The following is a 226358-nucleotide window of genomic DNA, read 5'->3' as shown; positions in this document are numbered from 1 at the left end:
CGCTCGTACGCGGTCTCGATGTTCGGCGGCGCTGCGATCCTCATCGCCGCGACCCTGCTGATGAGGGCGGTCTGATACCGATGTCCTTTCCTCTGCTGACAGCGACGGCGGCGCTCCCGGCCCTCGGGGCGATCGCCACGGCCGCCGTCCCGGCCCAGCGGCGCAACGCCGCGAAACTGCTGGCGCTGATCGTCTCGCTGGGCACGCTCGTGCTCGCCGCGATCATCGCGTTCCGCTTCGACCCGGGCGGCGACCGCTACCAGCTCACCGAGTCCCACGCCTGGATCGCGGACTTCGGCGTGCGGTACCAACTGGGCGTCGACGGCATCGCGGTGGCGCTGATCGGGCTCACCGCCCTGCTGATCCCGTTCATCATCGTCGCGGGCTGGCACGACGCCGACCCGCTGGAGACCGGCAGCAAGAGGTGGCGGCCGACGCAGGGCTTCTTCGCGCTGATCCTGGCCGTCGAGGCGATGGTGATCATCTCCTTCGAGGCCACCGACGTCTTCGTCTTCTACATCTTCTTCGAAGCCATGCTCATCCCGATGTACTTCCTCATCGGCGGCTTCGGCGACCGTGCCCACGAGCACGGCGAGGAGACGGCGGCCACCCAGCGCTCGTACGCTGCCGTGAAGTTCCTCCTCTACAACCTGGTCGGCGGCCTGATCATGCTGGCCGCGGTCATCGGCCTCTACGTGGTCGCGGGGAACTTCTCGCTCCCGGAGATCGCCGAGGCCCGCGCCAACGGCACGCTGGAGATGGCCACCACCACCGAGCGGTGGCTCTTCCTCGGCTTCTTCTTCGCCTTCGCGGTGAAGGCGCCGCTGTGGCCGCTGCACACCTGGCTGCCCAACGCCATGCAGGAGTCCACCGCCCCGGTCGCCGTCCTCATCACGGCCGTCGTCGACAAGGTCGGCACCTTCGCGATGCTCCGCTTCTGCCTCGGACTCTTCCCCGAGGCCAGCACATGGGCGACGCCCGCGATCCTCGTCCTGGCGCTGATCAGCATCATCTACGGGGCCCTGCTCGCCGTCGGCCAGCGCGACATCAAGCGGCTGGTGGCGTACGCGTCGATCTCGCACTTCGGCTTCATCATCCTGGGCATCTTCGCGATGACCAGCCAGGGCCAGTCCGGCGCGACGCTCTACATGGTCAACCACGGCATCTCGACGGCCGCCCTGATGCTGGTCGCCGGATTCCTGATCTCCCGGCGCGGGTCCCGGCTCATCGCCGACTACGGCGGAGTGCAGAAGGTCGCGCCGGTCCTCGCCGGCACCTTCCTGATCGGCGGCCTCGCGACGCTGTCGCTGCCCGGACTCGCCCCGTTCGTCAGCGAGTTCCTGGTCCTCGTCGGCACGTTCGCGCGCTACCCGGTGGTCGGGATCATCGCCACCGTCGGCATCGTCCTCGCCGCGCTCTACACCCTCGTCCTCTACCAGCGGACGATGACGGGCCCGGTGAAGGCCGAGGTCGAGGGGATGCCCGACCTCAGGGTGCGCGAGCTCGTGGTGGTCGCCCCGCTCGTCGTGCTGTTGATCTTCCTGGGTGTCTACCCGAAGCCGCTCACCGACATCGTCAACCCGGCGGTCGAGCACACCATGTCCGACGTCCAGAAGAAGGACCCCCAGCCCGAGGTGGAGGCGGCCAAGTGAGCGCATCAGCCGTCCACAGCCTGTGGACAACCGCGGCCGACCCGATCTCCAAGATCGAAGCGCCGAAGATCGAATACGGGCAATTGTCGCCCACCCTGATCGTCATCGGCGCGGCGATCATCGGAGTGCTGGTCGAGGCCTTCGTCCCGCGCAAGTCCCGCTACTACGTCCAGGTCTTCGTCTCCGTCGTCGCCCTCGCGGCCTCCTTCGCCGCCGTCGTCGCCCTCGCGGCGGGCGGCTACGGCACCACCAAGGCCGGCATCGCCGCCATGGGCGCCATCGCGGTCGACGGACCGGCCCTGTTCCTCCAGGGCACGATCCTCCTCGCCGGCATCCTCGGCGTCTTCACCTTCGCCGAACGCCGCCTCGACCCCGAGACCCACGGCAACAAGGTCGACTCCTTCGCCGCACAGGCCGCCTCCGTGCCCGGCAGCGACAGCGAGAAGGCCGCCGTCAAGGCCGGGTTCACCACCACCGAGGTCTTCCCGCTGCTGCTCTTCGCGATCGGCGGCATGCTGATCTTCCCGGCGGCCAACGACCTGCTGACCCTCTTCATCGCCCTGGAGGTCTTCTCCCTCCCGCTGTACCTGCTCTGCGCCGTGGCCCGCCGCAAGCGGCTCATGTCGCAGGAGGCCGCCGTCAAGTACTTCCTCCTCGGCGCCTTCGCCTCCGCCTTCACCCTCTTCGGCATCGCCCTGCTGTACGGCTACGCGGGCTCGGTGAAGTACGCGACGATCGCCCGGGTCGTCGACGGCACCATCGGCGACATCAACCCCACCCTCGCCGACACCATGGGCAACGACGCGCTGCTGCTCATCGGCGCCGCCATGCTCGTCATGGGCCTGCTGTTCAAGGTCGGCGCGGTGCCGTTCCACATGTGGACCCCCGACGTCTACCAGGGCGCGCCCACCCCGGTCACCGGCTTCATGGCGGCCGCGACCAAGGTGGCCGCGTTCGGCGCGCTGCTCCGGCTGCTGTACGTCGTCCTGCCCGGTCTGCGCTGGGACTGGCGGCCGGTCATGTGGGCCGTCGCCATCGTCACCATGCTGGCCGGCGCGATCGTCGCCATCACCCAGACCGACATCAAGCGACTGCTCGCCTACTCCTCGATCGCCCACGCCGGCTTCATCCTCGCCGGTGTCATCGCGGCCTCGCCCGACGGCGTCTCCTCGGTGCTGTTCTATCTGGGCGCCTACTCCTTCGTGACCATCGGCGCGTTCGCCGTGGTCACCCTGGTGCGGGACGCGGGCGGCGAGGCCACCCACCTGTCCAAGTGGGCCGGGCTCGGCCGCAGGTCCCCGCTGGTGGCGGCCGTCTTCGCGGTCTTCCTGCTGGCCTTCGCGGGCATCCCGCTGACCTCCGGGTTCGCGGGCAAGTTCGCCGTGTTCAAGGCGGCGGCCGAGGGCGGCGCGGGCGCGATCGTCGTGGTCGGTGTGATCTCCTCGGCCATCGCCGCGTTCTTCTACATCCGCGTCATCGTGCTCATGTTCTTCAGCGAGCCGCGCCCCGAGGGGCCGACGGTCGCCGTGCCGTCCCCGCTGACCATGACCGCGATCGCGGTCGGGGTCGCCGTCACCGTGGTGCTCGGTGTCGCCCCGCAGTACTTCCTGGACCTGGCGGGGCAGGCGGGCGTCTTCGTGCGGTAGCGCTCCGCTCGGTTGTTCGAGGATGGCGGGACCCGGTTTCGAAAGGAGCCGGGTCCCGCCCTTGTTCTCCGGCCCGGAGCCGCCGCATCCGGGTGGAGCCTGTGGATAACTCTGAGGCTGTCGGTGCGGGCGCCTATCGTGGCAGGGGCTGGAGGAACCACGACGGCACTGGACGCAAGGGTGCGGGGGACGGGGCCATGATCGGGACAGGCGGGACGAGTGTGATGGCGGACGAGGACAGGACCACCGGAGCGGACAGCGAGGCGCTGGCCGTGCTCCACCGGGTCTTCGGGTACGACGCCTTCCGGGGCGAGCAGGAAGCGGTCATCGAACATGTGGTCGCGGGCGGCGACGCCGTCGTCCTCATGCCGACCGGCGGCGGAAAGTCCCTCTGCTACCAGATCCCGTCCCTGGTCAGGACCGGTACGGGCATCGTGGTCTCCCCGCTGATCGCGCTGATGCAGGACCAGGTGGACGCCCTGCGGGCCCTGGGTGTGCGCGCCGGCTTCATCAACTCCACCCAGGATTTCGACGAGCGGCGCGTGGTCGAGGCGGAGTTCCTCGCGGGCGAGCTGGACCTGCTCTACCTCGCACCGGAGCGCCTGCGGCTCGACGCCACCCTCGATCTGCTCGGACGCGGCAAGATCTCGGTCTTCGCGATCGACGAGGCCCACTGCGTCTCCCAATGGGGCCACGACTTCCGGCCCGACTACCTCTCCCTCTCCCTCCTGGGCCGACGCTGGCCCGACGTGCCGCGCATCGCGCTCACCGCCACCGCCACCCGCGCCACCCACCGCGAGATCACCGAGCGGCTGGACATGCCCCGGGCCAGACACTTCGAAGCCAGCTTCGACCGGCCCAACATCCAGTACCGCATCGTGCCCAAGGCCGACCCGAAGAAGCAGCTCCTGTCCTTCCTGCGCCAGGAACACGCGGGCGACGCCGGCATCGTCTACTGCCTCTCCCGCAACTCCGTGGACAAGACCGCCGAGTTCCTCAGCAAGAACGGCGTCGAGGCGGTGCCGTACCACGCCGGCCTCGACGCGGGCACCCGCGCGGCCCACCAGTCACGCTTCCTGCGCGAGGAAGGGCTCGTCGTCGTCGCCACCATCGCCTTCGGCATGGGCATCGACAAACCCGACGTACGCTTCGTCGCCCACCTCGACCTGCCGAAGTCCGTCGAGGGCTACTACCAGGAGACCGGCCGCGCCGGCCGCGACGGACTGCCGTCCACAGCCTGGATGGCGTACGGCCTGAACGACGTCATACAGCAGCGCAAGATGATCCAGGGCAGCGAGGGCGACGAGGCGTTCCGCCGCCGGGCCGCCGCCCACCTGGACGCGATGCTGGCCCTCTGCGAGACCGCGCGCTGCCGCCGGGGCCAGCTCCTGCAGTACTTCGGCCAGGAACCCCGGGACGAGGGCTGCGGCAACTGCGACACCTGCCTCGTCCCGCCGGAGACCTGGGACGGCACCGTCGCCGCGCAGAAGGTGCTCTCCACCGTGGTGCGGCTCCAGCGCGAGCGCGGGCAGAAGTTCGGCGCCGTGCAGATCGTCGACATCCTGCTGGGGCGGCGCACCGCGAAGGTCATCCAGTTCGACCACGACCAGCTCTCCGTCTTCGGCATCGGCGAGGACCTGGCCGAGGGCGAATGGCGGGGCGTCGTACGGCAGTTGCTCGCGCAGGGACTCCTCGCGGTCGAGGGCGAGTACGGCACGCTCGTGCTCACCGAGGAGAGCGGGGCGGTGCTGCGGCGGGAGCGGGACGTGCCGCTGCGCAAGGAACCGAAGAAGCCGGCCACGACACGGTCGACGTCCGGCGGCTCCGGCTCGTCGGGCTCCGCCCGGGGCGACCGCAAGCCCAAGGCGGCGGCCGTCGAACTCTCCGACGACCTGCTCCCCGTCTTCGAGGCCCTGCGCGCCTGGCGCGCCGAACAGGCCCGCGAACAGGGCGTGCCCGCCTACGTCATCTTCCACGACGCCACCCTCCGCGAGATCGCGGCCACGGCGCCCGCCTCCGTCGCCGAACTCGGCACGATCAGCGGCATCGGCGAGAAGAAACTCGCGACGTACGGGGAGGGGGTGCTCGCGGTGCTGGCGTCGACGGGCGCGCCCCGGGACGGCGGCGCTTCCGCCGCCGCCTCCGACAGCGGCTCCACGGCCGCCGCCCCAGCCGGCGCGAAGGCCCCGGCACACGACGACTCGGCCGACGCGTCCGCCTACGACTGGCCGGCCGACGAACCGGAACCGGAGCCGGAGGACTGGGCGTAGGGGCAGATCAGGGACGCACGGGGGAGCGACCCGCCGCCGGGACCGGGTGCCGAGGGTCCGTCGCAGGGGATGGCGCCCGGCAGTGCGTCGGAGGGGAGGGACGACCATGGACGCGCAGGGCACGGCAGAGAAACTGCGGACGATCACCGAGGAGCTGTCGGAACGCTTCTACGAGCGGGCCGACGTCGTACGCACCCTGGTGGTGACCCTGCTGGCCGGGCAGCACTCGCTGTTGCTCGGCCCGCCCGGCACGGCGAAGTCCGAGATGGCCAGGGAACTCACCGGCAGGTTCGAGGGAGCCACCTACTGGGAGATCCTGCTGTCGAAGTTCACCGCGCCCACCAGGGTGTTCGGCCCCATCGACGTCGCGCGCTGACCCGGGGCGAGTACCGCCAGGTGTACGAGGGCCGCGCCACGACGGCGCATGTCGCGTTCATCGACGAGATCTTCAAGTGCTCCACGGCGGCGCTCAACGAGACGCTGGGCTACCTCAACGAGCGGATCTACCACCCCGAGAACGGCGGCGAGCCGATCCACTGCCCCCTGATCGGAGCCATCACGGCGAGCAACGAACTGCCCGTCGGAGAGGACTCGGCCGCGATCTACGCTTCCACAGGCCCACGGCGGCGCTGACGTCGCCTGGTTGCAGATAGTTGCGGGAGCGCTCGAGACGGATGATCTCGGACAGCGCACGCGAGGACAGGCCGTCGATGACCAGCCTTGCACCCGTTGTCCGGTGGCTGCCGGGGGCGCCGACACGGATCTGTCCTGGCCGTCTACGCGGCATGGACCTTTCGGTTCGTCGTCATGCGGCACATGGTGCCATGGTCTCGAAAATCCGCGCGAAGACCGGTTCCCCGGCCGGCGCACCGAAACCGCCCCGGCCCGGGTCGGGGCGACGCAGCACGACTATCCCAGCAAGGCGAGGGGCAAGTCGCGTCCGTCCAGGACATCCACCCAGGTGACGACTGAGTGGGACGGGTCAAGGCCCACCAGGAAGACCGCCTCATCTTCCTGCTCCAGCTCCATGACTGACGGAGTAGGCGTTCCCTTCGGAGCGGTCAACACATAGCCACGGCAGACACCGTGGAAGGGCAAGTCCGCGACCGAGTCTGCGATCGGATCTCCTGGAGACGCCTCACGCAGCAGTCTTACGACGTCCTTCACGAGATCGGGACAGACATCCCCCAGACGCGGCAAGCCCTTCGTATGACTCGTGTCCGACTCCATGTCGTGGAGCATGCCACCCCGGCCAGTCACGCACATCTGCTCCGAGTCGACGTCGAACGACAAGCTCACAGCGCGCGGGACGCGTACGCCCTGACGTCGGCGTCGGAGTCCTTCGTGGCGGTGGTGAGGGCGGTGCGGGCGGCTTCGGTGGTGGTGTGGCGGGTGAGGGAGAGGACGGCGGCCTTGCGGACGTCGGCGTTGGGGTCCGAGAGAGCCTCCGTGAGGGCGGGGACGGCCACGGCCGTGGTCGCGGTGGACAGGGCGGTGGCGGCGCCGGCCCGGACCTGCCAGGCGGGGTCGTCGAGGGCGGTCACGGCCTCGGCGGCGAGCGCGGGCGGGCAGCCGACGGTGCCCAGCGCGCCGTAGGCGGCGGCGCGGACCAGGGCGTCGGGGTCGGTGGTGAGGGTGGTCAGCGCGGTCAGTACCGCGGCGGAGGGAAGGGAGGCGGTGCGGGCCGCGGACACTGTGGCCAGGGCCTTGGCGAGGGTGACGCGTACCTCGCGGGACGGGTCGGTGGTGGCCGCGTGCGCCAGTTCGGCGGTCGCGTCGACCGAGACGAGGGCGCGTACGGCCTCGATGCGGACGGTGAGGTCGGCGTCCGTCAGGGAGGCGGCGTACAGGGCGGTGTCGCCTAGGCCCAGGGCGCGCAGGAGGTCCAGGGCGGCGGCGCGGACGACCGGGTCGGGCTCGGTCAGGGCCGCGGCGAGGCCGTCGCGGAGGGCGGGGTCGGGCGGGAGCGTCTCGACGAGCTCGCGGAGCGAGGCCGCGGCGGCGGACCGGACTTCGGGGGCGCTGTCGCGGAGCGCCTCGGCGAGGGCCGAGCCGGTGCCCGGCGGGAGCGTCTCCGTGAGGACGGCGACCGCCTCGCGCCGGACGGCGGGCGCCGGGTCGGCCAAGTAGGGCCGCAGGGCGTCGAGTTCGGGCTGCTCCTCGGCGAGGGCGACGAGTTCGAGGAGGCGGGCGGAGGAGGCTTGGGGGGTGGGGTGGGAGGGGAGGGGGAGGGCCCCCCTCCCGGATTCGGTCGCACCCGCACCCGCAGCGCCACCCGCACCCACACCCACACCGTCCCCTACACCGCCACCCGCACCCGCCCCCTCCGCCGTGACCGCCACCGGTGCCACCTCCCGCGAACCCGCCGTGGCCACGTTCTCCGCGTGGACCTCGCCCAGGTGGCGGGAGGGGCCGCCGACGGGGGTGAACTCCTCGATGGGGACGAGGTAGGGGGCGACGGGGCGGGCGGTGAACTCCATGGCGCCGGAGGGGGACTTGCGCAGGTCGAGGTGGTGGAACCAGGAGGCGTCGTCGCGCTGGGGGTGGTCGAGGCGGTCGTGGTAGAGGCCCCAGCGGGACTCGGTGCGGGCCAGGGAGGCGCGGGCGGCCATCTCGGCGCAGTCGCGGATGAAGGAGACCTCGGCGCAGCGCATCAGCTCGTGCGGGGTGCGGGCCCCCATCTCGGCGATGTCGCCGCGCATCCGCTCGAAGGCGTCGAGGGCGAGGGAGAGGCGGGAGCCGGACTTCGGGGGCGCCACGTAGTCGTTGACGAAGCGGCGCAGCTTGTACTCGACCTGGGGCTGCGGGGGACCGTCGGGGTTGCGCAGCGGACGGTAGATCAGCTCGTGGGCATCCCGGAGCTGGTCGAGCGGCAGGTCGCCCTCGTAGGGGGTGTACCGGGCGGCGTCCGCGCCCGCGAGGTCGCCGAAGACGAAGGCGCCGATCATGTAGTTGTGGGGGACGCAGGCGAGGTCGCCGGCCGCGTAGAGGCGGGGCACGGTCGTGCGGGCGTGGTCGTCCACCCGGACGCCCGAGGCGGAGTGGCCGCCGCACAGGCCGATCTCCGAGATGTGCATCTCGATGTCGTGGGTGCGGTAGTCGTGGCCGCGACCGGCGTGGAAGGTCCCCCGGGTCGGGCGCTCGGTCGTGTGCAGGATCGACTCCAGGGCGGAGACGGACTCCTCCGGGAGGTGGCTCAGCTTGAGGTAGACCGGGGCGCGGTCGGAGGCGATCTCGGCGGCGAACTCGGCCATCATCTGGCCGGACCAGTAGTCCGAGTCGACGAAGCGTTCGCCGTGCCGGTTGACCTGGTAGCCGCCGAAGGGGTTGGCGACGTAGGCGCAGGCGGGGCCGTTGTAGTCCTTGATCAGCGGGTTGATCTGGAAGCACTCGATGCCGGTGAGTTCGGCGCCCGCGTGGTAGGCCATGGCGTAGCCGTCGCCCGCGTTGGTGGGGTTCTCGTAGGTGCCGTAGAGGTAGCCGGAGGCGGGCAGACCGAGCCGGCCGCACGCGCCGGTCGCGAGGATCACGGCTCCGGCGCGCACGGTGACGAACGCGCCGGTGCGGGTGTTGAAGCCCGCGGCGCCCACCGCCCGCCGGTCCTCGCCCTCGCCGGCCGTCAGCACGCGCACCGGCATCACCCGGTTCTCGATGCGGATCCTCTCCCGCATCTCCCGGCGCCGGAGTTGGCGGTAGAGGACCTTCTTGACGTCCTTGCCCTCCGGCATCGGCAGCACGTACGACCCCGAGCGGTGCACCTGGCGGACGGCGTACTCGTTGTGCTCGTCCTTCTCGAACTTCACTCCGTACGACTCCAGCCGCCGGACCATGTCGTAGCCGCGGGTGGCGGTCTGGCGGACCGTGGACTGGTCGACGATGCCGTCGTTGGCGCGGGTGATCTCGGCGACGTAGTCGTCGGGTTCGGCGCGGCCGGGGATGACGGCGTTGTTCACGCCGTCCATGCCCATGGCGAGGGCGCCGGAGTGGCGGACGTGGGCCTTCTCCAGGAGCAGGACGTCCTTGCCGTGCTCGGCTGCGGTCAGGGCCGCCATGGTGCCGGCGGTGCCGCCGCCGATGACGAGGACGTCGCAGGTCAGCTCCTCGGCGTCGGAGAGCGCCGGGATCGTGAGGGGGGTCTCCACCGTGTCCACCGGGGTGCCTTTCGGGTGCTCTGATGTGCTGATGCGCGGGTGCTCGGTCGCTCAGTCGCCGAGCGAGGTCAGGACGTCGCGGCGCAGGGCCGCGCGGGCCGGGTCGTCGTGGGCGGCGCGGTCGCGGGGGCGCGGGACGTCCCGTACGGCGGTGAGCCGGCCGGAGCCGAGGAGGGCCACGCGGTCGCCGAGGAACAGGGCCTCGTCCACGTCGTGGGTGACGAAGACGACGGTCGCGCCCGTGCCCCGCAACACCTCCACCAGCAGGTCCTGCATCCCGGCGCGGGTCTGTGCGTCCAGCGCGCCGAACGGCTCGTCCATCAGGACGGCGCGGGGGCGTCCGGCGAGGGCGCGGGCCAGTTGTGCGCGCTGGCGCTGTCCGCCGGAGACGCGGTGCGGCAGCTGCCGGGCGTACTCGGCGAGCCCCACCCGGGACAGCCATGCCTCAGCCTGCGTACGGCGTTCGGCGCGGGGCAGACCACGGATGGCGAGCGGGAGTTCGACGTTGGCGCGCAGGGTGCGCCAGGGCAGGAGGGCATCCTCCTGGAAGACGAGGGCGCGTTCGGCGGACGGGCCGGTCAGCGGGGCCCCGTCCTGGGTGATCTCTCCGGCGAGCGTCGGCAGCAGGCCCGCCAGGGTGCGCAGCAGGGTCGACTTGCCGCAGCCGGACGGTCCGACGACGGTGAGGATCTCGCCGGGGGCCACGTCCAGGCCGACGTCCGTCAGGGCGACGGCGTCGGGGCGGCCCAGGTCGGCGGAGCGCAGGGTGAGGCGGGTGCCGCGCCCGGGGGCGGGTGTCCGCTGCTCCTCGACGGCCGGCGTCGGCGCCGGTATCTGCGCGCGGACCTGGGCCCGGGTCTCAGACGAGGTGCTCATCACGTGCCTCCTCGGGCTCGGCCGTGGCAGGGGCGGTGGCCGTGGGAGCGGCCTGCGGTGCGGTGGTCCGCGGCACCCGGGGGCGGGCGGCGGGGGCGGCCGACGTACGGGGCAGCCAGTGGGTCAGCCGGCGGCCGACCAGCTCCACGGCGGTCGATGTCAGCCAGCCCAGCACCCCGATCGTGGCCATGCCGACGAAGACACCGGGGTAGTTGACGACGGTGTAGTCCTGCCAGGTGCGGTAACCGACGCCGTACTGCCCGGAGATCATCTCGGCGGAGATCACACAGATCCACGAGACCCCGATGCCGACCGACAGCCCGCCGAAGATGCCCGGCAGCGCGCCCGGCAGGACCACCGAGCCGAGCACCCGCCACCGGCCGCCGCCCATGGTGCGGACCGCCTCCTCCCACACCGGGGTGAGGGCGCGCACCGCGTGGCGGGTGGAGACCAGCACGGGGAAGAACGCGGCGGTGAAGGTGATGAAGACGATGCCCTGCTCGTTGGAGGGGAACAGCAGGATCGCCACCGGGACCAGGGCGATCGCCGGGATGGGCCGGACCACCTCCAGGACCGGCCCGAGCAGGTCCTCGGCCAGGCGTGAGCGGGCGACGAGGATCCCGACGGCCACCCCCGCCACCGCCGCCAGCAGGAAGCCGGTCAGGATGCGGGTGAGGCTGTCGGTCAGGTCGGTCCAGTAGTCCGGCCCGGTGACCCGGTCCGCGAAGGCGTGCGCCACGTCGGTGACCGTCGGGAACTGCGAGAAGCGCAGCCACACGTCGACGTCCAGGCTGGTCAGCAGCTGCCAGAGGCCGAGGGCGGCGATCAGGGACAGCGCGCGCAGGGCGTAGCGGACGGCGGGCCGGGAGCCGGGGCTCCGTACGCGCCGGGCGCCGGTTTTCGCGGGGCGGCTCACGACGCCCGCTCCAGGGCGGCGGCGTAGGTGACGACCTCGGCGCCGTCGTGCCCGGCGACGTACGCCTTCGCCGTGGCCGGGGCGACGAAGGGCAGGAGCCGGTCGCCGTCCGCGACCCACACCGCCTTGTCGGCGAACCACTGGGTGCCGGTCGTGGCGTCCGGCACGTACGCGGCGCGGATCCCGTCCTTGTGTCCGGCGACGTAGGCGAGGAGTTCGGTGGGTGTCTTGAAGTCCACGGTCTTCGTGGCGCCCTTGGGCCAGACCTCAGCGGCGGCGGGCGCGGGGGAGGCGGCGAGCCTCTTGGTGTAGGACGCGCCCAGCGCCTTGCGTACGTACCGGTCGTCGACGAACGCGTCCACGTCCACGTCGCCCGTCAGCTTCGCGGCCTTGAGGATCGGCACGTCCTTCTTCAGGGCGGCGATCAGCGCGGGCTTGAGCGAGGGGTCGAAGGTCGCGATGCCGTGCGCGCCGTTGTAGAGGTAGACGACCTCGGCCGGCAGGCCCGTGGCGTCGGCGACCTTCTCGGCGGCCTCGACGGGGTGCTCGCCGAGATAGTCCGTGGCCCTGGCCTGGGCCTTGAGGAAGGCCTCCAGCACCACCGGCCGCTGCTGCGCGAAGTCCTCGCGCGCGGTCACACCGTGGAAGGTGGGCAGATCCAGCTGCGCCCCGTCGTACAGGGCCTTCGCCTTGCCCTGGTACGTCAGCAGTCCGGGCCACGCCACGAACTGCGACAGCGCGTCCGCACTGCCCGCGGTGAGCGAGGAGGCGCCGACCGCCGGCTGCTGGTTGAGCTTCTCGATGTCCTTGTCGGCGTCGAGACCGGCGTCCCGCAGCGCCCGTACGAGGGTGCCGTCGGCCGCCGACCCGACGCTCGTCGAGACCTTCTTGCCCTTCAGGTCGGCCAGCGTGCTCAAGCGGGAGTCGGGCGCCGTGACGATGGTGTTGAGCCCGCCCCGGAGGTTGTAGCCGGTGGCCGCGACCAGCCGGGTGGGCTTGCCGAGCTGCTTGCCGCGGGCGGCGTTGAGCAGCAGCGGGAAGTCGCCCATCGAGCCGATGTCTATCTTCCCGGCGGTCATCTGCGCGGTGATCGGGGCGCCGGTCGCGTAGTCCTGCCAGTCGACCTTGTACGTGGTCTTCCCGCCCAGCGCGTTCAGCTCGTCCTCGAAGTAGCCGAGGGAGCGCAGCAGGGTGCCGGCGGTGACGGTGTTGATGGTCTTCGACTGGTAGCCGACGGTCACGGTGACGGTCCCGCCGTCCGCCGCGCTGCCGCTGCCCGTGCCGCAGCCGGCCAGGGCCAGCGGCAGCAGGAGGGCGGCGGGCAGGACGAATCCTCTGTTCTTCATGGGAGTGCGGACCTCTCGGCGATCTCAGCGGAGCAGATAGGGCATGTTGACCGTGACGGCGCCGGTGGGGCACCGGGCCGCGCACGGGCCGCAGTACCAGCACTCGTCGACGTGCATGTAGGCCTTGCCGTTGCTCTCGTCGATGGCCAGGGAGTCCAGCGGGCACATGTCCACACAGAGGGTGCAGCCGTCGATGCACTTCGACTCGTCGATGGTCACGGGCACGTCGGCCCGCTGGGGCGCCAAAGCCATGGCTGTCTCCAGGGAGGGGCGGAACAGGGGATCACGGAGTCACCGTGAGCGGTGCAGCAGGCCGCTCATCGAGATGCGGTCGCCGCGGAAGCGGATGAACTCCAGGTCGACGGGCCGGCCGTCGGCGAGGTGCGTGAGCCGTTCCAGCATCAGGACGGCGGAGCCGCGCGGGGCTTCGAGCACGGCGGCGGAGTGGGTGTCGGCGTTCACCGCCTCCAGGGTGATCTCGGCGTGCCCCAGGGGCAGGCCGGTGATCGCCTCCAGCAGGCGGAAGACGTCGGTGTTCTCCAGGTCGGCGCCGAGGAGCGCCGTGCCGAGGTCGAGGGGGCCGAGGGTGAGCGGGATGTAGGTGAGGTCGAGGGAGAGGGGGAGGCCGTTGAGCCGGCGCAGACGTTCGATGTAGAGGACGTCGGTGCCGGGCGGGACGTGCAGACGGTCGGCCACGGGGGTGGGGGCCGGGGCGGGGCCCATGGTGCGGACCTCGTTGGTGACCGTGCCGTGTTCGCGGAGGGTTTCCGCGAGGCCCATCAGACGGTCCAGGCCATGGGGGTACTTCCGGGCGACGACGACGGTGCCGACGCCCGGGAACCGTTCCACCAGGCCCTCGGCGCGCAGCAGGTCCAGGGCCTCGCGCACGGTGTTGCGGGTGGCGCGGTAGTCGGTGGCGAGGGTGGACTCATGGGGAAGGGTGCCGTCCGCGAAGCCGCCGCTGAGGAGCTGACGGCGCAGCAGATCGGCGAGCTGCCGTGCCTGGTCCGCCCGCAGCCGACGCCGCGCGCGGTGGGCGGCGACGGTGGTCGCGCCCTGCCCGGCGTGGTCCCGGATGCGGTCGGTGGATGGCATGTTTCGAACCATACCGAAACGGTGGGGAAAGAAATGTTGCCGGAGTGTTGCGCCATCTGAGGAGGTGTCGAAGGCGGTGCTGACCTGCGCTTACGTGGGGGCGGGCGCAAGATCTGCCACCGGCTTGTCCAAGGGGTGGGAATGCGGCTCCGGTGGCTGGGATGTGCCGGTCTACTCCCGGGCCGCCACCACCCTCCCCCTGACCTCGCCCAGCCCCACCTTCGTGCCGCCCGGCCCCGGGGCCCACGCCGTGAGCGTCACCTCGTCGCCGTCCTCCAGGAACGTCCGCCTGCCGGTGGGAAGGTCGAGCGGGTCGCGCCCGTTCCAGGTGAGTTCCAGCAGTGAGCCGCGCTGGTCGGGGGCGGCCCCGCTGACCGTGCCGGAGCCGTAGAGATCGCCCGTGCGCAGCGACGCGCCGTTGACCGTCATGTGGGCCAACTGCTGCGCGGCCGTCCAGTACATCGTGGCGAAGGGCGGCTCCGAGACGACATGCCCGTCGACCGCGACGCTGATCCGCAGGTCGTACCCCCCGGGGTCGACGTCCGGCGCGGAGTCGTCCAGGTAGGGCAGCAGCGGATGCGTGCGCTCCGGCGGTGACACCCGCGCCTCCTCCAGCGCCTCCAGCGGCGTGACCCAGGCCGAGACCGACGTGGCGAACGACTTCCCGAGGAACGGTCCGAGCGGCACGTACTCCCAGGCCTGGAGATCACGCGCCGACCAGTCGTTGAGGAGGCACACCCCGAAGACGTGGTCGCGGAACTCGTCCAGCCCCACCGGCCGCCCCCGCTCGGACGGCACCCCCACCACGAACCCGACCTCCGCCTCGATGTCGAGCCGTACGGACGGCCCGAACACCGGCGCCGGATCGGCCGGCGCCTTGCGCTGCCCGGCCGGCCGCACCACCTCCGTGCCGGACACCACGACCGTGCCGGACCGGCCGTGGTAACCGATGGGCAGGTGCTTCCAGTTGGGCGTCAGCGGATCCGGGGCGTCGGGGCGGAAGATGCTGCCGACGTTCCGGGCGTGGTTCTCGGAGGCGTAGAAGTCGACGTAGTCGGCCACCTCGAACGGCAGGTGCAGGGTCACCGAGGACAGCGGGTGGAAGTGCGGCGCGATCGTCTCCCGGTGCGAGGGCACCGTCACCCACGCCGTCAGGGCCCGCCTGAGGTCCGACCAGGCCGTGCGGCCCGCCGCGAGCAGGGGGTTCAGCGTGGGGTGCGCCAGCAGCGCGGCGTACGGGGAGCCGAGGGCGTGCGCCGCCGCCGCGGCGTCGAGGACATGGTCGCCGAGCCGGACCCCGACGGTACGAGGGGCTCCGGGCGCGCCGATGGAGAAGACACCGTAGGGGAGGTTGTGCGGCCCGAAGGGGTGGCCCTCGGGGACGTCGAAGGGGTGACCCTCGGGGACATCGTCGGTGACATCGAAGGGGGGCATCGGGTGCTGCCTCGCTCTCGTGCGTTCCGTCGTACCTCTGGTCGCGGCCACGTTACGGGGAGGGGCGAAGATCCGGGAGTGTCTAAAGAGTTCGCAATGTCCTGATAGGGGAGGGTCGGAAGGAAAGGTTCCGGCTTAGCGTCCTCTGGGGGACGCGGACGGGGTGGGTCCGGGTCCGGTAGGGGGGACACGTGGGGGGACCCGTGGCCATGGGTACTTGGGGTGCGCCGGTACAGGCGGACCGAGGCGTTCCGGGGCTCGTCGTGAAGCTCGGCGACTATCCGCTGCACCACGGCGGCGTCGGAGCCATCCGCAGCCTGGGCCGGCTCGGCGTGCCGATGTACGCGATCACGGAGGACCGGTTCACACCGGCCGCAGCCTCGCGCTATCTGCGGCGCGCGTTCGTGTGGCCGACCACCGGGACGGAGGAGCCCGAGTGGCTGGTGGACGGGCTGCTGCGCATCGGCCGGCGGATAGGACGGCCCGCCGTCCTCATCCCCACCGACGAGGAAGCCGCGGTGCTCGTCGCCGAGCACCAGGAGGAACTCGCGACCCGCTTCCTCTTCCCCCGCGTCGACGCGAAGCTCCCGCGCCGCCTCGCCAGCAAACAGGGGTTGCACGAACTCTGCGTGGAGCACGGCATCGCGAGCCCCGTCAGCTCGTTCCCGCAGTCGTACGAGGACGTGGAACGGTTCGCGGCACGGGCCCGCTTCCCGGTGGTGGCCAAGAACCGGGAGGCGTTCGAGCGGCGCAGGCAGCCCGCGGTGAACGGGACGACCCGCATCGCCGACCGGGAGTGCCTGCTGCGGCTGGCCCGCGGCTGGGGCGAGCGGCCCGGGGTGATCCTCCAGGAGTACCTGCCCCGGGAGGACGCCGAGGACTGGATCGTGCACGCCTACTTCGACACCGACTCCACCCCGCTCGCGATGTTCACCGGGGTGAAGGTGCGGTCGTGGCCGCCGCACGCGGGGATGACGGCGAACGCGTACGTCGTCGACAACCCCGAACTCGCCGACATCGCGGGCCGGTTCATCAAGCAGATCGGGTTCACGGGGGTCATCGACCTCGATCTGCGGTTCGACCGGCGGGACGGCCGGTACAAACTGCTGGACTTCAACCCGCGGATGGGCGCGCAGTTCCGGCTGTTCGAGAACGAGGCCGGGATCGACGTCGTACGCGCCATGCACCTCGATCTGACCGGACGCCCGGTGCCGGAGGGGGAACAGCTCGCCGGGCGGCGGTACATCGTGGAGAACATCGATCTGCCGGCGCTGCTCGCCTACCGGCGCAGCGGCTACACCACACCGCACGCGCCGCCGCGCGCGAGCGGGACGGAGCTGGCGTGGCTCGCGGGTGACGACCCGCTGCCGTTCCTCACGATGCTCGCGCGCTTCGTACGGCCGGGTGCGAAGCATCTGTACCAGATGTGGCGGGCCAACCGCCTCGGCAACACCCCCGTGCGCCCCTAGCCCGCGGGGCCGTCGGCGCACGGGACCACACGAAGTAGACATGCAGCGTCCTGGGGAGGGACTTCGTGATTCAACCGGTAGCAGTCATCGGTGCCGGGCCGTACGGTCTGTCCACCGCCGCGCATCTGCGGGCGCAGGGCATTCCGGTCCGTGTCTTCGGCGAACCCATGGTGAGCTGGCGGGACAACATGCCCGCCGGGATGCTGCTGAAGTCCACACCGGCGGCGTCGAGCATCGACGCGCCCCAGCAGGGCCACACCCTCGCCGACTACTGCGACGCGGCGGGCGTCCGGCGCCTCGTGACGGACGAGGACATCATCCCCGTCGAGACCTTCATCTCCTACGGCGAGTGGTTCCAGCAGCAGCTCGTGCCCGACCTGGAACGGGTGCGCGTGGTCTCGGTGGACCGGAGCAAGAGCGGCGGCTTCGAGCTGAAGCTGGACTCGGGGGAGTCGTTCACGGCGCGGGCCGTCGTGGTGGCGAGCGGCCTGTTCGGGCTGGCGCACCTGCCGCCCGAGCTGGCGGGCGCGGCGGCGGACGGCCCGACCCCGATGGGGCCCGTCTCGCACAGCTCCCAACACGCCGACCTGGGCCGGTTCAAGGACAAGGACCTGATCGTCGTGGGCGCGGGGCAGTCCGCCCTGGAGACGGCGGTGCTGGCGGCCGAGGCCGGCGCGCGGGTGCGGGTCGCCGCGCGCGGGCGGGGGGCCGTGGCCTTCGGCGCGCCCCCGTGGCGGCAGCCGAGGTTGCGCCCCGAGTCGCCGTTCGGGCGGGCCTGGTCGCTGTGGGCGCTCAGCTACTACCCGCACCCCTACCGGTATCTGCCGGCCACCACCCGGCACCACCTGGTCCGCCGGGTGCTCGGGCCGCTGGGCGCGTGGTGGCTGCGGGAGCGGTTCGAGGGACGGGTGGAGGTGCGGGAGGTGGAGCGGGTCGTGCGGGCCGGCGCCGTCGACGGGCGTCCGCTCCTCGTGGTGCGCGAGCACGACGGCCGTACGGCGGAGCTGGGCGCCGATCATGTCATCGCGGCGACGGGGTACCGGGTGGACCTCGGGGCGATGGGGTTCCTCGGCCATGAACTCCGTACGGAGCTGGGGGTGAGCCGGGGGACGCCGGTGCTGGGGGCCGGGTTCCGGTCGTCGATCCCGGGGCTGTACTTCACGGGGTTGCCGGCGGCGGCGTCGTACGGGCCGGTGATGCGGTTCGTGTGCGGGACGGAGTTCGCTTCGCCCCGGCTGGCTCGGCATCTGGCTGCGGCGCATGGGTGAGTGAGGTGGCCGGGTTCAGCTCGGGGGGTGCGGTGCGTCGCGGGGTGCGGGCCCGGTGGGGCTTCTCGCGCCCACGCGGCGGAGCCGCATGTCGATACAGCCCCGCGCCCCTTTTCGACGCCTGCGGCCGTCTCAAGGGGCGCGGCGCCCCACCCCGTCTCCAGGAACTTCCGTTCGGGCAAGGGAGGTTGACGCCGGGGCGCGTCAGGGCGTCCTGGAGCGTCGGGATGCCGGACGTCGTCCGGTTCGGGGCGAACCGATGGGGCGTGGCATCCGTATTCTCTGATCATGGCCGCTCCCACCGCATATTCACTCATCGCCACTGACCTGGACGGAACGCTCCTGCGCAGTGACGACACGCTCTCCGACCGGTCCCTCGCCGCGCTGGCGCGGGCCACGGAGGCCGGTGCCCAGCACCTCGTGGTGACGGGACGGCCGGCGCCGAGAGTGCGCCCCCTCTTCGACGACCTCGGCAGCAGGGGGCTCGCGGTGTGCGGGCAGGGCGCGCAGTTGTACGACCCCGGCGCGGACCGGCTGCTCTGGTCGGTCACCCTGGACAGGGAACTCGCCGAGACGGCGCTCGGCAAGATCGAGGCGGAGGTCGGACAGGTGTACGCGGCCGTCGACCAGGACGGCGTCGACGGCCTCACCCTGATCGAGCCCGGCTACCTCATGCCGCACCCCACGCTGCCCGCGGTGCGGGTGCCGCGCCGGGACGACCTGTGGTGCGAGCCGATCAGCAAGGTGCTGCTGCGCCATCCCTATCTGTCGGACGACGAGCTGGCCTCGGCGGCGCGGATGGCGGTCGGTTCGCTGGCGACGGTCACCATGTCGGGGCCCGGCACGGTCGAACTCCAGCCATGCGGCATCACCAAGGCGACGGGGCTCGCGCTGGCCGCCGACCACCTCGGTCTGACGCCGGACGAGACCATCGCCTTCGGTGACATGCCCAACGACATCCCGATGTTCGACTGGGCCGCGCACGGCGTGGCCATGGCCAACGCCCACCCGGAACTCAAGGCCGTCGCCGACGAGGTGACCCTCTCCAACGAGGACGACGGGATCGCCGTGGTGCTGGACCGGCTCTTCCGCTGAGACAAGCGTTCCCCTGGGCCCGCCGGCCCAGGGGAACGAGTGCGGAGCCGGTGGGGCTCAGTACGCGCCGAAGACGTTGTCGATCGAGCCGTACCGGTCGGCGGCGTAGTTGCAGGCCGCCGTGATGTTGGCGACCGGGTCGTACGGGTCGTACGGGGTGCCGGAGACGTGGTACGCGGCGAACGTCGGGTCGATGACCTGGAGGAGGCCCTTCGACGGGGTGCCCGCGGCGGCGTTGGAGTCCCAGTTGTTGATCGCCAGCGGGTTGCCCGACGACTCGCGCATGATGTTGCGGTGGATCCCGTTGTACGTCCCGGGAATTCCGTTTTGCGCCATGATGTCCAGCGACTCGCGGATCCAGCCGTCGAGGTTGTCCGGGTACGTCTTGACCGACGCCTGCGTGGCCGTGGAGGCCTTGGGCTTCGTCGACGCCTTCTTCGCGGCGGGCGCCTTCGTCCCGGTCACCTTCAGCTTCAGGCCCGGACGGATCAGGGCCGGGTTGTCGCCGACGGCGGCGCGGTTGTCCTTGTAGAGCCGCTGCCAGCCGCCCTTGGTGCCGTGCTTGCGGGCGATGGAGGAGAGTGTGTCGCCGGAGACCACGGTGTAGTTCGTGGACTTGGGCAGCGTCGCGGCCGGCGCGGACTGCGCGGCGGACTGGACGGAGCCGACGGCCTGGGCCGGGGTGGCGGCGCTCGCGGTCGTGGCGACCGTCAGCGGGAGGGCCAGGGCGGCCCCGCCCGTTCCGGCGGCGAGCATGCCACGGGTGAACGCGTTGCTTCTGGGACGGCGGTGTTTGCCTCGTGCGGGCATGGCGGATTCCTCTCCGTCGCCTGCGAGGTGAGCTGTCGGGTTCGGGCTGGAGATGCCCGGCCGCGCGCGTCCTCCCGGCGGTCGCTGTGCGTGCCGCGTCCACCGGTCGTGCTGCGCGTGGCTTCACCCCTAGCCGGTCCGATGGGGGAAATGCCGGACCGGCGCTTACCTGGGTCCCCCGCTCCTGCCGTGCGTGGATGAGTGGTGATGGGTGGGGAGTCCGGGCGGCGGCAGGATTCGGCGGTCCGTCCGGACGGGGTGTGAACGTATGCGAGAGCACACGATCGGAACAAGTCCCGGTTTGGCCGGTAGGTCTAGTTGACCTTGACTTTGGTGTGATTCGGTAGCAATTTCCGATGCGCGTTCCGGGGTCAACTTGCCTACCGCAAAGGGAAAGTCGGCGCGGTGGCGGAGGTTTGCGGCGCCCGGCCCGGGTGACTCAACTCACGGGAGGAGTCGGGTGAAGTTCTGGTATACGGCAAATCGGTCAACTCGGGCCGGGTGTGTGCGCTCGTCCCCGGGGGTGCCCGGGGGCCTGCGAGGGGCCTCGCGCGGGTGCCGTACGCGCGTCGACCCGTGGGCGCTCGTGGTGATCGAAAGGTGACCGGATACGCTGACTCGGGTGATGGCAGCGACAGATCGACAAACTGTGTCATCGACCGTGAGAGCGAACCAGACCGACCGTGTGACCGTGTGACCGTCAGTAGACGTCAGCAGACAGGAGAACCCTCGTGACCGTCGTCGAGCCGTTTGGGCTGAGCGCGCGGGACCAGGCTCTCGAAGCCGATGTCCAGGCCGGAATGGCGGCCGTCGAGGAGGGTCTGCTGGAGGCGACCAAGAGCGGGGTCCCCTTCATCCAGGAGGCCGCCCAGCATCTGCTGCGGGCCGGCGGCAAGCGGTTCCGCCCGCTGCTGGTGATGCTCGCGGCACAGTTCGGCGACCCGTACGCGCCGGGTGTCGTGCCCTCGGCGGTCGTGGTCGAGCTGACCCACCTGGCCACGCTGTACCACGACGACGTGATGGACGAGGCCGAGGTGCGCCGGGGCGTGCCGAGCGCCAATGCCCGCTGGGACAACTCCCTCGCCGTCCTCACCGGCGACTTCCTCTTCGCCCGCGCCTCCCACGTCCTCGCCGACCTCGGCCCCGACGCCGTCCGCATCCAGGCCGAGGCCTTCGAGCGGCTGGTCACCGGACAGATCCTGGAGACCGCCGGGCCGCGCGACGGACGCGACCCGATCGAGCACTACCTCGACGTGCTGGGCGGCAAGACCGGCTCGCTGGTCGCGGTCGCCGGACGGCTCGGCGCGCTGATGGCCGGCGCCGACGAGACCGTGGTCGACGTGCTGACCCAGTACGGAGAGCGGCTCGGTGTCGCCTTCCAACTCGCCGACGACGTCCTCGACATCGCCTCCGACTCGCACGAGTCCGGCAAGACCCCCGGCACGGATCTGCGCGAGGGCGTGCCGACCATGCCGGTGCTGCGGCTGCGCGAGCGCGCGGGCCGGCTGGGGCTGGCGGACGACATCGCCCTGTGCGAGCTGCTCGACTCCGACCTCACCGACGACGCCCGGCACGCCGAGGCCCTGGCCCGGCTCCGCGTCCACCCCGCCCTGGAGCAGGCCCGCCGCGACACCATCCGCTACGCGGAGGAGGCCCGCGCGGTGCTGGCCCCCCTCCCGGAGTGCGACGCGAAGGCGGCGCTGGTGGAGCTGTGCGACGCCGTGGTGCACCGCGCCGGATAGCCAGCGGAGAAGTCACCAGGGACCGGTCGTCGGCGGCGTCCCCTACGGGTCGTGGGGAGGCGCCGCCTCGTCATGTCATCCCTGACGGTCCGCCATGTCATCCCGTAGCAGTACATGGAGTTGAGTCCGGAGTCTGACGACTGCCTCCGGCCGATTTGGTCAGATGGGTATCACCACTCCTCACCGATTCGGGTGAGAATGGCGGCTCCGACCAGACGCCGCCGCCGACGACGGAGGTAAGGCACACATGGCACCGTACGAAACCGACGACAGCGCCCGGTCCGGCGACGCGGCCGCGCTCGCCGCCGAGGCCGACGAGGCGCGCTCGGCACGGCGACGCAAGGCCGCGCGGTACGTCGTCCCGGTCACCGTGCTGGGCGTGGCCGCCGCGACCATCGGGCTCGTCCCGGCCTTCGCCGGCTCCGGTGACCCCGATCTGCCGAAGATCAGCGCGCAGGAACTCATCGAGAAGATCGCCGCCTCGGACGTCCAGCAGGTGTCCGGCACGGTGAAGATCACCACGGACCTGGGCCTGCCCGACCTGGGCGGTCTGGCGGACAGCCTGGGAGCACAGGGCGCGCCCGGCGGCGACGGCGGTTCCACCGCCGACCCCTCGGCCAAGCTGCTCGAACTGGCCACCGGTACCCACACGTTGCGGATCGCCGCCGACGGCCCCGACAAGCAGAAGCTGTCGCTGCTGGACGAGGCGGCCGAGTACAGCGTCATCCACAACGGCGACGACCTCTGGGCGTACGACAGCGCCTCGAACGAGGTCTACCACGCGACCGGCGCCGGCCCGGAGGGCGAGAGCGGGGGCAAGGGCGGCAAGGACGTCCCGGACACCGCAGAGGACGTGCCCGCCACGCCGCAGCAGCTCGCCGAGGAGGCCCTGAAGGCGGTCGACGACACCACGTCCGTGGCCGTCGACGGGACCGCGCAGGTCGCCGGGCGGGACGCGTACAAGCTGGTCGTCAAGCCCAAGCAGTCCGGTTCCACGGTCGGGGCGATCTCCATCGCCGTCGACGCGAAGACGGGGCTGCCGCTGAAGTTCACGCTCACCCCGGCGAGCGGCGGCGCGGCCGTCGTCGACGCGGGCTTCACGAAGGTCGACTTCGGCAGGCCGAGCGCTTCGACGTTCGACTTCACCCCGCCGAAGGGCGCGAAGGTCACCGAGGCCGACGAGGCCGACGAGGCCGGGAAGGTGGGCGGCCACGCGTCCGGCTCCGGCGACTCCGTGTTCGAGGGGCCCGGCAAGAACGGGGAGTTCAAGGACGGCAAGGGTCTCAAGGGCTCCGAGGAGGAGTTCGCCGGCGGGCTCGACGGGCTGAAGACGATCGGCGAGGGCTGGAGCACCATCGCCGTGATCGACGGCGGATCCGAGGCCGGCCTGCCCACCGGTGGCGGCGAGTCGTCCGGCGACGCCCGGGTCGACGGCTTCCTGAACTCCCTCGGCGACCAGGTCAAGGGCGAGTTCGGCTCGGGTACGGTCTTCAAGACCCGGCTGATCAACGTCCTCTTCACCGACGACGGCACGGTGTACGCGGGCGCCGTCACCAAGGACGCCCTGGTGAAGGCGGCCGACGCGGCGAAGTAGCGACGCCGGTTCGGTGGACCGGGTGGTGAGCCTGCGATGCCTGGTTGACCGGCCGGGGCGGTGGAGTGGTGACGCCGGTTCGGCGGACCGAAGCGGCGGAGCGGTGACGCCGATCCGGTGGGCCACGGCGGTGACGCCGATCCGGTCCGCCGGGGCGGTGAAGTACGACGTCCGGCCGTGGGCCGGGACGGCTGACCCGCCGTCCCGGCCCACCGGCCGTACCCGAGGGGAGCCATGAGCGACGCAGCCATCCACACCCAGGGGCTGACCAAGACCTTCCGCGGCGGACAGGTGGCCGTCGACCACCTGGAACTGACGGTGCCCGGCGGCAGCGTCTTCGGCTTCCTCGGCCCGAACGGCTCGGGCAAGACCACCACCATCCGCATGCTGATGGGCCTGATCGAGCCGACCTCGGGCACGGCCGAGGTCCTCGGCCGGCCCATGCCGCGCTCCGCCCGGACCGTCCTCCCGCACGTCGGCGCGCTCATCGAGGGACCCGCGCTCTACGGGTTCCTCTCCGGCCGCGACAACCTGATCCGCTACGACTCCGCCGACCCCACCGCCGACCCGCGCACCCGGCGTACGCGGGTCGCGGCCGCCCTCGACCGGGTGGGGCTCGCGGCCGCCGCCGGCAAGAAGGCGAAGGCGTACTCGCTGGGCATGAAACAGCGGCTGGGCCTCGCGGCGGCCCTGCTCCAGCCGCGCCGGCTCCTCGTCCTCGACGAGCCGACGAACGGGCTCGACCCGCAGGGGATGCGCGAGATCCGCACCCTGGTACGGGAGTTGGCGTCCGACGGCACCACCGTCTTCCTCTCCTCCCATCTCCTCGACGAGATCGAGCAGGTGTGCACCCATGCCGCCGTCATGGCCCGGGGCAGGCTCGTCACCCAGGGCCCGGTGGCCGAACTGGCCGCCGGCGCACGCGGTCGCCTGGCCGTCACCACCCCGGACACGGCGGACGCGGTCCGGGTGCTCAAGGAGCAGGGAATCTCCGACGTGATCGTGGACGAGGACGGAGCCCGGGTGACGGCGGAACCGCCGCCGCCCGACCACGACCTCGCCGACCTGAACACCGCACTGGTCACCGCGGGCGTCCGCGTCCGCGGCTTCGCCCTCGAACGCGCCTCCCTGGAGGACGCGTTCGTGGCACTCACGGGGGAGGGTTTCGATGTCGCGGGCTGACACACCCGGGGCGCAGGCCCCGCCGGAGGGAGCCCTGCCGGAGTCCGCCGCGCACCCGGCCCCCACGCCGGGCGCCCCCGTCCGTACGCCCGGCCTCCTGTGGACCTTCGGGCTGTTCCGCAGCGAGTTGGTGACGACCTTCCGGCGGTGGCGGACCCTCGCGCTCCTGGGCGTGCTCGCGGCGGTGCCGGTCCTCGTGGGGATCGCGGTGCGGATCGAGACGGGTGACGGATCGTCGATGGGCGGCGGACCGGACGGAGGGGGCGGCGGCGGTGGCGGGCCCGCGTTCATCGCGCAGATCACCAACAACGGCCTGTTCCTGGTGTTCACGGCGCTGGCCGCGACGCTCCCCTTCTTCCTGCCGATGGCCGTCGGCGTGATCGCCGGGGACGCGATCGCGGGCGAGGCGAACGCCGGCACCCTGCGCTATCTGCTGGTCTCGCCCGCCGGCCGGACCCGGCTGCTGCTCACCAAGTACGCGACGACCATGACGTTCTGCCTGGTCGCGACCCTGGTCGTGGCGGCTTCCGCGTTGGCGGTCGGGGCGCTGCTGTTCCCGCTCGGGGACCTGACGACGATCTCCGGGACGCGGATCGGTTTCGCCGAGGGTCTGCTGCGGGCCCTGCTGATCGCGCTGGCGGTGGCCGCGTCACTGATCGGGGTGGCGGCCCTCGGGCTGTTCGTCTCCACCCTCACCAACAGCGGGATCGCGGCCATGGCCACCACGGTCGGCCTGCTGATCACCGTCCAGATCCTCGACCAGATCCCCCAGCTCGACGCCCTCCACCCGTACTTCTTCTCCCACTACTGGCTCTCCTTCGCCGACCTCATGCGCGAGCCGGTCTACTGGGACGACCTCCAGCGCAACCTCGGCCTCCAGGCCCTGTACGCGGCGGTGTTCGGCTCGGCGGCGTGGGCGAGGTTCACGGCGAAGGACATCACCGCCTGACGCCACTCAGGCGGCGGACTCCTCCGTGTCGTCGTACGGGAAACGCGCGAACGGCGGCCGCGCGGTGAGGAACGTCTTCGCCCGGGCGAGGGCGGCGGTGTCCCGGAGTACGTCGCCGGGCTTGCTGCCGTTGCCCAGCAGCACTCCGCCGAAGCGCATGCCCAGGTAGGCGGCGGTGTTGTTGAGGGTCCCGACGAGGGGCTCGGCGACCTCCTCCTCGTGGTGGGCGAGCGCGGTGACGCCCCAGAGGGTGCGGCCGGCCATGTTCTTCTTGAAGTCGACACCGGGGGTGCGCAGCCAGCCCGACCAGTGGTCTAGGTAGCGCTTGACGTGCGCGGACACCGAGTACCAGTACAGCGGCGACGCGATCACGATGTCCGTGGCCGCGAGCGTGGCGTCCAGCAGCAGCGCCCTGTTGTCGCCCTCGGGCCGCACATGGTCGCTGTCGTGCCGCAGATCCTCGAAGTCGGGCAGCGGGTGCCGGACCAGATCGATCCACACCTGTTCGACATCGTCCGGCAACTGCTCCGCCGCCGCACGGGCCAGCATCTCGGTGTTGCCGTCGGACCGGCTGCTGCCGAGGACGAAGAGGAAGCGGCGGGTCATGGGGTCCCCCTGGGTGCGTGGCATCCGCGCACGGCCCTGCGGAGCGTGCGGCGATTACATGCGTAAACAATAAATGCATGCGCATGAGAGTTCCAGTGGGGGAGTCACCGGTGGGAGCGCGTCAGGGAGAGGCCGCGCCAGGGGTGCTGTCGCGGGAGGCGGGCGAGGACGGCTCCAGAAGCAGGGCCATCACCCCGACGAGGGTCGCGCTGCTGACGATCTCCCGGCGGGCGATCATGCCGGGGATCCCGGTGAGCGGGATCCACTCCACCCGGTCGGACTCGTTGAGCTCCGTCGGCGCGCCGATCCGCCGGGCGTCGTCCGTACGGAAGACGAAGTGCTGGGTGTCGGTGATGCCGGCCGCCGGCTGTGCGTACACCAGTTCCCGCAGCGACCCCGGTCGCCACCCCGTCTCCTCCTCCAGCTCCCGCGCCGCCGCCTCCTCGGGCGACTCCCCGTCCTCGACCAGGCCCATGGGCAGTTCCCACGCCCAGGTGTCCGTGACGAAGCGGTGGCGCCACATCATCAGGACCCGGTGCCGGTCGTCGACGGCCGCCGTGACCGCGAGGTCCCGCAGCCGGACGACGTGGTGGTCGCCGCGCGTACCGTCGGGCCGCTCGACGTCCAGCGACCGCAGCCGCACCCACGGGGTGTCGTGGATCGTGCGTTCACCGTGGACGGTCCATCTCATGCCGGGTCCGCGCTCTCTCGTTCCGGGTGCGTCCGCACGGCCTCGGCGGCGCACGCGGTGCGCAGGAGCGCCGCCTCCTCGCCGCGCCGGGCCACCAGCTGGAGGCCGACCGGGCAGCCGTCGGCGTCGAAGCCGGCCGGGACACTCATGGCCGGGTGGCCACTGAGGTTGAACGCCCAGGTGAGCGCCGTGGAGTAGCGCTCACCCGGCCCGTCGTGGCCGTGCGGGGCGTTGGGCGTGGTGGGGGTCAGGATCAGGTCGGCCTCGGCGAAGAGCGCGGCGAGCCGCCGGTCGTTCCCGGCGCGCAGTTCCCGGGCGGCCCGCACGGCCGCCGGGTCGGCGTCCGGCGCCCCCCGGAGGGCGAGCCAGGCCGCTGCCGGGTCCTCCAGGCGTACGGGGTCGTCCCGGCGTCGGTGCCGTACGAGCCGTACGAGCCCCGTGTCTTCGAGGCGGAGCGCGGCGGCGTGGGCGATCGAGGCGGGCTCGGCGTCGGTGTCGGCGAAACCGAGGTCGGCCGACCAGACAGCGGTGAGGGGAGGGCGCGAGCCCTCGCCCGTCTCGTCCGCCTCGCCCGCCACGCACCGCCAGTACGCCGCCGCGTCCGAGGCATGGCGGGTGAGGACGCCGGCCGCCGCGAGGCCCGTGCGGTCGGCGGACGGCAGCCGTCCGTTCGTGGTCTTCAGGCCGACGACCCCGCACCACGCCGCCGGGATCCGCACCGACCCGGCGCCGTCCGTCCCGGTCGCCATCGGTACGAGGCCCGCCGCCACCGCCGCCGCGGACCCGGCGGAGGAGCCGCCCGGCGTCCGGTCCGCACGCCAGGGGTTGACGGTCCGGCCGTAGGCTCCGAGCCCCCAGGTCTGCCAGGGGGTGCCGCGGCCGGGCACCGAGGTCGCGCCCACGGGGACGCACCCGGCGGCGACCAGCGCGCGTGCCGCCGCCGTACGGACTCCGGTCCGCCCCTTCACCCCGATCGGCACCCCGGCCAACGGCAACCACTCGCCCGCCGCGACCCGCGCGTCCACCTCCCCGGCCCGCCGCAGGGCCTCCTCCGCCCACACCTCCACGAACGCGCACAGCGTCGGCTCGGCCCGCTCGATACGGACGAGCGCGGCCGCGACGACATCGACGGCCCGCACCTCACCGGCCCGCACCCCGGCGGCGATCCGCACGGCGGAGAGAGAGGGAAGACCGCCGGGCGGGAGGGGCGTCGCGGGGAGGGGGGTGGGGGTGAGGGAAGTGGGCGTAAGGGCGTCGGGTGCCGGTGGTGAGGCGAGGGGTGGTGAGGGGTCGGGGTGCGGTGACGCGGCTGGGTGGGGTGGTGCGTCGGGGTGCGGTGGGGTGTGCGGTTCCATGGTCTTTCGGGGGTTTTGGTGGTTGTCGGGGACGTCGGTGGGCTGACGGGGTCTCTCGCTCGTCCTCACGGCCCGCCCTCAGCGGCCCGGTCCGCCCGGTCCGCCCGGTGTCGGCGGCAGCGGCGGCTTCGGTGGTGCGGGGACGTGGGGGCGGGACGGGCCTGGTGTGGGTCCTGTGGTGCCGGGTGTGACCCCGCCGACCCCTCCGCTCATCCCGCCGGTACGGCGCTTCGCCGCGTCCGCGACCGGATTGCCGGTGGCCTGGCCCTGCTGCCCCGGCACACCCGGCACCCCCGGGCCGGTCGACGACCGCTGCCCGGCCGCCGCCTGCAGACTCGCCGGCCCCGGCCCGGGGCCGGGGCCGGGCTGCCGCCCCGTCTCCCGCGCCCGCCCCTCCTCGGCCCCCGGCGGCGTCGACGCGGCCCGCGTCGAGGCCATCGCGGCCCGTGCCCCCTCCGGTGCCTGCTGGGCGGCGAGTTGTTCCTTCGTCAGGTAGGGGCGGGGCTCGACGTGCCAGGACGGCGCGTTCGGGTCCACCTCGCGGCGCACGACACGCTCCATGAGAGTGGCCATCTCGACCGGGCCGATGCCCCCGGGCACCGGCGTGAGGTGCTGCGGGATGTCGTACGCCGCCTGCTGGACGTCACCCCGCACGGTGCCGTCCGCCTGCGGGACGAACCCGGAGTCGACGACGAGCCGGTGATGGGGCCGGAGGTGGTCGGGGCCGAGGATGCCGGCGCTGCCGGTGACGGAGACGACGATGTCGGCGTCGTGTACCCGCCCCAGGTCGTCCCCGGCGTCCAGCTCCATCAGCCGGTGCCCCTGCGCGCGCAGCGTGCTGACGACGCCCTGCCCGACGAACCCCTTGCTGCCGACGACCGCGATCACCGGGTCGTCCTGGGCGAAGGGCTCCACGACCCGGCAGATCCCCTCGGCCGTGGCGCACGCGGTGTACGGGGAACGGCCCTTGGTGAGCGCGTCGATGTCCTTGGCGGGATCCATGCGCTGCACGAGCGGCTGGAGTTCGGCCGGCGGCGGGAACTGCACGATGATCGCCCGGGTCGCCGGATCCTGGTTGGCCTGCTCCAGCACCGCCGCGAACTGCGCACGCGTCGTGCCGGGCGGCATCACCACGTGGTTCGCCTCGAAGCCCAGGTGTTCGAAGCTCTTCACCTTCTGCTCGGCGGAGACCTTCGACGCCTCCAGCTTCACCTTCCACTCGGGCGGATCGTGCTCCGCGGGCTGGAAGCGGATGATCGTCACCCGCTGTCCCGTCGGGGCCACGGCGTCCCGGTAGGGGGCGTACAGGTCCTTGGCCTGCCGCAGTACGTCCCGTCCCGACAACTGCTCGGTCATCGTCGGCTCACCCCTGTGTCGCTTCGTGGTCGATGCGGGCGAGTACCTGGGGGACGGGTTCGAGCCCGTGGCCCAGGAGTTCCTCCACGTCCCGCGCGGTGAACGTCCGGTCGCCCGTGAGGTCGTCGGTGTGCCCGTCGGGGCCCGCCGTGAGAGTGATCAGGGTGAAGGACTCCGGCCCGGTCGGGTCGTGGTACGAGAACGCCCCGAAGTGGGCGATCCAGAAGACCTCCACCGGCTCCGCCCCGAACGCCCGCCGCAGCGCGGGCAGGACGGCGTCCGCGACGCTGCCGAAGTCGTCGGTGATGCCCCGGTCGTCGGGGTTGCTCGCCAGCTCCGACACCACCGCGACGACCCGGCCGGTGACGGTGGAGCGCATGGCCCGGACGAGCGTGTGCGCGCGCCCCGCCCGGCGGTGGCGCCAGTCGACGACGTCCTCGAAGTACTGCAGGGTCGAGTTGTCCATGGTTGTCTCTCCCGTCGGCCGCGGACGCCTACCGCTCCCGGTCCGTTTCCGCTGGTGGCCGCCTTGTGATCGGCTGCGCGTCGGTTCAGGGTATGAGGGCTCGCCCCGGGGCGGGCCCCCGCCCGTCCGCCGCCCCCGCTCAGTCCTCCGTCCCGTACGGCTCCACGGCCGGCGGTTGCTTCGCGCGGTGGCCGCCCGCCTTGCAGCCCGCGAACGGGCCGCCGGGGGAGCGCAGTTCGGCCATGATCGGCCCGAGGTGGTCGCGGTGCCACACCGCCGGACCCGTCGGGCCCGCAGTCGGGTCGGTGAGTTCCTGCCAGGCCAGCCACAGGGCGTGCAGCCGCGCCACCGCCTCCAGGTGCTCCCACCAGCGTGGGCACCAGGGCTGCTGCGAGGTGACCTCGCGGCCGTAGACCGGGAGCAGCAGATCCGCGACCCAGACGGCCAGGCCCCGCATCTCCTCGGCGTACTCGGCGCCGTCGAGGTAGAGGATGAACGGCGGCCCCACGGCGGGGAGCGGCTGTTCCGGACTGTGCTGTTCGACGGTGGTGGTGGTCATCGACTGCTCCCTTCACAGAGCTTCTCCGGAACACGCCGGAACGCGTGCGGCCTCATCGGGTGATGCGCTCCGTCGCCCTCGCCGTGATGGCCTTGACCTCGGCCTGGGCCGCCAGCGCGATACGGTCGGCGCCGGGTTCGGCGTACCAGGGGCGGAGGCGGACCAGGGCGGGCCTGACGCCGGTGGCGAGCAGGAGGGCGGTGCCCTTGGGCAGGGCGCGGATGCGGTCGGCGGGCAGGATGCGTTCCAGGCGGTACGAGGTGGAGCGGGACCGTCCGTCCTTGCTGCGGGAGTAGCTCACCGTGGACACGTCGTGCTCGCCGACCAGCCGCGAGACCTTCTCGACGAAGTCCGCGTCGTCGAGGCCCGCGCCGAGCAGCTTGATGGTCGCGGCGCCCCACAGCGCGTCCATCCCGGCCTCGCCCCACACCCGGGTGCCCTGGCGGTAACTCTGCAGCAGGGTCACGACGTTGATGCCGCGTGAGCCGAAGTGGGAGTAGAGGTCGGGCAGGTCGGAGATCCGGCAGACGTTGGCGGCCTCGTCCAGCACCGCCGTCATCGGCGGGTCCAGCCGGCCGCCCATCCGCTCGGCCGCCACCACTCCCGCGCGCAGGACGGAGTCGGCGCACGCGGCGATGACACCGGCCGCCGAGCCGCCGCCGTCCTTGGAGAGGAGGTAGAGCGTGTCGGCGGACAGCACATGACGTTCGGGCAGGAACTGCGGCAGCTCCGGGTCCGGGCTCACCCAGGCCGCGATCGTCGGGTCGAGCAGGCACGCCACGCACTGGCGGGCCGTCTCGTAGATGCCGTCGCGGGTCTCCACGGCGCCCTGGACGGTGCCCTGCAACTGGTCGGCGAGGGCCGTCATGCCCGCGTCGCGGAGCAGGTCGACGGGCGTACGGTCGGCCGGGTCCGCGAGCCAGGACAGCACCTCGCCGACCTGCCGCCCGCCCCGGTTGGCGGCGTGGAACAGCGCGGTGAGCGTGTTCTGGGCCGCCGAGATCCAGAAGTCCCGCTTGGAGGCGTCGTCGTTGACGGCGCCGACGAAGTGGCCGGCCAGACGGCGGGCGCCCTCGATGGTGGCCGCGTCGGCGAGCATGTCCCACCACAGGCCGCGCGAGGTGTGCGCGATGCCCTGCGGGTCGAACGTCCAGACCGTGCCCGCGCGTTCGCGTTCCGCCCGGGTCACGCTGTAGACATCCGCCTTGTTCGACGTCAGGAGCACGCTGCCGCGGGCGCGCAGCACACGGGGGACGGCGACACCGGTGGACTTGCCGGCCCGCGGTGCCATCAGGTCCAGCTCCACGTCCTCGTAGCTGCTGCGGAGTTCGGGGCCGCCGGGTTCCAGGTTGCCGAGGAGGTTGCCGGTGTCGTCCGGGGAGAGCTTGCCGGACCTGGGGAGGGACGGGCGGAGCTGGCGGGCGCGGGCGGCGGCGCCCTTGGGAAGGAGGGTGGACAGTTCGCGGCGGCCGGCCAGGCCGCTGGGGTTCCTGAGCCGGCGGCGGACGAGGACGACGGGGGTGACGAGCAGGGCGAGGGCGGCGCCGAGGAGCGTGCCCACGCCGGCGGTGAGGCCGGCGGCGGAGGTCGTCGGCCATACGGCCGTGGGGCCGTCGGTGACGAGGGTCTTCATCGTGGTGAGGGTGAAGGGGGGTGGGTCCCAGCCGGCACCGGTGAGCGCGGCGGCGAGGGTGCCGCCGAGCCAGGTGGTGAGGAAGAGGGTGCCGACGAGCAGGGCGACGCCGGGGATGACCCAGGGCAGGAGGTCGTCGCTGGTGGTGTGCTGCGGCTTGCGTGTCGCCATCTGTTTCCCCCGGTGAGTTGACTGGGCTTTCGTGCGATGCGGTGCGTTGTCGGGCGCGGGCCCGGTGGGGCTTCTCGCGCAGTTCCCCGCGCCACTGAAGGCCAGGCCCTGCGGGGCCTGGAAAGCGGCGGGGCCGCGGGAAGAAAAGCACGGGGCGCAGCCCCTGCTTTTCAGGGGCGCGGGGAACTGCGCGAGCAACCCCCACGCACCCGCACCCGCCAACCCACCCGCACCCCCGAGCTCATAGGCGCCCGGCCCGAACTCACCCGCGCCCGGCCTTCACAAGCGACGGCGTCCACCGCGTGTTCGTGTTGTGCAGCTCCCGCTCCGTGTCCGTGATCGACACCTTGATCGGAATCCCGGGCCGCCCCCCGACCTTGATCAGGAACCGCCCACGCCCCGGCGGCTCCTCGTTCCCCCCGGTGCTGGCCCAGCCCGGCGGCGACGACCACGACGACACCAGGTCGATCTCCCGCTCCGACAGACCGACGATCTCGCCGAGCTCCCTCATCTCCGTACGGGGAAGGCCCGCGCACACCACCATCCCGGCCCGCTCCACGAACCCGCGCGCCTTCGCCCGGTCCGCCTCGCTGCCCAGCGCCTCCGCGTCCTTCAGCGTGTGCGTGATCTTCGCGTCGCCGAGGCCGAGGGACCGGTTGAGGCGGGTGAGCGCGTCGATCCGCTCGACGATGCCGGAGGCGGCCCGCAGAGGACGCCACAGCTCGTCGAGGACCGTGAAGAACCAGCGCTGCGGCGCGAGCCCCGCGTCGGCGAGCGCGTGGGCCGCCGCGACCGTCCCGAGGCCGTCCGACCACGCCGCCAGCATCGCCGCCGCCGTGAGCTGCGTGTCCGCCTCGCCGATCCGGGAGATGTCGACGCAGACCGCGGGCGAGGCCGGGTCGATACGGGTGGAGGTCTCGGAGGCGAAGGTGTCGCCGAGCGGGCCGTCCAGCACACCGAGCAGGGAGCGGTGCAGCGGGTCCACCGCCTCCTGGTAGCGCGCCACGTCGCCCCGGTCGAGGGTCACCGCGCGCACCCGGTCAGGACCCTCGTCGAGCACCTTCAGCAGGTCGGGCAGGAGCGGCGCCCGCCCCGGCTTCGCGCGTTCCGTCAGGTGGTGCAGGCACGCCGACAGCACCGACTGCTCGTGGTCGTCCATCGGGCGGCCCCGGACGATGGTGATGAGCGCCGCGACCATGTTCAGCACCCGGCCGTGCGCCTCCGCCGCCAGGATCCGGCCCCGCTCGCCGCCGATCCGCAGCGCCGCCTCGCCCATAGCGCCCGGGTCGAGCACGTTGATGCCGCCGACCCCGCGCCCGATGGAGATCACCTGACCGCCGAGCGCCCGGACGGTGTCGGCGTAGTCGGGCTTGAGGTCGCCGAGGACCAGCGGGGTGATACCGGTGGCCGCCATGCCGATCAGCATGCGGTTGACCAGCGTGGACTTGCCGAGGCCCGGCATGCCCAGCATGAACAGGGAGGGGTTGGAGATGTAACGGGCGCGGGTGAACCAGGAGATGGGGTCGCCGCAGACGGTCGCGCCGGTGTGCAGGTGCTGGCCCAGCGGCACGCCCGTCATGGGGGCGCCGGAGCCCGCCGCGAAGGGCCACAGACCGCATGCCTGGACCGTCGTGGCCCGCCACAGCGCGGGCGGGTCGACATGCCCGACCTGCCCGCCGCCGGGGCCGAACCACCCCCGCGGGGGTGCGGTCTGCGGACGTGATGTTGCAGCGCGCTTGCTCACAGCGCCTCCCGGATCTGGTACGGAACGAGGGTGTGCTCCCACGGCAGCAGGCCGACGGGGAGCGTGCAGGTGAACGCGGAGGCCTGCATACGGTCGGCGGGCCGCATCAGGATGCGGGAGGACGCCTGGAGGTTGCGTACGGTGATCGCCGCGTCCGGCAGCTGCTCCTCGCTGTCCACGGTGACCGTCACCATCAGCGAGAACTCCACGAGCCCGGCGCCCGCCGCCTCCTCGGCCGCCGTCTGCTCGGCCGCCTGCATCTCGGAACTGGCCCGCGCCTGCACCAGGCCCCGCTTGGAGCCCGCCATGAAGTGCGCGGCACGCCGGTCGGCCTCGACGATGCGGGCGGAGGTCGCCGGGTCGATCGGCCGGTAGACCAGCGAGACCCGCTTGCGGCGGGTGCCGGCCGCGGGCTCCAGCAGGCCCCGCAGCACGCTGGAGCGGACGGTGCCGCGCGGCGCCAGCGTCAGCATCCACGTCCGCGAGACCCCCGAGTCGTGCTTGTACGCCTTCACCGACTCCACGGCGGCCGCCGGGCCCGCGTCCGTCCAGTCGAGGCCCGTGGTCGTCTGCTCGGCCCGCGCGCTCAGCACGTCGGGGGCGACGGCGGGGTCGTACGCCACCCGGACGATCTCCGCGAGCCGGTCGGCGGAGAGCGGGTAGGCGGAGCCGCCGCCGGCCGCGACCAGGCCCGACAGCAGACCCGGCAGGCGCATGGACAGGTCGGTGATGACGTCCTCGACGTCCCGCTTGGGGCCGCCGGTGGGGCCGTAGGTGAGGGCGATGTAGGTGTGCATCTCGGAGGAGGCGGACGGGTAGCGCGCGACGACCTCCTCCATCACGGCGCGGGCCGCCGCCGGCGCGTCCGGCGCGATGCGCGGCAGCACCTCGGCCGCCAGCCGCGTCCCGGTGTCCGGCGCGGTCTCCACGACGACCTGGGCACCGCGCAGCCCCGGCTCGTGCGAGAGCCGGGAGAGCCAGTCGCCCCAGGACGCCACCCAGATGTCGACCTGCTCGGGGTCGACCAGCGAACCGCCGTCCGGCTCGCAGGCCAGGACCACCGTGCACAGGTTGCGGCCCGGGTGGTGGATCACGCCGAAGGCGCGGTTGTAGGCGTCCCGGCCCTCGTACATCTTGGTGCGGGCCAGCAGACCGGGCGGCTGGTAGCGGCCGCCGGGGCGCTTGGAGAGAGGGCCGGAGACATACGTCGTGGAGCCGTTCGCCTTGCGCCTGAGCCAACCGATACGCACCGCGACCACCTGGTAGATGTTGCGGCCGTCCACCGTGCGCAGCGCGAGCGGCGCGAGGAAGAGGCCGAGGGGGATGAGGACGAAGATCGCGGCCAGCAGCGAGACCAGCGAGGCGAGCAGGGCGACCAGGAGTCCGCCGAAGGCGACGACGGTGCCGAGGAGGCCGAGGGGGCCGAGACCGGGGCGGCGGGGGCGGCGCCAGTTTCCGTAGGTGGGACGCGTGAGGGCGTCGGTGGACATGGGGTTCCTTCTTCCGGCTGAGGTCGCTGGGGTCGAGTGCCTACGAACTCGGGGCGCTGGGGTCGGACGGCTGCTGCGGGTGGTGCGTGGTTGCTCGCGCAGTTCCCCGCGCCCCTGAAAAGGCAGGGGGCCTGCGGCCCCTGCTTTCCATGGGGCGCGGGGGTACCACTACTGGTTGTGGCCCTTCATGCCGTCGTTGTCGTCCAGGGAGCCCGCGATCTCGGAGGCCGCCTGCATACCGGTCTGGACGACCACCGCGGCGGCCTGGACCGCGACGGCCGCGCCCGCCGTGGCCGCTCCCGCGGCGGCGGTACCGGCCGCCGCGCCGGCGCCACCGGCACCGCCCGCGCCGGCGCCCGCCGAGGAGCCCGCGCCCGAGGAGGGCGAACCCTGGGGGCCCGTGGAACCGCCGCCCCCGCCGCCGCCCGACTGACCGGCCGCGCCGACGGCACTGCCGGCGATGCTGACCGCGCCGGAGGCCATGTTGTTGGCGACGCCCATGGCGACCGTGCCGCCCGACGTGCCGCCGAGGGCGGCCGTGGCCGGGACGATCAGCTTGAGCAGGGCGGGCAGGGCGAAGACCGCCAGGATCAGCATGCCCATGCCCGCGATGACCTGGTCCAGGTTCTTGGTGTCCTCGGTCATCGAGGTCGCCGAGTAGATGATCAGGGCCGCCGCCGGCTTGTAGAGCAGCCAGGCCGCGAGCCAGCCGATGTGCTTCTTCCACCAGCCCTCGCCCCACCCGGTCATCGAGGAGGCGGCGGCCAGCGGCAGCGTGCCGACCAGCATGATCAGGACACCGATGCGGATGTACATCAGCACGATCTGCACGAAACTCGACAGCATCACCAGCAGACCGAAGATCAGCACCAGACCGGGCTGGTTGAGCGTCAGCACCCCCAGCATCTCGTTGGCCTTGTCACCGAGGTCCGATCTGGCGTACACGTCCTTGGCGTACGCGTCCGACGCCTTCATCAGGGCGGTGACCACGGGTACGGAGGCCGCGCCGACGAGGATGACCTTCCACATCCCCATGAACGCCTGTCGCATCGACTGGCCTTTTCGGTCCACGGCCATCCGGATCGCGGCCAGCAGCAACGAGGCCACCGCCACGTAGGCGACGATCCAGTCGACCTCCGCCATGATCTTTCCGATCGCGCTGCCCGCGGCCGCCTGGCCGTGCCCACCGCCGTTCCCCGCCGGGTCGTCCACGTCGATGTTCAGCCAGACGCCGTTGAGCGCCTTGAGCACCTCCGCCGCGCCGTCGCCGATCGCCTTGGCGAAGACGACCACGGCACCCTCGGTGAACTGCTTGCCGCCCTCTTCGATGACACAGTCGTAGAGCTTCCAGGAGCAGGCCATCTCACGCCTCCCAGGTGACGAAGCCGTCGGTGCCGCTGACCTGCGACACTCCGCTGTAGACCGAGCCGTCCGGGTCCGGCGAAAGTTTCCAGTCGCCGTCCCGCCAGCGCACGGTGACCGAGGCGGAGCCGAAGCCGCCGTCCCCCATGCCGCGCACCAGGACCATCACGGTCGCCTGGGTCTCGTCGTACGACAGGACCGTGAACCCGGCGTAGCCACCGGCGTCCGGCGAGCCCGTGGTCGACTTGTCCGCCTCCTGGGACCGGCTCGCGATCAGCGCGTCACGGCCCGCGCCCGGCACGACCTGACGGTCGACGACCTCGCGCCAGCCGTCGTAGCTGAGGTGGTCGGTGATGGAGTGGACCGCCATCACGGCGCCCAGCGGGGTGTGGGCGAAGCAGGACCAGACCGGACCGTCGTACGTGCGCGGTCCCGCGCTCTTGGAGACCGGGACCAGGCCGGTGCCGTTGGCCTTCCAGTGGAAGTCGCGCGGCGCCTCGGTGGGCTCGGCCTGGTCGCGGTCGTCGGTGCGGCAGCCGGCGGGCCGCTTGTCCGAACCGCCGTCACCGCCCCCGGAGTCCGCGCCCTTGTCCGAGCCCGGGTCCGAGGTCGAGGTCGAGGTCGGTGCCGGGTCCGGATCGCCGGCCGCGCCGGACGACCCCTCGCCGCCGTTGCCCGTCACCGCGAAGAGCACGGCGAGGACGAGCAGGACCGCCAGGAACCCGGCCGACAGGATCCAGCCCCGCTGCTGCCAGAACGGCTGCTCCCACTCTCCGCTGCCCTCGTGGGCCCGGCCGGAGTTCAGCATCGTCGCTCCCCCTTTCGACGTGCTCGGACGACTAGAAGACGAAGTTCACGAGCGGGCCGGCGGTGGCGACCAGGACACAGCCGCCGAGGACCATGCCGAGTCGGCCCATGTGCTCCGAGCCCTCGCCGCGGCGCATGGAGATCGCCATCATGGCGCCGCAGATCAGGACACCCGCGACGCCGGCGGCGGTGCCGGCCCAGGCGACGATGCCGAGGACGGTGTCGACCTTGCCGGTGAGTTCGGCGGGTGCGTCGCGGTTGGGGTTGGGGACCGTGCCGTCGGCCAGGAGGACGGACTGATGAGCCTTGGCGGCTATCGCGTGCAGCATGTGGTTTCTCCCCGTGGTGCCGGCCGTCCCGCCGTGGGCGGCGGGCCGGCGTCGACCGATGTGAGCGGATGGGACATTGGGTCGCTTTCGGGGCCGGCATGATGTGCCCGGGTTCCCGGTCGCCCTGTGAGCTTGGCGACTGCTGTGAGCCGAAACCAAGCGATGTAGTGATCCAGCACCTGTCGGTGACGCGCTCGTGACAGACGGGAACTCCTCGTCATGTCCGGGACAGTGACGGAGCGTCAGAAACAACGGGACCTGCGGCTGAGCGGAATGTCTCGCACCGGTGTGCGACGGGAAGCGGCCCAGGTACGGCGACGGGAAGTCGCCCAGGTGCGGCGGCGGATGCTGCCCGGGTGGGGCGGCCGGACCTGCCCGGGGGCATGACGACGGCCCGCCGGTTCACCAGGAACCGGCGGGCCGTCGCGCCGCTCTGCCGAGCGCCTCCCTACAGCACGAACCCCACGATCGGCCCGGCCGTCGCGCCGATGATGCAGGCGCCCATCACCATCGCGAACTGGCTGAGATGCTCGTCGCCCTCCCCGGACCGCAGCGAGATCGCCATCCGCGAGCCCACGAGCAGCAGCCCGCACACACCGGCCGCCGTGACCAGCCAGGCGAGGATGTTCAGCACGTAGTTGAGTTCGCTGGTGACCACGGCCGGAGGCCCGGCCAGCGTCGAGGCGGCGGCGTACAGGGTGCTGCTCATGGGGTCCTCCCGGTCAGACGGGCCAGTGCCGCGCTCTCCCGGGGCGGCGGGCCGGTGAGGTCGCCGGTGCGCCAGGCGGGCACCCAGGGCACGCGGTAGACGTCGATGACGGAACCGATCACCTTCACGCGCTGCACCAGCTGCCGGGGCAGCCGGCCGGGCGCGTCCGCGACCAGCACGATCGCGTCGAGGTCGAGCCCCGGCGGCGCGTCGCCCCGCCGGAAGATGTCCAGGGTGTGCGAGACCGCGTCGAGCCCGGCGGCGTGCGTGCGCCCCACCAGGAGCACCGAGCCCGGCTCGCCCTGGTCGGGACGCGGCCAGTTGCGGCCCGCGTCATGACCGCCGAAGACCGTCGCGAGGGTGGTGGACCCGGCGCCGCCGTGCGTGGCGACCCAGGAGAACCGTCGTGTGCTCGCCGCCGCCAGGGGCGCCGGATCCGGCGGCCGTGCCTCGGGCTCCGTCACCGGGCCCCGCACCCAGATCTCCGGCCCGGCCGCCGCCTGTCCTGTCTCCGGCCGCATCACCGCATCACCGCTCTCCACCACTCCCCGTTTCCACCGCTGAACGCGGTTTCCACCGCTGATCGCGGCGGCCCGCTCGTCGCGGTCCGCCCGTCGCAGTCTTCCTGAGCCCGTGGCGCCCGTCGCACCCGGCGGGGTGCCCGCCGCCGTCGTGTGCCCGGCGCGACGCCCACCCCCGATCTTCACGGCGCGCGGGCGCCTTGGGAATCGGGACGTGAGTTCCTGCGACGAGCCTGTGACGCACCGGTGACGCGGGGAGCGGGGGCGAGCGGAGAGACTCGTCTGACTGGACCCAAGTGGCAGGAACATGACGGAACAGCGTCACCGGATTCCGTCGTCCCGCCGCTTCGACGCTGAGGGGAGCAGATGTCCAACGGGGGAGGGTCCGTCACGACCTGGGTCGTCGGCGGCTGCGTGGCGGCCGTGCTGATGCCGGTGGTCATGATGGTCGCGGTGAGCGGCGGCGGCGAAGCCGACGCCGAGGAGCAGGGCGTCGGAGGAGGCCTCAAGTCGGGCCAGGTACCGGCCGAGTACGTGCCGTGGGTGCTCAAGGCGGGCGCCATGTGCGACGTCATCAAACCGGCGGTGATCGCCGCGCAGATCGAGGCCGAGTCGGGCTGGAACCCGAACGCCAGGTCCCCGGTCGGCGCCGAGGGGCTGAGCCAGTTCATGCCCGGCACCTGGCCGAGCTGGGGCAAGGACGACGACGGCAACGGCCGCGTCTCCCCGTACGACCCCGGCGACGCGATCATGGCGCAGGGCCGCTACGACTGCGCCCTCGCCAAGCAGGTCCAGGGCTACAAGGACAGCGGCCAGGCGACCGGCGAGACCCTCGACCTGGCCCTCGCCGCGTACAACGCCGGTCCGGGCGCCGTGCAGAAGTACGGCGGCATCCCGCCCTACACCGAGACGCAGAACTACGTCACCCGCATCAAGTCCCTGATCTCCAAGTACGAGTCGGTCGACGACCCGCCCGGCAAGCTCCCGGCCGGCCGGCAGATGGCGATGCCGCTCTCCGGCAACCCGCCCGTGACCTCCCCGTACGGCTGGCGCATGCACCCCACGCTCGGGGTCCGCAAACTCCACACCGGCATCGACTTCGGCGCGGGCTCCGGCACACCGGTGCTCGCCGCCCGCGACGGCGTGGTCACCTTCGCCGGCTGGAGCAACGGCTACGGCAACCGTGTCGTCATCTCCCACGGGACCATCGACGGCGACACCATCTCCACCACCTACAACCACATGCTGTCCGGCCTGAGCGTCGGCGTCGGCGACCAGGTCAAGGTGGGCCAGCGCGTCGGTCTCGTCGGCTCGACCGGCTACTCGACCGGTGCGCACCTCCACTTCGAGGTGCAGCAGAACGGGGCGTACGTGAATCCGGCGCCGTGGCTGGGGCTGTAGTGACGACGAGGGCGAAGTGGGCTACAGCAGCGCGTCGTTCGGCGTGGACGACCGGCTCGACGGGGCAGGACACTGAGGTGAGGAGGGGAACGAGAGTGAACACGATGCGCGAGGCACGCGGCGGGCGCGAGGAGCGTGACGCGCGCGGGGGAGCGCGGGTGCCGGGCACACCGCAGCTGCCCGGCGGGCGGCACGGAGCCGGTGCCGGGCCGGTCCGGCGGACGGGTGTGGTCCGCCGGGCGGGTGCGGCCGTGCTCGTGACGGTGACCGGGGTGGCGGTCCTCACCGCCTGCGGGCTGGAGGACCACCGCGAGACCGCGGGCGGCTCCACGGCCACGTCCGCACCGCCCTTCACCCCCAAGGCCCCCCTCCCCTCCGGGAAGTCGCTCGGTCCGGACGCCCACGTCCCGAAGCCCACCGGCGTCGACGAGACGGACGCGACCGCCGTCGCCGAGGCCTGGACCCAGGTCGCCTACGGCTACGACACCAAGTACGACACCGGCCCGCACGACGCCGTACTGCGCTCCGCGCGCTGGTTCACCCCCGCCAAGGCGAAGGCCGAGCGGTCGTACCGCCCCGCGAGCGGCGCCGGTGAACAGTGGAACTCCTGGGCCGCGCACGACGCGTGGACCACGGTCGAGGTCGAACCGGACGACGACGGGGACGGTCCCGCCGACTCGGCCAGGGACGCCTACCGCGCCCTCTTCGTCGACGGCACGGCACACGGCCGCGACGGCTGGACGGGCACCGGTCCTCAGGCCACGGTGTACGTGAAGCTGGTGCGCCCGGGCAAGGGCGAGCCGTGGCGGGTGGACGAGGTGCGTACGGTGGAGGCAGCGATACCGGCACCGGACCCGTCCACCACGGCCTCGGCCGCCGCAACCGCTGTTTCTCCTTCTCCTTCTGACCGACCCGAGTGAGGGAACGATGACTCGACTCAGCCGCGAACAGAAGCGGGAACTCAAGCGCGCGGGGCGGGTGCCGGCCGGGCTCACCCCGATCGACGTACGGGTCTCGGCCGAGACCGGCGCGACGGTCGGCGGCATGCCGGTACCGCCCGCCGCCGGGGAGTCCCTCCAGAGCGCCGCCCTGGACTATCTCCACCGCCTGGCCCTGGCGACGGGCCACCCCGTCCTGGCCACCGTCCACGACGAGCGCATCGGTTACGTCGTCCCCCTCCAGGTCCACGTCGACGGCTCCAGCCACTACGCCGGCGAGCCGGTGCGGGTGGGCGAGCCGAAGGGGTTCGTGGCAGTGCCGGCGGCCGCGCGCGAGGGGGAGGGACGAGTGACGCCGGGCACGGCCGCGCCGGCCCACCCCGGCGAGGGCACGGCCGCATGGACGGCACCGGAACCGCCCACCTCGGCCCCGTCCCCGGCACCGGCCCCCACCCCGCGCCGCGACCGGTCGACGCACGTCCTGCGCGCGGTACCGGAGTCGGCGGCCACGGGCCAACTCCCGCGGGAACAGCAGGAACAGGGCGGCTCGCACGCCGCTCACCGGCAGGAGCAGGGCGGTGCGCACGCCGCTCACCCGCAGGCTCACGCCCCTGCACACCCTCACCCTCACCCTCACCAGGACCCGAACTGGCAGCCCCGCCCCGCACAGCACGCGCAGGCCGAGCCCGGGCGGGAGCCGCAGACGGACGCCGAGCGGCGGGCTGCGGCCGAGTGGCAGCCGCAGGGCGGCGGAGAGCAGCAGCGCGCCGGCTGGCAGCAGCAGGGCGAGTCCGGGCTGGAGCCGCAGGCGGACGGTGAGCCGCGGTCCCGGTCGGCCGAGTGGCAGGCGCCGTCGGTCGGGCAGGCCCCGGCCCAGGTGCCGTCCCGGCCCGAGACGCGCCCGCAGTGGCAGCCGCAGCCGCAGCCGCAGGCACAGCCGCAGGCGAAGCGGGAGCCGAGCACGATGCGGTTGGCGGCGGGCAGCCCGGCGCCCTCGGCGGAGCCGGTCAGCCCCACCCCGGAGCCCGAGCGCCCGAAGCGGGAGCCCAGCACCCTTCCGCTGACGGCGGCGAAGGCCACATCGGGGCCCTTCGCCGACCCGACGCCCGCACCCGCGCCCGCACCCACCCACGCGCCCTCTCCCGAGCCCGCGTACGACCCGCAGTCCGGGCCAGCGCCGTCCTCCACCACCGCGCCGACACCCGACCCGGCCGCGGCCCCCTATGCGCAGCCCGCGGCGCGGCCCGTGAAGCCGGAGCCGCGGACCATGCCCCTCACGGCGGCGAAGGAGCAGCAGGACGGGCGCGGCGACCGGGGCGACGCGTCGCAGTCGGCGTCGGGCGGAGTCGCTCCGTCGACCTTCGTGCTGCGCGCGGTGCCGGAACCGAAGGAGGGGCCCTTGGCGCAGCCACCGCGCACCCCGGGGCTCCCCCTGACGATGCCGGGCATCCCGATGGACGCCGACGCCCGACCCTCGGCACCCGAGCCCGTCCAGGACGCCGCCCCGGCCGCGGGCACCGTCTCGCCCCCGACCGGCGAGTTCGGTCCGCTCACGGACCCCGACCTGCCCCCGGCCGGGACGGACTCCCTCTCCTGGCACCCGGACCGGGCCGCGACCCCGGCGCAGCCCCCGGCCGGCACCCCCCGCCCGGCCCCGGCCTCCCTGAACCCGCAGCCGTGGCCCCCGGCCCCGACCGACGCCCCCGCCCCGGAGCCCGTATCCCCCACCACCCTGGCCCCTCCGGAGGAGACCGCGTCCGACGCCTACTCCGCCCCCGAGTGGAAGGTGCTGGAGGAGGACAACGCGCCGAAGCCCGCGCCGGTACGGGAGTTCGACGCGGTGGCCGAGTCGGTGCTGGACCCGGCGGAGGAGGACGGCGGCACCCCGTCACCGTTCGCGGAGTCCGTCACCCGCATCAACGAGGCCGTGAAGCTGGGCCGCATCCAGGAAGCCGCGGAGATGGCCGAGCAGACGGTCGCCCAGGCGACGGCGGCGCTGGGCCCCCAGCACGCCGAGGTCCTGAAGCTCCGTGAACTCACCGCCTACATCGCCTACTTGGCCGGTGACGCGCTCCGCTCGTTCCACCTCTCCCTGGACCTCGCGGGTCTGCGTCACCGTATGCGCGACCAGCGTGCCGCGTACGGCAACATCCAGAGCGCGGCGGCCGCCTGGCGCGCGGTCCGCGACCCGTTGCAGGGCCTGCACCTGGGCCGCGACCTGATCGCCGTCTGGACCGATCTCGCCGCGGACGCCGGCCCCGCCGCCGACGACCTGGAGCAACTGGAGAAGGCCCGCACCCGCATGACCCGCCTCACCGACCGGGCCCGCGCCCTCGACTCCGCTCCGTACGCCCATGGCCAGTAACCCCATCCGAGGCCACCGACACCGCCCCGGCACCCCACCCGACGGCGCCGCCCCACCCGACGGCGCCGCCCCACCCGACGGCGCCGCCGCGCCCGACCGCGCCGCCGCAGCCGACGGCCTCGGCCAAGCACGCAACGGCCGCGCCCCCGACAGCTCCACCCCCCGCTCCCACGCGGCCCGCCACCGTTCCCCCTCCGCCTCCCCGTCGTCCCACGAACCGCACCCCCCGCCCCGCCCTCGAGTAGAGGTCACCGTCAACGAGCTGACCGGCACCGTGAGTTGGCGTACCCGTGCCGCGGTCCTGCGCTCCGCCGGCCGCGGCCCCTCGCCCGCCCCCGAGGAGGGCGCCGCCCCCATCCCGACGCACCCCGCTGTCGTACGGGCCGCGCTGGGCGTCGACGTCGGGGCGCTCACCCCGGAGCGTCGGGGCGGCCGGCTGGCCCGGCTCGGCGCGCTCCGCTCCGCCGTGGCCGCCGACCTCGGCCACGGCACCGGTCTGCCCACCTCGGTCGCGTCCCGCCTCAGGTCCACGACGGTGACCCCGGCACACACCCACGCCCTCACGACCCGCCACGCCGCGGCCGCGACCCACCGTCCGCCGACCCCTGCCTCCGCCCCCGACCACCGTCCGTCACGCTGACCCGGACCGCACCCACCCGGCACCACCGAGCACCACCCGGTAGGCAGCCACCGCGCACCCCGCACGCACCCGGGGCCGACCGCGGCGCTCCCCACCGCCGGCCGACCCCGGAACGACATCCACCCGGCGCGTCACCTACCGGGCGTCACACCTCACCGCGACCTCACTCCGACAGCTCCCACACCGCGTACGCCAGCGCGTCCCCGTTCCGGTCGAGCGCCGTGTCGTTGATGTTGGCCGTGGTGTCGCAGGACGAGTGGTAGCAGCGGTCGAAGGCCTGGCCGGACGTACCGCCCCACTTGGTGACCTGCGCGGCGGTCTTCGTCCGGCTCGCCCCCGTGAAGAGCCCGCCCACGGGCACCCCGGCGCTCTTGAACGGCGCGTGGTCGGAGCGGCCGTCGCCCTCGGTCTCGATCTCGGTCGGGACGCCGATCCCCGTGAAGTAGTCCTTGAAGGTCTGCTCGATGACGGGGTCGTCGTCGTAGACGAAGTAGCCGGGGTTCGGCGAGCCGATCATGTCGAAGTTGAGGTAGCCGCTGATGCGGGCCCGGTTCGCGGAGGAGAGGTTGTTGACGTAGTAGCGGGAGCCGACGAGGCCCAGCTCCTCCGCGCCCCACCAGGCGAACCGCAGGTGCTTCGTGGGCTGGTAGTTCGTGCGGGACACCGTCAGCGCGGCCTCCAGCACGGCGGCGGATCCGCTGCCGTTGTCGTTGATGCCCGCGCCCGAGGAGACACTGTCCAGATGTGAACCGGCCATGACAACCTGATTCGTGTCGCCGCCCGGCCAGTCAGCGATCAGGTTGTAGCCGGTGCGCCCGCCGGACGTGAAGGACTGCACGGCAGTGGTGAAGCCCGCCGCGTCGAGCTTGCCCTTCACGTAGTTCAGCGACGCCAGGTAGCCGGCCCGGCCGTGGGCTCTGTTGCCGCCGTTGGCGGTGGCGATGGACTGGAGCTGGGCCAGGTGGGCCTTGACGTTGGCCACGGGCAGGTCCGGCGCCGCGGCGATCGTCGCGGCGGGAGCGGCGGCCGCCCGGTCGGGTGCGGGGGCCGCCCCCGCTATGGAACCGGTGGTGAACAGCGTGGCCACCGTGACGGCGGTGGCGACGGCGGCACGTCCCGTGACTGGAACGGAGAGCTTCATGGTGGGGGGCTCCGAATTCCATGGGTCCGCCCCGGACGACACTGTTGATGTGTCCATGGCGAACCCGGTGAATGAGGTGCCTGGATGGTGCGGGCGGGACTGACTCTCCGTCAAGGGTGCTATTTGGCCAGCGGAGTTCGCGCCTCGACGGCCTCCCTGACCACGCTCAGCTCCTCCAGTCGCCGCCGCGCCGCCCGAGCCGTCCGCAGCGCGTCCCACGTCAGCAGGGACAGCGCCAGCCACACCAGGGCGAAGCCCGCCCACCGCTCGGGCGGCATGGCCTCACCGAAGTAGAGGACGCCCAGCAGGAACTGGAACACCGGCGCCAGATACTGCAGCAGCCCCAGCGTGGACAGCGGCACCCGGATCGCGGCCGCCCCGAAGCAGACCAGTGGCAGGGCGGTCACCAGTCCGGTCGCGGCGAGCAGCAGCGCGTGGCCCGTTCCGTGCGGACCGAAGGTGGCGTCCCCGCGCGAGCCCAGCCACAGCAGATAGGCCAGGGCGGGCAGGAACTGGATCGCGGTCTCGGCGGCGAGCGACTCCACGCCGCCCAGGTTGACCTTCTTCTTCACCAGCCCGTACGTGGCGAAGGAGAAGGCGAGGCAGAGGGAGATCCACGGCGGCCGCCCGTAGCCGACCGTGAGGACGAGGACGGCCGCGAGGCCGACGCCGACCGCCGTCCACTGGACGGGCCGCAGCCGTTCCTTCAGCAGCAGGACGCCGATGGCGATGGTGACGAGCGGGTTGATGAAGTACCCGAGGGAGGCCTCGACCACCTGGTGGGTGTTGACGGCCCAGATGTAGACGCCCCAGTTGACGGTGATCGTGGCCGCCGCGACCGTGATCAGGGCGAGCTTGCGCGGTTGCCGCAGCAGCTCACCGGCCCAGGACCAGCGCCGCAGCACCAGCAGGACGACGGCGACGACCGCGAGGGACCAGACCATGCGGTGGGCGAGGATCTCCACCGCGCCCGAGGGCTTCAGCAGCGGCCAGAAGAGCGGGACGAGCCCCCACATCCCGTACGCGGCGAAGCCGTTCAGCAGTCCTATCCGGTGTTCGCCCCTCGACTGCGCCGCCACGGCCCCTCCTCCTCGCCCGGCCGCACCGCCGCGACCCCGAACCCTCAGCCCTCCCGAAGGTAACGCCGAGCACCCCCGGCTGTCATGCCCGTATCGCGATACGGTCATGACAGCCGGGGGTGGGCGCCCCGAGGGGGAGTCCGGGGCGCCGTCCGGGGCGCGCGGCCCCGGCGTGCGCGGGCTCAGTCCCGGCGGGTCACGCCTTCAGCGCCGCCGTGATCGACTCCTCGATCGGCGTGGTCGGGCGGCCGATGAGGCGGGAGAGGTCGCCGGAGGAGACGACCAGCTCGCCCTTGGCCACGGACGCGTCGACGCCCGCGAGGATCTCGGCGAGGAACGGGGGGAGCCCGGCGCCGGTCAGGATGCCGGTGAGCGCCTCCACGGGGACGGGGTTGTTCGCTATCTCCTTGCCGGTCTGCCGGCTCAGCTCGGCCGCGTACTCGGCGAAGCTCCACGCGGTGTCGCCGCCCAGCTCGTAGGTCTGGTTCTCGTGGCCCTCACCGGTCAGCACGGCGACGGCGGCGGCCGCGTAGTCCGCGCGGGCCGCGGAGGAGACCCGGCCCTCACCGGCGGCGTGGGTGACGGCGTTGTACTCCAGCACCGGCGCGAGCTGCTCGGTGTAGTTCTCGTTGTACCAGCCGTTGCGCAGCAGGGTGTAGGGCAGCCCGGACGCGAGCAGCGCCTCCTCGGTGCCCCGGTGGTCGTCGGCGAGGGCGGCCGTCAGGCTGCCCGGCGCGCTGGTGTACGCGAGGAGCGCCACGCCCGCGGCCTTGGCGGCGTCGATCACGACCTTGTGCTGGCCCACCCGGTCGCCGCCGACCTCGCTGCCGGAGATCAGCAGCACCTTGTCGCCGGCGGCGAGGACGCCGTCGAAGGTCTCGGGGGCGCTGTAGTCGGCGACGGCGATCTTCACGCCGCGCGCCGCGAGTCCGGCGGCCTTCTCCGCGCTGCGGACGACGGCCGTGATCTGCTCGGCCGGTACCTTCTCCAGCAGGCCCTCGACGACGAACGTACCGAGGTGTCCGGTGGCTCCGGTGACGACGATGCTCATGGTGAAACTCCTCCAGGGGGCGGGGTGCGTCACTCACCCTAGGGGGTGCACTAACTCTTCGAAAGTACCCACTTTGAAGTAAGGTACTGGCATGGCCGTAAGCAAGGTGTCGCCGCAGCCCGCCGCCACGTACGACACGGGCCCCGAGGGCATGTGCCCGTACCGCCTCGTCCTGGAGCACGTCACCAGCCGCTGGGGCGTCCTCGTCCTGATCGAGCTGCTGGAGCGGCCGTACCGCTTCAGCGAGCTGCGCCGGGCCATCGGCCGGGTCAGCGAGAAGATGCTCACCCAGACCCTCCAGACCCTGGAGCGCGACGGCCTCGTCCACCGCGACGCCAAGCCCGTCATCCCGCCCCGCGTCGACTACTCCCTCACCGACCTCGGCCGCGAGGCCGCCGAGCAGGTGCGCGCCCTGGCGGCCTGGACCAGGGACCGCATGGACGACGTGGAGCGGGCCCGGCGGACGTACGACGAGGCCCGGGGCTGAAGCAGCCCCGGGCCCCGTCGGCCGGTCGTCCGCCCCGGTCGGGCGCGGCTCAGCCGACCACCGTCCAGGTGTCGCCGCCGGCCAGCAGCGCCGAGAGGTCGCCCTTGCCGTGCCGGTCGACGGCGGTGCCGATCTGGTCGGCCATCTGCGTGTCGTAGACGGGCCGTTCGACGGAGCGCAGGACTCCGATCGGGGTGTGGTGCAGGGTGTCCGGATCGGCCAGCCGCGACAGCGCGAACGCCGTGGTGGGCGACGCCGCGTGCGCGTCGTGGACCAGGATCCGGGACTCGTTCTCCGCGGTCACGGTGACCACCTTCAGATCGCCGGTCGCCTCGTCCCGTACGACGCCGCGCCCGCCTCCCCCACTCTCGGCTTCGCTCGAGCGGGAGGTGCCCCCAGCCCCGAACCGGATCGGCTCGCCGTGCTCCAGCCGGATCACGGCCTCCTCGGCCCGCTGCCGGTCCTTGAGGACCTCGAAGGCGCCGTCGTTGAAGATGTTGCAGTTCTGGTAGATCTCCACCAGCGCCGTGCCCGGGTGGGCGGCGGCCTGCCGCAGCACCTCCGTCAGATGCTTGCGGTCGGAGTCCACGGTCCGCGCCACGAACGACGCCTCCGCCCCGAGCGCCAGCGACACCGGGTTGAAGGGCGCGTCCAGCGACCCCATCGGCGTCGACTTGGTGATCTTCCCGACCTCCGACGTGGGGGAGTACTGCCCCTTCGTCAGACCGTAGATCCGGTTGTTGAAGAGCAGGATCTTCAGGTTCACATTGCGCCGCAGGGCGTGGATCAGATGGTTGCCGCCGATGGACAGCGCGTCCCCGTCGCCGGTCACCACCCAGACGGACAGATCCCGCCGCGAGGTGGCGAGCCCGGTCGCGATCGCCGGCGCCCGCCCGTGGATGGAGTGCATCCCGTAGGTGTCCATGTAGTACGGGAAGCGGGACGAGCAGCCGATGCCCGAGACGAAGACGATGTTCTCCTTGGCCAGCCCCAGTTCCGGCATGAAGCCCTGGACGGCGGCGAGGATCGCGTAGTCACCGCAGCCGGGGCACCAGCGCACTTCCTGGTCGGACTTGAAGTCCTTCATGGACTGCCGGGCCGTGGCCTTGGGGACCAGTTGCAGCAGCTCATTGCCGAGGTCAGTCATCGATGGCCTCCTTCAGAGCCGTGGCCAGCTGCTCCGCCTTGAACGGCATGCCGTTCACCTGGTTGTACGAGTGGGCGTCGACCAGGTACTTCGACCGGACGAGCAGGGCGAGCTGCCCGAGGTTCATCTCCGGGATCACCACCTTGTCGTAACACCGCAGCACCGCCCCGAGATTGCGCGGGAAGGGGTTGAGGTGACGCAGATGGGCCTGCGCGATGGACTCGCCGGCCGTGCGCAGCCGCCGTACCGCCGCCGTGATCGGCCCGTACGTCGACCCCCAGCCCAGGACGAGCGTGCGCGCCCCGTGCGGATCGTCGACCTCGACATCGGGCACGTCGATCCCGTCGATCTTGGCCTGCCGGATGCGCACCATGAAGTCGTGGTTGGCCGGGTCGTAGGAGATGTTGCCCGTGCCGTCCTGCTTCTCGATGCCACCGATGCGGTGTTCCAGGCCCGGCGTCCCCGGCACGGCCCACGGCCGGGCCAGGGTCTGCGGATCACGCTTGTACGGCCAGAAGACCTCGGTGCCGTCGTCGAGCGTGTGGTTGGGCCCCTGGGTGAACTGCACGGTCAGATCCGGCAGTTCGTCGAGCTCGGGGATGCGCCAGGGCTCGCTGCCGTTGGCCAGGTAGCCGTCCGACAGCAGGAACACGGGCGTGCGGTACGTCAGCGCGATCCGGGCGGCCTCCAGGGCCGCGTCGAAACAGTCGGCCGGGGTGCGCGGCGCGATGACCGGCACCGGGGCCTCGCCGTTGCGCCCGTACATGGCCTGGAGCAGATCCGCCTGCTCGGTCTTGGTCGGCAGCCCCGTGGACGGCCCGCCGCGCTGGATGTCGACGACGAGCAGCGGCAGTTCGAGCGAGACGGCGAGCCCGATGGTCTCCGACTTCAGCGCCACACCCGGCCCGGAGGTCGTCGTGACCGCGAGCGACCCCCCGAAGGCGGCCCCCAGCGCGGCCCCGATACCCGCGATCTCGTCCTCCGCCTGGAAGGTCCGCACCCCGAAGTTCTTGTGCCGGCTCAGCTCGTGCAGGATGTCCGAGGCCGGGGTGATCGGGTACGAGCCCAGGTAGAGCGGCAGATCGGCCTGCCGCGAGGCCGCGATCAGCCCGTACGACAGCGCCAGGTTCCCGGAGATGTTCCGGTACGTCCCCACCGGGAAGGCCTGCGTCGCCGGGGCGATCTCGTAACTGACCGCGAAGTCCTCGGTGGTCTCCCCGAAGTTCCAGCCCGCCCGGAAGGCGGCCAGGTTGGCGGCCGCGATCTCCGGCTTCTTGGCGAACTTGGCCGCCAGGAACTTCTCCGTGCCCTCGGTCGGCCGGTGGTACATCCACGACAGCAGCCCCAGCGCGAACATGTTCTTGCTGCGCTCGGCCTCCTTGCGGCTGAGGTCGAACTCCTTGAGCGCCTCGACGGTCAGGGTGGTCAGCGGCACCGGATGGAGGCTGTACCCGTCCAGCGACCCGTCCTCCAGCGGGCTGGTCGTGTACCCGACCTTCTGCATCGCCCGTTTGGTGAACTCGTCGGTGTTGACGATGACCTCGGCGCCGCGCGGCACGTCCCCGATGTTCGCCCTGAGCGCGGCCGGGTTCATCGCGACGAGCACGTTGGGCGCGTCACCCGGGGTGAGGATGTCGTGGTCGGCGAAGTGCAGCTGGAAGCTGGAGACGCCCGGCAGGGTGCCGGCCGGGGCGCGGATCTCGGCGGGGAAGTTCGGCAGGGTGGAGAGGTCGTTGCCGAAGGTGGCGGTCTCGGAGGTGAAGCGGTCGCCGGTGAGCTGCATACCGTCACCGGAGTCCCCGGCGAACCGAATGATCACCCGATCGAGTCGGCGGACGCCCTTCGTCCTCGCCGGATCGCGCTGTTCTCTCAGTTCTCCCAGAGCGGCCTCGTCGGCCGGCTCCGCTGGGCTGCTGACCTGGCTGGTCACTGAACTGGACCTCCCTTGAGGCGGCTGTCCGGGAACGGCCGTCCCGCCGGCCCTCCCAAGACCAACCCTACGTCGGCACGCCTCCAGAACGACTCGACTTCTCCACGAGGAGGCCGGACGAGAAGAGGCGCGAAAGGAATCGGGAGCCCCTTCTGGCACGGTGTCAGAAAATCATGAATTCAGAATCATGAATTCAAATAGGTGAGCACTGCCAGCACCCGTCGGTGGTCCCCGTCGCTCGGCGACAGCCCGAGCTTCAGGAAGATGTTGCTGACGTGCTTCTCGACGGCCCCGTCGCTGACGACCAGCTGCCGGGCGATCGCCGAGTTGGTCCGCCCCTCCGCCATCAGCCCCAGCACCTCGCGCTCCCGGGGGGTGAGTCCCGCCACCACGTCCTGCTTCCGGCTCCGCCCGAGCAACTGCGCGACCACTTCCGGGTCCAGCGCCGTACCGCCCCGCGCGACCCGCACCACGGCGTCGACGAACTCCCGTACCTCGGCCACCCGGTCCTTCAGCAGATAGCCCACGCCACGACTGGACCCGGCGAGCAGCTCGGTGGCGTACCGCTCCTCCACGTACTGCGACAGCACGAGCACACCCAGCTCCGGATGCGACTTCCGCAGCTGCACGGCGGCCCGCACGCCCTCGTCGGTGTGGGTCGGCGGCATCCGCACATCGGCGACGACCACGTCCGGGAGGTCGTCCTGCGCCGCGAACTCGGTGATCGTCTTGATCAGGGCGTTCCCGTCCCCGACACCCGCGACGACGTCGTGCCCCCGGTCGGTCAACAGCCGCGTCAGCCCCTCCCGCAACAGCACCGAATCCTCGGCGATGACCACCCGCACCCTGTCCTCCACGCCTGTTCCCCCCACTGCACCCCGTACCGCGACAGCCCCCAGCATTCCAGCATCGGAACGCCCGTGACCCGCACCAACGAGAAATCAGGGACAGGGAAGAAAGGGCAAGGGGCGCAGCCCCTGCTCTTCAGGGGCGCGGAAAACTGCGCGAGATCCCCCACGGGACCGGTAGCCGCTCATGGCGCCAGGCCGTCCACGGCGACTGGGGGCGCGGGGAACGGCGCGAGAACCCCCACGGGACCGGCGCCCGCTCATGGCGCCAGGCCGTCCACGGCGACTGGGGGCGCGGGGAACGGCGCGAGAACCCCCACCGGACCGGCACCCGCCCATGGCGACGAGCCATCCACGGCGACTGGGGGGCGCGGGGAACGGCGCGAGAACCCCCACCGGACCCGCACCCGCCCACGGCGCCAGGCCCCCCACGGCGACAAGGCGCCCCAAGCCCCGCAGGGCCCCCGCCCCGATCAGACCGCCCGCCAGGGCAGCTCCGCCGTCACCCGGGTCGGCCCGCCCGCAGGCGAGTCGACGACGAGGATCCCGTCGACCGCCCCGATCCGCTCGGCGAGCCCCGCCAGCCCGGACCCCGCCCCGGTGTCGGCGCCGCCCACACCGTCGTCGATGACCTGGAGCATCAGCCGGTTCTCGAGCTTCCACACGTCCACGGTCGCCCGCGACGCCCTCGCGTGCTTGCTGACGTTCTGCAGCAGCTCGGACACGGTGAAGTACGCGATGCCCTCGATCGCCGGCACCGGCCGCGCCGGCAGGTCCACCTCCACCACCACCGGCACCGCGCACCGCGAGGCGACCGAGGACAGCGCCGCGTCGAGCCCCCGGTCCGTCAGCACCGCCGGATGGATCCCCCGCGCCAGGTCCCGCAGCTCCTGGAGCGCCGTCTTCACCTCGCCGTGGGCCGAGTCGACCATCACCGCCGCCGCCCGGGGATCCTCCGCCAGCTTCTCCTTCGCCAGCCCCAGATCCATCGCCAGCGCCACCAGCCGGGCCTGCGCCCCGTCGTGCAGATCCCGCTCGATGCGCCGCAGATCGGCTGCCGCCGTGTCGACCACGACCCCACGGTCCGACTCCAGCTCGACGACCCGCGCCCCCAGCCGCGACGGCCCCAGCAGCGTGACCACCATGCCCCGGTCGACCATGGTCAGACCCCGCACGATCCACGGCGTGGCCATCGTGAAGAGCAGCCCCACCAGCGCGGTCACGGTCACCTCGAACGGGTTGTCCAGATACACGGAGCGCGTCTCGTCCCCGTAGAGCTGCAACCCGTCCTGCCCGGCCCACACGGGGAACACCCAGAACCACAGCGGATACGTCAGCAGCGCCCACCCGTACGTCCAGAAGGTCACCGCCACCACGAACGAGAACACCGACCACGGGAACTGCGCGACCGCGTACAGCAGCTGCCGCCACGACGCCCCGCTGCGCAGCACGGCGCCCATCCACGCCAGCGCCCCGCGCCCCCTCGGCCTCAGCGGCTCCGGCGCGGCCACGTCCACCCCGAGCAACGCCCGCGCCCGCGCCCGCTCCAGCGCGCCGAACCCCCGGCACCCGGCCAGCCCCGCCGCCAGCACCGGCACCCCGAGGAAGGTGATCAGCAGCCCGGCACCCACCGACACCATCGTCACGGCGTACGTGAACAGCAGGATCCCGATCGGCAGCCCCAGCAGCACATACCCGAGCTCCCGCCAGCTGCGCGCCTCGAACGGCGCCCGCAACCCGGCCGGCATCCGACGCCGCCGCTCCCCGTCCCCACTCCCGTACCCGTACCCGTGCCCGTACTCCGTGGCCATCACCGTCGCCCGCCTCCGCCGATCCCGCAGTCCCGATGTCGTACTCCCACCTTGCTGTCCCCGGCCCATCGGAACCATGGAGCGGGTCGGCGTCTCGGCTGGGGGGTTTTCCCCACCCCCTGGGCTCTCAGAGCTGCGGCCGAAAAGCACGGGGCGCAGCCCCTGCTTCTCAGGGGCGCGGGGAACTGCGCGAGAAGCCCGACTCACCCGCGCCCGCCCACGAAGAAGGGGCACCCACCACGAGTAGGCGCCCCACCCCACCGCCGCGCGCTACCGCCCCCGCCAGGGCAACTCCGCCGTCACCGTCGTAGGCCCACCCACCGGCGACTCGATCACGAACAACCCGTCCACCGCGTCCAGCCGCTCCGCCAGCCCGGCGATCCCGCTCCCCCCGTCGAGCCGCGCACCCCCACGCCCGTCGTCCCACACCTGGATCAGCAGCCGGTCGTCGGACCGCCACACCTCCACCGCAGCGGCCTTCGCCCCACTGTGCTTGCTGATGTTCTGCAGCAGCTCGGAGACGGTGAAGTACGCGATGCCCTCGATCGCCGCGGCGGGCCGCGTCGCCAGATCCACGGTCACCTTCACCGGCGCCGTGCACCGCGCGGCCACCGCCGACAACGCGGCATCCAGCCCCCGGTCCGTCAGCACCGCCGGATGGATGCCCCGCGCCAGGTCCCGCAGCTCCTGCAACGCCAGCTTCACCTCGCCGTGCGCCTCCTCCACCATCGTGGCGGCCGCGTCGGGATCCTCCAGCAGCTTCTCCTTCGCGAGCCCGAGCCCCATCGCCAGATTCACCAGCCGGGCCTGCGCCCCGTCGTGCAGATCCCGCTCGATGCGCCGCAGGTCGGCCGCCGCCGTGTCGACGACGACCCCCCGATCGGACTCCAGTTCGGCGATCCGCCGCTCCAGCTCGTCGGACGGCGACAACAGCGACCGCACCATCACCCGGTCCACGTTCGTCAGCCCCCGCACGATGTACGGCAGCACCGGCCACGCCACGAACAACCCCGTCAGGGTGACGACGAACGTCGTGATCGCCCACGGCATCCGGATCAGCTCGTACAGCATCGAACGCCAGCCGACCGGATCCTTCACGCTCATCCACACCTGCGTGAAGAAGCCCTCGTCCGCGCGCCGCCCGCTCCCGCGGAACGGCAGCGGACTCGGCTCGTCCACCCGCACCCGCAGCAACGCCCGCGCCCGCATCCGCTCCAGCCGCCCCAGCTGCCTGGCCCCCATCAGCGCGGCGGCGAGCAGGGGAAAACCGATCACCGTCAACGTCAGCAGAGCGCTGGTGAACAGCACCGTCGTCACATACACGAACCCGAGCAGCGCGAACGGCAGATTGGCCAGCAGATGCGCGATCTCCCGCCAGGTCTGCCCCCCGAACGCGAACGTCGCGGGCGGCAGCGGGTCCGAAGGCGTGTGACTGGACGGCAGCGGACGACCGTACGGCCGCCCGGAGCCGGTCGGAGAAGAGAGGGGTTCGGTCATGCCCACCAGCCTGCCCGCCCGGTCCCGCCCCGCGCCATGAGGCGGACCGCCCCGGCCACCCTGGGGAAAACCCCACCCCGTGTCATCCCGCCCCCTCCCGGCCCGATCACGGCGGCACCCGGGCATGCCGACCTGTGACGGGCTGCTTACGCTCTCTTTAGCAGGGCCTAGACTCCCGTGCGTACAGATCGTCGAACAGCGACGCACGTACGGCGTCCGCATCCCGTACGTACGTATCGCCAGGCCAGGGAGCGAGGGACGGACGTGCCGGAACCGACCGTCGCCGTAGCGGCGCAGACGGGCGTCGCCGTAGCGGCGGACTACTTCCAGTCCTACTCGGTGGTCGGACTGCTCGCCGCCGTGGGCGTGCTCTTCGTCGGCGTCGCCTTCGGCGCGGGACGGCTGCTGCGCCCCGAGGTCCCCACCCGGGAGAAGCTCCTGACGTACGAGTGCGGCGTCGACCCCGTCGGCGAGGGCTGGGCCCACACCCAGGTCCGCTACTACGTCTACGCCTTCCTCTACGTCATCTTCGCCATCGACTCGATCTTCCTCTTCCCCTGGGCGACCGTCTTCGCCGATCCCGGCTACGGAGCGACCACCCTCGTCGAGATGTTCGTCTTCCTCGGGTTCCTCGCCGTGGGCCTGCTCTACGCATACAAGAAGGGCGTCCTGGCATGGACGTGACGCCAGAAGTGAACCCCCCGGAGCCGGATGCCGCACAGCCGGTCCTCCTCCCGGAGCCGAAGCGGCTGGGCGCGCTCGCCCGCCTCGCCCCCGAGCCGATGAAGGTGATCCTGAACTGGGGCCGCCGCTACTCGCTCTGGGTCTTCAACTTCGGCCTCGCCTGCTGCGCGATCGAGTTCATCGCCGCGTCCATGGCCCGCCACGACTTCATCCGCCTCGGCGTCATCCCCTTCGCGCCCGGCCCCCGGCAGGCGGACCTCATGGTCGTCTCGGGCACGGTGACGGACAAGATGGCCCCGGCCGTGAAGCGCCTGTACGAGCAGATGCCCGAGCCGAAGTACGTCATCTCCTTTGGCGCCTGCTCGAACTGCGGCGGCCCCTACTGGGACTCCTACTCCGTCACCAAGGGCGTCGACCAGATCATCCCGGTCGACGTCTACGTCCCCGGCTGCCCGCCCCGCCCCGAGGCCCTCCTCCAGGGCATCCTGAAACTCCAGGAGAAGATCGCCCGGGAGTCCCTGGGCGAGCGCTACGGCACCACGCCCCGCCCCTCGACGACGGCGCTGCGGAGCGCGCTGGTGAAGCCGCCGGCGACCGAGGCCGGACCGGCCGAATCGGGGGACAAATGACCGGCTGGCTGCCCGCCCCCGTCGAGGAGCTCTTCGGACCCGAGGCCACGGCCGAGGAGTCCTACGACGTCCTCACCGTGGACGTCCCCTCCGCCTCCTGGACCGAGGCGCTGCGCACGGCCCGCTCCACCCTGGGCTGCACGTACTTCGACTGGCTGAGCGCGGTGGACGAGCCCGGCACGGGCTTCCGCGTCTCGGCCCACGTGGTGGCCCTGTCCCCGGTCCGCCGCCTCCTCCTCCGCACGACGATCCCCCACACCTCCCCGGTCCTCCCGACCGCCGTCGACATCTACGCGGGCGCCGCCTGGCACGAACGCGAAACCCACGAAATGTTCGGCGTCCGCTTCGAGGGTCACCCCGGCCTGGACCACCTCCTCCTCCCGGAGAACTTCGAGGGCCACCCCCTGCGCAAGGACTTCGTCCTGGCCGCCCGGGTGGCCAAGGCCTGGCCCGGGGCGAAGGAACCGGGGGAGTCCGCGGCCGGCCCGAAACGCCGCCAGATGCTCCCGCCCGGCGTCCCCGACCCCAACGAGTGGGGCCCCCTCAAGGGCCAACTCCCCCCACCCCCCGCCCGAGGCGCGGCCACCGACCGCCCGGCCCGCCGCACACGCACAGCAACGACCGGCCGGACCCCGACCCCGGACGCCCCCACGCCGCCGCAGCCCGAACAGCCCCCGCGCCACCCCCGCCCGGCGGCGGAGGGTTCGGCGAGTCAGTCGGCGGCGGGTACGACTTCGGACGCTCCGGCCGGCCCGCCGCCAGTGTCGGGGCAGCCGCCGCGCCGCAGCCGTTCGGCGGCGGAGGGTTCGGCGAGTCAGTCGGCCGGGGGTACGACTTCGGACGCTCCGGCCGGCCCGCCGCCGGCGTCCGGGCAGCCCCCGCGCCGTACCCGCTCGGCGGCGGAGGGTTCGGCGAGTCAGTCGGCGGGGGGTACGTCTTCGGATGCTCCGGTCGGCCCGTCGCGTCGCACGCGTTCGGCGGCGGAGGGTTCGGCGAGTCAGTCGGCGGCGGGTACGACTTCGGATGCTCCGGCTGGCCCGTCGCGTCGCACGCGTTCGGCGGCGGAGGGTTCGGCGAGTCAGTCGGCGGGGGGTACGTCTCCGGATGCTCCGGTCGGCCCGGCGCGTCGCACGCGTTCGGTGGCGGAGGGTTCGGCGAGTCAGTCGGCGGGGGGTACGTCTCCGGACGCTTCGACCGGCCCGCCGCCGGCGTCCGGGCAGCCCCCGCGCCGTACCCGCTCGGCGGCGGAGGGTTCGGCGAGCCAAACGGCTGCGGGCGCCGCTTCGGACGCTTCGGCCGGCCCCCCTCCCGCCGCCACGCCCTCGCGTCGCGCCCGCACCGCGTCGGAAGGCTCGGCGAGCCAGCGCGCCATCCCTGCCCCTTCGCCCCGGCCCCGCCGCACCTCGGGCAGCCCGGACGCCCCCTGGCACCACGCCCGCCCCGCTTTCGACACCCCGACGCCGGAGCCGGAGCCTGAGGCGAAGGCGAAGGCAGAGACGGGTGCGGGTGCGGGAGCAGCGGCGGAGGCGAAGTCGAAGGCCGAGCCGAAGACCGACCCGCAGTCGAGGACCGACCCGGAGGCGGGTGCGAAGACAGGAGCGGAGCCGACGTCCGGGCCGACGCCCGAGTCCTCGACCGAGACGCCCAAGCCAGCGCCCGCGCCCGCGCCGGAGCCAGGCGCTGAGCCCAAGGTCGAGCCCGAGCCTGCCCCTCGGCCCGAGCCCGAGTCGCCCCAGCCCGAGCCACGCGCTGAGCCCGAGGCGGCCCCACAGCCTGAACCCGCCCCTCGGCCCGAGCCCGAGTCGCCTGAGCCCGAGTCACCCGGCACCCCCGACGACAACGGAACGCCCGCCCCCGGCCGCACCACCGAACCCAAGCCCGAGCCCGAACCCGAACCCGACTTCGGCCCCGAACCCCCCACAGGAGGCGCGCAGTGACCGACGCTCTGGACGTCGCCCTGCGACTCCTCATCGTCTTCGTCGTCTTCCTGACCTTCCCCTTGATCATCGGCCAGACCGAGCACAAGGTGATGGCCCACATGCAGGGCCGCCTCGGCCCCATGTACGCCGGCGGCTTCCACGGCTGGGCCCAACTCGTCGCCGATGGCGTCAAGTTCGCCCAGAAGGAAGACATCGTCCCGGCCGGCGCGGACCGCCGGGTCTTCCAACTCGCCCCCGCCGTCGCCCTCCTGCCCTACCTCCTCGTCCTCCTCGCCATCCCGATCGGCCCGGGCGAGGGCGCCGTCGGCGAGGTCATCGACGCGGGCGTCTTCTTCGTCCTCGCCGTGATGGGCGTCGGCGTCCTCGGCTCCCTCATGGCCGGCTGGGCCTCCGCCAACAAGTTCTCCCTCCTCGGCGGCCTGCGCACCGCCGCCCAGCTCCTCGCCTACGAACTCCCGATGCTGCTCACGGCCGCCTCCGTGGCGATGGCCGCCGGCACCGTCTCCCTAGTCGGCATCGTCGACGCCTTCGAGTGGTGGTGGCTGCCCTGGCAGATCGTCGGCGCGCTCGTCTTCTTCGTCGCCGGTCTCGCCGAACTCCAGCGCCCGCCCTTCGACATGCCCGTCGCCGACTCGGAGATCATCTTCGGTGCCTACACCGAGTACACCGGCCTCCGCTTCGCACTGTTCCTCCTCGCCGAGTACGCCGGCATCGTCGTCCTGTGCGGCCTGACCACCGTCCTCTTCCTCGGCGGCTGGCACGGCCCCTGGGGCGCCGACGGCCTCGGCTGGGTCTGGACCCTCCTGAAGACCGCCGTCCTCGCCTTCGTCGTCATCTGGCTCCGCGTGACCTACCCCCGTCTGCGCGAGGACCAGCTCCAGAAGCTCTCCTGGACCCTCCTCGTCCCCCTCTCCCTCGCCCAGATCGCCCTCACCGGCATCGTCAAGGTGGTGATCCGGTAACCATGGCCCCCATCCCCGGCAGCGGCCTCGCCAAAGGTCTGGCCGTCACCCTGCGCACGATGACGCGCAAGACCGTCACCGAGCAGTACCCGGACGTCCAGCCCGAACTCCCGCCCCGCACCCGCGGCGTCATCGGGCTCTTCGAGGAGAACTGCACGGTCTGCATGCTGTGCGCCCGCGAGTGCCCGGACTGGTGCATCTACATCGACTCCCACAAGGAGACCGTCCCGCCCGCGGCCCCCGGCGGCCGTGAGCGCAGCCGCAACGTCCTGGACCGTTTCGCCATCGACTTCTCCCTCTGCATGTACTGCGGTATCTGCATCGAGGTCTGCCCCTTCGACGCCCTCTTCTGGTCCCCGGAGTTCGAGTACGCGGAGACCGACATCCACGAACTCACCCACGAGCGCGACAAGCTCCGCGAGTGGATGTGGACCGTCCCCTCGCCCCCGGCCCTCGACCCCGCCGCCGAGGAACCCAAGGAACTGGCCGCCGCCCGCAAGACCGCCGAGAAGCTCGCGGCCACCCAGGCCACCCAGGCCACCCGGAGCGAGCCGGCCGACACCGAGGGAGAAGCCACATGACCCTCTCCCAGGCACCGCAGGGCTTCCTCTCCCCGACGGGGGTCGAGATCGCCTTCGTCCTCGTCGGCCTCGTCACCTTCGGCGCCGCGCTCGTCACCGTCACCACCCGGCAGCTGGTGCACGCCGCCCTGTGGCTGGTGGTGGCGCTCGGCGGCCTCGCCGTCGAGTACCTCCTGCTCACCGCCGAGTTCATCGCCTGGGTGCAGGTCCTCATCTACGTCGGTTCCGTCGTCGTCCTCCTCCTCTTCGGACTGATGCTCACCAAGGCCCCCATCGGCCGCTCCCCGGACGCCGACTCCGGCAACCGCTGGGCCGCCCTCACGGTGGCCGTCGCCTCGGCCGCCGCCCTCGTCTGGGTCGTGGTCGACGCCTTCCGCGCCACCTGGATCGACCTGGACGGCCCGGCCGCCGGCTCCACGAAGGCCACCGGCGAGAGCCTCTTCCGGCACTGGGTCCTCCCCTTCGAGGCGCTCTCCGTCCTCCTGCTGGCCGCCCTGGTCGGCGCGATCGTCCTGTCCCGCAAGGCGAAAGCGGAAGCGCCCCCCACCGACCCGAAAGCCACCCGCCCGCCCAAGGCCACCCGCCCGCCCAAGGCCACCCGCCCGCCCAAGGCCACCCGCCCGCCCAAGGCCCCCGCCGACCCCACTGGACCCGAGTCAGCGAAGGGAGGCGCAAGCTGATGCACCTCGCCTATCCCGTCGTGCTCTCCGCCCTCCTCTTCTGCACGGGCCTGTACGGCGTCCTCGCCCGCCGCAACGCGATCCTCGTCCTGATGTCCGTCGAACTGATGCTCAACGCGGTCAACCTCAACCTCGTCGCCTTCGACGTCTGGCTCAGCAGGACCGCCGAGGAGACCCTGCACTCCGGCCAGGCCCTGACCCTGTTCACGATCACCATCGCCGCCGCCGAGATCGGCATCGGCCTGGCGATCGTCCTCGCGGTCCACCGCAACCGAGGCACCGCCGACATCGACAAGCTCCGCGACACCGCCGAGCACCCCGACGACCCCGACGGCACCCCGGGCCCGGACCCCGACGCCACCCCCGGCCCCGACGGCACCCGCGCGCACGGTCTGCCCGGCCGCCCCGAGCGGAGCGAGAAGGCTGAGGCCACCGCGTGACCACGACCACCCTCGCCGTCCTCGTCCCCCTCCTCCCGTTCCTCGGCGCCGCCGCCGGCCTGCTCCTCGGCCGCACCGCCCCCGGCTTCGTCCGCCCCCTCGCCGTACTGCCGACCCTGGCGGCCTTCGCCCTGGCCGTCCTGGTCGCCGTGCGCCAGGGCGGCGACCGCGCCGCCGAGGCGGCCACCCAGCTCACCCCCACCGGCTCGGTCCCGATCGACCTCGCCCTGTACATCGACGGCTTCGCCGCCCTCGTCGCCGTCCTGGTCGGCCTGGTCGCCACCTGTGTGCAGATCTACTCGACCGGCTACCTCCGCGACGACCCCCGGTACCCCTCCTACGCCGCCCTCGTCTCCCTCTTCACCTCCGCGATGCTCCTAGTCGTCTACTCCGGCGACCTGATGGTGCTTCTGGTCGGCTGGGAGATCATGGGCATCTGCTCGTACTTCCTGGTCGGCCACTACTGGGAGACCCCGGAGGCCCGCGCCGCCTCCCTGAAGGCCTTCCTGGTCACCAAGCTCGGTGACGTCCCCTTCCTGATCGGTCTGTTCGCCCTCGCCACGGACGCCGGGTCGTTCCGCATCACGCGGATCCTCGCCACCGTCGCCGACGGCGGCCTCGACCACCCCACGCTCGTCGCCCTCCTGCTGCTCGCCGGAGTCGCCGGCAAGTCGGCCCAGTTCCCCCTCCACACCTGGCTGCCCGACGCGATGGCGGGCCCCACGCCCGTCTCCGCGCTGATCCACGCCGCGACGATGGTCGCCGCCGGTGTCTACTTCGTCGCCCGTCTCCTCCCGGTCTTCGCCGCCTCCGCGGCGGCCCTGATCGTCCTCGCCGTCATGGCCGCGCTCACCATGGCGGGCTCGGGCCTCGCCGCCCTCGCCCAGGACGACATCAAGCGCGTCCTCGCCTACTCGACGATCGGCCAGCTCGGCTACATGACCGGCGCCCTCGCCGTCGCCGACCGTGGCGCCGCCGTCTTCCACCTCCTCTCGCACGGCGCCTTCAAGGCGCTGCTGTTCCTCGCGGCCGGCGTGATCATCCACGCGTCCGGCACCAACTCCCTGGCCGCCATGTCCCGCATGAGCCACCTCCGCGCCCGCGTCCCCGACGCCTTCTGGACGATGACCGTCGCGCTGCTCGCCCTCGCGGCGATCCCGCCCTTCAGCGGTTTCTTCTCCAAGGAGTCCGTCCTCGGAGCCGCCGAGCACGCCGCCACCGGGCACACCGTCACGGGCCCCGTCGACCACGTCCCGGCCGCCGCCGGCTGGACCGTCCTGGTCGCCGGTGTCCTCACGGCCCTGCTCACCGCCGCGTACGCCGCCCGGCTGTGGCTGCTGGCCTTCCGCGGCGAGGGCACCGAGGCCCCCGACCACGGCCGTCAGCCGCTCACCATGACGGTCGTCCTCTGGGTACTCGCCGTCCCGTCTCTCGCCCTCGGCGCACTCGCCTACGGCAGGCTCCCCGACTGGTTCGACGGCGACGACCTGGCCCCCACCCTCACCACGTCCGTCCTCGGCACGGGCGCCGCCCTGATCGGCGCTCTGGCGACCTACGCGGCCTGGCGGTACACCACGGCCGTGGCCCACCCACCGCTGGGCGCGGTCGCGGCCCACCCCGACGCGGACGCCGGCACCGTCGAGGCGGAGGCCATCGCCAGCCACACCCCCGCCTACGGCGACGTGGCCTCGGCACCCGACCCGGCGGACCCGGGCCGCCTCCTGCTCGGCCCGCTGCACCGCCACGCCGCCGCCGGCTTCCACCTCGACGCCGTCTACTCGGCCCTCTTCGTCCGCCCGGTCCTGGCCGGCGCGCGTCTCGTCCGGTTCCTCGACCGCGAGGTCGTCGACACCTATGTGAGCGGCGCGGGCGCCCTGCCCCGCCTGCTGGGCGCGGCCGTACGCAAGGCCCAGACCGGCAACGTCCAGACCTATGTGAGCGCGCTGCTCGCCGGCACCGTCGTCCTGGTGGTCGCCGCCCTCGTCGTCGCCACGGGAGCGTGAGCAGGCGTGATCGATATCAACGAGTCCGTGATGCAGGTCCTTCTGGCGTTGATCGTCGTCGGCCCGCTCCTCGGCGCCGCCGCCGCTCTCCTGCCGGCCCCGCCCGGACTGAAGGGGAAGTCACCCGAGCAGGCCGTGCTCCGCCACGGGATCACCGTGACCGGTGCGGTGCTCATCGCCGCGATCGTCCTCGCGCTCGGCTTCGACCACGACCAGCCGTCGAAGATGCAGGCCAGCACGGACATCAGTTGGATTCCGGCACTCGACGTGCGCATCCACCTCGGCATCGACGGCATCTCCCTCCCCCTCCTGGTCCTGACCGCGCTGCTGACCTTCCTCTGCGCGCTCTACTCCTACTTCAAGATGCCCGCGGGCCCGTCCCCGAAGGCCTTCGTCGCCCTGCTGCTCGTCCTGGAGTCCGGCACCCTCGCGACCTTCGCCGTCCTCGATCTGCTGCTGTTCTTCCTGGCGTTCGAGACGGTGCTCATCCCGATGTACTTCCTCATCGCCCGCTGGGGCGGTGAGCAACGCACGCGGGCCGCCTGGAAGTTCATCCTCTACACCCTGCTCGGTTCCGTGGTCATGCTGCTGGGCCTGCTCCTGATCGGAATCAAGGCGGGCACATTCGACATGGTGGCACTCGCCACTGACAATCACCCCGCGCTGACCACATCCGTGCAGGTCATCGCCGTTCTGTCGATCGGGATCGGGCTCGCGGTCAAGACCCCGATGTGGCCGCTGCACAGCTGGCTGCCGGACGCCCACACCGCCGCCCCGACCGTCGGCTCGGTCCTGCTGGCCGGCGTCCTGCTGAAGATGGGCACCTACGGGTTCGTCCGCATCCTGCTGCCGATCACCCCGGACGGCTTCCGCACCTTCGCGCCGTACCTCGCCGCCTTCGCGGTCGTGGGCATCATCTACGGCTCCCTCGCCTGCCTCGCCCTCGCCCAGCAGGGCGCCAAGGGCGACCTCAAGCGCCTGATCGCGTACTCCTCCGTCGGCCACATGGGCTTCGTACTGCTCGGCGTCGCCACGATGACCCCGACCGGCGTGAACGGCGCGCTCTTCGCCAACATCGCCCACGGCCTCATCACCGGCCTGCTGTTCTTCCTGGTCGGCGCCCTGAAGGACCGCACCGGCACCACCGACCTCGACGCCCTCGCGCAGGAGACCGGCGCCGCCCTCTACGGCAGGGCGCCCCGCCTCGGCGGCCTCCTCGCCTTCGCCGCCGTGGCCTCCCTCGGACTGCCCGGACTCGCCGGGTTCTGGGGCGAGATGCTGGCCCTGTTCGGCGCGTTCGAGCCCGCCGAGGGCCTCAGCCGCCCGGCCTTCCTCACCTTCATGACGATCGCCGCGTTCGGCACGCTCCTCACGGCCGCGTACCTGCTGATCGTGGTCCGCCGCGTCTGCATGGGCGCGGTCCCGAAGGGACCTCAGGAGGGGCCGGGCCGCACGGACGAACAGACGTACGCCCTCGCGGACGTGCAGACGTACGAGTTCGCGGCCTGGACCCCGCTCGTCGCCCTCACCGTCCTCGCCGGCCTCTGGCCCGCGGCCCTCCTCGGTCTGACCGACCCGGCCGTGCAGCAGCTCCTCGCAGGAGGCACCCGTTGAGCCCCTTGGCCCAGCCGCCGGTCCCGGCCCAGGCAGCCCAGAACCTGGCCGAGCCGGTCGTCCAGTCCGTCGACTGGCTCGCGATCGCGCCGCCCACCGTCGCGGCCGTCGTCGGCCTCGCCGTGCTCGTCGCCGACCTCTTCACCGACGACCGCAGGAAGTCCCTGCTCGGCTGGGTCTCCGTCGCGGGCCTCGCCGTCTCCCTGCTGGCCCTGCTGCCCCTCCTGGACGCCGACCGCGCCACCTTCTGCCTGACCGGCGACCCGGGCGTGTGCAGCTACACCGCCGACCGGTTCACCCTCGTCATCCAGTTCCTCGTCCTCGGTGGCGCCCTCCTGGCCGCCCTGCTGTCCATGACGGCCCTCAGGGACGACCGGAAGAACCTCCCCGAAGGGGAGTTCTGGTTCCTGCTGCTGTCGTCCGCGGCGGGAGCCGCGCTCCTGCCCGCCTCCCGGGACCTCGCGACGCTCGTCGTCGCCCTGGAGGTCGCCTCCCTGCCCGCCTTCGCCCTCGTCGGCATCCGCCAGGGCGACCGGCGGTCCTCCGAGGCGGCCCTGAAGTTCTTCCTGTCGTCCGTCACCGCCACCGCCGTCAGCCTCCTGGGCATCAGCTTCGTCTACGCCACGACAGGCACCCTCTACCTCACCGAGATCGCCGACCGCGTCCAGGACGTCGACGCCCAGCTGCACACCCTCACCCAGGCCGGCGTCGTCCTCACCCTCGTCGGCTTCGCCTTCAAGACGGCAGCCGTCCCCTTCCACTTCTGGGTCCCCGACACCTACGTGGGCGCCCCCCTGCCCGTCGCCGCCTACCTCTCCGTGGTCGGCAAGGCGGTCGGCTTCTCCGGGCTGATCCTCGTCACCGTCGTCGCCCTCCCGTCGTACGCCGACGTCTGGGGCCCCGCCCTCGCCGTGCTGGCCGCCCTCACGATGACCGTCGGCAACCTCGGCGCCCTGAAACAGGGCTCCACGCGCGCGTACAGCGCGGTCCGGCTGCTCGCCTGGTCCTCCGTCGGCCAGGCCGGCTACCTCCTCGTCCCGATCGCGGCGGCGGCCTACGCCGACGACACCGCCGACGCCGAGAAGGCGGTCGGCTCCACCGTCGCCTACGCCCTGATGTACGCCGCCGTGAACCTCGGCGCCTTCGCCGTGGCCGCCCTCGTCGGCCGTACGAGGTCCCTGAACCGGCTCGACGACTACCGGGGCCTGTACGCGTCGAGCCCCCTGTCCGCGCTGCTGCTGGCCTTCTTCCTGCTCTGCCTCGCCGGACTGCCGCCGGGGATCATCGGTCTGTTCGCCAAGGTCACCGTCTTCTCGGCGGCCGTGGACGCGGGCCTCGGCTGGCTCGCCGTCGTGATGGCCGTCAACGTGGTGATCGCCCTCTTCTACTACCTCCAGTGGACGGCCCTGCTGTTCCGCGCCCCCGAGGGCGACACCGCCGGCGCGCCCGCACCGCACCGGGTCCCCGCTCCGCTCACCCTGGTCCTCGTCCTCACCGGCATCGTCGCCGTGGCCCTGTCCGGCGCCCCCCAGCTCGTCCTGCGCTTCGCCGACCTCGGCCTCTTCTAGGGCCTGTCGTCACATTCCCGTCTGCCCCACGACGCCATGCACGCACTCTCGCCGCACCGGGCATACACCCAAGTACATCCAGTACGAGGGTGTATGCCCGGCACGCCGAGAGCACGCACCTGACGCCGCGGGGCCGCTCTCCGGGCGACGACGGGAATTTGACGACAGCCCCTAGCGCACCGCGGCCCCGCCCTCACCCGCGCGGCCCCCCGCCCCCACCCGCGCGGCCCGCGGCCGGGCCGCGCGCACCAGGGAACTCGCGCTCCCCGCCTGGCGTTGACCCGTACGGGAGGGTCCACTGAGAAGTGGAGTCGACAGCAACAGCGAGCAAAGGGTTCCCCTGCCGCACGACCTGGAGGGCGTACCGTGCACCGCCGGCACAACGGGCTCAGGACCGCCGTACTCCTCGGGGGACTGTCCGCACTCATCATCGTCATCGGAAGCCTCTTCGGTCGTACGGGCCTGATCATCGCGGTCGTCGTCGCCCTCGGCACGAACGCCTACGCATACTGGAACAGCGACAAGCTGGCTCTACGCGCGATGCGCGCCCGTCCGGTCAGCGAGTTCGAGGCGCCGGCGCTCTACCGCATGGTCCGCGAGCTCTCCATGCAGGCTCGCCAGCCGATGCCGCGCCTGTACATCTCCCCGACGGACGCCCCGAACGCCTTCGCGACCGGCCGCAACCCGCGCAACGCGGCCGTGTGCTGCACCGACGGCATCCTCCGCCTGCTCGACGAGCGCGAGCTGCGCGGTGTCATCGGCCATGAGCTGAGCCATGTCTACAACCGCGACATCCTCATCTCGTCGGTCGCCGGCGCCCTCGCCTCCGTGATCATGTTCCTGGTGAACTTCGCCTGGCTGATCCCCATCGGCCGCTCGGACGACGACGACGGCCCCGGCCTCCTCGGCATGCTGCTGATCATGATCCTGGGCCCCCTCGCGGCGTCCCTCATCCAGCTCGCGATCAGCCGCTCCCGGGAGTACGAGGCGGACGCCTCCGGCGCCCAGCTCACCGGTGATCCACTTGCTCTCGCCAGTGCACTTCGCAAACTGGAAACGGGTACGAAGCAGCTTCCGCTGCCCCCCGAGCCCCGGATCGAGACCGCGAGCCACATGATGATCGCGAACCCCTTCCGGCCGGGCCGGGGATTCTCCAAGATGTTCTCGACACATCCGCCGATGGCGGAACGCATCGCCCGACTCGAGAAGATGGCAGGTCCCCCGCAGTGAAGACCGTACTGAACATCATCTGGCTGATCCTCAGCGGCTTCTGGCTCTTCCTCGGCTATCTGTTCGCAGGGTTGCTTCTGTGCATCACGATCATCGGCATCCCGTTCGGGATCGCGTCGTTCCGCATCGGGATCTACGCCCTGTGGCCCTTCGGGTACAGCGCCGTCGAGCGCCGTGACGCGGGCGCGCCCTCCTGCCTGGGCAACATCCTGTGGCTGGTCCTGGCGGGCTGGTGGCTGGCGCTGACGCACATCTTCACCGGCCTCGTCCTGTGCGTCACGATCATCGGCATCCCCTTCGGCATCGCCAACTTCAAACTCGTCCCCGTCTCGCTGATGCCCCTGGGCCGCGAGATCGTCCGCTCCGACCAGCCGTTCGCCCCGTCACGCGCCTACTGAGGCCTGCCCGACGGTTCCCGCCGTCCGGCGCTAGCGCGGCGCGCGGTCCGCCCCCGCGCGCCGACCGAGCCGCCGTACGCCGTACACGGCCGCCCCCAGGCCCAGTATGGCCGCCCCCGCGCCCACCGAGGACGCGGGCAGCGAGAACGCCAGGACGGCGCACCCGGCGAGGCCGACCACCGGCACCACCCGGGCGACGGGCGCCGAACTCAGTGTCCACGCGGACGCGTTGGCGACCGCGTAGTACGCGAGGACACCGAACGACGAGAACCCGATCGCGCCGCGCACGTCCACCGTGGCGGCCAGTACGGCCACCACGGCACCGACGGCCAGCTCCGCCCGGTGCGGCACCTGGAAGCGGGGGTGCACGGCGGCGAGCGCACCGGGCAGATGCCGGTCCCGGGCCATCGCGAGGGTCGTGCGGGAGACCCCCAGAATCAGCGCCAGCAGCGACCCGAGCGCGGCCACGGCGGCCCCCACCCGCACCACGGGCACCATCCCGGGCACCCCGGCCGCCCGTACGGCCTCGGCCAGCGGTGCCGAGGCCGCCCCCAGCCCACCGGACCCCAGCACGGCGAGCGCGGCCACCGCCACGGCCGTGTACACGACCAGCGCGATGCCCAGCGCGAGCGGGATCGCACGCGGGATGGTGCGCGCCGGATCCCGTACCTCCTCACCCAGGGTCGCGATCCGCGCGTAACCGGCGAACGCGAAGAACAGCAGCCCGGCCGCCTGGAGCACGCCACCCAGGCCGCCGGACGTCCCGATGTCCAGCCGCCCGGCGTCGGCCTCGGCGGACCCGAGGCACACCACCACGACGGCGGCGAGGACGGCCAGCACGACGGCCACGATCACCCGCGTGAGCCAGGCCGACTTCTGCACCCCGCCGTAGTTCACGGCTGTCAGCGCCACCACGGCCGCCACCGCGACGGCGTGCGCCTGCCCCGGCCACACGTACGCCCCCACGGTCAGCGCCATCGCCGCGCACGAGGCCGTCTTGCCGACGACGAACGCCCAGCCGGCCAGATACCCCCAGAACTCCCCGAGCCGCTCGCGCCCGTACACGTAGGTGCCGCCCGACGCCGGATACACGGCCGCCAGCCGCGCCGACGACATCGCGTTGCAGTACGCGACGACCGCCGCGATCCCGAGTCCGAGGAGCAGCCCCGACCCGGCGGCGCGCGCCGCCGGGCCCAGCGCCGCGAAGATGCCCGCGCCGACCATCGCCCCGAGCCCGACGACGACCGCGTCGCCGACCCCGAGCGTGCGGCGCAGCCCGGTGCCCGATCCGCCTTGTGTCATGCGCCGCACCCTACTGATCAGCGCAACCACCAGGTGTCATGCGGGCGTCCTGACGGACAACAAGGGCAGGACAGACAGCGGGCACGGCCGGATCACCCGGCCGCTGTGGGGGGAAACACAGCACAGGTACGGCACGAAAGGGCAGGTGCACGGCATGAGCATCATCGGCTGGATCGTTCTGGGGCTGTTGGCCGGCGCCATCGCCAAGTTCCTGCTGCCGGGCCGGGACCCGGGCGGCTTCATCGTCACGACCCTCATCGGCGTGGCGGGCGCCTTCATCGGCGGCTGGATCTCCGCCCGCTGGCTGGACCACCCGATCTCCGAGAACTTCTACGACGGCGCCACCTGGGCCGCCGCGATCGGCGGTTCCCTGGTCCTGCTGATCGCCTACCGCATCCTGTTCGGCCACTCCCGCCGCTGACCGCGCCTCACCCGCACAAGGGGTGGGCGCCGGGCGACCCCGCCCGGCGCCCACCCCTCGTCGTACGGGCTCTGGCTACCGCTCGTCACCGGTAGTTGACGAACTGCACCGCGAAGTCGAAGTCCTTGCCCTTGAGCAGGGCGATCACGGCCTGGAGGTCGTCGCGGCTCTTGGAGCTGACGCGGAGCTCGTCGCCCTGGACCTGGGCCTTGACGCCCTTGGGACCCTCGTCACGAATGATCTTCGCCACCTTCTTGGCGTTCTCCTGGGAGATGCCCTCCTCGATCGACGCGAAGATCTTGTACTCCTTGCCGGACAGCTGGGGCTCACCCGCGTCCAGCGACTTCAGGGAGATCCCGCGCTTGATCAGCTTGGACTGGAAGACGTCGAGGATGGCCTTCACCCGGTCCTCGCTGTTCGCCTCCATGAGGATCTTCTCGCCGGACCACGAGATCGAGGCGCCGACGCCCTTGAAGTCGTAGCGCTGGGAGATCTCCTTGGCGGCCTGGTTGAGGGCGTTGTCGACCTCCTGCCGCTCGACCTTCGAGACGATGTCGAAACTGGAGTCGGCCATGTGCTGTGGCTCCTTGTATCGGTGTATCGGGAGGCGACAAGCCTAGCCACACCGCCCCCGGGAGCACTGATCAATCAGGTGGCGAAGCACCCCCGAGCATCAGGTATCGTTTACGACGTCGCCACGGAGCGCCGCCGAAAAGCGGTTCGAAGGACGACGAATCCCAGGCGGTGTGCCCGAGTGGCCAATGGGAGCGGACTGTAAATCCGTCGGCTTAGCCTACCCAGGTTCGAATCCTGGCGCCGCCACGTGGAAAAGACGGCCCCTGAGCTGCGAAAACGCAGCGCAGGGGCCGTCTGTGTGTGCGGCGAGAGACGGGTGGACTGTCTCACCGTGCCTCGCACTTTCTCGCTCTCTACCAGTAGTTCTGGACGGGGCGTGGACGGGGATTTCAGCCCCGACCAGGGGTTATGGGGGTGGTGTGGGGTCAGCCGTCCAGACGGGCGGAGATCTTCGCGTTGGCGGCATCGTCCCCGCCCCGTAGGAACTTGGCGTACACCCGGAAGAGGACGGCCACACTGTGTCCGGCGCGGGCCGCAACGATCTGCGGTTCCACTCCAGCGCTGAGCCACGTGGACACGGCCGTGTGTCGAAGATCATATGGACGCTTGGCAAGCTTCGTCGCGCACTCCTGCGGACTCAGCACCTCTTGCCGAGCATTCGCCCACACTTCGCCATAGCCACTCTCCTGCACCATGCCGCCGCGCGCCGTACGGAACAGCCGGCCGTCGGGGGCGACCCCGTGGACGGTGATGTGCCACCGCAGGAGTGCCACGAGCCGGGGCGGGATGGGCACGGGCCGAACGGCCTTGCGGGAACGGTGCTTGAGCCCCTTCTGGTCGTGAGCCTCGCCGGAGTCAGTCCACGGTCGGCCGGCTCGCGGACGGCTTTCGCGGAGCATGATCCGGCCCCATCCGCGACGGGGCAGATGAACGTCGGACACCAGCAGACCGACCGTTTCGCCGGGGCGTGCGGCTGAGTAGAGGATGCAGCCGAAGAACGCTTCCAGGTGGCGCCCGCGGGCCCCCTGCGCGCGCACGCCGGCCAAGAGCCGTTCCGCCAACTCCGGATCAGGCACGCACTCGGGGTCGACTTCCTCGTCTACCTTCTCGGGGGCCTTCCACTGGAGTGCGTGCATGGGGTTCTCTGCCAGCATCTCGGCGTCGACTGCGTAGCCGAGTGCCTGATGGAAGATGGCTCGCTTCCTGGCTATCACGGACCCTGCGGAGGTCTTCCCGTCCATCCGCTTGGAGCAGGCGTTCAGGGCGCGACGCACCAGCATCTTTTCCGAGAGGGCCGAAACGGGGAGCGACTTCCGCTCGAACCACGCCAGTACTTCCTTCACGTCCGGCGGGGGTTCCTCGTCCCACCGCTTGACGTTGAAGGCCCAGCTATAGAGCGCGCGCCGCACGAGACGGTGATCGGCCATGCCCCGTGTGTCCTTGACGATGATGGGGGTCACGGTGGCCATGGCCTCGGCGAGGTTCTTGCGGGTGGTCGCGGGGGAGTGGTCCCACTTCATCTCGATGTAGTCCCGAGCGTGCTGGTACCAGGGAATGTCTTTCTCCTTCTGGACCATCGACTTGGGCAACCCGCTCTCCACGTCGAACGGTTCGCCCTCGCGCGTCGCCGTGACGAGTTGGGCCCGCCTGCTTTCGGCGAGCCCAGAGGTAAGGAACGACTCCGAGTGCGGACGGGTGCCGACCTGCCAACGGAGCTGATAGGGCTTGCGGTACGGCCGCTTGCGAATGGCCCAGATTCGTACGGTGTAGCTCCACTCGGTCACGCAACCTCCAGGTCGTTCAGGAACGCGTCGAGGACGCTGCGGCGCATGCGGAGGTGGCCGTTCGGGAGCCGGCGGACTTCCGGGGCGTAGCCACGGTTTCGCCAGCGGTAGTAAGTGGCGCGGGTTATGCCGATTTCGTCGAGAGCGTCGGACAGCGGAACCCACTCGTCAGCAGGGGCGCGGCGCCGACGGGAAGCGGCAGTCACGGTGAGATCTCCTGAGAGTCGAAGCGTGCAGGAGTACGGGGCTCTTGGCCCCCTCTGGGAAGTCCGCTACCTCCGCTACCTCCGCTACCTCGCAGGTCAGGGGCCTGCTGGAGGTAGCGGATGGGGGTAGCGGTAGCGGATGAGTAGCGTTGGGGTAGCGGCTCGCGCGGCGTTTGCCGCTACCCCGTTACTGCTGGTCAGACCATGTTTTCGGTGCCGGGTAGCGGAGGTAGCGGATTCTCCGGGGGTGGGGGGCAGTAGCGCTGCCAGGCGTCGTGGAGATCGGTGGCGTAGTAGCCCTTGAGGACGCTTCCGCCGGTCTTGATGTTGCGGGGCGCGATGGGGTCGCCGTCGGTGGTGACGTACTCGGAGAGCATTCGGGAGAGTCGCCGGTTGTCGAGCGGCTTGCCGTTCAGATCGGCCCATGGGGCGTCGTCGAGGGCGTTGAGCCGGTCGAGTATCGCGACCGTGGGAAGGCGGTCGATGCCGCTCATCACGTGGTCGCGCAGATCGGTGAGCAGGCGGATACCGATGCTGCCCTTGTCGTTGATCTGCGAGGCCTTGACCAGCGTCAGGCACGCTTCCCGGGCCCGCTTCGGCCAGTCCCCGCCGGCCGCGTCCGCGATCGCGATGAGCGGTTCCCACACGTCGGCGGGCCGGTCGGCGACGCCGTCGGGCATCTCCGGGAACACGTCCGTGACCTGCTTCTGAACGGTTTCGGCCCACTTGGCGAGCAGGTCTCGGAGTTGGTTGCCCTCGCGCACGTGGATGCGAGTGCGGAACTGTTCGACCTTTTCGTTGCGGGCCCGGCGGCGCATGCGGATGATGACGGAGCGGGTCATGATCGTGTCGGGGAGGTTGCCGAGTCCGGCGACAGCGACGGCGCAGTACGCAGGGAACCCCTGTACCTGCTGGTTGGCGCCGTCTCCCACGCACCGGTACATCTCCCGCCCGCGTGTGTGGCCGGCGTTGATGAACCCCCGGAGCTGTTCGTTCTCGCCTGCCTTCGGCCCGAAGATCGTGTCGATCTCGTCGAAGAGGATCGTGGGCCGCCCTCCGTCGACACCGGACACGGACCGGAAGAGCGCTGCGGCGGACGCGTCCACGGCGGCCATGGAGCGCGGCACGAGCGTTTCGACGACTTCCAGTGCCCGCGACTTCCCCGACCCCGGCTCGGGGGACAGGAACGCGAGCCGGGGGGTGGAGTCGAACGCGTCGAGCAGGTGGGCGTGCGCGTCCCACAGCGTGACGGCGACGTAGGCGGCTTCGGTGGGGAAGACGTTGAAGCGGCGGTGGAAGGCTTCGACGTGGTTGAGCAGCGCGGCCCCGTCGATGGCGGGTGTGGTGGGGGTCGCCTCACTCATGCGGCGGTCCTCCCTTTCTGGGAGCTCCCGAGCAGGCGTGGCCTGCTGCGGGTCGGGGGGAAGAGCTGAAAGGACGGCCTTGCGGCCGTCGTCCCTCTTGCCACGGCCCAAGCCGTTGGCCGGGGCATGCGGGCGCGGTCGGCTGGTCGGTGGGGTGGGAGGCTTTTCAGGGGCGGGGCGGGTGTTCACGCGGCCTCCCGGGGCCGGGCGGTGCGGATCGACCACTCCAGGGCGCTGCGGATGGTGGCCCGGCACTCGGTGGCCGTGAGTCCGGCCGCCTCCCCCGCCCCCTGAAAAGCCTCCTCGACCCGGTCTCGGGTGATCTCGCCCCAAGCGACGAACCGCCCCAGGGCGCGGGCGCCCGCCAACAGCCGCTCGTTACGCCCGCCCTCCTTGCTTCCCCGGACGGCTTCCGTCTCGCGTTCGAGGGCGACCTCGGCTCGGCGGGTTCCCTGTCCGGGGATCAGGAGTGGGGCGGACACCGTGGCGGGCCTGGACGGCTCGACAAGCAGCGCGGCGACCCAGGGCGGCAGCGGGGCCACGGGGCTGTTGTCGGTGACCTCGTAGGCGCCCTGGGGGGTGGTGCTGCCGGGGGCGACGACGTAGCCGCCCCACGCGCGGGTGTCGATGTGCGGTCCGAGCCGGTTGACGCTGTTCCTCAACCGGCCGCCAGCCGGGGCGGTGAAGTACAGGTGACAACCCCCGCTCGGGGTCCGCACCCGGTACGTGGCCGGAAGGGTCTTGCCGGCGCGCTCGCAGAGCGCCTGCAACGAAGCGGCGCCGTCAGGCGCTCCTTCTTCCTCTTCCGGCTTGCACACGTCCAGGTCAATCACGAGCAGACTGGCCGGCCCGGTCGCGATGCCGACGTTGTAGCGCCGTTGCGCCCATGCGGCCTGGATCAGCTCGGGCGCGAGGGTGGCGCGTTGCTCGGGGGTGCGGTGGCCGCCCTGGCAGCGCCCGGTGCCGGGGCACGAGCGTTCGGGGTGTCCGGCAGGGCGCTTGGTGCCGGGGTGCAGGGGGATGACGGGCCAGCCGCGCTCTGCGGAGCACAGCGCGGCGGCGAGCAGATGCAGGCAGCCCAGGTCCACGGCGGGGATGTCGACGACGCTGATGACCTCGCTCATACCTCGCCCCCGTCCTGCGCGGGGCGGGTGCTGGTCGACACGGTGCGGAGCACGCGCTCGCGCCAGCGCATGGCGTAGTCGAAGCAGTTGGCGCAGTTCTTGTGTAGGTGGCCGGGCAGCGGCGGACGCTTGCGGGCGTGGTAGCTCCAGGCGGCGGAGTCAGCCGACGCAAGCAGGTGGCCGACGCGTTCCAGGCCGAGGGTCTTGAAGCCGAAGCCGTGGAGTTTGAAGCCGTGGGCGGCCATGGCGGTGACGATCGCGGCGCCCTGACGGGTGGACTGCAACCGGCACACCGAGCCCAACCCGACCACGGGTTCGGCCCGCAGGTCCACCCCGGCGCTCTCGTACAGCTCCACGCACCGCTCGTATGCCGGCACGTTGTCGCCTTGAAGGACGGGAGCGATGCGCAGGTCCGGGGCGAGGGAGCGCAGTTCGAGGAAGTTGGCGACGGTGCGGCGCTGGTGTTCGGCAACGCTCAGGTGCGTGCCGACGAACACGTTCGGCCCGGCCTTACCGCCATGAATGATCAGGTCCTCGCACATCCAGTCCTGCGGTGCGGCCCAGTCATAGGGGCCCACGTGCTCCCAAATGCGCCGCAGATCCTGCACGTACTGGCGGGGGGTGCGCGTCCAGCGGCCGTTGCGCTGGAGTTCCGAGAACCCGCCGGAGTCCACCGCGTACGGGCCGAGTGCCGGATACAGCTTGGCCGCGTTCACGAAGTGCTCGGACTTCAGGAACAGCGGCTTGTCGGTGAGCTTGACCCAGTGGCGTTTGTGGGTGGTCAGGTAGAACCGCATCCCCGCCGGCGGCGCGGCCGGGAGCTCCTGGCCGGCGCGGGCCAGGGCGTGTGAGTGGGGCTGGGGATGTCCTCGCCCGATGCGGGTGGCTTGCGTCATGCTGGAGACCTCCACAGGTCTGTTGAGGGTCTGGTGGACAAGGGCGGCCCCGCGTTCTTTGGCGAGAGGTGGGGGCCGCCCTTGGCGCAGCTAGAACGGGGGTTCGTCGCTGGACTGCGAGCCGGCCGGAGTGCCGGTCTTGGCCCAGGCGTCGTCACCGGACGGAGCGGACTGCGGGGCCCTGCGGGCGTTGACGGTGACGGTGGTGAAGCGGACGGATGCGCCGATGTCGTCGACCTCGACGGCGAGCATGGAACGCTTGTCGCCCTCGGGGGTGGTCCAGTCGTGCTGCCGCATCCGCCCCGACGCGACCACGCGCGAGCCCTTGGCGAGGCTTTCGGCGACGTGCTCGGCAAGCTGTCGCCAGGCGGCGCAGCGGTAGAAGGCGGTGGTGCCGTCCTTCCACTGGTTGCTGTTGCGGTCGAAGCTGCGCGGGGTCACGGCGATCGTGAACTTCGCGAGCGCGGCGCCGCCCTCGGTGAACTTCAGCTCGGGGTCGTCGGTCAGGTTGCCGACGAGGGTGATGGGGGTCTCTCCGAACGACATGAACGGTCCTTTCGAGGTCAGTGCTTGCGGGTGAGGCGGAGGGTGATGCCGCCGATGCCGAGGGGTCCGGCGGCGGTCGCGATGACGGTGACGGCGTGGGCGGTGGCGTCCAGCAGCGCGCAGACGGCCACGACCAGTCCCCAGCCGCCCATGGCGGCGGCCCCGGCGACGGCGAGCACGGTGAGGATGCGCCGCCACGGGATGCTGGTCGTCGGCGTGGTGGGGTGGACGACGATGACGACGGGGGCTCCGGTGGCGGTGGCGCGGTTGTAGTCGTCGGCGGGGATGTGCGGGGCGAGGTGTCCGGGCGGGTCGCGGTGTGCCATGGGTGTGCTCCCTTCGGAACGCGTACGGGCCCGCACCACAAGGTGTGGTGCGGGCCCGCAGGGGTGTCAGGTGTGGGGTGTCAGGGGGTGTCACGCCGGGGCGTCACGCGTTTCTGACACCGGGTTTGCCTAGGGTTTTGGGTGTCAGACGGCCCTGACGGTGTCAGGCGTCAGGCGGGTGTCAGGCCGCGACCGACAGGGGGACGATGCGCCACCGGCCGGTCGTGTTCGTCTCCCTCAACCGGCCCTCCCGGTACGCCTCCACGAGGCGCTCGGAGACCCAGGGGCGGGAGAGGTTGTGCCGCTCGCACCAGTCCTTGAAGTCCTTCGGACCGACGACCATGCGGCCCTCGGCTTCGAACTCCGCGAGGGCCTCGGCGAACAGCCGGCGCGCTTCCGCCGGCTTCGGCTTGCGGCCGGTGTCCTGCCCGAAGATCGGGGCGTCGTCGCCGGCTTCCGGCTCGGGGAGTTCCGCGTCGGGGTCGATGTCCCTGTCCTCGGGGTCGACCAGCAACCCGCCATGGTCCATCTCGTCCTCCTCTGCGACGGCCCGGAGTACGGCCGGCTGCTGGGTGTCGTCGCCGGGGGTGGGGCGGCCGGTGTAGGCGCGGCCGGCGACGCCGGTTGCGGCTCCGGCGGTGATGGGGTCGGCGGTGGCGCCGTTGCGCTGTGCCCAGGTGGCGAGCTGTTCCATGGTCTTGACCGCGCGGGTGGGGAAGGCGAGGGTGCGGCCCGGTGAGGGGTAGCGGTCCTCGGGGATACCCGGCGAGACGGTGTAGCAGTAGCCGGGGCGCCGGTTGCCCCACGCACCAGGGTGCGCGCCCGCTGCGAGGACTTCGTCCGGGAGGCAGAATCCTTCGTCGCGCGGGTCGCAGCCGAGCGCGATCACGGACGGCAGGGAAGCGCGGGTGGAGGTGGACATCTGGTCGTACGAGGGCCGCTGAAGCGACACGATCAGCGAGATACCGGCCGACCGTGCTTCCTGCGCGATGCCGGTGAACGCGTCGTCCCCGAGCGCGCGGAGGGTGTTGGCGGCTTCCTCGAACCAGGCGACCAGGAACGGCATGCCCTCGCAGCCGCACGCCTGCCGGTCGGAGCGGCACGAGTGCTCCGGGTCGTTCTGCACCCCGGCGGCTTCGGGGACCCACTGGCGGTAGCCGTGGGCACCGAGCCACCGGGTGCGGGCGGGGATGACGGCCTTGACCGTTTCCACCATGACTTCGGTGTCGGTGCCGCCCTCGGCACTCCAGTCCAGGCCCGGCCGGAGCGGGGCGAAGTCCTGGAAGGCTTTCGGGTCGGAGAACCACACGATCACGTCCCGGCGGGACAGGATCTCCGAGAGCAGGTTGAGCGCGGTCTCGCCCTTGCCGGAACCGGTGCCACCCGCGATGAGCAGGTGGGTTGAGTTCCGCTTGGTCTCCGGGTCGCCGGGGAGCCACAGGGTGAGCGGGGCGCCGTCGTCGTAGCGGCCGATGACCAGCGGATCGGCGATCGAACCGCCCAGGTTCGAGGGTCCTTCCCAGTCGACGACGGCGGCGAGCATGTCCTCGGGGACGATGACCAGGTCACCGCGTCGCTCGGAGTCGGGGTCGGCGTGGTAGCGGACGGCGGACTTCGGCAGGTCCAGCGCGGACGCGATCCGGGCCAGTGCCTTGGTGACGTCGTCGTTGGTCTGCTCGCCGGGGTCCAGCGCGAGCGGCGCGGTGACCCGGTTGGGCTCCACCTTCGCCGCCCCCATCTGCGCCCGCGCCAGCCCCACCTTCGCCAGCAGACCAGCATCCGGACTGCCGGTCGCGGCGCCCTCGGGGTTGTGGCGGATGACCATGCGCACGTTCCAGGACAGGGCGAGCGCGGGCCCGCCCATCAGGAACAGATCGTCGACCGGCCCGGCCATCGGTCCCGCCAGGCACGCGGCCGTCAGCCACGCCGTGCCGGCCGCGACGGTGGCGGCGGAGTGGATGCGCCGTCCCTTGGTGGTGGCCTTGCCCATGAGCCAGGTGGCGCCGGTCAGGGCCACGGAGGTGAGGGTGAGGCCGACACCGGCCGCCGCGCTGTCGGGCCAGCGCCAGTGGCCGAGGGCGCCGGCCAGGCCGGTACCGGCCCAGCCGAGCCACGGCGGGATGTGCGGCTTGGCCCGGTGCAGCAGATACGCGCGGACACTGCCGTTCTCCGGTCCGCCCTGCGGCTGCATCAGGTAGCCGGTCATGCCCTCGGGGTGGGTCATCACCGCGTTGTCGTCACGTGCCATGCCGGATCCTCCTTACTGCTGGGTCCAGTCCATGACCGGCTGCTGAGGCTTCCGGGCACGGTGACGGACACGGTTGATCTCTTCCTCGAACTCCTGTTGGAAGACCGAGTAGCAGGAAGCGGCGTTCTTGGCCGCGTCCCGCAGCGCGTCAGCGGACCGCTGCATCTTGCGCGCCACCTTCGCCGCCCGGATCCGCGAGCCGAACGTGCGGCCCTCGGGGTCCGGCACGGCCGCCAGCACCCCCTTCATGATCTCGGCGCCCATCGCGACCTCGATCGACAGCGTCACGGCGGCGGCGCGCAGGGTGTTGCAGTAGTTCCGCACCAGCGCCGGGGAGGTGAACTCCGGCGCGGGAAGCAGCGATTCGGCGCGCGACCGGCCACGGCCCGCACGCGCGGCACCCTTGTTGTTGTTCACGGTGAGGTTGATCGGCGGGACGAATGAGCCGCCCAGGGCGCCGACGAAGCCACCGGCGGCGGCGCCGGCGTTGGTGAACTTGTTGCCCTTGTCCGCGCCGTTGCCGTTGGTCCGGTTGCGGTTGTGGTTGCGGGTCGGGGTTGCCATCAGACGATGCCCTCCAGGTCAGTGCGTGCGGCGGACGACGAGCCAGGTGGTCTGAGCGGCGGCCCAGATGAGCAGCCACAGCACCGGCAGCGGCCCGGCGAGCGGGCCGAACCCTGTGGCCAGAGCCATCCATCCGGCGGTGAGCGTGGCGAGCGCGGCCAGGGCGATGCGCCAGCCGAGTGCGCTGCCGCTCGCCGGGCGGCGACGCTGCATGACCAGGACCCACGCCAGCGGCGCTAGGGCGAGTGGGGCGAGGATGAGACCGGACCACCAGGCGTTCAGGTGCAGGAGACCGGTCGCGACGAACGCGAGGACGGCCAGGCCAGCAGGGGCGAGGCCGCGCCGTCCGGCCCACAGCCCACGGCCGACGAAGCCGAGCGCCTCGCGGGTGAGGGAGGGGCGTTCGGGGACGACGATCACGAACGGCTGGGAGCCGCGTCGTCCGCGTTGGCGGGGGATCTGGACGGTGTGGACGCCCGCCGTGGTCTTCACGCGGCGGGCACGGGTACGGCTGGACACAGCCAATCTCCTTGATCAGACGGGAAGTTGGGGTGGTGTGGTGCGCGAAGAGGAAGCTCACCGGGTCTGCCGCGCCGGGTCTGCGAACGTGCCGCTCGCCGGGGCTCACCGGGTCTGCTTCACTGGTGTCGACTGCTTCCGGCAGTCGCAACGAGGGCCAGCCCACTTTCCCTGGGCTGGCCCTCATTGATGTGTGCCGGACGATGCGGTCAGGTGCCGGATTCCTCGTGGGACATCAGCGAGCCCCACGCCTTACGAACGCGTCCTTCCCCGCCCACGAACCCGCCCTCGCGGAACGCGGCAACCGCCTGCCGGTACGACAGCGGCGGGTCATCGGAGTAGCGCAGGTGCCGCAGGACGACGACGAGTTGTGCGTCGGTGAGCGCCTCGCCCGCGACCGGGGTGGGGACCCCGGCGACGGCGGCGATCTCGTCCAGCGTCACGGGGGGTGTGACGGGTGCCGTCACGGGCGTGACGCCCTCCCCCGGAACGGTCTCCGGCACAGGCGTGACCTGCGTGTCTTCCTCCGTCACACCAGGCGTGACGCCCGTGACGCTGCCACCCTCGATCGCGGCCGGCTCGGGGGCGTCCGTCACGGGCAGAGCGGGGGGCGACGCGGGTGTGACGGGCAGGTCGAACATGCCCGCGAGTGCCGCGTCCGCACCGGCCGTCATCCGGCCGCGCTGGACATCGACCAGGTGAGCCCCGAGCAGGGCGTCACCCACACCGACCTTCTTGGCCAGGTCCCACGACTCCAACTCCGAAGCCGCGCGAGCCTTTTCGTCGGGGTGGTTCGCCGCGCGGGCCCGGTGATAGGCGAGCTTCTGCATGACGGCGGCGTTCCTGCGCTGCGCTTCCGCGTCGACCCCGGTGCGGTAGACCACAATCCGGCGTGCCAGCAACCCCAGCGCCTCAGCCGACGCGGACATGGCAATCGGGGTGACGGCGAAAATGACCTTGTCCCGCAGGGACTCGGCGACCGCGATACCGGTCAGCGAGGCGACCGCGGGCAGTACCCACAGCCCGATCCGTACGGCCGCCGGGGAGGACTGCCCGAGGGCGGTCAGGCCGACCAGGGTGAGCGCGAGCACCAGCGTGGCGCCCTCGCCGGCCGCGACCACACCGAGCGCGGTGGCCGACCGGTGGAACACAGACGCGATGTTCGTGTACGTACCCCACGCGCCCACCGCACCGAAGCCGACCATCGGCACGGCCGCAGCAACGAGCAGGGTGATCTGGCCCCAGGTCAGGGCCCTTTCCGGGGGATGCTTCATCTTCCTCGACTCCTTCAACGGGAGGTGGCCCGACCGGGGCCGGTCAGGCTGCGGACGACTCGGGGTAGGCGCAGGGGACGCACACCCCGAGCGAGGCGGGGATGACGTAGGCGGCCTCCGCGCGGCACTGCGGGCAGGTCCGGCGGGCCCGCATCGCGCACTGAAGCGCGCGGCGCTTGGCCTCGGTCATCGGGCGGACCGGCTTGGCCAGGTCGAGCCGGTAGAGGTAGGCGACCAGCGGACCGCGCCGGTAGCGCGGCCGGAGGATCTGCGCCACGACCGGTTGACCACCGGGGCGCAGGCCACGGGCCCGTAACTGCCGCCGGGTCACCAGCCCGTCCGGAGCGCACCGCCACGGGTAGGTCGGTATGCCGAAGCGGGCGCCGTTCGGGTCGAAGCACTTACCCCACGCCGCCATCAGACCGACGCCCCGACCGGCACCGGAGCCTGTACGTCTCCGTACCCGATCAACTCCAGCACGGCGCCCGCGTACTCGATGGACGCCTTCAGCACCCGCGTACGGCCCTGGCTCTGCTCCCGGTACTCGACATCGTCCGAAGCGATGGCGAGCACCTCCCGCCACACCTCGAAGGCGGACAGGTCGTGGTGGAACCTCAACACCAGCCGGTCCGGGAAGATCGGCGACACGTCCACATCCGGCGCGGGCAGGTGACCGAAGTCGGCGGCCAGCAGCCGCAGCACCCGCAGCGGCACGGCCAGGCCGTCCAGCGTCAGACCCTCACTCATGCCGCGACCCCGCGGTGTGCCGGACGGCGGCGGGCGGGACGGGCGAGCGGGACGACGTTGAACAGCTCGGGGTGGTCGTCGACCACCCGCGCGGCCAGCCGAACCAAGTCGTCCGGGAGCTCCCGGTACTCGGGGTCGGCGAGGATGTCCCGCGCCGCGTCCAGCCGCGCCGCGCGCTCCTGCTCCGACTCGCCCTCCACCCCGAGCCACAGCTCAACCGGGGTGCCCAGCGCCAGTTCGGCGAACTCCGCCGCGGTGACGGCCTCACGGCCGGCAACGAGGTACTTCATGGGCGTCTCTCCTCACAATGGGACGGCCCGAACGCGCCCGGAGATGCCTCAACGGGGTTCGTGCCGTAGGGGAAGAACCGCACCGGAAGCGGTGCGGGCGGGACCTTCGAAAGCCCTCATCAAACGGGCAGGCCACCGACGTTGAGCCAGCGCCCTGCCCGCATGACGAGTGACGGGAAACCCCGCCACGTCGTCTCACGGCTCCCTACGCGCCTCGCTCCGCCTCCCTTGGCCGGCGCTCGGTCACCGCGCCACTCAGTCGTCACTCGCTGAGTGGCCTCCCTCCCTCACGGGTGTCATGGACCGGGTGCAGCCCAACCACCGGGATCCCCGCGATCCGGTCCCTGGGTCCCATGCCCGAGGGTCAGACCAACGGCTTAGCCGATGACACCGATCGATCCGTGAAGACGACGGACTTCTACGTCTCCCCTGCCGCCCGAACCGCGTGTAAGCGAGCCCGACGGGGTCCTGCTGCGTGCAGCCGTGAATCGGAGTCACCCCCGAATCTGGTGCGCACCAGTAGATTGCATCTGGTGCGCACCAGAGTCAAGAGGCTTCGTTGATTCGGGCGGGAGTTGCTCGCCCTGGCGCACTTCAAGGAGACAGTTCGAGGCAGGGGTCCGGTAGCCAACAGGGCTTAACTCTCGTCCTGTTAACCCCTGTTGACCTGCGGTGATATGAGGCATGCTGGTGAGGTCAGTGGGTGGACCTATCGCCGGGCGGTGGCCTGTGAGTACAGGACTTCGAAGCGCGCGAACGGCGCGTGGCTGGTCTCAGGAGCGACTGGTTCGCGAGATCGAGCAGTACGCCCGACGGCATGTCACCGACGTTGCGTCGACCGCGAGTTTGCGGGTGTACGTGTCCGAGTGGGAAAACGGCAAGCGCTCGATCTCGGATCGATACGCGGTGATCCTGCGACAGCTCATGGGCGTGACGGACGCGGAGCTGAGGGGTGGCCCAACTGCGGTTTCCCTGCCGGTGGCCGACGGATACGACGAACTTCTCAGCAGGATTGATTTAGCGAGCAGCGTCGACGAATCCATGGTGCAGGCGTTCAACGACCAGACCGAGCTACTGCGAACCATGGACCGTCGAATGGGCGCAGCCAGCCTTGTTGACCAGGTGACGGGGCACCTAGCCGCCCTCGAAGACGCGCTGAGCTTCGCCGTACTGCCTCACACTCGCCGCCCCGTGGCCCTCGCCCTCGCCGGAGCGTCAACGATGGCTGCATGGCAGGCAATCGACGCCGGGGCTGTGGAACGAGCCTGGCGGCACTACGAGGTGGCGAAGCGGGCGGCGCGCGACGCTGAGGCGCCCATGTACCTCGCTCACGCCATGGCAGAGCAGGCGTACGTGCTGTGCGAGGCCGGTCGGCCAGCGCTCGGAGTGGAGCTGATCCGGGACGCACAGCGGTCCCTCGGGCAAGCCGGATCACCCCGCCTTCGGGCGTGGCTGTACGCAGCTGAGGCCGAGATGTGCGCCCACGCCGGAATGCCGGACGACTGCCGACGCGCCCTTGAGTCAGCCGGTGCGACCGTACCGACGGGCCTTGTGGACCGTGACCCGGACATGTTGAGCATCTTCCTCAACAGTGCGCACCTGGCCCGATGGCGCGGAAACGTCCTCGCCTTGCTTGGTGACGACGATGCGGTGACCAGCCTCTACGAAGCGCTGGACGTGGCAGATCCGACCTTCGTCCGAGCGAAGGCCGGATTGCACACGGATCTCGCACAGGCCCACCTGGCGCGAGATGAGTACGACGACGCGAATACGCACCTCCGGCAGGCGCGGTTGTTGGCGAGCCGTACCGGCTCCGTGCGTCAGCGGCGCCGCGTCGACCTGCTCAGTGAGCGGCTGTAATCCCCTGCTTGCCCCGGCTCGCCAGGATGTGAAGCAGGGCAACGAGGGTGCCGGAGCCCATCAGCTCGCCGCGCGCCAGCAGCCCTGGAATGTCGGCAAGGGGCACCCATTCGATGTGCCCTGCCTCTTCGAGATCCGACGGCGATCCCACCTGCTCGGCGCCGTGGCCCACGAAGATCTCGTGAGGTGAGTCGACCATGCCGATCATGGGTTGATACGTGATGACGTGTTCCAGCGTCTTCGGCCGCCAACCGGTCTCTTCTACGAGCTCCCTCAGCGCCGTGTGGGCGGGGTCCTCGCCGGCGTCCACGATGCCGCCGGGAAGTTCCCAACCCCATTGCTGCGGGACGAACCGGTATCGCCACATCATCAGCACACGTTCCTGATCGTCCAGGACTGCGGTGATGGCCACGTGGTGCAGCTTCACTACGTGATGTTCGAACCGTTCCACGCCAGGCGGCTCAACGTCCCAAAGCTGAAGCTTGACCCAAGGGTTGTCGTAGAGATCCCGTTCGCCGTGGATGCGCCACGGCTCCAGTCCCTCAGGGGCCTTGACGCTCACCCCGCCAGGGACCCGGTACGAACTCCGGCCGCGAACTTCGAGGGCGCCCTCTGACAGGAGGCGGGCCAACACCTGCCGCAGTGCCGTCCGGCCGATCCCAAGTTCCTCGGCGAGTGTCCGCTCCGAGGGCATCTTGTCGCCGGGGGCGTACTCGCCCGACGCGAGCCGTGCACGAATCGTCTCGTAGGTCTTCGCCGTCTTTGGTCCCATCCGCCGAGCACTCTCCGATCTGAGGTGGTGCACACCAGCGTAGTGGGCACCAGCCACACTGCCTCTGGCCTCACCGAGGGAGACATGGTCTCCCCTGAACTGTGCGGGCCGTCGCATCCCACACTCCGAGCGCGCGCCACTCTCGACCTACTGCGCTTGCCCATGCGGGGTATTAGCCCGATTCCCCAGTCGAGTGTTCCACCCTGTTTTCCCTCCACCAGGGCAGACTGCCTTCCACGGTCACAAATTCCCTGAGGTCTTCGAGTGTTTTTTGCGAGGATTGATATAGGAGATCAAGACCCAGATGGGCAAGCAAATGCGGACTCAGGGCTGAACCTACTGCGTCTACCGCTGACCGGTCAAAGTCGATTTCTACGTTGTCGCGCGAATTTGGCAGTCTAAGTTCTACTGAGATCACTCGCGCCAATTTTCCGAGCGCCTTCGACAATGCGCGTACGTCTGTCGAGTTACGGAGTCCGTCTGTAGTGCTGCTCTTGATGTGTGCCTTACTTCCCGGGGATGCAAACTCGACACCCTCAATCCCATATTGGTCAAGTCGCCGCTCGATCTCAAACCACTGAGGCGCCCGTCCGATATCACTGCGGTGCGCCGTCTTGCGCCTGTCGTCGACGAATCTGAGGTCGATTTCAGAGCAGCGCATATGAAGCTGTGAGTCTTGGATGTGCCAATATGGCGGTGCGTCTGGATCGTCGAAAAGATTGAATTCGACCCTATCGAGTGCTACTCCTTTTGTCTTGATGCGATCCAAGTTTGCGTTGATGAGAAGATTTAGGTTCGAATTTTCTGGCCACTGCTCAAGGTCTTGAAGGAGTCCAAGGTTGATATTTTCACCCAGGTTTCTCCAGAATTCGATGTCGGAAATATCTTCCAAGGAGAGAAGAAAGGGCAGGATCTCGATGAGTTCGTTGGAGGAGAGGGCGGTTCGCGATTCTAAAGTCCCAGGAAACTCACTGGCCTCACCGCCTTGGCTAACCCAAAGCACCTGCATCACTCGCTCAATCCGTGCTGAGAACCCGCGTGCGAAGTGGCGATTCATCGCCCTTACGGTGTCATCCACCTCGGCCGAGTTCAGGTTCGTTAGGGCGGAGTCCGCGCGCGATACGGCTCGCTGCACCATATTTGCCGAATTGCCAACTAGGTACCCTTTTCCGCCCTGAAGGAGTGATGACTTGAGCATCTGCGTAATAGGCGTGCGAGAGTCCTCGTTGGAGATCTTTTCCAGGGTGGCGGCGCTGGAAAGCAGGCATTCGTCATAATCGGCTGCGATCGTCTCTGTTTGCTCGCCTTGCAGGGCGCTCCCAGCGATGGAAATAAAGGCCGGTGATTCTTCGTGCAGGCTTATAAGATCCCGTTGGATCAGTGGCGCGTCGATGTTGAATCGCAGATACACATCTCGCGACGGCCTTTCGCTTCCAGATCCCCAAGTGAGGACGAAATCCGGGACGAAGGTGTGATTGAAGTATTCTGTTGACTTGATCTCTGTCTTGGGATCCAGCGCTTGCAATTCGCGCGCCATGAGGTGTTTGACGTCGCGGATTGCGGCCTCAGGGGAAGATTGATGCAATGCGTTCTGAATTTGAGAATCGACGTTCTGCACGGTCACACCCCCCTGGTGATGTATGCGCGAATATGGCCGAGGTATTCGCGGTTCATCATCAGTTCTTCCTGCCTGTCGGACAGGACGATGAGCCACAGTCTGTCAGCTACCTTCTTTCCGATCTCGGGATCGTACGTATCTTCGCCAAGCTTATGAGGATACTGCTGGACTGCCGCTTCTATGGTTTCAGCGTCGCAAAGTTTGGTCCAGGCCCCCATGGAGAATGGGTGCCACGTGATCCACATGAACTCACATTCTCTATCTATTCCATCTTTGATCATTTTAGCTGTGGCGGAGTAGCAGTCAGTCAGGTATTCGCGATATTTGGGGCCCTGGTTGTCGCTGTTGTACGCCTTCACTTCAGCGTAAAACTGGTTCTTCTTCTCGTTGGTGAAGTAGCCGGCCAGGTCCCAGGATTCGTGCTCCCCGTTGAGTAGCGTGAGCGTGGTCATCTGAGGCGCCTCATAGACCACCCACGGTGCATGGACGCGTGTGGTGCTCTCAAGCCACTCGCGAGCGAAGTAGGCGCCCTCGCGCCCCTTCTCCTGCTGCTGTTCACCTGCCGCCATGGGATCAAGGTATTAGCGCATGCAGCCTGTTGTCATCAGAGCGTCAACCAATCTCACTCTGTGTGATGCTTTGGCCTGTGGCTGTGCACTTGAAGCCAATGGTGGGCAGGGCTTGCGCAAGTAGATCGATTCTGCGAGAGGTGGGCGATCCCTTCCGACCTGCAACGAATGCGCGGAACGGCGACTGGTTCCAGTGGGAGGTTTGGTCGCTTTTCAGACAACTTCTTAACCCTCCTTATTGCTTGCCTGGTATGGCTGCACTCGCCCCGACCTGCATGGGAAGCGGGGCGAGCACCCTCTCTACCCCCTGTGGCTCCGCCACGGGTCCTGGACGCACTTCCCTGGAGTGGGCCGCGAGTGCAACGCTTCGTGATCGAACGCTTCGCGCCAAGTTGCCGTGTCGACAATGCGGCAGGTGCCGAACTGTTCGCGGCAGCATCAGGCGATCAGCCAAGCTGACAACAAAGCAGTGAGCGGCCCCCCGCGCTATCGGGAGGCCGCTCCAACACCTGCACCCCGAGGCAAACGAGGAAAGAAGGTGTTGTCATGACCCTACGCGGTCGGAGAGCGCGAGCACAGGGCCGCCTCGCGCGATTGGTGATCTACGTGCCCATAGTCCTGTCGCTGGCGGTAGTCCCGGCAGTCTGCCTCTATCCGTACCTTGCGGCTCCAGTGACCACCGGTGCTGCCGTCCTTGCAGCGTTGATCCCTGTCCTCAGGAGCCAACGGAGCAGTCAACGAGGGCAAGAAGCCGCAGACGGCAGCGCAGGTGATCATCACGCTTCTAGTGGGGATCTAGTTCGTGGCGCTGACGGCTCCGGTTGAGGGCGTTGCTGCGTTAGCGGCTCGAAGGCAGGGCCCATTTCACGGCCTTGAGGAGGGGTGGGAGCAAGATCAGGACGACACGTGGACGATACGCGGCTGCCCTTGCGTGAGCGCAAGGAAATCGGCAGGTCAGAGACGCGTAGTTGATTGAACCCGGACGGACTGTAAATCCGTCGGCTTAGCCTACCCAGGTTCGAATCCTGGCGCCGCCACGTGGAGGGAAGCCCCTTCCGGACTGTGAGAGCAGTTCGGGAGGGGCTTCTTCGTGTACGGATTCGGTCGTCGGTGTCGGCGGCCCGGCACACTGACTGCATGTCATCGCGTCGCAGGAACTGCCCCGAGTGTCGTCGTGAGATCGCCGTCGTGGCGGGGCGGTTCGCGCGGCACGATCCGCCGGGGGCGAGCGGGGAACTCGTGTCGTGTCCCGGGTCGCGCAGGCCGGCCCACATCGGGGCGGCCCAGCCCGCGCTCGACGGCTTCGTGGTTCCCGAGTTCCCCGGTCAGCTGCCCCTGTTCTGACCGGGGCCCGCACCTGTCAGTTGCCCGCCACCGACTTCACCGCCACCGACACCGGCGTCGAGCCGCTGATCAGCTCCAGGGTCAGGCCGGCCGTGGCGGGGGTGTCGAGGAGTTCGACCAGTGTCGCGGCCACGTCGTCGCGGGGGATCGGGCCGCGACCGGTGGAAGCCTCCAGACGCACCAGGCCCGTGCCGGCGTCGTCGGTCAGCATGCCGGGCCGCAGGATCGTCCAGTCCAGGGCGTCCAGACCGCGCACGTACGCGTCGGCCTGGCCCTTCGCCCGCTGGTACACGTCGAAGACGTCGTCGCCCTCGTGCTCCGGGTCCGCCCCCATCGACGAGACGACCAGGTGGCGTCGTACGCCCGTCCGTACCGCGGCGTCCGCGAACAGGACCGCCGCCCCGCGGTCGACCGTGTCCTTGCGGGCCGTTCCGCTGCCCGGACCGGCGCCGGCCGCGAACACGGCGGCGTCCGCGCCCTGCAGATGCGCGGCGACCTCCTCCACCGACGCCGACTCCAGATCGCACAGGACCGGTTCGGCACCGGCCGCGCGCAGATCGTCCGTCTGTTCGGCGCGGCGGATGATCCCCGCGACCTCGTCACCGCGCGCGGCGAGCAACCGCTCCAGCCGCAGCGCGATCTGACCATGACCTCCAGCGATGACAATGCGCATGTTTCCGACCGTACGCCCGACCGGACGCGTTTGCCGCGCAACCATTCGGCCGCCCCGGGTGTCTCAGTCATGTTCGCCGTACCGGCGAGCGCGGATATCACGGGGGGACCCAGCACCGTCATGCGTAGAGCCATGCCCACGACCGCCGTACGAACGTCCATGAAGCGCGCCTTTGTCGGGGGCGCGCCCGGGGCCCGCCGGGCCTTCACCGGAGTCGGCTGCGCCGCGGCCGTGCTCGTCACGGTGGCCGCCTGCGGCACCGTGCAGAACCTGACCGCGGGCCAGAAGGTCGACAACGCTGTCGAACAGCTGGGCGAGCAGAAGTCGCTGGCCTTCGGCATGCGGCTCGACGCCGACCCGGACGACCTCGTCGCGCTGATGGGCGGGGACGGCGAGGAAGTGCCGCCGGAGATGGCGGAGTTCTTTACCGGCCTGCGCATCGACGTGTCGGTCAGGTCGAAGAAGCCGCTGGCCGAGTCCGGTGAGAAGGACGTCGCCGGTATGGGCGTGAAGATCTCGGGCGAGGAGGGTGTGTTCGCCGAGTACCGGGTGGTCGGCGACTACACGTACTACCGCGCCGACATGCAGGCCATCGGCGACGCGATGGGCGTGCCCTTCCCGACCGCCGACGATCTCGACGAACTCCCCGAGGACAAGCAGCACTTGCGGCCGGTCCTGGAGGGCGACTGGGTCAAGGTCAACACGGCCGACCTTCAGGATGCCGCCGAGGACGCGGGTGTCGGTGGCGGCTCGGACGGCTCCGACGAACTCGACGCCAGGACCCAGAAGAAGATCCTCGACGCCGTCCGCGGAGTCGTCGCCCGCGAGGTCGACTTCAAGACGAAGAACGACGGGGACGGCACCGAGGTCATCACCGCCAAGGCCAACTTCCGCGACCTGCTCACCGGAGTCCTCGACAAGCTCCAGCCCATCAAGGGCGACCTTCCGCCGGGCGCCGAACTCCCCACGGGCGAGGACATGAAGGACGCCCCGAACAAGAAGGTCGCGGTCGACTTCACCCTCAAGAACGGCGACCTCACCCGCATCGAGACCGACCTCGCGGTCCTCGCCGACGACGCGAAGGGCGCCAAGGCCCCCCTCGTCCTCACCTTCGGCAAGGCCGGCGACATCAGCGCGCCCAAGGGCGCCTCCGAGATCCCGGTCGAGGAGTTCGGCGGCCCGTTCGGCAGCGGGGTGTTCGACGTCTGACCTACGGCGGTCCGTCCCGGGTACGCGCGCGTGCAGCACCAGCTGACGCACGCGCGCGTGCCCGCCCGGTCCTGTTGGCGCGCGCCTGCCCGGGCACCCCGGAGCGAGCCCGCCCGCACGCCCTCGCGCGCGTCCTCGCACGCCCCCGCGCCTCTCACCACCACGCGGCTCACCTCACCCACACCCGCCCCCTCAGGACGGCTCCCCCCGCCCCTGCCGAGGCAGGTCCGGCGTCGCGCCCGTCGTCGAGCCGCAGTACTCGCGTACCGCGCTGGTGCGCGCCACGACGCGCCCCCGGTGCACGACGATCCGGCTGTACGCCAGGGACAGCGCGCCCGCGAGCCGCGCACCCCGCACGGCGAGCAGCTCGGCGGGGAAACCGGCCTCGACGCGGACCTCGGGCAGCCCCAGCGCGGCACGCGCGGCCCCGCTGACGGTGTCGTACGCCTCCTCGGGCCGCAGCCCGTACCGGGAGGCCAGCAGGTAGGCCGCCTCCAGGGGGTCCCCGCGGCCGACCGGGTTCGACATGTCCCGCAGCGCCCCGCTGCCCGCCGCGACGCGCACGCCGGCCGCGCGCAGCAGCCGTACGGGCGCGGTGCCCCGGCGGTCCACGGTGCCGCACCCGCCCTGGGGGAGGCAGGCGACGGTGACCCCGGCCGCCGCGAGCCGGTCGGCGGCGCGGCCGGCGGCCTGGGAGGGCAGGCGGGCCAGACCGCCGCACGGGCCGAGCGTCACGCCGGGCCGCAGACCGCCCGCCATGGCCGCGAGCCGCGCGAGCCGGGCCGGGTCGTCGCCGTCGGTGTGCAGGTCGACCGGGCAGTCGTGCTCGGAGGCGATCTCCAGGACCGCCTCCACGTAGCCGGTGGGATCGGGGTCCAGGTCCGGGCAGCCACCGACCACCGAGGCGCCCATCTTCACCGCGTCCCGCAGGATCGCGAGCCCGTCGGCCCCGGCCACCCCGGTCAGCACCCGGGGCATCGCCACCGTCGTCACCTCGACGAGGCCGCGCAGCGACCGCCGCGCCCTGAGCACCGCCGCCAGCGCGCCGAGCCCCTGCACGCCGCCCACGTGGACGTGCGAGCGCAACGCCGTGGCGCCGTGCCCGAGTTGCAGCAGCGCGGCCTCGGTGGCCCGCCGCTGGACGTCCGCGTCGTCGTACGGGACGGGCCCCTCGAAGTCGGCCGACAGGGCCGTGTCGCCGTGCGCGTGCGGCTCGACGGGGGCCGGCAGCAGCAGATGGCCGCCGAGGTCCACCCGGGTGGCGGACGCACCCGACGCGGCGGGCCCGGGGCTCAGACTGCCCGCCGTGCCGACCGCCTCGATCCGCCCACCGCCCAGCCGGACGTCCACCACCCGGCCGTCGGTCAGGCGCGCCCCGCACAGCAGCAGGGCGCCGGTCTCGTCCGGGCCCGAGGGCGGGCCGGAGGAGGAGGGGGACGGCTGCGGCCGGCTGTCGGGCATCGCGCTCCTGGGGCTACAAGATCACGCAGAGTGAGTCGAGCCTAGGCGGGCCGCCCGCCCTCGTCGCGGAGGAGCGCAATAGTCGTACCGGCGCGGTTCACCTGCTGGGGGACGGCGGGGAGACGGCCGGGACGCGTCGGGGGGACCGCCGGGAGAGCCGGGAACGGTGGTGCGTGTGAGGCCCGTGCGGCCTGCGGAAACGCGACGGACGACGGCTCCCGGGCGGCTCCGGTGAGCGCCGTCGGCGACCCGCGGACGGCCCGTGGAAGGGCCATGGATGCGGGCCGGGAAACGGATTTGGGCGATCGGCCGTGGGGCGTGTAATGTCTTCATCGCTCGCCCCAATAGCTCAGTCGGCAGAGCGTCTCCATGGTAAGGAGAAGGTCTACGGTTCGATTCCGTATTGGGGCTCTGGTGTGAAAGGTTCCCGTCGCGAGGCGGGATCCGATCGCATCACAGCGGTGTAGCTCAGTCGGTAGAGCAAGCGGCTCATAATCGCTGTGTCACCGGTTCAAGTCCGGTCACCGCTACTGACAGTAGCCGATTGCGGGGTCGGTCCTTCGATCGGCTACTCTTCTATGCGTTAAACCCTGTCCCATCCGTTCGTCAAGGAGCACTCACGTGGCTGCCACCGACGTCCGCCCGAAGATCACGCTGGCCTGCGTGGAGTGCAAGGAGCGGAACTACATCACCAAGAAGAACCGGCGTAACAACCCGGACCGACTGGAGATGAAGAAGCACTGCCCGCGTTGCAACGCGCACACCGCGCACCGCGAAACGCGATAAATCAGGCTCGTACACGAGGCCGTCCCCGAGTGATCGGGGGCGGCCTCGCGTCGTTACATCGACCAGTACCGGCCGGTATCGGTCAGCACTGCCGTATCCGCAGCAACCAGGAGGTGCCGAGCCCATGGCGCTCGACCAGTCCTTCGTGGGGCGTACCTACCCGCCCACCGACCCCTACGAGGTCGGCCGGGAGAAGATCCGCGAGTTCGCGGAGGCCGTGGGGGACGCCAACCCCGTCTACACGGACCCCGAGGCGGCCAAGGCGCTCGGGTACGCCGATGTGATCGCCCCGCCGACCTTCGTGTTCTCGATCACGTTCAAGGCCGCGGGACAGGTCGTCCAGGACCCCCAGCTGGGCCTCGACTACAGCCGGGTGGTGCACGGCGACCAGAAGTTCGCCCACAAGCGCCCGGTGCGCGCCGGTGACCGCCTCACCGTCACCTCGACCATCGAGTCGATCAAGTCCCTGGCGGGCAACGACGTCCTGGACATCCGCGGCGAGGTCCACGACGAGTCCGGCGAACACGTCGTGACCGCCTGGACCAAGCTCGTGGCCCGCGCGGCCGAGGAGGCGTGAGAACCCGATGACCGCGAAGATCTCCTACGACGACGTCGAGGTCGGCACCGAACTGCCCGCCCAGTCCTTCGACGTGACCCGCGCCACCCTCGTCCGGTACGCGGGCGCCTCCGGCGACTTCAACCCGATCCACTGGAACGAGAAGTTCGCCAAGGAGGTCGGCCTCCCGGACGTCATCGCGCACGGCATGTTCACCATGGCCGAGGCGATCCGTGTCGTCACCGACTGGGTCGGCGACCCGGGCGCGGTCGTCGAGTACGGCGTCCGCTTCACCAAGCCCGTCGTCGTCCCCAACGACGACGAGGGCGCCACCATCGAGGTCAGCGCCAAGGTCGGCGCCAAGCTCGACGACAACACCGTCCGTGTCGACCTCACGGCCATGAGCGGCGGCCTGAAGGTCCTCGGGATGTCCCGGGCGGTCGTACGACTGGCCTGACGGCCCCCACGGTCCCCCGCCCCTCCCGGGTGCGGGGGTCTCGTACTCTTGAGCCCGTGCAGGAACTCCACGACGCCCCCCTCGCCCCGCTGACCACCTTCCGGCTGGGCGGGCCCGCGCGACGGCTGATCACCGCGACCACCGACGACGAGGTCGTCGCCGCCGTCCGCGAGGCCGACGACACCGGTACGCCGCTGCTGCTCATCGGGGGCGGCTCCAACCTGGTGATCGGGGACCAGGGCTTCGCCGGAACCGCGCTGGTCATCGCCACGAAGGGCTTCGCGCTCGACGGGAGGCGGCTGGAGCTGGCCGCCGGCGAGGTGTGGACCGACGCCGTCGCCCGGACCGTCGAGGCCGGGCTCGCCGGGATCGAGTGCCTGGCCGGCATCCCCGGCTCCGCCGGCGCCACACCGATCCAGAACGTCGGGGCGTACGGCCAGGAGGTCGCCTCCACCATCACCGAGGTCGTCGCCTACGACCGCCGCACCCGCGAGACGGTCACCGTCCCGAACACCGAGTGCGCCTTCTCCTACCGCCACAGCCGCTTCAAGGACGAGCCCGAGCGGTACGTCGTCCTGCGGGTCCGGTTCGAACTGGAGGACGCGGGCGGCCTGTCGGGGCCGATCAAGTACGCCGAGACGGCCCGCACCCTCGGCGTCGAACCCGGCGACCGGGTACCCCTCGCCGACGCCCGCGAGACCGTGCTGAAGCTGCGCGCCGGGAAGGGCATGGTGCTCGACCCCGAGGACCACGACACCTGGTCCGCCGGATCGTTCTTCACCAATCCGATCCTCACCGACGAGCAGTTCGCCGCGTTCCACGCGCGCGTGCGCGAGCGCCTCGGGGACGGCGTCGCCCCGCCCGCCTACCCCGCCGGCGACGGCCACACCAAGACCTCCGCCGCCTGGCTGATCGACAAGGCGGGCTTCACCAAGGGCTACGGCGCCGGCCCCGCCCGGATCTCCACCAAGCACACCCTGGCCCTCACCAACAGGGGCGCCGCCACCACCGAGGACCTGCTCACCCTCGCCCGCGAGGTCGTCACCGGAGTCCGCGAGGTCTTCGGGATCACCCTGGTCAACGAGCCCGTGACGGTGGGCGTCAGCCTCTAGGACGCGTCAGCCTCCAGGCCGCGTCGGCCCCTGGGAGACGTCGGCCCCGGCCGGGCCGGCGAGCCAGTCGTCCACGCCGGACAGCAGCTTGTTCCGCTCCAGCTCCGGGGCCGCCGACGCCCGGATCGACTGCCGGGCCAGCTCCGCCAACTCCGCGTCCGTGAAGCCGTGGTGGCGGCGGGCGATCTCGTACTGGGCCGCGAGGCGCGAGCCGAACAGCAGCGGGTCGTCCGCGCCGAGCGCCAGCGGCACACCGGCCTCGAACAGCGTCCGCAGCGGGACGTCCCCGTGTTTCTCGTAGACACCGAGCGCCACGTTCGAGGCCGGGCACACCTCGCAGGTGATCTGGCGGTCCGCGAGCCGCTTCAGCAGCCGCGGATCCTCCGCCGCGCGCACCCCGTGCCCGATCCGGGAGGCGTGCAGATCGTCCAGGCAGTCCCGCACCGACGACGGCCCGGTCAGCTCACCGCCGTGCGGCGCGGACAACAGGCCGCCCTCACGGGCGATCGCGAACGCCCGGTCGAAGTCCCGCGCCATGCCCCGGCGTTCGTCGTTGGAGAGCCCGAACCCGACCACACCCCGGTCCGCGTACCGCACCGCGAGGCGGGCCAGCGTGCGCGCGTCCAGCGGGTGCCGCATCCGGTTCGCCGCCACCAGCACCCGCATCCCGAGCCCGGTCTCCCGCGCCGTCGTGTCAACCGCGTCCAGGATGACCTCCAGCGCCGGGATCAGCCCGCCCAGCCGGGGCGCGTACGACGTCGGGTCCACCTGGATCTCCAGCCAGCCCGAACCGTCCCGCACATCCTCCTCCGCGGCCTCCCGCACCAGCCGCTGGATGTCGTCGGGCTCCCTGACGCAACTGCGCGCCGCGTCGTACAGCCGCTGGAACCGGAACCACCCGCGCTCGTCCGTCGCCCGCAGCCGCGGCGGTTCCCCGCTGGTCAGCGCCTCCGTCAGCGCGTCGGGCAGGCGGACCCCGTACTTGTCGGCGAGCTCCAGCACGGTCGTGGGCCGCATCGACCCGGTGAAGTGCAGATGCAGATGGGCCTTGGGCAGTTCAGAGAGATCACGTACACGCTCCATCGCCCGATCCTGCCGCACGCCCACGCCGTCCCGGAAGCGGAATCCTCGAACGTGGTCTTGCTCGCACAAATGAAGAGGGGACCACATCGGGAAATCCGTATGTGGTCCCCTCCGCGGGCTCAGGACCTCAGTCCGTGGCCTCCGCCAGCAGCTTCTGCACGCGGGAGACGCCCTCGACGAGATCCTCGTCACCCAGGGCGTACGACAGACGCAGATAGCCGGGGGTGCCGAAGGCCTCGCCGGGGACGACCGCGACCTCGGCCTCCTCCAGGATCAGCGCGGCCAGCTCGACCGTGTCCTGGGGGCGCTTGCCGCGGATCTCCTTGCCGATCAGCTCCTTCACCGACGGGTAGGCGTAGAACGCGCCCTCGGGCTCCGGGCAGAACACACCGTCGATCTCGTTGAGCATCCGCACGATCGTCTTGCGGCGGCGATCGAAGGCCTCCTTCATCTTCTCGACGGCCGACAGGTCGCCGGAGACGGCGGCCAGCGCGGCCACCTGCGCCACGTTGGAGACGTTCGACGTGGCGTGCGACTGGAGGTTGGTCGCGGCCTTGACGACGTCCTTGGGGCCGATCACCCAGCCCACGCGCCAGCCGGTCATCGCGTACGTCTTCGCGACACCGTTGACCACGATGGTCTTGTCGGCCAGCTCGGGGACGACGACGGGCAGCGAGTGGAACTCGGCGTCCCCGTAGACCAGGTGTTCGTAGATCTCGTCGGTCAGGACCCACAGGCCCTTCTCGGCGGCCCAGCGGCCGATCTCCTCGACCTGCGCGCGCGTGTAGACCGCGCCGGTCGGGTTGGAGGGGGAGACGAAGAGGAGCACCTTCGTGTTCTCGGTGCGGGCCGCCTCCAGCTGCTCGACGGAGACCCGGTAGCCCGTGGTCTCGTCGGCGACGACCTCGACCGGGACACCGCCGGCGAGACGGATCGACTCCGGGTACGTCGTCCAGTACGGCGCCGGGACGATGACCTCGTCGCCCGGGTCGAGGATCGCGGCGAACGCCTCGTAGATGGCCTGCTTGCCGCCGTTGGTGACGAGGACCTGCGACGCGTCGACCTCGTAGCCGGAGTCGCGCAGGGTCTTCGCGGCGATCGCGGCCTTCAGCTCGGGCAGACCACCGGCCGGCGTGTAGCGGTGGTACTTCGGGTTCTTGCAGGCCTCGACGGCCGCCTCGACGATGTAGTCCGGGGTCGGGAAGTCGGGCTCACCGGCGCCGAAGCCGATCACCGGGCGCCCGGCGGCCTTGAGGGCCTTGGCCTTGGCGTCCACGGCGAGGGTGGCGGACTCGGAGATCGCGCCGATGCGCGCGGAGACCCGGCGCTCGGTGGGAGGGGTTGCAGCGCTCATGGACCCCATCGTTTCAGACAGGAAACGCGCCGGGCACGCGGGTTTCACAGACTGAACAGCAACGGAACAACCGTCCGTATCCGCGGCCGGAAACAGTCGATCTTCGACGAGCAACGCCCCTGCGGACGCTTTCTGTTCGACGACAGGCCTCGGACCACGTATGCTCTCTCCTCGTTGGCCTTCACCGACCACACCCTCCAGGTGCACACCGAGCACCCGGTCGGATGCGGTACGTTGGGGGAGAACCGCAAAGGGTCGTAGCTCAATTGGTAGAGCACTGGTCTCCAAAACCAGCGGTTGGGGGTTCAAGTCCCTCCGGCCCTGCTACACACTCCTCACGCCAGGATGTGTGCGCATGTACGTACAGCAATGTTCCGCCGTGCGGCTCAGACCGGGCGCGGCACGGCCACGACCCGGACCGGAATCAGGTGAGGATGAATGACGGACGCCGTGGGCTCCATCGACACGCCTGATGCCCAGGACGAGGTGCCCGAGGACAAGAAGAAGACCCGCAAGGGCGGCAAGCGTGCCAAGAAGGGCCCGCTGAAGCGCCTCGCGCTCTTCTACCGCCAGATCGTCGCGGAGCTGCGGAAGGTCGTCTGGCCGACCCGCTCCCAGCTGACGACCTACACCACGGTGGTCATCGTCTTCGTCGTCATCATGATCGGTCTCGTAACCGTGATTGACTTCGGCCTCGACAAGGCCGCCAAGTACGTCTTCGGCTGAGCCGAGAGCGAAGGGCGCCGTTACCTGGCGCCCCTTTCGCGTGTTCCACCCCCATGATCCAGGAAGAAGCAGCCACGTGTCTGACCCGAACCTGAAGGACGCCATGGAGCCTCGCGGTGAAGGTGCCGAGTCCGTGGACGACGAACTCGACATCGTCGAGGGCGCAGACTCCGAGGACGGCGTCGACGAGTTCGAGGCGGCTGAGGCCGAGGCGGGGGAGCCGGCCGAGGAAGAGGCCCTGCACGTCGAGGACGACTCCGACGACGCGGACACCGACGAGGACGAGGACGAGGCGGCCGACGAGGCCGTCGAGGAGGAGACCGAGCCGGTCGACCCCGTCGAGGCCCTCCGTGAGGAACTGCGCACCCTGCCCGGTGAGTGGTACGTCATCCACACGTACGCCGGTTACGAGAACCGCGTGAAGACCAACCTCGAACAGCGTGCCGTCTCGCTGAACGTCGAGGACTTCATCTTCCAGGCCGAGGTGCCGCAGGAAGAGGTCGCGCAGATCAAGAACGGCGAGCGCAAGACGATCCGCCAGAACAAGCTCCCCGGATACGTTCTCGTCCGCATGGACCTGACGAACGAGTCCTGGGGCGTCGTCCGCAACACCCCCGGCGTCACCGGCTTCGTGGGCAACGCCTACGACCCGTACCCGCTGACCCTGGACGAGATCGTCAAGATGCTCGCCCCGGAGGCCGAGGAGAAGGCCGCCCGCGAGGCCGCCGAGGCCGAGGGCAAGCCGGCTCCCGCCCGCAAGGTCGAGGTCCAGGTTCTGGACTTCGAGGTCGGCGACTCGGTCACCGTCACGGACGGCCCGTTCGCCACGCTCCAGGCGACCATCAACGAGATCAACGCGGACTCGAAGAAGGTCAAGGGCCTCGTGGAGATCTTCGGCCGCGAGACCCCGGTCGAGCTGTCGTTCGACCAGATCCAGAAGAACTGAGCTCTGCTGAGTTCTTCGGAGCGTCGCGACCCACGCTTCCGACCAGGTCAGGCGAGCTGTCCGCAGCTTGTCTGACCTGCTCGGTTTTCAGCCGCGCATCTATACCCGCTATCGTTGTGCGGTATGCCTTCATCTGGCCGCGAACCGGATGAGGGCGCACTCGAATCGAAAGGACCCGGAGAGTAATGCCTCCCAAGAAGAAGAAGGTCACGGGGCTCATCAAGCTCCAGATCCAGGCCGGCGCGGCCAACCCGGCTCCGCCGGTCGGCCCCGCGCTCGGTCAGCACGGCGTCAACATCATGGAGTTCTGCAAGGCCTACAACGCCGCGACCGAGTCGCAGCGCGGGTGGGTCATCCCGGTGGAGATCACGGTCTACGAGGACCGCTCCTTCACCTTCGTCACCAAGACGCCTCCGGCCGCCAAGATGATCCTCAAGGCCGCGGGTATCGAGAAGGGCTCCGGCGAGCCGCACAAGACCAAGGTCGCCAAGATCACCGAGGCGCAGGTCCGCGAGATCGCCACGACGAAGATGCCCGACCTCAACGCCAACGACCTGGACGCCGCCGCGAAGATCATCGCCGGTACCGCGCGTTCCATGGGCGTCACGGTCGAGGGCTGAACCCCACCTTCGTAGAACCATGCGGCTCACGCAGCCGCACGTGGTAGGGCCTGCTCGGCCCGTACACCACGACTCCTTTCAGAACACACAGGAGCAGTTGTGAGCAAGCGCAGCAAGGCTCTCCGCGCTGCGGACGCCAAGGTCGACCGGGACAAGCTCTACGCCCCGCTCGAGGCCGTCCGTCTCGCCAAGGAGACCTCCACCTCCAAGTTCGACGGCACCGTCGAGGTCGCCTTCCGTCTGGGTGTCGACCCGCGCAAGGCCGACCAGATGGTTCGTGGCACCGTGAACCTCCCGCACGGCACCGGTAAGACCGCCCGGGTCCTGGTCTTCGCGACCGGTGACCGTGCCGAGGCCGCGACCGCCGCCGGCGCCGACATCGTCGGCTCCGACGAACTGATCGACGAGGTGGCGAAGGGCCGTCTGGACTTTGACGCCGTCGTCGCCACCCCGGACCTCATGGGCAAGGTCGGCCGCCTCGGCCGCGTGCTCGGTCCCCGTGGTCTCATGCCGAACCCCAAGACCGGCACCGTGACCCCGGACGTCGTGAAGGCCGTCAACGACATCAAGGGCGGCAAGATCGAGTTCCGCGTCGACAAGCACTCGAACCTGCACTTCATCATCGGCAAGACGTCGTTCGACGACACCAAGCTGGTGGAGAACTACGCCGCGGCGCTGGAGGAGATCCTCCGTCTGAAGCCGTCGGCCGCCAAGGGTCGCTACATCAAGAAGGCCGCGATCAGCACCACGATCGGCCCCGGCATTCCGATCGACTCCAACCGCACCCGCAACCTCCTCGTCGAGGAGGACCCGGCCGCCGTCTGAGCCTGACGCTCACCGGCAGCCGCGTCGCGGTCGCACAGCCCGAGGACGAGCCCCACACCTTTCGAGGTGCGGGGCTCGTCCCGTTTCGGCATACGGACATACGGGCCCTGTGCGGGTCTTTCCGGCGTACGGGTGGGCATACGCGCGCGAGTGTGCTGCCCTGGTGTGCGGAGCACGGGGAATCTCCCTGGGGGTGGGGACGGATGACCAGGACGACCATGTGTCGCCGTACGGCTGTGTCGTTCGCGGTGCTGGCCGCGCTGACGGGGGTGGTGGCCTACGGCTCCCCGGGCTCGGGCGAGGGTGACGGGGACGATCCGTTCGCGGCGCTGAGGCTCGCGGACGCGTCGACCCGCGACGCCGACTCGTCGAGGATCGAGTCCACCGGCGACCTGGGCGAGCTGATGTCCATCGAGGCGGACGGCGTGGTCGACTGGGCCGACGGCCTCGACGGCACCATGACCATCACCTACACCGGCGGCCGGGCGGCCGAGCAGCTGCGCTCCCTCGGCATCACCTCGACCGAGGCCCGCTATCTGCCCGAGGCCTACTACGCGGACATGGGCGACCTGTTCGCCGGGCAGTACGGCGGCAAGCGGTGGATCAGGTACGCGTACGAGGACATGGACGAGATGATCGGCGGGGCCTCCGGCGCCTATGTGCAGGAGCACTTCAAGAGCGTCACACCGAACCAGTCCGTCCGGCTCCTGCTGGCCTCCGGTGACGTCGAGAAGGTCGGTGAGGAGGACGTGCGCGGGGAGCGGACCACCCACTACTCCGGCACCGTGGACGTCGCCGACCTCCAGGAGCGGAACGCGAACCTCGGCGAGGAGATGCGGGCCCGACTGGAGGAACAGCTCGCGGCGTCCGGCATCACCACCGTCGACATCGACCTCTGGATCGACGACGACGATCTGCTGGTCAAGAAGGTCGAGAAGGCCGACACCGCGAACGGCACGGTGAACTCCACGGTCCACTACAGCGACTACGGCGTCGACGTCTCCACCGAGGAGCCGCCGGCCGCCGAGACGGTCGACTACAAGGACCTGATGAGGAATCTGCCGACGAGCTGAATTCGGGGGACAGTGACGGCCCGGCGGCGCTAGTGTCCGAGCCCGTCCCGCAGAGGTGGGACGTGAGGTGACAGGGGGACACATGAGGTTTGCCGCGCACGGCTCCGTAGGCTCCGTACATCGCCGCGGAGCTGTCGGCGTCGCCGTCGTGGCCGCGCTGCTGGGCGGTGCCACCGCCTGCGGCACAACGGCACGGGCCGAGGCGGAGCCGAAGACGCCCGCCGAGGCCGTGGCCCGGGCCGCCGAGCGGACGACGGACGTCTCGTCGCTGCGGTACCGGGTGAGGGGCACGCTGCCCGGGCACGGGAAGGTGCGGGCCGAGGCGTCCATGGGCGTGCGGCCGTCCGTGCTGCGCATGGAAGTGACCGGGCTGGGGGCGAGCGAGGAGGGCTCCGTCGAGATCCGCTTCGTGGACGACGCCATGTACACCGAGCTGGACGAGGCAACTCTCGACGAAGCCGGGCTCGTGGGGGTGAAGACCGCCGGCCGGCACTGGCTCCGGGCGGCACCGGCCGCGTGGGGTGGCCTCAGCGTGGACAACCAGTCCTATCGGGTCCTGCCCCGGCAGCTGGAGGGAAGCCCGCTGGTGCAGTCCACGATCCTGAACGGTGCCGAGGACCTGCGGGAGGCCGGCACCGAGACGGTGGACGGCACCCGCACCACCCGCTACCGGGGCACGGTCACGGCCAAGGGGTTGAGGGCGGCCCAGGGAACCGCCAAGGGCAAGAAGGCACGGGACCTCGCGACCAACAGCTTCGACCAGTTCAGGGCGCTGGGCCTGAAGGTCGGAAGCGCGCTCACCATGGAGCTCTGGGTCGACGAGGACGGCGGGACCAGACAGTTCCGGCTGCGCGGGGAGACCAGCACGCTGGACAAGAAGGGGCGCTGGGTCGACACCGGTCCCCTCGACATGACCGTCACCTTCCTGGCCGTCGACCCGTCCGTGTCCGTCGAGCCCCCGGCGGCCGACGACACCGTGGACCTCGACGAGGTGGCGGGCCCGCCCGGATCCGGCTGAGCCGCGGCCTTTGGGCAGCGGATTTGCTTGACACGTCGTGTGTCATCTAACCTTCCGGAGAAGCCAAAGACCGCTGGTCGTTGCCGTGTGCTTGCAAGAGGGCGCGGTGGCCGAAGGTTCCGCTGAACTGCGGACGACCCGCGCAGGTGACTGTGGAAGTTGCTCCTGGTCCGGTTCCGTGATCGTACGGAATTCGTCCGGTCGAGCTACGCCCCGTGCGCCTGCGCCGGGGCGTTTCGTTCGTTCACGGCCCCTTCCGAGCGGTCCTCATCACCCGGAAGGAGGCCGACGCTCTATGGCAAGGCCCGACAAGGCTGCCGCGGTGGCCGAGCTCACGGAGCAGTTCCGTAGCTCGAACGCCGCCGTGCTGACCGAGTACCGGGGTCTCACTGTGGCGCAGCTCAAGAACCTGCGCCGTTCGCTCGGTGAAGACGCCCAGTACGCCGTGGTGAAGAACACGCTGACCAAGATCGCGGCCAACGAGGCCGGGATCTCGACGCTCGACGACCTGTTCAACGGTCCGACGGCGGTTGCCTTCATCACCGGTGACCCGGTGACGTCGGCGAAGGGTCTTCGTGACTTCGCCAAGGACAACCCGAACCTCGTCATCAAGGGCGGTGTCCTTGACGGCAAGGCGCTGTCCGCCGACGAGATCAAGAAGCTTGCGGACCTCGAGTCCCGCGAGGTTCTGCTCTCCAAGCTGGCGGGTGCCTTCAAGGGCAAGCAGTCCCAGACTGCTCAGCTCTTCCAGGCGCTTCCCTCGAAGCTCGTCCGCACCGTGGACGCTCTTCGCGCCAAGCAGGACGAGCAGGGCGGTGCCGAGTAATTCGGCTCGCGCATTGATCCGCGCCGCCTGAGGCGCGGGTCGTAGCGGGCCGTAAGTACGCCCGCCGTTTCGATACATCCGGCACCTGCCGAAATTAGTGGAAGGATCGCCCGTCATGGCGAAGCTCAGCCAGGAAGACCTGCTCGCGCAGTTCGAGGAGATGACCCTCATCGAGCTCTCCGAGTTCGTGAAGGCGTTCGAGGAGAAGTTCGACGTCACCGCCGCCGCGGCCGTCGCCGTTGCCGGCCCCGCCGTCCCCGGCGCCCCGGCCGAGGCCGCTGAGGAGCAGGACGAGTTCGACGTCATCCTCACCGGTGCCGGCGACAAGAAGATCCAGGTCATCAAGGTCGTGCGTGAGCTGACCTCCCTGGGTCTGAAGGAGGCCAAGGACCTCGTGGACGGCGCCCCGAAGCCCGTTCTCGAGAAGGTCGCCAAGGAGGCCGCCGAGAAGGCCGCCGAGTCCCTCAAGGGCGCCGGCGCCTCCGTCGAGGTCAAGTAAGGCCACGGGTCCGTACCGGACCCGCTGCTCGCACACGGCCCCTCACATGGGGCTGTAACGCGGACGCACTGAAAGGCGATCACCCATGTGGGTGGTCGCCTTTCGGCGTTCGGGGACGTCGAGTGACGGCTGCCTTGCACTGTCGGTGGCGGCGAGTATGGTGATCTTCGTCGTGCCTCCGAGCACCCCTGGTGACCGGCCGCGAGTGACGATCGCAGCATCGGGTTCGGGCATGGGGGGCCTTGACGAACTGCACGCAGCGCGCAATTCTCAGGACGCGTCGTCACACGGATCCGAACTCCGAGGCATGGATCGACGGCGAAGAGGGCAGTATCGATGTGCATCGAGGGCGTGGCTTGCCGCAGGCGTTGAGGAACAACGAGGGTTTCCGAGGGTCCGTAAACCCGCACTGGACATCAGTGGGCCAATTGGCTACACTGACCCTTTGCGCTGCCTGTTAGCTGCCTCCTGCCCGTCACCAGGGGCATGCCCTCGCTCGAGCACCGACGATTGAACGTCCCTCACCTGGGGCTTTCCATCTCCGCGCCCGGTCGAGGGGGCCGGTACGCGCGTAGTGAGTCCGAGCCCTCGGAAGGACCCCCTCTTGGCCGCCTCGCGCAACGCCTCGACCGCGAATACGAACCCCGCCGCCAGCACCGCCCCGCTGCGCATCTCTTTTGCAAAGATCAAGGAGCCTCTCGAGGTTCCCAACCTGCTCGCGCTGCAGACCGAGAGCTTTGACTGGCTGCTCGGCAACACCGCCTGGCAGAGTCGGGTCGAGGAGGCTCTGGAGAACGGACAGGACGTCCCCACCAAGTCCGGTCTGGAGGAGATCTTCGAGGAGATCTCCCCGATCGAGGACTTCTCCGGGTCGATGTCGCTGACGTTCCGCGACCACCGTTTCGAGCCGCCGAAGAACAGCATCGACGAGTGCAAGGACCGCGACTTCACGTACGCGGCCCCGCTCTTCGTCACCGCCGAGTTCACCAACAACGAGACCGGCGAGATCAAGTCCCAGACGGTCTTCATGGGCGACTTCCCGCTCATGACCCACAAGGGCACCTTCGTCATCAACGGCACCGAGCGTGTCGTGGTGTCGCAGCTGGTCCGTTCGCCGGGTGTCTACTTCGACTCCTCCATCGACAAGACGTCCGACAAGGACATCTTCTCCGCCAAGATCATCCCGTCCCGGGGTGCCTGGCTGGAGATGGAGATCGACAAGCGCGACATGGTCGGTGTGCGCATCGACCGCAAGCGCAAGCAGTCCGTGACCGTCCTCCTCAAGGCACTCGGCTGGACCACCGAGCAGATCCTGGAGGAGTTCGGCGAGTACGAGTCCATGCGCGCCACCCTGGAGAAGGACCACACCCAGGGGCAGGACGACGCGCTGCTCGACATCTACCGCAAGCTGCGTCCGGGCGAGCCCCCCACGCGTGAGGCCGCGCAGACGCTGCTGGAGAACCTGTACTTCAACCCCAAGCGCTACGACCTCGCGAAGGTCGGCCGCTACAAGGTCAACAAGAAGCTGGGTGCGGAGGCTCCGCTCGACGCGGGCGTCCTGACCGTCGAGGACGTCATCTCGACGATCAAGTACCTGGTGAAGCTGCACGCGGGCGAGACCGAGACGGCCGCCGACAACGGCCAGACGATCGTCGTCGAGACCGACGACATCGACCACTTCGGCAACCGTCGTCTGCGCAGCGTCGGCGAGCTCATCCAGAACCAGGTCCGTACGGGTCTGGCGCGTATGGAGCGTGTCGTCCGCGAGCGCATGACGACCCAGGACGTCGAGGCGATCACGCCCCAGACCCTGATCAACATCCGGCCGGTCGTCGCCTCCATCAAGGAGTTCTTCGGCACCAGCCAGCTGTCGCAGTTCATGGACCAGAACAACCCGCTGTCGGGTCTCACCCACAAGCGCCGTCTGTCGGCTCTTGGTCCCGGTGGTCTCTCCCGTGAGCGGGCCGGCTTCGAGGTCCGTGACGTGCACCCGTCCCACTACGGGCGCATGTGTCCGATCGAGACGCCCGAAGGCCCGAACATCGGTCTGATCGGTTCGCTCGCCTCCTACGGCCGCGTCAACGCGTTCGGTTTCGTGGAGACGCCGTACCGCCGGGTCACCGACGGTGTCGTCACCGACGAGGTCGACTACCTGACGGCCGACGAGGAGGACCGCTTCGTCATCGCGCAGGCCAACGCCACGCTCGACGAGGACCTGCGCTTCACCGAGAACCGCGTCCTGGTCCGCCGCCGTGGCGGCGAGGTCGACTACGTCCCCGGTGACGACGTGGACTACATGGACGTCTCGCCGCGCCAGATGGTGTCGGTCGCGACGGCCATGATCCCCTTCCTGGAGCACGACGACGCCAACCGTGCCCTCATGGGCGCGAACATGATGCGTCAGGCCGTGCCGCTCATCAAGAGCGAGGCCCCGCTCGTCGGCACCGGCATGGAGTACCGCTCCGCCGTCGACGCCGGCGACGTGGTCAAGGCCGAGAAGGCGGGCGTGGTCCAGGAGGTCTCCGCGGACTACATCACCACGACCAACGACGACGGCACGTACATCACGTACCGCCTGGCCAAGTTCGCCCGCTCCAACCAGGGCACCTCGGTCAACCAGAAGGTCATCGTCAACGAGGGCGACCGGATCATCGAGGGCCAGGTCCTGGCCGACGGTCCGGCCACCGAGAACGGCGAGATGGCCCTCGGCAAGAACCTGCTCGTGGCGTTCATGCCGTGGGAGGGTCACAACTACGAGGACGCGATCATCCTGTCGCAGCGCCTCGTGCAGGACGACGTCCTCTCCTCGATCCACATCGAGGAGCACGAGGTCGACGCCCGTGACACCAAGCTCGGCCCCGAGGAGATCACCCGGGACATCCCGAACGTCTCCGAGGAGGTCCTCGCCGACCTCGACGAGCGCGGCATCATCCGCATCGGTGCCGAGGTCGTCGCCGGCGACATCCTGGTCGGCAAGGTCACGCCCAAGGGTGAGACCGAGCTGACCCCGGAGGAGCGCCTGCTCCGCGCGATCTTCGGTGAGAAGGCCCGTGAGGTCCGTGACACCTCGCTGAAGGTGCCGCACGGCGAGATCGGCAAGGTCATCGGCGTCCGCGTCTTCGACCGCGAGGAGGGCGACGAGCTTCCCCCCGGTGTGAACCAGCTGGTGCGCGTGTACGTGGCGCAGAAGCGGAAGATCACCGACGGTGACAAGCTCGCCGGCCGCCACGGCAACAAGGGCGTCATCTCCAAGATCCTGCCGATCGAGGACATGCCGTTCCTGGAGGACGGCACCCCGGTCGACATCATCCTCAACCCGCTCGGCGTGCCCTCCCGAATGAACCCGGGACAGGTCCTGGAGATCCACCTCGGCTGGCTCGCCAGCCGCGGCTGGGACGTCTCCGGTCTCGCCGACGACTGGGCGAAGCGTCTGCAGGTCATCGGCGCCGACTCCGTCGCCCCCGGCACCAACGTCGCGACCCCGGTCTTCGACGGTGCCCGCGAGGACGAGCTGGCCGGTCTGCTCCAGCACACCATCCCGAACCGCGACGGCGAGCGCATGGTGCAGCCGACCGGTAAGGCGAGGCTGTTCGACGGCCGCTCCGGTGAGCCGTTCCCGGACCCGATCTCCATCGGGTACATGTACATCCTCAAGCTGCACCACCTGGTCGACGACAAGCTGCACGCCCGGTCGACCGGTCCGTACTCGATGATCACCCAGCAGCCGCTGGGTGGTAAGGCCCAGTTCGGTGGCCAGCGCTTCGGTGAGATGGAGGTGTGGGCGCTGGAGGCTTATGGCGCCGCGTACGCCCTCCAGGAGCTGCTGACCATCAAGTCCGACGACGTCACCGGCCGCGTGAAGGTCTACGAGGCCATCGTCAAGGGCGAGAACATTCCCGAGCCCGGCATCCCTGAGTCCTTCAAGGTGCTCATCAAGGAGATGCAGTCCCTGTGCCTCAACGTGGAGGTGCTGTCCTCGGACGGCATGTCCATCGAGATGCGCGACACCGACGAGGACGTCTTCCGCGCTGCGGAGGAGCTTGGCATCGACCTGTCCCGGCGCGAGCCGAGCAGCGTCGAAGAGGTCTGACGGGAGTTCGGACGGGCTCAGCCTTCTGAGCCCGTCCGGCCCCAGGACCCCCGTATCAGACCCCATGACTTACAACCCTGAGAGGGATTGACGCATAGTGCTCGACGTCAACTTCTTCGACGAGCTCCGGATCGGTCTGGCCACCGCTGACGACATCCGTCAGTGGAGCCACGGCGAGGTCAAGAAGCCCGAGACGATCAACTACCGCACGCTCAAGCCCGAAAAGGACGGACTCTTCTGCGAGAAGATCTTCGGTCCGACCCGGGACTGGGAGTGCTACTGCGGCAAGTACAAGCGTGTCCGCTTCAAGGGCATCATCTGTGAGCGCTGTGGCGTCGAGGTCACGCGCGCCAAGGTGCGTCGTGAGCGGATGGGCCACATCGAGCTGGCCGCTCCCGTCACCCACATCTGGTACTTCAAGGGCGTTCCGTCGCGGCTGGGCTACCTGCTCGACCTCGCCCCGAAGGACCTGGAGAAGGTCATCTACTTCGCGGCGTACATGATCACGTACGTCGACGAGGAGCGCCGTACGCGTGACCTGCCCTCCCTGGAGGCGCACGTCTCCGTCGAGCGGCAGCAGATCGAGAACCGCCGGGACGCCGACCTGGAGGCCCGCGCCAAGAAGCTCGAGACCGACCTGGCCGAGCTGGAGGCCGAGGGCGCCAAGGCCGACGTGCGCCGCAAGGTGCGCGAGGGCGCCGAGCGGGAGATGAAGCAGCTGCGCGACCGTACGCAGCGCGAGATCGACCGTCTCGACGAGGTGTGGACCCGGTTCAAGAACCTCAAGGTCCAGGACCTGGAGGGCGACGAGCTCCTCTACCGCGAGCTGCGTGACCGCTTCGGCACGTACTTCGACGGTTCCATGGGTGCGGCTGCCCTGCAGAAGCGCCTGGAGTCGTTCGACCTGGACGAGGAGGCCGAGCGCCTCCGCGAGATCATCCGTACCGGCAAGGGCCAGAAGAAGACCCGTGCGCTCAAGCGCCTCAAGGTCGTCTCCGCGTTCCTGCAGACCAGCAACAGCCCCAAGGGCATGGTGCTCGACTGCGTGCCGGTCATCCCGCCGGACCTCCGCCCGATGGTGCAGCTGGACGGTGGCCGCTTCGCGACCTCCGACCTGAACGACCTGTACCGCCGTGTGATCAACCGCAACAACCGTCTGAAGCGGCTTCTCGACCTCGGCGCGCCCGAGATCATCGTGAACAACGAGAAGCGCATGCTCCAGGAGGCCGTGGACGCCCTCTTCGACAACGGTCGTCGTGGTCGCCCGGTCACCGGTCCCGGCAACCGCCCGCTGAAGTCCCTCAGCGACATGCTGAAGGGTAAGCAGGGTCGATTCCGTCAGAACCTGCTCGGCAAGCGTGTGGACTACTCCGCGCGTTCCGTGATCGTCGTCGGTCCGCAGCTGAAGCTGCACCAGTGCGGTCTGCCGAAGGCGATGGCGCTGGAGCTCTTCAAGCCGTTCGTGATGAAGCGGCTCGTGGACCTCAACCACGCGCAGAACATCAAGAGCGCCAAGCGCATGGTGGAGCGCGGCCGCACCGTCGTGTACGACGTCCTCGAAGAGGTCATCGCCGAGCACCCGGTGCTGCTGAACCGTGCGCCCACCCTGCACCGCCTCGGCATCCAGGCCTTCGAGCCGCAGCTGGTCGAGGGCAAGGCCATCCAGATCCACCCGCTCGTCTGCACCGCGTTCAACGCGGACTTCGACGGTGACCAGATGGCCGTGCACCTGCCGCTCTCCGCGGAGGCGCAGGCCGAGGCCCGCATCCTGATGCTGTCCTCGAACAACATCCTCAAGCCCGCCGACGGCCGTCCGGTGACGATGCCGACCCAGGACATGGTCCTCGGTCTGTTCTTCCTCACCACCGACGGCGAGCTGCGTGACACCAAGGGCGAGGGGCGTTCGTTCGCCTCCACGGCCGAGGCGATCATGGCGTTCGACGCCGGCGAGCTGGCGCTGCAGTCCGCGGTGGACATCCGCTTCCCGGTGGGCACCATCCCGCCGCGCGGCTGGACCCCGCCGGAGCGCGAGGAGGGCGAGCCGGAGTGGCAGCAGGGTGACAGCTTCCGTCTGAAGACCACGCTCGGCCGTGCCCTCTTCAACGAGCTGCTGCCCGAGGACTACCCGTTCGTCGACTACTCGGTGGGCAAGAAGCAGCTCTCCGAGATCGTCAACGACCTGGCCGAGCGCTACCCCAAGGTCATCGTGGCGGCGACGCTCGACAACCTGAAGGCGGCCGGCTTCTTCTGGGCGACCCGTTCCGGTGTCACCGTGGCCATCTCCGACGTCGTCGTTCCCGAGGCGAAGAAGGAGATCGTTCGCGGGTACGAGGCGCAGGACGAGAAGGTCCAGAAGCAGTACGAGCGCGGTCTGATCACCAAGGAAGAGCGCACGCAGGAGCTCATCGCGATCTGGACCAAGGCGACCAACGAGGTCGCCGAGGCGATGAACGCGAACTTCCCCAAGACCAACCCCATCTTCATGATGGTCGACTCGGGTGCCCGAGGAAACATGATGCAGATGCGGCAGATCGCGGGTATGCGCGGTCTGGTGTCGAACGCGAAGAACGAGACCATCCCGCGTCCCATCAAGGCCTCGTTCCGCGAGGGTCTGTCGGTGCTGGAGTACTTCATCTCCACGCACGGTGCCCGTAAGGGTCTGGCGGACACCGCCCTGCGTACCGCCGACTCGGGTTACCTGACCCGTCGTCTGGTGGACGTCTCGCAGGACGTCATCATCCGCGAGGAGGACTGCGGCACCGAGCGCGGTCTGAAGCTGCGGATCGCCTCGAAGGACGAGACCGGGGTCCTGCGCAAGGCCGAGGACGTCGAGACCAGCGTCTACGCCCGCATGCTCGCCGAGGACGTCGTCATCGACGGCAAGGTGATCGCGCCGGCCAACGTGGACCTGGGCGACGTGCTCATCGACCAGCTCGTGCACCACGGTGTCGAGGAGGTCAAGACCCGCTCGATCCTGACCTGTGAGTCCAAGGTCGGCACGTGTGCCATGTGCTACGGCCGCTCCCTGGCCACCGGCAAGCTGGTCGACATCGGTGAGGCGGTCGGCATCATCGCCGCCCAGTCCATCGGTGAGCCCGGTACCCAGCTGACGATGCGTACCTTCCACACCGGTGGTGTGGCCGGTGACGACATCACGCAGGGTCTGCCGCGTGTCGTCGAGCTCTTCGAGGCCCGTACGCCCAAGGGTGTCGCGCCGATCTCCGAGGCGGCCGGTCGCGTCCGCATCGAGGAGACGGAGAAGACCAAGAAGATCGTCATCACGCCGGACGACGGCAGCGACGAGACGGCGTTCCCGATCTCGAAGCGTGCCCGTCTGCTGGTGAGCGAGGGCGAGCACGTCGAGGTGGGCCAGAAGCTCACCGTGGGTGCCACCAACCCGCACGACGTGCTGCGCATCCTGGGTCAGCGTGCCGTCCAGGTCCACCTGGTCGGCGAGGTCCAGAAGGTCTACAACTCGCAGGGTGTGTCGATCCACGACAAGCACATCGAGATCATCATCCGGCAGATGCTGCGCCGTGTGACGATCATCGAGTCCGGCGACGCCGAGCTGCTGCCCGGTGAGCTGGTCGAGCGCTCGAAGTTCGAGACCGAGAACCGTCGTGTGGTCCAGGAGGGCGGTCACCCGGCCTCCGGTCGTCCGCAGCTGATGGGTATCACCAAGGCCTCGCTGGCGACGGAGTCCTGGCTGTCGGCCGCCTCCTTCCAGGAGACGACCCGAGTTCTGACGGACGCGGCGATCAACGCCAAGTCCGACAGCCTCATCGGCCTCAAGGAGAACGTCATCATCGGTAAGCTCATCCCGGCCGGTACGGGTCTGTCCCGCTACCGCAACATCCGGGTGGAGCCGACCGAGGAGGCCAAGGCCGCGATGTACTCGGCCGTCGGCTACGACGACATCGACTACTCGCCGTTCGGCACGGGCTCCGGCCAGGCCGTCCCGCTGGAGGACTACGACTACGGGCCGTACAACCAGTAAGGCCTGCGTCTGAAGCACTGAGGGGCGGCCATCCCGTGGCACACGGGGTGGCCGCCCTTCGGCGTTGTCCGAGCCGGGGCGTGGCGTCGCGCCGGGGGGCGAGAGCGCGGCACGCCTCCGCTCCACCGCCGCACCCGCGGCCGGTAGAGCCACCACGGTCCGTCCGGATGTCCAGGGCGGGCCATGAGGGCGCTCAGGGGGCCTGCCGGCGTCCGAGGGGGCGTCCTCGGACAGGCACGGCCGAGGTCCCTCCCGGGGGTGACAGGGGCGTCAGTAGCGGAATCGCTACAGAATGGGGACCGGGAACCGATGCCGTGGGTCGGGCGTTGGAGCATCATGGAGGCACAACCAGTCCGGGGGAGTGTTCTCGTGTCGAACCCGTCGTGGCAGCCGATGCCGTGGCAGCAGGCGCAGGGCAGCAGCCCGTCCCTGCTCGCCGCCCATGCCGATCGTGAGCGAGCCGTCGATGTGCTGAAGGCGGGCTTCTCCGAGGGGCGTCTTCCGCAGGACGAGTACGAGAGGCGTGTCGAGAGGGCCTATCAGGCGCGGACGGTGGGGGAGCTGGCTCTCCTGGTCGCCGACCTGCCCCAGGGGCCGTCGGCGATGCAGCCGAGCGCCATGGCGCCCATGGCGCCCATGGTCCCGAGAACCTTCATGCCGGCGCCCGTGCCGCCCCCGCCGACCAACGGCAAGGCCGTGGGCGCGATGGTCTGCGGTGTGCTCACGACCATGTCGTTCGGGCTCACCGGCGTTCCGGCGGTCATCCTGGGCCACACCGCCCGCGCGGAGATCAAGCGCACAGGTGAGGGCGGGGAGGGCTTCGCCCTGGCCGGTCTCATCCTGGGCTGGCTCTCCGTGGCGGGCTGGGCGTTCTTCCTTCTGCTTTTCATGATCGCGGGAGTCTCGTCGAGCAGCGGGATCTGAGGCTGGGCGGGGGCTCGACCGCGCGGATGCGTTCGTCCCTAAACCCCCGCCCGCCCATTTGTTTTGACCATAGCGAATGAGGTAGGTACGCTCAGACCTTGTGCCTGGGGTGTGCCCTGGCTCTCGTGCGTGCCTTCAACCGCACAGGGGGAGCCGTAAGCGGCCGCCGTACTCTGCGCCCTTTCTGCCTCGCGGCGGGAGTTCAGCAGTTTCGACACACCCGACCGCGTGGGTCGGCGAATGTTCCGGGTTAGCTTCACCATTCGGCACACAGAAACCGGAGAAGTAGTGCCTACGATCCAGCAGCTGGTCCGGAAGGGCCGGCAGGACAAGGTCGAGAAGAACAAGACGCCCGCACTCGAGGGTTCGCCCCAGCGTCGCGGCGTCTGCACGCGTGTGTTCACGACCACCCCGAAGAAGCCGAACTCGGCCCTGCGTAAGGTCGCGCGTGTGCGTCTGACCAGCGGGATCGAGGTCACTGCTTACATTCCGGGTGAGGGACACAACCTGCAGGAGCACTCCATCGTGCTCGTGCGCGGCGGCCGTGTGAAGGACCTGCCCGGTGTTCGCTACAAGATCATCCGCGGTTCGCTCGACACCCAGGGTGTCAAGAACCGCAAGCAGGCCCGCAGCCGCTACGGCGCCAAGAAGGAGAAGTAAGAATGCCTCGTAAGGGCCCCGCCCCGAAGCGCCCGGTCATCATCGACCCGGTCTACGGTTCTCCTCTGGTGACCTCCCTCATCAACAAGGTGCTGCTGAACGGCAAGCGCTCCACCGCCGAGCGCATCGTGTACGGCGCCATGGAGGGCCTGCGCGAGAAGACCAGCAACGACCCGGTCATCACGCTCAAGCGCGCGCTCGAGAACATCAAGCCGACCCTCGAGGTCAAGTCCCGCCGTGTCGGTGGTGCGACGTACCAGGTTCCGATCGAGGTCAAGCCCGGTCGTGCCAACACGCTCGCGCTGCGCTGGCTGGTCGGTTACTCCCGCGCCCGTCGCGAGAAGACCATGACCGAGCGTCTGCTCAACGAGCTTCTCGACGCCTCCAACGGCCTGGGTGCCGCTGTGAAGAAGCGCGAGGACACGCACAAGATGGCCGAGTCCAACAAGGCCTTCGCGCACTACCGCTGGTAGTCGCAGACCCCATCGAGACCGAGAGAAGACTGAAGCCTTATGGCTACCACTTCGCTTGACCTGGCCAGGGTCCGCAACATCGGGATCATGGCCCACATCGACGCGGGCAAGACGACCACCACCGAGCGGATCCTGTTCTACACCGGCGTTTCGTACAAGATCGGTGAGGTCCACGACGGCGCCGCCACCATGGACTGGATGGAGCAGGAGCAGGAGCGTGGCATCACGATCACCTCTGCTGCCACCACCTGTCACTGGCCGCTCGAGGGCGTCGACCACACCATCAACATCATCGACACCCCGGGTCACGTCGACTTCACCGTAGAGGTGGAGCGTTCGCTCCGCGTCCTCGACGGTGCCGTGACGGTGTTCGACGGCGTCGCCGGCGTGGAGCCGCAGTCGGAGACGGTGTGGCGTCAGGCCGACCGTTACGGCGTGCCCCGCATCTGCTTCGTCAACAAGCTGGACCGTACCGGCGCCGAGTTCCACCGCTGTGTGGACATGATCTCGGACCGCCTGGGCGCCCAGCCGCTCGTCATGCAGCTCCCGATCGGCGCCGAGGCCGACTTCAAGGGCGTCGTCGACCTCGTGACGATGAAGGCCCTGGTCTGGTCCGCCGAGGCCGCCAAGGGTGAGATGTACGACGTCGTCGACATCCCGGCCACGCACACCGAGGCTGCCGAGGAGTACCGCGGCAAGCTCGTCGAGGCCGTCGCCGAGAACGACGAAGAGATCATGGAGCTGTACCTGGAGGGCGTCGAGCCCACCGAGGAGCAGCTGTACGCCGCGATCCGTCGCATCACCATCGCGTCCGGCAAGTCCAACGACACCACGGTCACCCCGGTGTTCTGTGGCACCGCGTTCAAGAACAAGGGCGTCCAGCCCCTGCTCGACGCGGTCGTGCGCTACCTGCCGACCCCGCTCGACGTCGAGGCCATCGAGGGCCAGGACGTGAAGGACCCCGAGCTGGTCGTCAAGCGCAAGCCGTCCGACGACGAGCCGCTGTCCGCGCTGGCGTTCAAGATCATGAGCGACCCGCACCTCGGCAAGCTCACCTTCGTCCGGGTCTACTCGGGCCGCCTGGAGTCCGGCACCGCCGTGCTGAACTCCGTCAAGGGCAAGAAGGAGCGCATCGGCAAGATCTACCGCATGCACGCGAACAAGCGTGAGGAGATCGAGTCGGTGGGCGCCGGCGACATCATCGCCGTCATGGGTCTGAAGCAGACCACGACCGGTGAGACGCTGTGCGACGACAAGCAGCCGGTGATCCTGGAGTCCATGGACTTCCCGGCGCCGGTCATCCAGGTCGCCATCGAGCCCAAGTCCAAGGGTGACCAGGAGAAGCTGGGTGTCGCCATCCAGCGTCTCGCGGAGGAGGACCCCTCCTTCCAGGTCCACTCGGACGAGGAGACGGGCCAGACCATCATCGGTGGTATGGGCGAGCTGCACCTCGAGGTGCTGGTCGACCGTATGCGCCGTGAGTTCAAGGTCGAGGCCAACGTCGGCAAGCCGCAGGTCGCCTACCGCGAGACGATCCGCAAGGCCGTCGAGCGCGTCGACTACACGCACAAGAAGCAGACTGGTGGTACCGGCCAGTTCGCCAAGGTGCAGATCGCGATCGAGCCGATCGAGAGCGGCGACGCCTCGTACGAGTTCGTGAACAAGGTGACCGGTGGCCGCATCCCGAAGGAGTACATCCCTTCGGTGGACGCCGGTGCGCAGGAGGCCATGCAGTTCGGCATCCTCGCGGGCTACGAGATGACGGGCGTCCGCGTCACGCTCATCGACGGTGGCTACCACGAGGTCGACTCCTCCGAGCTCGCCTTCAAGATCGCCGGTTCGCAGGCCTTCAAGGAGGCCGCGCGCAAGGCCAGCCCCGTGCTGCTCGAGCCGATGATGGCCGTCGAGGTCACCACGCCCGAGGACTACATGGGTGAGGTCATCGGCGACATCAACTCCCGCCGTGGCCAGATCCAGGCCATGGAGGAGCGGGCCGGTGCCCGCGTCGTGAAGGGCCTCGTGCCCCTCTCGGAGATGTTCGGCTACGTCGGAGACCTCCGCAGCAAGACCTCGGGTCGCGCAAGCTACTCGATGCAGTTCGACTCCTACGCCGAGGTTCCGCGGAACGTCGCCGAGGAGATCATCGCGAAGGCCAAGGGCGAGTAACGCACCGCGTTCACACGCCGTAGGCTTGACTCCGGAGCCTCACGGGGCATTCCGCCGCAGGGCGGAGGGAATGCCCCGTGGATCCGGGCCATCCAGCAAAGATCACCTGGCGCCGATGAAGTAAGGCGTACCAGAACCACTCCCAGGAGGACCCCAGTGGCGAAGGCGAAGTTCGAGCGGACTAAGCCGCACGTCAACATCGGCACCATCGGTCACATCGACCACGGTAAGACGACCCTCACGGCCGCCATTACCAAGGTGCTGCACGACGCGTTCCCGGACCTGAACGAGGCCTCGGCGTTCGACCAGATCGACAAGGCTCCCGAGGAGCGCCAGCGCGGTATCACCATCTCCATCGCGCACGTCGAGTACCAGACGGAGACCCGTCACTACGCCCACGTCGACTGCCCCGGTCACGCGGACTACATCAAGAACATGATCACGGGTGCGGCGCAGATGGACGGCGCCATCCTCGTTGTCGCCGCCACCGACGGCCCGATGCCGCAGACCAAGGAGCACGTGCTCCTGGCCCGCCAGGTCGGCGTTCCGTACATCGTCGTCGCCCTGAACAAGGCCGACATGGTGGACGACGAGGAGATCCTGGAGCTCGTCGAGCTCGAGGTCCGTGAGCTGCTCTCCGAGTACGAGTTCCCGGGCGACGACGTTCCGGTCGTCAAGGTCTCCGCGCTCAAGGCGCTCGAGGGCGACAAGGAGTGGGGCCAGTCGGTCCTGGACCTGATGGCCGCCGTCGACACCGCGATCCCGGAGCCGGAGCGCGACGTCGACAAGCCGTTCCTGATGCCGATCGAGGACGTCTTCACGATCACCGGTCGTGGCACCGTCGTCACCGGTCGTATCGAGCGTGGTGTCCTCAAGGTCAACGAGACCGTCGACATCATCGGTATCAAGACCGAGAAGACCACCACCACGGTCACCGGCATCGAGATGTTCCGCAAGCTGCTCGACGAGGGCCAGGCCGGTGAGAACGTCGGTCTGCTCCTCCGTGGCATCAAGCGCGAGGACGTCGAGCGCGGCCAGGTCATCATCAAGCCCGGTTCGGTCACGCCGCACACCGAGTTCGAGGCCCAGGCCTACATCCTGTCCAAGGACGAGGGTGGCCGCCACACGCCGTTCTTCAACAACTACCGCCCGCAGTTCTACTTCCGTACGACGGACGTGACCGGCGTGGTGACCCTCCCCGAGGGCACCGAGATGGTCATGCCCGGCGACAACACGGAGATGAAGGTTGAGCTCATTCAGCCCATCGCCATGGAAGAGGGCCTGAAGTTCGCCATCCGTGAGGGTGGCCGGACCGTGGGCGCCGGCCAGGTCACCAAGATCAACAAGTAAGCTTGTCGGTCTGACCTGGTAGCTCCAGCACAGCTGAGCGCCTGAAGGGGCCCGTACGACTTCGGTCGTACGGGCCCTTTCGCTTGCCCCGTGACCCGTGTGCCGTGACGGGTGCCCCGTAACGCTTCTCGCGCGCCGGGCCACGTAGCCACGTCGACGCCGTCACGCGCTTCATGGCCCGACGGGTCACCGACCCGCACACCGTCGCCGACCTGACCGCCGAGACCTTCCTCGCGGTGATCGACTCCGCTCGCGCCTACCGGCCCGACCTCGGCAGCGAGACGGCTGGCTGTACGGCATCGCGCGCAACGTGGTGGCGGCGGAGGCACGGCGCAGCGCGCGGCAGAGCGCGCTCGGCAGCCGGATCGCCGGGCGTCGGCTGCTGGAGGCCGACGACATCGGCCGGCTGGAGGAGAAGCTCGACGCGGAGGCGGCGAGAACCTTCGAGGACCGGCTGCTGGGCGAACTCCAGCGGGAGATCGCGCTGCGGGCGGACGAGCGGCCGGAGCCCGTGTCGCGCCGCACACTCACTCCTCGGCGTGCGCTGGTCGCCCTCGCGGCGTGTGTCGCGGTGGCGGCGGGGGTTGGTGGCGCTGCCGTCGTCGACCGGTGGGGCGCGGGTGTACGCGATCGAGCAGCACGAGGACGGCGGCGTCACGGTCGGCATGAGGGACATCGTGCTGAGCGGTGACGACAAGAAGGAGCTGAGCGAGCGACTTCGTGCCGACGGCATCGGCGTGACCGTCGACAGGCCCAGGGACGGTCATGTCTGCGCGCAGCCTCGTGGTGAGGCCTATCAGCCGGCCTGGGTCGTGGGGTCGTCTCATGACACCACCGGTGTGATGCCCGTTCACGCGTTCACTCTGCGCCCCGGTGATTCCCTGGTGTTCGAGGAGCCGCAATGGGGGACGCGGGACCCCGCTCCCGCTTCGGTCGTGTACGGGTACAAGGGGCGGGTCGAGGCCCTGCGAGGAAGTGCCCTGGGACGGGACCGGAGTCCGTAGGGATTCCTTCGAAGAGAAGCAGGCCGAGCGGCTCGTGGGGCGAAGACCGTACGGGCCCTGCGGCTTCAGGCGTCAGGCTTCGAAACTATTCGGCGCGTTCGACCCGTTGTCCCCTCGCCTCACTCCCTTCACCATTTGTCATGTCGCTGAGCAAATTCCGCCTTCGGGATGACCGGTCGAGGGGTGTGGCATGTCCGCGGACGTCAGTCGGAGAATCGTGCTGGGGGCGGGTGCGGGGCTCGCCGTGTCGCCCGCTCTGCCAGGGGTCGCGCGGGCGGAGGGGGCGACCGCGGTAGGGGCGGCGGGAGAGGCGCTGCCGGGAGGGCTGCGGGTCACCGACCCCGGGGCGTACCTCTCGTTCGCGCCCGTGCCGGGGGCGTTCTCGCTGGTCGGGGCGCCGGTCGTGGTCAGCCCCGAGGATCACCCCGGAGTCGTACGGGTCGCGGGGGACCTCCGGGACGACATCGAGCGGGTGACGGGGGTGCGCCCGGGGAGCGAGGTCGCGCGGGAGGTGGTCCTGGTGGGGACCATCGGGCGCAGTCCCCTGATCGACGGGCTGATCGCCGCCGGGAAGCTGGACGTCGACGGGGTGCGGGGGAAGTGGGAGACCTCGCTGCATACGGTCGTGGAGCGGCCGATGCCCGGGGTGCGGCGGGCCTTCGTCGTCGCGGGCAGCGATCCGCGCGGCACGATCTTCGGGGCGTACGACGTCTCGTACGGGATCGGGGTCTCGCCCTGGTACTGGTGGGACGACGTGCCGCCGGTCCGGCGGGAGGCGGTGTACGTGCGGCCGGGCCGCTTCAGTCAGGGGACGCCGGCCGTGACGTACCGGGGTGTCTTCATCAACGACGAGAACCCGGCGCTCGGGACGTGGGCGCCGGCGTACTTCGGGCCCGGGAAGGCGCCGGGGTACCCCGGGGGCTTCAACGCGGACTTCTGGGCCAAGGTCTTCGAGGTGCTGCTGCGGCTGAAGGGGAACTACGTCTGGCCGGCGGTGTGGGGGCGGGCCTTCGCCGAGGACGATCCGGAGAACCACGCACGGGCGAAGGCCTATGGGATTGTCATGGGCACGTCTCATGAGGCGCCCATGATGCGGGGCATCGAGGAGTGGAACCGGCATGCGGCGCCCGCCGTGCGGGACGGCGCAGGGAACGTCGTGACCCCCGGGCGGGACCCCTACGGGGGCACCGGGGAGTGGTCGTACCGGCGCAATGCCGAGGCGATCCGCGCGTACTGGCGGGACGGCATCCGGCGCATGGTCGACGAGGACTTCGAGGGCGTCGTCACGCTGGGGATGCGCGGGAACGGTGACACGAGCCTCCCGGACGGCGACGGCATCGAGCTGATGCAGGAGATCATCGCGGCGCAGCGCAGGATCATCGAGGAGGTGACGGGGCGTCCGGCGGCCCGGACCCCGCAGGTGTGGACCCTCTACAAGGAGGTCCAGCGCTACTGGGACCGGGGGCTGCGGGCGCCGGACGACGTGACCGTCGTCCTCACGGACGACAACTGGGGGAACATCCGCAAGCATCCGGACCCCGGGGAGCCCGTACGGTCCGGCGGGTACGGGCTGTACTACCACTTCGACTACGTCGGGGTCGGGCGCAACTACAAGTGGGTCGACACGGCCAACCTGGCGAACCTCTGGGAGCAGCTGCACGAGGCGGACGCCTACGGCAACCACGGGCTGTGGGTGGTGAACGTCGGCGATCTGAAGGGCAACGAGCTGCCGACCGAGTTCTTCCTGAACTACGCCTGGAACCCGCGGCGTTGGGGCGCGGACCGGCTGGAGGAGTGGGAGCGGCGGTTCGCGCGGCAGCACTTCGGGGAGGAGACGGCGGCCGAGATCGCCGAGGTGCTGAGCGCGTACGGGCAGCTCCAGGCCCGCCGCAAGCCCGAGCTGTTGAACCGCCGCATCACCCTCGACACGACGAAGGACCCCACGAAGGACGAGCGGGCGATCGTCTACGACGACCAGGAGACACCGTTCTACTTCGGCCACCGTGAGCTGGAGCGCGTCACGCGGGAGTGGCGGGCGCTGGCGAAGCGGGCCGAGCGGGTGGGGCGGCGGCTTCCGGCGGCGCTGCGGGACGCGTGGTTCGAGCTGGTCGGGTACGCGGTGGAAGCCACTGCGAACCTGTACGGGCTGCGGGAGGCGGAGTTCCGCAACCTGCTGTACGCGGGGCAGGGGCGGGCGGCGACGAACCGTATGGCGGCCGAGGCGGAGCAGGGGCTGGAGCGGGACTTCGCGCTCGCCGACCGCTTCAACTCCGAGGTGGCGGGCGGGAAGTGGCGGGGCTTCCAGACGCAGCCGCACATCGGGTACGGGGACGTGGAGCGGTACGGGCCCAACGCCGGATGGCAGCAGCCGGAGAAGGACCATGTGGCGCTGCCGGACGAGATCTTTCCCAAGGTGCGGCGGATCGAGGTGCCGGAGGCGGCCGAGCTGGGGGTGGCGGTCGACGGGGCGGACGACACGGGGGAGTGGTGGCCCGGTGCCGGTGCCGGTGCCGGTGTCCGTGCCGGTGCGGCTGGTGCGGAGGCGATGCTTCCGGTGTTCAGCCCGTACCAGACCAGGCCCCAGCAGTATGTGGAGATCTTCAACCGGGGGCGTACGCCCTTCTCCTACCGGATCGAGTCGTCGGTGCCGTGGCTGGTGGTCGAGCGGGCGCGGGGGCGCGTCGAGGAGCAGGTGCGGGTGGCCGTGCGGGTGGACTGGGGGCGGGTGCCGGACGGCGGAGGGCGCCTGGAGGGGGCGTTGACGGTGAGCGGGGCGGGTGCCTCGGTCACGGTGAAGGCCGTCGCGGAGAAGCCGTCGGCGCGGGAGGCGCGGGGGCTGCGGGGGTTCGTCGAGGCGGGCGGCTATGTGGCGATCGACGCGGAGCACTACGCGCGGGCGGTGGGGTCGGCCGACGGGCGGGTGCGCTGGCGCCGGATCGAGCGGATCGGGCGTACGGGGGCGGGGGTGACGCCGTGGCCCGTGACGGCGGCCCGGCAGACGCCGGGCGGGGCGGGACCGCGGCTGGAGTACGAGGTCAGTCTCCTGTCGGCCGTGGACGAGGTGACGGTCCGGGCGTACGTCTCGCCGAGGAATCCGACGCTTCCGACGGGCGGTCTGCGGTACGGCGTGTCGTTCGACGGCGGTGCACCGCAGGTCGTCGACATCAACGCCGCCACCGGCGCCGACGACGGGCTCATGAACAAGCAGTGGGCGCGCAACACGTCGGACAACGTGAACGTGACGGTGACCAGGCACGCGATCGCCGGGCCCGGGGTGCACCGGCTGACGTTCTGGATGGTCGATCCGACGGTGGTGCTGCAACGCCTGGTGATCGACACGGGTGGGTTGACGCCGACGTATCTGGGGCCGCTGGAGAGCCGCCGGATCTGAGAAGGGATCTGAGGATGACGTACCTGAACCGCTTTCGCCTGCCCGCGCTCGGGGTGGTCGCCGGGGCTCTGCTGTCCACGGTCGTGGTCGCGCAGCCGGCCTCGGCGCACGGACCTCATTCCGGCCCCTCGCTGCGGACGCTCGCCGACCGGGCGGGTGTCCGTATCGGCACGGCCGTCGACATGGCTGCCCTCGCCGACGACCGGACGTACCGCCGGACGACCGTACGCGAGTTCAATTCAGTGACCGCCGAGAACGTCATGAAGTGGGAGTCGGTGGAGCCGCAGCGGGGTGTGTACGACTGGAAGGCCGCCGACGACCTGGTCCGTTTCGCGCGGGCGAACGGGCAGGTGGTGCGCGGCCACACCCTGGTCTGGCACAGCCAGCTGCCGGGCTGGCTGACGGCCGGGGTGGCGGACGGCACGATCGGCGCGACGGAGCTGCGCGGCATCCTGCGGAACCACATCACCACCGAGGTGAAGCGGTACAAGGGGAAGATCCAGCAGTGGGACGTGGTCAACGAGGTCTTCGAGGAGGACGGCAGCCTGCGGAACTCGATCTGGCTGCGTGAGCTGGGCCCGTCGTACATCGCGGACGCGTTCCGCTGGGCCCACGCCGCCGATCCGAAGGCGAAGCTCTTCCTCAACGACTACAACGTGGAGGGCGTCAACGCGAAGTCCACGGCGTACTACGAACTGGCGAAACGGTTGCGCGCGGAGGGCGTGCCGGTGCAGGGCTTCGGCATCCAGGGGCACCTCGCGATCCAGTACGGCTTCCCGGGACAGGTCGCGGAGAACCTGGCCCGCTTCGAGGCGCTGGGGATGCGGACGGCGTTCACGGAGGTGGATGTGCGGATGATCCTGCCGACCGATTCCGACAAGCTCGCGACCCAGGCGGAGTACTACCGCCGCCTGCTGGACGCGTGTCTGGGCGCCCGGAGCTGCGGGTCCTTCACCGTGTGGGGCTTCACGGACAAGTACTCCTGGGTGCCGGGCGTCTTCGAGGGCCAGGGTTCGGCGACACCGATGGACGAGGAGTACGGGCGGAAGCCGGCGTACGGGGCGCTGCGGGAGGGGCTTGCGGCGGGGAGGTGACCGGCGTCGACCTCAGCCCTGGTCTCCGCCCTGGTCCGGGTAGCGGGGCAGGTTCTCCGTGGAGATGGTCCAGTCGGCGATGGTGACGTCCTCGCCGTAGACGAAGTCCTTGCGGGTGGCGTAGCGCGGGCCGTCCGGGGTGGCGTGGATGTCGGTGAGGACGGCGCCGGTGCCGGTGCGGGGGTCGAAGACGGCGTAGACGGGGATGCCGAGGAGGGGGTAGTCGCGGATCTTGCCGACCCAGTCGTTGTCGGGGTTGGAGCGGGACACGACTTCGATTGCGGCGATGAGCGTCCGTGGGTCGAAGGAGCCCGGGACGTCCATGTCCGCCCAGGCGATCACCATGACGTCGGGGTGGCGCATGATGCCCTCGGGTTCTGCCTCTACGTCAGGCGTCCCCGTGTGAGCGACCAGCTCTTCCGGCATGACCTTCTCAAGGCGCTTCCGGAGATGCAGCGTGGTCAGCTCGTGCGGCCGACGGGCGCCATCATGTCGTGGACGATCCCTTCCTTGGTGATCTCGAACTTGCCGGGGAGGGTGTCGTCCATCGACTGAACGAAGTCCCGCATGGTTCGGTAGACGTGGGGGGCGCCGTGCTGCGCGTTGTCCGGGGTGATGGTCATGGCGCTCGCTCCTCGTCGTCTGTGCCCGGGGGCAAGGATCGTCACGGTCATGCTAGGCGTCCTCCATGAGGTCGGGCATGGTGTGGTCGGGCCCGCAGTCGCGGCAGCGGCTCCCCTTCGGGCCCCGGAAGCCGCGGTCGCAGCCGTCGCAGTTCGTCATCTCGTAGTGGACGGATGGCGGTGACGCCGGGGCACGGAACGGCGGCAGGGGTGGCAGCCGGTCCGTGAGCCGGTGGGCCAGGAGGGCGGCCGGCCGGTGGAGGGGCTCGTTCGGGAGATCGTCGGTCAGGGCGTGGCGTACGGCGGTGGGGGTGAGGTCGCGCTCCAGCCAGGCGGCGACGCCCGGGGCGAGGTGGGCCGTGTCGCACGCCGAGAGAAGCAGGCGGGGGTCCGTGCGGCGCAGGTCGGCGAGGAGATCGGTGGCGGTCTGGAGGAGGGTGGGGGAGCGGTAGGCGGGCAGGGGGACGGTAGGGAGGGGCTTGCGGGGGGTCTTCTGCTTCTGCCGGGGTGGGTGCGCCGGGCGTGCCACGGGCTCGTTGTCGGCCCTGTGGTGGCCGGGCTGGTTGCAGGAGGTCGTACGGGTGACGATCCGGCCGCCGGGGATGCGTACGCGCTCCCGGCGCAGGTAGCCGTGGTCCTGCAACTCGTTCAGCGCTGCGGCGATACGGGTCGCGCCCTCCTTGAAGCGGGCCGCGAGGCTCTTGATGTCGACGCGGGCGCCCTTCGGCAGCGACTGGATGTGCGTCGCCAGCCCGATCGCGAGGAGCGACAGCTCCGGGTGCTGGGCGAGGTGGTTGCCGATCACCGTGAAGCGGGTGGTGTGGCGGGTGTGGTCGTGGATCAGGCCGCCACCGGATTGGCTCTGCCGGTTCGGTTGCCTGTTGTCGGCAAGCCCGGCGTGGGCGCGCGAGGGCGCGCTAAGGTGCTGGGTATCCATCGGGAAGCGGTTCTCTTCCTTGGTGGTCAGGCCCTCGCACTGGGATTGCCGTCCCGGCGGGGGCCGTCGTCTGTCTGCGGTTGTGTTGCGCAGAGCGTAGGGCAGGTGACCGCTCCCGAATCCAGCCGAGTGGGCGATGTTCACCCGCGAGGGTGAGGCGGCCTGCCGGGCGGGAGGAGGGGTGGGGTTTGGTGGGGTTCTTTCTCTCCCGGGGTCCTTGGGGAAAGACCGTCCGCCGCTCCGAAGCACACGAAATCGGGTTCCGGTCGCAGGGTGATCTCGGCCCAGACCGTCTTGCGCGGCGGCCTCCCCTGGGTGGTGCCCCAGCGGTCGGCGAGTGCCTCGACGAGGAGGAGGCCCCGGCCGGACTCGGCGTCGGGGGAGGGGCGCTGGGCTCGTGGGAGCCGTTCGCGGCACGTGTCCGTCACCTCGACGCGCAGGGTGACACCGATGACGTACATCGTCAGGTCGAAGTCGCGGCCCCGAACCCGTCCATGCGTCGCCGCGTTGGCCGCCAGCTCGGCGACGATGTGGTCCGCCGGGTGCAAGGGCAGCCCCCACGCGCGCAGTTGTTCGGTAGCGAGGAGACGGGCGAGGCGGGCGCCCCGAGGTGTTGGTGACAGCCGCACGCTGAAGTTGCGGACGGGGCTGACGAGTTCGGTGTCGGGGGCGACGATTTCCGGATTCACGTCACTCAGCGTGGCGGCGCGTGCCTAGTGTGACCAGTGACTGCACCGGTACGTACGGTTACTGTCCAGAGCTTGTCCGGCGTTGTCGGGCTTGTCCAGAACCGGCCTACGGGTAGGGGGCGTTGAGTCACAGCAGTGAGGCGGAGGGATGCGTGATGCACGTGGACGGGGTCAAGGACGCGACGGATGAGCCGGGTTGGGAGGTGGACCCCGACGATGACTGGGGAGTGGCGGTCGTCGAGACCGTGGGGCGACAGCTGAGGCTGAGGCGCGAGACCGTCGGCATGCGGGTGGCAGACTTCGCGGTGGCGATCGGGTACGGCGAGGATCTGGTCTACAAGATCGAGGCCGGCAAGCGGATTCCCCGGCAGGAGTATCTGGACAAGTCCGACGAGGTGCTGGGGGCGGGTGGGCTCGTCTCGGCCACCTGGGAGGACGTGAAGAAGGTCCGGTACCCGAAGAAGGTGCGAGAACTGGGGAAGCTGGAGGCTCAGGCGGTCGAGATCGCCCTGTACGAGTGCCACATCATCGCCGGGTTGTTGCAGACGCGGGAGCACGCACGATCAGTGATCGGAGCAGCGCAACCGCCGTACTCACCCGACGATGTGGAACGGATGGTGGCCGCTCGTCTCGCACGGCGATCGGTCTTCGAACGCTCCCCCGCTCCTGCGGTCAGTTTCGTCCTGGAAGAGGGCGTCCTGCGGCGTCCCATCGGGGGCACAATGGTCTGGCGTCAGCAGCTTGAACGTCTGCTGGAGGTGGGGCGTTTGCACAATGTCGTGCTTCAGGTGATGCCGATGGGCTGCGACACCCACTCCGGTCTGGACGGTCGGATCGAACTGCTGAAGTTCGCGGACGGGACGGCGGTTGGCCGCTCAGACGGTGCGTTCAACGGCCGGCCGACCTCCGATCCCAAGCATTTGCGCATCCTTGAGCTGCGATATGGCACGATCCGGGCGCAGGCGCTCTCGCCAGGGGAGTCGCTGGCCTTCATCGAGCAACTGCTGGGAGAAACATGATCCGCAAGACCACTGCCGGGGGCGCCTGCGAACTGGCGTGGTTCAAGAGCAGTCACAGCGGCGGCAACGACGGCAATTCCTGCGTCGAGATCGCCACTACCCCCGGCACCGTCCACGTCCGCGACTCCAAAGACATACGCCTTCCTCAGCTCACGCTGACGTCGTCCGCCTGGTCGGACTTCGTGTCGTACGCGGCCGAGGGCTGACCGTCCCGCCGGGGCTGGGGAACCGTCCCGTCGGCGACCGGTTCCCCCACCGCGTCGCTGTGGTTGCGGACCAGGTAGTCCATGGCGTGTTCGGTGGAGGACTGATACTCCAGCTGCGCGCTGTGGAAGCGCAGGCGTTCCTGGCAGTCCTCGATGATCTCGCCCCAGGTCTTCACCATGATCCGGAAGCGCGGGTTGGAGACGGCGCACCCCGGTACACGGTCCATCTGGTGGGCCATCTGCCGGAGCGTTCATGACGTCCATTTCTCCGGTTCTTTCATGTTCTGCCGTACATCCCTGATCGAGGGCAAAGTCTGCCCTCTGCGGCGGGCTTGACGTGGGGAATCGCCGCGAGATCACTCTTGGTACTCTGCCGCCTCCCTTACGGACAACCATTCGAAGAGGTGTGAATGAAGTCAGGCAGACGGACCGTCGCGGTGGCCACGCTCGTGGGGGCGCTCGGGCTCTCGGTGCTGAACGCGCCGGCGGCTGAGGCGGCGGACACCGGTATCACCGTGTCGGACATCGTCATCAATCACGGCAAGCCGATCGTGGTCGGCACGTCGAAGGAGGTCGAGCCGCCCATCTCCTTCAACATCGCGCTGCCGTCCGGGTACAGCACGTCCAACCCCTCCCGCTACGACGCGTATCCCTTCCTCTACCGCGGCACCATGAAGACGGCGGCCAGCACCGGGGAGAACTTCATCGGGCCGGGCGGTTACACCTGCTACGAGATCGACTCCAAGCACGCCCGTTGTGAGGGCAACCTCTACATCGACCCGCACCCGACCCAGGAACACGTCGACTCCAACAGTGACGCCACGACGTGGAAAGTCGGCGTCGCGCTGCGGCTGTGGACGGCGGACCACGGTCTCAAGGCTGAGGAGTACGAGACGCGGTCCAAGACCGTCCAGCTCAAGCGCGCGGCCAAGGCCACGGCCAACGCCTCCCCGGAGCCCGTCACCAAGGGCAAGGCCATCACCGTCACGGGCAAGCTGACCCGGGCGAACTGGAGCACGAAAAACTACGACGGCTACGGCGGCCGTACCGTGAGCCTCCAGTTCAAGGCCAAGGGAACCGACACCTTCAAGACGGTCAAGAAGGCCACCACCAGCAGCACGGGGGCGCTGAAGGCCACGGTCACGGCATCCGCCGACGGCTCGTACCGCTGGGTCTACTTCGGCAACTCGACGACCGGCGTCGCCACCAGTGCGTCGGACTACGTCGACGTCCTCTGACCCTCTCAGTCTCAGTACAGGGTCGGCACCTCGCCGCCCTCCGCACGTGTGAACGTGACCCCCGTCAGGCCGCGCAGCCGGCGTTCCGCCACGGCGGTCAGCTGGTCGGCGGTCGGCGGGGTCGGGCCCAGGCCGATGGCGTAGCGGGCGGGGGCCCTGGTGAAGGGGCGGGGCCAGGCGTGGCAGTCGGGCGCCGCCTCCGCGAGGTCGGTGATCAGGGCCCGCATCCTGCCCCGGACGCGGCCCTCGTCCGCGCCCGAGTCCCCGCTCCCGCTTCCTCCCTGACCCACCGTCAGGACCGCCCAGGCCGCGTGGCGGCGGTGGAGCGGGGGAGGGGCGAGGAGACCGGGGAACGAGCCGCCTTCCTCCAGTGACTCCCAGGCACGGAACAGCTCCTGTGAGACCAGGTCGCGCATGCCCTCCGTGACCTGGTCCGTGCAGGAACGGACCGGGGCGGACGGGGTCGCGACGACGAGGGCCCCGGTGGAGTCTCCCGCGCGTTCTCCCACCGGCTCGCGCCAGTCCCACGCCGCCCACGTCGCGAAGAAGTGCCGCAGCAGGTCGGCCGGTGGCAGATCACCCGCCTCCCTCGCCGTGCGGGCCGCCAGCACGGACCAGGCCAGGCCCGGCAACCCGCCGAACGGGGCCGAGTCCAGGCCCCGCGCCCTCGCCCACGCCTTGGCCTGCCGCGCCAGCCGCACGAACGCCGGCCCGTGGGCGCCCGCCGAGGCGAGCACCGCCTCCGCGTCGCTCACCGCGCTGAGCGCGATCGCCGCCGCCTCGCCCAGCTCGGCCCGCCGGGCCACCGCCTCGACGGGATCCATCGCGCCGGTCGCCACGACGACCAGGTCCACGTCCAGCCCGTCCAGCCGCAGCCGGAGGCCGGGCACACGGGCGCCGACCACCTCGCGCATGCCGGTCGCCCCGGGCAGCGTTTCGGCCAACTTCGCCTGTACGGAGGGGAGTTCGACGGAACCGGGCAGCGCCGCCACCAGGTCCAGATCCGCGCCGGGCAGCGCACAGCCCATCCGCCGGGAGCCGACGACGTGCACGACACCGTCGGGGAAGGCGTCCGCCACCAGGCGCGTGACCCGGTCGGCTGCGGCGCGGTCGGCGCCGCTGTCCTCGCCGGCCCCGTCCGCCGCGTACGGCGTCGGCTCCTCCCGCCACCGCACCTCCCCCGTCCCCAGACCCACCGTCCCGCGCACCCGCATCGGCTCGTCCCCGCGCCTCGACAGCAGCGCCAGCTCGCCGACCCTGGCCGACAGGGGCGTGAGCCGGGCCGCGCAGAGGGCGGCCAGCGCGTTCGGGTCGGTGGTGCGGCCCAGGCTCAGATGCGGGGTGAAGCCCTCCCGGCGGCCCCGGCAGCGCGGGAAACGGCGTACGAGGGTGCCGTGCAGCTCGGCCCAGGGGCCCTCCCCGGCCGCCGCCGGGTCGAGCCACACCGTCGCGTCGTCCCGGTGGCCGAACCAGTGCACGCCCTCCAGCCGCACGTCGAACGGAGGTGTCGTGGCCGGCAGCGACGTCGCGAGCACCGAGGCCGCCTCCTCGAAGGCGTGTTCCGGTACGAAGCCGAAGAGGACGTTCACATGCGGGGGCCAGCGGTGGATCTGCGGGTCGTGCTCCCGGCGGATGTCCTGCACCGGCGGCCACAGCTCCTCGGGCGGCAGCCACGCCAGCGCCGTACGGGCGCTCGGCCGCGCGTCGAGGCGCACGGGGGTGTCCGTGCCCGGCTCGTCCGGGGTCACCTCCGCCCGCACCCCGTAGTGGTCCGAGATGTGCAGCCCCTCCGGCGTCGGCGTGTCCCCGTACAGCTCGGCCCGTGCCACCCGCAGGCCCTCCCCGCGCAGCAGCACCCGGTCCAGGCGGGAGGAGCGGCCCGTGAGGGAGGAGACCGCGGCCAGCGGGTTGGCGCCCGGGTCGAAGGTCGGGGTCGTGTCGGCGGCGCCGTGCGCCTCGCTCCACGCGTCCCGCAGGCCGAGCGTCGTCTGCGGGGTGTCACCGCCGTCGTTGAAGTCGCCCAGTACCAGCAGGTCGGCGTCCAGGCCCGCCAACCCCTCGGCGAGACGGGCCAGTTCCGCGGCGCGGCGGCCGGCACCGTCGGTGGAGTGGTCACTGCTCAGATGCGTGGCCGCGACGACGAGGGGGCGCGCGCCCGTCTCCACGACCACGGCGGTCACCGCCTTGTGCGGGCCCAGCGCGTGGAACGCGGCCTCGCGCACCGGCAACCGGCTCAGCAGCAGCAGACCGCACTCGTCCACGTCACGGCCGCGCGGGTCCGCCCCCAGCGTCCAGCCCTCCCGCACCCAGGGTTCGCGCAGCAGCATGTCCAGCAGCTCCGCCTCGACCTCCTGCAACGCGATCACGTCCACCTCGGCGTCGCGCAGGGCGCGCAGCAGCAGGGGCCTGCGCCGGGCGCTGTCGATGCGGTCGGCGTCGTACCGGTCCCAGAGGGTGTTCCAGGTCAGCACCCGCACGGACGCCGAGGCAAGTCCTCGCGGCGAGCGGGTGGGGGCCCAGCGCTCCCCGTCCCACGCGCACGGCGTGCGCGCCGTGAAGAACGGCGCACGCAGCAGCCGGGCCTCCCGGACGCGCCCGGCCTCCGTCGCGTCGATCCGGTCCACTCCCGTCGTCCGGTCCCAGACCAGCTCGCCGTCCGCCTCGAAGAACAGCACCCGGTGCCACGGGATCTCCCCGCCGGGCACGAACGCGGGCAGCGGCACCCGCTTGGGCGCGGCGCCCCGCTGCAGGACGCCGAGCACGAAGCGGGCCGGGTCGAAGCGCGCGTCCCAGCGCACCCGGTGGTAGATCTCCTCGCTCGTCCGCACGGTTCCTCAGCCTCTTCCTCAGACCTCGTCCTCAATGGTGCCGCTCGCCCCCACGTACCAGGTGCGGTGCGCGTCGCCCGGATACGGCGGGGCGAAGCGGCGCAGCTGGGCGGTGAGCACCTCGGGCGGCACGGGATGCTCGCGGCGGCCGTTGCGCCGGACCAGCTCGTCCTCGTCGACCAGGACCACGGCATGGGTGAGCAGGGCGTTGCGGCGGTGGGCGAGCCCGTGCACCAGCGAGCGCTGCTGGTGGGTCAGCGAGGTGGCGTCCCACACCACCGTCCCGCCGGCGGCCAGCGCCCCGTCCAGCCGGTCGAGCCCCTCCCGCAGGACGTCCGCGTTGGCCCGCTGGTCGGCCCGCGCGCCGCGCGCCTCGCGCAGATCGTCCAGCGCGATGTACGCGTCCACGCCCGCGAGCCCCCGCGCGAAGGTGCTCTTGCCGCTGCCCGCCGGGCCCACCAGCTGCACCAGCCTCGGGAAGGCCCCCGACCGCCACCGCCATGTCGCGGCGACCGCCTCGTCGGCGGAGCCACCGCCACCGCCGGTGAAGCGCTCAGCACCGCCGATCCGCCCCCGCGCGTACGCCTCCCGCGCCTCGGCCCGGCACCGGACGGCCACCTCGGGCGGCAGCCCGGCGAACGCCTCCCGCAGCGCGGCCTCGTCCGGACCGCCCACCTCCTCGGCGTGCAGCGCCGACCACTCCACCTGCTCACGCGCCTCGTCCGTCGCCGCGGTGGCCCGGGCGACCGCGTGCAGCAGCCCGAGGTCGGCGGCGAGGGAGAGGCGCGCCAGGCCGGCGGGGCGGTCCTCGTCCGGGTACGGCCGGTGCAGCGCCGGGTGCAGCCCCACCAGGTCGGCCACCCGACGGGCCAGCGGCATCCCCACGGCCCCGGCGAGCCGTGCGGCGACCCGGGCCCGGCGGCCGCCCGGGGCGTGCCAGTGCAGCAGCGCGGCCAGGACGCCGGCGAGCCGCTCGTCCCCGGACCTGCCCTCCGGGTCGAAGCGGGCCACGGCCTCCCGGTCGCCCTCGCCGGGCAGTCCGACGGCCTCCGCCAGCGCGTCGGCGTCGGCAGGCGCGCCGGAGCGCACGGCCCACAGCGGCGCACGCGCCCCCAGCCCGTTCTCCACGACGGCCGCGTGCATCCAGTGGGTGTCCGTCCGTACGTGCCCGGCCCGCACCCACTTGGCGACGCGCGCGCCGAACTCGTCCGCGGCGAAACCGTCCACGACCCGGACGACGTACCCCTCCTGCCGCGCGAGGTCCAGCCGCAGCGCGCGCAGCGCCTTCTCGTCGAAGACGCCCCGCCACAGCACGCGCGGCACGGGGATGCCCAGTCCGTGGAGCAGGGCCACCGTGCGGTCCCAGCCCAGGCAGCGCCCGTCCTCGTCCCACACCGAGAAGCCGTAGAACCAGCTGTCCAGGTCGTCGTAGGCGAGGGAGTGGCGCGCGAACATGTTCTCGCCGCACACCCGCCAGCCCGGCGGGACGGCGTGGCCGATCCGGGCCTGGAGGGCCTTGACCCAGGTACGGGAGGGGTGGTGGGCGGAGTCGAGTGAGCGGGCGTGCAGGCCGTCGGCGTACAGCGTGGTGTTCTCGCCGTCGAGTTTCTCGGTCACGACGACCTCGCGGCCACGCAGGCCCGACAGGTCGGTGACCCGCAGATCGTCGGCGGTCGCGCCGGGGGACCAGGGCAGATGCCTGGTCCGCGGATAGTGCGTGCGCATGATGGACGTTCCCCCGTGCCGACCGACGTACCTGATCAGCGTAGGAGCGGGGCTTGGGGGTGGGCGAGCGGATTACGCGCGGTCCAGGGTCCGGGTATGAAGCCCGGAGCGGGAGCCGGGCTCACCTCGATCATGGTGGTGCTCACGGTGACGACCGGCGTGATCGAGGCCGTGAGCTTCCTGGTGCTCGGCCCGGTGTTCACCGCCGTGCAGACCGGCAACCTCCTCTTCCTCTCCTTCGCCCTCACCGGCGCCCCCGGTCTCTCCCCGGCGGCGGCGGGGATCTCGTTCGCCGGCTTCACGGTCGGCGCGGTGCTCGGTTCCCGGTTCGAGCCGAGCGTGGACGCCCATGGCCGGCGCTGGTTCCCGCCCGCGCTGATCGGCGAGGCGCTGCTGCCGGGGCTCGGCGGGCTGGTCGCCTGGCGCACGGGCCTCGACGCGCCGGGCGACCCGGCGGACGGCCCGCGTTTCACCGTGGTCGCCCTGGTCGCCGGGGCCATGGGCGTACGCAACGTCACCACCCTGCGGGCGCGGGTCCCGGACCTGCCCACCACGGTGTCCACCCGCGCCCTGACCGCCCTCCTCGGCGGGCCGCCCCTGCTCTCCGACACCCGCATCGGCTCGGGGGCCACGTACGAGGGCCGCCGCCTCGCCTCGGTCGGCGCCATGTTCACCGGCGGCCTGCTGGGCGCCTGGCTCCTGCACGAGGGGGCGCGCCCGGCGGCTGTCCTGCTGGTGCCCGCCGCGCTGGTCCTGGCCCTGGCGCGGTGTACTGGGCGGTGCCGCGTCGGCTTACGCCGGCGCCCGGCTGAATCGGGACGCTCCGGCGACACGGTTATGGATCATGGGCGCATGACTGTCCCAGCGAGCCGTCTCGTCGGCGCGGCCCTCGTGCTCACCGGAATCTGCGTCTGTCTCTGGCTGGCCCTCGGTGTACCTCAGGAATGGACCGGGGGGATGAGATGGTTACGCACCGCGCTGGCGCTGTCGTCCTTGGGCGCGACCAGCCTCGGAGTCCGCTTCGTGTTTCCCGAGACTACGGGCGACTCGCCGGACGAGAGCCCGAGCGACACCTCGGACGGCGTCGACGGCGCCCGGGTTTGACCTGTGTCACTCTCGGGGTAATCTCTCCGGCTCGATTGGCGGAGGCGCTGCGCCGTATGGCAGACTAGCGGGGTTGCTCGGTCGAGTGTTGATGCTGCGCGCCTCCCGCCGGGAGGACCGGAAGCGAGTCCCACAGTACTCGTCGCCCCAACTGCCTCATGGCAGCGCTGGAGCGGACGTACGGGAATCTTTCGGGAAGCAAGGTGCGGCGCCGACCAGGCACCCGGTGGGCCTCCGCCCCCGGCCCGCGGTACCGGAAGGGCCGTGTTTCCCAGACTGGGGATGCTCGAACAAGGGGCATCTGTGTCAGCGGGAGCGCGACACGCCCGACCGCGTGGGTCGGAGGAGCGGGTGACGGAACACCGGGTTCCAGAGCGTTAAACGAGACAAAGGACTACTGAGTAGCCATGGCGGGACAGAAGATCCGCATCCGGCTCAAGGCCTACGACCACGAGGTCATCGACTCCTCGGCGAAGAAGATCGTCGAGACGGTGACCCGCACTGGTGCGTCGGTCGCGGGCCCGGTGCCGCTGCCCACTGAGAAGAACGTGTACTGCGTCATCAAGTCGCCGCACAAGTACAAGGACTCGCGCGAGCACTTCGAGATGCGCACGCACAAGCGCCTGATCGACATCCTCGACCCGACGCCCAAGACCGTTGACTCTCTGATGCGACTCGACCTCCCGGCCGGTGTCGACATCGAGATCAAGCTCTGAGGGTCGGTGATCTGAGAATGGCTAAGCAGATCAAGGGAATCCTGGGCGAGAAGCTCGGCATGACGCAGGTGTGGGACGAGAACAACCGTGTTGTTCCGGTCACCGTCGTCAAGGCCGGCCCCAACGTCGTGACCCAGGTCCGTACGAACGATGTCGACGGCTACGAGTCGGTCCAGATCGCCTTCGGCGAGATCGACCCGCGCAAGGTGAACAAGCCCCTCAAGGGCCACTTCGCCAAGGCCGACGTCACCCCCCGCCGCCACCTCGTCGAGATCCGCACCGCGGACGCCTCCGAGTACACGCTGGGCCAGGAGATCTCCGCCGAGGTCTTCGAGGCCGGCGTCAAGGTGGACGTGACCGGCAAGAGCAAGGGCAAGGGCTTCGCCGGTGTCATGAAGCGTCACAACTTCAAGGGCCTCGGCGCCGGGCACGGCACCCAGCGCAAGCACCGCTCTCCCGGCTCCATCGGTGGCTGCGCCACCCCGGGCCGTGTGTTCAAGGGCCTCCGCATGGCGGGTCGCATGGGCAACGAGCGGGTCACCACCCAGAACCTGACCGTCCACGCCGTTGACGCGGAGAAGGGTCTGCTGCTCATCAAGGGCGCGGTTCCCGGTCCGAACGGCGGCCTCGTCCTGGTCCGCACCGCGGCCAAGGGGGCCTGAGGTACCGATGAGCACTGTTGACATCCTTTCGCCTGCCGGCGAGAAGACCGGAAGCGTCGAACTCCCCGCGGAGATCTTCGGCGTGGAGAAGGTCAGCATCCCGCTGATCCACCAGGTCGTCGTCGCGCAGAACGCGGCTGCCCGTCAGGGCACGCACAAGACCAAGACCCGCGGCGAAGTCCGTGGTGGCGGCAAGAAGCCGTACCGGCAGAAGGGCACCGGCCGCGCCCGTCAGGGCTCGACCCGCGCGCCGCAGTTCGCCGGTGGTGGCGTCGTGCACGGTCCCGTGCCGCGTGACTACTCGCAGCGGACCCCGAAGAAGATGAAGGCCGCGGCCCTGCGCCACGCCCTCACCGACCGGGCCCGCCACAACCGCATCCACGTCGTCTCCGGCGTGATCGAGGGCGACAACCCGTCCACGAAGGCCGCCAAGTCGCTGTTCGGCAAGATCTCGGAGCGCAAGAACCTGCTCCTGGTCGTCGAGCGTGCCGACGAGGCCGCGTGGCTCTCCGCCCGCAACCTGCCCCAGGTGCACATCCTGGAGCCGGGCCAGCTGAACACGTACGACGTGATCGTCTCGGACGACGTGGTCTTCACCCAGGCCGCCCTTGAGTCCTTCGTGTCCGGCCCGAACAAGGCCAACGACACCGAAGGGAGCGAGGCCTGATGGCTACGCGTCACCCGAGCATTGCCTCCAAGGCTGCGAAGGCCGCCAAGGCCGCGCGCGTCGCCAAGGCGCGTCGCCACGAGGCCGAGGGCAAGAACACCGTCGTCACCGCGCCCAGCAAGGCGTTCACGGACCCCCGTGACGTGCTGCTGAAGCCGGTCGTGTCGGAGAAGAGCTACGCGCTGCTCGACGAGGGCAAGTACACCTTCATCGTCGCGCCCGGCGCCAACAAGACCCAGATCAAGCAGGCCGTCCAGGCGGTCTTCTCGGTCAAGGTCACCGGGGTCAACACGATCAACCGCCAGGGCAAGCGCAAGCGGACCCGCACGGGCTTCGGCAAGCGTGCCGACAGCAAGCGCGCGATCGTGACCCTTGCCGAGGGCGACCGTATCGACATCTTCGGCGGTCCGACCGCGTAAGCGGGTCGGATCGTCCGATATCGGACGAGGACTGAGAAATGGGAATCCGCAAGTACAAGCCGACTACGCCGGGCCGTCGTGGTTCCAGCGTCGCCGACTTCGTCGAGATCACGCGGTCCACGCCGGAGAAGTCGCTGGTCCGCCCGCTGCACAGCAAGGGCGGCCGTAACAACGCCGGTCGTGTGACCGTTCGCCACCAGGGTGGCGGACACAAGCGCGCCTACCGTGTCATCGACTTCCGTCGTCACGACAAGGACGGCGTGCCGGCGAAGGTCGCGCACATCGAGTACGACCCCAACCGCACCGCGCGCATCGCGCTGCTGCACTACGCGGACGGCGAGAAGCGCTACATCCTCGCCCCGCGCAACCTGCAGCAGGGTGACCGCGTGGAGAACGGTCCCGGGGCCGACATCAAGCCGGGCAACAACCTGGCGCTCCGCAACATCCCGGTCGGTACCACGATCCACGCGATCGAGCTCCGTCCCGGTGGCGGCGCCAAGTTCGCCCGCTCCGCCGGTGCCTCCGTGCAGCTGCTCGCGAAGGAGGGCGCCTACGCCCACCTCCGCATGCCGTCCGGTGAGATCCGCCTGGTCGACGTGCGCTGCCGCGCCACCGTCGGTGAGGTCGGCAACGCCGAGCAGAGCAACATCAACTGGGGCAAGGCCGGCCGCAAGCGCTGGCTGGGCGTCCGCCCGACCGTTCGCGGTGTGGCGATGAACCCGGTTGACCACCCCCACGGTGGTGGTGAGGGCAAGACCTCCGGTGGTCGCCACCCGGTCAGCCCCTGGGGTCAGAAGGAGGGTCGTACTCGCTCGCCGAAGAAGGCTTCGAGCAAGTACATCGTCCGCCGCCGCAAGACGAACAAGAAGCGCTAGGAGCGGGTTTAGATGCCGCGCAGTCTCAAGAAGGGGCCCTTCGTCGACGACCACCTGATCAAGAAGGTGGACGCCCAGAACGAAGCAGGCACCAAGAACGTCATCAAGACCTGGTCCCGTCGCTCGATGATCATCCCGGCCATGCTCGGCCACACGATCGCGGTGCACAACGGCAAGACCCACATTCCGGTGTTCGTCACCGAGTCGATGGTCGGCCACAAGCTCGGCGAGTTCTCGCCGACGCGCACCTTCCGGGGTCACGTCAAGGACGACCGGAAGTCGAAGCGCCGCTAACAGCGGGGTGGAATGACCATGACAGACACTGGAAGGACAACCATGGAAGCCAGGGCCCAGGCGCGGTACATCCGCGTCACGCCCATGAAGGCCCGCCGCGTGGTGGACCTCATCCGTGGCCTCGACGCCACGGAGGCTCAGGCGGTCCTGCGTTTCGCCCCGCAGGCCGCGAGCGTGCCGGTCGGCAAGGTGCTGGACAGCGCCATCGCCAACGCCGCGCACAACTACGACCACACGGACGCCTCCTCGCTGTTCATCAGCGAGGCGTACGTCGACGAGGGCCCGACCCTGAAGCGGTTCCGTCCGCGTGCGCAGGGCCGTGCCTACCGGATCCGCAAGCGGACCAGCCACATCACCGTGGTCGTCAGCAGCAAGGAAGGAACCCGGTAATGGGCCAGAAGGTAAACCCGCATGGGTTCCGGCTCGGTGTCACGACCGACTTCAAGTCGCGTTGGTACGCCGACAAGCTGTACAAGGACTACGTCAAGGAAGACGTCGCCATCCGTCGGATGATGACGTCCGGCATGGAGCGCGCCGGCATCTCCAAGGTCGAGATCGAGCGCACCCGTGACCGCGTCCGTGTGGACATCCACACCGCGCGTCCGGGCATCGTCATCGGCCGCCGTGGCGCCGAGGCCGACCGCATCCGCGGCGACCTCGAGAAGCTCACGGGCAAGCAGGTCCAGCTGAACATCCTCGAGGTCAAGAACCCCGAGACGGATGCCCAGCTGGTCGCTCAGGCCGTCGCCGAGCAGCTCTCCTCCCGCGTCTCCTTCCGCCGCGCCATGCGTAAGAGCATGCAGTCGGCGATGAAGGCCGGCGCCAAGGGCATCAAGATCCAGTGCGGTGGCCGCCTCGGTGGCGCCGAGATGTCCCGCTCGGAGTTCTACCGCGAGGGCCGCGTGCCCCTGCACACGCTCCGCGCGAACGTGGACTACGGCTTCTTCGAGGCCAAGACGACCTTCGGCCGCATCGGTGTGAAGGTCTGGATCTACAAGGGCGATGTCAAGAACATCGCCGAGGTCCGCGCCGAGAACGCTGCCGCCCGTGCGGGTAACCGCCCGGCTCGCGGTGGCGGTGCAGACCGCCCGGCCCGTGGTGGCCGCGGTGGCGAGCGGCGCGGTCGCAAGCCGCAGCAGGCTGCCGGCGCCGAGGCCCCCAAGGCCGAGGCTCCCGCCGCCGCCGCTCCGGCTGAGAGCACCGGAACGGAGGCCTGACCGACATGCTGATCCCCCGTAGGGTCAAGCACCGCAAGCAGCACCACCCGAAGCGCCGTGGTCAGGCCAAGGGCGGTACGACGGTCGCGTTCGGCGAGTACGGCATTCAGGCCCTCACGCCGGCGTACGTGACCAACCGCCAGATCGAGGCGGCCCGTATCGCGATGACCCGCCACATCAAGCGTGGTGGCAAGGTCTGGATCAACATCTACCCGGACCGCCCGCTCACGAAGAAGCCCGCCGAGACCCGCATGGGTTCCGGTAAGGGTTCGCCGGAGTGGTGGATCGCGAACGTGCACCCGGGCCGGGTCATGTTCGAGCTGTCCTACCCCAACGAGAAGATCGCCCGTGAGGCCCTGACTCGCGCCGCCCACAAGCTGCCGATGAAGTGCCGGATCGTCAAGCGCGAGGCAGGTGAAGCGTGATGTCGGCCGGTACCAAGGCGTCCGAGCTGCGCGAGCTGGGTGACGAGGAGCTGCTGAACAAGCTCCGCGAAGCCAAGGAAGAACTGTTCAACCTCCGCTTCCAGGCGGCGACCGGACAGCTCGAGAACCATGGCCGTCTGAAGGCGGTCCGCAAGGACATCGCGCGGATCTACACCCTGATGCGCGAGCGTGAGCTGGGCATCGAAACGGTGGAGAACGCCTGATGAGCGAGAACAACGTGACTGAGACGAACACCGAGGCGCGCGGATTCCGCAAGACCCGTGAGGGCATCGTCGTCAGCGACAAGATGGACAAGACCGTCGTCGTCGCCGTCGAGGACCGCAAGAAGCACGCCCTGTACGGCAAGGTCATCCGCAGCACGAGCAAGCTCAAGGCCCACGACGAGCAGAACGCCGCCGGCATCGGCGACCGCGTCCTCCTGATGGAGACCCGGCCGCTGTCCGCCACGAAGCACTGGCGCGTCGTCGAGATCCTCGAGAAGGCCAAGTAATTTCCTGCGGCCAACCCCGCAGGTCAGTTCCGCCAGGCTCGGCAGGGGCTCCCTCGTGAAGAGGCGGCCCCTGCCGGGAACCGGCAGACAATCAGGAGATAGACGTGATCCAGCAGGAGTCGCGACTGCGTGTCGCCGACAACACTGGTGCGAAGGAGATCCTTTGCATCCGTGTGCTCGGTGGCTCCGGTCGCCGCTACGCGGGCATCGGTGACGTCATCGTCGCCACCGTCAAGGACGCGATCCCCGGTGGCAACGTGAAGAAGGGTGACGTCGTCAAGGCGGTCATCGTTCGCACCGTCAAGGAGCGCCGCCGTCCGGACGGCTCGTACATCCGCTTCGACGAGAACGCCGCCGTCATTCTGAAGAACGACGGCGACCCTCGCGGCACCCGTATCTTCGGCCCCGTCGGCCGTGAGCTGCGCGAGAAGAAGTTCATGAAGATCATCTCGCTCGCGCCGGAGGTGCTGTAAGCATGAAGATCAAGAAGGGCGACCTGGTCCAGGTCATCACCGGTAAGGACAAGGGCAAGCAGGGCAAGGTCATCGCGGCCTTCCCCCGCGAGGACCGCGTCCTGGTCGAGGGTGTCAACCGGGTCAAGAAGCACACCAAGGCCGGCCCGACCGCTCGCGGTTCGCAGGCCGGTGGCATCGTCACGACCGAGGCCCCGATCCACGTCTCCAACGTCCAGCTGGTCGTGGAGAAGGACGGCAAGAAGGTCGTCACGCGTGTCGGTTACCGCTTCGACGACGAGGGCAACAAGGTTCGCGTTGCCAAGCGGACGGGTGAGGACATCTGATGGCTACCACCACGACTCCGCGTCTCAAGACGAAGTACCGCGAGGAGATCGCGGGCAAGCTGCGTGACGAGTTCAAGTACGAGAACGTCATGCAGATCCCCGGCCTCGTCAAGATCGTGGTCAACATGGGTGTGGGCGACGCCGCCCGCGACTCCAAGCTGATCGAGGGCGCCATCCGCGACCTCACCACGATCACCGGTCAGAAGCCGGCCGTCACCAAGGCCCGCAAGTCCATCGCGCAGTTCAAGCTGCGTGAGGGCCAGCCGATCGGTGCCCACGTCACGCTCCGTGGCGACCGCATGTGGGAGTTCCTGGACCGCACCCTGTCGCTCGCGCTCCCGCGCATCCGCGACTTCCGTGGTCTGTCCCCCAAGCAGTTCGACGGCCGTGGCAACTACACCTTCGGTCTCACCGAGCAGGTCATGTTCCACGAGATCGACCAGGACAAGATCGACCGTACCCGGGGCATGGACATCACCGTGGTGACCACGGCGACCAACGACGCTGAGGGCCGCGCGCTCCTTCGTCACCTCGGCTTCCCCTTCAAGGAGGCGTGAGCGAGATGGCGAAGAAGGCTCTGATTGCCAAGGCTGCTCGTAAGCCCAAGTTCGCGGTGCGTGGCTACACCCGCTGCCAGCGGTGTGGCCGTCCGCACTCCGTGTACCGCAAGTTCGGCCTGTGCCGCGTGTGCCTCCGTGAGATGGCTCACCGTGGCGAGCTGCCGGGCGTGACCAAGAGCTCCTGGTAATCCCGTCTTTTAGGGATTCCCGAAGCTCTCGGTAAGCAATGGGCGTGTCAGGCGCCCGCCCTTCCATGGCTTAGGCTTGGAGGGTTGGGCGCCTGACGGTCGCCCGTACGACTTACTACGCCGTAGGTCCACCGCACCGCACCCGCCTCGTCTCGGATCGAGGAGAGGGATGGGCACCTGGAAACCCCGGCGAGAGAGGCCGAAGGCCAATTCATGACCATGACTGATCCGATCGCAGACATGCTTACGCGTCTGCGGAACGCGAACTCGGCATACCACGACTCCGTGACGATGCCGGCATCGAAGATCAAGTCGCACATCGCGGAGATCCTCCAGCAGGAGGGCTTCATCACGGGCTGGAAGGTCGAGGACGCCGAGGTCGGCAAGAACCTCGTCCTGGAGCTGAAGTTCGGCCCCAACCGTGAGCGCTCCATCGCGGGCATCAAGCGGATCTCCAAGCCCGGTCTCCGGGTGTACGCGAAGTCCACCTCCCTGCCCAAGGTGCTGGGCGGCCTCGGCGTGGCGATCATCTCCACGTCGCACGGGCTCCTCACCGACAAGCAGGCCGGCAAGAAGGGCGTAGGCGGAGAAGTTCTCGCCTACGTCTGGTAGCGGAAAGGAATCGGAGGAAAAAGCTATGTCGCGTATTGGCAAGCTCCCCATCACGGTTCCCGCCGGCGTGGACGTCACCATCGACGGCCAGACGGTCTCGGTGAAGGGCCCCAAGGGCGCCCTGAGCCACACCGTCGCCGCGCCGATCGAGATCGCCAAGGGTGAGGACGGCGTTCTGAACGTCACCCGCCCCAACGACGAGCGTCAGAGCAAGGCCCTGCACGGCCTGTCCCGCACGCTGGTGGCGAACATGATCACCGGCGTGACCCAGGGTTACGTGAAGAAGCTCGAGATCAGCGGTGTCGGTTACCGCGTGCAGGCCAAGGGTTCGAACCTCGAGTTCGCGCTCGGCTACAGCCACCCGATCACCGTCGAGGCGCCCGAGGGCATCACCTTCAAGGTGGAGACCCCGACCCGCTTCCAGGTCGAGGGCATCGACAAGCAGAAGGTCGGCGAGGTTGCGGCCAACATCCGCAAGCTGCGCAAGCCCGACCCGTACAAGGCCAAGGGCGTCAAGTACGAGGGCGAAGTCATCCGCCGCAAGGTCGGAAAGGCGGGTAAGTAAGCCATGGCATACGGCACGAAGATCGCTAAGGGCGACGCTTACAAGCGTGCTGCCATCAAGCGGCGCCACATCCGGATCCGTAAGAAGGTCAACGGTACGGCTGAGCGTCCCCGCCTGGTCGTGACCCGCTCGAACCGCCACATCGTGGCCCAGGTGATCGACGACCTCAAGGGGCACACCCTGGCGTCGGCGTCCACCCTGGACTCGTCGATCCGCGGTGCGTCCGAGGACAAGTCGGCGCAGGCCGGCAAGGTCGGCGCCCTGGTCGCCGAGCGTGCCAAGGCCGCCGGTGTCGAGGCCGTTGTGTTCGACCGAGGTGGTAACCGGTACGCGGGTCGCATCGCGGCCCTGGCCGACGCCGCCCGCGAGGCCGGGCTCAAGTTCTGAGCTCGCTGCGTAGCTAGCGGAAAGAGAGAGGTAAATCCAATGGCTGGACCCCAGCGCCGCGGTGGCGGTGCCGGTGGCGGCGAGCGGCGGGACCGGAAGGGCCGTGACGGCGGCGCAGCTGCCGCCGAGAAGACCGCGTACGTTGAGCGCGTCGTCGCGATCAACCGCGTCGCCAAGGTTGTGAAGGGTGGTCGTCGCTTCAGCTTCACCGCGCTGGTCGTGGTGGGCGACGGTGACGGCACCGTGGGTGTCGGTTACGGCAAGGCCAAGGAGGTGCCGGCCGCCATCGCCAAGGGTGTTGAGGAGGCCAAGAAGCACTTCTTCAAGGTCCCCCGTATCCAGGGCACCATCCCGCACCCGATCACGGGCGAGAAGGCCGCGGGCGTCGTCCTGCTCAAGCCTGCTTCCCCCGGTACCGGCGTCATCGCCGGTGGTCCGGTGCGTGCCGTGCTCGAGTGCGCCGGTGTGCACGACATCCTGTCGAAGTCGCTCGGTTCGTCGAACGCGATCAACATCGTGCACGCGACCGTGGAGGCCCTGAAGGGTCTGCAGCGTCCCGAGGAGATCGCGGCCCGCCGTGGTCTGCCCCTCGAGGACGTCGCTCCCGCGGCTCTGCTGCGTGCGCGTGCCGGGGCTGGTGCTGCGTAATGGCACAGCTCAAGATCACGCAGACGAAGTCGTACATCGGCAGCAAGCAGAACCACCGTGACACCCTGCGTTCCCTTGGTCTCAAGGGCATCAACACGCAGGTCGTCAAGGAGGATCGTCCCGAGTTCCGCGGCATGGTGCACACCGTCCGCCACCTCGTGACGGTCGAGGAGGTCGACTGATCATGGCGGAGAACAACCCGCTCAAGATCCACAACCTCCGTCCCGCCCCGGGCGCCAAGACCGCCAAGACCCGTGTGGGTCGTGGTGAGGCGTCGAAGGGTAAGACGGCCGGTCGTGGTACCAAGGGTACGAAGGCCCGTTACCAGGTTCCGGAGCGCTTCGAGGGTGGCCAGATGCCCCTCCACATGCGTCTTCCGAAGCTGAAGGGCTTCAAGAACCCGTTCAAGACGGAGTTCCAGGTCGTGAACCTGGACAAGCTCGCCGCCCTCTACCCCGAGGGTGGGGAGGTCACCGTTGCCGACCTGGTCGACAAGGGTGCCGTCCGCAAGAACAGCCTCGTCAAGGTCCTCGGCCAGGGCGAGATCTCCGTGGCGCTGCAGGTGACGGTCGACGCCGTCTCCGGCTCCGCCAAGGAGAAGATCACCGCCGCCGGCGGTACCGTCACCGAGCTCGTCTGAACACACCAGGTGTCTCGATGACTTGAGCGATCCCGACCGGGGATACCCCACAAATGGGGTATCCCCGGTTGGTCGTTCCAAGGGAAGCAGTCTCGCCGGTAAGGTGACCTGCGCTGCCCGTTTTCACAGGGTGCTCTCATCCGGGCACTCGCCGCGGCAGTTAAACGTTACGTAAGTCGTCCTCATCAGAATCTCAAAACCGTCACCCTTGACGCAGTAGCGCGGGGGTCGCAGGAGGCACCGTGCTCACCGCGTTCGCCCGGGCGTTCAAGACGCCCGACCTGCGCAAGAAGCTGCTCTTCACGCTCGGCATCATCGTGATCTATCGGGTCGGCACGCACATCCCGATCCCGGGTGTCGACTACACCGCCGTCCAGTTCTGCATCGACCAGGCAGAGACCAACTCGGGTCTGTTCGGTCTGGTCAACATGTTCAGCGGTGGCGCGCTGCTGCAGATCACGGTCTTCGCGCTCGGCATCATGCCGTACATCACGGCGAGCATCATTCTGCAGCTGCTGACCGTGGTGATCCCGCGTCTGGAAGCCCTGAAGAAGGAGGGGCAGGCCGGTACGGCGAAGATCACGCAGTACACGCGTTACCTGACGGTGGCCCTGGCGATCCTTCAGGGCACCGGCCTGGTGGCCACCGCCCGCAGCGGCTCGCTGTTCAGCGGCTGTGCGCAGGCCAGCCAGATCGTCCCCGACCAGTCGATCTACACCACCATGGTCATGGTCATCACCATGACCGCCGGTACGGCCCTCGTCATGTGGCTCGGTGAGCTGATCACCGACCGCGGCATCGGCAACGGCATGTCGATCCTGATGTTCATCTCGATCGCCGCCACCTTCCCGTCCGCGCTGTGGGCCATCAAGGAGCAGGGCGACCTGGCGGGCGGCTGGATCGAGTTCGGCATCGTCATCGCCGTCGGCCTGGTCATGGTCGCGCTCGTGGTCTTCGTCGAGCAGGCCCAGCGCCGTATTCCGGTCCAGTACGCGAAGCGCATGATCGGCCGCCGTTCCTACGGAGGCACCTCGACCTACATTCCGTTGAAGGTCAACCAGGCGGGCATCATCCCTGTGATTTTCGCCTCGTCGCTGCTCTACATTCCGGCCCTCATCGTGCAGTTCTCCAACTCCACCGCGGGCTGGGCGAGTTGGATCAACGCCAACCTGGTTCCGACCGACGCGCCGGCGCATATCACGATCTACTTCTTCCTCATCATCTTCTTCGCCTTCTTCTACGTGGCCATCTCGTTCAACCCCGAGGAAGTCGCGGACAACATGAAGAAGTATGGTGGCTTCATCCCGGGCATCCGGGCTGGCCGACCGACCGCTGAGTACCTGAGCTACGTACTCAACCGGATCACCTGGCCGGGTTCGCTGTACCTGGGTCTGATCGCTCTCGTGCCGACAATGGCGTTGGCACCGCTGGGGGCAAACCAGAACTTCCCGTTCGGCGGTACCAGCATCCTGATCATCGTGGGTGTGGGTCTGGAGACGGTGAAGCAGATCGAGAGCCAGCTCCAGCAGCGCAATTACGAAGGGTTCCTCCGCTGATGCGAATCGTCCTCGTCGGGCCGCCGGGTGCGGGTAAGGGAACGCAGGCCGCGTTCCTGGCACAGAACCTGTCGATCCCGCACATCTCCACGGGCGACCTGTTCCGGGCCAACATCAGCAAGCAGACGGAGCTCGGCAAACTCGCGAAGTCCTACATGGACAAGGGCGAGCTGGTGCCGGACGAGGTCACGATCGCGATGGCCAAGGACCGCATGGAGCAGCCGGACGCCGAGCACGGCTTCCTGCTCGACGGCTTCCCGCGCAATGTCTCGCAGGCCGAGGCGCTGGACGTGACGCTCCGGGACGAGTCCATGAACCTGGACGCGGTGCTGGACCTGGAGGTCCCCGAGGAGGAGGTCGTCAAGCGGATCGCCGGTCGGCGCATCTGCCGCAACGACTCCGCCCACGTCTTCCACGTCACGTACAAGAAGCCGAAGCAGGACGGTGTCTGCGACACCTGCGGCGGCGAGCTGTACCAGCGTGACGACGACTCCGAGGAGACCGTCCGCAAGCGCCTGGAGGTCTACCACACCCAGACCGAGCCGATCATCGACTACTACAAGGCCCAGGGCCTCGTGGTGACGATCTCGGCCCTCGGTCCGGTGGAGGAAGTCACCCAGCGCGCCATGGAGGCGCTCAAGCGCGAGGACGACGACAAGTAGGTCGTCGCTCGGTACGCCGGCCGCGGTGCCCGTCAGGGGCGCCGCGGCCGTACTGTTGTGTAGGCAAAAAACGCGAGAACGAGATCTCGTGCCTCGTGGACACGAAGGAAGACGGAGAGCGCAGGCCCCCATGGTGCAGATCAAGAGTCCCGAGCAGATCGCCAAGATGCGTGAGGCGGGGCTGGTCGTCGCCGCCATCCACGCGGCCACCCGGGAGGCCGCCGTACCGGGCGCCTCCACGAAGGATCTCGACGAGGTCGCCCGCAAGGTGATCGCGGAGCACGGGGCCAAGTCGAACTTCCTCGGGTACGGTGGCTTCCCGGCGACGATCTGCACCTCGGTGAACGAGGTCGTGGTCCACGGGATCCCGAGCGACGAGGTCGTCCTGAAGGACGGCGACATCATCTCCATCGACTGCGGCGCGATCGTCGACGGCTGGCACGGGGACGCGGCCTACACCGCGTTCGTGGGCTCCGGTCACGCTCCGGAACTGATCGAGCTGTCGCGGGTGACCGAGGAGTCCATGTGGGCCGGGATCGCCGCGATGAAGGTGGGCAACCGGCTCGTGGACATCTCCCGGGCCATCGAGACGTACATCCGCCGGCAGCCGAAGCCGGGCGGGGGGAAGTACGGGATCGTCGAGGACTACGGCGGCCACGGCATCGGGACCGAGATGCACATGGACCCGCATCTGCTGAACTACGTCGAGCGGCGGCGGGGCAAGGGGCCGAAGCTGGTACCGGGGTTCTGCCTCGCCATCGAGCCGATGGTGTCCCTGGGCACCCCGAAGACGGAGGTCCTGGCGGACGACTGGACCGTGGTCTCGACGGACGGGACGTGGTCGTCGCACTGGGAGCACTCGGTGGCGCTGACCGAGCAGGGGCCGCTGGTGCTGACGGCTCCCGATGGGGGCAGGGCGAAGCTGGCGGAGTACGGGATCACTGCGGCGCCTGATCCGTTGGGCTGAGGGTGCGTTGCCGGGTGCGGGTCCGGTGGGGGTTCTCGCGCGGTTCCCCGCGCCCCTGAAGGGCGCTCCTGTCGGGCGGAGTAAGGATCTTCCGCCTTGGGCATGCATACCCAATTCGTGTTTCTGGAGGCCCTGGCGTAGACTGACTCGTCGGCTCTCGTGTTTCCGTGTGTCCTCATTCGGTTACGCGGAGTCGATCAAGGTAGTCGATTCGAAGGGCGAAGCGTGGCCAAGAAGCAAGGTGCCATCGAGATCGAGGGCACTGTCGTCGAGTCTCTGCCGAACGCCATGTTCAAGGTCGAGCTCCAGAACGGCCACCAGGTCCTGGCACACATCAGCGGCAAGATGCGTATGCACTACATCCGCATCCTCCCTGACGACCGGGTCGTGGTGGAGCTGTCTCCGTACGACCTGACGCGTGGCCGGATCGTCTACCGCTACAAGTAGATCTTGCCCCCGCCTCCGTGCCCCGGTCTCCCGGGACGCGAGTGGTGGCACTGACCCGGAGAACCTCACCCCATGAAGGTCAAGCCGAGCGTCAAGAAGATCTGCGACAAGTGCAGGGTGATCCGCCGTCACGGTCGGGTCATGGTCATCTGCGAGAACCCGCGCCACAAGCAGCGCCAGGGCTGACGCACGTTCGACCACTCCCTCTGCATCGACATCGCAGGGATTCGCGCGACGCGAGCTGAATTGTTCATACGCAGGACCCAGGCGCCGCACGGCGTCTGACACCCCCGGCTCGGAGGCCGGGGACCCGGTTCGTACCTGGTACGGCGGCCGGGAGCCGGTCCTGTGGAAGACCTCCGACAATCACCAGGAGCCATTGAATGGCACGCGTTTCCGGTGTTGACATCCCGCGCGACAAGCGCGTGGAGGTCGCCCTCACCTACGTGTTCGGCATCGGCCGGACCCTCTCCCAGGAGACGCTGGCAGCGACCGGCGTCAACCCCGACACCCGCGTCCGCGACCTCTCCGAGGAGCAGCTCGTCGCGATCCGCGAGTACGTGGACAACAACATCAAGACCGAGGGTGACCTCCGTCGCGAGGTCCAGGCCGACATCCGCCGCAAGGTGGAGATCGGCTGCTACCAGGGTCTCCGTCACCGTCGTGGTCTGCCCGTCCGCGGTCAGCGCACCAGCACCAACGCCCGCACCCGCAAGGGCCCGCGTCGCGCCATCGCCGGTAAGAAGAAGCCGGGCAAGAAGTAGTCCTCAGCGGACAACGCTTCATCAGCGGTCTTCGCTGTAGGACCGACCACCTCCCCGTAGGAGTTAGTAGATGCCCCCCAAGGGTCGTCAGGGCGCTGCCAAGAAGGTGCGCCGCAAGGAAAAGAAGAACGTCGCTCACGGCCACGCGCACATCAAGAGCACGTTCAACAACACGATCGTCTCCATCACGGACCCCTCGGGCAACGTGATCTCCTGGGCCTCCGCCGGCCACGTCGGCTTCAAGGGCTCCCGCAAGTCCACGCCGTTCGCCGCGCAGATGGCCGCCGAGTCGGCCGCCCGTCGCGCGCAGGAGCACGGCATGCGCAAGGTCGACGTCTTCGTCAAGGGCCCGGGCTCGGGTCGTGAGACGGCCATCCGTTCGCTCCAGGCGACCGGTCTCGAGGTCGGCTCCATCCAGGACGTCACGCCCACCCCGCACAACGGCTGCCGTCCCCCCAAGCGCCGCCGCGTCTGACCCTTCGGGGTCGGATCAGCGACTGCTTGGTCTGAGGTTTTCGGGCGGTATGGCTCTTCGGGGCCATATCGCCCGTACCCTTGTAGCTGCACCACATATCGGGCTGCCGCCCGGTGGCAAGGGCATCAAATAGTGGGTGCCCCTGACTGAAGGATTCACTTCATGCTGATCGCTCAGCGTCCCTCGTTGACCGAAGAGGTCGTCGACGAATTCCGCTCCCGGTTCGTGATCGAGCCGCTGGAGCCGGGCTTCGGCTACACCCTCGGCAACAGCCTCCGTCGTACGCTCCTGTCGTCGATCCCCGGTGCGGCTGTCACCAGCATCCGGATCGACGGCGTCCTGCACGAGTTCACCACCGTGCCGGGCGTCAAGGAGGACGTCACCGACCTGATCCTCAACATCAAGCAGCTGGTCGTCTCCTCGGAGCACGACGAGCCGGTCGTGATGTACCTGCGCAAGCAGGGCCCGGGTCTGGTCACCGCCGCCGACATCGCGCCCCCGGCCGGTGTCGAGGTGCACAACCCCGACCTCGTCCTCGCCACGCTCAACGGCAAGGGCAAGCTGGAGATGGAGCTGACGGTCGAGCGCGGCCGCGGTTACGTCTCCGCCGTGCAGAACAAGCAGGTGGGCCAGGAGATCGGCCGTATCCCGGTCGACTCGATCTACTCGCCGGTTCTCAAGGTCACGTACAAGGTCGAGGCCACGCGTGTCGAGCAGCGCACCGACTTCGACAAGCTGATCGTCGACGTCGAGACCAAGCAGGCGATGCGTCCCCGTGACGCCATGGCCTCCGCCGGTAAGACGCTGGTCGAGCTGTTCGGTCTCGCCCGCGAGCTGAACATCGACGCCGAGGGCATCGACATGGGTCCGTCCCCGACGGACGCCGCGCTCGCCGCCGATCTGGCGCTGCCGATCGAGGAGCTGGAGCTCACCGTTCGGTCGTACAACTGCCTCAAGCGTGAGGGCATCCACTCCGTGGGTGAGCTGGTCGCGCGCTCCGAGGCGGACCTGCTCGACATCCGCAACTTCGGTGCGAAGTCGATCGACGAGGTCAAGGCGAAGCTGGCGGGCATGGGCCTGGCGCTCAAGGACTCGCCTCCCGGGTTCGACCCCACCGCTGCCGCGGACGCCTTCGGTGCGGACGACGACGCGGACGCCGGGTTCGTGGAGACCGAGCAGTACTAGTCGCTCCGCGAGACGGCCGGATTCCGACTGCGGGTCCGTAGTGGCTGGTCGCGCAGTTCCCCGCGCCCCTTACGGGGCGCGGTCCTCCGAGGCGCTTCGAAAGAGGAGCCCCGGATCTTCGACGGGCATCCGCCCGCTCGGATACTGACCCCGGTACCTGATACGGCCGGGGCAGACACCTAGGAGAAACACCATGCCGAAGCCCACCAAGGGTGCCCGTCTGGGCGGCAGTGCCGCGCACGAGAAGCTGCTCCTCGCGAACCTCGCGAAGTCGCTCTTCGAGCACGGCCGGATCACCACCACCGAGGCGAAGGCCCGCCGTCTGCGGCCGTACGCCGAGCGCCTGGTCACCAAGGCGAAGAAGGGCGACCTTCACAACCGCCGTCAGGTGCTCCAGGTCATCACGGACAAGAGCGTCGTGCACACGCTCTTCACCGAGATCGGCCCGCGGTACGAGAACCGTCCGGGTGGCTACACCCGGATCACCAAGATCGGTAACCGTCGTGGCGACAACGCGCCCATGGCCGTCATCGAGCTGGTCGAGGCGCTGACCGTCGCGCAGCAGGCCACGGGTGAGGCCGAGGCCGCCACCAAGCGTGCCGCCAAGGACGCCGAGACGCCGGCCGCCGAGGCCAAGGTGGACACCACCAAGGCTGACGACGCCGCCGACGAGGCTGCCGAGGAGTCGAAGGACGCGTAAGCGTTCTGCGGGGGGCTGCGTTCTCGGCTGCGGGTTCGTCGTGGTGGTTCGCGCAGTTCCCCGCGCCCCTGAGGGGGCGCGTCTGAGTGGGCCCGTTCCTTTCACAGGAGCGGGTCCGCTTTTTTGTACCTGAGAGGATCTGTACGTGAGTGATGAAGCGGCGCCCGGTCATGTCCGCGTCCGGCTGGACCTTTCCTACGACGGTTCCGAGTTCTCCGGGTGGGCCAAGCAGGCCGGGGGGCGGCGGACCGTGCAGGGGGAGATCGAGGACGCTCTCAGGACCGTGACGCGGTCCCGGGAGACGTACGAGCTGACCGTGGCGGGGCGGACCGATGCCGGGGTGCACGCGCGGGGGCAGGTGGCGCACGTGGATCTGCCGGAGGCGGTCTGGCGCGAGCACCACGAGAAGCTGCTGAAGCGGCTCGCGGGGCGGCTGCCGAGGGATGTCCGGGTGTGGGCGCTCAGGGAGGCGCCCAGCGGCTTCAACGCGCGGTTCTCGGCGATCTGGCGGCGTTACGCGTACCGGGTGACCGACAACCCCGGCGGTGTCGACCCGTTGTTGCGCGGTCATGTGCTGTGGCACGACTGGCCGCTGGACGTGGACGCCATGAACGAGGCGGCGTTGCGGCTGCTGGGGGAGCACGACTTCGCCGCGTACTGCAAGCGGCGGGAGGGCGCGACCACCATCCGTACGCTCCAGGAGCTGAGCCTGGTGCGGGGGGAGGACGGGATCGTCACCGCCACCGTGCGGGCCGACGCCTTCTGTCACAACATGGTGCGCTCGCTGATCGGGGCGCTGCTGTTCGTGGGGGACGGCCACCGCGGTCCCGAGTGGCCCGGGAAGGTGCTGGCGGCCGGCGTACGGGACTCCGCCGTGCATGTCGTACGGCCGCACGGGCTGACCCTGGAGGAGGTCGGTTACCCGGCGGACGAGCTGCTGGCCGCGCGGAGCAGGGAGGCGCGGAACCGGCGGACGCTGCCGGGGGTGCCCGGGGGCGGCTGCTGCTGACCCCGGGCGGCGGGGACCCGTGCCCCGGTCTACTGGCCGTTGGCCGCGGCGGCCGCCTGGGTCTCGCCGCGGCGGCGGATCTGTCCGTACGTGGACGTGCTGAGGTCGTCGCCGGCGGCGAAGACGGTCTTGTCCTTCTCCGTCACGTCCCGGCCGTCGGTGAAGCCGGAGAGGGTGAAGTAGGCGTAGCGGCCCAAGGAGTTGGCGGTCGTCCGGCACACCGTCGTCCGGCAGAAGACGGGGACGCCCTCGCCGGAGAGGGAGACGATGGTGCTCACCTTGTCCCAGTCCTCCTTGACCTTGGTCGCCTGGGCCTCGGTGTCGAACAGGGCGACGCCGATGGTGGTCGCGACCTCGTCCCGGAAGTAGGTCACGCGCATGAAGCGGGTGCAGTCGTTGCCGGTGAGGAGCTTGTCGAGGGTGCCCTGGACGGCCGAGGCGCAGTCCTTCGTCGAGGCCGTGGCGCCCTTGCGGTAGACGACACCCTCGCGCTTGGTCAGCTGGGAACCCGGGAAGAGGATGTCCGGGCTGATCGGTGCCTTGTCCTTGCCCGAGCTGGAGATGAAGTCCATCGGGTTCAGCGGGGGCGGGGCCGAGGTCGGCGCGAACGACGGGTCCGTCTTGGCGCTGGCGCTCGGGACGCCCTCCGTGACCGGTGGGTTGTCCGGGCCGTTCGCCGTGGTGCTGCCGTTGTCGGTGTTGACGACGGCCACCGCCACGGCGACGCCTATGCCGACCGTGGCGAGGGCGCCGCCGACGATCAGCAGGAGTCGGCGACGCCTGTTACGTGTTTCGGACTGCTCGGCGAGTGACGCCCAGTCCGGGGTCTGGCCACTGGAGGAACTCCACTGATTGTCCCACGGATTGTGGGAACCCCCGGGGCTCCACTGAGACCCCCCCTGCCCATAGCTCATGGGCCGCATTTTAGACGGGCGAGGGGAGGCCGTTGTCAGTTCCAGGTCACGCCCTGGTACCGGGTTACTTCTCGGTACCGGGTTACGCCTTGTCCTTCCAGCTGGCGACGAGCTTGCGCGTGCTGTGGTCGCTCAGCTTCGTGTACGAGAACACGTCGATCTGGAGGCTGTGCTTGTTGGTGAACTTCATGTCGCAGGTCTTGGTCTTGCCCTTGCCCTTGACGTTGCAGGTGTCCATCGTCGGGTTCTTCGCGGACAGGTCGTCCACGATGACGAGGATGCCGGTCTTGCCCGCCTTGGTGTCCCAGACCTTGAGGACCTCGCCGGCGGACTTGAACTGCACCGCGCCGCCGGGCACCGAGTAGGCGCTCGACGCGGATGCCGTCCCGGTGGCGCCCAGCGTCAGCGCGACACCGGCCGCCACGATCGCGGCGGCAACATTCTTGCGAAACTTCATAGGTGAACCCCGTTGTTTGCAGCTTGCACGACTGAATCACGCACCTCGCGGCACGTGGGGCCGGATCGTATCGAACCCGCGGGCGAAGTCGATCAACGGGTGTCGGGTGCGTCGCTCCCGGGGCCGTTTTGACCCGCCCGGGGCGGCCCGAGTATCCTTGCGGATCGTTATGCGTATGGGTTTGGTCGCTCTCAGGCGAGAGGCCCTTACGTAGGTTCCCTGGAGCAGTTACCAGTGGGCGGCATACGGGCATCGTTCCCGGCACTGTCGTCCCCAGCTGCACGATCGCTTCAGTGATGCCATGTGTCAGCACCCATCCACTGAAGAAGAAGGCTGCGAAGTGCGTACGTACAGCCCCAAGCCCGGCGATGTGACTCGCCAGTGGCACGTCATCGACGCACAGGACATCGTCCTGGGCCGTCTGGCTACCACTGCCGCGAACCTCCTCCGCGGCAAGCACAAGCCGACCTATGCCCCTCACATGGACATGGGCGACTTCGTCATCATCATCAACGCCGACAAGGTTCACCTGTCCGGCAACAAGAAGACCCAGAAGCTGGCGTACCGCCACTCCGGGTACCCGGGTGGTCTGCGCTCCGTCCGTTACGACGAGCTGCTGGCGAAGAACCCCGAGAAGGCCGTCGAGAAGGCCATCAAGGGCATGATCCCCAAGAACACCCTGGGCCGTCAGATGCTCTCGAAGCTGAAGGTCTACTCGGGCGACCAGCACCCCCACGCTGCACAGCAGCCGGTGCCGTTCGAGATCACCCAGGTCGCGCAGTAGTTCCGGCCACCCCCAAAAAGAAAAGATCTGAGGAGCATCGTGGCCGAGACCACCGCTGAGCAGCCGGTCGAAGAGACCGAGACCGAGCTTGTCGACATCGACAGCTACACCACCGAGTCCGAGGTCCCCGTCGAGGGCGACTACACCTCGGAGTCCCTCGCCGGCCGCTTCGGCGACCCGCAGCCGGCCGCCGGCCTGGGCCGTCGCAAGAACGCCATCGCCCGCGTCCGGATCGTCCCGGGCACCGGCAAGTGGAAGATCAACGGTCGCACCCTCGAGGACTACTTCCCGAACAAGGTGCACCAGCAGGAAGTCAACGAGCCCTTCAAGGTGCTGGAGCTCGAGGGCCGCTACGACGTCATCGCCCGCATCGCCGGTGGCGGTGTGTCCGGTCAGGCCGGCGCGCTCCGTCTCGGTGTTGCCCGCGCGCTGAACGAGGCCGACGTCGACAACAACCGTGGCGCCCTCAAGAAGGCCGGTTTCCTCCGCCGCGACGACCGTGCGGTCGAGCGCAAGAAGGCCGGTCTGAAGAAGGCCCGCAAGGCTCCGCAGTACAGCAAGCGCTAGATCGCGCTCGCGCCGCTGGGCGCGATCCGCGTGCGTCGCGCATTGCGCGTACCGCCCCGGTGGCACGTATCCGTGCCGCCGGGGCGGTTTGCTTAGCAGGGCTGGTCATTCATCGCAGGCATATGCACAGACTGTCGGTACAACCCCGAAAGGGGGAGGACAGTCTCAGGGGATGTACTTGGTCAGGGGAATGCCGGGACACTCGTGACCATCTGTACGAGCCGCACATTCTGAGCAATTCGGAGGACACCACAGTGGGACGACTCTTCGGCACGGACGGCGTGCGCGGTGTCGCCAACGCGGATCTGACGGCCGAGCTGGCGCTCGGACTGTCCGTCGCGGCGGCGCACGTACTCGCCGAGGCGGGCACCTTCGAGGGCCACAAGCCGGTGGCGGTGGTCGGGCGGGATCCGCGAGCGTCCGGGGAGTTCCTGGAGGCGGCCGTCGTGGCCGGCCTCGCCAGCGCGGGCGTCGACGTGCTGCGCGTCGGTGTGCTGCCCACCCCCGCGGTGGCGTTCCTCACCGGCGAGCTGGGCGCCGACCTCGGCGTGATGCTCTCCGCCAGCCACAACGCCATGCCGGACAACGGCGTCAAGTTCTTCGCCCGCGGCGGACACAAGCTCGCCGACGAGCTGGAGGACCGGATCGAGGGCGTCTACGAGGAGCACCGCACCGGCGCTCCCTGGGAGCGGCCCACCGGCGCGGGCGTCGGGCGCATCCGGTCCTACGACGACGGCTTCGAGCGGTACGTCGAGCATCTGCTCTCCGCCCTCCCCAACCGGCTCGACGGGCTCAAGATCGTCCTCGACGAGGCGCACGGTGCCGCTGCCGGGGTCTCGCCGGAGGCGTTCACCCGCGCCGGCGCCGAGATCGTCACGATCGGGGCCGAGCCGGACGGGCTCAACATCAACGACGGGTGCGGCTCGACCCACCTCGGGCCGCTGAAGGCCGCCGTCCTGGAACACGGGGCGCACCTCGGGATCGCGCACGACGGGGACGCGGACCGGTGCCTCGCGGTGGACCACGAGGGCAACGAGGTCGACGGGGACCAGATCCTCGCGGTGCTCGCGCTGGCGATGCGGGAGCGCTCCGCGCTGCGGGCCGACACGGTCGTGGCGACGGTCATGTCCAACCTCGGCTTCAAGCTGGCGCTGGAGCGGGAGGGGCTGCGGCTGGTGCAGACCGCCGTCGGGGACCGGTATGTGCTGGAGGAGATGAAGGAGCACGGGTACGCGCTCGGGGGCGAGCAGTCCGGGCATGTGATCATCTCCGACCACGCGACGACCGGTGACGGCACGCTGACGGGGCTGCTGCTGGCGGCCCGGGTCGCGCAGTCCGGGCGTACGCTCCAGGAGCTGGCCGGGGTGATGGAGCGGTTGCCGCAGGTGCTGATCAATGTGCCGGACGTGGACCGGTCGCGGGTGTCCACGTCCGCGGAGCTGGCGGCGGCGGTGGGGGAGGCCGAGGCCGAACTGGGGTCCACGGGGCGGGTGTTGTTGCGGCCGTCCGGGACCGAGCCGTTGGTGCGGGTGATGGTGGAGGCCGCCGACATCGAGCAGGCGCGGTCGGTCGCGGGGCGCCTTGCTGACGCGGTGAAGTCCGCGCTCGGGTAGGTCTGGGGTTCTGTGCGTTCCGGGTAGGGGCGTGGGGTTCTGTGTGTTGCGGGCCGCGGGTGATTCGTGGCTTGTCACGCAGTTCCCCGCGCCCCTTTTCTGTGTGCCCCTGGTTATGAGGTGCTGCGTTGCCTTGACCACAGCCACTTCTGGAGGAGCAGGGTGAGGGTGCCCGCCAGGATGATGCCCAGGAGGTTCAGGAGCAGTTGCTCCGTGGAGCCCACCGTCTGCTTCGTGTCGCCGTAGGCCAGGGCGACCGCGGCGTTCGCGGCGGCCGGGACCGTGGTGACCGAGATGGCCACGCCCACGAGGGCTCCTGACTTGGCCGAGGTCAGGGAGAGGGTGCCGGCGATGCCCGCCAGGACGGCCACGATGAAGGAGAAGGCGTCGGGGGCGTACACGAAGGCGGTGTTGGGGCGGTCGGCTTCCAGCTTGGCCTCGGTGAAGTGGCCCAGCGCGTCCATGAAGACGCTGAAGCCGACGGTCGCCGCCATGGCCACCGCGAAGCCCACGAGGAGGGCGATCAGCGAGCGCAGGGCGAGGCGCGGGTGGCGTTGGACGATGGATGTGCTGATGCCCGCCAGGGGGCCGAACTCGGGGCCGACCGCCATCGCGCCGACGATCAGGATCGCGTTGTCGAGGACCACACCGCAGGCCGCGATCATCGTGGCGAGGGTGATGAACGCCACGTAGGTGATGGAGAGCGTCGACTCCTCGTGGGTCGCGTCCGTCAGGTGCTCCCAGAGGACCGCGTCGGCGCCCTCGCCCGGGGCGTCCTTCTCGGCCTTGTCGGCGCGTTCGGAGAGCGACAGGTCGATGTTCTCGACGGCGATGGAGCCGGTGCGGTCCAGGTCCAACGCCCTTAGTGCGGCGATCAGTTCGTCGCCCGCCTCGCGTGCCACGTCGCACATGACGACGTCTCCGGCGGGGTTGCGGGCGGCTCCCGGTACGACGACGAGGTGGGTGCACCCGACCGTGCCCTCGATCAGGCGCACCACTTCGTCGGTCCGGTCGGCCGGGGTGATCAGGCGCAGATGCAGCATGCCCGCAGGGTAGCCGGGCCCGGTGACGGGGCTACAGCTTGCGCAGGCTCAGGCGGCGCACCTTGTGGTCGGCGCCCTTGCGGATGATGAGGGTGGCGCGGCCGCGGGTGGGGGCGATGTTCTCGATGAGGTTGGGCTTGTTGATGGTGCGCCAGAGGGTGCGGGCGTAGTCGAGGGCGTCGTCCTCGGAGACCTGGGTGTACTTGCGGAAGTACGAGTCGGGGTTCTGGAACGCGGTCTGGCGGAGCTTCTTGAAACGGTTGAGGTACCAGCGCTCGATGTCGTCGGCGCCGGCGTCGACGTACACGCTGAAGTCGAAGTAGTCGGCGAGACCGACGCGGGTGCGGCCGTCGCTCCCGGGGAGGGCGGGCTGGAGGACGTTCAGGCCCTCGACGATGAGGATGTCGGGGCGGCGGACCGTCAGCTTCCGGTCGGGGACGATGTCGTAGATGAGGTGGGAGTAGACGGGGGCCGTCACCTCGTCCTTGCCGGCCTTGATGTCGGCGACGAAGCGGGTCAGGGCCCGGCGGTCGTACGACTCGGGGAAGCCCTTGCGGGAGACCAGGCCGCGCTCCTGGAGGTCCTTCATGGGGAGCAGGAAACCGTCGGTGGTGACCAGTTCGACGCGCGGGTGTTCGGGCCAGCGGGCCAGGAGGGCCTGGAGGAGGCGGGCGACGGTCGACTTGCCGACGGCCACGGAGCCGGCGACGCCTATGACGAACGGGGTGCCGGACTGGGAGCCCTGCTCGCCCAGGAAGGTGTTCAGGGCGCCGCGCAGGCCGTCCGTGGCGCCCACGTAGAGGTTGAGGAGCCGGGACAGCGGCAGATAGATGTCCCGTACCTCGTCGAGGTCGATGACATCGCCCAGACCGCGCAGCTTCTCGACCTCCTCGGCGTTCAGCGGGAGCGGCGTCTTTTCGCGCAGCGCGCTCCACTCGGTACGGGTGAGGTCGACGTAGGGAGTCGCCTCCGGCCTGGGCCGGTGGGCGCTCCGCGGCAACGAGGAGACCGGTGAGATCACAGTCCATTGTTAACGGAGTTTGAACGGGGTGGCGGGGTGGGGGCCGGTGGGCTCCGTCACGCCGGGCGGGGGCACGGCAGGGGGTTCTCCCTTCGCTGTGCGTGAACTGTGGCGAAGGTATGGACCTCGGGTGGGGGGAGGACTAGCGTCCGGGCGGTCGGGAGGGAGCCGCCTCCCGGTCGACCAGGGGGAAATGGGGGATGGGAATGGTTTTCGGCGTGCGTCTGCGGTTACGCGGCGCCGTTCGACAGAGTTCTACGCGCGATGACGCGGAACTTGCCGGACGGGTGTGCAGCGAACTCTCGGCCGACCTGCCGGAGGAGGATCTGGGCGAGTGCCTGGACGACGCGATGGACATGTACCGGCTGGGCAGCAAGCCGCGGTGCGAGGAGGTCGAGTATCTGGGGATGGTGCGGGAGGCCATCGAGCGGATCGAGGAGGGCGCTTGAGCCGGGGGTGCGGTGGGTGCCGTGGGGGCGGGGTCGGCGGGGTGGGCCTCAGGAGGTGACGTCCCGCCAGGCCGCCGGGATCGCCTCCGCCACGTCGTGGGCTCCTGTCGGGGCGCCGTCGGCGGCGTAGCGGCCGGCCAGGCCGTGGAGGTACGCCGCCGCGCTCGCCGCGTCCAGGGGGGAGAGGCCGGCGGCCAGGAGGGAGCCCGCCAGGCCGGAGAGGACGTCGCCGCTGCCGGCCGTCGCCAGCCAGGGGGTGCCGGTGGCGTTGGCGCGGACCGGGGTGGTGGGGTCCGGGGTGGCGATCAGGGTGGTGGAGCCCTTGAGGAGGACCGTGGCGTCGTAGGCGCGGGCCAGGTCGCGTACGGCGGTGAGGCGGGCGGCCTCGACCTCCTCCCGGGCGATGCCCAGGAGGGCGGCCGCCTCTCCCGCGTGCGGGGTCATCAGCGTGGGGGCCTCGCGGGTGCGGACCGTGTCGCGGTCGGCGAGGCGCAGGCCGTCCGCGTCCAGCAGGACCGGGACGTCGGAGGCGAGGGCCTCGGCGACCGGGGCCGGATCGTCGCCCGCGCCCGGGCCCGCGACCCAGGCCTGCACCCGGCCCGCCTTCTTCGGGCCCGTGTTCGAGACGAGGGTCTCCGGGAAGCGGGCGAGGACCGCGTCGGCGGCGGCGCCCACGTAGCGGACGGCGCCCGCTCCGCCGCGCAGGGCGCCCGCGACCGCGAGGACCGCCGCGCCCGGGTAGCGGGTCGAGCCCGCCGCGATGCCCACGACCCCCCGGCGGTACTTGTCGCTCTCCGGGGCGGGGCGGGGCAGGAGGGAGGCCACGTCGGCGTGCTGGAGCGACTCCAGGGCAGGCGTGGGCGGGAGGGTCTCCGCCAGGCCGATGTCGATCAGACGGACCGAGCCGGCGTACGCGCGGGCCGGGTCGATGAGCAGGCCCGGCTTGTGGGTGCCGAAGGTGACGGTGAGGTCGGCGCGGACGGCTGCGCCGTGCACCTCGCCCGTGTCCGGCTCGATGCCGCTCGGGAGGTCCACGGCGACGACCAGCGCCCGTGCGGTGGCGGCGAGTTCGGCGAGCGGCGCGGCGTCGGGGCGGAGGCCGCCCTTGCCGCCGATGCCGACGATGCCGTCGATGACCAGGTCGGCCCGGTGGACGGCGCGGGCCGCCTCGTGGGGCGGGAGCACGGTGCCGCCCGCTCGGCGCAGGGCGGTCAGGGCGCCGGGGTGGGTGCGGTCGGGGGCGAGCAGTACGGCGGTGACGCCCGCGCCTCGCCTTGCCAGGCGGGCGGCCGCGTACAGGGCGTCGCCGCCGTTGTCGCCGCTGCCGGCGAGGACGACGACGCGGCTGCCGTACACCCGGCCGAGGAGGTCGGCGCAGGCCGTGGCCAGGCCGGCGGCGGCGCGTTGCATCAGGGCGCCCTCGGGGAGGCGGGCCATGAGGGTGCGTTCGGCTGTGCGGACGGTTTCTACGCGGTGGGCTGAGCGCATGGGACGAGTCTGCCTTGTCCTTGGGGGCGGTTGGGGGGTGGGCCGGGGTTTCCTGGGTGCCCCTCTGCTGCCGCTGGGCAGGGTGGGGCCCCGCTGCTCGGCGGTGACGAGGCGCCGCCTGCGCCCACCCTCCCCCCACTCTCGGCTTCGCTCGAGCGGGAGGTGCCCCCATCGCCCCAGCGGCACGATTGCCCGCAGAGGAGGGGGAGGGGGAGGAGGCAAGGGCGGAGCCCTGCCTTCAGGGGCGCGGGGAACTGCGCGATCAGCCACGTACGGGCCGCGGCCGCCCTGCGACCCGAACCCCCGAGCCATGAGGCGCCCCGAGCCATGAGGCGCCCCGAGCCATGAGGCGCCCCCGAGCCACGAGGCGCCCCCTCACCCCTCCGCGATCACTACCGCCGAGGCCACCCCCGCGTCGTGGCTCAGGGAGATGTGCCAGGACTGGACGCCCAGTTCGGAGGCGCGGGACGCGACCGTGCCGGTGACGCGGAGGCGGGGTTGGCCGGAGGGTTCGACGTAGACCTCCGCGTCGGTCCAGCGCAGGCCGCTGGGCGCGCCGAGGGCCTTGGCGAGGGCCTCCTTCGCGGCGAAGCGGGCCGCGAGGGAGGCGATGCCCCGGCGCTCGCCGCTGGGGAGGAGCAGCTCGCTCGGGAGGAAGAGGCGGTCGGCCATGCTGGGCGTGCGCTCCAGCGAGGCACGGAAGCGGTCGATCTCGGCGACGTCGATGCCGACTCCGATGATGGGCATGATCCGCACCCTAGCCCCAGCGGTGCGGGCCCCGGCCGCTCACTCCACCGTCACCGACTTCGCCAGGTTCCGCGGCTGGTCCACCTCGTTGCCGCGGGCCGTGGCCAGTTCGCAGGCGAAGACCTGGAGGGGGACCGTGGCGACCAGGGGCTGGAGCAGCGTCGGGGTCGCCGGGACGCGGATCAGGTGGTCGGCGTACGGGACCACCGTCTCGTCGCCCTCCTCCGCGATGACGATCGTGCGGGCGCCCCGCGCGCGGATCTCCTGGATGTTGGAGACGATCTTGTCGTGGAGGAGGGAGCGGCCCGCCGGGGAGGGGACCACGACGACCACCGGGAGGTCCTCCTCGATCAGGGCGATCGGGCCGTGCTTCAGCTCGCCCGCCGCGAAGCCCTCCGCGTGCATGTAGGCCAGCTCCTTGAGCTTCAGGGCGCCTTCGAGCGCCACCGGATAGCCCACGTGCCGGCCCAGGAAGAGGACCGTGTTCTTGTCGGCCAGCGTGCGCGCCAACTCCCGTACCGGCTCCATCGTTTCGAGCACCCGCTCCACCTCGTGGGAGATACGGGACAGGTCGCGGATCACGGCCCGGATCTCGTCGCCCCACTTGGTGCCGCGCACCTGGCCGAGGTAGAGGGCGACGAGGTAGCAGGCCACCAGCTGGGTCAGGAACGCCTTGGTGGAGGCGACGGCCACCTCCGGACCCGCGTGGGTGTAGAGGACCGCGTCGGACTCGCGCGGGATCGTCGAGCCGTTGGTGTTGCAGATGGCGAGGACCCGGGCGCCCTGCTCACGGGCGTGGCGCAGCGCCATCAGCGTGTCCATGGTCTCGCCCGACTGGGAGATGGCGATGACCAGGGTGTGCGGGCCGAGGATCGGGTCCCGGTAGCGGAACTCGCTCGCCAGTTCCACCTCGCAGGGGATACGGGTCCAGTGCTCGATGGCGTACTTGGCGATGAGGCCCGCGTGGAACGCCGTACCGCACGCCACGATGACCACCTTGTCCAGCTCGCGCAGTTCCCGGTCGGGGATGCGGACCTCGTCCAGGGAGAGCGAGCCCGCCGCGTCGATCCGGCCGAGGAGGGTGTCGGCGACCGCCTTGGGCTGCTCGGCGATCTCCTTGAGCATGAAGTAGTCGTAGCCGCCCTTCTCCGCCGCCGAGGCGTCCCAGTCGACGTGGTACGAGCGGACGTCGGCGGGGCGGCCGTCGAACGTGGTCACCGTCACCCCGTCGCGGCGCAGTTCGACTACCTGGTCCTGGCCCAGCTCGATCGCCGAGCGGGTGTGGGCGATGAACGCGGCGACGTCGGAGGCGAGGAAGGCCTCGCCCTCGCCGACGCCGACCACCAACGGCGAGTTGCGGCGGGCGCCCACGACCACGTCCGGCGCGTCCGCGTGCACCGCGACCAGCGTGAACGCGCCCTCCAGCCGACGGCACACCAGCCGCATCGCCTCCGCGAGGTCGTCGCAGGAGGAGAACTCCTCGGCGAGGAGGTGGGCGACGACCTCGGTGTCCGTCTCGGAGGACAGGGTGTGGCCCCGCTCGGCCAGTTCGGCGCGCAGCGCGGCGAAGTTCTCGATGATGCCGTTGTGGACGACGGCGACCCGGCCCGCGTTGTCGAGGTGCGGGTGGGCGTTGGTGTCCGTGGGGCCGCCGTGGGTGGCCCAGCGGGTGTGGCCGATGCCGGTCGAACCGGTCGGCAGCGGGCGGCCGACCAGCTCCTTCTCCAGGTTGACCAGTTTCCCGGCCTTCTTCGCGGCGGCGAGGCCCCCGTCGGCCGCGACCACCACGCCGGCGGAGTCGTACCCGCGGTACTCCAGCCGCTTCAGTCCGGCGAGGACCACGTCGAGGGCGGACTGCGAGCCGACGTATCCCACGATTCCGCACATAGCAACCCCTGTGTTGTGCCGTTTGCGACCTGTCGTGTGTCGTGGGTGACTGTACGTGACAAGGGGGTGGCGGGTGAATGAGGCGGGTTCGGGGTGAGTGCCGGGGCGGGTTCGGGGTGGGGGCTCTGAGCGTCGCGGGGTGTCGGGTACGTCGTGGCTTGTCGCGCAGTTCCCCGCGCCCCTGGGAACAGGGCTGCGCCCGTTCCTCTGCGACACTGGGGCTGACATGAGTGAGACAGCACCTGTGCCGCACGCGCCGCTCCGGGCCCGTGCGGAGATCGATCTGGACGCCCTGCGGGCCAATGTGCGGACGCTGCGCGCGTCGGCGCCGGGCGCCGAGCTGATGGCCGTCGTCAAGTCGGACGCCTACGGCCACGGGGCGGTGCGGTGTGCGCGGGCCGCGGTCGAGGCGGGCGCCACCTGGCTGGGGACGGCCACGCCCGAGGAGGCGCTGGCGCTGCGCGCGGCGGGGCTGTCGGGTCGGCTGATGTGCTGGCTGTGGGCGCCGGGCGGACCCTGGCGCGAGGCGGTCGAGGCGGATCTCGACGTCGCGGTCAGCGGGTTGTGGGCGCTGCGGGAGGTCACCGAGGCCGCCCGGCGGGCGGGGCTGCGGGCCCGGGTGCAGCTGAAGGCCGACACCGGGCTCGGCCGCAACGGCTGTCAGCCCGAGGACTGGCCGGAGCTGGTCGCCGAGGCGCTGCGGGCCGAGGCCGAGGGACTCGTGAAGGTCACCGGGCTCTGGTCGCACCTCGCGTGCGCCGACGAGCCGGGGCACCCCTCCATCGACGCCCAGCTCACCCGCTTCCGCGACATGGTGGCGTACGCCGAGGGCCGGGGCGTCCGCCCGGAGGTGCGGCACATCGCCAACTCGCCCGCCACGCTCACCCGGCCGGACGCGCACTTCGACCTCGTCCGGACGGGCATCGCGGTCTACGGTATCTCGCCCAGCCCGGAGCTGGGCAGTTCGGCCGACCTCGGGCTGCGGCCGGTGATGCGGCTCAGCGCCTCGCTCGCGCTGGTCAAGCATGTCTCGGCGGGCCACGGCGTCAGCTACGGCCACCACTACGTCACGCCCGGCGCCACCACCCTCGGACTGGTCCCCGTCGGGTACGCGGACGGCATCCCCCGGCACGCCTCCGGCAGCGGGCCCGTCCTGGTCGGCGGCAAGTGGCGGACGGTCGCGGGCCGGGTCGCCATGGACCAGTTCGTCGTCGACCTCGGCGGGGACGAACCCGCCGCCGGTGACGAGGTCGTGCTGTTCGGGGCCGGTGACGGCGGTGAACCGACCGCCGAGGACTGGGCGAAGGCGGCCGGGACCATCGCGTACGAGATCGTGACGCGCATCGGAACCCGCGTGCCGCGCGTCTACGTCGACACGGGTGAGTGAGCGGGCGCGGACGACCGGGGCCCGTGAGGATGTGAGTCCCGGGCACCTGTGCATGCGTAGGTGAAAGAGGAACGAGACGGGTAACTCCGTACAGGCGTGCGGAGCGACAGTGGTACCGGACAGGTCGGCGAAGAGGAGCGGGACGTGAGCGAGAGCAGCGCCGAGGCCGTGGAGGCCGTCGCGAGCGCGGCCGCCGCCACGGCCGCGTCCGGCGACGGCATCTGGCGCAGAGCCGGGGTCGCGGGGGCGGCGATAGGCGTCGTCGCGGCCGGCGCGGCGGCCGGTGTCGCCATAGAGCGGCTCACCGTCGGGCGGGGCATGCGCAGGAAGGCGCGCCTGGCGCTCGACTCCACCGGCCCGTACGGAGCGCTGCGCGGCGTCCCCGCCAAGGCGGTCGCCGACGACGGCACCGAGCTGTACTACGAGGTCGACGAGGTTGAGCCCGAGGCGAGCCTCACGCCCCGCAGGCGCCGCCTCTTCGGCCGCAAGGCCCCGGCGCCCGTCACCGTCGTCTTCAGCCACGGCTACTGCCTCAACCAGGACTCCTGGCACTTCCAGCGGGCCGCGCTGCGCGGAGTCGTGCGGACCGTGCACTGGGACCAGCGCAGCCACGGCCGTTCCGGGCGCGGGGTGTCCGGTGTGCGTGACGGGCTGCCGGTCACCATCGACCAGCTGGGCCGTGACCTCAAGGCCGTCATCGACGCGGCGGTGCCGGACGGGCCCATCGTGCTCGTCGGCCACTCCATGGGCGGCATGACCGTGATGGCGCTGGCCGCGCACTACCCGGAGCTGATCCGTGAGCGGGTCGTCGCCGTCGCCCTGGTCGGTACGTCGTCGGGGCGGCTCGGCGAGGTCAACTTCGGGCTGCCCGTGGCGGGCGTCAACGCGGTGCGGCGGGTGCTGCCGGGGGTGCTGCGGGCGCTCGGGCAGCAGGCCGCGCTGGTGGAGCGGGGGCGGCGGGCGACCGCCGATCTGTTCGCCGGGATCATCAAGCGGTACTCGTTCGCGTCGCGGGACGTCGATCCGGCGGTCGCGCGGTTCGCCGAACGGATGATCGAGGGCACGCCGATCGACGTCGTCGCCGAGTTCTATCCGGCCTTCACCGAGCACGACAAGACCGAGGCGCTCGCGGCGTTCACCAAGCTGCCGGTGCTGGTGCTGGCCGGCGTCAAGGACCTGGTCACCCCGAGCGAGCACAGCGAGGCCATCGCCGATCTGCTGCCGGACGCCGAGCTGGTGCTCGTGCCGGACGCGGGGCATCTGGTGATGCTGGAGCACCCCGAGGTGGTGACCGACCGGCTGGCCGACCTGCTCACCCGCGCGGGGGCCGTGCCGGCGGGGGCTACCGTAAGTGGTTATGGAAGCGCCAGCAGCACCGCACGTCCCGGGTGAGTCCGGGGCCTCCCCCGACGACAGCGGGTCCTCCCCGCTGACCACCGTCCGGATCACCGTCAACGCACCCGACCAGATGCTGGAGCTGGGCCGTCGCCTGGCCAAGCTGCTGCGTGCGGGTGATCTCGTCATGCTCAACGGGGAGTTGGGCGCCGGGAAGACGACGCTCACCCGAGGGCTGGGGGAGGGGCTGGGGGTGCGCGGGGCCGTCACCTCGCCGACCTTCGTCATCGCCCGGGTGCATCCGTCGCTGGTGGAGGGGCCGCCGCTCGTGCACGTCGACGCGTATCGCCTGGGCGGCGGGCTGGACGAGATGGAGGACCTCGACCTCGATGTCTCGCTGCCGGATTCGGTGATCGTCGTGGAGTGGGGCGAGGGCAAGGTCGAGGAGCTGACCGACGACCGGCTGAACGTGGTCATCCACCGGGCGGTGGGCGACACGACGGACGAGGTACGGCACGTGACGGTCACCGGTCTGGGTGAACGGTGGGCCTCCGTGGAACTGGGTGTGCTGTCGGCGTGACGCTGCGCCGATCGTTCCGACGAGCTGTCGGCAAGATGTTGCGTCGGTCGTCCCCGGCGTGGTCACATGGTAACCAGTCCTTGGTTAGGTCTGCCTAACTTGGTTCGCCGTGGCACCCAGGAGGCGTCCATGTCGACAGCACAACGCAAGCCGGTTCCGTCCGGGGTGGCCGGGGTGTCGATGCGGGACCTGCTGGCTGCTTGTGCGGCGGCGAAGGCTGTCTCCACGCCGCCGCAGGCTCCGCCGGTGAAGGCCGAGGTACGACGGCCCGCAGAACGGCGGCGCCCTCGGGCCGCGTAGCCGTGGGGCGCCCTCGGGCCGCGTAGCCGTGGGGCGCCTTCGGAGGGGTGACGGGGGTCGTGGCGCGGGTGCCGGTCCGGTGGGGGTTCTCGCGCAGTTCCCCGCGCCCCTGAAACGGACCGGCGGTCAGCCGGCCGGCGATTAGGAGGGATCCCCCTAGGGGGTGTTTCGAAAGTCCTGTGCGGTGCCCGCGGTGTCCGGTGCGTGCTCTCGGCGTGCCGGACGAAAGCCCTCGTACTGGACGTACTTGGGTTTTCGGCCGGTGCGGCGAGAGGGCGTGGCGGGCGCCGTGGGTGCTGTGCGGGACTTTCGCAACACCCCCTAGTCGACCACGACCACCTTCGTGCCGATGCCCGCGAATTCCCACATGGCCTTGCCGTCCTTGCGGGACTCCCGGATGCCGCCCGTCTTGGTGGTGGGGTCGGGGCGGGGGGTGGAGCCGTCCACGGCCGCGCTGAAGCCCACGGAGACGCCGTCCACCGAGGCGAAGCGGACGACGTGCTCGATCGGGGTGCCGTCGGAGCCGGTGACGGCGGCGGAGCGGGACGAGACCGTGTACGTGGCGGGCGTGGGGTCGACCGTGCTCGGGGTGACCTCGAACGTGCGGGTGACCTTCTCGTTCGCGCCGACCAGCCAGACGCGGTCCTCGTCGAGGGAGTAGACGACCCGCTCGCCGGCGCCCGAGTCGTCGGGGAGGACGTCGTCGGTGTCCTTCTTCCCCTTGCCGGGGGTCGGGGACTGCTTGGCCTTCGGAGACTCCGATGCGGACGGTTTCCGCAGGTCGTCCGGCGCGTTCGCCGACGCCTGGTAGGCGAGGAAACCGACTGCGGCGATGGCCGCCGCGGTGAGCCCGGCCACGAATCCCGAGCTGCTACTGGCCACCTTCTGCGCCCACCTCTCGTACCCACGTACGCCCTTGAAGTACGTCTGTGCTGTGACGGTAGCAGCAGGGGGAGCGTGCACCGGGTCGGCCGTGGCCCGGGCCGAAGCGCCGTAGGCTGTTTGCGTGCTCTTGCTCGCTCTGGATACCGCCACCCCCGCCGTCACCGTCGCGCTGCACGACGGGACGGACGTCGTCGCCGCGTCGAGTCAGGTGGACGCGCGACGCCACGGGGAACTGCTGCTGCCCGCCGTCGACCGGGTCATCGCCGAGGCGGGCACCCGCCTCGACGCCGTCACCGGCATCGTCGTCGGCATCGGTCCCGGCCCGTACACCGGGCTGCGCGTCGGCCTCATGACCGCCGACACCTTCGGCCTCGCGCTCGGGGTCCCCGTCCACGGCCTGTGCACCCTCGACGGGCTCGCGTACGCGGCCGGCGTCGAGGGGACGGTCGAGGGACCGTTCGTGGTCGCCACCGACGCCCGGCGCAAGGAGGTGTACTGGGCTCGGTACGAGGACGCGCGGACGAGAGCGACCGAGCCGGCCGTCGACCGGCCCGCCGAGATCGCGGAGCAGGTGTCCGGTCTGCCCGCCGTCGGGGCCGGCGCGCTGCTGTATCCCGACACCTTCCCGGACGCCCGCGCGCCCGAGCACGTCTCCGCCGCGTCCCTCGCGGCGCTGGCGGCGGAGCGGCTGGCCAAGGGTGAGGAACTGGAGGCGCCCCGGCCGCTGTACCTGCGCCGGCCCGACGCCCAGGTCCCCAAGAACTACAAGGTGGTCACCCCCAAGTGACGACCCCGGTGCTGCGCGAGATGCGCTGGTGGGACATCGAGCCCGTCCTGGAGCTGGAGAAGGACCTCTTCCCCGAGGACGCCTGGTCCCGGGGCATGTTCTGGTCGGACCTCGCCCACGCGCGGGGCCCGCACGCCACCCGGCGGTACGTGGTGGCGGTCGCCCCGGACGAGGGCGCGGACAGCGGCGGTGGAGGGCGGATCGTCGGCTACGGGGGCCTGGCCTCCGCCGGGGACACCGCCGACGTACAGACCATCGCGGTCGCCCGGGAGCACTGGGGCACCGGCCTCGGCGCGCTGATCCTCACCGAGCTGCTCCGGGCGGCCACCGCCTTCGAGTGCGCCCAGGTGATGCTCGAATGCCGGGTCGACAACGTCCGCGCCCAGAAGCTCTACGAGCGCTTCGGCTTCGAGGCGATCGGCTTCCGCCGCGGCTACTACCAGCCGGGGAACGTGGACGCGCTGGTCATGCGCCTCAACGACCCTTCCACATCCGTACAAGGAACCGAGATCAATGGCTAGGGATGGCAAGGTCAATGGCTGACGAACCGCTGGTCCTGGGGATCGAGACCTCCTGCGACGAGACCGGTGTCGGCGTCGTGCGCGGGACGACCCTGCTGGCCGACGCGATCGCGTCGAGCGTCGACGAGCACGCCCGGTTCGGCGGCGTGGTGCCCGAGGTGGCCTCCCGCGCCCACCTGGAGGCGATGGTTCCGACCATCGAGCGCGCGCTGAAGGAAGCGGGGGTGAGCGCGAAGGACCTCGACGGCATCGCCGTCACCGCCGGTCCCGGCCTCGCGGGCGCGTTGCTGGTCGGCGTCTCGGCCGCCAAGGCGTACGCGTACGCGCTGGGCAAGCCGCTCTACGGCGTCAACCACCTCGCCTCCCACATCTGCGTCGACCAGCTGGAGCACGGGGCGCTGCCCGAGCCGACGATGGCGCTGCTGGTGTCGGGCGGTCACTCGTCGCTGCTGCTGTCGACCGACATCACCTCGGACGTACGGCCGATGGGCGCGACGATCGACGACGCGGCGGGGGAGGCCTTCGACAAGATCGCCCGCGTGCTGAACCTGGGCTTCCCCGGCGGTCCCGTCATCGACCGGTACGCCCGTGAGGGCGACCCGAACGCGATCGCCTTCCCGCGTGGCCTCACCGGGCCCCGCGACCCCGCCTACGACTTCTCCTTCTCCGGTCTGAAGACCGCCGTGGCCCGCTGGATCGAGGCGAAGCGGGCGGCCGGGGAGGACGTTCCGGTGCGGGACGTCGCCGCGTCCTTCCAGGAGGCCGTGGTGGACGTGCTGACGAGGAAGGCCGTACGCGCCTGCCGGGACGAGGGTGTCGACCACCTGATGATCGGCGGCGGTGTCGCCGCCAACTCCCGGCTGCGGGCACTCGCCCAGGAGCGCTGCGAGGCGGCCGGCATCCGGCTCCGGGTGCCCCGGCCCAAGTTGTGCACGGACAACGGGGCGATGGTGGCCGCGCTGGGCGCGGAGATGGTCGCGCGGGGGCGCTCCGCTTCGGACTGGGATCTGTCGGCGGACTCGTCGTTGCCGGTGACGGATCCGCATGTGCCGGGGAGTGCGGTCGGGCATGCGCACGACCACGGGCACGATCACGTGCACGAGGTCAGCAAGGAGAACCTGTACTCGTGACGGTCGCGCTGATGTGGGAGGCGCGGGCGGTGGCCGGGCGGGGAGAGGCGCTCCTCGCCTGGGCGCGGGCCCAGGAGCTTCCCCTACGGCCGCTGCGGCGCGAGACGTTCCGGGCTCCGCAGGACCGGGTGCTGGTCATCACGTGGTGGGACGCCGAGTACGACGCGGAGCTGCCCGAACTGCCGGAGCCCGGCGAGGAGTTGGTCAGTCGGGCGGTGCACCGGTGGCGGTTCGAGTCGCTGGGGGCGTGAGACCGCGTCGGTGACGGCGTTCGCCGAAGCCGTCCAGGACGAGGAAGAGGAAGGGCGCGCAGACCAGCGGGACGCCCAGGAGCAGCAGGTACGTGTGCGTCGGCCGCTCGGTGAAGAGCAGCCAGCCGTCGACGACGAACGCACCGGCCAGGACCACCCCGCTCGCGACGGCCGTCCGTTGCCCCGCCCTGCGCCGCCGCGCCCTGCGCGCGATGCGTTCCTCCACGTCGGGCCGGGTGTCCAGCGTGGTGAGCCCGAGCCGTAGGGCGGCGGCGCACAGGTCGGCGATCTCGGCGCCCGGGTCGGTCAGTTGGTACTCGTCGACGTGGGGCAGGCGGGCCCGGCTCCCGTCGGTGGCGTACAGATAGCCCGACCAGCGCGGGTTGCCCCACCTGATGTTCTCGACCCGGATGCCGTAGATCTCCGACCAGGTCCAGCCGCGGGTGCGGAGCGCTCCGCGTACGGTGACGCCGTCCGACGTGACGGACGTACGGGCCCTGAACTGCTCCAGCAGCACCCGGCCCGCGACGGTCAGCCAGGCCGCCACGGTCAGTGTTTCCCCGGTCGACGGGCCGAACGTCGTCATCATGTTCACCGACAAGGCGATGATCAGCGTCGCCGCGGCCAGCGTGCCGAGGAGCGCGGGGTGGATTCCGCGCCGTCTTCGGTACTCCCGCTCTATTCCGTTGCTCATCCGGTCGTTATAGCCCCCCTCAGTGAACGCCGGGTAAGAGGGGGTGCCGCGTGTACTGAGGGGGGAGTACGCGGCTGTTCGATGGACAGTACGGTGAGCGGGTCGTCACGCTGGGTGGATGGTGCACGGTGTGGAGTGGGCTGCGCAGGGGCCGGGTGGTGAGCCCGAGTCGTCGGACAGCATGCGGGCGTTCGGGGCGGTCGTCCAGGCGCTGCGGGAGCATGCGGGGTTGAGCCGGGAGGAGTTCGGGGCGCGGGTGCACTTGTCCAAACACTCGGTGGCTTCCATCGAGTTGGGGCGACGGCTGGCGGACCAGCGGTTCGTGGAACTGGCGGAGGAGGCGACGGGCAACACGGGGGCGGTACGGGGGGCGTTTCGGCATATGGCTCGGCAGCCGGGGTTGGCGGTTTGGTTCAGGACGTGGGCGAGGCTGGAGCAGGAGGCGGTGTACCTCGCGACGTACGAGTGCCGGTTGGCTCCTGGGTTGTTGCAGTCCGAGGGGTACGCGCGGGCGGTGTTCGGCAATCGGCTTCCCCCGCTGTCGGACGAGCAGCTGGAGGCGCAGGTCGCGGCACGCATGGAGCGGCAGCGCATGTTCTGGGAGCGCCCCAACACCTCGTTCAGCTTTGTGATGGACGAGCATGTCGTCCGGCGCCGGTTGGGGGGTGCCGACGTCTTGCGGGGGCTCCTCGATCACCTGTTGGAGTGTGCGCGACTCCGCAACGTGGAGATTCAGATCGTTCCGCTGGAGTGCGAGGCGCACGCGGGTCTGGACGGCCCGCTGGCGCTGCTGGAAACCCCGGACGGGCAGCATCTCGCCTATGCGGAGGGCCAGAAGACCGGGCGGCTGGTCGTCGACGCAAAAGAGGCCGCCGTACTGCACCGTCGGTATGCGACACTCCGCGCACAGGCCCTCACTCCGCTGGACTCCGTGGGCCTGCTGGAGCGGATCAGAGGAGCGCTATGAGCACCACCGAACTGGCCTGGTTCAAGTCCAGTCACAGCGGTACCGAGGGCGACAACTGCGTTGAAGTTGCCCTGGAATGGCGCAAGTCCACGTACAGCGGCACCGCGGGCGACAACTGCATAGAAGTCGCCCCCACCCCCGCCACCATCCACATCCGCGACTCCAAAGACATCACCCGCCCCCACCTCGGCCTCGGCCCCGCCGCCTGGGCCGCGTTCGTCGCGCACGCGGCCCAGGCGGACTGAACCTCAGCTCTCCACGGCCCTGACCTCCGTCTCGCAGTGCAGGCGGCGGTCCGGGCCCACCTCGCGGACGGGACCCGGCAGCGTCAGCCTCACCGCGTGGCGGATGTCCGCGCTCGACGCGCCCAAGCGCAGTTCCAGCGCGCCCGGTTCGACCACGCGGCGCCCCGCGCGGTCCGTGAAGCACGAGACGTCGGGGTGGAAGCGGAACCGCACGCGGGAGGCACCCCCGGGTGCCAACTCCAGCCGCTGGTAGGCGATCAGGCGCAGGTCGGGGCGGGTCACCGAGGCAACCGGGTCGTGCAGGTACAGCTGGACGACCTCCGCGCCCGCCCTGTCACCCGTGTTGCGGACCGTCACCGACACGTCGTGCCCCTCATCCCCCGCACCCTCGTCCGCGAAGTCCGTCCAGGCGAACGTCGTGTACGCGCGGCCGTGCCCGAAGGGATACAGCGGCGTCGGGTCGAGGTTGCTCGCCCCGCCGGCCAGGCCGAGCGGCGGCTGGAGGTACGTCCACGGCTGGCCCCCGGGGCGGTTCGGAACGCTCACCGGGAGGCGGCCGGAGGGGGAGACACGGCCCGACAGGACGCCCGCGACCGCCGGCCCGCCCTCCTCCCCGGGGAAGAACGCCTGGACCACGCCCGCCAGCCGCTCGTGCCAGCGCCCCAGCGCGTAGGGGCGCCCGGTGAGCAGCAGCGCCACCACCGGCGTACCCGTGGCGATCAGCGCGTCCAGCAGGTCGGCCTGGACCCCCGGCAGCCGGAGGTCCTCCGCGTCGCAGCCCTCACCGGAGGTGCCCCGGCCGAAAAGGCCCGCCCGGTCGCCGAGCACCGCGACGCAGACATCCGCCTCGGAGGCCCGGGCGACCGCCTCGGGGAAGCCGCCGGTGTCGTCGCCGTCCACGTCGCTGCCCGCCGCGTACGTGATCTTCGCGTCGGGGAGTTCCGTGCGCAGGGACTCCAGGACCGTGGGGATCGCGATGCCCAGGGGGGTGCCGGGGTGGGCGGGGAGGACGTGGGAGGGGAAGGAGTAGCAGCCGAGCATGGCCAGGGGGTCGTCGGCGCGGGGGCCCACGACCGCGATCCGGATGTCCGGCGCCAGCGGCAGGACGCCGTCCGGGTTGTCGAGGAGGACCACCGACTCCTCGGCCAGCCGGCGGGCCAGGGCGCGGTTCGCCGTGGAGTCGAGGTCGATCCGTTCGGGGTCGGCGGCGGGCGCCTCCGGGGACCAGTCCTCGTCCAGCAGGCCCAGCTCGCACTTCTGGAGCAGGACCCGGCGGGCGGCGCGGTCGACCAGCGACTCGGGGATCTCGCCCGCGCGGACCGCCTCCACGAGCGGCTCGCCGTAGCAGCGCAGGGTGGGCAGCTCGACGTCGATGCCGGCGGCCAGCGCCGCGTGCCCCGCCTCCGCGCGGTTTCCGGCCACCCGGTGGTTGGTCTCCAGGAAGCCCACGCCGAAGTAGTCGGAGACGACCGTGCCGGTGAAGCCCCAGGCGTCGCGCAGGAGTTCGGTCAGCAGCCCCGGGTCGGCCGAGACCGGGACGCCGTCCGTCTCCGTGTACGCCGCCATCACCGAGCGGGCGCCGCCCTCGCGCAGGGCCATCTCGAAGGGCGGCAGGGTCACGTCCGCGAACTCCCGCACCCCGGCCCGTACGGGCGCGTGGTTGCGGGCGCCGACGGACGCCGCGTACCCGGCGAAGTGCTTCAGCGTGGCCACGATCCCGGCCGACTCCAGGCCGCGTACGTACGCCGTGCCGACCGTGGCCACCAGATACGGGTCCTCGCCGATCGTCTCCTCGACCCGCCCCCAGCGCGGGTCGCGGACCACGTCAAGGACGGGGGACAGGCCCTGGTGGACGCCGACGGAGGCCAGGTCGCGGCCGATGTGCCGGGCCATCTCCTCCACCAGCGGCGGGTCGAAGGTCGCGCCCCAGGCCAGCGGGACCGGGTAGGCGGTCGCGCGCCAGGCGGTGAAACCGGCCAGGCACTCCTCGTGCGCGACGGCCGGGATGCCGAAGCGGCCCGCGGCCATGATGCGGCGCTGGGCGCGGGCGAGGGCCCGCGCGCCGGCCGCCGGGTCGACGGGCGCCGTGCCGAAGGCGCGGGTGAGCTGGCCGAGGCCCCGGGTGATCAGCTCGTCGTAGTCGAACGTCTCCGACATGTGCTGCTCGTCGGGGGCGATGTCCTCGCCGTTCGCATCGCTCTTCACCCACACGCCGTACAACTGCGCGGCCTTCTCCTCCAGCGTCATGCGGGAGAGCAGGTCCGCGACCCGGGCCGCTGCGGGGAGGGCCGGGTCACGCCAAGGGGTGGTCATGGAACTCCTTCGGGGGTCGGCGAGTTGCGGAGGGTCGCGGGTGCCGGAGCCGGTGGGTCACTTGCCGCCGACGCCCATCAACCCGCCCACCAGCGCCCGTCGTGCCACCAGGTACACGGCGAAGATCGGGATGCCGGACAGGACGACCGAGGCGAGCACGGCGGGGATGTTGACGCCGAACTGACTGACGTAGTTGAACAGCCCGAGCGTGAGGACCCGGGGGCCGTCCGACTGGGTGAAGATCAGCGGGAAGAGGAAGCCGTTCCAGGCCTGGAGCGCCGAGAAGATGACGACCGTGCTGATGCCGCCCTTGGCGAGCGGGATCGTCAGCTGGAAGAGCATCCGCAGCGGGGACGCCCCGTCCAGGGCCATCGCCTCGTACAGGTCCTCGGAGACGTCCCGGAGGGTGCCCACCAAAACCAGGACCGAGACCGGCATCGCGAAGGCCGCCGTCGGGAGGATGACGGCCGGCAGGGTGTCGTAGAGATCGAGCTTGGCGATGAGCAGATACAACGGCACGACCACCGCCTGCGCCGGGATCGCCACGCCCAGCAGGAAGAGGCGGAACGCCGCGTTCGACCAGCGGTCGCGGGTGCGGACGGCGACGTACGCGAGCGGGATGGACAGCGCCAGGACGATGCCCACCACCGACACCGCGACGATCGCCGTGTTGCTCAACAGGTGGCCGAAGCCGCTGGTCAGGACCGTGTTGTAGTTGTCGAGGGTCGGGTCCGTCGGCGGCTTGAGGGGGTTGCCCGTCAATGCCTTGTCCGCGCCGGTGAGGGACGCCGACAGCATCGCGTAGATCGGGATCAGGACGATGACCAGCCAGACGAAGGCGCCCAGGCCCGCCACCGGGTTGGCGCGCCGCGTCCAGTGCCTGCGGCGACGGGGGGAGTGCGGCACCGGGCTTCCGTCCGGCTGCCGGGTCCTCGTGGGGCGCGCCAGTGTGTCGTGTGACATCCGTGCCGTCACATCCCTTCGCGGGTGCTGCGCATGGCGCCGAAGCCGGTCAGCCGGACCAGGACCAGGGAGAGGCCCGTCGCGGCGATGACCAGGAAGGACGCGATGGCGCTGGCGTAGCCGAAGTCGTACGTCTTGAAGCCCGCCTCGTACATCAGGTACGGCAGGATCGCGGTGTCCGTGCCGGGGCCGCCCTTGGTGAGGATCAGGACCGTCTCGAAGTACGTCAGGGAGCCGACGACCATCAGGACCGTGGACGTGGTGATCGTGTGCCGCAGCTGCGGGAGCGTGATCGAGAAGAACTGGCGGTAGCGGCCGGCGCCGTCGATGGCCGCCGCCTGGTAGAGGACCTCGGGGATCTGGCGGGCCCCGCCCTGGTAGATCAGGGTGTGGAAGGGGATGAACTGCCAGCCGCCGACGAAGACGATCGCGAGGAACGCGCCGCTCTGCGAGCCCAGGGTGTCCTGCTGGATGATGCCGAAGTTCGGGTCGAGCAGGGCGTAGAACAGGATCGCGATGGCGGTGGAGGAGAGCAGGAACGGGACGAAGAAGACCGCGGAGAGGATCGCGCGGTTGCGCTGCCGGCCCGCCGCCCAGACGCCGAGGAGGAGGGCGACGACCGTCTGGAAGGCCCAGCTGGCGACGGTCAGGACGACCGTCAGCCACAGGGACTGCGTCATCCGGGGGTCGTCGAGGAGCTTCTTCCAGTTGTCCAGGCCCACCGGCCGCGGGTCGCCCAGCCCGTCCCAGCTGGTGAAGGAGAGATAGAGGGCGAGCGCCATCGGGACGACCGCGAAGAAGGTGAAGAAGAGAACACCGGGCAGGGCCCAGACGGCGTGCGGGCGGCCGGTGCGGGCCGTCCGGCGGCCCGCGCGGTGCTCCCGTCCCTCGCCCGCCGGCGGGGCCTTCTCGACCGTGACGGTCACTTCAGCCCCTTGCAGGCCGTCACGAAGTCGTCCGGCGAGGACTGGCCGGCGAACAGCTTGCCTATCTCCGTGTGCATCTTGGTGCCGAGGCCGTCGCCGAGCGCCTGGTCCCAGGAGAGCGTGAAGGCCGGGGCCTTCTGCACCATGTCGTACTGGAACTTCGCGTACTCGGGGTTGGGCGAGGAGGCGAGCAGCTCGGCCGCGTTCGAGGTGGTCGGCACGTCACCGTTGTCGATCAGCGCCTGCGCGTACGCCTTCGACGCGCAGTCCTTGAGGAAGCCGACCGCGAGGTCCTTGTTCTTCGTACGGGCGTTGATCGACCAGTAGTTGGTGGGGTTGCCGACGACGTTGCGGACGTCACCGGTGCCGCCCTCGACGGTCGGGAAGGCGGCCCAGCCCAGGTTGCTCCTGGCGAAGTCCGGGAACTTGCCGAGTTGCGTGGAGTACTCCCAGGAACCCATCAGGTGCATGGCCGCCTTGCCGCGCGCGAAGACCGCGGGAGCGCCGCCGTTGACGTACGACACCGAGGTGAACTTGGAGCCGAAGGCGCCGTCGTCGATCAGCTCCTTGACCAGTTCGGCGGCCTTGAGGACGGCCGGGTCGCCCCAGCCGTCGGCGTCGCCGTCCTGGATGCGCTTGAAGACCTCGGGGCCGCCGATCCGGTCGACCAGGTACTCCAGCCACATCAGCTCGGGCCAGACGTCGGAGCCGCCGAGCGCGAAGGGGGTGATCTTCGCCTTCTTCAGCTTGGCGTTGATGTCGAGGAGCTGGTCCCAGGTGGTGGGCGGCTGGAGCTTGTGCTCGGTGAAGACGGACTTGTTGTAGAACAGGATCACCGGCTGCATGCCGCGCATCGGGATGCCGTAGTGGCGGCCCCCCAGGTCACCGGCCGCGAGGACCGAGGGCAGGAAGCCGTCCTTGAGGACCGGGTCGCCCTCGATGATGTCGGTGAGGTCGACGAGCTTGTCCGCCTCCTCGTACGGCTTGATGGAGCCGCCGCCCCAGTTGAAGAAGATGTCCGGGGCGCTCGGGGAGCCCATGGCCGTGCGGAGCTTGGGGGAGTAGTCGGAGCCGGGGACCTTCTGGAGCTTGATCGTGCCGCCGGCCTTCTTTGCCGCGGCCGACTTGTTGAACCGGTCGACGCCCGCCTGCTGGACCTTCACCGCGTCGTCGCCGTACACGAACGCGGTGAGCGTCTTGCCGTCCCCGCCGCCCGAGCCGCCGCCGGAGCCGCAGGCGGTGAGACCGGCGCCGAGGCCGGCGGTGAGCAGCGAGGCGGACCCCGCGCCGAGGAACCAGCGCCTGCTGTACGGCCGCCCGCCCGCGCCGCTGCCGGTGGACCGGCCCGCGGTCGTCCCGGTGGACTGGCCTCTGCTCGACTCCATGAGAGCACCCTTCGCGAATGTCCGGACGTGCGAATGTTTCGGATGACACTTCGAATGTTCCGGGAACGTATGGCCGTCGAAAGGGTTCGTCAAGGGGTCGCGCAGAGATACGATCCGGCACATGAAGCCCGCGAAGCCCGAGGAAATCCAGACAAGAGCGCGTGCGTCGCACCCCACGCAGACCGCGACGCTCGCCGAGATCGCCCGCCAGGCCGGCGTGTCGGCTCCGACTGTTTCGAAGGTGCTCAACGGCCGCGCGGACGTCGCGCCCGCCACACGCACCCGCGTCGAGGAACTGCTGCGCGAGTACGGATACCGCCGCCGGCGCGCCGAGGCGACCCGCTCCCCCCTCGTCGACCTGGTCTTCCACGAACTGGAGAGCGCCTGGGCCATGGAGGTCATCCGGGGCGTGGAGAACGTCGCCCGGCAGGAGGGGCTGAGCGTCGTCCTCTCCGAGAGCGCGGGGCGGCTCACCCCCGGCCGCACCTGGGCCGACCAGGTCGCCGCGCGCCGCCCGCACGGCGTCGTCCTGGTCCTGTCCGGGCTCGACGAGTCCCAGCGCGCGCTGCTGCACAGCCGCTCCATCCCGTTCGTGGTGATGGACCCGGCGGGCGACCCCGGCGACGACGTGCCCTCGATCGGCGCGACCAACTGGCAGGGCGGGCTCGCCGCGACCCGCCATCTGATCGAACTCGGCCACCGGCGCATCGGCGCCATCAGCGGGCCCTCGCGGATGATGTGCAGCCGCGCCCGGGTCGACGGCTACCGGGCCGCGCTGGAGACCGCCGGGCTGCCGGTCGCCCCCGACCTGATCAAGGCCGGGGACTTCCACCACGAGACCGGCTACCGGCTGGGGCTGGAACTGCTGCGCCGGCCGGACCGCCCGACCGCCGTCTTCGCCGGCAACGACCTCCAGGCCCTCGGCCTCTACGAGGCGGCCCGCGAACTGGGCCTGCGCGTCCCGGAGGACCTCAGCGTCGTCGGCTTCGACGACCTGCCGGTGGCCCGCTGGGTGGGCCCGCCGCTGACGACCGTGCGCCAGCCCCTGATGGAGATGGCCGAGGCGGCGGCCCGACTGGTCCTCGACCTCGGCCGCCAGGAGGGTTCGTCGGCGGCGACCCGGGTCGAACTGGCGACGAGCCTGGTGGTCCGCGCCAGCACGGGAGCCCCGCCGGCCCTCTAGGCGGGGAACTGCGCGACGAGCCACGGCGCACGGGTCGGGCGGCCATCAACCGATCCCGGCACACGCGTGTCCGGAAGTTGATGTATTGACGACTGAGACATCCCCCTCCACACTCCTCCGCAGTCAATCGGTTGCACCACCGAAACTTTCGGAGGCACCCGCAATGAGACCCTCCCTGAGCAGCCTGCTCACCGGCGTGGCCACCGTCGCCGCCCTGCTGCTCGCGGCCCCCACCGCCCACGCCGCCGACCCGCCCCTGCGCGACCTCGCCACCGCCAAGGGCAAGGCCCTCGGCACGGCGGTGACCGGCTCGAAACTCACCGGCACCTACGGCGACATCGCGGGCCGCGAGTTCAACTGGCTCACCCCCGGCAACGCCATGAAATGGGGCTCGGTCGAGCCCACCCGGGGCACCTTCAACTGGACCGAGGCCGACCAGATCGTCGACTTCGCCGAGGCCCACGACCAGGACGTACGCGGCCACACCCTGGTCTGGCACAGCCAGAACCCGAGCTGGCTGACCAACGGCACCTGGACGCCCGCCCAGCTCAGCACCCTCATGAAGGACCACATCGCACTCGAAGTCGGCCGCTACAAGGGCCGGCTGGCCGCCTGGGACGTGGTGAACGAACCCTTCAACGAGGACGGCACCTACCGCCAGACGCTCTGGTACGACGGCCTCGGCGCCGACTACATCGCCCAGGCCCTGACCGCCGCCCGCGCCGCCGACCCGGCCGCCAAGCTCTACATCAACGACTACAACGTCGAGGGCGTCAACGCGAAGAGCACCGCCCTGTACAACCTGGTCAGGGACCTGAAGGCGCGCGGCGTCCCGATCGACGGAGTGGGGTTGCAGGCCCACCTGATCCTCGGTCAGGTCCCCGCGACGCTCCAGCAGAACATCCAGCGCTTCGCCGACCTGGGCGTGGACGTCGCCATCACCGAACTCGACATCCGTATGCAACTGCCGCCCACAGCGGCCAAGTTGGCGCAGCAGCGCACCGAGTACGACGCCGTCGTGAAGGCCTGCGTCGCCGTGACCCGCTGCACCGGCGTGACGGTCTGGGGCTTCACCGACTCCGACTCCTGGATCCCGGACACGTTCCCCGGCCAGGGCGCGGCGACGCCGTACGACGAGAACTACGTGCCGAAACCCGCGTACTACGGCATCGCCACCGGCCTCGGCGGGACGGGCACGACACCCCCGCCGACGACGGACGGCTGCGCGGCCTCGTACAGCGTCGCGAACCAGTGGAACACCGGCTTCACCGGCAACGTGACCATCAGCTGCGCACCCGGCTCCTCGCTCTCCTCCTGGCGGGTCGCCTGGACCTTCGGGGCGGGACAGCAGGTCGGCCAGGCCTGGAACGCGAGCTGCGCACAGACCGGCACGGCGGTCAGCTGCTCCAACGTCTCCTGGAACGGGAGCGTGCCGAGCGGCGGATCGGTGACCTTCGGCTTCAACGGGACCTGGAGCGGGAGCAACCCGGTGCCCACGGTGACGCTGGGCTGAGAGTGGCTGAAGAAGACCGCCGAAGACGGCAGAGGGCTGAGAAGTCTGAGAATTTCCGAAGGAAAGGCGGCATGTGGTTCTGCCCGTAACAATTCGGACGTAAGTTCCTGTGTGTGAAGGGTGAAGAAAGCGCGTTCGGGGACGGCATCGGGGACCCGGGCGGGCGGCGCCGTCGGCTGAGGATCGCCGGGTGTCTGCTCGCCGGGGTCCTCGTGGTCGGTGCGGGCGGGGCGGGTTGGGCGTTCTGGCGGCTGAACCACAACATCGAGAGCGTCGACATCGACGCCGCCCTCGGCGACAACCGCCCCGCGAAGATCCGTTCCTCCCCGGAGCCGTCCACGCCGGATCCGTCCGCGCCGGATCCGTCCGCGTCGGCCACCGCCGAGGCCCTGCCGAGCGGCGCCCTGAACATCCTCGTCCTCGGCTCCGACTCCCGCAGCGGCAAGGAGAACGCGAAACTCGGCGGCGGCGACGAGGGCGCGGGGGCCCGCTCGGACACGGCGATGGTCGTCCACATCGACGAGGGCCGCACCGGGGCGACGGTCGTCAGCATCCCCCGCGACACCCTGGTCACCCGCCCGTCCTGCCCGCTGGAGTCGGGCGGTTCGACGGCGGTGGCGTACAACGTGATGTTCAACAGCGCGTACGCGGTCGGCGGCCCGGTCTGCGCGGTCAAGACCGTCGAGTCGATGACGGACGTCCGCATGGACCACTACATCGAGATCGACTTCTCCGGCTTCGCCAAGCTCGTCGACGCGCTCGGCGGCGTCACGGTCACCACGGACGAGGACATCGACGACGAGGACAGCCATCTGAGCCTGCGGGCCGGCACCCACCACCTGGACGGCGAGCAGGCCCTCGCCCTGGCCCGCACCCGGCACGGCATCGGCGACGGCAGCGACCTCGGCCGCATCGGCCTCCAGCAGAAACTGGTCAAGGCCCTCCTGGACCAGATCTCCTCGACCGACCTGCTGACCAACCCCGCCCGGCTCTACCGTGCCGCCGACGCGATCACCGGAAGCCTGACGACGGACACCGGCCTGGACTCCCTCACCGAACTGACCGGGCTGGGCGAGAGCGTGCGGGGTCTGTCCTCCGCCGCCACGCGGACCGTGATGATGCCGGTGGTCACGGCCCCGTACGACAGGAACCGGGTGGTGGCCGACGAACCGGAGGCGAGCCGGCTGTGGGAGTCGCTGCGGTAGCGGCCGCGGCGGCAGGGCAGCGGGGCCGGCGGCCGGGAAAGTTTTTTGAAGAAGTTCGTCGGCCGTGTCGATCCGGGGTGCGGCCGTTCGACGCATGGGTGAGAGTCGGGGACAGGCCCCGCCCGCCGATGCCGTAGGAGTCACCATGCCGCGCTATCTGTCGCTCGTTCAGATCGACGAGAAGACCGCCCCCGCCGAGGGCCCCAGCCCCGAGCTGATGCAGCGGATGGGCGAGCTGCTGGAGGAGATCACCAAGGCGGGGGTCATGCTCGACACCGCCGGACTGACGCCGACCGCGCAGGGGACGCGGGTGCGCTGGGAGGGCGGGAAGATCTCCGTGACGGACGGGCCGTTCACCGAGTCCAAGGAGGTCGTCGGCGGCTACGCGCTGATGCAGTGCAAGGACATGGCCGAGGCGATCGAGTGGACCAAGCGGTTCCTGAAGGTGCACGAGGAGCACTGGACCGTCACGTGCGAGGTGCGGGAGATCATGGAGGGCTGAGCCCGCCTGGCGAGGCCCGCCTGGCGAGGCCGCTTTCCGGGCGTCGGAGCCGTCGTGTCTGATGGTGGGCTGTGACCTCACAGCCCACCACAGACCTGGACACGGCCGTCGAGACCGTCTTCCGGATCGAGTCGCCCAGAGTCATCGCCGGTGTCGCACGGATCGTGCGGGACGTCGGGATCGCGGAGGAACTGGCGCAGGACGCGCTGGTCGCCGCGCTGGAGCAGTGGCCGAGGGACGGGGTCCCGGACAACCCGGGGGCCTGGCTCATGACGACCGCCAGGCACCGGGCGATCGACCTCGTGCGCCGCCGGGAGCGGTACGCGCGCAAGCTCGCCGAGGTGGGGCGGGACCTGGAGGCGGCGGGACCGTACCTCGACCAGCCGTCCGACCCGGACGACATCGACGACGACCTGCTCCGCCTGGTCTTCACCGCCTGCCACCCGGTGCTGTCCGCCGAGGCCCGCATCGCCCTCACCCTGCGCCTGCTCGGCGGCCTGACCACCACCGAGATCGCCCGCGCCTTCCTGACCCCCGAGCCGACGATCGCCCAGCGCATCGTCCGCGCCAAGCGCACGCTGGCCACGAAGAACGTCGCCTTCGAGGTGCCCTACGGCCCCGACCGCGAGGCCCGCCTCGACTCCGTCCTCGAAGTCATCTACCTGATCTTCAACGAGGGGTACGCGGCCACCGCAGGCGACGACCTGCTGCGCCCCGCGCTCTGCGAGGACGCCCTGCGACTGGCCCGCGTCCTGGCCCAGTTGATGCCCGAGGAGCCCGAGGTGCACGGCCTGATGGCCCTGCTGGAGCTACAGGAGTCGCGGGCGGCCGGCCGTACGGGGCCCGCCGGGGAGCCGGTCCTGTTGCGGGACCAGGACCGCCGCCGCTGGAACCGCCTGCTCATCGCCCGGGGCTTCACCGCCCTCGGCCGCGCCACGGCCGCCGCGCACGGCGCCCCGGGCCCGTACGCCCTCCAGGCGGCCATCGCCGCGTGCCACGCCCAGGCGTACACCTACGAGGAGACGGACTGGCCGAGGATCGCCACCCTGTACGGCCTGCTGGCGGCCCGCGCCCCGTCCCCCGTGGTCGAACTGAACCGCGCGGTCGCCGTCTCCATGGCCGAGGGCCCCGCCCCCGCCCTGGAGATCGTCGACGCCCTCGCCACCGAACCGGCGCTGCGCGACTACCACTTGCTCCCCAGCGTCCGCGGCGACCTCCTCCACCGCCTGGGCCGCACGGAGGAGGCCCGCGCGGAGTTCCTACGCGCGGCCGACCTGACCCGCAACGAGCGCGAGCGAGCGCTGATGCTGGCGCGTGCGCAGGGGGAGTGAAGGGGCGGACGGAAAGGCGCCATTGCGAGGCGGGTGAGGGCGGCCGGGAGGCATGGGGACGAGCAGGGTGACCGCGTGGCCGGTGACGGCGGTGGGCGGACGGGTGCCGACCGCTCCTTGCGGCACTGCCGCATTCCTGGGCCTGCCGGGACCCCTGGCGGAGTCGGCACCCCGCGCGGAGTCGGCACCCCGCGCGGAGCCGGCACGGCCCGCGCCGCCGGGCCCCTACGCCGGGTGGCCGATCAGCATCGTCGGGGCTCCGGCTACGCGGGTCAGGAAGACCGTCGCCGCGTTGCGGCCCTGGGGCTTGACCTTCTTGCGCAGTTCCTCCGGCTCCACGGCCGAACCGCGTTTCTTCACGGTGAGGATGCCGACCTCGCGCTCCCGCAGCAGGGCCTTCAGCTTCTTCACGTTGAAGGGCAGCTGGTCGGTGATCTCGTACGCCGCCGCGTACGGGGTGACGTGGTGCTCGTCGGCGGTGACGTAGGCGATCGTGGGGTCGATCAGCCCGCCCGCCAGTTCCTCGGCGACCTCGGCGACCAGATGCGCGCGGATCACGGCGCCGTCCGGCTCGTACAGGTACCGGCCCACCGGACGGACCGGGGGGTCCGGCAGCATCGTGTCGGGCGTGGCCCGCACCCCCGCCCCGGCGGGCAGCAGCATCGCCCGCCGCGCCCCCGGCGTCCCGTTCGCGCGGAACCAGAGCACGGCCTCCTTCACGTCCCCGCCGTCCGAGATCCACTCGGCCTCGGCCTCCGGCGGGATCGCCTCGTGCGGGATGCCGGGCGCGATCTTCAGCGCCCCCAGCGGGGCCTTCAGCGCGGCCGACACGGCCCAGGACAGGGGCGGGGAGTAGGCCTCCGGGTCGAAGATCCGGCCGCGCTTGGAGGAGCGCCGGGCGGGGTCGACGAACACGGCGTCGTACCCGGCCGTGTCCACCTCCGTCACATCCGCCTCGCGCACCTCGATCAGTTCGGCGAGCCCGAGCGCGTCGGCGTTGGCGCGGGCCACCGCCACGGTCAGCGGGTCGCGGTCCACGGCCAGCACCCGGATCCCGGCCCGCGCGAACGCGATCGCGTCCCCGCCGATCCCGCAGCACAGATCGGCGACCGACCCCACGCCCAGCGCCCCGAAACACTCGGCCCGGTACGTCGCCACGCTCGCCCTTGTCGACTGCTCGACCCCGTTCGGCGTGAAGAACATCCGCCCCGCGTCCGCCGCGCCGAACTTCGCCACCGCCCGCTGCCGCAGCCGGGCCTGCGCCAGCGCAGCCGAGACCAGTTCCGCCGGGTGGTCGCGGCGCAGCCGGGTCGCCACGGCCAGCTCCCGCGCCGGCTCGGTGTCGCGCACCTCGTCGAGGAGGGCGCGGCCCTCGGGGGTGAGGAGGGGGGTGAGGAAGGTGGCGGGGTCCAGGTCGTTCACCGGGCCATTGTCGGTCAGGGGGGCGGGGCGGAGGCCAGGGGGAGGGGTGTGGGCCAGTCGGTGGATGGTCGGCGGACGGCGGCGGTGTCGGGGTGGTGGAGGCGGGCGGCCCTGCGAGGATGCGGCGCCATGCGATTCGTACGACAAAATGATCTAAACCGTGTCATCTGGGTGACCCTCCGGAGCCGTAGGGGGAGTCGCCGGGGGCGTCGCGGGAGTCGCGGGGGGAGCGGTGGCGTCCTGGGTGTCGTCGCCGTGCTCGCCGCGGCGGCCGTCGCGTCCGGGTGCGCCGGAGGCGGTGTCGAGGAGGCCGCGGAGCGGGGCTCCTCCGGGCAGCGGGGCGCCGCCGAGGCCGGGGCGGCCGCCGGGACCGCCGAACCCGCCCACGGCCAGCAGCGCGGGCGGCACGGGCGGCGTGGCGCGCCCGAGCAGGGCGGTCGGCGGCAGCCCGACGCGCCCGCCGCCCGCGCCCTCGACGCGTACGCCGGGAAAGTGCGCCGCGCGCACGCCGCGCGGGTCGCCGCCGCGAAGCGCTGGGGGCTCGCGAAGGTGCCACTGAGCGCGCCCGCGCCGCCGGTCGAGAAGCCGGAACTCACCACCCGCAAGGGATTCGAGGTCGACGGCCATGCCGAGGACGGCCTCCCCCCGGTCTTCACCACCGTCCCCACCCGTCACAAGGTCGTCTTCCTCACCATCGACGACGGCGCCGAGAAGGACCCCGCGTTCCTGCGGATGATGACCGACCTGCGGATCCCGTACACCGCCTTCCTCAGCGACTACCTGATCAAGGAGGACTACGGCTACTTCGAGCGGATGCGGGACCGTGGCGCCGCCCTCCACAACCACACCCTCCACCACCGCCATCTGCCCGCGCTCTCCTACGCCGCCCAGAAGCGCGAGATCTGCGGGATGCAGGACGTGATCGAGAAGCGGTACGGGACCCGGCCGACCCTCTTCCGGCCGCCCTACGGCAGCTACGACCGGGACACCCTCCGGGCCGCCGAGAGCTGCGGCGTCGAGGCCGTCCCCCTCTGGAACGAGGAGGTCTTCGTCGACCGCTGGGACTACCGCGAGTCGGACCGCGCACTCCGGCCCGGCGACATCGTCCTCAGCCACTTCCGGGGCACGTCCGACTGGAAGGGCACCATGCCGGACATGATCCGCCGCTTCCTGAACCTGGTCACCGCCGAGGGATACGCGGTGGCGAGGCTGGAGGACTACCTGTGAGGGCCGACGGGGAGGCCGGGCGAGGGCCACACCGAAGGACGCACCGGGGAGCACGCGTCCCACCGGCCCGCCCGCCGGCGGCCCGCACGCCAGTGCCCTCCAGGCCGACGGCCCGTACGCCTGCGGCCCGTACGCCTGCGGCCCGTACGCCAGTGGCCTGCCTGTCGGCGGCCCGTAGGTCGGCGGCCCGCACCCTGGTCGCCCTCACGGCCCTCGCCGCACTGCTCCTCACCGGCTGCGCGACCGCCCCCACCGCGACCGCCCCCACCACCCCCCACTCCGGCGTGCACGCCCCCGCGCGCCCCCACCCGCACGCCTCCGTGCCCCCGCACGCCTCCGTGCCCCCGCACGCCTCCGTGCCCCCGCACCGCCGCTGGGGCCTCCCCACCCCCCTCGCCCCCGCGCCCGTGCACCCCGATCGCCGCCCCCTGCCCCGCGCGGCCGGGGCGGGACCCCTGCCCGTCGTCGATCGTGTCCCCACCCGCGACAAGGTCGTCTTCCTGACGTACGACGACGGGGCCGAGCGGGACCCCCGGTTCGTCGACATGGTGCGGGAGCTGCGGCTGCCGGTGAGCATGTTCCTGACGGACAGCGTCGGGGGCCCGGGATACGGCCACTTCGCGCGGCTGCGGGCCGTCGGCGCGACCGTGCAGAACCACACGCTCGACCACACCGCCCTGCGCGGCCTGCCGTACGCCGGACAGCGCGCCGAGATCTGCGGCCAGCAGAACAAGCTCAGGCAGCGCTTCGGCGTCCGGCCGACCCTCTTCCGCCCGCCCTACGGCGTCTACGACACCACCACGCTCCGCGCCGCCGCCGACTGCGGCCTCTCCGCCCTCGTGCTGTGGCGCGCGGCCATGCAGATCCACGACCTCCGCTACGCCGTCGGCGACCGCCTCCGCCCGGGCGACATCGTCCTCGCCGGATTCCGGGGCCCGGACCAGCTGAAGGGCATCACACTCACGGAGATGACGAGCCGGCTGCTGCGCCGTGTCCAGGAGCAGGGACTGACGGTCGGCCGCCTGGAGGACTACCTCTGACGCCCCGCCGCAACCCGCTCGATTAGCAGTCCGCTTGACCGAGTGCTAATCGCGGTCATAGTCTCAGGTCTGGCACTCCCCCCTGGAGAGTGCCAACAACGCGACGGGCAGGTCCGGCACCCGCGACGACGGATCCACCTGGTCGCCACCTCAGACAGTCAACCCCGTGATCTCCGAAGGGGGAGGTCGGATCGTGACGACCACCAGCTCCAAGGTTGCCATCAAGCCGCTCGAGGACCGCATCGTGGTCCAGCCGCTCGACGCCGAGCAGACCACCGCCTCTGGCCTGGTCATCCCGGACACCGCGAAGGAGAAGCCCCAGGAGGGCGTCGTCCTCGCCGTGGGTCCGGGCCGCTTCGAGGACGGCCAGCGGCTGCCGCTCGACGTCTCCGTCGGCGACATCGTGCTGTACAGCAAGTACGGCGGCACCGAGGTGAAGTACAACGGCGAGGAGTACCTCGTCCTCTCGGCTCGCGACGTGCTCGCGATCGTCGAGAAGTAGTTCACCCGCTTCCTCACCGAAGCACCTTGCTTTTGAGCTGCGCCCTTGGCCCCCGCGACCACTAATCAGCCGGGCGTCGGGGGCGCAGTTCGTTTCACCCACGTTTCCGAGAGGGCTGAACCGCTCCCATGGCGAAGATCCTGAAGTTCGACGAGGACGCCCGTCGCGCCCTCGAGCGCGGCGTCAACAAGCTTGCCGACACGGTCAAGGTGACGATCGGCCCCAAGGGCCGCAACGTCGTCATCGACAAGAAGTTCGGCGCCCCCACCATCACCAACGACGGCGTGACCATCGCCCGCGAGGTCGAGGTCGAGGACCCGTACGAGAACCTCGGCGCCCAGCTGGTGAAGGAGGTGGCGACCAAGACCAACGACATCGCGGGTGACGGCACCACCACCGCCACCGTGCTCGCCCAGGCGCTGGTGCGCGAGGGCCTGAAGAACGTCGCCGCCGGTGCCTCCCCGGCCGCCCTGAAGAAGGGCATCGACGCCGCGGTCAAGGCCGTGTCCGAGGAGCTCCTCGCGACCGCCCGCCCGATCGACGAGAAGTCCGACATCGCCGCCGTCGCCGGTCTGTCCGCCCAGGACGCCCAGGTCGGCGAGCTCATCGCCGAGGCGATGGACAAGGTCGGCAAGGACGGTGTCATCACCGTCGAGGAGTCCAACACCTTCGGTCTGGAGCTGGACTTCACCGAGGGCATGGCCTTCGACAAGGGCTACCTGTCGCCGTACTTCGTCACGGACCAGGAGCGTATGGAGGCCGTCCTCGACGACCCGTACATCCTCATCCACCAGGGCAAGATCGGCGCCATCGCCGACCTGCTGCCGCTGCTGGAGAAGGTCATCCAGGCCAACGCCTCGAAGCCGCTGCTGATCATCGCCGAGGACGTCGAGGGCGAGGCCCTGTCGACCCTGGTCGTCAACAAGATCCGCGGCACCTTCAACGCGGTCGCCGTCAAGGCCCCCGGCTTCGGCGACCGCCGCAAGGCGATGCTCCAGGACATGGCGACGCTGACCGGCGCCGAGGTCATCTCCGAGGAGGTCGGCCTCAAGCTCGACCAGGTCGGTCTCGACGTGCTCGGCTCCGCCCGCCGCGTCACCGTCACCAAGGACGACACCACGATCGTCGACGGCGCCGGTGACTCCGGTGCCGTGCAGGGCCGCGTCGCCCAGATCAAGGCCGAGATCGAGAACACGGACTCCGACTGGGACCGCGAGAAGCTCCAGGAGCGCCTCGCGAAGCTGGCCGGCGGCGTCTGCGTCATCAAGGTCGGCGCCGCCACCGAGGTGGAGCTGAAGGAGAAGAAGCACCGTCTGGAGGACGCCATCTCCGCGACCCGCGCCGCGGTCGAGGAGGGCATCGTCTCCGGTGGTGGCTCCGCGCTCGTCCACGCCGTGAAGGTCCTGGAGGGCAACCTCGGCAAGACCGGCGACGAGGCCACGGGTGTCGCGGTCGTCCGCAAGGCCGCCGTCGAGCCGCTGCGCTGGATCGCCGAGAACGCCGGCCTGGAGGGCTACGTCATCACCTCCAAGGTCGCCGAGCTCGACAAGGGCCAGGGCTTCAACGCCGCCACCGGCGAGTACGGCGACCTGGTCAAGTCCGGCGTCATCGACCCGGTCAAGGTCACCCGCTCCGCCCTGGAGAACGCCGCCTCCATCGCCTCCCTCCTGCTCACGACCGAGACCCTGGTCGTCGAGAAGAAGGAAGAGGAGCCGGCCGACGCGGGCCACGGCCACGGTCACAGCCACTCCCACTGACGTACGACGTCGGTAAGCCGTAGGCGAAGGCCCGGCACCCCTGCGAGGGGTGCCGGGCCTCCCGCGTCACCACCCCCGCTGCCCCGGGCCGCGCCTCCAGGTGGCTGAGCCGGTCACTTCTCCAGGTCGTCGAGCGCGCCCAACTGCCCCATCAGACCGAGCCGGTCGTACTCCCACCAGCCCTCGGTGATCTTCCCGTCGGGAGCGCAGCGGTGAATGACCGTGCCCGTCATCCGGACCGACCGCCCCGTGGCCGCGATCCCGAGGAAGTCCCCCTTGTGGGTCGCCTCCCAGGTCCACCGGGTGCACACCCGGTCACCCTGCGCGATCTGGTCCTCCACGGTGAACGCGAAGTCGAAGCCGCGCCGCCACTCCTCACAGGTCCGCCGGAACGCGTCCATCCCGATGGCGTCGGGCTCCCCGGAGGGCACGTGATCGTGGTAGTCCTCCGCGAGCAGATCGTCCAGCGGCGGCAGTTCGCCCTTCGTGGCGATGGTCGTGAGGAACCGCCGGGCGGTGGCCGCGTACAACTGCTCGTCGCGCACCACGTCCAGATCCGTGAACGTGGGCATCTCCTCGCACAGCGCCACCATCTCCTGGAAGATCCGCTCCGTCTCCGGCAGCCCGGAGTTGCGCATCGCCTCCTCGTACGACGGGAACTCCACGATCTCCACGAAGTGCGACCCGTCCGAGCGGTCCTTCCCGATCACGCTGTGCGTCGCGGTCCGCTTACCCCTGGTCTGCTCCACCCAGGTGTCCATCAGCTGGTTCATCTCGTCGAACCGGCTGGTCCTGCAGTCGATGAGCTGCACGAATGTCATGACACACCGCCTCCCGACCCCCCTGGGTCCGGATGAACAGCTCCCATTGTCCCGCCGGGCCGCCGCGCTCACCCGCTGGACCGTTCCGGCGCCCCTACTGCGGCCCGTACTTCCGTCCCGTCTTCGAGCTGATCCCGCCCAGCAGCCCGCGCGGCACCACCTTCACCACGCCCATCAGGGCCTTGTACCGGGGGTCCGGGATCGAGACGGTCCGGCCCCGGGAGAGGTCGGCGAGGGCGGCGGTGACGAGCTTGTCGGCGTCGAGCCACATCCAGGAGGGGATGTTGTCGGTGCCCATGCCGGCCCGCTCGTGGAACTCGGTCCGGACGAAGCCGGGGCACAGGGCCATCAGCCGCACCCCGGTGCCTGCCAGATCGCGCGCGGCCCCCTGGGAGAACTGCACGACCCACGCCTTCGACGCCCCGTACGTGCCGCGTGGCACGAAGGCCGCGACCGAGGCCACGTTCACCACACCGCCCCGGCCGCGCTCGCGCATGCCCTCGGTGGCCGCGGAGGTGAGGCGCAGGACCGCCTCGCAGTGCACCTTGAGCATCCGCAGCTCGTCGGCCATGGAGACGTCGAGGTAACGGCCCTTGTTGCCGAAGCCGGCGTTGTTGACCAGCAGGTCGACCGGGTTCTTGCGGTCCGCCAGTCGCCGGGCCACCGACTCGATGCCGTCGTCCGTCGCGAGGTCCGCCGTCAGCACCTCCGCCTCGATGCCGTGCCGGTCGTGCAACTCGGTGGCCTGCTCCCGCAGCCGCTTGGTGTCACGCGCCACCAGCACCAGGTTGTGCCCGTCCGCCGCCAGCCGCCGCGCGAAGGCGGCACCGATCCCCGCGGTCGATCCCGTAATCAGAGCCGTTGTCATGGCGCAAGCGTAGTGACCGGGACTGTGCGGGTCCGCTTGCTCCACCGCACGTTCACCAGCGACTTCGCCGACGCCCCGGCGAACACCCGCACCCCCGTGGCACCTTCACCGGCACCCCGTCTCGCACCGGCCCCGTCACCCCTGCGCCGCCACGTACTTCCGCGCCACCTCCAGCACGCCGGATGCAGTGCCTCACCCGCCGCCAACAGCCGCGGCAGCAGCTCGTGTTCGGTCATCGTGGCGCGGAAGGTCAGGGCCCACGGTGATGTCGTGGTCCGGGCGGTGGACGATCTCGACCGGGGCGCCCGCACCGATCTCGCCCGGCCGGATCACCCGCAGATACGCGCCGGGCGCACCCTGGAACAGCTTGAGTCGCTCAGAGGCGGCTCGCGGCGACTCCCTCGTCCTTCGGGACGTGTGGCAGCGGGGCGCAGTCAATCGCCCCAGCGCGGCTTGCCGCACCGGACGCAGGGAACCACGTGGCAGCCAGTCACGCTCCACTTGCAATCGACCAATCGACGCCCTTCGGACCGAGTCGACAAGCTCGGTTCTTCGAGGGCCGAGAAGTTGACCGACAGAAGCTTCATACGGGTACGAGTACGCGGCCGTAGTCAAAGCGTCGACGCAATATGCGGCACTGCATCCAAGCCGCGCTTATGCTCGACCGTGTGATCGAGGCCCGCCATCTCCGTGTCCTGCGCGCCGTCGCCGCCACCGGTTCCTTCTCGGCGGCCGGACGTGAACTGGGCTGCACCCAGCCCGCCGTCAGCCAGCAGATGAAGGCGCTCGAATCCTCCGTCGGCACCCCGCTGCTGGTCCGCACCGGCCGCGAGATGCGGCTGACCCAGGCGGGCGAGGCGCTGGTGCGGCACGCGGCCGGCATCCTCGCCGGGCTCACCGCGGCCGAGGAGGAGGTCGCCGCCATCGCCGGGCTGCGCGCCGGCCGGGTCCGCCTGGTCTCCTTCCCCAGCGGCAGCTCCACCCTCGTGCCCACCGCGCTGGCGGCCCTGCGCGCCGCCCACCCCGGCACCCGGGTCTCCCTGGAGGAGGCCGAACCGCCGCGCTCGGTCGAGATGCTCCGCGCCGGCGACTGTGACATCGCGCTCGCCTTCCGCTACGAGGGCGCGGCCGGAGCCGAGAAGGGGGAGTGGGACGACCTGGTCGTGCGCCCCCTGCTCACGGACCGGCTCGTCGGGCTCGTCCCGCAGGGGCACCGGCTGGCCCGCGCGGGCTCCATCGGCATCGGGGAACTCGCCGACGAGTCCTGGATCGCCGGCTGCCCGCGCTGCCGGGGGCAGCTGGTGCGGGTCTGCGAGAGCGCGGGTTTCACACCCCGGATCGACTTCGCGACCGACGACTACCCGGCGGTGGTCGGTCTGGTGGGCGCGGGGCTGGGGGTCGCCGTGCTGCCGGAGCTGGCCGTCGAGTCCGTACGACCCAAGGGGGTGCGGACGGTGTCGGTCGAGCCGGTGGTGCACCGGGAGATCGTGGCGCTCACCCTGCCGGACCTGGCCCTGGTGCCCACGGTCGCGGCGACGCTGGACCGGTTGGCCGGAGCGGCCGCGCGTTAGCGCCTGGAGCACGGGCATCTGGTGCCCGGCACTGAAGAAACGTTCTTTCAGGTGTCCGAACCGGTCTCGTTGCCGGACGCGGACGCCGTCACCAGCCGGTGGCGCGCTCTGCCCATGAGCTCCTCGCGCTCGTCCTCGGTCAGCCCGCCCCACACGCCGTACGGCTCGCGCACCGCCAGGGCGTGGGCCGCGCACTGCGCGCGTACCGGGCATCGCATGCAGACCTCTTTGGCCGAGTTCTCACGAGCGCTCCGTGCCGCACCGCGTTCTCCTTCGGGATGGAAGAAGAGCGAGCTGTCGACGCCGCGGCAGGCCGCGAGGAGCTGCCAGTCCCACAGATCAGCGTTCGGTCCGGGAAGGCGGGAGAAATCTGCCATTGCGTGTCCCCTTGTTGCCGTTCTGGGAGGAGATGTTGCCCATGACCGTACATCGACTATCTAAGGAGATGAAAATATGACTCATTGCGAATCTAGCCTCAGACACCAATAAATGCGAACAAAAACGTCTGAATGGGGCATAGGTTGTGATGAAACGTTGAGGGTCCCTTGCGCATGTCTGCACCGTGTCCGCCCCCTCACGTAGAGTGCCGAAGGTGACCAGCCATCCCGTAACTCTTTCGAGTGACCGTCGTTGAGACGGGCGGAGGCGGTTGAAAGAACAAGCGCTCGGGCAGGCGTTCGTGTCCGCTCGTGAGTGTCGACCGCACAGGTGACGATTACGTACCAGCCTGGAGGCTCAAGGTGACGCGCATCAGCTGCGGAGGGCGGCCATGACATCCGTCCTCGTCTGCGACGACTCCCCGCTTGCCCGAGAGGCGCTGCGCCGCGCGGTGGCGACCGTGCCCGGCGTCGAGCGCGTGACCACGGCGGCCAACGGCGAGGAAGTCCTCCGCCGCTGGGGGGCCGACCGCTCGGACCTGATTCTGATGGACGTACGCATGCCCGGTCTGGGCGGCGTCGAGACCGTGCGGCGGCTGCTGTCCGCGGACCCCGGGGCGCGCATCATCATGCTCACCGTCGCCGAGGACCTGGACGGCGTGGCCCTCGCCGTCGCCGCCGGCGCGCGGGGCTATCTGCACAAGGACGCCTCCCGCGCTGAGCTGCGGGCCACGGTCACCCAGGCCCTGGCCGACCCGACCTGGCGGCTCGCCCCGCGCCGGCTGCGGTCCGCCGAGATGGGTGCCGCGCCGACGCTCACAGCCCGCGAGATCCAGGTCCTGGAGGGCATGAGTCACGGCCGCTCCAACGCCGAGATCGGCCGCGAGCTGTTCCTCTCCGAGGACACGGTCAAGACCCACGCCCGGCGCCTGTTCAAGAAGCTCGGCGCCTCGGACCGCGCGCACGCGGTGGCGCTCGGCTTCCGCTGGGGTCTGGTCCGCTGAATGGACCGTGCCGGGGGTGGCCCCCCACGAGGGAGGAGCCCCGCCTGCCGCACGGCGGGCGGGGGCGACGAGACGATCCGCCGGGTGCCCGCTGCTCGTTTCGCCGCGGATGCCGCATCCTTGAGGTGTGGAGTTCCTAGGGGAGCAGTCGAACGAGCGGGAGGGGAGGGCGCAGGAGATGAGTTCCGGCGCGCCTGCTCATAACGCTTCGGTGCACAACCATGGACGTGGCGCCACGGACCGGACGGCCGCAAGGCACCATGGACCGATGCGCGACGACGAGACGACAGTGATCGGTGCGCTCGTGCATCGCGCGGTCGACGGGGACGAGCAGGCCACGCACGATCTGCTCGCCCATGTCCACCCCTTGGCGCTGCGCTACTGCCGCACCCGGCTGTCCCGGCTGCCCGGTGACGCGCGGCACTTCGTGGAGGACCTGGCGCAGGAGGTCTGCGTCGCCGTCCTCCTCGCGCTGCCGCGCTACAAGGACACCGGCAGGCCGTTCGAGGCGTTCGTGTTCGCCATCGCCGGCCACAAGGTCGCCGACCTGCAGCGGGCCGCGATGCGTCACCCCGGGTCGACGGCCGTCCCCTCGGACGAGATGCCGGAGCGTCCCGACGACTCCCTCGGCCCCGAGGAGCGCGCCCTGCTCAGCAGCGACGCCGAGTGGGCCAAGAAGCTCCTGGCCAACCTCCCGGAGAACCAGCGGGAGCTGCTGCTGCTGAGGATCGCGGTGGGGCTCACGGCCGAGGAGACCGGACAGATGCTGGGGATGTCACCGGGCGCGGTCCGGGTGGCCCAGCACCGGGCGCTCAGCAGACTCCGGGCGCTGGCGGAGCAGTAGCCGCACCGGCCCACGGCTTCTCGGGGCGCCCCGCGTGAACACGCGGGGCGCTTTTTCCGTACGAACATACGAAGCCCGGCAGGACTTCGTACCGTGGAATGTGTGCCCCGCACTTCCCGTTAGCATGGACATCCGCACCGATCAAGGCCATTTGGGGAAGGTGTCATGACTGCAAACGTCGACGGAGTGCCCGATAAATTCGCGACGCTCGGGCTGACCTACGACGACGTGCTGCTGCTGCCCGGCGCGTCGGACATGGCACCCGACGAGATCGACACCGCCTCCTACGTCTCCAAGAACGTGCGGGTGAACATCCCGCTGCTCTCGGCCGCGATGGACAAGGTGACCGAGTCCCGCATGGCCATCGCCATGGCCCGGCAGGGCGGCGTCGGAGTGCTGCATCGGAACCTCTCCATCGAGGACCAGGCCAACCAGGTCGACCTGGTGAAGCGCTCCGAGTCCGGCATGGTCGCCGACCCGATCACCGTGCACCCCGACGCCACGCTCGCCGAGGCCGACGCGCTCTGCGCCAAGTTCCGCATCAGCGGCGTCCCGGTGACCGACGGCAACAAGAAGCTGCTCGGCATCGTCACCAACCGGGACATGGCCTTCGAGACCGACCGCACGCAGCGGGTCCGCGAGGTCATGACGCCGATGCCGCTGGTCACCGGCAAGGTCGGCATCTCCGGCGTCGAGGCCATGGAGCTGCTGCGCAAGCACAAGATCGAGAAGCTTCCGCTGGTCGACGACGCGGGCATCCTCAAGGGCCTCATCACCGTCAAGGACTTCGTCAAGGCCGAGAAGTACCCGCACGCGGCGAAGGACGGCGAGGGCCGCCTCCTCGTCGGCGCGGCCGTCGGTGTCGCCGGCGACGCCTTCGAGCGCGCCCAGGCCCTCATCGAGAACGGCGTCGACTTCATCGTCGTCGACACCGCCCACGGCCACTCCCGTCTGGTCGGCGACATGGTCGCCAAGATCAAGTCGAACTCCTCCGGCGTCGACGTCATCGGCGGCAACATCGCCACGCGTGACGGCGCCCAGGCCCTGATCGACGCCGGCGTGGACGGCATCAAGGTCGGCGTCGGCCCCGGCTCCATCTGTACGACCCGCGTCGTCGCCGGTATCGGCGTCCCGCAGGTCACCGCCATCTACGAGGCCTCCCTCGCCGCCAAGGAGGCCGGTATCCCGGTCATCGGCGACGGTGGCCTGCAGTACTCCGGCGACATCGCCAAGGCCCTGGTCGCGGGCGCCGACACCGTGATGCTCGGCTCGCTGCTCGCGGGCTGCGCCGAGTCGCCGGGCGAACTGCTGTTCATCAACGGCAAGCAGTTCAAGTCGTACCGGGGCATGGGTTCGCTCGGCGCGATGCAGTCGCGCGGCGACCGCAAGTCGTTCTCCAAGGACCGCTACTTCCAGGAGGGCGTCGCCTCCGACGAGCAGCTCGTCCCCGAGGGCATCGAGGGCCAGGTGCCTTACCGCGGCCCGCTCTCCTCGGTCGTCCACCAGCTGGTCGGCGGTCTGCGCCAGTCGATGTTCTACGTCGGCGGCCGCACCGTCCCGGACCTCCAGGCGAACGGCCGCTTCGTCCGGATCACCTCCGCGGGCCTCAAGGAGAGCCACCCGCACGACATCCAGATGACCGTCGAGGCGCCGAACTACAGCCGTAAGTAGACAGCGGACCTGGTGAGGGCGGCCTCGGTGTATCCGGGGCCGCCCTCGTCGTGCCCGTCGGCGATACTGGTAGACGCTGAACGCATCAGGGAAAGGCCACAGACGTGACTGAGATCGAGATCGGGCGCGGCAAGCGCGGCCGCCGGGCGTACGCCTTCGACGACATCGCCGTCGTCCCCAGCCGCCGTACGCGGGACCCGAAGGAGGTCTCGATCGCCTGGCAGATCGACGCCTACCGCTTCGAGCTGCCGTTCCTGGCCGCCCCCATGGACTCGGTCGTCTCCCCGGCCACCGCGATCCGCATCGGCGAGCTGGGCGGCCTCGGCGTCCTCAACCTCGAAGGTCTCTGGACCCGGTACGAGGACCCGCAGCCGCTGCTCGACGAGGTCACCGACCTGCCCGACGAGGCCGCGACCCGTCGCCTCCAGGAGATCTACGCCGCTCCCATCAAGGAGGAGCTGATCGGGCAGCGCATCAAGGAGGTGCGCGACTCGGGTGTCGTGACCGCCGCCGCGCTCTCGCCGCAGCGCACCGCCCAGTTCTCCAAGGCCGTCGTGGACGCGGGTGTCGACATCTTCGTGATCCGCGGTACGACCGTGTCGGCGGAGCACGTCTCCGGTTCGCACGAGCCGCTGAACCTGAAGCAGTTCATCTACGAGCTGGACGTCCCCGTGATCGTCGGCGGCTGCGCCACCTACACGGCCGCCCTGCACCTGATGCGGACCGGCGCGGCCGGTGTCCTCGTCGGCTTCGGCGGCGGCGCGGCCCACACCACGCGCAACGTGCTCGGCATCCGGGTCCCGATGGCCACGGCGGTCGCCGATGTCGCCGCCGCCCGCCGGGACTACATGGACGAGTCCGGCGGCCGGTACGTGCACGTCATCGCGGACGGCGGTGTCGGCTGGTCCGGTGACATCCCGAAGGCGATCGCCTGCGGCGCGGACGCCGTGATGATGGGCTCGCCGCTGGCCCGCGCGACGGACGCGCCCGGCAAGGGCAACCACTGGGGCATGGAGGCGGTGAACGAGGAGCTGCCGCGTGGCAAGAAGGTCGACCTCGGCACCGTGGGCACGATCGAGGAGGTCCTCACCGGGCCCTCGCACACGCCCGACGGCTCCATGAACCTCTTCGGTGCGCTGCGGCGGGCGATGGCCACCACCGGGTACAGCGAGCTGAAGGAGTTCCAGCGCGTCGAGGTGACGGTGGCGGATTCGACGCATATGCGGTGAGCTGACGCGGCGCTCGGCTTGAGCGGGGCTTGGGGCTCGGTTGCCTGAGGGCGACCGGGCCCTTTTGCGTGCCCAAGTGGGCTGGCGGGGGCGTGAGTTGTGGGGGTGGGGGCGCGTGGTGGTGCTCGGGGCGAATGTGGGCCGAACGGGCGTAGCCGGGCGATAGCGTTCGTGTCCGGCGCCCCAGCTTGGCTGGGAGCCCCCTTCCAAGGACCTGGTCCGGACCCCGCCCTCGGGGCCCGGCCCGATTTCCGACGGACCGCCTACCGGGTCAATGGGCGGTGTCGTGGAAGGGGGCGCCCATGGGACGTCACCGCAAGCCCACCCGCTGGGACCGAGTCCGTCTTCGGATGGTGAAGTGCCGGAGGAGGTGGATCTTGCGGCTTTTCGGATGGTGAGCGGCCGCCCCCACACCAACTAGGGGCGGACACTCCGTGAACCATCCAGGAGCCTGCCGCAGTGACCGCTGCGGTGGGCTCCGCCTGTTTCCGTACGGTACCGGTGGAGGCGGGCGGCTGCCAGCGGCCCCGGAGGCCAGGGGTGTGGCGTGCGCCCCCTCTCACAACCTGTGCGCCGCCCCCGTGGGCGTAGCTCCCCGCGTGTCCAGCAGCAGTTGTGCCTTCACCGACAGGCCCTGGAGGTCGTACGTGCGGTGCTGCTGGAGGAGGATCGTCAGGTCGGCGTCGGCGGTGGCCTCGTAGAGGGAGTCGGCGCGGGGGATGGGGCGGTCGAGGACGCTCCAGGTGGGGACGTGCGGGTCGTGGTAGCTGACGTGGGCGCCGAGTTCGATGAGGCGGCGGGCGATCTCGTCGGCGGGGGTGCCCTGTTGGTCGGGGACGTCGGACTTGTAGGTGACGCCCAGCAGGAGGACGCGGGCTCCCCGGGCCGACTTGCCGTGCTCGTTGAGGAGGGTGGCGGCGCGCTGGACGACGTACTGGGGCATGCGGTGGTTGACCCGCTGGGCCAGTTCGACCATGCGGAGCGAGCGGGGGGCGTGGCCCGCGAGGTCCTGGGGGAGGGCGTGGCCGCCGACGCCGGGGCCGGGGCGGAACGCCTGGAAGCCGAAGGGCTTGGTCTCGGCGCAGCGGATGACGTCCCAGAGGTCGACGTTCAGGTCGTGGCAGAGGGCGGCCATCTCGTTGACCAGGGCGATGTTGACGTGGCGGTAGTTGGTCTCCAGGAGGTGGACCGTCTCGGCCTCGCGCAGGCCACGCGCGCGTACCACCTTGTCGGTGAGGCGGCCGTAGAAGGCGGCCGCCGATTCCGTGCAGGCGGGGGTGAGACCGCCGATCACCTTGGGGATGTTGGCGGGGCCGTAGGCGCGGTTGCCCGGGTCCACGCGCGCGGGGGAGTAGGCGAGGTGGAAGTCGCGGCCGGCGCGTAGGCCGGAGCCCTCTTCGAGGAGGGGGCGCAGGAGGTCCCCGGTGGTGCCCGGGGGGACCGGGGACTCCAGGATGACCGTGGTGTGCGGGCGCAGCCGGGCGGCCAGGGTGCGGGCGGCCTCCTCGACCTGGGTGAGGTCGAGGGAGCCGTCGGCGCCGAGGGGGGTGGGCGCGCAGATGACCGCCGTACGGACGCGGCCGAGTTCGGCGGGGCTGGTGGTGGGCTTGAAGCCGCGGGCCAGCATGCGGCGCAGTTCGCCGGGGGCGAGCGAACCGGAGTCGGGGCCGGTGCGGTAACCGAGCGTGGCGATGCCGGCGGCGACGGCGGCCTGGGCCAGCGGCAGCCCCAACTGGCCGAGTCCGATCACGGCGAGATCTGCGGGCATGGCGGGGCCGTCCTTCCCAGTAACCGAAGCGGGACAGACGCGCAAGCCCGGTGGTCTGGATGAGCGAGCGCAATGTCACATTAGGCGGAAATATGACCGATATACGGGATTGGGGCAGTGTTTTTCTGTGCGCGTCCTGCGGAGTTATCCACAGGCTGGGGGCCGGTGGTGGCCGAACTCGGGCAACGCGGTCAGAATTTTGGGCAGGGGATGCGAGAGGGACGAAAGAGCTGGGTCTCGCCTGACGGGCATGGACGGATGAGGCCGACGCGACGGACAGCGGGAGGCAGCGGTGAGGACAGCGGCACTGGGACCGGCGCAGCGCGCCGAGTCACTGGCGGGTATGGCCGAGCGCGAGCTGGACGTGCTGGTCGTGGGTGGTGGCGTGGTCGGTGCGGGCACGGCCCTGGACGCCGTGACCCGCGGTCTGTCCACGGGCCTGGTCGAGGCGCGTGACTGGGCGTCGGGTACCTCCAGTCGGTCCAGCAAACTGATCCACGGCGGCCTGCGCTATCTGGAGATGCTCGATTTCGCTCTCGTCCGCGAGGCCCTGAAGGAGCGTGGGCTGCTGCTGGAGCGGCTGGCCCCCCACTTGGTGAAGCCGGTCCCCTTCCTCTACCCCTTGCAGCACAAGGGGTGGGAGCGGTGGTACGCGGGCTCGGGCGTCGCGCTGTACGACGGGATGTCCATGGCGCGCGGACACGGGCGCGGGCTCCCGATCCACCGTCACCTGACCCGTCACCACGCCCTGCGCGTCGCGCCCTGCTTGAAGAAGGACGCGCTCGTCGGGGCCCTGCAGTACTACGACGCCCAGATGGACGACGCGCGGTACGTGGCCACCATGGTGCGCACGGCCGCGTCGTACGGGGCGAAGGTCGCCAACCGCGCGCGGGTGACCGGGTTCCTGCGGGAGGGCGAGCGGGTCGTCGGGGCCAGGGTGCAGGACGTCGAGGGCGGCGGGGAGTACGAGATCCGCGCCCGCCAGGTCGTCAACGCGACCGGGGTGTGGACCGACGACACCCAGGCGATGGTGGGCGAGCGCGGGCAGTTCCACGTCCGGGCCTCCAAGGGCATCCATCTGGTCGTACCGAAGGACCGGATCCACTCCACGACCGGGCTGATCCTGCGGACCGAGAAGTCCGTGCTGTTCGTCATCCCCTGGGGACGGCACTGGATCGTGGGCACCACGGACACCGACTGGGACCTCGACAAGGCACATCCGGCGGCCTCCAGCGCGGACATCGACTATCTGCTGGAGCATGTGAACTCGGTCCTGGCGGTGCCGCTGACGCGGGACGACGTGCAGGGGGTGTACGCCGGGCTGCGGCCACTGCTCGCGGGGGAGTCCGACGCCACCAGCAAGCTCTCGCGGGAGCACATCGTGGCGCATCCGGTGCCGGGACTGGTGGTGGTGGCCGGGGGGAAGTACACGACGTACCGGGTGATGGCCAAGGACGCGGTGGACGCCGCCGTGCACGGGCTCGACCAGCGGGTCGCCGAGTGCGTCACCGAGGAGGTACCGCTGCTGGGGGCGGAGGGATACCGGGCCCTGTGGAACGCGCGGGCGCGGATCGCGGCGAACACCGGGCTGCACGTGGTGCGGGTGGAGCATCTGCTGAACCGGTACGGATCGGCGACCGAGGAGGTGCTCGAACTGATCGCGGCCGATCCGTCGTTGGGGGAGCCGTTGCACGCGGCCGACGACTATCTGCGGGCCGAGGTGGTGTACGCGGCTTCGCACGAGGGGGCGCGGCATCTCGACGACGTGCTGACACGCCGGACGCGGATCTCGATCGAGACGTTCGACCGGGGGACGCGAAGTGCCCGGGAGGCGGCGGAGTTGATGGCTCCCGTGCTCGGCTGGGACAAGGACCAGATCGAGCGGGAGGTTCAGCACTACGAGAAGAGGGTGGAGGCGGAGCGGGAGTCGCAGCGGCAGCCGGACGACCTGACGGCGGACGCGGCGCGGCTGGGGGCGCCGGACATCGTTCCGCTGTAATCGACTCGCCGCGCAGACGTTCGGACTAGCCCCCGCAGACGTTCGGGCTCGTCCCCGCAGACCCTTCGGGCTCGTCCTCGAACGCCGGACGGGCTCGGAGGGGTGGGCGGGAAGCCACGGGAATCGGGGCCCCGTTGTGAAGTGTGGGTGGGCGCGGTGAGGGGTCTGGAGACGGGGTGGCCGGTTGAGGGGGGCCCTGGGCGTGGGGCGGTTGGCGGGTGGGTGACAATGGAGGCTCTGTCAGGGCGGGTTGTATGAGGGGACGCATGTCGGAGGCGGAGCGGGCTGGGGAATCCCGTCAGGACAAGGACGCACGTCTCCTCGCCGGGCGGTACCGGCTGGGAGGGGTGCTCGGTCGCGGCGGCATGGGCACGGTGTGGCGTGCCATGGACGAGACGTTGGGCCGTACGGTCGCCGTCAAGGAGCTGAGGTTCCCGTCGAGCATCGACGAGGACGAGAAACGGCGGCTCATCACGCGCACGCTGCGCGAGGCCAAGGCGATCGCGCGGATCCGCAACAACGCCGCGGTGACGGTGTTCGACGTCGTCCACGAGGACGACCGGCCGTGGATCGTCATGGAGCTCGTCGAGGGCAAGTCGCTCGCCGAGGTCATCCGGGAGGACGGCGTCCTCGAACCGAGGCGGGCCGCCGAGGTGGGGCTCGCCATCCTCGACGTGCTGCGCGCCGCGCACCGCGAGGGCATCCTGCACCGGGACGTGAAACCGTCGAACGTCCTCATCGACAAGCACGACGGCCGGGTCGTCCTCACCGACTTCGGTATCGCACAGGTCGAGGGCGACCCCTCCATCACCTCGACCGGCATGCTCGTCGGCGCCCCCTCCTACATCTCGCCGGAGCGGGCGCGCGGCCACAAGCCCGGGCCCGCCGCCGACCTCTGGTCGCTCGGCGGTCTGCTCTACGCGGCCGTCGAGGGGGTGCCGCCCTACGACAAGGGTTCGGCCATAGCGACGCTGACCGCGGTGATGACCGAGCCGGTGCCGCAGCCCAAGCGCGCCGGCGCGCTGAAGGACGTCATCTTCGGCCTGCTCACCAAGGACCCCGAGCGGCGCCTCGACGACGCCGGCGCGCGGGCCATGCTCAACAGGGTGATCCACGCGCCCGATCCGAAGGACGTCGAGCCCGCGGACGCCACGCGGGTCGTGCCGTTGCCGCCGGTGCCGGAGGAGCGCGCGAAGAAGGGCGGTTCCGGAGGCAAGGACGGCGGGGGCGAGCGGGCTCGCGCGCCCCGGTGGTCCATGCGGAAGGGTGCGGCCGCCGCTGCGGCCGGGTCGGCGGCCGTCGGTGCCGGTGCCGGGAGCGGCGGTGGCAGCGGTGCGGAGGCCGCGCGCGGTGCTTCCGGTGGGGCTTCGGGGGGTGCCTCCGGTGGGGTCTCCGGGGGGTCCCGTGGGGGTTCCGGTGGCTCCGGTGGGGTCTCTGGTGGCTCCGGTGGGGCCGGTGCGAAGCCCTCGGGCTCCAGCCCTGCGGCGGTGACGACGCGGTCCGCCTCTGTCGGGGTCTCGTCCCGTGCCGAGGGCGCGAAGACCGGCGGCGCGCAGACCGGCGGCGCGGCGCAGGCGGCGGGCAGGCCGGCCGCGTCCGGGGTGCCCGGACCGCGGGCCGGCGGTGCCGCTCAGGGCGCGGGCGCGGGGAACTCCGTCTCGGCGGGGCGGACTTCGGGGTGGCCCGAGATGCCGCCGCCGGATCTGCCGCCGCGGCCGGTGCCCAGGGCGCCGATCACGGACGTGGTGTCGCGGCGGACCCTGGCGGTCATCGCGGTGGCCGTGGTCCTGGCCGTCCTCGGCACCGTGCTGGCGCTCACCCTCGGTGGTGACGACGACGGTTCGACGGGCAGCAAGGGGGCCGACACCAAGGCGGTCGCGTCCAGCGGGGCGGCGTCGGGGAGCGACGCCGACAGCAAGGACGCGGACAAGGGCACGGCCGACGACGTCGACAAGGCCGCGGGGTCCGACCCCAGCCCGGACGGGGAGACCACGGAGGAAGCCGGCGGTTCGGGCGGGTCCGGGGGCAGCTCGCCCAGTCCCTCGGGCGGGTCCGACGGGTCGGTGAGCGAGGACGGTTCCGGCTCCGGCTCGGGAGACATCGCGACCGAGACGTACAAGAGCACTCAGGGGTTCTCGATCGGGCTGCCCGACGGGTGGAAGTACCAGTCCACGGACGCCGCGGGAGCCCGGTTCTCCGGGCCCGACGGCCAGCGGCTGCTCGTCGGGTGGACGTCCACGCCGAAGAGCGACCCGGTCGCGGACTGGAAGAACCAGGAACGGTTCATGACGCGCCCGCAGTACAAGAGGATCCGAATAGAGGCGGTGGACTACCGGGGCTGGAACGCGGCCGACTGGGAGTTCACCTATGTGGAGAGCGGTACGAAGAACCGGTCGATCGACCGGGGCTTCGTCGTCGACTCGCGGCAGGGGTACGCGCTGATGTACACCGCCAAGGCCGCGAAGTGGAGCGGTGAACTGCGCAAGGACACCTGGCGGACCTTCACGAAGACGTTCAAGCCGAAGGCGTGAGGTGCCGGGCGCCCCGCTCGCGGCCTCGTCCGTGACGGTGGGCGTGGGGGCGCGTGCCGGTGGATGGTGTGCGCCGGGGCGTTGAGGGTCGTGGCTCTGTGCGGGCCCGTGCTTCGGTTCGGGGTGCCGTGCGGGGGCGTGCGGGTGCGCGGGCCGGGGCGAGGCGCCTCGACATGAGCTCGGCTTCGGCAGTTGTGCCCGCCCGGTGAGTTCGGGGGCGGGTCTTCCGGGGAAGATCGGATGCGTTCGAGCCCATTCGAGACGAACGAGATATCGCATCGAGTCAATGTGAGTTGCCTCCGGCACGTATCGTGAAGGGCTGCGGACCGTACGCAATCCAGAGCGGAACGGGTCGCTGGGCGAGCGGAATTGACCAACCGGGCGGCCGGGGGAGGGCATCGTGGACGAATACGCGGGGCGAGTGCTCGCCGACCGCTATCGCCTGCCGCTGCCGCCCTCCGACGAGTACGAACTCGCCGCCGAGATATGCGCCTTCGACACCTACAGCGGACAGGAAGTCCTGGTACGGCAGGTGCCGTTGCCCGAGGTGGTCGAGGCGGAGGTGCTCGACTCGGACGGTCTGCCCGAGGGGTACGTCGCTCGGGACGCCGGGGCGCGCCCGGGTGCGGCTCGGGCCACGCGCAGGTCCACCGACCCCGCCGTACGACGAGCCATCGAGGCCGCGCAGGCCGCCGCGCAGATCCCCGACCACCCCCGGCTCGACCAGGTCTTCGACGTGTTCGCCGAGGGGGGCTCGCTCTGGATAGTGAGCGAACTGGTGCCCGCCCGGACACTGGAGGCGCTGCTCGTCGAGCAGCCGCTGACGCCGTACCGCGCGGCGGAGGTCGCCTCCGACGTGCTCACCGCGCTGCGGGCGTTGCACGCGCACGGCTGGGTGCACCGGAACATCACCGCCCGCACGGTGCTGGTCTGCGACGACGGCCGGGTGATGCTGACCGGGCTGGCAGCCGGGGCGGCGGAAGAGGCACTGTGCGGGTACGACCCCGTGCCCGCGCGGGAGTTCGAGGACCGGCCGCCCGCGGCACCCGGCGGTGGCGCGGGAGCGTCGGCCGCGGGGTCCGGCTCGGGGCAGGGGACGCGGCACGTTCCGGTGCCGCCCGGCGGGGTGCGGGACGCTCGGCGTGATCCGGTCCCGCCCGGCGGCGTTCCCGGCGCCCGTGGCGGTGCGCTGACCGGAGGCGGCGGTACGTTCGGTGGCGCGGTCGAGGATCCCGAGGCTGCTCGGCGCGCCGCGATAGAGGCTCGGGCCGGGAGTGCGGGGCCGGGGGCGGATCCCTCCGGCGGACAGCGCGCGCTGGAGGCCGGCGGGGACGCGCGGGCGGCGCGGGCGGGTGCCATCGCGGCGTACCGGGCGGGCGCTCGGGCCGCGGCCCGTGTGCAGGACGACCAACGCGGCGGGCCGGGCACGGGATTGCCCGCGCAGCGGCCGGCGCCGCAGGACGGGACGCCGGGGGCGGGGCGTGACGGCGGCGCGACGTCGGGCGGGGCGACCCGCCCGGTGCCGCTCCACCAGATCGCCGACCCCTACGGCGTCCTCGCGAACGGCGGCGCCACGAGCGCCTGGCACGGCGCCCTGCCGCGCGGCGGAACGGCTTCGCCCGGCGTGGGTGACGGCGGTGCGACCAGCGGTGGTGCGACCGACGACGGGCCCGGCGGTGCGTATGTCGATGCCGTGCCCGGCGGCGTCCCGGTGTCCTCGGGGGTGACGGACGCCGTTCCCTGGGACGGGGCCGGGGGCGGGACCGCTCCTCGGCGGGGGCCCGCGACCGCGCTCGCGGCCGAGCGTGCGCGGCAGGCCCGGATGGCGCTGGTGGGGCCGGTCACCGAGCGATGGGCGCCGGAGCAGGCCGGACCGGTGCACGAGAACTGGCAGTTGGCAGCGCCGATCGGACCGGCCACGGACCTGTGGGCGCTCGGCGCGCTGCTGTTCCGGGCCGTGCAGGGACACGCGCCGTACCCGGAGGAGAACACCGCCGAGCTGGTGCAGATGGTGTGCGCCGAGCCGCCCGCGTTCGCCGAGGAGTGCGGACCGCTGCGGCCGGTCGTGGAGTCGCTGCTGCGCCAGGACCCCACCGAGCGGCTGGACTTCGAGGAACTGCGCGGCTGGCTGCGCTCCCTGGTGCGGTCGGCGCCCGAACCGGAGGCCGGTACGCACGTCGTGCCCGCGCCGCCCGTCGACGCGAGCCGGCTGCCGATCGTCCGGCGGCGGGGCGAACTCGTCCGCAGACGACGGGCCGGGCTGCCCGCGACCAGCGCGCACGCCCGCCACAAGCGCACGCGGCAGGACCGGCGGCCCCAGCCCCGCAAGCTGGGCCGCACTCTGCTCCTGCTGATACTGCTCGCGCTGGCCGCCGCCATCACGTACGCCATGGTGTTCATGCCGAAGGCCACGCCGAGCAGCGAGGGCGCCGACACCGGCAGCCGCACGGACAGTGTGGGGCAGCCGAGTTCGGCGCCAGAGGCGAGCGGCGACACCCGGCCCGGTCAGAACTCCAGCTCGCCCGACGGGGGCGAGGAGGGCCAGAGCGGCACCAGCCCCTCGCCGTCGGAGTCGTCCGGGTCCACCCAGACACAGACCGGCGATCCCGAGGTCGCCCAGGGGTTCACCCTGCGCAAGGACCCCGAGGGCTTCCAGATCGCCGTGGCCACCGGCTGGGACCGCGGCGGCAGGAACGGGCGCGGCCAGATCGTCTACTCCCGGGGCGGCTTCGAGCTGATCGTCGTCCCCGGGCGGGACAGCACGGCGACGTACGGCAGCGACCCGCTGAAGTACCAGCGGGAGGACGAGCGCGAGTTGCAGCCCTTCCGCGACTCGACCTGGGCCACCTCCACCGGGATGCGGCTGGTCGAGGTGGGCGGGGTGACCTCGGCCGAGGGGCAGTTCACCTGGCAGGACTCCGAGGGGCGCGGCGTCTACGTACGCAACCTCGCGATCCTGCTCGACGGGCGGTACCACGTGGTGCAGGTGCGCGGGCCGGAGGCGGAGCGGGACGAGGTCACCCGGCTGTACGAGCAGGCGGCGGCCACGTACAAGGCGACCGGCTGAGCCGTCGTCCGGCAGGCGGCGGTAGTGCGGGCGGCGGTCGTACGGTCGGCGGCTGTTCGGTAGCGGCTGTTCGGTACGGCGGCGGAAGGTTGCGCTCCGTTCACAGAAGCGAGAACCGTCACAGTGCGGTCTCTGTGCGGCCGGCCCGGTTCCCCGGGCTGTGGGCCGCTCCCTACTCTGACCCTGTCAAGAACATTGCGGGGCAACGTGAATCAGATGCAGGGCCAGCTCCTCGCGGAGCGCTACCGGCTCGTCGACACGATCGGCAGCGGTGGCATGGGACGGGTCTGGCGTGCGCACGATGAGGTGCTGCACCGGGCGGTCGCGGTCAAGGAGTTGACCGCCGCGCTCTACGTCTCGGAGAGCGAGCAGGCCATCCTGTTGCGGCGGACCCGGGCCGAGGCGCGCGCGGCGGCGCGCATCAACCACTCGGCCGTCGTCACCGTGCACGACGTGCTGGAGCACGACAACCGCCCGTGGATCGTCATGGAGTTGGTCGAGGGCGTCTCGCTGGCCGACGCCGTGCGGGACCGGGGGCGGCTGGAGGCGCGGGAGGCGGCGCGCATCGGGGTGTGGGTGCTGCGCGCGCTGCGGGCCGCCCACCGGGCCGGGGTGCTGCACCGCGACGTGAAGCCGGGGAACGTGCTGCTCGCCGAGGACGGCCGGGTCATGCTGACCGACTTCGGTATCGCGCAGGTCGAGGGCGACACCACCATCACCCGGACCGGCGAGATCGTCGGTTCCGTCGACTACATCGCGCCCGAGCGGGTGCGCGGCAACGAGCCCGGTCCCGCCTCCGACCTGTGGTCCCTGGGCGCCACGCTCTACACGGCGGTGGAGGGCAAGTCGCCGTTCCGGCGCACCACTCCGCTCACCACCATGCAGGCCGTGGTGAGCGAGGAGGTCGCGGAACCGGCGGAGGCCGGGGCGTTGGGTCCGGTCATCAGCGCGCTGCTGTGCAAGGACCCGGCCGTACGGCCCGGTCCGGACGAGGCGGAGCAGATGCTCGTCGAGGCGGCGGAGGGGCGGCGGCCCCGGGAGGCGCAGGCCTATCTGGCGACTCGGGAGCAGGAGGGGCCGGACCGTACGGCCCTGGGCGAGCCTTCGGGCGGGACGGATGGTGCGGGCGGTGCCGGCGTGCACGGTGTGCCGGGGGCGCACGGTGCGCAGGTCATGCGGGGCGCGCACGGTGTGCAGGGCGTGCACGGTGGCGAGGGGGTCCGGCTGGCTCAGGCTGGAAGCGCGGGCGTCGGTGGGACGGGGGCGCGCGGCTACGGCGCGGGGGGCGATTCGGGTGCGCTGGGTGCTTCGGGTGCTTCGGTCGCTGGTGCGCCTGGTGCGCCTGGTGCGCCTGGTGCGCCCGGTGCTCCGGTCGCTCCTGGTGCGTACGGCAGCGGTGCGCAGGGGGCCGAGTACTCCACCGGCGCCGTTGTCGGCTGGGGTGGCGGGTCCGGTGGCTTCGGTGGTCCCGGGATGCCGGGTGCCCCGGCGCCCGGGGGCCATCAGCCCGGCTCCGCCGTGCCCGCCTCCGCCACCCCCGAGCGGCGCCGCCGGGGCCGTACGGTCGCCCTCGTGCTGGTGCTGGCCGCGCTGGTCGGAGGCGGCGGCGCCGTCGCGATGCACTACGCGGACGGCTGGTCCGCCGGCAGCTTCAGCACGGACGGATCGGGCGGGGCGGAGGACGGGGACCAGTCGGCCGACGGGCTGCCCGAGGGATGGGAGCGGGTCGAGGACCCGCAGGGTTTCAGCCTCGCGCTGCCCGAGGGGTGGACGCGGCGGGTGGAGGGCTCGCAGATCGACTACACGCCCGACGGCGGCGAGCACTTCCTCCGGATCGCCGTGGACGACTCGCCGGACTTCGACAGCCCGTACCACCACCAGCTCGACCTGGAGGAGCAGGTGCGGACGCGGTCCCGATACCAGCGGGTGAGCCTGGAGGAGAACATCTTCCGCGACCGGCCGGGCGCGCTGTGGGACTTCACCTGGACGGCGCTGGAGAAGGACACGGAGTTCCCCGGGCCGCGCCGGGCGATCGAGCAGATGTACCTCTCGCGGGACGGCGTCGAGTACACGATCTACATGTCCGCGCCGGCGGCGGACTGGGAGACGGCCGAGGAGCAGTTCTACGCGGTGCTGCGCAGCTGGCGGCCGGCGGAGCGGTGAGCCCTGGCTCGGGCCTCCCGGCTCCGGGGCCGCCGCGCGGCGCCCGCCAAGCGCCCGCAAGGCGCTCGTGAGACGTGTGTGCGGCGCTTGTCGGCCAGCCCGTCGCGCGCCACCGGAGGGTTCGGATCCGGTGCGGCATGATGGGGCGCATGGGGACCGAGGGGGAGAGCGCCCGTGTCATAGCCGGGCGTTACCGGCTGGAGGCCAGGATCGGCCGCGGCGGTATGGGGATCGTGTGGCGCGCCACCGACCAGCTCCTCGGTCGGCAGGTGGCGGTCAAGGAACTCGCCCTGGACGACTCGCTCCCCGAGGAGCGGTCCCGGGAGCGGCGCGAGCGCACCCTGCGGGAGGCGCGGGCGATCGCCCGGCTCGGCCACCCGCACATCATCGTCGTGCATGACGTCGTCGAGCAGGACGAACGCCCGTACATCGTCATGGAGTTGATCGACGGCGACTCGCTCGCGGAGCGGATCGAGGAGCACGGACCCGTCGACGCGCGGGAGGCCGCGCGGATCGGGATCGCTCTGCTGGGCGCGCTGCGGCGGGCGCACGACGCCGGGGTCCTGCACCGCGACCTCAAGCCCGCCAACGTCCTGCTGGAGAACGGCACCGACCGGGTCGTCCTCACCGACTTCGGGATCGCCCAGGTCGCCGGCGCGACCACCCTCACCGAGAGCGGGTCCTTCGTGGGCTCGCCCGAGTACACCGCCCCGGAGCGGATGTCCGGGCTCCGCACGGGGCCGGAGTCCGACCTGTGGTCGCTGGGCGCGCTGCTGTGCGCCGTGCTCAGCGGCGAATCGCCGTTCCGGCGCGACTCGTTGGGCGGAATCCTGCACGCGGTGGTCGTCGACGAGATCCGGCCGCCGGCGCAGGCCGCGCCGCTGCTGCCCGTCGTACGGGGGCTGCTGGAGCGTGATCCGGACCGGCGGCTCGACGCGGTGGAGGCCGAGCGGCTGCTGCGGGCGTTCCGGGAGACCGGCCGCACGCCGCGGACGACGAGGAACCCGCGGACCTCGCCCGGTTACACCCCGACCCGCCGGGACGTGCCGCGCCCGGGCCGGGACGCGTGGCGTGCGGCCGGGGCCGGTGGCGCGGCCGGGGCTTCCGGTGCCGCCGCGCAGGACGTGCCGGCGGCCGGGGGCGGACAGTCGCCGCCGGACGCGGGCGGGGCCGGAACCGCGGTGCTGCGGGAGGAGTCCGGCGAGCGGCGTCCCCCGCACTCCACCCGGAGCGTGCTGGTCGCGGCCGCGCTGGTGGCGGCGATGGCCGGGGCGGGTGTCTCGGCGGCGGCGCTGCTGATGCGGGAGGGCGGCGGCGGGGGCGGCGCGCCGGGCAGTACGGCACCGCGAACGCCGGGCGGGTCGAGCACGGCGGGCGAGTCGGGGCAGTCGGGGCAGTCGGGATCGCCGGGCGAGTCGGGGCGGTCCGGCACGCCGGGCACTCCGCGCACGTCGGGCGGCCCGGGTGGGTCCGGTGCGACCGGCGGTACGTCCGGTGCGTCCGGCACGTCCGGTACGTCGGGGGGCGCCACGCCCACCGTGACGCGCTCGCGGGCGGCCACCGCGCCGACCGTGCCCTCGGGGTACCGGCTGGCCGCGGACGAACGGGGGTTCAGCCTCGCGGTGCCGGACGACTTCACCCGGGAGCCGCAGGGGGAGCGGGTCTTCTACATGTCGCCGGGGCAGGTGATCCGGATCGGCGTCAAGCTCGACGGCCCGGAGGAGGGCGGCCCGGTCGGGGTGATGCGGCGCGCCCATGCGAAGGGGCCCTCCACGAACCCCGGTTACCGCGACGGCCGGGTCACCGAGACCACGCACGACGGGCGGCCGGCCGCGCTCTGGGAGTTCACCTGGGACGGGTTCAGCGCGGCCGAGGGGCCCCGGCACACGTACGACCTGTGTTGGGAGCGGGACGGGCGGCTGTACGACGTGTGGGTGTCGGCGCCGGTCGGGAGGGTGAGCGAGGCGAAGGAGTACTTCGACGTGGCAGTCGACACGTTCGTTCGTGACTAAAGCGGAGATAAGTGGTGTTCCGCGTCACGGGTCTGTGACCGGAAAGCGACGGGGGTGGATGCCGAAGCGCTTGCCGCGATACAGATGAACGTATGAGCAGCAACGGGGGCGCCCCTTACGGAACAGGGCCTGGGCCCGGCTACGGAGCCGACGAGCCGACGAGTTTCGGACTGCAACCGCCGCAGCCGAGTGCGCCGTACCCGGGGAACCCGTACGCGCAGCCGGTCGCGGACCAGCCGCCCGCGCCCGCCCCGCTCCCGCGGACGGCGCCGCACGCGCAGCCGGCGCCGCACGCGCAGTCCTCGCAGGATCCCGGCACCGGGCGGTTGATCGCCGGTCGTTACCGGTTGCTCGCCAAGCTCGGGCACGGCGGGATGGGCACGGTGTGGCGGGCGCAGGACGAGACGGTGGACCGGGAGGTCGCCGTCAAGGAGCCCCGCGTACCCGACCACCTTCCCGAGCGTGAACGGGCCAACGCCTACGAGCGGATGCGCCGCGAGGCCCGTGCGGCGGCCCGGCTCGATCATCCGTCGGTCGTGAACGTGCACGATGTGGCGGTCGTGGACGACCGGCCGTGGATCGTCATGGAGTTGGTGCGGGGGCGTTCGCTGGGCGACGCGCTCCAGGAGGGCACCCTCGGGGCCCGCGAGGCGGCGAGAATCGGCCTCGACGTGCTCGGCGCACTGGAGGCCGCGCACGCTGCGGGCATCCTGCACCGGGACGTCAAGCCGGACAACGTCCTCCTCGGCCGCCACGACCGGGTCGTCCTCACCGACTTCGGCATCGCCCAGATCGAGGGCGAGACCAACCTGACGGACACCGGCGGCTTCGTCGGCTCGCCCGAGTACATCGCCCCCGAGCGGGTGCTCGGCCAGCGTCCCGGGCCCGCGTCGGACCTCTGGTCGCTCGGTGTCGTCCTCTACGCCGCCACGGAGGGCGTGTCGCCCTTCCGGCGCAGCAACACGCCCGCGACCCTGCAGTCCGTGCTCAACGCCACGCCCGCGGCGCCCGCCTCGGCCACCGGCCCGCTCGCCGAGGCCATCAACGGCCTGTTGCAGAAGGACCCGGCGCGCCGTCCGAGCGCCGCCCGGGTCCGCGAACTGCTGGAGACGGCCGCGAACCCGCCCGCGCCCATCCAGGTGGTCCAGACGACCGCCGGGCTCCGGGCGGAGGACACCAAGGGCATCAGGATCGGTGCCAGGACCCTCGCCGGGGTCGGCGCGGCGGTCTTCGCGGCGGCGGTCGCGGGGCTCGGCGTGCTGGGCGTGGCGGCGGCGGTGACGGCGTACGTGGTGATCGCCGACCCCTTCGCGGGGCCGCTGCCGGACGGCTGGAAGCAGCGGGACCTCGGTACGAAGGTCGCCGCGAGCGTGGGTGTGCCCGGGGACTTCGTGAAGGACCGGTTCGAGCCGGACGAGACCGACGGCACGTTCGCGCAGTACAGCGACCCGAGCGGGCTGATCCGCATCAACGTCGACCGGGACGTCAAGAAGGACGACAAGGAGAACGAGATCCCGGGGGTCGCGCTGGACCGGGCGTACGCCGACTGGGAGTTGGTCAAGGACGGCGAGTACTCGCTGGACGTCGCCGACACCCCCGCGCCGAAGGGGCGGCCGAAGGAGGCGAAGTTCCGGGGCCACGAGGCCGCCCAGAACACGATCAGGTACACGACCACGGACAGCCAGGCCCCGCGCCTGCGCGAGGCGCGGGTCCTGTACTACAAGGCGGGCAACGGTGACATGTACCGGCTCTGGATCGACTATCCGGGCAAGGGGCACTTCACCGAGCAGGGCCGCGAGATCGCCCGCACGGTCATCGCGAACCTGAAGATCGACAAGATGTAGATGCCTCCGAGGAGCGCGTGCCCGAGGGGCCGATGCCTGAGCAGCCGCGGGTCTGAGCGGTCGCGTGCCTGAGCGGTGGCGCGCCTCATGAGAGGGCCACCGCCAGGTCGTTGGTGACGGTGAAGAAGAAGCGGGCCTGTGGCGAGGAGCCGCCCGGGGTGGCCATGGTGACCGCCGGGTACTTGTCGGTGTCCTTGCGGTCCACGATGTCGTCGAACAACCGGCCGAGCCGGATGGGTTCGGCGTCGGGTGAGGGGCGCAGGAACAGGTCCCAGATGACCTTGTCCGGGCCGACCGGGTCCGGCAGGGACGTCAGCCGTGCGTGGAACGCGGGTCGTCCGGTCGCGCGTTTCTCCACGGCGCGTGTCGCCGGTGCCTCGAAGTCCGGTACGTCCTCGCCCCGGGCGACCCCCACCAGAGTCGCGCCCTCGCCGAGCACGGCGCCGTGCAGGACGCCCTCCACGGCGATCGAGCCGTCGCCGACGGGCAGCGCGGCGACCTCGGCGTGCGCGGTGCGGTGGAAGGTACGCAGCGCCAGGTAGCCGTCCTTGGTGGGGTACGGGATCCACCAGGCGACCGGCGACCGCTCCGGGGGCTCGGCGGTCAACAGGCCCCGCTGCTCGACCAGTCCGGCCCGCAGCCGGCGGCGTGTTCTGTCCTCGCCCCGTTCGACATGCAGGTCCCAGCGGCCCTCCGCGAGGCTCGTTCCTTCGCGGTCGAGCGTGGCGGTCCAGGGGCTCCTGGCGTCGCCCGGCGTGTCCTGCCGCAGGGGGACGCGGACCTCGTCGTCGGCGTGACGGCGGCGCAGCACGAGCGTCAGGTCCGCTCCCGACACGCCGGACGCGGCCACGGAGACCCGCACATCGCCGCGCCCGCCGACACGACAGCCGGCCTTCGGACGTAAGGGCTTCGGCGCGGCGCTCGCGGTGGAGGGTTTCGCCGCCCGGGGCCCGGCGGCTTCGGGCTCGGCCGCCCTGGTCTCGGCGGCCCCGGCCCTCGGCTCCGGCGCCCCCGGCTTCCCGTCCGTCGTGGACGGGGTCCAGCCCAGTGCCCGGCGTAAGCGTCGTCCCAGCTTCACCGCCGCCGGGGTACGGGCCTCCTGGAGGTCGGCGATCAGGCGTTCGTACTCCGTGGCGATCACGCGGGGCGCGTACCGCTGGACGGTCGTGCGCCCGGCGGTGCCGACGCGCTGCCGCAGTTCCGGGTCGTCGATGAGCCGGAGCAGGCCCGTGGCCAGGGCGTTCGGGTCGTTCGGCGTGACGAGGAGGCCGTCGGTGCCTTCGGTGACGATCTCACCGGGGCCGTGCGGGCAGTCGGTGGCGACCACGGGGACACCAGCGTGCATGGCCTCCAGGATGGTCATGCCGAAGGACTCCCACTCGGAACTGACCGCGGCGACGGAGGCCTTGGCCCACTCGGTCTCCAGGGTGGCGCTGGGGCCCATGAGGAAGACGTGGTCGTTCAGGCCGAGCGTGTCGATGGCGGCGCGCAGGTTCGCGCGCTCGGGCCCCTTGCCGAAGATCCGCAGCCGCCACTCGGGGCGTTCGGCGACGACCTTGGCGAAGGCCTCGACGAGCAGGTCGTACCGTTTGACCGGGAACAGGCGTCCGGCGGCGACCACCAACGGGGCGCGCAGGTCGGAGCGTTCGGTCTTCGGGCGCGGCGCGGCGTTGGCGATGTCCGTGATGCGGGTGCGCAGCCCGGACAGGTGCCGGCGGTGGTCGGCGGCGTCCCGCGCGGAGACGGTGACGAAGGCGTCCAGCCGCCCGATCGCCGCGTTCTGCGCCTCGCGCACGCCGGGCACGTGATTCTCGTACGAGAGATGCTCCTGCCCGATGAGCAGCGGGCCCCGGCGGGTCGTGCCGGACGCGCGCGACGCGCCGGGCGGGCGGCGCGAGCCGACGGAGCCGTGCTCGGCCAGGGCGACCACGAGCGCCGGGCGGGTCGCGACGACCACATCGGCGTCGGTGGTGTCGAGGAAGGCGCGCAGCCGTTCGTCGGTCAGCGCGGTGTAGCGGTGGGCGAGCACCTCGGTGGGCGGGACCACGGTGGAGGGCCGGGACATCAGCTCGTGGCCACCGTCGTAGGAGGGGGCGTCGGGGCGTTCGTCGACGAGCGGGACCAGGCGGACCTTGCCGCTCACGCCGAGCAGGGGACGTTCCTCGGTGCGTAACACCGAGACGACCTCGACGTCATGACGGGCCGCCAGGGCTCCGGCGAGGTTCAGTGTCGAGCGGACGGTGCCGCCGATGGCGTACGCGTTGTGGAGCAGAAAGGTGATTTTCACGGCGCTCAGTGCGTCCTCTCGGCGATCCAGCCCATGACCCGGTCGGCCACTCCCGGTTCCTTCAACAGTGCTCCGCCGTGCGCGGAACCGGCCACCGTCTCCACCGTGACCCCATTGGCGGGCATGTTGTGGTCGTTCTCCTCGGCGGCTTCGAGGTCGAGCGAGTGCCGGACGGGTACGAAGTCGTCCTCGGAGTGGAGCAGGAACATCGGGGCGTCGTCGCCGCCGGAGGCGCGGTGCCTGACGGCCATGTCCCTCCAGGTGTCCCGGCAACCCGGGTGCGCGGAGGCCGAGTCGTCCGCCGGGTCGGGGTGACAGCGGGCCAGGAGGGTGGCGTTGTCGCGCAGTCGGCGCTGCCTGGCGGTCGCGTCGCCGGCGTTGCCGTCGCGCCAGGCGCGGTACGGGTCGTTCACGGGGGAGAGGGCCACCACGCCGTCGACGCGGAAGGCGCCGGAGCCGTAGGTGGCGACGGCGGTGGCGAGTTGACCGCCGGAGGAGGAGCCCAGCAGGACCAGCCGGTCGGGGTCGACGTCGAAGTCGGCGGCGTGGGCGCGGATCCAGTCGAGCGCGGACAGCGCGTCGGTCCGCTGGGCCGGCCAGGGGGCATCGAAATTCAGCCGGTGGTCGACGGCGAAGACGGCGTACCCGGCGTCCGCGAAGGTGCGCGACCAGGTGGCCCAGCCGGTGTCCTCGTACCAGTGGCCGCCGTGCAGGATCACCAGGCCCGGTTGCTTCCCACCCCGCTCCTCACCAGCGGCGTTCCAGTAGGCGTCGAGGGTCTGGCGGGGGTGTGAACCATAGGCGTGGGAGCTCTCATTGCGGCCGGCCGCGACGCTGTCACGGGCGTCGTGGACGACCAGTCCAGCAACGACAGCAACGCAAAGAATGAGACAACCCCAGAGCCGACGCACGGCTACCTGCCCTTCGAGTGACCTGACGGCAGGCGACGTCGTCCCCGGGCACGGGATCCGACCGAAACGTCCACGGCGTGGGGGGCACCCACACGGCCTGCTTGCGTGAGCAACCGGACTATAGGCCGCGATCGCGAGCAATCGTCAATCGCAGTAGGCGAGTTGGCCGGTCATTACCGGTCCGAACAACTTGACGGGGGTCGTGGATGACATGTGTGAACAGGGACACCACCACGTTCCGCCTCAAGGCCACCAACAAGTCGGACGTCTCGTACGGGAAGCGCTTCTGCGGCAAGGCCCACCTCGAAGTGACCTGCAACCGGTGGCCGTTGCACCCGCACCAAGGCACTCTTTCACCACCGGTGCGCTCGGCTCCTGCGGAAGGACCGCGCTGAACGTCGTCACCTCGCCGATCAGCGGCGGTCCCGCGGGCCGGCTGATCGCGAAGTACGGATGGGGCGCCCCCCCCCGGGGAGCCCGAGGGCGCGGGGACCCGCGCGATCGGCCGCGGAGGACCCGCGTTCCCCACCGACCCCGAGACCGGAGGACCCGCACCGAGAAGGTCACCGCCGAGATCGAGGGCGCCGGGCTGAAGCACCTCGTCCGGGTCAGCGTCGACCTCGACGGCAAGTGGGGCACGCGGACGGCCTCGGTCACCGCGACCGACGGCCACCCGTTCTGGGTGCCGGGGCTGGACGAGTGGCTCGACGCCACCGACCTCACGGCCGGCGACCGGCTGAGCACCGACGCCGGGACCGAGGTCCGGATCACCGAGGTCGCCCGCTGACCGTCCTCGTCCACAACGCGAAGACCAGCTGTCTCACGCCGCTCGGCGCGCAGATCTGGAAGGTCGTCAACTACTACGACGAGACGGGGCGCACTCCGCCCGGCGTGATGAAGGGTCAGGCGCGCGGTCAGGCGAAGGGCGTCTTCACCAACGACAAGGGCCTCTTGACCAAGAAGGTGAAGGCGTACTCTCGCGAATCGGACGTGTGGCCGACCGGCGGAGCCAATCGCGGGGTACACCGTCTGATCTTCGGAAAGAAGGGTGAAGTGTATTTCACCGCCGATCACTACACGACTTTTGTGCGGGTGCGATGACGACGGATGATCTCCAGGACTCCTGGGTGGACCCCCGGGACCTCCTTCCCTGGCTGCCGTCGGAGCCGTACTTCGCGCCGCAGAGCCGTCGCGACGAACTGGTCGAGGAGCTGGGCGGGGCCGGTTTCACCGTTCTCGAGGCCGATCTGGCGGACGTGGCGACGGAGTCGGACCTGCTGACGGTACTGGGGCGCGCGCTGTCGGCACCCGACCACTACGGCGAGAACTGGGACGCCCTGACGGACATCCTCCGGGACCGGGGGGCCGACGCACCGTTCCGGATCGCCCTGGTCCTCTCGTCGAGCGCCGCGTTCCTCGGTGCCGACGTCCACGGGTTCGTCCGTTCCGTGTCGCTCCTGCACACCACGGCGCAGGATCTCTCGGACGTGGACGACGAATACGGCCAGTTGGAACTCTTCTATCTGGCCGACTGGAAGAGCTGAATCACGACGACCCCGGGGAGTTCGCCTCCTCGGGGTCGTCGCCTGCTCGCGCCCCCAACCCCTAACATGCCGTGTCAAGTGCATGATCGGCGCGAAGGGCGAGCGAGCGTGGGCATCGAACACCTGGACGTACGGGCGCACGCGAGACAACGCTGGGCGGCCAGGGCCGCCCTCGGCTGCGCGGTCCTCGCCGTGCTGCTGCCCCTCGGCTACGCGCGCGGGGCGAGCCTTCTGCTCGTCGCCGGGGTCGTCCTGGGCGCGGGTCTCACCGCGGCCTCGCTCTGGTGGGTGCTGACCCGGCGCGGTGCCGCCCGGGTCGCGGCGGGAGTGCTTGCCTTGGCCGCGCCGGTCGGCGTCGTCTGGTGGTTCGCCGTCGTCAACCTGCTCTGGGTCGTGATCGTCTCCGCCGCCCTCTGGGGCGTCGCCGTCTGGTCCGGCAAGTTCGCCCTCAGCAGCACCAAGTCCCACCAGGTGCACGTCCCCGAGCACCGCGTACCCGCCCCCAGCCGCCCCTTCCTCATCATGAACCCCAAGTCCGGCGGCGGAAAGGTCGAACGCTTCCGGCTGAAGGAGCGCGCCGAACGGCTCGGCGCCACGGTCCACCTGCTCGACCCCGCGCGCCACGAGGACGTCGCCGTCCTGGCCCGGGACGCCGTCCGCAACGGCGCCGATCTCCTCGGCGTCGCGGGCGGCGACGGCACCCAGGCCCAGGTCGCCGCCATCGCCGCCGCCTACGACGTCCCCCTGCTCGTCATCTCCGCCGGCACCCGCAACCACTTCGCCATGGACCTCGGTCTCGACCGCGACAACCCCGCCGCCTGCCTCGACGCCCTCACCGACAAGGGTGTCGAACTCCATGTCGACCTCGGCTACGCCAGCGGCCACCCCTTCGTCAACAACGCCTCGTTCGGCGCGTACGCGGCCGTCGTGCAGAGCCCCGCCTACCGCGACGAGAAGGTCCGCACCACCCTGGAACTACTCCCCGAACTGCTCACACACCAGCGGGGCCCACGGCTCACCGCCCGCATCGGGGACGCCGTCATCGACGCGCCCCAGGCCGTCCTCGTCAGCAACAACGTCTACCGCAGCGACGACCTCGTCGGCCTCGGCCGCCGCGAACGCCTGGACGCCGGGGTGCTCGGCGTCGTAGGCGTCCGCGTCGACAGCGCCGCCGAGGCCGCCGGACTGGTTCTCGGCTCGAACGCCCCCGGCCTCAGCCTGCTCGTCGCGGACGAGATCGTCGTGGAGGCCGACCGGCCGGAGATCGAGGTCGGCGTCGACGGCGAGGCCCTCGTCCTGCCGACCCCCGTCCACTGCCGGGTCTCCCCGAAGGCCCTGCGCGTCCGGGTGCCCCGCGACCGCCCCGGCGTCCCCGAGCCCAAACCGCCCCTGGACTGGCGCCGGTTGCGCAAACTCGCCGCCGCGGTCGGCCGCACCGCCCTGCCCAAGCACCGCGAACGGTACGGCTGGGCCGAGGAGTTGTGGAACCGGCGACGTTAGGACCGCCGGGCCACCGGACCCGCGTCGACAAGCTCCGTCCCCGCACGGTACTGATGGGGCATGAGCGACGACGGCGAACATCCGCGCGGCGAACTCCCCTCCGGAGGCAGGGCGTCCCGGCCCACCGGGCGTCTGGTCGGCGGCCGTTACCGTCTCGTGGAACGCGTCGGATCGGGCGGCATGGGCACCGTGTGGAGGGCGGTCGACGAACTCGTCGACCGCGAGGTCGCCGTCAAACAGCCCAGACTGCCCGGTGACACGACCGACCTGCACGGCCCGCACAGTCCTGACCGCCATGACGGCTTGGGCCACGCGGACGGACTCGATGGACCCGTCGGACCCGGCGGCCTTGACGGGCCGGAGCACGACGCCCGGCGGCGGGCCGCCAACCGGTTCTACCGCGAGGCCCGCGCCGCCGCCCGCGTCGACCATCCGTCCGCCGTCACCATCCACGACGTCGTGGTCGAGGACGGGGCCCCGTGGATCGTCATGGAACTCGTCCGCGGCGAGTCGCTCCACGAGGTGCTCAAGCGCGGTGCCCTCAGCCCCGTCGAGTCCGCCCGCATCGGCCTCGCCGTCGTCGGTGCGCTGCACGCCGCGCACGCGGTCGGCATCGTGCACCGGGACGTCAAGCCCGCCAACGTCCTCCTCGGGCCGCACGGCCAGGTCGTCCTCACCGACTTCGGCATCGCCCATGTCCAGGGCGAGGAATCGCTCACCGTGACCGGGGAGTTCGTCGGGTCGCTCGAGTTCGTCGCGCCCGAGCGGATGGCCGGCCCCGGAGCCGCCGGCCCGCCCTCCGACCTCTGGTCGCTCGGCGTCCTCCTCTACGCCGCCGTCGAGGGCTGGTCCCCCTTCCGCCGCACCACCCTGGAGTCCACGCTCGCCGCGATCCTCTCCGCCGAGCCTCCGGTGCCGGAGCGGGCGGGCCCCCTCGGTCCCCTCCTCGTACGCCTGCTGACCAAGGACCCGGCGCTGCGCCCCGACGCCGAGGAGACCGCCGGGTATCTGCGGGACGTGGCCGAGGACCGCGCACCCGCCGCCCAGACCCCGTTCGGCCTCAGCGAGTTGGGCGAGGACTCGGGGACGATGCGGCTCGGGGCGCGGGGTGCGGACCGTGAGGACGTACACAAGGAAGACCCTTTGGTGGAGGTGCCGGAGCCCGCGGGTGAACCGGAGGCCGCGCGTGAACCGGAGCCCGCGGGTGAACCGGAGCCCGCGCGTGAACCGGAGGTCGTGCGCTCCGCGCCCGCGCGCCCCGAGCCCGCGCACCCCCGGCGCAGAGCCCGTGTCGGCCGCGTCGCCGCCGTGACCGCCGCCGGGCTCCTGCTGGCCGGTGGGGGAGCCTGGGCCGGGATCGCGTTGGACGAGGACGGTGGTGTCACCGAAGTCGCCGAGCCCCAGGTCGGATGGGCGGACGCCCGCGTCGCGTCCCCCAGCCCCAGCCCCAGTCCCACCCCCGGCACCACGGCGGGCACACGCTGGGTGGCCCACCGCGAGGCGGCCATGGACGCCGTCCTCTCCCTCCCCGGCCCCTATGAACGGATCCGCGCGGAGGGCGGCGACGACGAACAGCCCCGAGTGGTCACCTACGAGGGCGAGAAGGTCGTCCGGGTGCGGCTGACGCAGTGGGACGAGGCGCCCGCCTCACCCATGGAACAGGCCAAGGACGCGACGGACATCGTGGCGGCCGGAGTGAAGTCGACCGCCCAGTACACCACCACCAGCTTCCACGACCAGGAGGCCGTCCTCGCGGACACCACCCACCACCTGGACGGCACCCCCACCCGGGTCCTGGAACTGATCGTCCGCACCGACGACGACCGGATGTACGAGCTGCGCGTGGACATGCCGAAGGGCACGGCGGACGAGAAGAAGGGCACGGCCGTCTTCAAGGGAGCACGCGAGCGACTGGAGATCGGACCGTAGGCCGGGCCGGCCGCCGTCGGACCCGTAAGTGATCGACGCCGCATTCGCGGCCGCACGGCATCGCACGCCGCCCTGATCAGCGACTTCGTTGCCAGCGATCACTGGCGTGGTGTGTGGGCCGGACGAAACCCTGTTACCGCCGGGTACCCAAAGTCGTCCGGTCCGGAATACCCTGCGCGTCATGACGGACTCGCAGGCCCCCGAAAAGACCGGCACGACCACCACGGGATCGACCGGCACGGCAGAGACGACCGGCACCAACCCCCTCGCGGCGGCCCCGCAGGGCGCCCGTACCGCAGCCGACGTGGTCACCCCCGAGCTGGTCGCCCAGCTCACCAAGGGCGTGGTCGGCTCCGGCCGCACCGCCAACCACACGCCGTTCACCGGCGAGAAGCTCGCCGACCTGCCGGAGTCCACCCCCGAGGACGTGGAGCGGGCCTACGAGCGGGCCCGCGCGGCCCAGGCCGTCTGGGCCCAGCGGTCCGTGCGGGAGCGTGCCGCCGTCCTGCTCCGCTTCCACGACCTGGTCCTCGAACGCCAGGGCGAGGTGCTCGACCTCATCCAGCTGGAGACCGGCAAGGCCCGCCTCCACGCCCACGAGGAGGTCCAGGCCGTCGCGGTCGCCGCCCGGCACTACGGCCGCAAGGCCCCCTTCTACCTCAAGCCGAAGCGGCACACGGGCGCCGTGCCGACCCTCACCAAGGTCACCGAACTCCGCCACCCGCGCGGCGTGATCGGCCAGATCGCCCCCTGGAACTACCCGCTGGAACTCTCCGTGGGCGACGCGATCCCCGCCTTCGTCGCGGGCAACGCCGTCGTGATGAAGCCCGACACGGAGACCTGCCTGACCGCCCTGTGGGCCCGCGACCTCCTCATCGAGGCCGGCCTGCCCGCCGACGTCTTCCAGGTCGTCCTCGGCGAGGGCCCCGTCATCGGCCCCGAGGTCGTCAAGCACGCCGACTACGTCTCCTTCACCGGCTCCACCCGCACCGGCCGCGAGGTCGCGCAGGGTGCCGCGGCCCGGCTCGTCGGCGTCTCCCTCGAACTCGGCGGCAAGAACGCGATGCTCGTCCTGGAGGACGCCGACATAGAGAAGGCGGCGGCGGGCGCCGTCCGCGCCTGCTTCTCCTCCGCCGGCCAACTCTGCATCTCCATCGAGCGGTTGTACGTCCACGAGTCCATCGCCGACGCCTTCCTGGAGCGCTTCGCCGCCCGCACCAGGGCCATGCGCCTCGGCAAGTCCCTCGCGTACGGCGCCGAGATGGGCTCCCTCGTCGGCGAACGCCAGCTGGAGACCGTCACCCGGCACGTCGACGAGGCCGTGGAGAAGGGCGCCAAGGTCGTCGCGGGCGGCGTGGCCCGCCCCGACATCGGCCCTTACTTCTACGAGCCGACCATCCTCGACGGCGTCACGGAACCCATGTCCGTCTGCACCGAGGAGACCTTCGGCCCGGTCGTCTCCATCTACCGCTTCAAGGACGAGGACGAGGCCGTCGCGGAGGCCAACTCCACCGCGTACGGCCTCAACGCCTCCGTCTGGACCAAGGACGGCCGCCGCGGCCGCGAGGTCGCCTCCCGCGTCCGCGCCGGCACGGTCAACGTCAACGAGGGCTACGCCTCCGCCTACGGGTCCGTCCAGTCCCCGATGGGCGGCATGAAGGACTCCGGTCTCGGCCGCCGCCACGGCTCCGAGGGCATCCTCAAGTACACGGAGGCCCAGACGGTCGCCCAGCAGCGCCTGCTGCCCATGGCCCCGTCCTTCGGCATGGACGACGAGAAGTACGCCCAGTTCATGAGCCGCAGCCTGAGGGTGATGAAGGCGCTGAGGCTCCGCTAGGTCATCGGGCCCGCCCACCGTTCTCAACGAGGAGAGCACGTGTCGTACGACTACGACGTCATCGTCGTCGGATCCGGATTCGGCGGTTCGGTCACCGCCCTGCGCCTGACCGAGAAGGGCTACAAGGTAGGCGTCCTCGAGGCGGGCCGTCGGTTCACGCGCGAGTCGCTCCCCAAGAACTCCTGGGACCTCAAGAACTACCTCTGGGCCCCCGCCCTCGGCATGTACGGCATCCAGCGCATCCACCTCCTCGGCAACGTCATGGTCCTGGCCGGGGCCGGCGTGGGCGGCGGCTCCCTCAACTACGCCAACACCCTCTACGTACCGCCGAAGCCGTTCTTCGAGGACCCGCAGTGGAAGGACATCACCGACTGGCAGGAGGAGCTGAAGCCGTACTACGACCAGGCCCGCCGCATGCTCGGTGTACGGCTCAACCCGACGATGACCCCGTCCGACGTGCACCTGAAGGCCGCGGCCGAGCGGATGGGCGTCGGCGACAGTTTCCACCTCGCCCCGGTCGGCGTCTTCTTCGGTGACGGCGAGGACGCCGACGGCAGGGCGAAGGCAGCCCCCGGCGACCAGGTCGAGGACCCCTACTTCGGCGGCGCCGGCCCCGCCCGCAGAGCCTGCACCGAGTGCGGCGAGTGCATGACGGGCTGCCGCCACGGCGCGAAGAACACCCTCAACGAGAACTACCTCCACCTCGCCGAGAAGGCGGGCGCGGTCGTCCACCCGATGACGACGGTCGTGGCCGTGACGGAGGACTCGCAGGGCGGCTACGCCGTGACGACCCTCCCGACCGACAACCGCAGGAAGGACGCGGGCCGGGTGTTCAAGGCCCGCCGCGTCGTCCTCGCGGCCGGCACCTACGGCACCCAGACCCTCCTGCACCGGATGAAGGCGGGCGGCCAACTCCCGCACCTCTCCGACCGCCTGGGCATGCTGACCCGCACCAACTCCGAAGCGCTGGTCGGCGCCCAGACCGACAACCGCCGCTACCGCAAGGCGCACGGCGCGTCCGAGGTCGACTTCACCCGGGGCGTGGCGATCACCTCCTCCATCCACCCGGACGAGAACACGCACATCGAGCCCGTCCGCTACGGCAAGGGCTCCAACGCGATGGGCGGCCTGTCGATCCTCCAGGTCCCGTACGCCGGCGCCACCGCGTCGGGCGCCGGCCGTGTCCTCGGCTGGCTGGGGTACGCGGCCAAGCACCCCCTGCTGGTGGCCCGTTCGCTCTCGAACCGCCGCTGGTCGGAGCGGACCATCATCGGCCTGGTGATGCAGTCCCTGGACAACTCCCTCTCGACGCATCTGAAGCCGAAGGGCCTGGGTAAGGGCCTGTTGACGGCACGTCAGGGGCACGGCGCGCCCAACCCCAAGCAGATCGAGGCCGCTTCGAGGGCCGCCTCCACCCTCGCCGCCGAGATCAACGGCTTCGCCGGCAGCAATGTGGGCGAGCTGATGGGCACCCCGCTCACCGCGCACTTCCTCGGGGGCTGCCCCATCGGCGCCGACGCGGAGGGCGGAGTGATCGACCCGTACCACCGTCTCTACGGCCACCCCGGCATCTCCGTCGTCGACGGCGCCGCCGTCTCCGCGAACCTCGGCGTCAACCCGTCCCTGACGATCACGGCACAGGCCGAGCGGGCGATGTCGTACTGGCCCAACAAGGGTGAGCCGGACCGGCGCCCGGCCCCCGGCGAGGCCTACGAGCGCCTCACCCCCGTGGAGCCCCTGCACCCGGTGGTCCCGCCGGACGCGTTCGGCGCGCTGCGGCTGCCGCTGATGCCGGTACCGACGGTGCCGCCGAAGAAGTAGCCGTCCCGGCGGAAGAAGAGTTACGGAGAAGGACCCGCACCCCCCTCCGAGCGCGGGTTCTTCTCTCGTGTGCCAGATGTGACAGGTGAGTGGTGCGAAGGGTTGCCCTCGCGATGACAGTTTTTTCGTGTGACGTGAGTCACATAGGGAGAGGGGTGGAGCAGCACAACCGATGGGCGCCCCGCGCCGTCACATACATGTTCGATGGGGCCTGTGGGGCCCCTGTGAGGCATGAAACGAAAACCATGAAGGTGGGGGACATGAAGTCGACGATGTCGCGGGTGGCGGTGGCCGTCTCGGTCGTGGCCACGCTGGGATTCACCGCGGCGTGTGGTGGGGGCGGCGACGAGGACAAGGCGGAGACGAAGCCGTCGGTCGCGGGAAGCGCCTCGGCCGAGGACGCGAAGAACGGGGAGGGCGGCGCCGGGAAGGCCCCGCTGACCGAGGCCCAGCTGAAGGAGGCGGCCCTCGCCAAGGGGGACGTGAAGGGCTACAAGATCTCGGACATGCCGGCGGAGGACATGCCCGCCGAGACCGTTCCCGCGAACCCGGCCGCCTGCCAGCCCCTCGCGAACATGTTCTTCTTCACCTCCGACCCGCAGGCGGAGGCCCGCACCGGCCGCCGGGTCACCTCGGTGGACCAGCTCTCCGCCAGCGTCATCGCCCTCGCCCTCACCGCGCACGAGCAGAGCGACGCCGAGAAGGTCATGGCCGACCTCCGCAAGGCGACGGAGAGCTGCGACAAGTACGAGCAGGTCGGCAACAAGTACTCCGGTGTCGAGGCCCTCCCCGCCCCCGAGCAGGGGGACGAGGCGGTCGCGTACAAGCTGAAGGGCGACATCGAGGGCGCGAAGATCCCGATGTCCTTCACGGTGGTGCGCAGCGGCTCGACGCTCATCGCGTTCTCCTCGATGAACATGCTCGACGCCGACAAGGCCGAGGTACCCGCCGAAGTCCTGGACGCGCAGGTCAAGAAGCTGGAGAAGGTCGCCGGCTGACGCCGGTCACGGCACGACGAGGGGAGCTGCCCCGTGTCGTGAAGGGGGGACGGGCTCCGTGTCCGTCACGCCCACCTCGGAGCAGTTCCGCCGGTCGGCCCCGGGCGTCCCCGGAGCCGGCCGTTCTCTTCGGTGACCGGGCTGCTGTCCCCTGCCGTCCGGTCACCACCCTGGAGCGAGGTCCCACGGTGCCCGGCACGATCCGGACGCCTCATCGCTCCAGCGGAGCCACGCGTGGTTCTTTCGGGCCCGCACCTGGCTGGCGCGGACACCGACACCAACGAAGCGTGTCGTGCGGCGGTCACGCGCCGTACGGGTGAGAGAGCAGGCGTACGTACGTGCGCCGCCGGTGCGCGCCGGTCAGAGGCGGCCCCGGCACAGCTCCAGCAGGGTCATGGCGAGCGCGGTACCCGGCTTGCCGAGGGCGTCGCTGTAGTGGGCCAGGACCTCCATCTCCCGCGACAGGTTCACGCGCCTGCCGCCGGACTCGATCCGCGCCTCCTGGATCACGGCGGAGACCGCCACGCGTTCCTGGATCAGGCCGATGATCCGGTCGTCCAGGGCGTCGATCCGCTCGCGGGCACCGGTGATCACACCGGCCGCCTCGGAGGTGCGGGCGCCGGTCTTCTCGGTGGAGGTGATGGTCATCTCTGGGCTCCTGGTCGGAAGTCGAAGAACTCCCCGGAGCGGCAAGACCCGGAAAACGCCAGACGCCCCGGACCTTGTCGGCCCGGGGCGCCTGGGGAAGTCGCTTGTCAGTTGCTCAAGCAGCACGACCATGGCAGCCGGTGGGCCCGGTGCCATAGCTAAAGAGGAAGGTCGAGTGCGCAAGCATGCGGCCAGTATGCCACGCCCCGACACCGGGCCTGCCCACCCACCCACGGCCCCTTCCACGCCGCCCTGTCCGGCCTCCAGCCTCCCTGCCCGCCTTGTGCGCGTCGTCCCGCCACGCCTCCGGGCGCCCGGCTTCGTCTCAGCCGCCCTGCCGCGCCTCCTCCCTCCCTGCCGCGACCTTTCCGCGCGTCCCGGCGCGCGTCCTGC

209 protein-coding genes, 5 tRNA genes and 5 pseudogenes (1 of these 219 only partly in view) are annotated in these 226358 nt (G+C 70.8%); 138 read left to right on the top strand and 81 right to left on the bottom strand.

The window, feature by feature from the left end:
* From nuoL to ACZ52C_RS08945, 5 genes and pseudogenes are all read left to right on the top strand, one after another.
* Window positions 1-75 carry the 3' portion of an NADH-quinone oxidoreductase subunit L gene (nuoL, locus tag ACZ52C_RS08965; RefSeq protein ID WP_469074048.1) on the top strand. It extends 1872 nt beyond the left edge of the window, so only the last 75 of its 1947 coding nucleotides appear in the window; its start codon lies beyond the left edge, outside the window; its stop codon occupies window positions 73-75.
* A 5-nt stretch (window positions 76-80) separates the two neighbouring features.
* Complete coding sequence (locus ACZ52C_RS08960; protein ID WP_469074047.1) at window positions 81-1652, top strand: NADH-quinone oxidoreductase subunit M; 1572 nt, start codon at window positions 81-83, stop codon at window positions 1650-1652.
* Window positions 1649-3298: an NADH-quinone oxidoreductase subunit NuoN gene (nuoN, locus tag ACZ52C_RS08955; protein ID WP_469074046.1), complete on the top strand. Its 1650-nt coding sequence runs from the start codon at window positions 1649-1651 to the stop codon at window positions 3296-3298. The genes ACZ52C_RS08960 and nuoN overlap by 4 nt, the downstream gene beginning before the upstream one ends.
* A gap of 197 nt (window positions 3299-3495) precedes the next feature.
* The gene (recQ, locus tag ACZ52C_RS08950) at window positions 3496-5568 is read left to right on the top strand and encodes a DNA helicase RecQ (protein WP_469074045.1); all 2073 of its coding nucleotides are present in this window, start codon (window positions 3496-3498) and stop codon (window positions 5566-5568) included.
* A 106-nt stretch (window positions 5569-5674) separates the two neighbouring features.
* Window positions 5675-6174 (top strand): annotated as a pseudogene (locus ACZ52C_RS08945) (AAA family ATPase); the annotation flags it as partial.
* 689 nt (window positions 6175-6863) lie between these two features.
* Here ACZ52C_RS08945 and ACZ52C_RS08940 read toward each other — a convergent pair.
* The 7 genes from ACZ52C_RS08940 to fahA form a co-directional block, all read right to left on the bottom strand.
* Complete coding sequence (locus ACZ52C_RS08940; RefSeq protein ID WP_469074044.1) at window positions 6864-9719, bottom strand: fumarate reductase/succinate dehydrogenase flavoprotein subunit; 2856 nt, start codon at window positions 9717-9719, stop codon at window positions 6864-6866.
* 51 nt (window positions 9720-9770) lie between these two features.
* Entirely contained in the window at window positions 9771-10595 is an 825-nt protein-coding gene (locus tag ACZ52C_RS08935) for an ABC transporter ATP-binding protein (protein ID WP_469074043.1), read from the bottom strand.
* Window positions 10579-11511 carry an ABC transporter permease gene (locus ACZ52C_RS08930; RefSeq protein WP_469074042.1) on the bottom strand — a complete coding sequence of 311 codons (933 nt, stop codon included), beginning with the start codon at window positions 11509-11511 and terminating at the stop codon, window positions 10579-10581. The genes ACZ52C_RS08935 and ACZ52C_RS08930 overlap by 17 nt, the downstream gene beginning before the upstream one ends.
* Window positions 11508-12857, bottom strand: a complete 1350-nt coding sequence (locus tag ACZ52C_RS08925) for an ABC transporter substrate-binding protein (protein WP_469074041.1) — start codon at window positions 12855-12857, stop codon at window positions 11508-11510. The genes ACZ52C_RS08930 and ACZ52C_RS08925 overlap by 4 nt, the downstream gene beginning before the upstream one ends.
* Window positions 12858-12881: 24 nt before the next feature.
* A complete protein-coding gene (locus ACZ52C_RS08920; protein WP_030379773.1) occupies window positions 12882-13109 on the bottom strand; it encodes a 4Fe-4S dicluster domain-containing protein in 228 nt (75 codons plus the stop codon).
* 39 nt (window positions 13110-13148) lie between these two features.
* Complete coding sequence (locus ACZ52C_RS08915; RefSeq protein ID WP_045559370.1) at window positions 13149-13952, bottom strand: GntR family transcriptional regulator; 804 nt, start codon at window positions 13950-13952, stop codon at window positions 13149-13151.
* A 171-nt stretch (window positions 13953-14123) separates the two neighbouring features.
* Window positions 14124-15386 (bottom strand): fumarylacetoacetase, encoded by a 1263-nt coding sequence (gene fahA / locus ACZ52C_RS08910; protein ID WP_469074040.1) that lies wholly within the window; start codon window positions 15384-15386, stop codon window positions 14124-14126.
* A gap of 209 nt (window positions 15387-15595) precedes the next feature.
* Between fahA and ACZ52C_RS08905 the strand changes: the two genes are divergently transcribed.
* From ACZ52C_RS08905 to ACZ52C_RS08895, 3 genes are all read left to right on the top strand, one after another.
* Window positions 15596-16855, top strand: coding sequence for a carboxylate--amine ligase (locus tag ACZ52C_RS08905; protein WP_469074039.1), 1260 nt, complete (start codon window positions 15596-15598; stop codon window positions 16853-16855).
* 65 nt (window positions 16856-16920) lie between these two features.
* Window positions 16921-18123, top strand: a complete 1203-nt coding sequence (locus tag ACZ52C_RS08900) for an NAD(P)-binding domain-containing protein (RefSeq protein ID WP_469074038.1) — start codon at window positions 16921-16923, stop codon at window positions 18121-18123.
* A gap of 288 nt (window positions 18124-18411) precedes the next feature.
* Window positions 18412-19218, top strand: a complete 807-nt coding sequence (locus tag ACZ52C_RS08895; protein ID WP_045559374.1) for a Cof-type HAD-IIB family hydrolase — start codon at window positions 18412-18414, stop codon at window positions 19216-19218.
* Window positions 19219-19275: 57 nt separating this feature from the next.
* Here ACZ52C_RS08895 and ACZ52C_RS08890 read toward each other — a convergent pair whose 3' ends face one another.
* The gene (locus tag ACZ52C_RS08890; protein WP_469074037.1) at window positions 19276-20028 is read right to left on the bottom strand and encodes a LysM peptidoglycan-binding domain-containing protein; all 753 of its coding nucleotides are present in this window, start codon (window positions 20026-20028) and stop codon (window positions 19276-19278) included.
* A 731-nt stretch (window positions 20029-20759) separates the two neighbouring features.
* On the opposite strand from ACZ52C_RS08890, the gene ACZ52C_RS08885 reads away from it, so the two are divergent.
* From ACZ52C_RS08885 to ACZ52C_RS08870, 4 genes are all read left to right on the top strand, one after another.
* Window positions 20760-21770: a polyprenyl synthetase family protein gene (locus tag ACZ52C_RS08885; RefSeq protein ID WP_045559376.1), complete on the top strand. Its 1011-nt coding sequence runs from the start codon at window positions 20760-20762 to the stop codon at window positions 21768-21770.
* A 247-nt stretch (window positions 21771-22017) separates the two neighbouring features.
* Window positions 22018-23364: a LolA family protein gene (locus ACZ52C_RS08880; protein WP_469074036.1), complete on the top strand. Its 1347-nt coding sequence runs from the start codon at window positions 22018-22020 to the stop codon at window positions 23362-23364.
* Between the two features lie 234 nt (window positions 23365-23598).
* The gene (locus tag ACZ52C_RS08875; RefSeq protein ID WP_469074035.1) at window positions 23599-24546 is read left to right on the top strand and encodes an ABC transporter ATP-binding protein; all 948 of its coding nucleotides are present in this window, start codon (window positions 23599-23601) and stop codon (window positions 24544-24546) included.
* Window positions 24533-25495, top strand: a complete 963-nt coding sequence (locus ACZ52C_RS08870) for an ABC transporter permease (protein WP_469074034.1) — start codon at window positions 24533-24535, stop codon at window positions 25493-25495. Before ACZ52C_RS08875 ends, ACZ52C_RS08870 begins: the two co-directional genes overlap by 14 nt.
* 6 nt (window positions 25496-25501) lie before the next feature.
* Here the strand turns inward: ACZ52C_RS08870 and ACZ52C_RS08865 are convergent, their stop codons facing one another.
* The 14 genes from ACZ52C_RS08865 to ACZ52C_RS08800 form a co-directional block, all read right to left on the bottom strand.
* On the bottom strand, window positions 25502-26101 hold the full coding sequence (locus ACZ52C_RS08865; RefSeq protein ID WP_469074033.1) for a flavodoxin family protein: 600 nt from the start codon (window positions 26099-26101) through the stop codon (window positions 25502-25504).
* Between the two features lie 121 nt (window positions 26102-26222).
* Window positions 26223-26792 (bottom strand): NUDIX domain-containing protein, encoded by a 570-nt coding sequence (locus ACZ52C_RS08860; protein WP_469074032.1) that lies wholly within the window; start codon window positions 26790-26792, stop codon window positions 26223-26225.
* Complete coding sequence (locus ACZ52C_RS08855; RefSeq protein WP_469074031.1) at window positions 26789-27964, bottom strand: amidase family protein; 1176 nt, start codon at window positions 27962-27964, stop codon at window positions 26789-26791. The genes ACZ52C_RS08860 and ACZ52C_RS08855 overlap by 4 nt, the downstream gene beginning before the upstream one ends.
* Window positions 27965-28225: 261 nt before the next feature.
* A complete protein-coding gene (locus ACZ52C_RS08850; protein WP_469074030.1) occupies window positions 28226-29503 on the bottom strand; it encodes a tetrahydrofolate dehydrogenase/cyclohydrolase catalytic domain-containing protein in 1278 nt (425 codons plus the stop codon).
* 7 nt (window positions 29504-29510) lie between these two features.
* Complete coding sequence (locus ACZ52C_RS08845) at window positions 29511-29969, bottom strand: hypothetical protein (protein WP_469074029.1); 459 nt, start codon at window positions 29967-29969, stop codon at window positions 29511-29513.
* Window positions 29970-30108: 139 nt separating this feature from the next.
* The gene (locus ACZ52C_RS08840) at window positions 30109-30528 is read right to left on the bottom strand and encodes a DUF4913 domain-containing protein (RefSeq protein WP_469074028.1); all 420 of its coding nucleotides are present in this window, start codon (window positions 30526-30528) and stop codon (window positions 30109-30111) included.
* A 52-nt stretch (window positions 30529-30580) separates the two neighbouring features.
* Window positions 30581-32332, bottom strand: coding sequence for a type IV secretory system conjugative DNA transfer family protein (locus ACZ52C_RS08835; RefSeq protein WP_469074027.1), 1752 nt, complete (start codon window positions 32330-32332; stop codon window positions 30581-30583).
* A gap of 262 nt (window positions 32333-32594) precedes the next feature.
* On the bottom strand, window positions 32595-34076 hold the full coding sequence (locus ACZ52C_RS08830) for an ATP/GTP-binding protein (RefSeq protein WP_469074026.1): 1482 nt from the start codon (window positions 34074-34076) through the stop codon (window positions 32595-32597).
* A complete protein-coding gene (locus ACZ52C_RS08825) occupies window positions 34073-35566 on the bottom strand; it encodes an SCO6880 family protein (RefSeq protein WP_469074025.1) in 1494 nt (497 codons plus the stop codon). The genes ACZ52C_RS08830 and ACZ52C_RS08825 overlap by 4 nt, the downstream gene beginning before the upstream one ends.
* A gap of 168 nt (window positions 35567-35734) precedes the next feature.
* The gene (locus ACZ52C_RS08820) at window positions 35735-36928 is read right to left on the bottom strand and encodes a hypothetical protein (protein ID WP_469074024.1); all 1194 of its coding nucleotides are present in this window, start codon (window positions 36926-36928) and stop codon (window positions 35735-35737) included.
* Between the two features lies 1 nt (window position 36929).
* A complete protein-coding gene (locus ACZ52C_RS08815; protein WP_469074023.1) occupies window positions 36930-37736 on the bottom strand; it encodes a DUF8175 domain-containg protein in 807 nt (268 codons plus the stop codon).
* A gap of 31 nt (window positions 37737-37767) precedes the next feature.
* Window positions 37768-38064 carry a hypothetical protein gene (locus ACZ52C_RS08810; protein ID WP_045559387.1) on the bottom strand — a complete coding sequence of 99 codons (297 nt, stop codon included), beginning with the start codon at window positions 38062-38064 and terminating at the stop codon, window positions 37768-37770.
* Between the two features lie 448 nt (window positions 38065-38512).
* Window positions 38513-38773 (bottom strand): hypothetical protein, encoded by a 261-nt coding sequence (locus tag ACZ52C_RS08805; protein WP_469074022.1) that lies wholly within the window; start codon window positions 38771-38773, stop codon window positions 38513-38515.
* A complete protein-coding gene (locus ACZ52C_RS08800; RefSeq protein WP_319103038.1) occupies window positions 38770-39318 on the bottom strand; it encodes a DUF6668 family protein in 549 nt (182 codons plus the stop codon). Before ACZ52C_RS08800 ends, ACZ52C_RS08805 begins: the two co-directional genes overlap by 4 nt.
* Window positions 39319-39660: 342 nt before the next feature.
* On the opposite strand from ACZ52C_RS08800, the gene ACZ52C_RS08795 reads away from it, so the two are divergent.
* The 4 genes from ACZ52C_RS08795 to ACZ52C_RS08780 all read left to right on the top strand — a co-directional run bounded on the left by ACZ52C_RS08795 (window position 39661) and on the right by ACZ52C_RS08780 (window position 44638).
* Complete coding sequence (locus ACZ52C_RS08795; RefSeq protein WP_469074021.1) at window positions 39661-40695, top strand: peptidoglycan DD-metalloendopeptidase family protein; 1035 nt, start codon at window positions 39661-39663, stop codon at window positions 40693-40695.
* 104 nt (window positions 40696-40799) lie between these two features.
* Window positions 40800-41615 (top strand): hypothetical protein, encoded by an 816-nt coding sequence (locus ACZ52C_RS08790; RefSeq protein ID WP_469074183.1) that lies wholly within the window; start codon window positions 40800-40802, stop codon window positions 41613-41615.
* Between the two features lie 7 nt (window positions 41616-41622).
* Complete coding sequence (locus ACZ52C_RS08785; RefSeq protein ID WP_469074020.1) at window positions 41623-43998, top strand: hypothetical protein; 2376 nt, start codon at window positions 41623-41625, stop codon at window positions 43996-43998.
* A complete protein-coding gene (locus ACZ52C_RS08780; protein ID WP_469074019.1) occupies window positions 43988-44638 on the top strand; it encodes a hypothetical protein in 651 nt (216 codons plus the stop codon). Before ACZ52C_RS08785 ends, ACZ52C_RS08780 begins: the two co-directional genes overlap by 11 nt.
* A 163-nt stretch (window positions 44639-44801) precedes the next feature.
* Here ACZ52C_RS08780 and ACZ52C_RS08775 read toward each other — a convergent pair whose 3' ends face one another.
* The 3 genes from ACZ52C_RS08775 to ACZ52C_RS08765 form a co-directional block, all read right to left on the bottom strand.
* Complete coding sequence (locus ACZ52C_RS08775; RefSeq protein ID WP_469074018.1) at window positions 44802-45779, bottom strand: M28 family metallopeptidase; 978 nt, start codon at window positions 45777-45779, stop codon at window positions 44802-44804.
* Window positions 45780-45898: 119 nt separating this feature from the next.
* A complete protein-coding gene (gene rarD / locus ACZ52C_RS08770; protein ID WP_469074017.1) occupies window positions 45899-46858 on the bottom strand; it encodes an EamA family transporter RarD in 960 nt (319 codons plus the stop codon).
* Window positions 46859-47054: 196 nt separating this feature from the next.
* Complete coding sequence (locus ACZ52C_RS08765) at window positions 47055-47909, bottom strand: SDR family oxidoreductase (RefSeq protein WP_469074016.1); 855 nt, start codon at window positions 47907-47909, stop codon at window positions 47055-47057.
* 91 nt (window positions 47910-48000) lie between these two features.
* On the opposite strand from ACZ52C_RS08765, the gene ACZ52C_RS08760 reads away from it, so the two are divergent.
* Window positions 48001-48396, top strand: a complete 396-nt coding sequence (locus tag ACZ52C_RS08760) for a winged helix-turn-helix transcriptional regulator (protein ID WP_469074015.1) — start codon at window positions 48001-48003, stop codon at window positions 48394-48396.
* Window positions 48397-48445: 49 nt separating this feature from the next.
* Here the strand turns inward: ACZ52C_RS08760 and ACZ52C_RS08755 are convergent, their stop codons facing one another.
* From ACZ52C_RS08755 to ACZ52C_RS08735, 5 genes are all read right to left on the bottom strand, one after another.
* Window positions 48446-49543, bottom strand: coding sequence for a 2-oxoacid:ferredoxin oxidoreductase subunit beta (locus tag ACZ52C_RS08755; protein ID WP_469074014.1), 1098 nt, complete (start codon window positions 49541-49543; stop codon window positions 48446-48448).
* A complete protein-coding gene (locus ACZ52C_RS08750; RefSeq protein ID WP_469074013.1) occupies window positions 49536-51473 on the bottom strand; it encodes a 2-oxoacid:acceptor oxidoreductase subunit alpha in 1938 nt (645 codons plus the stop codon). The genes ACZ52C_RS08755 and ACZ52C_RS08750 overlap by 8 nt, the downstream gene beginning before the upstream one ends.
* A 185-nt stretch (window positions 51474-51658) precedes the next feature.
* Window positions 51659-52318 carry a LuxR C-terminal-related transcriptional regulator gene (locus tag ACZ52C_RS08745; protein ID WP_469074182.1) on the bottom strand — a complete coding sequence of 220 codons (660 nt, stop codon included), beginning with the start codon at window positions 52316-52318 and terminating at the stop codon, window positions 51659-51661.
* Between the two features lie 476 nt (window positions 52319-52794).
* Window positions 52795-54132: a sensor histidine kinase gene (locus ACZ52C_RS08740; protein WP_469074181.1), complete on the bottom strand. Its 1338-nt coding sequence runs from the start codon at window positions 54130-54132 to the stop codon at window positions 52795-52797.
* Window positions 54133-54402: 270 nt separating this feature from the next.
* The gene (locus ACZ52C_RS08735; protein WP_469074012.1) at window positions 54403-55629 is read right to left on the bottom strand and encodes a sensor histidine kinase; all 1227 of its coding nucleotides are present in this window, start codon (window positions 55627-55629) and stop codon (window positions 54403-54405) included.
* Window positions 55630-55893: 264 nt separating this feature from the next.
* Between ACZ52C_RS08735 and ACZ52C_RS08730 the strand changes: the two genes are divergently transcribed.
* The 12 genes from ACZ52C_RS08730 (at window position 55894) to ACZ52C_RS08675 (ending at window position 68358) form a co-directional block, all read left to right on the top strand.
* Complete coding sequence (locus ACZ52C_RS08730) at window positions 55894-56313, top strand: NADH-quinone oxidoreductase subunit A (RefSeq protein ID WP_469074011.1); 420 nt, start codon at window positions 55894-55896, stop codon at window positions 56311-56313.
* Complete coding sequence (locus tag ACZ52C_RS08725; RefSeq protein ID WP_469074010.1) at window positions 56304-56942, top strand: NADH-quinone oxidoreductase subunit B; 639 nt, start codon at window positions 56304-56306, stop codon at window positions 56940-56942. Before ACZ52C_RS08730 ends, ACZ52C_RS08725 begins: the two co-directional genes overlap by 10 nt.
* Window positions 56939-58879, top strand: coding sequence for an NADH-quinone oxidoreductase subunit C (locus tag ACZ52C_RS08720; RefSeq protein WP_469074009.1), 1941 nt, complete (start codon window positions 56939-56941; stop codon window positions 58877-58879). Before ACZ52C_RS08725 ends, ACZ52C_RS08720 begins: the two co-directional genes overlap by 4 nt.
* Window positions 58876-59844: a complex I subunit 1/NuoH family protein gene (locus tag ACZ52C_RS08715; protein ID WP_469074008.1), complete on the top strand. Its 969-nt coding sequence runs from the start codon at window positions 58876-58878 to the stop codon at window positions 59842-59844. Before ACZ52C_RS08720 ends, ACZ52C_RS08715 begins: the two co-directional genes overlap by 4 nt.
* Before the next feature lie 2 nt (window positions 59845-59846).
* Window positions 59847-60425 (top strand): NuoI/complex I 23 kDa subunit family protein, encoded by a 579-nt coding sequence (locus ACZ52C_RS08710; protein ID WP_469074007.1) that lies wholly within the window; start codon window positions 59847-59849, stop codon window positions 60423-60425.
* Complete coding sequence (locus ACZ52C_RS08705) at window positions 60422-61105, top strand: NADH-quinone oxidoreductase subunit J family protein (protein WP_469074006.1); 684 nt, start codon at window positions 60422-60424, stop codon at window positions 61103-61105. The genes ACZ52C_RS08710 and ACZ52C_RS08705 overlap by 4 nt, the downstream gene beginning before the upstream one ends.
* Window positions 61105-61545: an NADH-quinone oxidoreductase subunit NuoK gene (gene nuoK, locus ACZ52C_RS08700; RefSeq protein ID WP_469074005.1), complete on the top strand. Its 441-nt coding sequence runs from the start codon at window positions 61105-61107 to the stop codon at window positions 61543-61545. The genes ACZ52C_RS08705 and nuoK overlap by 1 nt, the downstream gene beginning before the upstream one ends.
* Window positions 61542-63548: an NADH-quinone oxidoreductase subunit 5 family protein gene (locus tag ACZ52C_RS08695; RefSeq protein WP_469074004.1), complete on the top strand. Its 2007-nt coding sequence runs from the start codon at window positions 61542-61544 to the stop codon at window positions 63546-63548. Before nuoK ends, ACZ52C_RS08695 begins: the two co-directional genes overlap by 4 nt.
* Before the next feature lie 6 nt (window positions 63549-63554).
* Window positions 63555-65162, top strand: a complete 1608-nt coding sequence (locus tag ACZ52C_RS08690) for a complex I subunit 4 family protein (RefSeq protein WP_469074003.1) — start codon at window positions 63555-63557, stop codon at window positions 65160-65162.
* A complete protein-coding gene (locus tag ACZ52C_RS08685; RefSeq protein ID WP_469074002.1) occupies window positions 65159-66730 on the top strand; it encodes an NADH-quinone oxidoreductase subunit N in 1572 nt (523 codons plus the stop codon). Before ACZ52C_RS08690 ends, ACZ52C_RS08685 begins: the two co-directional genes overlap by 4 nt.
* 366 nt (window positions 66731-67096) lie before the next feature.
* On the top strand, window positions 67097-67960 hold the full coding sequence (gene htpX, locus ACZ52C_RS08680) for a zinc metalloprotease HtpX (RefSeq protein WP_316726313.1): 864 nt from the start codon (window positions 67097-67099) through the stop codon (window positions 67958-67960).
* Window positions 67957-68358 (top strand): YccF domain-containing protein, encoded by a 402-nt coding sequence (locus tag ACZ52C_RS08675; protein ID WP_060883640.1) that lies wholly within the window; start codon window positions 67957-67959, stop codon window positions 68356-68358. The genes htpX and ACZ52C_RS08675 overlap by 4 nt, the downstream gene beginning before the upstream one ends.
* 30 nt (window positions 68359-68388) lie before the next feature.
* Here ACZ52C_RS08675 and ACZ52C_RS08670 read toward each other — a convergent pair whose 3' ends face one another.
* Window positions 68389-69660, bottom strand: a complete 1272-nt coding sequence (locus ACZ52C_RS08670; RefSeq protein ID WP_469074001.1) for an APC family permease — start codon at window positions 69658-69660, stop codon at window positions 68389-68391.
* Between the two features lie 154 nt (window positions 69661-69814).
* Between ACZ52C_RS08670 and ACZ52C_RS08665 the strand changes: the two genes are divergently transcribed.
* Window positions 69815-70081, top strand: coding sequence for a GlsB/YeaQ/YmgE family stress response membrane protein (locus ACZ52C_RS08665; RefSeq protein WP_469074000.1), 267 nt, complete (start codon window positions 69815-69817; stop codon window positions 70079-70081).
* An 85-nt stretch (window positions 70082-70166) separates the two neighbouring features.
* Here the strand turns inward: ACZ52C_RS08665 and ACZ52C_RS08660 are convergent, their stop codons facing one another.
* Complete coding sequence (locus ACZ52C_RS08660; RefSeq protein ID WP_215448505.1) at window positions 70167-70655, bottom strand: YajQ family cyclic di-GMP-binding protein; 489 nt, start codon at window positions 70653-70655, stop codon at window positions 70167-70169.
* Window positions 70656-70821: 166 nt separating this feature from the next.
* On the opposite strand from ACZ52C_RS08660, the gene ACZ52C_RS08655 reads away from it, so the two are divergent.
* Window positions 70822-70903 (top strand) — tRNA-Tyr (locus tag ACZ52C_RS08655).
* A 179-nt stretch (window positions 70904-71082) separates the two neighbouring features.
* Here ACZ52C_RS08655 and ACZ52C_RS08650 read toward each other — a convergent pair.
* The 14 genes from ACZ52C_RS08650 to ACZ52C_RS08585 all read right to left on the bottom strand — a co-directional run bounded on the left by ACZ52C_RS08650 (window position 71083) and on the right by ACZ52C_RS08585 (window position 82545).
* The gene (locus tag ACZ52C_RS08650) at window positions 71083-72441 is read right to left on the bottom strand and encodes a tyrosine-type recombinase/integrase (protein WP_469073999.1); all 1359 of its coding nucleotides are present in this window, start codon (window positions 72439-72441) and stop codon (window positions 71083-71085) included.
* Complete coding sequence (locus ACZ52C_RS08645) at window positions 72438-72647, bottom strand: helix-turn-helix transcriptional regulator (protein WP_328223872.1); 210 nt, start codon at window positions 72645-72647, stop codon at window positions 72438-72440. The genes ACZ52C_RS08650 and ACZ52C_RS08645 overlap by 4 nt, the downstream gene beginning before the upstream one ends.
* Window positions 72648-72844: 197 nt before the next feature.
* Window positions 72845-74011, bottom strand: coding sequence for a DUF3631 domain-containing protein (locus tag ACZ52C_RS08640; RefSeq protein ID WP_469073998.1), 1167 nt, complete (start codon window positions 74009-74011; stop codon window positions 72845-72847).
* 185 nt (window positions 74012-74196) lie between these two features.
* Window positions 74197-75135 carry a bifunctional DNA primase/polymerase gene (locus ACZ52C_RS08635; RefSeq protein ID WP_469073997.1) on the bottom strand — a complete coding sequence of 313 codons (939 nt, stop codon included), beginning with the start codon at window positions 75133-75135 and terminating at the stop codon, window positions 74197-74199.
* On the bottom strand, window positions 75132-76031 hold the full coding sequence (locus ACZ52C_RS08630) for a deazapurine DNA modification protein DpdA family protein (RefSeq protein WP_469073996.1): 900 nt from the start codon (window positions 76029-76031) through the stop codon (window positions 75132-75134). Before ACZ52C_RS08630 ends, ACZ52C_RS08635 begins: the two co-directional genes overlap by 4 nt.
* Before the next feature lie 90 nt (window positions 76032-76121).
* Window positions 76122-76577 carry a single-stranded DNA-binding protein gene (ssb, locus tag ACZ52C_RS08625; RefSeq protein WP_469073995.1) on the bottom strand — a complete coding sequence of 152 codons (456 nt, stop codon included), beginning with the start codon at window positions 76575-76577 and terminating at the stop codon, window positions 76122-76124.
* A gap of 17 nt (window positions 76578-76594) precedes the next feature.
* Window positions 76595-76903, bottom strand: a complete 309-nt coding sequence (locus tag ACZ52C_RS08620; RefSeq protein ID WP_469073994.1) for a hypothetical protein — start codon at window positions 76901-76903, stop codon at window positions 76595-76597.
* 181 nt (window positions 76904-77084) lie between these two features.
* A complete protein-coding gene (traB, locus tag ACZ52C_RS08615; protein ID WP_469074180.1) occupies window positions 77085-79109 on the bottom strand; it encodes a plasmid transfer protein TraB in 2025 nt (674 codons plus the stop codon).
* 54 nt (window positions 79110-79163) lie between these two features.
* Entirely contained in the window at window positions 79164-79715 is a 552-nt protein-coding gene (gene traA / locus ACZ52C_RS08610; protein WP_469073993.1) for a plasmid transfer protein TraA, read from the bottom strand.
* An 18-nt stretch (window positions 79716-79733) separates the two neighbouring features.
* A complete protein-coding gene (locus ACZ52C_RS08605) occupies window positions 79734-80234 on the bottom strand; it encodes a hypothetical protein (RefSeq protein WP_469073992.1) in 501 nt (166 codons plus the stop codon).
* A 209-nt stretch (window positions 80235-80443) separates the two neighbouring features.
* Window positions 80444-81508 carry a hypothetical protein gene (locus ACZ52C_RS08600; RefSeq protein ID WP_469073991.1) on the bottom strand — a complete coding sequence of 355 codons (1065 nt, stop codon included), beginning with the start codon at window positions 81506-81508 and terminating at the stop codon, window positions 80444-80446.
* Between the two features lie 43 nt (window positions 81509-81551).
* Window positions 81552-81926, bottom strand: coding sequence for an RRQRL motif-containing zinc-binding protein (locus ACZ52C_RS08595; RefSeq protein WP_469073990.1), 375 nt, complete (start codon window positions 81924-81926; stop codon window positions 81552-81554).
* Entirely contained in the window at window positions 81926-82255 is a 330-nt protein-coding gene (locus tag ACZ52C_RS08590; RefSeq protein WP_469073989.1) for a hypothetical protein, read from the bottom strand. Before ACZ52C_RS08590 ends, ACZ52C_RS08595 begins: the two co-directional genes overlap by 1 nt.
* A complete protein-coding gene (locus tag ACZ52C_RS08585; protein ID WP_469073988.1) occupies window positions 82252-82545 on the bottom strand; it encodes a hypothetical protein in 294 nt (97 codons plus the stop codon). The genes ACZ52C_RS08590 and ACZ52C_RS08585 overlap by 4 nt, the downstream gene beginning before the upstream one ends.
* Before the next feature lie 852 nt (window positions 82546-83397).
* Between ACZ52C_RS08585 and ACZ52C_RS08580 the strand changes: the two genes are divergently transcribed.
* A complete protein-coding gene (locus ACZ52C_RS08580) occupies window positions 83398-84405 on the top strand; it encodes an XRE family transcriptional regulator (protein WP_469073987.1) in 1008 nt (335 codons plus the stop codon).
* On the opposite strand, the gene ACZ52C_RS08575 is transcribed toward ACZ52C_RS08580, so the two are convergent.
* The 3 genes from ACZ52C_RS08575 to ACZ52C_RS08565 all read right to left on the bottom strand — a co-directional run bounded on the left by ACZ52C_RS08575 (window position 84389) and on the right by ACZ52C_RS08565 (window position 87364).
* Window positions 84389-85177 (bottom strand): NUDIX domain-containing protein, encoded by a 789-nt coding sequence (locus ACZ52C_RS08575; protein ID WP_469073986.1) that lies wholly within the window; start codon window positions 85175-85177, stop codon window positions 84389-84391. The two genes, ACZ52C_RS08580 and ACZ52C_RS08575, sit on opposite strands and share 17 nt — an antisense overlap.
* A gap of 172 nt (window positions 85178-85349) precedes the next feature.
* Window positions 85350-86801, bottom strand: coding sequence for a hypothetical protein (locus ACZ52C_RS08570; protein ID WP_469073985.1), 1452 nt, complete (start codon window positions 86799-86801; stop codon window positions 85350-85352).
* On the bottom strand, window positions 86798-87364 hold the full coding sequence (locus ACZ52C_RS08565) for a hypothetical protein (protein WP_469073984.1): 567 nt from the start codon (window positions 87362-87364) through the stop codon (window positions 86798-86800). The genes ACZ52C_RS08570 and ACZ52C_RS08565 overlap by 4 nt, the downstream gene beginning before the upstream one ends.
* A gap of 960 nt (window positions 87365-88324) precedes the next feature.
* Between ACZ52C_RS08565 and ACZ52C_RS08560 the strand changes: the two genes are divergently transcribed.
* Window positions 88325-88401: transfer RNA gene (locus ACZ52C_RS08560), tRNA-Tyr, on the top strand.
* A gap of 100 nt (window positions 88402-88501) precedes the next feature.
* Entirely contained in the window at window positions 88502-88708 is a 207-nt protein-coding gene (locus tag ACZ52C_RS08555; protein WP_469073983.1) for a hypothetical protein, read from the top strand.
* A gap of 16 nt (window positions 88709-88724) precedes the next feature.
* Here ACZ52C_RS08555 and ACZ52C_RS08550 read toward each other — a convergent pair whose 3' ends face one another.
* Complete coding sequence (locus ACZ52C_RS08550; protein WP_045559430.1) at window positions 88725-89381, bottom strand: SDR family oxidoreductase; 657 nt, start codon at window positions 89379-89381, stop codon at window positions 88725-88727.
* 132 nt (window positions 89382-89513) lie between these two features.
* On the opposite strand from ACZ52C_RS08550, the gene ACZ52C_RS08545 reads away from it, so the two are divergent.
* Window positions 89514-90590, top strand: coding sequence for a hypothetical protein (locus ACZ52C_RS08545; protein WP_469073982.1), 1077 nt, complete (start codon window positions 89514-89516; stop codon window positions 90588-90590).
* A 192-nt stretch (window positions 90591-90782) separates the two neighbouring features.
* Here ACZ52C_RS08545 and ACZ52C_RS08540 read toward each other — a convergent pair whose 3' ends face one another.
* Window positions 90783-92051 (bottom strand): amidohydrolase family protein, encoded by a 1269-nt coding sequence (locus tag ACZ52C_RS08540; protein WP_469073981.1) that lies wholly within the window; start codon window positions 92049-92051, stop codon window positions 90783-90785.
* Window positions 92052-92389: 338 nt separating this feature from the next.
* Between ACZ52C_RS08540 and ACZ52C_RS08535 the strand changes: the two genes are divergently transcribed.
* The 6 genes from ACZ52C_RS08535 to ACZ52C_RS08510 all read left to right on the top strand — a co-directional run bounded on the left by ACZ52C_RS08535 (window position 92390) and on the right by ACZ52C_RS08510 (window position 94962).
* Window positions 92390-92462: transfer RNA gene (locus ACZ52C_RS08535), tRNA-Thr, on the top strand.
* A gap of 46 nt (window positions 92463-92508) precedes the next feature.
* Window positions 92509-92581, top strand: a tRNA-Met gene (locus tag ACZ52C_RS08530).
* 91 nt (window positions 92582-92672) lie between these two features.
* Window positions 92673-92837 (top strand): 50S ribosomal protein L33, encoded by a 165-nt coding sequence (gene rpmG / locus ACZ52C_RS08525; protein WP_003948671.1) that lies wholly within the window; start codon window positions 92673-92675, stop codon window positions 92835-92837.
* A 124-nt stretch (window positions 92838-92961) separates the two neighbouring features.
* A complete protein-coding gene (locus ACZ52C_RS08520; protein WP_045559433.1) occupies window positions 92962-93414 on the top strand; it encodes a MaoC family dehydratase N-terminal domain-containing protein in 453 nt (150 codons plus the stop codon).
* A gap of 7 nt (window positions 93415-93421) precedes the next feature.
* On the top strand, window positions 93422-93850 hold the full coding sequence (locus tag ACZ52C_RS08515; protein ID WP_469073980.1) for a MaoC family dehydratase: 429 nt from the start codon (window positions 93422-93424) through the stop codon (window positions 93848-93850).
* A gap of 56 nt (window positions 93851-93906) precedes the next feature.
* Window positions 93907-94962, top strand: a complete 1056-nt coding sequence (locus ACZ52C_RS08510; protein WP_469073979.1) for a UDP-N-acetylmuramate dehydrogenase — start codon at window positions 93907-93909, stop codon at window positions 94960-94962.
* 6 nt (window positions 94963-94968) lie between these two features.
* On the opposite strand, the gene ACZ52C_RS08505 is transcribed toward ACZ52C_RS08510, so the two are convergent.
* Both ACZ52C_RS08505 and ACZ52C_RS08500 read right to left on the bottom strand, forming a co-directional pair.
* Window positions 94969-96045 carry an adenosine deaminase gene (locus ACZ52C_RS08505; protein ID WP_469073978.1) on the bottom strand — a complete coding sequence of 359 codons (1077 nt, stop codon included), beginning with the start codon at window positions 96043-96045 and terminating at the stop codon, window positions 94969-94971.
* 127 nt (window positions 96046-96172) lie between these two features.
* Window positions 96173-97399, bottom strand: a complete 1227-nt coding sequence (locus tag ACZ52C_RS08500; protein ID WP_319235946.1) for a pyridoxal phosphate-dependent aminotransferase — start codon at window positions 97397-97399, stop codon at window positions 96173-96175.
* Window positions 97400-97650: 251 nt separating this feature from the next.
* Between ACZ52C_RS08500 and ACZ52C_RS08495 the strand changes: the two genes are divergently transcribed.
* The 20 genes and pseudogenes from ACZ52C_RS08495 (at window position 97651) to ACZ52C_RS08400 (ending at window position 123081) form a co-directional block, all read left to right on the top strand.
* Window positions 97651-97723 (top strand) — tRNA-Trp (locus ACZ52C_RS08495).
* 114 nt (window positions 97724-97837) lie between these two features.
* On the top strand, window positions 97838-98125 hold the full coding sequence (gene secE, locus ACZ52C_RS08490; protein WP_033528314.1) for a preprotein translocase subunit SecE: 288 nt from the start codon (window positions 97838-97840) through the stop codon (window positions 98123-98125).
* 76 nt (window positions 98126-98201) lie between these two features.
* On the top strand, window positions 98202-99071 hold the full coding sequence (gene nusG, locus ACZ52C_RS08485; protein WP_469073977.1) for a transcription termination/antitermination protein NusG: 870 nt from the start codon (window positions 98202-98204) through the stop codon (window positions 99069-99071).
* A 185-nt stretch (window positions 99072-99256) separates the two neighbouring features.
* Window positions 99257-99691, top strand: a complete 435-nt coding sequence (gene rplK / locus ACZ52C_RS08480; RefSeq protein WP_033528316.1) for a 50S ribosomal protein L11 — start codon at window positions 99257-99259, stop codon at window positions 99689-99691.
* 99 nt (window positions 99692-99790) lie between these two features.
* Entirely contained in the window at window positions 99791-100516 is a 726-nt protein-coding gene (rplA, locus tag ACZ52C_RS08475) for a 50S ribosomal protein L1 (protein WP_033528317.1), read from the top strand.
* A gap of 203 nt (window positions 100517-100719) precedes the next feature.
* Window positions 100720-101589 carry an SCO4651 family lipoprotein gene (locus ACZ52C_RS08470; protein WP_469073976.1) on the top strand — a complete coding sequence of 290 codons (870 nt, stop codon included), beginning with the start codon at window positions 100720-100722 and terminating at the stop codon, window positions 101587-101589.
* Window positions 101590-101671: 82 nt separating this feature from the next.
* A complete protein-coding gene (locus tag ACZ52C_RS08465; RefSeq protein WP_469073975.1) occupies window positions 101672-102607 on the top strand; it encodes an SCO4651 family lipoprotein in 936 nt (311 codons plus the stop codon).
* Window positions 102608-102902: 295 nt separating this feature from the next.
* Window positions 102903-103433 carry a 50S ribosomal protein L10 gene (rplJ, locus tag ACZ52C_RS08460; protein ID WP_033528319.1) on the top strand — a complete coding sequence of 177 codons (531 nt, stop codon included), beginning with the start codon at window positions 102903-102905 and terminating at the stop codon, window positions 103431-103433.
* 115 nt (window positions 103434-103548) lie between these two features.
* Window positions 103549-103932: a 50S ribosomal protein L7/L12 gene (gene rplL, locus ACZ52C_RS08455; RefSeq protein WP_060887961.1), complete on the top strand. Its 384-nt coding sequence runs from the start codon at window positions 103549-103551 to the stop codon at window positions 103930-103932.
* A gap of 604 nt (window positions 103933-104536) precedes the next feature.
* Complete coding sequence (gene rpoB / locus ACZ52C_RS08450) at window positions 104537-108022, top strand: DNA-directed RNA polymerase subunit beta (protein ID WP_469073974.1); 3486 nt, start codon at window positions 104537-104539, stop codon at window positions 108020-108022.
* 97 nt (window positions 108023-108119) lie between these two features.
* Entirely contained in the window at window positions 108120-112019 is a 3900-nt protein-coding gene (locus tag ACZ52C_RS08445; protein WP_033528321.1) for a DNA-directed RNA polymerase subunit beta', read from the top strand.
* Between the two features lie 369 nt (window positions 112020-112388).
* Window positions 112389-112943, top strand: a complete 555-nt coding sequence (locus ACZ52C_RS08440; RefSeq protein WP_469073973.1) for a DUF1707 and DUF4190 domain-containing protein — start codon at window positions 112389-112391, stop codon at window positions 112941-112943.
* 288 nt (window positions 112944-113231) lie between these two features.
* Window positions 113232-113603, top strand: coding sequence for a 30S ribosomal protein S12 (gene rpsL, locus ACZ52C_RS08435; RefSeq protein ID WP_003948652.1), 372 nt, complete (start codon window positions 113232-113234; stop codon window positions 113601-113603).
* A 2-nt stretch (window positions 113604-113605) separates the two neighbouring features.
* Window positions 113606-114076 carry a 30S ribosomal protein S7 gene (gene rpsG, locus ACZ52C_RS08430; protein ID WP_005481264.1) on the top strand — a complete coding sequence of 157 codons (471 nt, stop codon included), beginning with the start codon at window positions 113606-113608 and terminating at the stop codon, window positions 114074-114076.
* A 39-nt stretch (window positions 114077-114115) separates the two neighbouring features.
* Window positions 114116-116242, top strand: a complete 2127-nt coding sequence (gene fusA / locus ACZ52C_RS08425) for an elongation factor G (protein ID WP_469073972.1) — start codon at window positions 114116-114118, stop codon at window positions 116240-116242.
* Window positions 116243-116398: 156 nt separating this feature from the next.
* A complete protein-coding gene (gene tuf, locus ACZ52C_RS08420; protein ID WP_115906452.1) occupies window positions 116399-117592 on the top strand; it encodes an elongation factor Tu in 1194 nt (397 codons plus the stop codon).
* Between the two features lie 173 nt (window positions 117593-117765).
* Window positions 117766-118028: pseudogene (locus ACZ52C_RS08415) on the top strand (sigma factor); the annotation flags it as partial.
* A gap of 184 nt (window positions 118029-118212) precedes the next feature.
* Window positions 118213-118596 (top strand): hypothetical protein, encoded by a 384-nt coding sequence (locus ACZ52C_RS08410; RefSeq protein ID WP_469074193.1) that lies wholly within the window; start codon window positions 118213-118215, stop codon window positions 118594-118596.
* A gap of 190 nt (window positions 118597-118786) precedes the next feature.
* On the top strand, window positions 118787-121987 hold the full coding sequence (locus tag ACZ52C_RS08405; protein ID WP_469073971.1) for a glycosyl hydrolase 115 family protein: 3201 nt from the start codon (window positions 118787-118789) through the stop codon (window positions 121985-121987).
* A 14-nt stretch (window positions 121988-122001) separates the two neighbouring features.
* Complete coding sequence (locus ACZ52C_RS08400) at window positions 122002-123081, top strand: endo-1,4-beta-xylanase (RefSeq protein WP_469073970.1); 1080 nt, start codon at window positions 122002-122004, stop codon at window positions 123079-123081.
* Between the two features lie 12 nt (window positions 123082-123093).
* Here ACZ52C_RS08400 and ACZ52C_RS08395 read toward each other — a convergent pair.
* The 3 genes and pseudogenes from ACZ52C_RS08395 to ACZ52C_RS08385 form a co-directional block, all read right to left on the bottom strand.
* Window positions 123094-123704 (bottom strand): annotated as a pseudogene (locus tag ACZ52C_RS08395) (Uma2 family endonuclease).
* 52 nt (window positions 123705-123756) lie between these two features.
* Window positions 123757-124641, bottom strand: a complete 885-nt coding sequence (locus tag ACZ52C_RS08390) for a helix-turn-helix domain-containing protein (protein WP_469073969.1) — start codon at window positions 124639-124641, stop codon at window positions 123757-123759.
* A 140-nt stretch (window positions 124642-124781) separates the two neighbouring features.
* A complete protein-coding gene (locus tag ACZ52C_RS08385; protein WP_469073968.1) occupies window positions 124782-125330 on the bottom strand; it encodes an ATP-binding protein in 549 nt (182 codons plus the stop codon).
* A 155-nt stretch (window positions 125331-125485) separates the two neighbouring features.
* Between ACZ52C_RS08385 and ACZ52C_RS08380 the strand changes: the two genes are divergently transcribed.
* Complete coding sequence (locus ACZ52C_RS08380) at window positions 125486-126349, top strand: helix-turn-helix domain-containing protein (protein WP_469074179.1); 864 nt, start codon at window positions 125486-125488, stop codon at window positions 126347-126349.
* Window positions 126346-126555: a DUF397 domain-containing protein gene (locus ACZ52C_RS08375; protein WP_469073967.1), complete on the top strand. Its 210-nt coding sequence runs from the start codon at window positions 126346-126348 to the stop codon at window positions 126553-126555. The genes ACZ52C_RS08380 and ACZ52C_RS08375 overlap by 4 nt, the downstream gene beginning before the upstream one ends.
* On the opposite strand, the gene ACZ52C_RS08370 is transcribed toward ACZ52C_RS08375, so the two are convergent.
* On the bottom strand, window positions 126495-126794 hold the full coding sequence (locus ACZ52C_RS08370) for a hypothetical protein (protein WP_469073966.1): 300 nt from the start codon (window positions 126792-126794) through the stop codon (window positions 126495-126497). The genes ACZ52C_RS08375 and ACZ52C_RS08370 overlap by 61 nt on opposite strands.
* 171 nt (window positions 126795-126965) lie before the next feature.
* Here ACZ52C_RS08370 and ACZ52C_RS08365 point away from each other — a divergent pair, with 171 nt between their 5' ends.
* Window positions 126966-127793, top strand: coding sequence for a hypothetical protein (locus tag ACZ52C_RS08365; protein WP_469073965.1), 828 nt, complete (start codon window positions 126966-126968; stop codon window positions 127791-127793).
* Between the two features lie 11 nt (window positions 127794-127804).
* Here the strand turns inward: ACZ52C_RS08365 and ACZ52C_RS08360 are convergent, their stop codons facing one another.
* Together ACZ52C_RS08360 and ACZ52C_RS08355 are read right to left on the bottom strand one after the other, a co-directional pair.
* Complete coding sequence (locus ACZ52C_RS08360) at window positions 127805-130621, bottom strand: poly(A) polymerase (RefSeq protein WP_469073964.1); 2817 nt, start codon at window positions 130619-130621, stop codon at window positions 127805-127807.
* An 18-nt stretch (window positions 130622-130639) separates the two neighbouring features.
* Window positions 130640-132346: an RNA ligase family protein gene (locus ACZ52C_RS08355; RefSeq protein ID WP_469073963.1), complete on the bottom strand. Its 1707-nt coding sequence runs from the start codon at window positions 132344-132346 to the stop codon at window positions 130640-130642.
* Window positions 132347-132442: 96 nt separating this feature from the next.
* On the opposite strand from ACZ52C_RS08355, the gene ACZ52C_RS08350 reads away from it, so the two are divergent.
* From ACZ52C_RS08350 to truA, 32 genes are all read left to right on the top strand, one after another.
* The gene (locus tag ACZ52C_RS08350) at window positions 132443-133450 is read left to right on the top strand and encodes a YoaK family protein (RefSeq protein WP_469073962.1); all 1008 of its coding nucleotides are present in this window, start codon (window positions 132443-132445) and stop codon (window positions 133448-133450) included.
* A gap of 407 nt (window positions 133451-133857) precedes the next feature.
* The gene (gene rpsJ / locus ACZ52C_RS08345; RefSeq protein ID WP_003948644.1) at window positions 133858-134166 is read left to right on the top strand and encodes a 30S ribosomal protein S10; all 309 of its coding nucleotides are present in this window, start codon (window positions 133858-133860) and stop codon (window positions 134164-134166) included.
* Window positions 134167-134183: 17 nt separating this feature from the next.
* A complete protein-coding gene (gene rplC / locus ACZ52C_RS08340) occupies window positions 134184-134828 on the top strand; it encodes a 50S ribosomal protein L3 (RefSeq protein WP_005481233.1) in 645 nt (214 codons plus the stop codon).
* A 7-nt stretch (window positions 134829-134835) separates the two neighbouring features.
* Window positions 134836-135495 (top strand): 50S ribosomal protein L4, encoded by a 660-nt coding sequence (gene rplD, locus ACZ52C_RS08335; RefSeq protein ID WP_469073961.1) that lies wholly within the window; start codon window positions 134836-134838, stop codon window positions 135493-135495.
* Window positions 135495-135914, top strand: coding sequence for a 50S ribosomal protein L23 (rplW, locus tag ACZ52C_RS08330; RefSeq protein ID WP_033528343.1), 420 nt, complete (start codon window positions 135495-135497; stop codon window positions 135912-135914). The genes rplD and rplW overlap by 1 nt, the downstream gene beginning before the upstream one ends.
* Before the next feature lie 38 nt (window positions 135915-135952).
* Window positions 135953-136789 (top strand): 50S ribosomal protein L2, encoded by an 837-nt coding sequence (gene rplB / locus ACZ52C_RS08325; RefSeq protein ID WP_033528344.1) that lies wholly within the window; start codon window positions 135953-135955, stop codon window positions 136787-136789.
* A gap of 12 nt (window positions 136790-136801) precedes the next feature.
* On the top strand, window positions 136802-137083 hold the full coding sequence (rpsS, locus tag ACZ52C_RS08320) for a 30S ribosomal protein S19 (protein WP_033528345.1): 282 nt from the start codon (window positions 136802-136804) through the stop codon (window positions 137081-137083).
* Window positions 137084-137125: 42 nt separating this feature from the next.
* Window positions 137126-137473 carry a 50S ribosomal protein L22 gene (gene rplV / locus ACZ52C_RS08315; RefSeq protein ID WP_184904641.1) on the top strand — a complete coding sequence of 116 codons (348 nt, stop codon included), beginning with the start codon at window positions 137126-137128 and terminating at the stop codon, window positions 137471-137473.
* Window positions 137473-138300: a 30S ribosomal protein S3 gene (gene rpsC, locus ACZ52C_RS08310; RefSeq protein ID WP_030039758.1), complete on the top strand. Its 828-nt coding sequence runs from the start codon at window positions 137473-137475 to the stop codon at window positions 138298-138300. Before rplV ends, rpsC begins: the two co-directional genes overlap by 1 nt.
* Before the next feature lie 5 nt (window positions 138301-138305).
* Window positions 138306-138725: a 50S ribosomal protein L16 gene (rplP, locus tag ACZ52C_RS08305; protein WP_004927269.1), complete on the top strand. Its 420-nt coding sequence runs from the start codon at window positions 138306-138308 to the stop codon at window positions 138723-138725.
* Complete coding sequence (rpmC, locus tag ACZ52C_RS08300; RefSeq protein ID WP_030671810.1) at window positions 138725-138949, top strand: 50S ribosomal protein L29; 225 nt, start codon at window positions 138725-138727, stop codon at window positions 138947-138949. The genes rplP and rpmC overlap by 1 nt, the downstream gene beginning before the upstream one ends.
* Window positions 138949-139236 (top strand): 30S ribosomal protein S17, encoded by a 288-nt coding sequence (gene rpsQ / locus ACZ52C_RS08295; RefSeq protein WP_037694127.1) that lies wholly within the window; start codon window positions 138949-138951, stop codon window positions 139234-139236. The genes rpmC and rpsQ overlap by 1 nt, the downstream gene beginning before the upstream one ends.
* Window positions 139237-139340: 104 nt before the next feature.
* A complete protein-coding gene (rplN, locus tag ACZ52C_RS08290; RefSeq protein WP_003998823.1) occupies window positions 139341-139709 on the top strand; it encodes a 50S ribosomal protein L14 in 369 nt (122 codons plus the stop codon).
* 2 nt (window positions 139710-139711) lie between these two features.
* Entirely contained in the window at window positions 139712-140035 is a 324-nt protein-coding gene (rplX, locus tag ACZ52C_RS08285; protein ID WP_033528346.1) for a 50S ribosomal protein L24, read from the top strand.
* Entirely contained in the window at window positions 140035-140592 is a 558-nt protein-coding gene (gene rplE / locus ACZ52C_RS08280) for a 50S ribosomal protein L5 (protein WP_020135807.1), read from the top strand. Before rplX ends, rplE begins: the two co-directional genes overlap by 1 nt.
* A 5-nt stretch (window positions 140593-140597) precedes the next feature.
* Complete coding sequence (locus ACZ52C_RS08275; RefSeq protein ID WP_049567381.1) at window positions 140598-140783, top strand: type Z 30S ribosomal protein S14; 186 nt, start codon at window positions 140598-140600, stop codon at window positions 140781-140783.
* 213 nt (window positions 140784-140996) lie between these two features.
* The gene (gene rpsH / locus ACZ52C_RS08270) at window positions 140997-141395 is read left to right on the top strand and encodes a 30S ribosomal protein S8 (RefSeq protein ID WP_013001411.1); all 399 of its coding nucleotides are present in this window, start codon (window positions 140997-140999) and stop codon (window positions 141393-141395) included.
* 25 nt (window positions 141396-141420) lie between these two features.
* A complete protein-coding gene (gene rplF / locus ACZ52C_RS08265; protein WP_192333355.1) occupies window positions 141421-141960 on the top strand; it encodes a 50S ribosomal protein L6 in 540 nt (179 codons plus the stop codon).
* Window positions 141961-141963: 3 nt separating this feature from the next.
* Window positions 141964-142347 (top strand): 50S ribosomal protein L18, encoded by a 384-nt coding sequence (rplR, locus tag ACZ52C_RS08260; RefSeq protein WP_005481210.1) that lies wholly within the window; start codon window positions 141964-141966, stop codon window positions 142345-142347.
* A gap of 39 nt (window positions 142348-142386) precedes the next feature.
* Window positions 142387-142995, top strand: coding sequence for a 30S ribosomal protein S5 (rpsE, locus tag ACZ52C_RS08255; protein ID WP_013001409.1), 609 nt, complete (start codon window positions 142387-142389; stop codon window positions 142993-142995).
* Complete coding sequence (gene rpmD / locus ACZ52C_RS08250) at window positions 142995-143177, top strand: 50S ribosomal protein L30 (protein WP_005481207.1); 183 nt, start codon at window positions 142995-142997, stop codon at window positions 143175-143177. The genes rpsE and rpmD overlap by 1 nt, the downstream gene beginning before the upstream one ends.
* A 2-nt stretch (window positions 143178-143179) precedes the next feature.
* Window positions 143180-143635, top strand: a complete 456-nt coding sequence (gene rplO, locus ACZ52C_RS08245) for a 50S ribosomal protein L15 (RefSeq protein WP_005481206.1) — start codon at window positions 143180-143182, stop codon at window positions 143633-143635.
* A 242-nt stretch (window positions 143636-143877) separates the two neighbouring features.
* Entirely contained in the window at window positions 143878-145191 is a 1314-nt protein-coding gene (secY, locus tag ACZ52C_RS08240; RefSeq protein ID WP_469073960.1) for a preprotein translocase subunit SecY, read from the top strand.
* A complete protein-coding gene (locus tag ACZ52C_RS08235) occupies window positions 145191-145853 on the top strand; it encodes an adenylate kinase (RefSeq protein ID WP_469073959.1) in 663 nt (220 codons plus the stop codon). The genes secY and ACZ52C_RS08235 overlap by 1 nt, the downstream gene beginning before the upstream one ends.
* Before the next feature lie 130 nt (window positions 145854-145983).
* Window positions 145984-146820 (top strand): type I methionyl aminopeptidase, encoded by an 837-nt coding sequence (map, locus tag ACZ52C_RS08230; protein WP_469073958.1) that lies wholly within the window; start codon window positions 145984-145986, stop codon window positions 146818-146820.
* Window positions 146821-147045: 225 nt separating this feature from the next.
* On the top strand, window positions 147046-147267 hold the full coding sequence (gene infA / locus ACZ52C_RS08225) for a translation initiation factor IF-1 (protein WP_003948620.1): 222 nt from the start codon (window positions 147046-147048) through the stop codon (window positions 147265-147267).
* Window positions 147268-147339: 72 nt separating this feature from the next.
* Window positions 147340-147453 (top strand): 50S ribosomal protein L36, encoded by a 114-nt coding sequence (gene rpmJ, locus ACZ52C_RS08220; protein ID WP_003998809.1) that lies wholly within the window; start codon window positions 147340-147342, stop codon window positions 147451-147453.
* Window positions 147454-147650: 197 nt separating this feature from the next.
* Window positions 147651-148031, top strand: a complete 381-nt coding sequence (gene rpsM, locus ACZ52C_RS08215; RefSeq protein WP_005481202.1) for a 30S ribosomal protein S13 — start codon at window positions 147651-147653, stop codon at window positions 148029-148031.
* Between the two features lie 70 nt (window positions 148032-148101).
* Complete coding sequence (gene rpsK, locus ACZ52C_RS08210; protein WP_003956432.1) at window positions 148102-148506, top strand: 30S ribosomal protein S11; 405 nt, start codon at window positions 148102-148104, stop codon at window positions 148504-148506.
* Window positions 148507-148668: 162 nt separating this feature from the next.
* Window positions 148669-149691, top strand: coding sequence for a DNA-directed RNA polymerase subunit alpha (locus ACZ52C_RS08205; RefSeq protein WP_003966937.1), 1023 nt, complete (start codon window positions 148669-148671; stop codon window positions 149689-149691).
* Window positions 149692-149884: 193 nt separating this feature from the next.
* Complete coding sequence (gene rplQ / locus ACZ52C_RS08200; RefSeq protein WP_239756737.1) at window positions 149885-150391, top strand: 50S ribosomal protein L17; 507 nt, start codon at window positions 149885-149887, stop codon at window positions 150389-150391.
* Between the two features lie 145 nt (window positions 150392-150536).
* On the top strand, window positions 150537-151400 hold the full coding sequence (gene truA, locus ACZ52C_RS08195; RefSeq protein WP_469073957.1) for a tRNA pseudouridine(38-40) synthase TruA: 864 nt from the start codon (window positions 150537-150539) through the stop codon (window positions 151398-151400).
* 29 nt (window positions 151401-151429) lie between these two features.
* Here truA and ACZ52C_RS08190 read toward each other — a convergent pair whose 3' ends face one another.
* Both ACZ52C_RS08190 and ACZ52C_RS08185 read right to left on the bottom strand, forming a co-directional pair.
* A complete protein-coding gene (locus ACZ52C_RS08190; protein WP_469073956.1) occupies window positions 151430-152314 on the bottom strand; it encodes a hypothetical protein in 885 nt (294 codons plus the stop codon).
* 82 nt (window positions 152315-152396) lie between these two features.
* Window positions 152397-152771: a hypothetical protein gene (locus ACZ52C_RS08185; RefSeq protein WP_469073955.1), complete on the bottom strand. Its 375-nt coding sequence runs from the start codon at window positions 152769-152771 to the stop codon at window positions 152397-152399.
* A 340-nt stretch (window positions 152772-153111) separates the two neighbouring features.
* Here ACZ52C_RS08185 and rplM point away from each other — a divergent pair, with 340 nt between their 5' ends.
* The 3 genes from rplM to glmM all read left to right on the top strand — a co-directional run bounded on the left by rplM (window position 153112) and on the right by glmM (window position 155735).
* Window positions 153112-153555 carry a 50S ribosomal protein L13 gene (gene rplM / locus ACZ52C_RS08180; protein WP_045559465.1) on the top strand — a complete coding sequence of 148 codons (444 nt, stop codon included), beginning with the start codon at window positions 153112-153114 and terminating at the stop codon, window positions 153553-153555.
* Window positions 153556-153594: 39 nt separating this feature from the next.
* Window positions 153595-154122 (top strand): 30S ribosomal protein S9, encoded by a 528-nt coding sequence (gene rpsI / locus ACZ52C_RS08175; RefSeq protein WP_045559466.1) that lies wholly within the window; start codon window positions 153595-153597, stop codon window positions 154120-154122.
* Between the two features lie 254 nt (window positions 154123-154376).
* Entirely contained in the window at window positions 154377-155735 is a 1359-nt protein-coding gene (gene glmM, locus ACZ52C_RS08170) for a phosphoglucosamine mutase (RefSeq protein ID WP_469073954.1), read from the top strand.
* A gap of 113 nt (window positions 155736-155848) precedes the next feature.
* Here glmM and ACZ52C_RS08165 read toward each other — a convergent pair whose 3' ends face one another.
* Window positions 155849-156778 carry a DUF389 domain-containing protein gene (locus ACZ52C_RS08165; protein ID WP_469073953.1) on the bottom strand — a complete coding sequence of 310 codons (930 nt, stop codon included), beginning with the start codon at window positions 156776-156778 and terminating at the stop codon, window positions 155849-155851.
* 31 nt (window positions 156779-156809) lie between these two features.
* Window positions 156810-157799, bottom strand: a complete 990-nt coding sequence (gene coaA, locus ACZ52C_RS08160) for a type I pantothenate kinase (protein WP_469073952.1) — start codon at window positions 157797-157799, stop codon at window positions 156810-156812.
* Between the two features lie 287 nt (window positions 157800-158086).
* Between coaA and ACZ52C_RS08155 the strand changes: the two genes are divergently transcribed.
* Window positions 158087-158248 carry a hypothetical protein gene (locus ACZ52C_RS08155; protein ID WP_225615610.1) on the top strand — a complete coding sequence of 54 codons (162 nt, stop codon included), beginning with the start codon at window positions 158087-158089 and terminating at the stop codon, window positions 158246-158248.
* A 48-nt stretch (window positions 158249-158296) separates the two neighbouring features.
* Here the strand turns inward: ACZ52C_RS08155 and ACZ52C_RS08150 are convergent, their stop codons facing one another.
* From ACZ52C_RS08150 to glmS, 3 genes are all read right to left on the bottom strand, one after another.
* A complete protein-coding gene (locus tag ACZ52C_RS08150; RefSeq protein ID WP_469073951.1) occupies window positions 158297-159736 on the bottom strand; it encodes an NAD(P)H-hydrate dehydratase in 1440 nt (479 codons plus the stop codon).
* Window positions 159737-160111: 375 nt separating this feature from the next.
* Window positions 160112-160483, bottom strand: a complete 372-nt coding sequence (locus tag ACZ52C_RS08145) for a holo-ACP synthase (protein ID WP_033528399.1) — start codon at window positions 160481-160483, stop codon at window positions 160112-160114.
* A 39-nt stretch (window positions 160484-160522) separates the two neighbouring features.
* Complete coding sequence (glmS, locus tag ACZ52C_RS08140) at window positions 160523-162370, bottom strand: glutamine--fructose-6-phosphate transaminase (isomerizing) (protein WP_365672034.1); 1848 nt, start codon at window positions 162368-162370, stop codon at window positions 160523-160525.
* Between the two features lie 226 nt (window positions 162371-162596).
* Between glmS and alr the strand changes: the two genes are divergently transcribed.
* The 4 genes from alr (at window position 162597) to ACZ52C_RS08120 (ending at window position 165972) form a co-directional block, all read left to right on the top strand.
* Window positions 162597-163757: an alanine racemase gene (alr, locus tag ACZ52C_RS08135; protein WP_469073950.1), complete on the top strand. Its 1161-nt coding sequence runs from the start codon at window positions 162597-162599 to the stop codon at window positions 163755-163757.
* 144 nt (window positions 163758-163901) lie between these two features.
* Window positions 163902-165149, top strand: a complete 1248-nt coding sequence (locus tag ACZ52C_RS08130) for an alpha/beta fold hydrolase (RefSeq protein WP_469073949.1) — start codon at window positions 163902-163904, stop codon at window positions 165147-165149.
* Window positions 165115-165672 carry a tRNA (adenosine(37)-N6)-threonylcarbamoyltransferase complex ATPase subunit type 1 TsaE gene (tsaE, locus tag ACZ52C_RS08125; protein ID WP_469073948.1) on the top strand — a complete coding sequence of 186 codons (558 nt, stop codon included), beginning with the start codon at window positions 165115-165117 and terminating at the stop codon, window positions 165670-165672. Before ACZ52C_RS08130 ends, tsaE begins: the two co-directional genes overlap by 35 nt.
* A 129-nt stretch (window positions 165673-165801) precedes the next feature.
* Window positions 165802-165972 (top strand): hypothetical protein, encoded by a 171-nt coding sequence (locus ACZ52C_RS08120; protein ID WP_469073947.1) that lies wholly within the window; start codon window positions 165802-165804, stop codon window positions 165970-165972.
* Between the two features lie 321 nt (window positions 165973-166293).
* Here the strand turns inward: ACZ52C_RS08120 and ACZ52C_RS08115 are convergent, their stop codons facing one another.
* A complete protein-coding gene (locus tag ACZ52C_RS08115) occupies window positions 166294-166854 on the bottom strand; it encodes a hypothetical protein (RefSeq protein ID WP_469073946.1) in 561 nt (186 codons plus the stop codon).
* A gap of 124 nt (window positions 166855-166978) precedes the next feature.
* Between ACZ52C_RS08115 and tsaB the strand changes: the two genes are divergently transcribed.
* Genes tsaB through ACZ52C_RS08095 form a run of 4 tightly spaced genes read left to right on the top strand, consistent with a single transcriptional unit; the run spans window position 166979 to window position 169546 of the window.
* Window positions 166979-167644, top strand: coding sequence for a tRNA (adenosine(37)-N6)-threonylcarbamoyltransferase complex dimerization subunit type 1 TsaB (gene tsaB / locus ACZ52C_RS08110; protein WP_469073945.1), 666 nt, complete (start codon window positions 166979-166981; stop codon window positions 167642-167644).
* Window positions 167641-168165, top strand: a complete 525-nt coding sequence (gene rimI, locus ACZ52C_RS08105; protein ID WP_469073944.1) for a ribosomal protein S18-alanine N-acetyltransferase — start codon at window positions 167641-167643, stop codon at window positions 168163-168165. The genes tsaB and rimI overlap by 4 nt, the downstream gene beginning before the upstream one ends.
* Before the next feature lie 14 nt (window positions 168166-168179).
* On the top strand, window positions 168180-169295 hold the full coding sequence (gene tsaD / locus ACZ52C_RS08100) for a tRNA (adenosine(37)-N6)-threonylcarbamoyltransferase complex transferase subunit TsaD (RefSeq protein ID WP_469073943.1): 1116 nt from the start codon (window positions 168180-168182) through the stop codon (window positions 169293-169295).
* Complete coding sequence (locus ACZ52C_RS08095; RefSeq protein WP_469073942.1) at window positions 169292-169546, top strand: hypothetical protein; 255 nt, start codon at window positions 169292-169294, stop codon at window positions 169544-169546. Before tsaD ends, ACZ52C_RS08095 begins: the two co-directional genes overlap by 4 nt.
* Here ACZ52C_RS08095 and ACZ52C_RS08090 read toward each other — a convergent pair.
* The gene (locus ACZ52C_RS08090; RefSeq protein WP_469073941.1) at window positions 169500-170240 is read right to left on the bottom strand and encodes a PH domain-containing protein; all 741 of its coding nucleotides are present in this window, start codon (window positions 170238-170240) and stop codon (window positions 169500-169502) included. The two genes, ACZ52C_RS08095 and ACZ52C_RS08090, sit on opposite strands and share 47 nt — an antisense overlap.
* Before the next feature lie 118 nt (window positions 170241-170358).
* Here ACZ52C_RS08090 and ACZ52C_RS08085 point away from each other — a divergent pair, with 118 nt between their 5' ends.
* Together ACZ52C_RS08085 and ACZ52C_RS08080 are read left to right on the top strand one after the other, a co-directional pair.
* A complete protein-coding gene (locus tag ACZ52C_RS08085) occupies window positions 170359-171207 on the top strand; it encodes a helix-turn-helix domain-containing protein (RefSeq protein WP_469073940.1) in 849 nt (282 codons plus the stop codon).
* Window positions 171204-171452 (top strand): DUF397 domain-containing protein, encoded by a 249-nt coding sequence (locus ACZ52C_RS08080; protein ID WP_469073939.1) that lies wholly within the window; start codon window positions 171204-171206, stop codon window positions 171450-171452. Before ACZ52C_RS08085 ends, ACZ52C_RS08080 begins: the two co-directional genes overlap by 4 nt.
* 3 nt (window positions 171453-171455) lie before the next feature.
* On the opposite strand, the gene ACZ52C_RS08075 is transcribed toward ACZ52C_RS08080, so the two are convergent.
* The 4 genes from ACZ52C_RS08075 to ACZ52C_RS08060 are packed head-to-tail and all read right to left on the bottom strand — an operon-like array spanning window position 171456 to window position 177039.
* The gene (locus ACZ52C_RS08075; RefSeq protein ID WP_469073938.1) at window positions 171456-173765 is read right to left on the bottom strand and encodes a beta-xylosidase/alpha-l-arabinosidase; all 2310 of its coding nucleotides are present in this window, start codon (window positions 173763-173765) and stop codon (window positions 171456-171458) included.
* A gap of 57 nt (window positions 173766-173822) precedes the next feature.
* A complete protein-coding gene (locus ACZ52C_RS08070; RefSeq protein WP_469073937.1) occupies window positions 173823-174728 on the bottom strand; it encodes a carbohydrate ABC transporter permease in 906 nt (301 codons plus the stop codon).
* 8 nt (window positions 174729-174736) lie between these two features.
* Complete coding sequence (locus ACZ52C_RS08065) at window positions 174737-175654, bottom strand: carbohydrate ABC transporter permease (RefSeq protein WP_469073936.1); 918 nt, start codon at window positions 175652-175654, stop codon at window positions 174737-174739.
* The gene (locus ACZ52C_RS08060; RefSeq protein WP_469073935.1) at window positions 175651-177039 is read right to left on the bottom strand and encodes an ABC transporter substrate-binding protein; all 1389 of its coding nucleotides are present in this window, start codon (window positions 177037-177039) and stop codon (window positions 175651-175653) included. Before ACZ52C_RS08060 ends, ACZ52C_RS08065 begins: the two co-directional genes overlap by 4 nt.
* 121 nt (window positions 177040-177160) lie before the next feature.
* Here ACZ52C_RS08060 and ACZ52C_RS08055 point away from each other — a divergent pair, with 121 nt between their 5' ends.
* The 5 genes from ACZ52C_RS08055 (at window position 177161) to ACZ52C_RS08035 (ending at window position 182773) form a co-directional block, all read left to right on the top strand.
* The gene (locus ACZ52C_RS08055; protein ID WP_469073934.1) at window positions 177161-178222 is read left to right on the top strand and encodes a LacI family DNA-binding transcriptional regulator; all 1062 of its coding nucleotides are present in this window, start codon (window positions 177161-177163) and stop codon (window positions 178220-178222) included.
* Window positions 178223-178385: 163 nt separating this feature from the next.
* On the top strand, window positions 178386-179735 hold the full coding sequence (locus ACZ52C_RS08050) for a glycoside hydrolase family 10 protein (protein ID WP_469073933.1): 1350 nt from the start codon (window positions 178386-178388) through the stop codon (window positions 179733-179735).
* A gap of 107 nt (window positions 179736-179842) precedes the next feature.
* On the top strand, window positions 179843-180940 hold the full coding sequence (locus tag ACZ52C_RS08045; protein ID WP_469074178.1) for an LCP family protein: 1098 nt from the start codon (window positions 179843-179845) through the stop codon (window positions 180938-180940).
* Between the two features lie 145 nt (window positions 180941-181085).
* Window positions 181086-181442: a YciI family protein gene (locus ACZ52C_RS08040; RefSeq protein ID WP_045559489.1), complete on the top strand. Its 357-nt coding sequence runs from the start codon at window positions 181086-181088 to the stop codon at window positions 181440-181442.
* Window positions 181443-181513: 71 nt separating this feature from the next.
* Window positions 181514-182773: an RNA polymerase sigma factor gene (locus ACZ52C_RS08035; RefSeq protein WP_469073932.1), complete on the top strand. Its 1260-nt coding sequence runs from the start codon at window positions 181514-181516 to the stop codon at window positions 182771-182773.
* A 225-nt stretch (window positions 182774-182998) separates the two neighbouring features.
* On the opposite strand, the gene ACZ52C_RS08030 is transcribed toward ACZ52C_RS08035, so the two are convergent.
* The gene (locus ACZ52C_RS08030; RefSeq protein WP_469073931.1) at window positions 182999-184195 is read right to left on the bottom strand and encodes a class I SAM-dependent methyltransferase; all 1197 of its coding nucleotides are present in this window, start codon (window positions 184193-184195) and stop codon (window positions 182999-183001) included.
* Window positions 184196-184324: 129 nt separating this feature from the next.
* Here ACZ52C_RS08030 and ACZ52C_RS08025 point away from each other — a divergent pair, with 129 nt between their 5' ends.
* From ACZ52C_RS08025 to groL, 4 genes are all read left to right on the top strand, one after another.
* Window positions 184325-185422, top strand: a complete 1098-nt coding sequence (locus ACZ52C_RS08025; RefSeq protein WP_469073930.1) for a polysaccharide deacetylase family protein — start codon at window positions 184325-184327, stop codon at window positions 185420-185422.
* Window positions 185423-185583: 161 nt separating this feature from the next.
* Complete coding sequence (locus ACZ52C_RS08020; RefSeq protein WP_469074177.1) at window positions 185584-186462, top strand: polysaccharide deacetylase family protein; 879 nt, start codon at window positions 185584-185586, stop codon at window positions 186460-186462.
* Between the two features lie 193 nt (window positions 186463-186655).
* Window positions 186656-186964 (top strand): co-chaperone GroES, encoded by a 309-nt coding sequence (gene groES, locus ACZ52C_RS08015; protein ID WP_033527131.1) that lies wholly within the window; start codon window positions 186656-186658, stop codon window positions 186962-186964.
* 128 nt (window positions 186965-187092) lie between these two features.
* Window positions 187093-188721: a chaperonin GroEL gene (groL, locus tag ACZ52C_RS08010; protein WP_469073929.1), complete on the top strand. Its 1629-nt coding sequence runs from the start codon at window positions 187093-187095 to the stop codon at window positions 188719-188721.
* 113 nt (window positions 188722-188834) lie between these two features.
* On the opposite strand, the gene ACZ52C_RS08005 is transcribed toward groL, so the two are convergent.
* The 3 genes and pseudogenes from ACZ52C_RS08005 to ACZ52C_RS07995 form a co-directional block, all read right to left on the bottom strand.
* Window positions 188835-189542, bottom strand: coding sequence for an ester cyclase (locus ACZ52C_RS08005; RefSeq protein WP_469073928.1), 708 nt, complete (start codon window positions 189540-189542; stop codon window positions 188835-188837).
* 94 nt (window positions 189543-189636) lie between these two features.
* Window positions 189637-190410 (bottom strand): SDR family NAD(P)-dependent oxidoreductase, encoded by a 774-nt coding sequence (locus ACZ52C_RS08000; protein ID WP_469073927.1) that lies wholly within the window; start codon window positions 190408-190410, stop codon window positions 189637-189639.
* Window positions 190411-190545: 135 nt separating this feature from the next.
* Window positions 190546-190770, bottom strand: a pseudogene (locus ACZ52C_RS07995) (MOSC domain-containing protein); the annotation flags it as partial.
* Window positions 190771-191078: 308 nt separating this feature from the next.
* On the opposite strand from ACZ52C_RS07995, the gene ACZ52C_RS07990 reads away from it, so the two are divergent.
* Window positions 191079-191981, top strand: a complete 903-nt coding sequence (locus tag ACZ52C_RS07990) for a LysR family transcriptional regulator (protein ID WP_469074176.1) — start codon at window positions 191079-191081, stop codon at window positions 191979-191981.
* 47 nt (window positions 191982-192028) lie between these two features.
* On the opposite strand, the gene ACZ52C_RS07985 is transcribed toward ACZ52C_RS07990, so the two are convergent.
* Window positions 192029-192358, bottom strand: a complete 330-nt coding sequence (locus ACZ52C_RS07985) for a WhiB family transcriptional regulator (protein WP_469073926.1) — start codon at window positions 192356-192358, stop codon at window positions 192029-192031.
* Between the two features lie 392 nt (window positions 192359-192750).
* Between ACZ52C_RS07985 and ACZ52C_RS07980 the strand changes: the two genes are divergently transcribed.
* The 4 genes from ACZ52C_RS07980 (at window position 192751) to ACZ52C_RS07965 (ending at window position 197106) form a co-directional block, all read left to right on the top strand.
* Window positions 192751-193362, top strand: coding sequence for a response regulator transcription factor (locus tag ACZ52C_RS07980; RefSeq protein WP_003948568.1), 612 nt, complete (start codon window positions 192751-192753; stop codon window positions 193360-193362).
* Window positions 193363-193630: 268 nt separating this feature from the next.
* Complete coding sequence (locus tag ACZ52C_RS07975) at window positions 193631-194206, top strand: sigma-70 family RNA polymerase sigma factor (protein WP_005481141.1); 576 nt, start codon at window positions 193631-193633, stop codon at window positions 194204-194206.
* Window positions 194207-194371: 165 nt separating this feature from the next.
* On the top strand, window positions 194372-195877 hold the full coding sequence (gene guaB, locus ACZ52C_RS07970) for an IMP dehydrogenase (RefSeq protein ID WP_469073925.1): 1506 nt from the start codon (window positions 194372-194374) through the stop codon (window positions 195875-195877).
* A gap of 104 nt (window positions 195878-195981) precedes the next feature.
* Entirely contained in the window at window positions 195982-197106 is a 1125-nt protein-coding gene (locus ACZ52C_RS07965; protein WP_469073924.1) for a GuaB3 family IMP dehydrogenase-related protein, read from the top strand.
* A gap of 559 nt (window positions 197107-197665) precedes the next feature.
* Here the strand turns inward: ACZ52C_RS07965 and ACZ52C_RS07960 are convergent.
* Window positions 197666-198874 (bottom strand): nucleotide sugar dehydrogenase, encoded by a 1209-nt coding sequence (locus ACZ52C_RS07960; RefSeq protein ID WP_469073923.1) that lies wholly within the window; start codon window positions 198872-198874, stop codon window positions 197666-197668.
* A gap of 292 nt (window positions 198875-199166) precedes the next feature.
* On the opposite strand from ACZ52C_RS07960, the gene ACZ52C_RS07955 reads away from it, so the two are divergent.
* From ACZ52C_RS07955 to ACZ52C_RS07930, 6 genes are all read left to right on the top strand, one after another.
* A complete protein-coding gene (locus tag ACZ52C_RS07955) occupies window positions 199167-200873 on the top strand; it encodes a glycerol-3-phosphate dehydrogenase/oxidase (protein WP_469073922.1) in 1707 nt (568 codons plus the stop codon).
* A gap of 266 nt (window positions 200874-201139) precedes the next feature.
* Window positions 201140-203404: a serine/threonine-protein kinase gene (locus tag ACZ52C_RS07950; RefSeq protein ID WP_469073921.1), complete on the top strand. Its 2265-nt coding sequence runs from the start codon at window positions 201140-201142 to the stop codon at window positions 203402-203404.
* Between the two features lie 400 nt (window positions 203405-203804).
* Window positions 203805-206471, top strand: coding sequence for a protein kinase (locus ACZ52C_RS07945; RefSeq protein ID WP_469073920.1), 2667 nt, complete (start codon window positions 203805-203807; stop codon window positions 206469-206471).
* A gap of 216 nt (window positions 206472-206687) precedes the next feature.
* On the top strand, window positions 206688-208634 hold the full coding sequence (locus tag ACZ52C_RS07940; protein WP_469074175.1) for a serine/threonine-protein kinase: 1947 nt from the start codon (window positions 206688-206690) through the stop codon (window positions 208632-208634).
* A gap of 149 nt (window positions 208635-208783) precedes the next feature.
* Window positions 208784-210646, top strand: a complete 1863-nt coding sequence (locus tag ACZ52C_RS07935; RefSeq protein ID WP_469073919.1) for a serine/threonine-protein kinase — start codon at window positions 208784-208786, stop codon at window positions 210644-210646.
* Between the two features lie 92 nt (window positions 210647-210738).
* Window positions 210739-212490, top strand: a complete 1752-nt coding sequence (locus ACZ52C_RS07930) for a serine/threonine-protein kinase (protein WP_469073918.1) — start codon at window positions 210739-210741, stop codon at window positions 212488-212490.
* Window positions 212491-212575: 85 nt separating this feature from the next.
* Here the strand turns inward: ACZ52C_RS07930 and ACZ52C_RS07925 are convergent, their stop codons facing one another.
* Window positions 212576-214777 (bottom strand): glycosyltransferase family 4 protein, encoded by a 2202-nt coding sequence (locus ACZ52C_RS07925; protein ID WP_469073917.1) that lies wholly within the window; start codon window positions 214775-214777, stop codon window positions 212576-212578.
* A 5-nt stretch (window positions 214778-214782) separates the two neighbouring features.
* On the bottom strand, window positions 214783-215688 hold the full coding sequence (locus tag ACZ52C_RS07920; protein WP_469073916.1) for an alpha/beta hydrolase: 906 nt from the start codon (window positions 215686-215688) through the stop codon (window positions 214783-214785).
* A gap of 352 nt (window positions 215689-216040) precedes the next feature.
* Between ACZ52C_RS07920 and ACZ52C_RS07915 the strand changes: the two are divergent.
* The 8 genes and pseudogenes from ACZ52C_RS07915 to ACZ52C_RS07880 all read left to right on the top strand — a co-directional run.
* Window positions 216041-216472: pseudogene (locus ACZ52C_RS07915) on the top strand (hypothetical protein); the annotation flags it as partial.
* Window positions 216473-216582: 110 nt separating this feature from the next.
* Window positions 216583-216789, top strand: a complete 207-nt coding sequence (locus ACZ52C_RS07910; RefSeq protein ID WP_469074174.1) for a ribonuclease domain-containing protein — start codon at window positions 216583-216585, stop codon at window positions 216787-216789.
* Window positions 216786-217232, top strand: a complete 447-nt coding sequence (locus ACZ52C_RS07905) for a barstar family protein (RefSeq protein ID WP_469073915.1) — start codon at window positions 216786-216788, stop codon at window positions 217230-217232. Before ACZ52C_RS07910 ends, ACZ52C_RS07905 begins: the two co-directional genes overlap by 4 nt.
* Window positions 217233-217340: 108 nt before the next feature.
* Window positions 217341-218732, top strand: a complete 1392-nt coding sequence (locus ACZ52C_RS07900; RefSeq protein ID WP_469073914.1) for a diacylglycerol/lipid kinase family protein — start codon at window positions 217341-217343, stop codon at window positions 218730-218732.
* Window positions 218733-218792: 60 nt separating this feature from the next.
* Entirely contained in the window at window positions 218793-220661 is a 1869-nt protein-coding gene (locus tag ACZ52C_RS07895) for a serine/threonine-protein kinase (protein ID WP_469073913.1), read from the top strand.
* A gap of 181 nt (window positions 220662-220842) precedes the next feature.
* Window positions 220843-222498 carry a succinic semialdehyde dehydrogenase gene (locus ACZ52C_RS07890; RefSeq protein ID WP_469073912.1) on the top strand — a complete coding sequence of 552 codons (1656 nt, stop codon included), beginning with the start codon at window positions 220843-220845 and terminating at the stop codon, window positions 222496-222498.
* A gap of 39 nt (window positions 222499-222537) precedes the next feature.
* Complete coding sequence (locus ACZ52C_RS07885) at window positions 222538-224319, top strand: GMC oxidoreductase (protein WP_469073911.1); 1782 nt, start codon at window positions 222538-222540, stop codon at window positions 224317-224319.
* 260 nt (window positions 224320-224579) lie between these two features.
* Complete coding sequence (locus ACZ52C_RS07880; protein WP_469073910.1) at window positions 224580-225317, top strand: hypothetical protein; 738 nt, start codon at window positions 224580-224582, stop codon at window positions 225315-225317.
* Between the two features lie 360 nt (window positions 225318-225677).
* On the opposite strand, the gene ACZ52C_RS07875 is transcribed toward ACZ52C_RS07880, so the two are convergent.
* Entirely contained in the window at window positions 225678-225965 is a 288-nt protein-coding gene (locus ACZ52C_RS07875) for a chorismate mutase (protein WP_469073909.1), read from the bottom strand.
* Window positions 225966-226358 lie beyond the last annotated feature (393 nt).

Source organism: Streptomyces sp. NPDC034049 (assembly GCF_055575575.1).
This window is presented reverse-complemented; position numbering and strand designations above follow the sequence as displayed.

What these genes read in the sequence shown, in the direction of transcription:
- ACZ52C_RS08960 (WP_469074047.1), top strand. Translation starts at nt 81, where the DNA reads ATGTCCTTTCCTCTGCTGACAGCGACGGCGGCGCTCCCGGCCCTCGGG.
- recQ (WP_469074045.1), top strand. Translation starts at nt 3,496, where the DNA reads ATGATCGGGACAGGCGGGACGAGTGTGATGGCGGACGAGGACAGGACC.
- ACZ52C_RS08935 (WP_469074043.1), bottom strand. Translation starts at nt 10,595, where the DNA reads ATGAGCACCTCGTCTGAGACCCGGGCCCAGGTCCGCGCGCAGATACCG.
- ACZ52C_RS08925 (WP_469074041.1), bottom strand. Translation starts at nt 12,857, where the DNA reads ATGAAGAACAGAGGATTCGTCCTGCCCGCCGCCCTCCTGCTGCCGCTG.
- ACZ52C_RS08920 (WP_030379773.1), bottom strand. Translation starts at nt 13,109, where the DNA reads ATGGCTTTGGCGCCCCAGCGGGCCGACGTGCCCGTGACCATCGACGAG.
- ACZ52C_RS08915 (WP_045559370.1), bottom strand. Translation starts at nt 13,952, where the DNA reads ATGCCATCCACCGACCGCATCCGGGACCACGCCGGGCAGGGCGCGACC.
- fahA (WP_469074040.1), bottom strand. Translation starts at nt 15,386, where the DNA reads ATGCCCCCCTTCGATGTCACCGACGATGTCCCCGAGGGTCACCCCTTC.
- ACZ52C_RS08905 (WP_469074039.1), top strand. Translation starts at nt 15,596, where the DNA reads ATGGGTACTTGGGGTGCGCCGGTACAGGCGGACCGAGGCGTTCCGGGG.
- ACZ52C_RS08895 (WP_045559374.1), top strand. Translation starts at nt 18,412, where the DNA reads ATGGCCGCTCCCACCGCATATTCACTCATCGCCACTGACCTGGACGGA.
- ACZ52C_RS08890 (WP_469074037.1), bottom strand. Translation starts at nt 20,028, where the DNA reads ATGCCCGCACGAGGCAAACACCGCCGTCCCAGAAGCAACGCGTTCACC.
- ACZ52C_RS08880 (WP_469074036.1), top strand. Translation starts at nt 22,018, where the DNA reads ATGGCACCGTACGAAACCGACGACAGCGCCCGGTCCGGCGACGCGGCC.
- ACZ52C_RS08875 (WP_469074035.1), top strand. Translation starts at nt 23,599, where the DNA reads ATGAGCGACGCAGCCATCCACACCCAGGGGCTGACCAAGACCTTCCGC.
- ACZ52C_RS08870 (WP_469074034.1), top strand. Translation starts at nt 24,533, where the DNA reads ATGTCGCGGGCTGACACACCCGGGGCGCAGGCCCCGCCGGAGGGAGCC.
- ACZ52C_RS08865 (WP_469074033.1), bottom strand. Translation starts at nt 26,101, where the DNA reads ATGACCCGCCGCTTCCTCTTCGTCCTCGGCAGCAGCCGGTCCGACGGC.
- ACZ52C_RS08860 (WP_469074032.1), bottom strand. Translation starts at nt 26,792, where the DNA reads ATGAGATGGACCGTCCACGGTGAACGCACGATCCACGACACCCCGTGG.
- ACZ52C_RS08850 (WP_469074030.1), bottom strand. Translation starts at nt 29,503, where the DNA reads ATGACCGAGCAGTTGTCGGGACGGGACGTACTGCGGCAGGCCAAGGAC.
- ACZ52C_RS08845 (WP_469074029.1), bottom strand. Translation starts at nt 29,969, where the DNA reads ATGGACAACTCGACCCTGCAGTACTTCGAGGACGTCGTCGACTGGCGC.
- ACZ52C_RS08840 (WP_469074028.1), bottom strand. Translation starts at nt 30,528, where the DNA reads ATGACCACCACCACCGTCGAACAGCACAGTCCGGAACAGCCGCTCCCC.
- ACZ52C_RS08835 (WP_469074027.1), bottom strand. Translation starts at nt 32,332, where the DNA reads ATGGCGACACGCAAGCCGCAGCACACCACCAGCGACGACCTCCTGCCC.
- ACZ52C_RS08825 (WP_469074025.1), bottom strand. Translation starts at nt 35,566, where the DNA reads ATGTCCACCGACGCCCTCACGCGTCCCACCTACGGAAACTGGCGCCGC.
- ACZ52C_RS08820 (WP_469074024.1), bottom strand. Translation starts at nt 36,928, where the DNA reads ATGGCCTGCTCCTGGAAGCTCTACGACTGTGTCATCGAAGAGGGCGGC.
- ACZ52C_RS08815 (WP_469074023.1), bottom strand. Translation starts at nt 37,736, where the DNA reads ATGCTGAACTCCGGCCGGGCCCACGAGGGCAGCGGAGAGTGGGAGCAG.
- ACZ52C_RS08810 (WP_045559387.1), bottom strand. Translation starts at nt 38,064, where the DNA reads ATGCTGCACGCGATAGCCGCCAAGGCTCATCAGTCCGTCCTCCTGGCC.
- ACZ52C_RS08805 (WP_469074022.1), bottom strand. Translation starts at nt 38,773, where the DNA reads ATGAGCAGCACCCTGTACGCCGCCGCCTCGACGCTGGCCGGGCCTCCG.
- ACZ52C_RS08795 (WP_469074021.1), top strand. Translation starts at nt 39,661, where the DNA reads ATGTCCAACGGGGGAGGGTCCGTCACGACCTGGGTCGTCGGCGGCTGC.
- ACZ52C_RS08790 (WP_469074183.1), top strand. Translation starts at nt 40,800, where the DNA reads ATGCGCGAGGCACGCGGCGGGCGCGAGGAGCGTGACGCGCGCGGGGGA.
- ACZ52C_RS08785 (WP_469074020.1), top strand. Translation starts at nt 41,623, where the DNA reads ATGACTCGACTCAGCCGCGAACAGAAGCGGGAACTCAAGCGCGCGGGG.
- ACZ52C_RS08780 (WP_469074019.1), top strand. Translation starts at nt 43,988, where the DNA reads ATGGCCAGTAACCCCATCCGAGGCCACCGACACCGCCCCGGCACCCCA.
- ACZ52C_RS08775 (WP_469074018.1), bottom strand. Translation starts at nt 45,779, where the DNA reads ATGAAGCTCTCCGTTCCAGTCACGGGACGTGCCGCCGTCGCCACCGCC.
- ACZ52C_RS08765 (WP_469074016.1), bottom strand. Translation starts at nt 47,909, where the DNA reads ATGAGCATCGTCGTCACCGGAGCCACCGGACACCTCGGTACGTTCGTC.
- ACZ52C_RS08760 (WP_469074015.1), top strand. Translation starts at nt 48,001, where the DNA reads ATGGCCGTAAGCAAGGTGTCGCCGCAGCCCGCCGCCACGTACGACACG.
- ACZ52C_RS08755 (WP_469074014.1), bottom strand. Translation starts at nt 49,543, where the DNA reads ATGACTGACCTCGGCAATGAGCTGCTGCAACTGGTCCCCAAGGCCACG.
- ACZ52C_RS08740 (WP_469074181.1), bottom strand. Translation starts at nt 54,132, where the DNA reads ATGGCCACGGAGTACGGGCACGGGTACGGGTACGGGAGTGGGGACGGG.
- ACZ52C_RS08735 (WP_469074012.1), bottom strand. Translation starts at nt 55,629, where the DNA reads ATGACCGAACCCCTCTCTTCTCCGACCGGCTCCGGGCGGCCGTACGGT.
- ACZ52C_RS08725 (WP_469074010.1), top strand. Translation starts at nt 56,304, where the DNA reads ATGGACGTGACGCCAGAAGTGAACCCCCCGGAGCCGGATGCCGCACAG.
- ACZ52C_RS08720 (WP_469074009.1), top strand. Translation starts at nt 56,939, where the DNA reads ATGACCGGCTGGCTGCCCGCCCCCGTCGAGGAGCTCTTCGGACCCGAG.
- ACZ52C_RS08710 (WP_469074007.1), top strand. Translation starts at nt 59,847, where the DNA reads ATGGCCCCCATCCCCGGCAGCGGCCTCGCCAAAGGTCTGGCCGTCACC.
- ACZ52C_RS08705 (WP_469074006.1), top strand. Translation starts at nt 60,422, where the DNA reads ATGACCCTCTCCCAGGCACCGCAGGGCTTCCTCTCCCCGACGGGGGTC.
- nuoK (WP_469074005.1), top strand. Translation starts at nt 61,105, where the DNA reads ATGCACCTCGCCTATCCCGTCGTGCTCTCCGCCCTCCTCTTCTGCACG.
- ACZ52C_RS08670 (WP_469074001.1), bottom strand. Translation starts at nt 69,660, where the DNA reads ATGACACAAGGCGGATCGGGCACCGGGCTGCGCCGCACGCTCGGGGTC.
- ACZ52C_RS08665 (WP_469074000.1), top strand. Translation starts at nt 69,815, where the DNA reads ATGAGCATCATCGGCTGGATCGTTCTGGGGCTGTTGGCCGGCGCCATC.
- ACZ52C_RS08660 (WP_215448505.1), bottom strand. Translation starts at nt 70,655, where the DNA reads ATGGCCGACTCCAGTTTCGACATCGTCTCGAAGGTCGAGCGGCAGGAG.
- ACZ52C_RS08640 (WP_469073998.1), bottom strand. Translation starts at nt 74,011, where the DNA reads ATGAGTGAGGCGACCCCCACCACACCCGCCATCGACGGGGCCGCGCTG.
- ACZ52C_RS08635 (WP_469073997.1), bottom strand. Translation starts at nt 75,135, where the DNA reads ATGAGCGAGGTCATCAGCGTCGTCGACATCCCCGCCGTGGACCTGGGC.
- ACZ52C_RS08630 (WP_469073996.1), bottom strand. Translation starts at nt 76,031, where the DNA reads ATGACGCAAGCCACCCGCATCGGGCGAGGACATCCCCAGCCCCACTCA.
- ssb (WP_469073995.1), bottom strand. Translation starts at nt 76,577, where the DNA reads ATGTCGTTCGGAGAGACCCCCATCACCCTCGTCGGCAACCTGACCGAC.
- ACZ52C_RS08620 (WP_469073994.1), bottom strand. Translation starts at nt 76,903, where the DNA reads ATGGCACACCGCGACCCGCCCGGACACCTCGCCCCGCACATCCCCGCC.
- traB (WP_469074180.1), bottom strand. Translation starts at nt 79,109, where the DNA reads ATGACCGGCTACCTGATGCAGCCGCAGGGCGGACCGGAGAACGGCAGT.
- traA (WP_469073993.1), bottom strand. Translation starts at nt 79,715, where the DNA reads ATGGCAACCCCGACCCGCAACCACAACCGCAACCGGACCAACGGCAAC.
- ACZ52C_RS08600 (WP_469073991.1), bottom strand. Translation starts at nt 81,508, where the DNA reads ATGAAGCATCCCCCGGAAAGGGCCCTGACCTGGGGCCAGATCACCCTG.
- ACZ52C_RS08595 (WP_469073990.1), bottom strand. Translation starts at nt 81,926, where the DNA reads ATGGCGGCGTGGGGTAAGTGCTTCGACCCGAACGGCGCCCGCTTCGGC.
- ACZ52C_RS08590 (WP_469073989.1), bottom strand. Translation starts at nt 82,255, where the DNA reads ATGAGTGAGGGTCTGACGCTGGACGGCCTGGCCGTGCCGCTGCGGGTG.
- ACZ52C_RS08585 (WP_469073988.1), bottom strand. Translation starts at nt 82,545, where the DNA reads ATGAAGTACCTCGTTGCCGGCCGTGAGGCCGTCACCGCGGCGGAGTTC.
- ACZ52C_RS08575 (WP_469073986.1), bottom strand. Translation starts at nt 85,177, where the DNA reads ATGGGACCAAAGACGGCGAAGACCTACGAGACGATTCGTGCACGGCTC.
- ACZ52C_RS08565 (WP_469073984.1), bottom strand. Translation starts at nt 87,364, where the DNA reads ATGGCGGCAGGTGAACAGCAGCAGGAGAAGGGGCGCGAGGGCGCCTAC.
- ACZ52C_RS08555 (WP_469073983.1), top strand. Translation starts at nt 88,502, where the DNA reads ATGTCATCGCGTCGCAGGAACTGCCCCGAGTGTCGTCGTGAGATCGCC.
- ACZ52C_RS08550 (WP_045559430.1), bottom strand. Translation starts at nt 89,381, where the DNA reads ATGCGCATTGTCATCGCTGGAGGTCATGGTCAGATCGCGCTGCGGCTG.
- ACZ52C_RS08545 (WP_469073982.1), top strand. Translation starts at nt 89,514, where the DNA reads ATGCCCACGACCGCCGTACGAACGTCCATGAAGCGCGCCTTTGTCGGG.
- ACZ52C_RS08540 (WP_469073981.1), bottom strand. Translation starts at nt 92,051, where the DNA reads ATGCCCGACAGCCGGCCGCAGCCGTCCCCCTCCTCCTCCGGCCCGCCC.
- ACZ52C_RS08520 (WP_045559433.1), top strand. Translation starts at nt 92,962, where the DNA reads ATGGCGCTCGACCAGTCCTTCGTGGGGCGTACCTACCCGCCCACCGAC.
- ACZ52C_RS08515 (WP_469073980.1), top strand. Translation starts at nt 93,422, where the DNA reads ATGACCGCGAAGATCTCCTACGACGACGTCGAGGTCGGCACCGAACTG.
- ACZ52C_RS08505 (WP_469073978.1), bottom strand. Translation starts at nt 96,045, where the DNA reads ATGGAGCGTGTACGTGATCTCTCTGAACTGCCCAAGGCCCATCTGCAT.
- ACZ52C_RS08500 (WP_319235946.1), bottom strand. Translation starts at nt 97,399, where the DNA reads ATGAGCGCTGCAACCCCTCCCACCGAGCGCCGGGTCTCCGCGCGCATC.
- secE (WP_033528314.1), top strand. Translation starts at nt 97,838, where the DNA reads ATGACGGACGCCGTGGGCTCCATCGACACGCCTGATGCCCAGGACGAG.
- rplK (WP_033528316.1), top strand. Translation starts at nt 99,257, where the DNA reads ATGCCTCCCAAGAAGAAGAAGGTCACGGGGCTCATCAAGCTCCAGATC.
- ACZ52C_RS08470 (WP_469073976.1), top strand. Translation starts at nt 100,720, where the DNA reads ATGACCAGGACGACCATGTGTCGCCGTACGGCTGTGTCGTTCGCGGTG.
- ACZ52C_RS08465 (WP_469073975.1), top strand. Translation starts at nt 101,672, where the DNA reads ATGAGGTTTGCCGCGCACGGCTCCGTAGGCTCCGTACATCGCCGCGGA.
- rplJ (WP_033528319.1), top strand. Translation starts at nt 102,903, where the DNA reads ATGGCAAGGCCCGACAAGGCTGCCGCGGTGGCCGAGCTCACGGAGCAG.
- rplL (WP_060887961.1), top strand. Translation starts at nt 103,549, where the DNA reads ATGGCGAAGCTCAGCCAGGAAGACCTGCTCGCGCAGTTCGAGGAGATG.
- rpsG (WP_005481264.1), top strand. Translation starts at nt 113,606, where the DNA reads ATGCCTCGTAAGGGCCCCGCCCCGAAGCGCCCGGTCATCATCGACCCG.
- fusA (WP_469073972.1), top strand. Translation starts at nt 114,116, where the DNA reads ATGGCTACCACTTCGCTTGACCTGGCCAGGGTCCGCAACATCGGGATC.
- ACZ52C_RS08405 (WP_469073971.1), top strand. Translation starts at nt 118,787, where the DNA reads ATGTCCGCGGACGTCAGTCGGAGAATCGTGCTGGGGGCGGGTGCGGGG.
- ACZ52C_RS08400 (WP_469073970.1), top strand. Translation starts at nt 122,002, where the DNA reads ATGACGTACCTGAACCGCTTTCGCCTGCCCGCGCTCGGGGTGGTCGCC.
- ACZ52C_RS08390 (WP_469073969.1), bottom strand. Translation starts at nt 124,641, where the DNA reads ATGGATACCCAGCACCTTAGCGCGCCCTCGCGCGCCCACGCCGGGCTT.
- ACZ52C_RS08380 (WP_469074179.1), top strand. Translation starts at nt 125,486, where the DNA reads ATGCACGTGGACGGGGTCAAGGACGCGACGGATGAGCCGGGTTGGGAG.
- ACZ52C_RS08375 (WP_469073967.1), top strand. Translation starts at nt 126,346, where the DNA reads ATGATCCGCAAGACCACTGCCGGGGGCGCCTGCGAACTGGCGTGGTTC.
- ACZ52C_RS08370 (WP_469073966.1), bottom strand. Translation starts at nt 126,794, where the DNA reads ATGGCCCACCAGATGGACCGTGTACCGGGGTGCGCCGTCTCCAACCCG.
- ACZ52C_RS08365 (WP_469073965.1), top strand. Translation starts at nt 126,966, where the DNA reads ATGAAGTCAGGCAGACGGACCGTCGCGGTGGCCACGCTCGTGGGGGCG.
- ACZ52C_RS08355 (WP_469073963.1), bottom strand. Translation starts at nt 132,346, where the DNA reads ATGCGCACGCACTATCCGCGGACCAGGCATCTGCCCTGGTCCCCCGGC.
- ACZ52C_RS08350 (WP_469073962.1), top strand. Translation starts at nt 132,443, where the DNA reads ATGAAGCCCGGAGCGGGAGCCGGGCTCACCTCGATCATGGTGGTGCTC.
- rpsJ (WP_003948644.1), top strand. Translation starts at nt 133,858, where the DNA reads ATGGCGGGACAGAAGATCCGCATCCGGCTCAAGGCCTACGACCACGAG.
- rplC (WP_005481233.1), top strand. Translation starts at nt 134,184, where the DNA reads ATGGCTAAGCAGATCAAGGGAATCCTGGGCGAGAAGCTCGGCATGACG.
- rplD (WP_469073961.1), top strand. Translation starts at nt 134,836, where the DNA reads ATGAGCACTGTTGACATCCTTTCGCCTGCCGGCGAGAAGACCGGAAGC.
- rplW (WP_033528343.1), top strand. Translation starts at nt 135,495, where the DNA reads ATGGCTACGCGTCACCCGAGCATTGCCTCCAAGGCTGCGAAGGCCGCC.
- rplB (WP_033528344.1), top strand. Translation starts at nt 135,953, where the DNA reads ATGGGAATCCGCAAGTACAAGCCGACTACGCCGGGCCGTCGTGGTTCC.
- rpsS (WP_033528345.1), top strand. Translation starts at nt 136,802, where the DNA reads ATGCCGCGCAGTCTCAAGAAGGGGCCCTTCGTCGACGACCACCTGATC.
- rplV (WP_184904641.1), top strand. Translation starts at nt 137,126, where the DNA reads ATGGAAGCCAGGGCCCAGGCGCGGTACATCCGCGTCACGCCCATGAAG.
- rpsC (WP_030039758.1), top strand. Translation starts at nt 137,473, where the DNA reads ATGGGCCAGAAGGTAAACCCGCATGGGTTCCGGCTCGGTGTCACGACC.
- rplP (WP_004927269.1), top strand. Translation starts at nt 138,306, where the DNA reads ATGCTGATCCCCCGTAGGGTCAAGCACCGCAAGCAGCACCACCCGAAG.
- rpmC (WP_030671810.1), top strand. Translation starts at nt 138,725, where the DNA reads ATGTCGGCCGGTACCAAGGCGTCCGAGCTGCGCGAGCTGGGTGACGAG.
- rpsQ (WP_037694127.1), top strand. Translation starts at nt 138,949, where the DNA reads ATGAGCGAGAACAACGTGACTGAGACGAACACCGAGGCGCGCGGATTC.
- rplX (WP_033528346.1), top strand. Translation starts at nt 139,712, where the DNA reads ATGAAGATCAAGAAGGGCGACCTGGTCCAGGTCATCACCGGTAAGGAC.
- rplE (WP_020135807.1), top strand. Translation starts at nt 140,035, where the DNA reads ATGGCTACCACCACGACTCCGCGTCTCAAGACGAAGTACCGCGAGGAG.
- ACZ52C_RS08275 (WP_049567381.1), top strand. Translation starts at nt 140,598, where the DNA reads ATGGCGAAGAAGGCTCTGATTGCCAAGGCTGCTCGTAAGCCCAAGTTC.
- rpsH (WP_013001411.1), top strand. Translation starts at nt 140,997, where the DNA reads ATGACCATGACTGATCCGATCGCAGACATGCTTACGCGTCTGCGGAAC.
- rplF (WP_192333355.1), top strand. Translation starts at nt 141,421, where the DNA reads ATGTCGCGTATTGGCAAGCTCCCCATCACGGTTCCCGCCGGCGTGGAC.
- rplR (WP_005481210.1), top strand. Translation starts at nt 141,964, where the DNA reads ATGGCATACGGCACGAAGATCGCTAAGGGCGACGCTTACAAGCGTGCT.
- rpsE (WP_013001409.1), top strand. Translation starts at nt 142,387, where the DNA reads ATGGCTGGACCCCAGCGCCGCGGTGGCGGTGCCGGTGGCGGCGAGCGG.
- rpmD (WP_005481207.1), top strand. Translation starts at nt 142,995, where the DNA reads ATGGCACAGCTCAAGATCACGCAGACGAAGTCGTACATCGGCAGCAAG.
- rplO (WP_005481206.1), top strand. Translation starts at nt 143,180, where the DNA reads ATGGCGGAGAACAACCCGCTCAAGATCCACAACCTCCGTCCCGCCCCG.
- ACZ52C_RS08235 (WP_469073959.1), top strand. Translation starts at nt 145,191, where the DNA reads ATGCGAATCGTCCTCGTCGGGCCGCCGGGTGCGGGTAAGGGAACGCAG.
- map (WP_469073958.1), top strand. Translation starts at nt 145,984, where the DNA reads ATGGTGCAGATCAAGAGTCCCGAGCAGATCGCCAAGATGCGTGAGGCG.
- rpmJ (WP_003998809.1), top strand. Translation starts at nt 147,340, where the DNA reads ATGAAGGTCAAGCCGAGCGTCAAGAAGATCTGCGACAAGTGCAGGGTG.
- rpsM (WP_005481202.1), top strand. Translation starts at nt 147,651, where the DNA reads ATGGCACGCGTTTCCGGTGTTGACATCCCGCGCGACAAGCGCGTGGAG.
- rpsK (WP_003956432.1), top strand. Translation starts at nt 148,102, where the DNA reads ATGCCCCCCAAGGGTCGTCAGGGCGCTGCCAAGAAGGTGCGCCGCAAG.
- ACZ52C_RS08205 (WP_003966937.1), top strand. Translation starts at nt 148,669, where the DNA reads ATGCTGATCGCTCAGCGTCCCTCGTTGACCGAAGAGGTCGTCGACGAA.
- rplQ (WP_239756737.1), top strand. Translation starts at nt 149,885, where the DNA reads ATGCCGAAGCCCACCAAGGGTGCCCGTCTGGGCGGCAGTGCCGCGCAC.
- ACZ52C_RS08190 (WP_469073956.1), bottom strand. Translation starts at nt 152,314, where the DNA reads ATGAGCTATGGGCAGGGGGGGTCTCAGTGGAGCCCCGGGGGTTCCCAC.
- ACZ52C_RS08185 (WP_469073955.1), bottom strand. Translation starts at nt 152,771, where the DNA reads ATGAAGTTTCGCAAGAATGTTGCCGCCGCGATCGTGGCGGCCGGTGTC.
- ACZ52C_RS08165 (WP_469073953.1), bottom strand. Translation starts at nt 156,778, where the DNA reads ATGCTGCATCTGCGCCTGATCACCCCGGCCGACCGGACCGACGAAGTG.
- ACZ52C_RS08150 (WP_469073951.1), bottom strand. Translation starts at nt 159,736, where the DNA reads ATGCGCTCAGCCCACCGCGTAGAAACCGTCCGCACAGCCGAACGCACC.
- ACZ52C_RS08145 (WP_033528399.1), bottom strand. Translation starts at nt 160,483, where the DNA reads ATGCCCATCATCGGAGTCGGCATCGACGTCGCCGAGATCGACCGCTTC.
- glmS (WP_365672034.1), bottom strand. Translation starts at nt 162,370, where the DNA reads ATGTGCGGAATCGTGGGATACGTCGGCTCGCAGTCCGCCCTCGACGTG.
- alr (WP_469073950.1), top strand. Translation starts at nt 162,597, where the DNA reads ATGAGTGAGACAGCACCTGTGCCGCACGCGCCGCTCCGGGCCCGTGCG.
- tsaE (WP_469073948.1), top strand. Translation starts at nt 165,115, where the DNA reads ATGGAAGCGCCAGCAGCACCGCACGTCCCGGGTGAGTCCGGGGCCTCC.
- ACZ52C_RS08120 (WP_469073947.1), top strand. Translation starts at nt 165,802, where the DNA reads ATGTCGACAGCACAACGCAAGCCGGTTCCGTCCGGGGTGGCCGGGGTG.
- tsaD (WP_469073943.1), top strand. Translation starts at nt 168,180, where the DNA reads ATGGCTGACGAACCGCTGGTCCTGGGGATCGAGACCTCCTGCGACGAG.
- ACZ52C_RS08090 (WP_469073941.1), bottom strand. Translation starts at nt 170,240, where the DNA reads ATGAGCAACGGAATAGAGCGGGAGTACCGAAGACGGCGCGGAATCCAC.
- ACZ52C_RS08085 (WP_469073940.1), top strand. Translation starts at nt 170,359, where the DNA reads ATGGTGCACGGTGTGGAGTGGGCTGCGCAGGGGCCGGGTGGTGAGCCC.
- ACZ52C_RS08080 (WP_469073939.1), top strand. Translation starts at nt 171,204, where the DNA reads ATGAGCACCACCGAACTGGCCTGGTTCAAGTCCAGTCACAGCGGTACC.
- ACZ52C_RS08075 (WP_469073938.1), bottom strand. Translation starts at nt 173,765, where the DNA reads ATGACCACCCCTTGGCGTGACCCGGCCCTCCCCGCAGCGGCCCGGGTC.
- ACZ52C_RS08070 (WP_469073937.1), bottom strand. Translation starts at nt 174,728, where the DNA reads ATGTCACACGACACACTGGCGCGCCCCACGAGGACCCGGCAGCCGGAC.
- ACZ52C_RS08060 (WP_469073935.1), bottom strand. Translation starts at nt 177,039, where the DNA reads ATGGAGTCGAGCAGAGGCCAGTCCACCGGGACGACCGCGGGCCGGTCC.
- ACZ52C_RS08055 (WP_469073934.1), top strand. Translation starts at nt 177,161, where the DNA reads ATGAAGCCCGCGAAGCCCGAGGAAATCCAGACAAGAGCGCGTGCGTCG.
- ACZ52C_RS08050 (WP_469073933.1), top strand. Translation starts at nt 178,386, where the DNA reads ATGAGACCCTCCCTGAGCAGCCTGCTCACCGGCGTGGCCACCGTCGCC.
- ACZ52C_RS08040 (WP_045559489.1), top strand. Translation starts at nt 181,086, where the DNA reads ATGCCGCGCTATCTGTCGCTCGTTCAGATCGACGAGAAGACCGCCCCC.
- ACZ52C_RS08025 (WP_469073930.1), top strand. Translation starts at nt 184,325, where the DNA reads ATGCGATTCGTACGACAAAATGATCTAAACCGTGTCATCTGGGTGACC.
- groL (WP_469073929.1), top strand. Translation starts at nt 187,093, where the DNA reads ATGGCGAAGATCCTGAAGTTCGACGAGGACGCCCGTCGCGCCCTCGAG.
- ACZ52C_RS08005 (WP_469073928.1), bottom strand. Translation starts at nt 189,542, where the DNA reads ATGACATTCGTGCAGCTCATCGACTGCAGGACCAGCCGGTTCGACGAG.
- ACZ52C_RS08000 (WP_469073927.1), bottom strand. Translation starts at nt 190,410, where the DNA reads ATGACAACGGCTCTGATTACGGGATCGACCGCGGGGATCGGTGCCGCC.
- ACZ52C_RS07985 (WP_469073926.1), bottom strand. Translation starts at nt 192,358, where the DNA reads ATGGCAGATTTCTCCCGCCTTCCCGGACCGAACGCTGATCTGTGGGAC.
- ACZ52C_RS07980 (WP_003948568.1), top strand. Translation starts at nt 192,751, where the DNA reads ATGACATCCGTCCTCGTCTGCGACGACTCCCCGCTTGCCCGAGAGGCG.
- ACZ52C_RS07975 (WP_005481141.1), top strand. Translation starts at nt 193,631, where the DNA reads ATGCGCGACGACGAGACGACAGTGATCGGTGCGCTCGTGCATCGCGCG.
- guaB (WP_469073925.1), top strand. Translation starts at nt 194,372, where the DNA reads ATGACTGCAAACGTCGACGGAGTGCCCGATAAATTCGCGACGCTCGGG.
- ACZ52C_RS07960 (WP_469073923.1), bottom strand. Translation starts at nt 198,874, where the DNA reads ATGCCCGCAGATCTCGCCGTGATCGGACTCGGCCAGTTGGGGCTGCCG.
- ACZ52C_RS07950 (WP_469073921.1), top strand. Translation starts at nt 201,140, where the DNA reads ATGTCGGAGGCGGAGCGGGCTGGGGAATCCCGTCAGGACAAGGACGCA.
- ACZ52C_RS07940 (WP_469074175.1), top strand. Translation starts at nt 206,688, where the DNA reads ATGCAGGGCCAGCTCCTCGCGGAGCGCTACCGGCTCGTCGACACGATC.
- ACZ52C_RS07935 (WP_469073919.1), top strand. Translation starts at nt 208,784, where the DNA reads ATGGGGACCGAGGGGGAGAGCGCCCGTGTCATAGCCGGGCGTTACCGG.
- ACZ52C_RS07930 (WP_469073918.1), top strand. Translation starts at nt 210,739, where the DNA reads ATGAGCAGCAACGGGGGCGCCCCTTACGGAACAGGGCCTGGGCCCGGC.
- ACZ52C_RS07910 (WP_469074174.1), top strand. Translation starts at nt 216,583, where the DNA reads ATGAAGGGTCAGGCGCGCGGTCAGGCGAAGGGCGTCTTCACCAACGAC.
- ACZ52C_RS07905 (WP_469073915.1), top strand. Translation starts at nt 216,786, where the DNA reads ATGACGACGGATGATCTCCAGGACTCCTGGGTGGACCCCCGGGACCTC.
- ACZ52C_RS07895 (WP_469073913.1), top strand. Translation starts at nt 218,793, where the DNA reads ATGAGCGACGACGGCGAACATCCGCGCGGCGAACTCCCCTCCGGAGGC.
- ACZ52C_RS07890 (WP_469073912.1), top strand. Translation starts at nt 220,843, where the DNA reads ATGACGGACTCGCAGGCCCCCGAAAAGACCGGCACGACCACCACGGGA.
- ACZ52C_RS07880 (WP_469073910.1), top strand. Translation starts at nt 224,580, where the DNA reads ATGAAGTCGACGATGTCGCGGGTGGCGGTGGCCGTCTCGGTCGTGGCC.
- ACZ52C_RS07875 (WP_469073909.1), bottom strand. Translation starts at nt 225,965, where the DNA reads ATGACCATCACCTCCACCGAGAAGACCGGCGCCCGCACCTCCGAGGCG.